Here is a 230,686-nt window from a genome sequence, read left to right on the forward strand (position 1 = left end):
ACGCCGGTAAGCCCATCGCTAAACCGATATAAAAGGTCGAAGTCTCCGGCACAAACAGGCGTAAGAGCGTGTCACCTTGTTGCCGTGAGGCGCCTGCCATCACCAACAATATCCAAGCACGAGCCTGATATAACAAAATAGCCCACAGCAAAAAGGGTAGAGGGGCCGCACTCCCATCTGCTTCGATATCAAAATCGTCCATCATCGGAGGCGATTAATATTCACGATCTTCGATCAAGCGTTTTCCAAGGCTGGTGACTTCATTAATCTCGTAGTCCAATTTTTCATAAAATCCCAACACCAAATCATTATCATCACGGATTTGAAGATTGAGCTTAGGACAGCCTCGAGCAATTAACTTTTTCTCTAATCGGTTCATCAATGCATTGGCAAAGCCGCGTCCTTGGTAATCAGGATGAACGGCAAGATAATAGGCTGAGCCGCGATGACCGTCATAGCCCCCCATCACACTCCCTACGATTTGTCCTGAAAGGACAACGACAAGAAAAAGATCAGCATCATGGCGTAATTTACGTTCGATATCGAGTTCAGGATCATTCCAAGGCCGTAACAGATCACAACGCTCCCAAAGCGTAATCACTTCATCGATATCTTGTTGTTCAAAAACACGAATTTCCATTTTTTGACCTCCCCTCGGCGAAAACCAACTATTATGCGTGTGTAGTAGGGTGTTAGAAAAGGCAATACTCGGTAAAAGCCTGAAATATTTCAATGTTAGCAATATCGCTAATGTTATTATATAACCTAATTATTAATAGTAATTCTCATTAACTCTTCACGGATCTGAATCTAATGAAAAAATTGGCCTCACTGAAACAATTAGTCAATCGCCGCCAATTACTCTTTTCCGGTCTCGCGTTGGCTGTGCTTTCGCCACGCGCCGTACTGGCCGAAGAGTCGCGGATCCCGGTATCTCGTCAACGCCATTCGGCAGCAAAAAAGAGTCAATCGGGGAAATTTATTGTCATGCTAGACCCCGGTCATGGCGGCATCGATTCTGGCGCGGTCGGTGAAGAAGGCTCGATGGAAAAGCATGTTGTTCTAGAGATTGCCAATACAGTACGCCAATTATTGAGTAATCACCCACATATCGAAGCGCGGTTAACGCGTGACAGTGATCATTTCATCCCCCTTTATCAACGGGTCGAAATTGCGTCGCAGCATGGGGCATCACTCTTTATGTCAATCCATGCTGACGGCTATACTGACCCCTCTGCTCGTGGCGCCTCGGTTTTCGCCCTCTCCAACCGCGGGGCTAGTAGTGCGATGGCACGTTATCTGTCTGATCGTGAAAATAATGCCGATGCGGTTGGCGGTCTTAAAGTGCAACAAAAAGACCAATACTTGCAGCAAATCTTATTCGACCTAGTTCAGACCGACACCATTAAAAACAGTCTAACGCTTGGCAAGCACGTTCTCGATACGATTCGTCCCGTGCACCATTTGCACAGTCAACATACCGAACAAGCTGCATTTGCCGTATTAAAGTCCCCTTCTATCCCCTCTGTGTTAGTAGAAACTTCGTTCATTACTAACCCAAGTGAAGAGAGGCTACTTGGCACCACAGCATTTCGTAAAAAAATTGCTGGCGCTATTTCTGATGGTATCGTCAACTTTTATAATGAACAGCAACGCCGTAATCGCCGAGTCAGTTGATTCATTTAATGTTCAATGAAGGTTGTAGAAACAGATCATGAGTACGCAAACAATCGAGCAAGTAAAACAATTCCTCCTGTCGTTACAGGATACTATTTGTCAACAATTAGCCGAACTTGATGGCCACGCTTCGTTTCTCGAAGATGACTGGGTTCGAGAAGCAGGTGGTGGCGGGCGGACTCGCGTTCTCACTCAAGGTAAACTGTTCGAGCAAGCGGGCGTAAACTTCTCCCATGTTTATGGCGACCAAATGCCTGCTTCAGCCACCGCCCATCGCCCGGAGTTAGCCGGACGAAGCTTTCAAGCGATGGGAGTCTCGTTAGTCATCCATCCTAATAATCCCTACGTCCCGACCAGCCACGCCAATGTCCGTTTTTTTATTGCTGAAAAACCCGATGCAGAGCCAGTCTGGTGGTTTGGCGGTGGCTTTGATTTAACACCCTTTTACGGTTTTGAAGAAGATGCCCAACATTGGCATCAAACCGCTGCTGACCTATGCCGCCCATTTGGTGATGACGTCTACCCACACTATAAAAAATGGTGTGACGAATATTTCTTCTTACGTCATCGTAATGAGCAACGCGGTATTGGTGGACTCTTTTTTGATGACCTGAATACCCCGAACTTCGAACACTGCTTCGCCTTTATGCAGGCCGTTGGCTTAGGGTTTTTAGACGCTTACCTTCCGATTGTTAAGCGACGCCATGCAACGCCTTACGGCGATCGCGAAAGACAATTCCAACTTTACCGGCGTGGGCGTTATGTTGAATTCAATCTATTATGGGATCGCGGCACACTCTTTGGGATCCAAAGTGGGGGTCGGACTGAATCTATCTTGATGTCGATGCCTCCGCTTGTTCGCTTTGAATATGATTATCAAACAGAGGCAGATTCTCCAGAGGCAAGACTGACCGAAGATTTTTTGATCGTGCGAGACTGGCTATAATGTAAGGGCTCGGTGTCGACTGCCGAGCCATCATCATTGCTTATAAAAAGAAACATAATAATTCGTCCTTTTTCTAATAAGCGTGTTGTAAACCCGCTATTATCAGTTCTGACTTCTATTCACTGTCTATGGACCGCTCTCCTTTGAAAAAACTAACATTATCCCTTGTTGCAACGCTCATTATCTCTGCAACCAGTCCCAGCTTTGCTACCCCGAGAGTTGCTCCGCAAGTTAGCGCCGATATCGTGCAACGCTATGCACAACAAATTTACCAACAGACCGCCGCGGCCAGTATGACGATGGTAGTGATTGATGGTAACCAACACTACTTCACCAGCGCGGGTGAGACCCGTCGAGGAAGCGGTGTTCGCCCAACGAAAGAGAGTGTTTTCCGTCTTGCATCCATCAGTAAGCTGTTCACCAGCGAAACTCTGGTTAAACTGGACCAACAAGGTGTCGTCAAGCTTTCCGATCCGTTGAGCAAATACACACCTAAAGGGATGACCGTCCCGGCTTTTCGCGGTTACACTATTAAGTTACAAAATCTTGCGACGCATACCGCAGGACTTCCCCGCGAGATGCCGGGTGGACGCGCAAACCGCCCCGTTTTTATCTGGCCGGAAAAATCCTCACGCTGGCAGTGGCTGCAGCATGCCAAGCTAAAATCAATTCCCGGTACCGTTGCCGCTTACTCGAATTTAGGCTTTGATTACCTCGCTGATGCGCTCTCTCAAGCCAGCGGAAAGCCCTATCCTCAGTTAGTGCAATCGTTAATTACCCGTCCGTTAGGAATGAAAGATACGACCTTCACACCTTCCCCCGATCAGTGTCGTCGATTAATCATTCCACGCGATCATGCTAGCCCTTGTAATAACACCCTCGCGGCGATTGGCAGTGGTGGACTGTACTCGACAGCTGACGATATGGAACGCTGGATGCAGCAGTTCCTATCCAGTTCAATTCGACCTCGCTCTCCCCTCGCCAGCACTTTACAGCGAGTAGTCTATCCGCGTAGTCAGTTAGTACGGATGAACGGTATGGATGTTGCGGGCCCTGCTAGCGGTTTAGGATTAGGGTGGGTCCATATGGATGCGATGGGAAGCCAACCAGCGCTGGTCGAAAAAACCGGTGGTGGCGGCGGTTTTATGACCTATATTGTGATGGATCCGCGTAGTAACGTCGGTGTCTTTATTGCTGTTGCCCGTGCACCAGGCAGCCATTTTACCCCAATGAGCCAAGGGGCTAACCAACTGGTGACGGCTTTAGTCAATAACCGTTAACCTTCAATGCATCAGGCCATCATTCAACGAGGTGGCCTGAATTATTCAGCTATGCAGTGAGACTTACTGAGTATTATCGATAACTTACCATTCAATTATTCATTGAAACCAATGAAGCCGAGCCAATCGAATTTTTGACTAAGAGTCTTCGCCGTGTAGCGCTAAAAAATACAGGTCAACCGCGATTTTCTCTTAAGTCCCCTTTCACTTTTAAGCTGATTAGAAGAGGATTGTATTGGCTTGAAAGAATTTATCTCACCCTGATAGTTCCCTCTGAAGACCGATCCCAATGCTGTTATAAAGCCTTCTCTAAAAAATTGATAAAGAGTTTTACCGATGCCGTTTGATATCGTCCGGGTAGCTGATGAAGTTGAAGGGTTCGTTCAGCTAAAGTGTTATTGAGTAAATTCCGCATGATGAATGGTGGATCGTTAGCCTCAGACCTTATCGTAAATTGACTACAAAAAGTGATAGCCAAAGGATTAAGCATCAGAAAATGATAGAGAGATGAAAAATTATTGCAGGTAAACATTGGTTCGATAAATACCCCATGTAATTGACAGGATAAATCAAAAAGCTGGCGAACTGTGGTGGTTTGATCAGGTAAGGCGATGGGATAACTACTTAGGTCTTGTAGGCTAAATGACTTTACTGCTAAGGGGTGTTTCGCAGACATCGCCACCATAATCGGCGCAGGCCAGCTCCCCAGTACCTGTACTCTACGTTCTGAATGCAAGCAAAACTGTAACGCCAAGTCACAGCCTCCACGGTTAAGGTTTTCTAAGATTTGACTCGAACTTCCCACTTTAAGATGAAAGCTAACCGAAGGGTATTGCTGGCGAAACTGTGAACACAATGCAGGCAGTAGGTTCCACGCTAAACCATCGGGGCAGGCGATATTGATGGTTGTACGCTGTAAAGCCGTACGTCCTTTCATCTCTGAGAGCGTGCTTTCCATAGCTTGCTGACTCTGGCGCACATGGCGCTCAAAAATACGTCCAGCCTCAGTCAATGTCATACCACGAGCATGCCGCTCAAATAGAGGGACTCCCGTCTTATCTTCTAATTGTTGTATCTGGCGGCTAATTGCAGAGGTTGCTACAAAGAGATGCTGACTCGCAGCACTGAGTGAACCCGCGTCAACCACTGCAAGGAAATATCGGACTTCAGTCGTTAGCATAAATTTGCCTCTAAAAAGTGCATGCTACTTATTCGTGCAGGTCAGCCTTGCTTTTATAGCAACGCTTGTTTGTTTTTTTGTTGATTGTATCAAAGCTCACCCCTCACTTAGATTACTCATACAACATAAAAAAATACAAATTGGACAGAGATATGACAGCAGAAAAAGTTATGGATGCCGCAACCACTTGGTTTGATAGTGGGGAATTTAAAAACGTCTTAGCTAGGCGAATCGCCATCCGTTCAGAGAGCCAACGTGATGATCGTGATAATGAAATTAGACTTTATCTAGAACAAGAAATTACCCCCGCTTTTGAAAAAATCGGTTTCATAATCACAACTCTGCCTAATAGGTCGGCTCCAGCACGGCCTATGCTATTAGCGACACGTATCGAAGATCCGTCTTTACCCACCCTACTTTGCTACGGGCACGGTGATGTTGTGTTTGGGGAAGAAGAAAGTTGGCGAGAAGGATTAATACCATGGCAATTGATTGAGGAGGATGATCGTTGGTATGGACGTGGCAGTGCTGATAATAAAGGCCAACATTCTATCAATATTGCGGCATTAGAACAGATTTACCAATTCCGCGGTGGTCGTCTCGGTTTCAATTGTAAGTTCCTTTTTGAAATGGGTGAAGAAGTCAGCTCTCCTGGACTGGCAACCATCTGCCAGCAGCATAGCGACGCATTAAGCGCAGATGTATTTATTGCTTCGGATGGCCCAAGAGTCGATGCTGTTAGCCCGACCTTATTTCTTGGCTCTCGAGGTGCAGTCAACGTTAAGCTATCCATTAATGCTCGAGATAGCGATTATCATTCCGGTAACTGGGGGGGATTACTGTCAAATCCCGCTACACGTCTTTGCAACGCGATAAGTACATTAGTCAACAGTCAGGGACAGATACTGGTTAATGGGTTAAAACCCCCTGCTATCACTGAAAATATGCGTAAAATTCTCAGAGACATTACGTTGAGACCTAGTGCAAATAGTCCAGAAATCGACGTTAATTGGGGCGAGTCGGGGCTCACGCCTGTTGAACGTCTCTATGGCTGGAATACTTTAGAAATATTGGCTATGAATGCAGGAAAGATTGATTGCGCTATGAATGCCATACCCGGTCAAGCCACAGCGATTTGCCAGTTACGTTTTGTCGTCGATACTGATTGGGAGAATATCGGTACTTACCTCACACAACACTTAGTAGAACAGGGATTCAATGATGTAATAGTCGATGTACTACGAGGCTCAGCGGCCACCAGGCTGGATCCTAATAATCCTTTAGTCGATTGGGCGCTAGAATCCATACAAAAAAGCAGTGGTAAAAAAGCAACTTTACTTCCTAACCTCGGTGGTTCTCTCCCTAATGACGTCTTCGCAAATATCTTAAAACTCCCAACGCTTTGGATACCTCACTCCTACCCGAGTTGCGGTCAGCATGGCGCTAATGAACATATGTTGAAGTCCATTGCCAAAGAGGGGCTAAAAATAATGACGCACTTATTTTGGGAGTTTGGTGAAAAAGGGTTGGAGATCGTTGCCAATCATCGTAGTTATCAACAAAAACAGGGGGATTCATAATGGATGCGACGAGCTACACAACCCCACCTTTGTATAAAACGCTCTTCGCGACTTGTGTCGGTAATGCCCTTGAATGGTTCGACATTGCCGTTTATGCTTTTTTTGCCCGTTATATCGCTAATGAGTTCTTCCCAACACAAGATACATCAGTCTCGATGTTACTCACTTTTGGAAGTTTTGGGATATCGTTTCTCATCCGACCACTGGGTGCCATTATTCTAGGAAGCTATGCGGATCGATATGGCAGAAAAAATGCCCTGCTTTTATCGATAACGCTTATGACCATTGGCTGCGCAATGATCGTTTTGATGCCCGGTTATGCAACAATAGGACTGGCTGCTCCACTTTTAATTTTACTCGCGAGGCTTATTCAAGGGTTCTCTGCTGGAGGAGAGTTTGGAAGTTCCACCGCTTTTTTAGTCGAACATTTTCCACAACGTAAGGCTTTTATTGCTAGTTGGCAATTTGCCACACAGGGCGCAAGTACATTACTTGCTTCAGCCTTCGGCTTAGGATTAACGCAATGGCTTTCAGAAGATGATCTCCAACAATGGGGGTGGCGGATACCTTTTATCTTTGGATTACTAATTGGGCCTGTTGGACTCTACATACGCCGTAATATTCAAGAGCCAGTTCATTTCACTTTAAAGAAAACAGCTCATTCTCCTCTGAAAATTTTAATTGCTAGTCAGCATAAGCCATTATTTCTTGCCATAGGATTGATGGTTATTTCTACCGGTATTAATTATATGTTGAATTATATTCCGGCATTTGCCACCGAAAATTTACATTTAGACAGTAAAAGTGCATTCGCCGCGACCTTGATGGGTGGCGTTATTTTAACGGTCGTAACACCATTGGTAGGACTGATGGCAGAGAAAATAGGAAGACGCCCCTTAATGTGGACCTCACTCACACTGCTCATATTGACCATCTATCCTGCTTTTAGGGTAGTGGTGAATTATCATACCACTACTTTATTAGTCTTATTAGTCAGTTGGTTGGCTTTACTAAAGTCGATCTATTTCGCTACGCTGCCCTCAATGATGGCTGATTTATTCCCTATCGATACGCGAGCTAGCGGAATGGCTATTAGTTATAACGTTGCAGTGACAGTATTTGGAGGTTTTGCCCCATTAATATGTAGCCTCTTGATTAACCTTACTGGGACTTCATTAGCGCCAGGCTACTATTTAATGGCGTTAGTGATATTCAGTAGCTATGCACTCTTTCGGGCGAAATCCTATCAAGTTTCTCAAATTAGATGATATAGCTTCTAAACATTGATTAATTTAGTGAATATGGCCGCCTTAAAGAAGGTGGCCTTTTTACTAATAAATAATATTTCGTTACCCATGACTATAAGTTCAGTCATTTGTTACTGATGAATAATTAAGCTATCAGTCTTTGGTGAATATCTCGCATTTTATTGAATCGGTAATTCCGATAAATAACTTTTTACAGGCTTAATTATTCAGACTTTACGAAAAAAAAATAAGTAAAAAAACGGCACCGTCTATGACGATACCGTTTTTATGCTGTACCCGCCTAGGGTTTATCCCCGAGTTAACTACTCTTCGTGATGCGCAGAAAGATGTTGCTGCTCACGTAACGACACTTCGTGTACTCGTTTACGCACTCCGAACCAGCCGATGATTAATAGAATAATAATCAGCGGTACTGAGGCAATAGTGTAAGTTCCATTCGGATAATCGAAAGCCATTAGCACTAACACGCTCGCTAGGAACAACAGCGTCAACCAAGACGTGAACGGCGCTCCAGGGAGTTTGAAGGAGATGTCTTCCGCTTTACCTTCGCGAATCGCTTTACGTAAACGTAACTGACACAGCACGATAAAGGCCCATGAACTGATAATACCTAATGAGGCAAAGTTCAGAACGATTTCGAACACTTGGCTTGGCACATAATAGTTCAGTACCACACCGAAGATGTAGATGACAATCGTGGCAAGAATCCCGGCATAAGGCACTTGCTGGCGACTCATTTTGGACATAAAGCGTGGCGCTGAACCACCCATCGACATAGAACGTAAGATACGTCCAGTCGAGTATAGGCCAGAGTTAAGGCTCGATAATGCCGCCGTTAATACCACGATGTTCATGATACTACCGATATAGGGTACGCCTAATTTACTAAAGAATGTCACAAAAGGACTTTGACCCGCTTGATAGGCATTCCATGGCAGTAGCAGAACAAGTAATACCACCGAACCGACATAGAACAGACCAATTCGCCAGATCACGCTATTGATCGCTTTGGGTACCATGATTTTAGGGTTTTTACACTCTCCTGCCGCCGTACCGACTAACTCGATTGAGGCGAAAGCGAATACGACCCCTTGCACTAAGACAAAGGCAGCCATTATCCCATGTGGGAAAAAGCCTCCGTTATCAGAGATCAAGTGGAATCCTGTCGTGTTACCGTCGAGGGGTTTACCGCTTCCTAAGAAGACTACACCCACCACTAAGAAAATCACGATGGCCAAGACTTTGATAAGCGAAAACCAGAATTCCATCTCCGCAAACCATTTAACCCCGACCATATTCATGGTGCCCACAATCGCTAACGCACCCAATGCAATCACCCACTGTGGGATATCGCCGAAGGCTCCCCAGTAGTGCATATAGAGCGCCACGGCAGTGATATCCACGATGCCGGTCATCGCCCAGTTCACAAAGTACATCCAGCCTGCCACGTAGGAGGCTTTCTCACCCATAAACTCACGGGCATAAGAGACGAAGCTACCGCTTGATGGGCGGTGCAAGACTAATTCTCCCAGTGCACGCAAGATGAAAAATGAGAAGATGCCACAGACTAAATAAACCAGTGCGAGGGCTGGACCTGCGAGTTGTAAACGTGCCCCTGCGCCGAGAAAAAGCCCGGTACCAATTGCTCCGCCAATTGCTATCATCTGTACTTGACGGTTCCCCATCTCCTTACGATATCCGGAGTCATGGGAGTTTAACCACTTACGTCTGGCGTGCTGTAAATCAGCCGCTGTTTTTTTTGTATTTTTCATAGTTTTCCTGTTTGTCCACTTCTACAGCAAATCCCCTCTACCGCATCAGCACAGGTGAAAATTGGCGAATTTATCCAGAGGGTGATGAATCCTACCTGCAAGTCGCTGAATTCGTAAAGCCCTGTAAAGAATTAATCTACGTTAACGTTTGCTCTTTTAGTTAAAAAACAATACAAGTCATTGTTAATAAAGGTTTTTTATTTATAAAAAGGTTTAACTCATTTCATGATACTGTTCACAGTTTCTCTGTCGACCGAAAAACGCTACGCGACAAGGGTTTCCCACCCATCAAAGGGTAGAAAATATGGGCTAAATGCGGCATTATCCTTGATTAACCGTGATCTTTTGACTTAATAATTAGGTAGTACTGTCTCATGACTCAAGTAACCGCGCCGGCCCTTACCCTCTATGGTATTAAAACCTGTGACACCGTAAGAAAGGCACGCAAGTACCTCTCTGAACATCATTGCGAAGCCACTTATCATGACTTCCGTCAGCAAGGCTTAGACGAAACATTACTGGACCAACTAATTAAAGGTCTGGGCATCAAAGCATTGCTAAACACACGCGGCACCACTTGGCGTACACTTTCTGAAGATCAAAAACAGAATGCCAGCGACCCAGCTGCGGCCCGTCAGATCATGTTAGAGTACCCTGCTGTCATTAAGCGACCAGTACTGGTGCGGGCGGATGGCGAGATGCTGGTAGGCTTCGATACCGCCGCGTGGTCAACCTTTATTCAGGGAGCGCGTTAAGATGTTTTGCCCTGTTATCGAACTTGCACAACAACTGATTCGCTGTCCCTCGTTAAGTCCTGACGATGCGGGTTGCCAAGCATTATTGATCGCACGCCTAGAAGCGATTGGTTTTCATATCGAACCGATGCATTTTGGCGATACCCAAAATTTCTGGGCCACTCGCGGCCAAGGTCAAACCCTTGCTTTTGCCGGCCATACCGACGTCGTACCGGTTGGCGATGAGCGACAATGGATTAATCCTCCCTTTGAACCCGCGATTCGCGATGGGCTCCTCTTCGGTCGCGGAGCCGCCGATATGAAGGGCTCCTTAGCCGCCATGGTCGTGGCCGCCGAGCGCTTCGTTGAACAGCATCCACACCATACAGGACGACTCGCCTTTTTGATCACTTCTGATGAAGAAGCGAGTGGTATCAACGGTACGGTCAAAGTAGTTGAACAGTTAATGGCTCGCCAAGAGCGCGTGGAATACTGCTTGGTCGGCGAACCCTCGAGCACTGAGCGTGTCGGTGATGTCGTGAAAAATGGTCGTCGTGGCTCAATCACCGCGAACTTAACCGTACATGGCGTACAAGGACATGTCGCCTACCCTCACCTCGCGGATAATCCTGTGCATCGTGCACTCCCTGCCCTACAGGAATTAGCAGCAACTGAGTGGGATCAAGGCAATGAATTTTTCCCGCCGACTAGTATGCAAATCGCCAATATCCAGGCCGGTACCGGCAGTAATAATGTGATCCCGGGCGACTTATACGTACAATTTAATTTCCGTTTCAGCACCGAATTAACCGACCAGCAAATTCGCCAAGCCGTCGCCGACCTGCTTGATCGGCACCAGCTTCGTTATACCTTAGAGTGGAATTTATCCGGTCAACCCTTCCTGACAGCAAAAGGTGCATTAGTCGATGCTGTCGTGGATGCCGTTCAGCACTATAATGAGATTAAGCCAGAGTTACTCACGAACGGCGGAACCTCAGATGGACGATTTATCGCCAGAATGGGGACGCAAGTCGTTGAGTTAGGTCCGGTTAATGCCACGATTCACAAAATCAATGAATGCGTGAGTGCTGCCGACCTACAAACCCTCAGCCGGATGTATCAACGGATTATGCAGTTACTACTGACCTAAGGAGACTCACATGGAATGGGTAAAAGAGTATTGGTGGGTATTAATCATCCTGTTTATGGTGGGATTATTGGTCAATGTGTACAAAGACTTGAAGCGCGTTGATGTCAAAAAATACTTAGATAATAAACCTAAATTGCCACCTCATCGTGATTTTAACGATAAGTGGGATGATGAAGAGGACGATTGGCCGAAGAAGAAATAGGCCATCCTTTAGGGACTGCAGAACAACCGCAGTCCCTTGTTCGTTAGATCATCGGGATCACATCGTCGTTATCGGGCGCCTGCCCTTGCGAAGCCTCATCAAAATAACGTTGCGGGATGGTCTCTTTTAAATGTTTTAAGGCGATAGCAATACCTTGCTCATCAATCGCATGGGGTAACTGCTCAATGATATTGAGTGTCACATCTCCCCCAGCTTCATTTAGCCACTGCTCAGCATTTACCGCATGAATCAATGGAATCTGTTCGTCATCCTCACCGTGAATCAGGTGGATAGTCGTATTCAAGGATGCCACTACCGGTGCGCTGTTATAGCGACCACTAAATATAATTGCCCGTCCTGCTAATAATTCTTCATTTTTCAGCGCTTCAAGGATCATGATGCTGCCTTGTGAAAAGCCAATCAATGCCGTCGCCTCTGGGCTCACCCCACACTGCTTTTGGCACTCACGAATAGTTTGTGTGAACAGCGGCATAATTTGATCGATTTTCTGTTGTGTACGTGTGGTGGAATCTTCAGGTTCCTCATCGATAAACCAGGCACTGCCACCATGTATTAATGGGATGGGCGCGCCTACCGACACCACAAATGCAGCCGGAAAGTCTTTGGCGAACCATTGACCAATTTCAGCCATCGAACGGGGATCGTCACCGCTGCGATGAAATAACACAAAAAGTTGTGGATGAGGCCCGCTGCCTTGCTGAACCATTACATAATCGATATGTGCCATAAATGACCTCTCACTGGCGATAAAACCTAAGTCGGTTGCCCCAAACTCTCAGGTAAAAGTGTTAGAAATGCTGCCGTTTCTTGGCGTAATTGTACCAACCACTGTTTACGACTCCAACCCTCAGGGATATACGGACTACGCATACAGTGCTGTAAAGCTTCTCCACAGTTTAGATGCGGGTAGTGCTGGATTGCTCGTTGTAAAGCAGGGAAACTCACACTTAGAGGGCGGTGTGCTTGCGCAAAGCCGATCAACTCTTGGTAGTCTTCTGGTAGAAATGCTGGATCGCCGGAAGGGAATGCTTCTAACGACAGTTCAGGCGAGTAACGGGTTTGCTGCGAAGGCCAGTCTCGCTGGAAATGTTCGACAGCCCGTTGGCATAACTGCTGACCTGCCGCGGTTAAGGGTAAAATCGCCATTGCCGCATAACATCCACTACTCGCCTCGCGTTGCGTCCCCATTCTCACTAACTGAAATCCACAGCGTTGCCAAAATTGCCATAACGCTGCGGTGTACCCAAAGCTAACAGAGAGAAAATCCTTACCTTGGCTATGTTCTCGTAAAGCGTTGACTAAACGTCGCCCGATACCTTCTCGACGTAAGGATTGACTGACGGCGAGTCGGCTAATACGTCGGCTTGATAATAACATCGCCTCTGGAAATCGACTGTGAGCCGCTAAGGACTGCGCAACGAGATTCCCTCTTGGCCGCCTTTCGCCCCGCCACACTGCCTGGGCAAGCTCAGAGGATTGCTCGCCCTCCTCGACCCATCCCAATGCGCCATAACAGTACTCACCCTCAACCATCTGCCAGTAACCACAATCTGGTGCATCCATCATACGACGTAGATCAGTCGGCGTAGTGCGATAATGCGCCACTTGTAACAGTTGGAAGGTGCTGATGGCTAAGGTTGGTTGCTGTGACCAATCTGAGGGGTGATAAGCCCGCAAAGACAGTACAGGTGATGGTTTACCGATCGGTGAGGGCAGGTCGCGTAATACCAATAATCGTTCGATAAAGCTTTCAAGGGGATCCTGAGCCGAGTAGCGCTGCGGGGTCTTCAAAGTAAAGTGCTTCGTCACCGTTCCCGACGCCCCAAACTTCAATAAGAACCCCTGTCCAGTACCTTCATACCCTTCCGTCGTGGTCAGTAATAAACATCGAGGAAATCGGGCGATCAACGCATGTAACTGAGGAGTCGGCAGCGATGCCGCTTCATCAATAATCAACCATTGCCAGGTTCCAGCATCCTCTGCTGCTAAGATGGCGTCAGGTGCTTGAAAATAGTAATGCTCGCCAGCATGACGCGCCATCACAGCTGTCGCCACTTTGGCAGGACCCGTAATCAGACATCGGGGCACTAAGGCGGCTAACATCCCCCCTAAGGTGGATTTTCCGCGGCCTCGTGGGGCCGTTACACTGTAGTTGCCTGGGGGCGAGCGCCGTAACTCCTCGATAATTGCTTGTTGCGCTTGCCCACCTGGCGGTGTCCAATCAGGTATAACTAAGGGTGCGTCTTGCGGTACTGACTCACCTTCACGCCATAGTAGATGGGAAGGATCGCTGAGTAATTGACGCCACAGATGGCGGTAGAACACGGGAGTTGCAATGGGCTGTTCGCACTCAGACCAACGTAGACTATCGGTATCAATAAAGGATTGTTGGGAAGTTGCTTCAGGTAATAACAGAATCAGCCAACTTCCCGCGACTAAGGTACCGGAGAGCGCGGCAAACGTTTCTAAATGGAGGCCCTGCGAGGCATCGTAAATGGCATGCAGCCACTCCTGACCGAGAAACTGTCGCGCACGCTGGGCTAGGTATTCGTCAACATGGCCTGTAGCCACTGTCGTAACCCGTAACCAGTCACCGGGGAATGTCGATTGCCACTGCTGGGTTGCTCTATCACGAAATGACGGTGAACCGCTAATAACACAAATGCGCCGCACTCCCTTGCGACGCATTTGTTCGGCGATAAACGCGGACGGCATACTCACTATCCAGCAAAGGTATTACATTGGCCCGGTTCGCCGCTATCGAATCCACGTTTAAACCAGCTATAACGTTGCTGCGAGGTTCCATGGGTAAAGCTATCCGGCACGACACGCCCTTGGCTCTGTTGTTGGAGCTTATCATCACCAATGGCTTGGGCCGCATTGAACGCTTCTTGCAGATCGCCGGTTTCTAGCACATCTTTCTGCTGCATATAATGGCCCCATACTCCGGCAAAGCAATCCGCTTGTAGTTCAAGTTTGACAGACAGACGATTAGCATCGGTTTGCGAGCCTTGTTGCATCTGTTGACGAACCTTACTTTCAATACCGAGTAGATTTTGAACGTGATGACCGACTTCGTGAGCGATCACATACCCTTGTGCAAAATCACCATCCGCTCCCAATTTATTCTTCATTTCATCATAAAAAGAGAGGTCGATATAAACGGTCTTATCCGCCGGGCAGTAGAAGGGGCCCATTACCGATTGTCCCGTGCCGCAGCCCGTTTGGGTGGCATTACGGTACATGACTAATTTCGGTGCTTGATACTGCTTACCCATCTTCTGGAAAATTTCGCCCCAAGTATCTTCTGTTGACGCGAGGATCACTTTAGTAAATTTGGCGGCTTGTGCATCATCGCTATTCGCGGGCGCTGGGGTGTGTGACTGGGTTACGCTGGAGCTTTGTCCACCGCCCCCGAGTAATGGCGTTAAGTCATAACCATAGTAGCCAGCGACCACCACCACGATTAACAGTACAATTCCCCCCTTACCTGCTGGGATACGAAAACCTGAGCCGCCGCCAGTTGGCGTTGGGCTATCTCCACGACGGTCTTCTACATTGTCACTTTCTCTACGTCCTTGCCAACGCATAGCACACCTCTCCATTTCTATTATCGTATAATGATAAATAGTAATCGCAGTGTACGGAGATAACCAGTAGAAAAACTAAAGTTGCTGCAGGGGGGGAGGAAGGAGAGCACTCGCCGAGTTGTAGCGAGTGCATAAATCATCAGTCTAAGGTTACGCCGAGACGTTGAGCAACCACTTCATAGGCTTCAACCACACCACCTAAGCTTTGGCGGAAACGGTCTTTATCCATTTTGTCTAAGGTTTCTTTATCCCATAGACGCGCGCCATCTGGTGAGAATTCGTCACCCAGCACGACCTCACCATTGAATAAACCAAACTCGAGTTTAAAATCGACCAGAATTAGACCCGCTTGATCAAATAAATCAGTCAGCACTTGGTTAGCTTTTAGGGTTAATTCACGCATACGTGCGAGATGTTCAGGACTTACCCAGCCAAAAGTGACGCAATAGGATTCATTGATCATTGGATCGTGATGGGCGTCATCCTTCAAAAATAGGTCAAAAAGCGGTGGATTCAAGACCATCCCTTCTTCGACGCCTAAGCGCTTAACGAGTGAGCCTGCTGCGCGGTTACGCACCACACATTCTACCGGCACCATATCGAGCTTTTTCACAAGGGCTTCAGTATCAGACAGTAATGCCTCCATCTGCGTAGGAATACCGGCTTGTGCTAATTTTTCCATAATGAAATGATTAAACTTATTGTTAACCATTCCTTTACGATCGAACTGCTCGATACGCGCTCCGTCTCCGGCTGATGTATCATTGCGGAATTCCAGAATTAGCAGGTCCGGATTATCGGTGCTATACACTGTTTTTGCCTTTCCGCGATACAGCTCAGCTTGCTTTTGCATCTTGTTAACTCCACTCATGGTCGACTCTAGAAATTACTCTGCATAGCCTCAGTATTTACTACTACGCAATCGTTTACCTTGCTGGGCGCTATTATGCCAAAATAAAATAAAAAAAGGCCGGAAATTTCCGGCCTGAGACACATTTATTTATTTAAGGCGGCTTGCAGGACAGCCACCAACGCATCATTTTGCGATTGCGTCAGGATATGTCCTTTAGGATCGATAAACTGAAGGCTACTACGATTGTCGAGATCGCCCACCTGTAGTTTATATTTCCCTTCTGCAAGTTCAGGGTCTTTAGCACCCAGTGCTGCCCATTGGCTGCTACTCAGCTCACTGTAACTAAGCTGTAAGCTACCGTCTGCACGGTTGCTATCAGAAATAGTCATCCCTGCTAGTGGAAGTGCTTTAGGCAGACGCTGCCATGTTACATCGAACGGTGCACGGACGATTAAGTTAGGTAGACCAGTGTCATCTGCCCCACTCTGCACATCAACACTCCCCGCGCGATTAGCGGCTGCAGCGTTTTGGCGATTAGTCTCTGCGGTATTGAGTTGTGCGGAGATATCGTTAAGCAACTGCGCTGTGTAACGCTGAATCTCGCTATTGCTGGTGACCGCTTGGCCTTTCTGTTCTAAGGCGATAGGTTTCACCATCAGGGTTTGCTCATAACCTTGTGCCACGACAGAGACTTGATAACGACCACGGTATTGATGATCTTCATCTTGGCGGTTCCAAGAAATCCAATCGGTGGTCAGTTGCTGACGCGCATCATCTTGTTGAGCAATCGCGAACTTGTTCGCTTGCAACGCGGCAACTGTTTGTCCCCATAAAGAGGTTCCCGTATTGGCAATTTGTAATAACCCGGTCGTGCCTTGGAACTGCGCGCGGCTACCGTTAAGCAAAGACAAAGCCTGTGACGGTGGGCGAATATCTAATTGCTTACCGACTGCCCCTTGCGAGCGTCCTTGCGGAACGGCATAGTTTGCGGATTCGAGCGGTAAAATCATTCCCTGAGGAACGTTCATTTGGCTCAGTGCTGGTGCATCAAGATACTCTTCATTACCATTCACTTCGCGCTTGTAGTGTTGATCATGCGAACAACCCGCTAACAACATTGCGACGGATAATCCAGCAACTTTTACTACCGCCGAATTTTTAACTGAGTAAGCCATTAAATCTCCCTAACTTATCGCAGTCCTGCGTCACGAATCGCCTGTAACAATATCGGCTCTGAAGTTGCCGACAAAGGTGTCATAGGCAGACGCAAGGTATCATTTGCGATCAATCCCAGCTGTTTAGCCACCCATTTCACTGGGATAGGATTTGGTTCATAAAATAGGTGCTGATGAAGCGCCATGAGTCGCTGGTTTAAGACACGTGCCTCAGTAAATTTTCCCGCGGCCGCTAGTGCACAGAGTTGTGCCATCTCGCGCGCTGCCACGTTCGAGGTTACTGAAATAACGCCCTGCCCCCCCAACTGCATAAAGTCTAACGCTGTTTCATCATCACCACTAAGTAAAATAAAATCATCTTTGGTCAACGCTTGGATCTGACTAACCCGAGATAAGTTCCCTGTTGCCTCTTTAATTCCGATAATATTTTTTATTTCGGCAAGACGTGCAACCGTTTCAGGCAACATATCACAGCCTGTTCGTCCGGGCACATTATAGAGTAATTGCGGTAAATCGGTACTCTGCGCAATCGCTTTAAAATGTTGGAAAATCCCCTCTTGCGTTGGGCGGTTATAATAAGGCACAACGGTCAAACAGCCAACTACGCCGCTTTTTTCGAGGCGTTGCGTCAGCGCAATACCCTCAGCAGTAGCATTCGTACCGGTTCCAGCAATAACCGGGATACGGCCGTCGGCTAATTCGACGGTACGTAGGACCACATCAATGTGCTCGTCGTGGGTTAAGGTTGCCGATTCACCTGTCGTGCCAACAGCAACGATTGCAGAGGTGCCACTGTCAATGTGGTAGTCGATTAATTTTTTAAGGCTACTCTCACAAACTTGCTCGTTTTCGTCCATCGGTGTGACGAGTGCAACAATACTTCCGGTAAACATAGCTATCCCCTCATTTCCCAAGATCTTCATGGTAAGGTGTCAATCACACTAAAAGCAAGACAGTGAATGCACTCAACTGCTTGTCAGCAGTTTTTTTTATGTTTACCTTAAGATAATTAGTAAAACATTGGGAAATATCACATTGTCATCCTCACCTGTGCATTTAGTGATCACCGCGCTCGGTAGCGACCGTGCGGGAATCGTCAATACTATCACCCGCCATGTCAGCCAATGTGGTTGCAATATTGAAGATAGCCGGCTGGCATTACTCGGCGGCGAGTTTACCTTTGTGATGTTACTTTCCGGATCCGCCAATGCGATCAACATGATCGAATCGACTCTACCGATAAAGGGCGCAGAGCTTGAACTCCTTATTATCATGAAACGCACACCGACCGGATCAACCCCTGTGCGCCATGAAGGCTTTTCGATCGCTGTCGAAGTCCCTGATTCTCCCCGTATTATCGAGCGCTTTACCGCACTGCTCACCTATCACCGTATGCATATTGCTGAACTGATGACTCGGGCCCAACCGGGAACGCCAGCCATATTATCGATACGCATCCACGCTTACGGGAGTTCGGCAAAAGATGTGGCAGATTTAGAGAAAAATTTTCAGCAGCTTTGCCTAGAGCTATCAGCTCAGGGAACGCTTCAAGCCGATGGTCGACAAGAGACTGAACGCCTATAGTCAAACCTTTATCGAGTGATGCAGATAATTAACTTGAAAGCAGATAAAATTAGGCTCTATCCTTACGATTGGTAAAACCATTTTCCGCCGTAATCTAGATATACCTAAACACGCGATGTTTATGTCAATATCAGGCAAATAATGATTGGAGATAACGTATGGCCCTTTTAACTGTAGGCGATACTGCGCCGCAATTTACTTTACTCGACCAAGATGGTGAAGAGGTGAGTTTAGCTGACTTTAGTGGTGAGCGTGTCCTCGTCTACTTTTATCCTAAGGCAATGACCCCAGGTTGTACTGTGCAAGCCTGTGGCCTGCGTGACAACATGTCTTCGTTGAAAAGTGCTGGCGTGCAAGTGTTAGGAATCAGTACCGATAAACCTGAAAAATTATCGCGTTTTGCCGAGAAAGAGTTGCTTAACTTCACGTTACTCTCTGACGAAGATCATAAAGTCTGCGAAGCCTTTGGTGTCTGGGGCGAGAAAAGCTTTATGGGTAAAACCTACGATGGTATCCACCGCGTCAGCTTCTTGATCGATGGCAAAGGTAAGGTCGAAAAGGTTTTCGATAATTTCAAAACCTCGAACCACCATGATATTGTTTTAGACTACGTACAAACGCATTAATAACGATTTTCCAGCAGGGAGGCGCAGTGCCTTTATTCACTAAAAAGCTCACCACAACTGTGGTCGCTGCGTTGCTCAGCTGGAATAGTCTTGCATTGGCAGACGTTACCGACACCTTACCCGATATGGGGACGACTGCCGGTGAAACGCTGTCAATTAACCAAGAACTGCAGATGGGCGATTTTTACGTCCGTCAACTTCGCGGTAGTGCGCCGCTAATTGATGACCCATTATTGACCCAATATATCAACGGGTTGGGGCAACGATTAGTGGCTCATGCATGGTCAGTGAAAACCCCTTTCCATTTTTTTCTTATTCAGAACGACGAGCTGAATGCGTTCGCCTTCTTTGGTGGGAATGTGGTATTACACTCCGCCCTCTTTCGTTATACCGACAACGAAAGTCAACTCGCCTCGGTAATGGCCCATGAAATATCGCATGTCACACAACGACATCTCGCGCGAGCAATGGCTGACCAAAAAAGTAATGCTCCACTCACTTGGGTCGGGGCATTAGGTTCTATTCTATTAGCGATGGCTAACCCACAAGTCGGTATGGCAGCCTTGACCGGCACCCTTGCGGGGTCGCAACAGGGCGTCATTAGTTTTACTCAAGAAAATGAACGAGAGGCCGATCGTATCGGATTACAGGTTCTACAGCGTTCGGGCTTCGACCCGCAAGCAATGCCAGATTTTTTACAAAAATTGGCCGACCAGACGCGTTACTCAACCGCACCCCCTGAAATTTTATTAACTCACCCCTTACCCGATAGCCGGCTGGCGGATGCGCGCAATCGCGCCAATCAAATGCCGCATCGCATACTTCAATCTTCTCAAGATTTTTATTTTGCTAAGGTCAGAATATTAGCGATGTACGCGTCAGAACAAGTCAGCAGCCAGTTGGACGATATTCTCAACCAATATGAAAAAGGGAATAGTCGCGAGAAATTAGCTTCGACTTACGGCCGCGCGGTAATGTTTATGCAGGCAAAGAGTTTCGACAATGCTCATCGCTTAGTGACCCAATTACTCAGTCAACAACCGACCAACCCTTGGTTTCTCGACTTAGCGACCGATGTTGATATTGGCCTTAAGCAACCGAACCAAGCGGTTAATTTATTGACGGCATCCTCAGCTCAGCAGGCAAACCCTGTCATCAGGGTTAATTTAGCTAATGCCTACCTTGAGGCCAAACGTCCTGCAGACGCGCTCAAGGTACTCAATCGCTATACCTGGGATTATCCGGATGACCCGATTGGCTGGGATTTGATGGTGAAAGCTACTGGTGATTTGGGGATGACCAACGAGCAACGTTTCGCTCAAGCTCAAGGATTGGCGCTCAGCGGTCAGATTGACCAAGCAATAAGAGCCTTAAGCGATGCCAGTGCTCAGGAGAAAACCGGTAGCCTCGCCCAACAACGCTACGATGCACGTATCGATCAACTGAGATTATTACAGCAGCGCTTCAGGCAATATCAGAAAGGGTGATAAGTTAGCTTGGGCGAATTAATAACGCTATGTTGAGTTATCCTTTTTAATTACCCGCTAACCCGTGCCCATCTTTTTCATTACCCTCCAGACCTTTCAAATAGAAAAACCGAGTATGGGGTTCGGTTAATATCTTGGCGTTATTTATCAAAAGTTTTTGGAAAGCAGAGAAAAATGAGAAATAAATAAGGAATAAATAAAGTTAAAAAGATTATCCAATGTGAATACCCCGCATCATTAATTCTTCTACTCGTTATGGAGATAAGGGGAAGTAAAAAACATAATAAGGGTAAGAGAGTAATCTCATTTAACGGAGAAGTGAGAGTGCTTAGATAGAAAGCAGACCAAGATGACTGAAGCAGTAAAAAGAGAATATAAACTCCTCTATCTTCAATCCCGTGATAAGTAAACGTCCGTTTGTAACATCGTAAAACTGCCAGTAATGGTTGCATAACAGTCTCAAGCATTCATTTTAATTGAGTCAATGCTTTCATCAGCGATGGAAGCTCGTTAATTGGGTCAATGAATTTTATCTGTTTCGTGTTGCTGTCGTATTTTGCGGCACAGATTGGATCGCCTATCCCCCCATTATCTTTTATAAACCTCGCTTCTGGACATTTATAAAGTAGTACATGTGGAATTGGATCAGTTCCATACGCGAAGAACTTTCCGGTCGATATTCTATTACTTTCGGTTATAAATCTTCGGGAAATTTTTTATAAATTATAAATAAGATTATAGATAAGGTAATAATCCATTAGACAGGATCATACTAAATACCCCTTCTATTTCTGAGGAGCCTTTACCGCTATTCTGTCGGCTAAATACTGATAAGCTATAATATGCTAGCGCTAGTGCTCAGGCTATTACCCCGTCCTAAAGCCCGAGCGCCTCTTTGACAAAAGGGATCGTTAATTTACGTTGCAAGCGGATGGAAGCGCGATCGAGCTGATCAAGGGTTTCAAACAGCGTACGCATTTCACGATCGAGACGTTTAATAAGAAACCGTCCCACATCTTCTGGCAGTTCAAAGCCACGGATCCCGGCACGCTTTTGTAGGGCGAGAACTTTTTCATCGTCATTGAGAGGTTGTAGCCAATAAATCTGCCCCCAGTCTAACCGGGAGGCTAAATCGGGCAATTGCAGATCGAGCTGCCGTGGCGGCGCATTACCGCTAATCAATAGCCGCGTTTTCCCAACCTCAAGAATACGATTGTAGAGGTTGAAGATCGCCATCTCCCACTCTTCATCCCCAGCAATACAGTGAATATTATCAATACACACCAAGGCGAGTTGCTCCATCCCTTCTAGTACTTCGGGTGAAAACCACGTCCGCTTATCTAAAGGAACGTAGCCAACAGCTTGCTCACGCGCCGATAACTCACTGCAGGCGGCATGCATCAAATGACTGCGCCCAGCCCCTTCTCGCGACCAAAAGTAGATGTAACCCCCTTGAGGCTGATTCAGTACCGTAGTAATGGATGCAAGTAAAGCGGAGTTTGACCCGGGCCAAAAACTGGAAAAGGTTTCATCATCAGGTAGATAGAGTGGTAAAGAGAGTTGCGCTGGCGTGTTCAGAATAACCTCAATAATGGGAGCCAGATAAAAATCCTAGCCAGTTTAGCATAAATTTTTGGATGTGTTGAATGGACAAAATAACTCTTAGGGTTGAGGCTCAATAGGGGAAGGCTATCATCCTTCCCCCACATAGTTTATTCCTCCACCTCTGCTTCCGGCAGCCAGCGCTCGATAAGATAGAAAATCAGGCTTAATACGATACCGACAATCGTTGCTAAGGCCATTCCTTTAAGTTCAGCAGCACCAATATGAATTGATGCACCGCTCACCCCGACAATAAGGATAATTGCGGTAAGAATAAGGTTTTTCGCTTTGCTGTAGTCGACTTTCGCATCAATCAAAACGCGAATACCGGAGGCACCGATGACGCCATAAAGCAGTAATGAAACGCCGCCCATAACGGGAACAGGGATGGCTTGAATAATCGCCGCCAGTTTACCGACACAAGATAAGGCTATTGCCATGATCGCAGCGCCACTGATTACCCAAGTGCTATAAACGCGGGTAATTGCCATCACGCCTATATTCTCACCGTAAGTGGTGTTCGGGGTCGAACCGAAGAAACCGGAAAATAGGGTTGAGAGGCCATTCGCTAGCATGGAACGGTGTAGTCCTGGATCACGGATCAGATCTCGTTTAACGATATTCGCCGTGACGACCAGATGACCAACGTGTTCGGCAATCACCACCAGCGCGGCAGGCAGTATAGTTAAGATCGCTCCCCACTCAAAACGTGGTTGATAAAAAGTGGGTAAGGCGAACCATGGGGCTTGTTGAACCGGCAGCCAATTGACCATTCCCAGACTGGCCGCGACGGCATAACCGGCCACCACGCCAATCAAGATAGGAATAATGGCCAAAAAGCCACGGAACAGTACGGCACCAAACACCGTAACCCCTAAGGTAATCATGGAGACGACTAAGGTATGGCTATCGCTCACTGCGCCCGTGTCGGTCACTAATCCGGCCATTTTCGCCGCGACACCTGCTAGCTCAAGGCCAATAACGGCGATAATCGCCCCCATGGCAGCAGGCGGAAATAAAATGTCTAACCAGCGCGTTCCTGCAAACTTAACGATAAGTCCTACGAGGCAGAATAACGCACCACAAGCGATAAAGCCCCCCAGTGCGACTTCATACCCTTGTGGAAGCAACAATAGTACCGGTGAGATAAAGGCAAAACTCGAGCCAAGATAGGCCGGTATTTTACCCTTACAGATAAAGAGATAAAGCAGCGTGCCAATTCCATTGAACAGTAAAATGGTTGCAGGATTAACATGAAATAGCACCGGAACGAGTACGGTCGAACCAAACATCGCGAACAGATGCTGTAGGCTCAGAGGAAGCGTTTGGTACAGCGGCAAACGCTCATCGACTTCAATAGTACGACGACGCATAGTAACTCCCTAAATTAGACATAAAAAAACCGACCATTGGGTCGGCATTAATAAAAGAAGTGCTTATTTGGTACCAAAAATTTTATCGCCGGCATCACCCAATCCTGGAATGATGTAGCCATGCGCATCAAGGCCTTGATCAATTGAGGCAGTGTACAGTTCCACATCAGGGTGGGCGGCTTCTAATGCAGCAATCCCCTCCGGTGCGGCGACGAGAACCAATACTTTAATCGCTTGGCAGCCGGATTGTTTGAGTAAATCGATCGTCGCAATCATCGACCCGCCAGTTGCCAGCATTGGGTCTACAACCAACGCCATTCGCTCATCCATGTTGGAGGCTAATTTTTGGAAATAAGGAACCGGCTCGAGCGTTTTTTCATCACGGTAAACCCCCACCACACTGATCCGAGCGCTAGGCACATGCTCCAATACCCCTTCCATCATCCCTAACCCAGCACGCAGGATCGGGACAACGGTAATTTTTTTACCTTTAATTTGCTCGATCTCGACGGGGCCGTTCCAACCGTCAACCGTGACCACTTCAGTCTCTAAGGTAGCTGTCGCCTCATAGGTCAATAAGCTGCCAACTTCAGAAGCCAGCTCGCGAAAACGCTTTGTGCTAATTTCATTTTCGCGCATTAAACCCAGTTTATGTCTTACCAGTGGATGTTTCACTTCAACGATTTTCATACTCTTTCCCCGATCTAAAAAAACACACTGCAAAAAATCAATGGATTATACCGCTTTTTGGCCTTGGGCGGTATGTTTACCCTGAAATTTCGCCTGTTTCGGTAAGAGGAGATTCTTATCAGGCCTGCTTCTGAACATTCCAACGAAACTGAGGCTCGCAAACGTTTGCGACGACTGTTAGAATACCCCCGCTCTCATTTTACTACCAACCGCAAATCGCGTGGGGATTCTGCAGTGACCGATAAAACCACTCTTAGTTATAAAGACGCCGGTGTTGATATTGATGCTGGAAATGCACTGGTTGATCGAATTAAAGGTGTTGTGAAAAAGACTCGTCGCCCTGAAGTGATGGGTGGATTAGGCGGATTTGGTGCGCTATGTTCACTGCCGACTAAATACCGCGAGCCAGTATTAGTCTCTGGGACAGATGGCGTGGGAACTAAACTGCGTTTAGCGATGGATTTAGGTCGCCACGATACTATCGGTATTGATCTGGTCGCGATGTGTGTCAACGATCTGGTGGTACAAGGCGCCGAACCGCTCTTTTTCTTAGATTACTATGCTACGGGTAAACTTGATGTTGAGACCGCGGCATCAGTCATCACCGGTATTGCTGAAGGCTGCCAACAATCAGGCTGCGCCCTGGTAGGTGGAGAAACGGCTGAAATGCCAGGTATGTATCATGGCGATGATTACGACGTGGCAGGATTTTGTGTCGGCGTCGTTGAAAAGTCAGAAATTATCGATGGTAGTAAAGTCGGTGCGGGCGATGCATTAATCGCGCTCGGATCAAGTGGTCCACACTCAAATGGTTACTCACTGGTCAGAAAAATTCTGGAAGTGAGCAACACTGATCCACTGACCGAACAATTGAATGGCCAATCTCTGGCCGATCACCTTTTAGCGCCAACCCGTATTTACGTCAAAAATACCCTCGCGCTAATTGAAAAGTTCGATATTCATGCCATCGCACACTTAACCGGTGGTGGCTTCTGGGAAAACATCCCTCGTGTACTGCCAGACAATACGCAAGCTGTTATCGATGAAAACAGCTGGCAATGGCCGCCAGTGTTTGAATGGTTACAAAAAGCAGGCAATGTCAGCCGTCATGAAATGTACCGTACCTTCAACTGTGGCGTAGGCATGATCATCGCTCTACCTGAAGCTGAGGCTGAGGCTGCCATCGCCCACCTACAAGAATTAGGTGAAAACGCTTGGAAGATTGGTCATATCACCGAAGGCGGCGAGACTGAGCAGGTCGTTATTGCATGAAACGAATTGTTGTCCTGATTTCCGGATCAGGCTCCAACTTACAAGCCATCATTGATGCCTGCCAACTGGGCAGGCTCAAGGCCGAGATCGTCGCGGTATTAAGTAACAAAGCAGAGGCTTACGGCCTTCAGCGCGCAGAACAAGCCGGTATTACTACCGCGAGCCTTGCTATCGGCGACTATGCGGATCGTGAGGCTTTCGATCAAGCTTTACAGCAACAGATCGAGAGTTACCAGCCAGATTTAGTGGTACTGGCGGGCTATATGCGTATCTTAAGCGCTCCCTTTGTGATGCATTATCGCGGTAGACTCCTGAATATCCACCCCTCTTTACTCCCAAAATATCCTGGCTTGCATACGCATCGCCGGGCAATAGAGAATGGTGATAGCCAGCATGGCGCCAGTGTTCATTTCGTGACCGAACAGCTCGACGGTGGACCGGTCATTCTGCAAGCCACCATCCCTGTGCTGCCTAAGGATACAGAGCAAGATCTCGCTACCCGTTTGCTAAGTAAAGAGCACTTGATCTATCCGCAGGTTATTCAGTGGTGGGTTGAGGGACGACTCGCCTTAAAAGAGGATCAGGCTTGGCTTGATGGACAACCGCTAGGGCCATCGGGTGCGGTGTTTGGAACCGATAAACGCGACTCTTAGCTAAGTATCCTTTATATGGCTAGAGATACCCCAAGGTAATATTATACTTTGGGGTATTTTTTTGAGTGGCTGATTGAAAAAGGACGATACCGACTCATCATCCTGTAAAGTGAAGTAGAGTAAATAGTAGTTTTTACTCTAACATTAAGTATGTAGGTATTGCTCACGAACATTTCCGATCTCTACTTATCCCTCACCCTACTGTGGAGTAGTTGTTCGGCAATACCCGAGACATCATAATCTTCAATGTTAGATAATACGACAAGAGTAAATCCTTCCTCTTGTGACCGAAGAAAATAACTTTCTCTCCCAAATGTGGAACCTGCGTGGCAGTAAACATCACCGAAATCTTCCTTCTCGAGCTCAAGACCAAAGCAATAAGAACAATGATCTTCAATAACAATCCCCGCATCGGTAAGACTAGGAAGCGGTGTTAGCATTTTGTTTAATAAACGCTGCCCGCCTAAAGACCCAGATAAAAAGTTACGCCCCCATTTCAGTAAATCAGTCACTGATGAATGTACGAGACCAGCACCCACTACTCCCCATGGGCTAAAGATGGAGTAGAATGTATTATTAAACTTTTGATATCCCGTTACTGCTTTTTGCTCCTTATTCAGGCCATCCGAGACAAAAGAGTGCCTCATCCCCAGAGGATCAAAAATCTCTTTTTTTATAAACTCAGAAAATGTTAATCCTGAAATATGTTCAACGACTTGAGCAAGAAACATATAGCCGGTATTACTGTATTGATACTTTGTACCTGGCGTAAAATAAACAGAGGTTTTCTCTAGAACACCCTTCAGGATATTTTCTTTACTAAAATCTGAGAAATAATCGATCCCTTTTTCTTCTGCTATCTCAAAGAGACAGGGTAGCCCAGAGGTATGATAAATTAAATGTTCAAGCGTTATATCAGCTTCAAACGCAGCGGCTTCAGGAACGTAGCGAGAGAGTAGATCGTTTAACTCCAGCAATCCCTGTTGTTCAAGTAGTAGAATACTAAAAGCTGTAAATTGTTTCGATACTGAGGCAATATCAAATACACTGTCTCGATTAATGCTAACTTCGCGTATTATGTCTTCCACACCAATACTGTACTCGAAAGCTAATCCATGGTCGTACTGCATAACGGCTATTACACCAGGTTTATTTATTGTTTTTTCTGTCATAGGGCTTAGCTTACGATTATTTATTATTCGACGTGGAGAGATATTTTATTTTGGATAAGAGGGTGAATGATTAATCATCACATCAGGCGATTCCCCTATTACACTCTATCCCACAATTAAATTGTGTAAAAATAATAGTGACTATAAGGATGATAATAGTGGTTTTATTTATACAACGAAATTTAAATTCATTTCGGTTAACTCCCCCTCATTAATGCTTTGAGTCAGCACCATCCCATCAAAGAAACCACTAACAACTGCTCCCAAAAGCAGAGCCCAGTCCTTGATGATAAAAATTACCTGCCTACGGCAGGTAATTGATTCAAGCAAACCAACTCGAAATTACTTACCTAAATCCACAAAACGGATATGGGTTGGTGTACCGATTTGTAACGTTGCGCCAGTAGGTGAGAGCTCACCGGTCTCAAGATCACGTGCAAACTCCACCACGTTATTTGAGTAAACGTTGGCAACAAAGAGGTAACGGCCTGTCGCATCGAAGGTAAAATCACGTGGCTCTACGCCGCCCGCTGAGTAGGTCTTCGACGCCGAAAGCTTACCTGTCGCCTTATCCACTGCATAACGAACAATCTGGTTTTTCTCACCACGGTTGCCGACGTACAAGAAACGACCATCTGGCGACAGTGAAAGACCTGCACCACTCATATCATCAGGCTTAGTCGAGTCGGTCAGTTTTTCAGATTGCTCAAGCGCTGTCTTCCCGTTGTTGAAGGAGTAAACCTTAACTTGGGCCGACATCTCTGTCGTGACATAGAGATATTTGCCATCTGCGGAGAATAAGCTATGACGTGGACCATCGCCTTCTGGGAAGTTAATAGTCTTATCCGCTAATAATTTGAATGGCTCTTTGGCTTTCGCATCATAGTGATATACATGGATCTTATCCGCCCCCAAATCGGCGGCTAATACATACTGTCCATCGATACTAAAGGTCACGGAGTGCGCGTGCCCTGAGGATTGACGCTCAGCGACTTTATTGCTGCCTTGATTATAGGGGAAGAATTGCTGTGTTTTGCCTAAACGGCCATCACTTTGCACTGGAATAGCACTCACCCCTGCCTGCCCATCTTTGGCTGAATAGTTCGCGACTAACAAGTAGCGTCCATCACGGCTCAGCGCGGAATGCGTTGGGTGCATCCCGCTACTATCAACGGTATTGAGTAAAGTTAGTTCGCCATTTTTTTCTAAATGATAGGCACTGACCTTACCGTCATCGACTTCATTGACCACATAGACGCGTTGATGTGGAGCATCGATCGTCAGCCATGAAGGGCTTTGGGCTGGCGTTAAAGCGATTGGCATCATGCTGCCATTAGCCGATAAACGCACAGTATAAATGCCTTGGCTTGGATAAAAGGCTTTTTGAACACGAGCGCCCTGCGCTTCACCCGTCCAAGAGCCCACTAAAAAGGTTTGTTCAGCCACGGCAGGTTGTTGGTTTAATAATCGCGCTTCATCGGCGCTTGCCGCATGGTTGAACATCAGTGCTGCAGTAATCCCTAGGTATTTTTTCATTAACATTTCCTAACAATTAAACAAGACTTAAGAGTGGCGTAACTTATCGCAAATGGCAAATAAAAATGGCTGATTAATCATCCGTAGACAAATGTGGGGATTGATCGCCATAATGGAGCCGAGAAATTGCAGTCTGCGTTCTGTTATGATCAACGGAGTCAGGATGGGTCAAGAAAAGCTATATCTAGATAAAGAAATCAGTTGGTTAGCCTTTAATGAGCGCGTGTTACAGGAAGCCGCTGATAAACGCAATCCGCTTATTGAACGTATGCGCTTTTTAGGGATCTACTCCAGCAATTTAGAAGAATTCTACAAAGTCAGATTTGCCGATCTGAAACGCCGAATTTTAATTGGTGAGGAACAAGGCAGCCATAACGTTCCTCGCCATCTGCTAAAAAAAATTCAACAGCGAGTGGTGGTTGCGGACCAAGAGTTTGACGTCCTCTATAATGACTTGCTACTTGAGATGGCAAGAAATCAAATATTTCTTATCAACGAACGTCAGCTTTCCGCCAACCAACAACACTGGTTGAAGATCTATTTCAACCAAGAGCTGCGTCAGCATGTCACACCGATCGTTCTTAACGCCGAAACAGATTTAACCCAATTTTTAAAGGATGATTACACCTACCTCGCGGTAGAAATTATCCTTGGTCAGGAACGGCAGTATGCGTTATTAGAAATCCCCTCGGACAAAGTGCCACGTTTCATTGATCTCCCTGCGGAGCCACCACGCCGTCGTAAGCCAATGATCTTACTCGACAACATCATGCGCTATTGCTTGGACGATATTTTTAAGGGCTTTTTCGATTACGACCAGCTGAATGCCTTCTCGATGAAAATGACCCGTGATGCAGAATATGATCTGGTAACGGAGATGGAATCGAGTCTGCTGGAGCTTATGTCATCCAGCTTAAAACAACGCCTCACTGCTGAGCCAGTACGCTTCGTTTATCAAAGGGATATGCCGTCAGAAATGGTCGCACTGCTCTGTGAGAAGCTGTCGATCACTAACTTCGACTCTATCTTGCCAGGCGGACGGTATCATAACTTTAAAGACTTCATTAAATTTCCTAACGTCGGCAAAGCAAATCTTGAAAATAAGGCCTTGCCCCCTATCCGCCATAAAGGATTTAACCCGTTTCGTAACGGCTTCGATGCGATACGAGACCGGGATATTTTACTGTATTACCCTTATCACACGTTCGAGCATGTACTGGAGTTCCTCCGCCAGGCCTCATTTGACCCCAGCGTCTTAGCCATAAAGATCAATATCTATCGGGTAGCGAAAGATTCACGCATTATGGATGCAATGATCCACGCGGCGCATAACGGTAAAAAAGTGACCGTCGTCGTCGAACTCCAAGCACGGTTTGATGAAGAAGCTAATATCTATTGGGCTAAGCGCCTAACCGAAGCGGGTGTTCACGTTATTTTCTCCGCACCAGGATTAAAAATTCATGCCAAGCTCTTCCTAATTACCCGTCGAGAAGGTGACAAAGTGATCCGTTATGCGCACATCGGTACCGGTAACTTTAACGAACGCACAGCTCGAACTTATACGGATTACTCTTTGCTCTCGAGCGATGCGCGAATTACCAATGAAGTACGACGCGTGTTTAACTTTATCGAAAATCCCTACCGGCCGGTTAATTTTGAGTATCTGATGGTCTCGCCACAAAATACTCGCCAGACCCTTTATCGACTGATTGATACTGAAATCGCTAATGCCCAACAAGGTTACCCCGCAGCAATCACTTTAAAAATTAATAACCTTGTCGATAACGGCCTGATTGATCGTCTTTACGCTGCCTCAGGCGCTGGTGTGAAAATTAATCTTCTGGTTAGAGGCATGTGCTCCTTAATCCCTAATATTGAAGGGATTAGCGAGAACATTCATATCTACAGCATTATTGACCGTTATTTGGAGCACGATCGTGTCTATGTGTTCGAAAATAATGGGGATCCTAAAGTCTTCCTTTCCTCTGCAGACTGGATGACGCGTAATATTGATAACCGTATTGAAGTTGCGGTAACTATCCTCGATCCCAAAGTCAAACAACAGATTTTAGATATCGTCGACATCCTATTTAGCGACACGGTTAAAGCAAGAATTATTGATAAAGAGTTAACAAACCGCTATCGTCCGCGCGGTAACCGCCGTAAAGTGCGGGCGCAGAATGCCATTTATAATTATATTAATACCATTGAAAACACCGACTAACTTATGCCTATAAGCCAACATAGCCCTGAAAAACCTCAAGAATTTGCAGCCATCGATCTAGGATCGAACAGCTTCCACATGGTCATCGCTCGTGTGGTGGATGGTGCCATCCAAGTTCTTGGCCGTTTAAAACAACGCGTTCACCTCGCTGATGCCATCACGCTTGATAATCAACTTACGGAAGAAGGTATTGAACGTGGTCTGAGTGTGCTTGCGCTCTTTGCAGAACGGTTACAGGGCTTTGACCCCGCGAATGTATCGATTGTCGGTACCCACACCTTACGGGTCGTCGACAACGCCGAAGAGTTCCTCAAGCGTGCGGAAGAGGTCATCCCTTATCCTATCGATGTGATCTCAGGGAATGAAGAAGCACGCCTGATCTTTATGGGCGTCGAACATACTCAGCCTGAAAAAGGTCGTAAATTGGTGATCGATATTGGTGGCGGGTCGACTGAGTTGGTGATCGGCGAAGATTTCGAGCCTCAGCTGATCGAGAGTCGCAGAATGGGCTGCGTCAGCTTCAGTAAACTCTATTTCCCTGGGGGTAAAATCAGCCACGATAATTTCCGCCGTGCCCGCTTAGCGGCCGCTCATAAACTTGAAACTCTTGCTTGTCAGTATCGACAAGCGGGTTGGCAAGTCGCGATGGGCGCGTCGGGGAGTATCAAGGCTGCATGTGAAGTGTTGGCCGCTTTAGGCGAAAAAGAGAAAGTGATCACCCGCGATAGTCTCGCATTACTGTGGGACAAAATTAGCGACTTTGAGTCGATGGATGAGCTCGAACTACCAGGACTTTCCGAGGATCGTAAATCGGTTTTTGTCCCAGGGTTGGCTATCCTTTGTGGTATTTTCGACGCGCTACAGATTAAAGAGCTGCTTTATTCCGACGGTGCACTACGCGAAGGGGTCCTTTATGAGATGGAAGGTCGTTTCCGCCATCAAGATATCCGCAAACGCACCGCACTCAGTTTAGCCGAACATTATGTGGTCGATCGCGATCAAGCTAAACAGGTATTAGAAACCACGCGTCTACTGCATCGTCAGTGGGAAAAACAGAACCCAAAACTGGCCAATAAAGCCCTCACCGCTTTAGTAGAATGGGCCGCTATGCTGCATGAGGTCGGGTTAACGATTAACCATAGTGCGATGCAACGCCACTCTGCTTATATTTTACAGCACTCAAATATGCCGGGCTTTAGCCAGCAACAGCAACTCTTGTTAGCCACTTTGGTCCGTTTCCATCGTAAGGGTATAAAAATCGACGATGTCCCGCGCTTTACTGCCTTTAAGCGTAAGCAGTTCTTACCACTAATTTTCCTATTGCGTTTAGCCATTTTGTTGAATAACCAGCGTCAAGCAACGACTCGCCCTGAAAAGCTGTTATTGCATACCGATGAAGGCCACTGGACACTCATCTTCCCGAAAGAGTATTTCAACCAAAATGCCCTAGTGCAGCTCGATTTAGAACGTGAACAACTTTATTGGTCGGACGTGACTGGCTGGCAGTTGAACTTGAGCGAAGAAAAATAACGCATAACGGTGAGGTCACTATGATAACAGCCCCCAATTCAGAGCACTCTCCGCTTCCTACAATGACGGCTCCCCACCCGGAAGTCGTTGCGTTAGTTCCCCGGCTAGTCGAGGGTGAGCTCTTGGACCTGGGCTGTGGGTACGGGCGGCATGCGTTATACCTACAGCAACAAGGATTCCCGGTCACCGCATGGGATAACGATCCACAAGCCGTACAACACTTAACGCAATTAGCGAGCCAAGCCGCCTTAAGCGACCTAACGGCGACAGTGACCGACCTCAATCACCATCGGTTCAATGGCCGTTACCATGCGATTGTAGCGGTAGATACCTTAATGTATTTGGACCCCGCGACCATTGGCCAGTTAATTGCCGATATGCAGGCCGCTACCCTGAAGGGGGGCTACAATCTGATCGTCTGCGCGATGCATGATGAGCACCTAACGAACCCTATCGCTTTTCCGTTTAGCTTTAGTTCGGGCGAGCTGAGCCATTATTATCGGCGTTGGCACATTGTTCATTATCACGAACAGCTGACGACTTGGCAGCCATCAGACCCGCAAGCTGCGCCGCTCACCCTACGCTTTGCAACCTTATTGGCGCAAAAAATTTCAATTAAAGAGCTATAATCTTTGCGGAGGTTTGTGAGCAAAACCCCTCCCTACGCTTATTATGGAAACTTATTGATGAATAACTCTCCCTTAAGTCGTCAGAAAAAGAAAAGCGGATCCCTGGTTCGAATTGTCTTCTGGTTAAGTCTAGTATTACTGGTAGCACGACTCATTTGGGTCCTGCCAGCGGCGTTTGACCACCATCGTGCCAAACAGGAGAGCACTGGAGCGGCTACTCAGGCTAAATCTACCCCCTAATTTATGACAGTAAGGACACCTTGGCCCTGCTGAGAATCACAAAGGATGTAATATGTCAGAAGTTTATAGCCAACTATTGGCCCAACGCCGCCAGAAAATTTTAGAGCTTGTGCTCAACAACCCTCTATTAGTTGATAGCCTGCTCGATCCTGAAAAAAAATTGAATGATTCCCAGGTTGAGCTCGTCGCGCAGCAGAAAAAACTGCTGGTCGACACCATTTTACTGCTCCACGCGGCAGATATCGCCGATATCTTGGAATCCATGCCAGAAGAAGCGCGTCAAGCTGTGTGGCAGATTATTCCTGTGGAGAACCGTGGGCGGATTTTAGTCGAGGCTTCCGAGACAGTATGGGAAAGCCTGATTGAGTGTATGAGCGATAAGCAGACACTCCAAGCTATCGCCCCCCTCGACCTTGATGATCAAGCATGGCTATCTCGTTTTTTATCTCGTGACCTCACCGGTAAATTATTGACGGGTCTGGAGCCAAAGCAGCGCGCGCGTATTTTACAGCTTATCGGTAAAGATCGCGGTGGCGTCGCGCAGGTGATGGACTTTAACATCATCACGGTACGGCCAAATGTTACGCTAGGTGTGGTACAGCGCTATTTGCGTCATCTGAAGAAAATTCATAACGGTACCGATAAAATCTTTATTATCGATCACCAAAATCAGCTTCTTGGCGAGCTGCTCTTGACCGATATTCTGTTGCACACGCCTGCTGCACAAGTGTTAGATGTTATGAATCCTCATCCTGTTACCTTCCAACTGGATGAACAAGCTGAAAATGCTGCCAGCGCTTTCGAACGGTACAACCTCATTTCCGCAGCAGTGACTGATGGTGAAGGTAAATTGATTGGCCGGATTGCGATCGAAGATATTATCGACTTAGTCAACCAAGAGAATGAGAGCAATATCCGGAAGATGGGTGGGATACGCGAAGAAGAGGATGTGTTTGCCCCCGTCACCAAATCGGTTAGAAACCGTTGGGCGTGGTTAGCGCTCAACCTTTGTACCGCTTTTATCGCCTCACGCGTTATCGGATTATTTGAAAATACCATTGCCCACCTTGTCGCGTTAGCTACCCTAATGCCTATCGTTGCGGGGATTGGCGGTAACACTGGTAACCAGACCATTACCATGATTGTTCGCGCCTTGGCCTTACATCAAATCGAACCAAGTAACTTCTCCTTTCTGTTTTTACGGGAGATTGGCGTTGCGCTGATTAACGGCATTCTCTGGGGCGGCGTGATGGGGGGGATTACTTACCTGATGTATCACAATCTGGCCCTCAGCGGTGTAATGATGCTGGCGATGGTACTTAACTTACTCCTTGCCGCCTTTATGGGAGTCATGATCCCACTGATTATGACCAAACTTAAACGTGATCCCGCCATCGGATCTAGCGTACTGATTACCGCCACCACGGATACCGGCGGCTTCTTTATTTTCCTAGGATTAGCCACGCTGTTCTTACTGCATTAATCCCCTGTGGCACGGTTTGCGCCGTGCCCCCGCTTTTAGATTTTTATTCACTGAAAAATGGAACCGGTTTGTGATTAGCCATCAGAACCATTACTCCGCTTAGCGGCAAAAATGTTTCAAAATTTAATTATTCAAATAAATGAATAATTAATCCAAATCAGGCCAACTAATCATTGCCCCCCCACCAAAAAGGCTCTATATTGGCCGCGCTTTTTTTAGCACACACTTTTAATTATTTAATTTAACCAATTGGGACTGAGCGCAGTCTTGGTTGTGGGAGAGATATGATGACGGATAAGGTCCGTATTGAAACTTTAGATGCCACCTCTTTCAAGGGGAACAACGATCAATTCTTGGCGCGTCAAGCAGAGTTTGAATCGAATGTCAGAAGTTATCCACGCAAGTTGCCTTTAGCCATTGCTAAAGCGAACGGCGTCTGGATCACCGACGTTGAGAACAAAGATTATCTTGACTGTCTGGCTGGAGCAGGAACTTTAGCATTAGGCCATAACCATCCTGATGTCCTGCAAAGCATCCAAAATGTTATAAGCAGCGGCTTACCGTTACACACTCTTGATCTAACGACTCCGTTAAAAGATCAATTCTCAGAATATCTCCTCTCTTTGCTCCCTCACCAGGGTAAAGATTATTGTCTGCAATTCACCGGGCCGACCGGTGCAGATGCTGTCGAAGCTGCCCTCAAACTGGCGAAAAAGACCACGGGCAGAAACAGCGTCATCAGTTTTTCTGGCGGCTACCATGGTATGACCCATGGTGCACTATCGGTTACCGGCAACCTCGGCCCGAAAGAAGCGACTAGCGGCATGATGACTGAAGTTCAGTTTATGCCTTACCCGCATCTTTATCGTTGCCCGCTGGGGATTGGCGGTCAAGCCGGTATCGATGCCTTAGGTTACTACTTCGAAAATCTGATTAACGATGTCGAAAGCGGTGTCCGTAAGCCAGCCGCGGTGATCTTAGAAGCCGTTCAAGGCGAAGGTGGCGTTAACCCAGCGCCAGTCGAGTGGCTACAACGCATTCGTAAGGTCACTCAAGAGCACGGTATTTTATTAATTATCGATGAAGTACAAGCAGGTTTTGCTCGTACTGGCCGTTTCTTTGCGTTCGAGCATGCGGGAATCGAACCCGATATCATCGTAATGTCCAAAGCGGTTGGCGGTGGTTTACCTCTCGCCGTACTGGGTATTAAGAAAGAGTTTGATGCCTGGTCGCCGGGTCACCATAGCGGGACGTTCCGCGGCAACCAACTCGCGATGGCCACTGGCCTGACTACCCTGAAAATCTTGAAAGAACAAGATATTGCGGGTCAAGTCGCCGTTAAAGGTGAGTGGCTGAAAGCGCAATTGACCCAACTACAAAAACGCTTCCCACAAATCGGTCATGTCCGTGGCTTAGGCTTAATGATTGGTATGGAAATTGTGAAACCACAAGAACCTACCGACCACTTAGGCTGCTACCCTGCTGACCCAGAGTTAGCGGTATTGCTGCAGAAGAAATGCTTCGAAGCGGGTCTGATTTTAGAACGTGGTGGACGCCATGGTTGCGTGTTACGTTTACTGCCATCACTACTGATCAGCCAAGTAGAACTGACCTTATTCCTCGAAAAATTCGAGCAAGCGCTGTTAAGCGCTGGCCTTCAACCTCAGGGATAAGACTACGATGTCGACGACCAACACCATTCTGACGGGTTCACCTGAAAGCCTACAGGCTTATCAAGAAGTGATGACCCAGAGCCAACAAGCGGTCGCCGCTTGGTTGCAACAGCCAGAAATGTATCAAGGCAAATCTGTCGCAGAATTACGCGAGCGGATCGCCTTACAGTTCACGGCGGAAGGATTAGGGAATAAAGAAGCCATTGATCGTGCTGTCGAATATTTTTTAAAAGACAGCCTCGCCGTCCATCATCCACAGTGTGTGGCGCACTTACATTGCCCAAGTTTGGTGATTAGCCAAGCAGCGGAAGTGTTTATTAATGCGACAAACCAAAGTATGGACTCGTGGGATCAAAGCCCGTCGGCCACCATTATGGAAGTAAAACTAGTCGAATGGCTACGCAGCCAAATCGGCTACCCGGCAGGTGATGCCGGGGTTTTCACCAGTGGTGGAACTCAGAGCAACATGATGGGACTGATGCTAGCGCGCGATGCATTTTTCGCCCGCCGTGGCCACTCAATCCAACAAGACGGTTTACCGAATAATCTGCGTAACTATAAAGTGTTCTGCTCTGAGCACGCACACTTCTCTGTGCAAAAAAATATGGCGCTAATGGGCCATGGTTACCAGTCAGTTGTGCAGATCAAAACTGATGAATATTCGCGTATTGATCTCAATGACCTCTTGGAAAAGCTCGCAACTGCGAAAAGCCAAGGTGAAGAAGTCATGGCTATCGTTGCGACTGCGGGAACCACCGATGCAGGCGCTATCGATAACCTAACCGCTATCACCACCTTAGCGGCGGAGCAAGACATCTGGGTACACGTCGATGCAGCATGGGGCGGCGCCTTACTGCTTTCGGAGAAATATCGTCACTGGTTAGCCGGCTTAGAACAGGCTGACTCTGTTACCTTAGATTTCCATAAGCAATATTTCCAAACCATCAGTTGTGGCGCGTTCTTACTGAAAGATCCGAAGCACTACGAGTTAATGCGCTATCAAGCAGCGTATCTCAATTCAGAGTTTGATGAAGCACAAGGCGTTCCTAACCTGGTGTCGAAATCATTGCAAACCACCCGCCGTTTCGATGCCTTGAAACTGTGGATGGGACTCGAAGCGTTAGGACAAAAACAGTATGCCGCGATCATCGATAACGGTGTAAGCCTAGCGCAAGACGTTGCCGCCTATGTTGAGAGCATGACCGAAGTAGAATTGGTGATGAAGCCTCAGCTGGCGAGTGTCCTGTTCCGTGTACGTCGTGAAGGCTTAGACGATCAGCAAATCGCGCTGTTCAATCAGAAGATTGGTGATGCACTGTTAGATTCAGGACGAGCGAATGTCGGTGTCACTGAACACCATGGTGTGACCTGTCTGAAACTGACCTTACTGAACCCTACCGTGACGTTAGACGATATTAAAACGCTATTAGCGTTAGTCTTGCAAACGGCAGAAACGCTGCAGTTGTAAAAAAAGTCCCTTGTGGGTAATGCCAGTCAGTTGCTTAGCTGACTGGCATTTTTTTGTGCACTTTGGATACGGAAAAGGCCACTATTATTGGAAAGACGCTTTTCCTGCTTATCGGTGGTTTCACTTACTCTCCCGCTGCCGCCCGGTAGTAGATAAAACCAGGATCGCCAAAACTAAGTCGCTTGAGTAAGGTGATGATTCCCCAAACCATGCTAATCAGGTTCTCCCCGGCGTGATATTGAATTAGACAAGACCTGACGCCGGGGATTTTACTCGTTAAGGAATGGGGGGCTTAAGGAAATCATAGCGGCGATACTAAGAGTTGGCTTGTTCTTCAAAAAGCCTAAACCCGTCCTCGATGGTTGGAATGATCTCTACCAGCTCAAAGTAAGACTCTGTAATGAGTACCGAATCACGTAATCGCTCAATGGTAAAAATAAAATGACTGCATATCCTTAGCTTGGAACATCGCTACATCCGTACAGCGAGTTGTAAAAGCTTCTGCATCAAACATTCTTGATGTAACGTCGGTATTGACGAGCACATCACTCAGTACTTTATCGGCAATCGCGTTGCGCTTATCTCTGCTCAGCCGCAACCAAGAAACAGTAGTCTTTAGTAGATCAAATACAGTAACCATTTTTTGGGCCTGTAGTTTTATTTTGAATACTGAAAGAACTATTAGGTTACTAAAAAGCCACCAACAATTCTGATACTAAATTGTTTCCTTTCCTAAGAAAATGTTCTGCTAACACACTTCGCTCGAAAGGGTATAAATTAAAATCTATTAAAATATTTACATTGATAACTGACTTAGTCTGATTAATTAGGAAAACTATGAAGATAACGATACGTCACGAAAAACCCTCTGATATTTCTACCATAGCTGAATTGACTACTATTGCATTTTTGAATGCTGAGCATACCAGCCATAAAGAGCAATATATCGTCTCTGCATTGCGTGACAATGATGCTCTCACTTTATCTTTAGTAGCTGAATTAAATGGTATGCTAGTTGGGCACGCCTCTATTTCTCCAGTTGTACTTGATAATAATGATTCTGGTTGGTACGGTTTAGCTCCCGTGTCAGTACTGCCTGACTACCAAAATCAGGGCGTGGGAACTAGTCTTATCCAGCAAATACTTAGTGAGTTAAGAAATCTATCTGCTAAAGGATGTGTGGTATTGGGTGATCCAAACTATTATTCTCGCTTTGGATTCGAAGCCCAGCATAAACTTACTTTAACAGATGTCCCTCAAGAGTACTTCCAAGCGATTGTTTTTCATGGTGAACTACCTCGTTCTATCGTTTATTTTAACGATGCATTTAACGTTGAAGCGTAATACGACAGTAAATGATGATTAAATTAATGGCTTTTTCTTCAATCGACGAGTTTTTAATTAGAACCATAGAAAACCTAATATCCTCGTACTGCGGATATAAAAATCCTTGGGCATCGACTAGCTTACTACTTTCATTATTAAAATTCTCTCAAACGGCCAAAAGTGTCACATCCCCACAAAAAAGGGACCTCCAAATAAGGATTGTTTCGTGACATTAGCCGGATTCAGGGTTAGACCACTTTAGCAGTGCCACCCGCTAGTCTTCGCTAGAAATCCGATATTTTAGTAGTGATAAAAGCTTTAGACACTTTCCTTGTAAAGCGGGCCAACTTTTATTATTCGTCGATGGAGGTAGTCGGTGTAGAAGGAATTCAGACGTTGTCTATTATCTATTAAGAAGGCATTAACTTTGATGCGGACGATGATGTTACCCGACCACCCTCCACCCTAATCGATATTGTCAGTAATAATAATCGCTCTATATCCATTACATTTCTGAGGTATGACTGTGCTTCATCATACCTCAGAAAGATGGCTAAACCGCCATAGGATGCTAGCTTTTAGAACTCAACACTTGCCGATAAGCTCACGTTACGCGTCTGTCCTTCTGCCACGCGCAAGTTACCGCCGCTTGAGGTGTAATAGTGTTTATTAAATAGGTTATTAAGATTCAATTGTAGTTGTGTTTTTTGTCCCAGCACGCGGTGGTTCCAGCGTAAGAAGCTATCAGCCACGATATAGTGCGGTAAGGTGAAGCTATTATCGGGATCACCCGCTCGGCTTCCCATATACTGTACACCTCCCCCAAGTGTCCACTCACCGGGTAGCGCGGGCACAGTGAGTTGATGGCTAAGATAAGTCGCAGCGGAATGTTTGGGTGCATTCTGTAAAGCATTACCCTTATTCGCCGGATTGATGCTGTCACGGGTAATGGTTGCTTGGTTGTAGCTATATTGCGTGCTTAATTGCCAATTTTTAGCGATTTCACCGTTTAATTCGACCTCCACACCACGAGAACGTGCACGATCCACTTCATAAGTATCGCCGTTCAGCGATAGCGCAATATTACGCTCATCGATAGTGTAAAGCGCCACGCTGGCTAACAACGCCGGAGAAATTTGCCATTTACTACCGACTTCGTAGGTAGTTCCCTGCTCTGGACTCCCCACTTTGCCATTGTCGTCCACAGTCGTTGATGGGGTAAAGGATTTACTCCAAGATCCGTATAAAGAGACCTCGGGAGTCAAATTATAAATTAGTCCCATTTGAGGTAAGAACTTGTCGCCACTATCGGTATAGTTGGTGACTTTAGGCACGCCACTACTTTGGTTTTGTGTAAACCGCTGCATACGTCCCCCCATTACCATCGTCCATTTCGGCGCTAGTGAAATGCTATCTTTCACGTAAACCGAGCGGCTATAGATACGGTTGAGTAAATGTTTACCGCTGGCTTTTTCAGTCGACGCATTGGTGACCGTCGATAGACCATACTGTGGATCATCAATCGTAAAGGCAGTATTACTTTTGCCCGTATACGCATGGGCTCGGTAAGTTTGATTCATCTCATAATCGGCACCCACTGTAATGGCATGCTGCATATGGTCAATTTCAGGCGTCCCACTCAGGTTCCACGCTAGGTAATGGGTCTGATGATTGAAGCCACGGTTAGCATCCGCTCGCCGAGTCACCACGCCGGTCGTGGTATTCACCGCCGTAACCCGTACCTCGTTATTGCTGTACTTACGCTGATTCCAGCCAGCAGTGATTCCGGTATTCCAAGTATCGTTAAGCTGATAGTCCCAATGGCTACTAAGAGATTGGTTAATCCCCCAGGCATAGTTTGAGTAATCATCTAAACGCGTTTTATACCCGACGTTGATCGGTTTACCGTTAATAAAGGCAGTCCCTCGATCATAGGGAATCTCATATTGATAGTGTTCATAGTTAAGCGAGAAACTGGCTTTCTCGCCGTACCACTGTAGGGAAGGAGCGATTAAATTATGGGAGTTATGCCCATAATCTCGCCAATACTGCTCATGTTGTTTTTCAGCTATCAAACGAAAGGCGACCCCCCCCCCCAGCGGGCCGGTCACATCGATGCCACCCGTGCCTCCCCCTGCACTTTTAGCCTGACCATAAATTTTGGTTTTCCAGTGATATTCTGGCTTTTTACTGACCACATTGATCACCCCACCCGGATTCTGTATGCCATACAGTAACGATGCTGAGCCCTTTAAGACTTCGACATGATCAGTCGTGGCATCAAGATTCATCCCCGCGCTACTGCGGATCCCATCGCGATAGATCGAACCATCGCTATTACTACCGAAACCACGGCGAACGATGCCATCTTCAGTACCCGCTAACGTATTACCTTGTGAAACACCACTGACAAAACGCATCGCATCAGCCAAGGTGTCTGTCGAATAATCGTTGAGCTGTTGCTGCGTGACGACACTGATTGATTGCGCTTCAGCTAACCGCGAAACAGGTTTCAAGCTACCTATGCTAGCTTCAGGTTGGCTATAACTGGTGCTCACGGTATCACTATTTTTTCCTGTGACCACAATTGGCGTCTCATCAGCCGCCAGAGTGAAAGGTGAAACGAGTGAGCCGCCAAATAAGCTAAGCGTAATAAGATTACGTCGGCGCGATGAAAAGAATGAAATCCTGGTGTTGTGCATAAGTCTTGTCTCTGACGAAAAAGCGGGTTCACTTTAACAATATTTATAATAATGAGAATCATTCAACCATGAAGTAATGTAGTAGTATAGTTATTTTAAAATTAATTCACTACATCACTCGTACCGTTCAACAAGGTCACTAAAAAACCGATTCCATCGATTTACCAAGATAAAATAGCGGTATTAGAACCCTCATCACAACGCATTGAATAGTTAATATTCAATTACACCTTGACTACTACAGCCATTATTATCAAAATCACTACAAGGAGAATGAGAGTCATTCTTAGTTAAAGAGAGTCGATGTATTCATGTCATTTCCGCTTGCCACCGAAAACCTCTGCGCGGGTTACGATAAACATCAGATCATTCATGATGTTACCCTCACAATTCCCGCGCAAAAAACTACCATTATCGTTGGGGCTAATGGCTCTGGAAAATCGACTCTGCTGCATACGCTCGCCGGTCTTAATTCGACTCAGGCTGGTAAAGTGTTATTGGAAGGCAGCGATCTTTCCCAGCTTAAGCGCCGGGATGTTGCTAAACGAATGAGCTTTTTAGCGCAATCCTCGCCTATTCCAGATGCGCTAACAGTCTCTACCTTAGTGGCTCGCGGACGTTACCCTTGGCAAGGTCTGCTCCATCAATGGTCACGCCAAGATGAGCAGGCGGTGGATGACGCCCTACAACTTACCGGGCTATCTGCCTTAAAGGATCATCCTGTCGCGGCACTTTCTGGCGGGCAACGTCAGCGCTGTTGGATCGCCATGACACTGGCACAACAGACGCCCCTCCTGTTATTGGATGAGCCAACGACCTATCTCGATTTACGCTATCAGGTCGATGTGCTGACCCTATTACAAACGCTCACTCAGCAACACCATAAAACCGTGGTCATGGTGCTGCACGACCTTAATTTCGCCCTACATTTCGCCGATAGGTTGCTGTTCGTGAAAACGGGCAAAGTCATTGCAGAACTCAATGATGTGAACGACTGTACTGCCGAATTGATTGAGGAGACCTTTGGTGTGCGCACCCACTTAGTGACTGATCCACGCACCCAGAAACCGATCGTCATTCCGCTATGGTCAGCCAATGAACGCTAGGACCTTACCTTTACCTTGGGTGGCCACTGGCTTACTCTTCTTGCTGGCCTTGCTGGCCTTTACTGAGTTAAGCCTAGGCGCACTGCATTTTTCCTTGCAGACCCTCCTGCACGCTTTTTTCGACTATCAACCCACGGTGTTCAGCGATCGCATCATTATCGATATCCGCCTGTTGCATTTAGTGGTCGCGGCAATGGTTGGAGCCTGCTTAGCCATGGCCGGGCACTTACTGCAAACAATTATTAGTAATCCATTAGGCGAGCCACATATTTTCGGTCTCAATGCTGGGGCCTCATTGGCGGTGGTGGCTTGTAGCGCACTCGGAAATGCACTATTACTCTCGCCCTTTATGCGTCCGTTAGTTGCGGCGGTCGGAGGTGGAGTGCTGTTCAGTGCAATATTACTTGCCGCCTACCTGAGCCGCCAAGGGTTAGCAATGGTGACCACGACACTCTGTGGCATTACGCTTTCAGCCTTTGCCGGATCAATGACCTCGCTACTGTTATTGTTTAATGAGCAAACATTGCAATCCACCCTTCTCTGGTTAAATGGGGATATTGCTGGACTCAGTTGGTCGGCAGTCTATGCCGTATTACCGCCTTTTCTGCTCGCGGTAGGCATTGCTTTCTTGGTCTCCCCAGCCCTGAGTGTGCTGAGTCTTGGCGAACAGCTTGCTGAAGGACTTGGCGTGCGGATAGTACGCTCGAGGATCTTAGGGCTATGTGCCATAGCGCTGTTCTGTGGCATTGCGGTCTCCTTGGCCGGCCCGATAGGCTTCATCGGCTTAATTGTCCCGAATATTGTCCGGCAACTCATTACCGTACGAGCTCGCGCTGCCTTATGGGTGAATGCCTTGATGGGCGCTGTACTCTTACTGGCCGCGGATCTCTGCGCCCAGCACCTGATTGAGAGCCAGTCATTAGCCACCGGTACCGTTACCGCACTACTTGGCGCGCCAGTTTTCGTGGTATTAGCCGTAAGGTATTTTCGATGAGACCTTCTTTGTTACGCTCAGCCGATAAAACGTTGCGCGTAGGCAGCAAAAGTATTCTGCTCTCCCCTGCCGCCTTGGTGGTCAGTGGTATGTTAGCGCTGATAATTATGCTGTTATGCCTATTCTCCTTGACCCAAGGCGAGTTAACGCTGCCCCTGAGTGAAGTCGCTTATCAACTGACCCACTTTACAGCTCCCCCCTCACTTAACCATACGCTCTTTTGGCAGATGCGACTGCCGCGCAGCGTAGTGGCCATTATTGCCGGTGGCGTACTGGGTGCGGCGGGGGCCGTGATGCAATCCACCACCCGTAACGGCCTTGCTGATCCCTCACTATTGGGCATCAAGGAGGCCGCCTGCGTAGTGGTCTGGATCGAATTATTATTTTTCCCCACCCTTTCGCCGCTGTGGCGGCCGATCTCCGCCATGCTCGCCGGCTTACTGGTAACCGCTATCGTCATGCTACTGTCCAGAGGCACTTCTAGCTCAAGATTTATCTTGATCGGTATAGGGATAAGTTGGGGGCTCAATGCACTGCTTGGCGTCATCTTGACTACTCTCGATCCTAAACAAGCACAACAGTTAATACTGTGGATGGCAGGCAGCTTGCAATATGCCACGCTCGATACCGCAAAGTTGATGTTGCTGATCTCACTGCCTATTTTTTTACTTTTACTCTTAAGTTGTCGCGCCAGTGCTGTCCTACAGCTCGGCGATGCGACAGCGACGTCACTCGGCGTTAATCCTCTCGTCATCACTAAGCTGCGGGTGATAGGCGCAGTGATATTGACTGCGCTGACCGTCTCTACGGTGGGGAGTATTGGTTTTATTGGCTTGATGGCCCCCCATCTCACCCGGCGCATCATTAATGGCGGACAAAGTTACTTGTTATGTGGGAGTGCCCTCGTGGGGGCCTTGTTATTGCTCTTGGCTGATTGCGTGGGGCGCCTTGCATTTGCCCCCATTCAACTGCCTGCAGGGGTTGTCGTCGCCTTACTTGGCGGCCCTTTTTTCTTTATTGTATTGTGGAAACGCGCCACACACCGCTAGTGACCAGGAGTTAGGATGCGATCAGTAATTGTAATGTTAGGGCTTTGTGTGAGCATCGTCTGTTCGGCGGCCTCGCCTGCTACCCGCCATTTTCTTGATGATACCCAACGTGATGTGGTGATCCCGCAACAGCCGTTGCGTATTATTTCGTTGCATGACTTAGATATTACTATTCCGCTCCTGGAGCTTGGCGTCACGCCCGTTGGTAGCCACGGTCGGGTAACCGCTCAAGGAAAGCCCTACCTTCGTTCAGCAAAAAGGCTTACTGGCCTCGATTTTGATAACACCTCCATCCAGTATTTGGGGACGGCGGATATCAATCTTGAGAAAATCGCGGCATTGCATCCCGATCTGATTATTACTGAACCAAGCCGCACAACGAGTTTGCAACAATTGCAAAAAATTGCCCCAACGGTCAGTATCGATAACCGCCAAGGTGGCCCGGTCAGACTTTATCAACGATTGGCGGACCTTACGCACACTCAAGCAAAGTATCAACAGTTGGTCAGCCGATATCAGGCGGAGATCACTGAGTTGCAACGTCTACGTGGTAAGCACAAGGTGACGGTATCCGTGCTACAAGCCAATAATGGCAAGGTCAATATTCTGCACACTTATCATGCCTTAGGACAGGTATTACGTGATGCCGGCTTCAGTTTTCCAGCACTCATCGACCAACTCCCTGAAGAAGGGCGTGCGAACCTTAATGCTGAACAGTTACCGGCATTGGACGCTGACATCGTGTTTGATACATGGCGAGGAGACGGGGACTTAACCGCCGACGATGAGCGTAAGGCCATGGACGCTGTCCTGCCAGGCTGGTGCCAGTTTATGCAGGCTTGCCAAAAGGGGCACTGGATAATGGTGTCGCGCGAAGATGCCATCGTGAATAGCTTCGCCTCCTTATCAAAAATGGTCGCCGTAGTTGAAACGAGTTTAGCCGGGATGACGGTTCCCTCGGCAACACATTAAGGGTAGAGACTATGTCTATGCGACACGACCTATTTTCTGAACGCCTACGCGCACGTATTGATGGCCTCTCTTCAGGGCTACAGCAAGTCTTACTCTATATCGATCAACACCGTGCGCTGGTCATTGAAAGCACTGCGTTAGAGATCGCTGCAGTCACCCAAACTTCAGATGCGACGGTGGTTCGTGCGATTCAAGCACTCGGTTTTAGTGGTTTAAGAGAGTTAAAATCGGTCCTTGAGCAGTGGTTCGACCCGCCTTTAAACTCCGCGGATAAGATGGACACGACCTTAAGCCACTTGGCGGAAGATGTGAATCAGTCAATAGACTATGTGGTGGAGGGCCATCTCGCTGCGGCTCAAGCGCTCCGTAGTGATGAGAATCGTCAAGCCATCGCCCAAGCGGTCTCTTTAATCGTGAATGCCCGACAATTAGCGATTTTCGGGATTAACGCTTCGGGAATATTGGCTGAGTATGCGGCCCGCTTATTCCATCGTAATGGTTTACCTGCGCTCCCGTTGAATCGTTCTGGCATCGGTTTGGCAGAACAGTTGCTCTCGCTCCAGCGAGGGGACGTACTGATTATGATGGCACAAAAATCAGCGCATCGAGAAGGGATGACAACCCTACGCGAAGCTCAACGCCTTGGGGTGCCTACGATATTGCTGACCAATGCTAAAGAGTCCAAATTTGTCCAGCAAGCCGATGTGGTCATTCACGTCCCACGCGGCACTGAGCAGGGCAAAATGCCATTACATGGCCCGGTCCTTGCCTGCTTAGAAATGTTAGTGGTTGCCACCGCCGCGTCGATGTCGCAAAGGGCGGTGAAGTCGATGAAAAGACTGCAAGAATTACACCGCGGACTCAAAAATACTTCATCAAAAAAATAAGGTAATTCTGAACAAATAAACCCGTCGGATTTTAGGGCTGCACTATACTTAAGCTTTCTCTAATAATAACAATGTTTCATCAGGGATAAGCGATGCCTAAACCATCCACGTCTAGCGACGAAAAATTCGTGTCTTCGGATACGATAAAACAACGACTCTTTTTTATTGTTCTAGTTGCCACTATGGGCGCCCTCGCCTTTGGTTATGACACTGGGATTATCTCCGGCGCATTACCTTTCATGACGCAACCGCTGGATAAAGGCGGGCTAAACCTGACGCCCTTTACTGAGGGCTTAGTGACTTCAGCCTTAATCTTTGGTGCCGCGATTGGGGCCTTCATCAGCGGTTTCGTTTCCGACCGTTTCGGCCGTCGAATTACTTTACGCACCTTAGCGCTGATTTTTGTCTTGGGCGCGTTGGGAACTACCCTTGCGCCAAATGTACACATCATGGTCGTCATGCGATTTTTACTGGGAATAGCGGTCGGCGGTGGATCGTCTACCGTACCGGTTTTTATTGCCGAAATCGCTGGTCCGCGTCATCGCGCTCCTTTGGTAAGCCGCAATGAGCTGATGATTGTCGCGGGACAATTAACCGCCTACATTGTCAGCGCTTTAATGAGCGTCCTGTTGCATGACAACCATCTCTGGCGTTACATGTTGGCGCTTGCCACCATCCCAGGGCTATTACTCTTTATCGGGACCTTCTTTGTTCCAGGCTCACCACATTGGTTAGTGGCCGAAGGAAGGCTGCGCGAAGCGGTTCGCATTATGCGTAAACTGCGTCGCTCACGTAAGGAAGTTCGTAAAGAGATCAATCAGATGCGTGAACAAGCGAAAGCTTCACGTGAAGGACCGACAACGAAAGAGCTGTTAAAAGAGCGTTGGGTGGTACGTTTGCTGTTATTGGGAATTGGTATGGGGGCTGTCGCACAATTTACCGGCGTCAACGCCTTCATGTACTACACCCCAATCATCCTAAAAACGACAGGCATGGGAACCAACGCCTCACTTACTGCAACCATCGGTAACGGTGTGGTCGCAGTCATCGCCGCGCTGATTGCCTTAAAAGCGGTATCCCATGTTAAGCGCCGTTCGATGCTTATTTTCGGCTTAGTCGCGGTGATTTTGATGCAAGTAGCCTTGGGTTCAGTGTTGATCTTCCTACCAAAAGACTTGACCCAGAGTTATCTCGCCCTAGCCTGTATCTTGCTGTTCTTATTCTTTATGCAGATGTGCGTGGCGCCAATCTATTGGCTACTGATGTCTGAGCTGTTCCCGATGAAATTACGCGGCGCCTTGACCGGTACTGCGGTAGCCTGCCAATGGATATGTAACGCTGCGGTTGCCTTCGCCTTCCCACCGATGTTATCGGCGATGGGTAATCAGACGTTCTATGTCTTTGCTGCGGTTAACCTCATTTCACTGATTTTTGTTTGCTGTTGCCTGCCTGAAACTAAAGATAAATCTCTGGAAGAGATCGAGACCATGATGCGTAAGCGTTACAGTAAGGAAGAAGCCGTCCCCACAACCATTGAAAAAGCTTAACCGAGTAAAACGCCCAGTTTTGGGCGTTTTATTGCCATATTTCTGACATCTCTATCTGTTGTACTCTCTCTGACCCTTAACTAGTGAGGTGTACCATGCAACGTCTCTGTGCTTACCTACTCTCTGCCAAGTATCCAAAATATATAAAACGTGTGGCCTTTCGTCTTGCGCTCTGGCACGCACACACTAGACATTAGGGAGAATTAACCTCCCTTATGATCTAACAATGCTTAAAGTCGCGCGGAACACTACCAGTAATCGATCGAAAAGCAGCCGTGAACGATGCGGGTGAAGAGAATCCGAGCTGATAAGCGACTTGTTTAATCGAGACCTCCTTTGCGAGGAGGTCTAACGCCAAATAGATTCTCGCCCTTTGCTTCCAGACTCTGAAACTTATCCCCGTGTCGGCTTTAAATAAACGAGTAAAACTTCTTTCTGACAGGGCGGCAATATCCGCTAAATCGCTCATCGGTAGATTCCAGCGTTGCTCAGTAATTAAAGGCCTAATGGCTAATAACAAAGGTGCCTTTTCAGGCATTGGCAGCTCCGCGGCGAGGGGTTGAGCCTCATGAAATAAATTAATTAATAGCTCAGCCATTTTACGCTGATTCTGTTTACTGTAGTGCTGCTCGAATAGGGACGAAATAAGGATGTTGAGTAGCGGGGTCGTACTAATAACATGCACATCCTCTCTATGCACGAAGGCATCGCACTGTTCGATAAATGACCGACTGAAGTAAACCGCTCTCAGATGAGTTTGCGAAAGGATCTGATAGCTATGCTGGTGCAATGGTGGGATCCACAATGCTCTTTGTGGAGGGATCACCCAACTCTTCCCTTCAGTCTTGACTAACATCACCCCGCGAGTCGCGTAGAGAAGCTGTCCTTCTTGATGGTAATGAGGGGGATCTTCTTCGCCTTGCTGGTAATCAATCGCAGTACAAGACCAACCCACTGCTTCGCTATGTCTTGGCGCTTTATCTATAGTCGCTGGCATTTGAAAAGTGCCCTCTCCCTTTAAGATGACCTCATTGAACGCTTAACGATAACACGCTTATCTGTGCGTTAAACCACCCCTATTACTTCATCCATTGATAAGAAGATTCATTATGAACGTACATTTTATTATTCATGAGGCGTTTGAAGCGCCTGGGGCTTATGAACTCTGGGCTGAGTCACGGCACCACACCATCGGCTATTCTCGTGTCTATCTTGGTGACAAATTACCTGATACTGCCCAAGATATCGATCTGTTAATCGTGATGGGCGGGCCACAAGACCCAAATGTGACTATCGATCAGTGCCCTCACTTCAATTCAATGGCCGAACAAAGGCTTATTCGTTCAACGATTGAACAACAAAAATCCGTAATAGGAATATGTTTAGGTGCCCAATTAGTGGGCGAAGCATTGGGCGCACCTTTTAGCGCCAGCCCGCATCCAGAAATAGGTAAATTTCCCATAAATTTAACGACTCGGGGGAAAGATCATCCCTTCTTTTCTCATTTTGGTGACAGTCTAGAGGTGGGCCATTGGCATAATGATATGCCTGGTTTAACCCCTGATTCAGAGGTCATCGCCGTCAGCGATGGCTGTCCTCGACAAATTGTCGCTTATTCTGATCTCGTTTATGGATTTCAATGTCATATGGAGTTTACGCCGAAGGTTATCGAACTGCTTATCAGAGATGCTGGAGCCGACCTGCACGCAACTCAGGACCGTGCATTTATCGATTCGATTAGCACTTTACGGGCGCATCACTACGAAGAGATGAATGAAACATTATTTATTTTTCTCGATAAGCTTGCGGATCACTATCAGCTGACCCGTAGCAGATAAGCGACTCACTATTTTTCTTCAGTTCCTGTTAGTCCTTTGTTTCACTTATCCTTTCAATAACTTCAAGGATGATGTTGGCACTGCGTCAGCCCTCTGACGACAGTGCTTTTTTTGACCCCACCTTGACAGAATAGCGATCTAGGTCACATATTTTAAAGGTACACCCTTTTTTATCTTAACCAGGAGCGCACGATGAAGATGACCTCTCCTTCGCAGTTTTCTCGACGCAACTTCTGCCAATTATTACTCGCCGCTTCGGCGATGCCGCTGAGCAGTTATGCGCAGTCGCAGTCAACCTCTCCCCATGTTGCTATTCAGCCCCTTTCGCTGACCAAAGTCGTGAATGGCGTGCCGAACGACAAATTACCTTTACTCATTTATCAGCAAGCTGTCCCCGCATCAGCCTCAAACGCTGACGACTATCTGAGTCAACTCTTCGCAAAAAATGGTTGGCCAGTACAATGGCGCTACCAGATCTTTCCTTTTACCCACTACCACTCCAATACTCATGAACTGCTAGGGGTAAGCCAAGGTAGCGCGAAGGTTCAGCTAGGAGGCGAAACGGGACCAACGGTAACGGTTAAACAGGGGGATGTAATCCTAATTCCTGCGGGAGTTGGTCATAAGCAACTGTCGGCCAGCGAAGATTTCCAAGTGCTGGGGGCCTACCCTCAAGGGTTAAGTCCAGATCTTTACCATGACGACCCGAGTAAACTGGCCGAAGCTCAGCGTCATATTGCGAATATCGCTATGCCCAGTACCGATCCCGTTACCGGCAAACAAGGCGGTATTAAGACGCTGTGGAAAGCCTAATTTTTTGATTTCATTTGGAACCGATACCATTACTATGAGGAAATTATGTCTGTTAAAAAACTCACCGCGCTCGCTTCCCTGCTGCTCGCCACGACGTTAGGCAGTCATACTGCTCTGGCGGCAAGCCCCTCTTCTGAATCTAGCGTGCATAACATCGGTATCGTTGGGGCAGGAAATATGGGAGAAACCCTAGGTAAACTTTGGGCAGATGCGGGTTACCATGTGATGTTAGCTTCGCGCCATCCTGACAGTTTACAATCTACGGCTAATGACATCGGCCATGGTACCAAAGTTGGAACCGCCGAGCAGGCTAGCCAATTTGGTGATGTGGTGGTGATGGCAGTTCCCTATGGTGCGCTGCCACAACTGGGTAAATCTCTGCATCAACAACTTGCGGGTAAAACGGTTATCGATGTCAGCAATCCTTACCCCGGTCGTGATGGTGCCACGGCAGCAAAAGCGTTAAGCCTAGGGAGTGGTAAAGCTTCGGCACAATATCTTTCAGGCGCACATGTGGTGAGGGCTTTTAATTCCTTGGCCGCGACCGCGATTGCCTCGAATGCCCATCACTCACCGCTCATTGCAGTACCTTATGCGGGTGATAACGCACAAGCCTTGGCTCAAGCCAAAACATTAATCCAGCAGGCCGGTTTTGCACCAGTGAAGACGGGTGATCTCACGACGGCGACCCGTTTCCAACCTGGATCATCGTTGTTTTTACAGGTATTAGATGAGAAAGCACTGCGCGCGCAACTCGCTGACGCTCGGTAATCAATGATGACTGATCACTCCACGTCGCCGCTACTCAGGCGCTTTCAGCGCCTGGTATCGATCAAGCCTGAAGAGCTGGCCCCAGTCTGCTGGGGCTGGTTATACATCTTCTCGCTACTCTGCGCCTACTATATCCTGCGTCCCATTCGCGATACGGTGAGTACACTCACTGGCGCCCACTCACTACCGTGGTTATTCACGGCAGTATTGATCACTATGCTGCTACTCCAATGGCCCTATAACAAACTTTCTCAACGCCTTCCTCGAGAACGCTTTATTAGCTATAGCTATCAAGCCTGCGCGGTGATCCTCTGTGGTTTTGCCTTGGGTTTTGCACGCCATGGCGGATTGCATGACCTATTTTTGGGCCGCGCATTTTTTATCTGGGTATCGGTCTTCAATTTGTTTGCAGTATCCGTTTTCTGGGCCTTAATTGTCGATATCTTCGATAGCGAGCGGGGAAAGCGTCTGTTCGGATTACTCGCGGCGGCGGCAACCTTGGGAGCGATTGGTGGCTCTGGGTTAACCAGCTTAGTCGCTGACCATCTCTCGACTCCGGTGTTACTGATCATTGCCGTTGTCCTTATCCAAGTGTCCGTTTTTAGCGCTAAACGCTTATCACGTTGTGGTCGTCAATTGTCACACAGCAAAACGGAAGATAAACCTCACGAAACCCCGGCTGGCGGTGGTCTCACCCCTTTATTGATCGGTATTCGTCAAACAATAGCCTCCCCCTATTTGCTAGGAATTTGTGGTTATATCCTTTTCTATTCGGTGACCTCAACACTGCTCTATTTTCAACAGGCGGCTATTGTGCAACACGCTTTTAGCCAAGCGGACCAACGTACCACTTTCTTCGCGAATGTTGATTTAGCAATCAATGTATTAACCCTAATTTGCCAATTGACGGCGAGCGGTAAAATCATTTCACGTTGGGGCGTTGCGGTGAGCTTAACGTTACTCCCGTTAGTCAGTATCCTTGGCTTTGGTTGGTTGGGTGTAGCCCCAAGTTTATCGGTCCTGGTCGGCTTTACCATAGTGCGAAGAGCCATTAACTTTGCGCTGGCCCGCCCTAGCCGTGAGATCTTATTTACCGTGGTCCCTACCTCAGAGAAGTATCATGCTAAGGTATTTATCGATACCCTAGTTTATCGTATGGGCGACCAAGTCGGGGCATGGAGCTATCAGGCGGTGAGTCTGTTGGGAGTCGCCGCCCTACCCTTAACACTACTTAGCATGATCTTAGCGGCAGGTTGGGCAGGATTAAGTGTAGCCTTAGGGCGCGCTCAGCGGCGTAAAGCACAGCACTTGCCGCCCTCATCAAAAGACTAATTAGCTCAGATGCGGATACACGCCAGGCCCAATCGGTAAACCGCAGACATACCATAGGCTGAGCAGTACGATCCAGCTGATAAAGAATACCAGTGGATAAGGCATGATAAGCCGGTAATACGTGCCCAGCTCGGCCTCTTTTATATACTTCTGTAAAAAACCTAAGAATAACGGCAAAAAAGGCGATAACGGGGAAAGTGGTAGGACACAAGAGTCACCAATACGAAAGATAATTTGAGCGAAGGCCGGGTGAAAGCCTAATACCACAAACATCGGCACAAATACCGGCGCAAGGATCGACCATATCGCTGACCCACTGGCGATAAACATGCACAACAATGCGGAGAGTAGCAATAACCCAATAAAGGCCGGAGCACCATGAATATCGGCGTTTTCCATCAAATTAGTCAGCCCCATTGCCATAAACTTTCCCATATTACTCCAGGTAAAGAGTGCGACAAATTGCGCAAGGGGAAAGACCATCACAATAAATCCTGCCATGTTTTTCATCGAGTCCGTCAGTAAAACAGGAATATCGCTCGCTTGACGGATTTGGCCGGTACGTTTGCCGTAGACAACGGAGGTCAACAGGAAGAAAATAATAATAATCGGCACAATGCCCTGCATTAACGGCGAAGGAACAAGGCTACCGGTTTGCGGATTGCGTAAAATACCTTGAGCAGGCGCGGCCAACGCCACCACGACACCGAGCACAATCAACGCGGTCACTGCGACAGCTTTCAACCCTTGGTTCTCTATGGAAGTTAACTTAGGTAATGTCTGTTCAGTATTCGCCTTCCAAGCCGGGAGTCGAGGTTCAATCCACTTATCCGTTAAAAGTGCACCGACAACCGTCAACACCACGACTGAGGCCGCCATAAAAAACCAGTTATCGATAACGGTTACTTGTAAGGCAGGGTTCACCGATTTAGCCGCTTCGGTACTGATCCCAGAGAGTAGAACATCAGTACTCACAATTAATAGATTTGCTGTGAAACCCGACGCAACGCCAGCAATGGCGGCCAATAATCCAGCGACCGGATGCCGACCCACCGCTAAGAAAATGAGTGCGCCAAGCGGAGGCATGACAACCAAGGCTGCATCCGAAGAGAGATGGCTAAAGAATGCGATAAATAGCACCATATAACTGGCATAACGGCGATGGATCAGCGATGACATCTTGATCATTAACGCTTGCAATAGCCCTACTTTTTCCGCCAATCCCGCCCCTAACACCAGCGCTAAAATTGAGCCGAGTGGCGCAAAACCACTAAAATTTTTAATTATGTTCGGCAAGAACCACTGAATACCCGCGGGGCTAAAAATATTATTAACGGTTATTTTCTCACCGTTCACCGGGCTAATAACACTCCAGTTAAAATGACTGATAACCGCGCTCGCCACCATCAGTATCACAATCAAATAGAGAAACAGGAGAAAGGGGTGCGGAAGTTTATTACCGGCTTTTTCGATCCAATAAAAGAGTTTATTGGGTTGTCTGATTGGCGTTATAACACTCATTAGCACTCCTGCGTGACGATAGATTAAAGCGAATAGCGGCAACCCTCTGCGACTCAGGTTGAAGGTAATTACAGCGGTTATTAGGCAATTTCTATGCCATTAGTTAGCTATCTTGACGGTTTACGGCTGAAAATCTGTTTGATTAAAGGCCAATGCCGCTAAGGTTTTTACCGCTTTACTCATGATCGATTCATCAAAGTCGAAACGAGCATTATGGTGGCCGGCGGCAAGTTGACAGCCAAAGATGACATAAGAGGCTTGTCCCCCGTTTTCTTTTACCCGTTCCATCATGTAAGTCGCGTCCTCTGAACCCGCTGCATGAGCTTGTCGATCAGTCACCGACGTGAAAAGACCCAGTTGCTGTGCTTGCTGATGAATAAATCCTACCCACTCAGGGCTCGGTGAACAGCTTCGTGCGCTGCCCATCAGTGCGACCTGATACTCCACTTGAAACATCGCTGCTGCCCCCGCAATCACTTGCTGACAGCGCTGATAGATGTCGTCGTTGACCCGATTACTTTCTCCACGGGTTTCAACTTTCAATAACGCAAAGTCAGGCACCACATTTCGGCCACTGCCCGCTTGCAATACCCCGACATTGACCCGGCCTACACCGCCACTATGCTGCGTTAAACTATGTAACCCCAGTGTCGCGTGGGCAGCGGCTAGCAGTGCATTGTTTCCTTGCTCTGGATTCCCCCCCGCGTGCGCACCGACCCCAGTAAAGGTCAGATCAAATTTGGTCGTAGAGAGAAAACTATCATTACCACAGACAATCTCCCCTTCAGGCACCCCTGTGCCTAAGTGGATGGCAGTAAAAAGATCGACATCATCAACGACTCCCGCGGCAACCATCGCTTTCGCGCCGCGCACCCCCTCTTCGGCCGGTTGGAAAATCAATTTTATTTTGCCGCTAAGTCGCTCTTTATGATGCATCAGCACCTTAGCAAGGGCTAAGCCTATCGTCGTATGGCCATCATGGGCGCAAGCGTGCATCATTCCTGGATTGATCGAGGCAAAGGCTTCCCGCTGCGGAAAATGCTCGTTGTCTTTGGCTTCTGTTTGATCTAGCGCATCCATATCCACCCGAAAAGCCATTACCGGACCAGGCTTGCCCGTCTCCAGCGTCGCGACCACGCCACAAAAACCGCCTGAAAAAGAGGAAACCCAAGGCTCTAACGCCCCTTGCTCCCGCGCGCGCGCTTCCTGTTCAGCAAGAAATTCAGTACTCGGCAACCCCATTCTCGACGCCGCGTCAATCACTGCTTCCCCCAGTGCTAGGTGATAACCGAGTTGATGCAGTTGCTCTGCGACCAACGAGGCGGTACGAAACTCCACCCAGCCGGCTTCAGCAAAACGGTGCAAGTCTCGTCGTTGACAACGCATCTCATCCTGTAAATCATCCACTACCTGAGTAAAAAAGGTCATAATCCGCTCTCCTGTTTAATACCTAAACCTCGAATCTAGCGAATGGATCACGACGACATAAGATGCTAATTTGTTATGTCTGATAACCAATAGCTATCACTTATTATGTCAACGAGCCTCAAACTTCATCACCTCCGTGCTTTAGTCAATGTCGTCAGTCAAGGCAGTATTCGCGCGGCCAGTCGGAGCGCCGGACTCTCACAACCCGCATTAACCAAGGCGATCCAAGAACTTGAACAGATCTTAGGAACACGTATTCTGGAAAGGCATCCACAGGGGATCTTGCTGAATCATGTTGGTGAGCATTTTTACCGCCATGCTCGATTAGTGTTAGAGGAAATTCGTATCGCTCAGGAGGAAGTGTCACAACATCTTGGAGAGATTACGGGTCATATTCGCGTCGGCGTCGGCGGTAGCATGGCTTGCACCTTAATGCCCAAGGTCATCGATCGGTTTCAACAGCGTTTCCCCCATGTAAATGTGCATATCGTCGAGGGACAACTCTCCTCAATGCTGCCCGCTTTACGTCAAGGGACCTTAGATTTTACCTTGAATACCGTGACCCAACTTCCCTTCGAGCGCGAATTGAGCTTCGAGCCGTTGGCGGTCGTTGACTATCGAGTGGTCGTCCGAAAGGGTCATCCATTACGATATGCTAAACAGCTCTCCGAACTCAGCGAGGCCAAATGGACAATGCCGCCACCGACCAGTAGCTACTATTCGCTCCTTGAGCAACTCTATACCGGTCATACACTCCCTCAAGTCAGGGTGACTTGTGAGAGCCTTATCGCTTGTGCGAGTTTGGTGACGCAAAGTAATTTCTTAAGTATTATTTCAGAACAAATCGTGAGCACGCCAATTTTGAGCGATCAACTGCTCCCTCTTGAGCTTGCCACCCCTGCCCCACAAGCAACATTTTACCTTGTTCAACGTAAAGACCATCAATTAGGACCGATCAGCGCCTATCTCGCCCAGCTATTTCGAGATTTTAGCCAAGCAGTACCATGATGCCTGCCTTGAACTCATCCCTTGAGCGAGGGGGAAAAATATCGTACATATAACTTTCTCTCATTGATAAGGAGTGGTGTCGTGATGGTGCCCCGATTAGAAACAGCTCGACTTATCCTCGCCCCATTAGTGGCAGACGATGCTCCCTTGATTCAACAGGCTTTCCCACGCTGGGAGATTGTGAAATACCTGACACGTAAAGTACCTTGGCCGTACCCAGCCAAGGGGGCGGAAATGTTTTGCGACATGACTCTGCAAGCGATGCAGCAGCAAAGGGAATGGGTATGGACGTTGCGTCCTCTCACTTCGCCTACCGAATTTATCGGTCTAATTCGGCTCTCCTTAGAAGTGGATAATAATCGCGGATTTTGGTTAGTGCCTGAATGGCAAGGCCAAGGTTATATGCGCGAAGCCTGCCACGCTGCCACTGACTTTTGGTTTAATCAGCTAAAGCAACCGGTTCTGCGTGCACCCAAAGCAAAAGAGAATCAGCGCTCTCTTAAGATCTCACAGGAGAGCGGTATGCGAATGATCCGAGAAGAGATGGGTGAATACCATATTGGCGATATTCCTTCGACGTTGTGGGAGATCACGCGCGAGGAGTGGAATGAGCGAAAAGTCTCCTCCTAGGCATCCGTAAACTGTCTCAAAGAATTTATAGCGGGCGACAGGGTAAAGTAGCCCGCAAAACGTAAAGGTCAACTATTCGATTTTGTACACCACCTCTACCCTTCTCATCCAACATTTCTCTAGTTAAGTGTATCTGCTTCCGAAGCTTCTGATCTGCCATTATTTTTCCTCATCGTTCGTATAGAGAGTGATTTAAATAATCTACATTCACTCAGATTATTGAGTCCTGTACGATAGTTAAACACTACTTAGATATTCTATTTTATAGCCTTTATGCTATAATTTAATGAGTTCAAAGGAATGAGGTCTGTCCATGTGGGAAGTAATAACAACAGACGTTTTTGATGAGTGGTTTCTCGCGCAGGAAGAGAGTTTAAGAGAAGATATATTGGCTGCTATCGGCGTTCTTGAGGAAATGGGGCCCCAATTAGGTAGACCTTATGTCGATACCTTAAAAGGTTCTGACATCCCTAATATGAAAGAGTTACGGGTACAACATGCAGGAGGCCCGATACGTGCCTTTTTTGCTTTCGACCCGATCCGTAGGGCTATCGTATTATGTGCCGGTGCGAAGACAGGTTTAAACGAAAAGCGGTTTTACCGTGACATGCTCCGCCTTGCAGAAAATGAATACCGTAAACATTTGACCAATTTGGAGAAGTAATATGTCCACTTACAAAGAACTCTTAGCAAAACAAAGCCCTGAAAGTCAGCAACGCATCAAAGAAAAAGTGGAGACCTTGCGTCAGGAAGTGGTGTTAAGCCAGCTGCGTGAAGAACTAAACATTTCACAGACTGAGCTTGCTCAAGCGATCGGCGTGTCTCAGCCGACCATTGCCAAAATAGAACGACCAGAGAACGATCCGCGCTTATCAACCTTAAAACGGTATGTCTCTGCATTAGGTGGGGAGCTGAGCATCGATATAACGCTTCCAACAGGAAAGCGAATAGGTTTTCATCTCTAATGATACGACCATTACAGGCCTGTTATACCTCTTCTATTTAATATCTTGATGATTTCGAATAGCGTTACAGGCCTGTAACGGTGCCTACCGTGTAGGATTATAAGTTAATGTTATTAACTAGAGCGTACTGCTAACGATAGTTTTGTATCGTGCTCATCTGAAAACATTTACTAAAATCTAACTCAATGCTTTCCAGCAAGAACTTTCAACTTTTCACCAACTGGTAGGAATAAATTCGTACTTAAGTACACAGATACGTCCAACTTTCTCAGCTGTTCTAATTGAAGGTAAATTTTCTGGAAGAATAGTTCCAGCTATCAAGCAGTCTTTCCCAAACAGTTGGTAAAGCTGGTTTTGTAATAAATGTTGTGCGCGAGAAGCCAAAGAAGATCCGCGAAAGGATGGAAGAATAACTTCTTCCAAAATAAAAAATCCCTCGAAAAAAACTAATTCCCTTTTCTCACAGACAATTAGCCCAACCTGATTACCCATATGATTAATAATATACGTATTATCTTTAATAATATGGTCCATTAGGTCTTCGTTATCTATCGGATATAGACTACTTATTAGTAGCGGGATTACAGAGTAAGAATAATTATAACACTCTAGTACAGCTTGTTTGCACCAATCAAAATCCGCACTGGTAGCAAGACGTAGGGTAAGAGAATCATCACTATTTTCAAGTTTATGTGTCAGTTTTGATTCAGCAATGAATGAGATCGCTAAGGTACTGAACGAGTTAGCACTCAGTTAATCTGATTTGAAAGGCTGACCGCACGCGCGGCAGCCTATCCCCTCATTTCAACTGATCTGATAATTTTTTCGAATCATAATAATCGCCCTGATAAGTAATTTTACCTTGTAAGACCTTGATAAAACTTACCCCATCAAAACTGATTTTTTTATGCGTTGCCGGAGTTCCGGCCCAAGCGCCATCATTAGTGCCCGTAAAACGCCATTGAAACGCGATAGTGTCACCGTTATAGACCGGCTTACTGGTCATCTCCCAACGTAAATCAGGGACTGCATCGACGAAGGTTTTAACCACCTGCTGTGTCGCCTGTTGCTGACCAATAACGGGTTCACCGACCGAAGCATCGTAATAACTGACGTTATCTGCGAAAAAAGTCCCGGCCTTACGACTGTCATGTTGGTTCCATGCCTGCATATACTGCGTGACGACCGTCAGGGGTGTCGTCTCAGCATAGCTTAGCCCGCTCGTCAGACAGAGTGTGAGAAGAGTGTAAGTTCCGAATTTACGCATTATCACCTCGCTTAGTCTTGTTCAAGATCGATCATCACATGTTTCACTCGGGTATATTCTTCCAACGCATAGGCTGAAAGATCTTTACCGTAACCTGACTTCTTAAAGCCGCCGTGAGGCATTTCTGCGCACAATGGAATATGGTTGTTGACCCATACCGTACCAAAATCGAGATCACGCGTGAGTCGATGGGCCTTTGCTACCGAGCCGGTCCATACACTGGCGGCGAGCCCATAGTCGACATCATTGGCTTTGCTAAGCGCATCGGCCTCATCCTCGAAGGATTGAATAGTCATTACTGGGCCAAATACTTCCTGTTGAATCGCTTCATCATCCTGCCTTAAGCCTGAGATAATGGTCGCGGGGAAGTAGAAACCTGTCCCTTGCGCTGCACTACCACCAATTTCTACTTTGGCATGGGCGGGTAACCGTTGCATAAAGCCCTCAACTTGCGCCAATTGATTCGCACTGTTTAGCGCCCCAAATAACGCATCGGTATCATCAGGCTTGCCGAAACGGATTTGCTCCGTTTTCGCGACAAGCTGCTGTAAAAAAGTCGGATAAATTGAGGCTTCGACTAAAATTCGGGTGGCGGCGGTACAGTCTTGACCTGCATTGAAGAAACCTGCGGTAGTGATACCCTCAATCGCCTTCTCAATATTCGCGTCAGCAAAAACAATGGCAGGTGCCTTACCGCCTAATTCTAGGTGGGCTTTAGTCAGGTTGGCCGCCGCCGAGGTCGCGACCTGTACTCCTGCACGAACCGATCCAGTAATAGAGACGAGCGAAGCGTTAGGGTTCGATACCACCAGCGACCCGGTCTCCGCTTGTCCTAAAATCACATTGAAAGCCCCTTTTGGGAAAAATTCTGCCGCCAGTTCGGCCAGTAATAATGTGCTCATTGGCGTCGTATCGCTGGGCTTAAGTACTACCGTGTTTCCGGCGGCTAAGGCAGGTGCAATTTTCCAAATGGCCATCATAAAAGGATAGTTCCACGGCGTGACTTGCCCGACTATTCCCAACGGCTCGCGACGAATACTCGACGTAAAGCCTTCCATATATTCATAGCTGGCACGTCCCTCTAGATGACGCGCTGCGCCAGCAAAGAAACGCAAAGCATCGCAGGAGGCAGCGACTTCTTCTTTCTCAATAAAGTGCTTTAACTGCCCGGTTTCGCGACATTGCAATTCGACGAAGCGTTGCATATTCGCCTCAACCGCCTCTGCCAGTTGGAGTAACGCTTTTTGTCTTTCGGAAGGGGTGGAACAGCGCCATTGCTTAAAGGCACGGGTTGCCGCCTGATAGGCTAGCGTGACTTCAGCAGCCTCACCTTTCGGGCTTTGGGCATAACAGCTACCATCCACCGGGCTAATCAAGTCAAAGTAGGCCGTTGACGCCGTATCAACGTATTGACCATCAATAAAATGTTTCAGTCGTTGCATCGTTTTTATCCTTGATAAGTTCACTTTATAGCTAAGAAAAAATTCACTCGCCGCGGTTTCTCACCCTAAGGTATGGCGCAGCACTTTGAAAAAGACCCTTGCTGTGTTAAGACTGTTTTCCTCGAGGACTACTGGTAAAGCATTACAATGATGACGCATGCGATAATATTCGCGCCAATCGGACAGGCAAGCCGAGCGGAGCAGATTGTGACCCGCCTCGCCAATGCCATTATGACTGGGCTGTTGCAGGCTCATGAACAGCTGCCTAACGAAGCTGAGTTGGCCAAGATGCTGGGGGTCTCGCATATAACGGTCCGTGAAGCATTGAATACACTGCGCGCTAAGGAGCTGATATACACCAGCCGAGGACGACACGGTGGTAGCTTTGTCTGCGACAATATTGAAAATCGTGCCCATAACTATCACCCTCTCCACTTATTAAGCAGTGATTACTTGCTCGATCTTGGCGAAATGCACTGTGCCGTATTGGCACACAGTGCGCGACTTGCCGCCAAGCGGATGAGTCAAACGGAACATCTCACGTTTTCATCCTTTATTGACGAGTTTCAACAGGCTAGCTCCGCTGAATCACGCGCCCAAGCAGACATGCGCTGCTTACTCTTTTTATCTGCCAGTTCACAATCAGCACGCCTAGCAAATTGTGAGTTAACGCTACAAACTGAGTGGGCATCATTCATTGCTCTTCTCTATGGTGATGACACGCTACATCAGCAATGCGTACAGCGTTATCAAGAATTACTGGAAGCCTTATCGCATCAAGACACTGAAGCTGCTGCAAAAGCAATCAGCGATCTTATTCTATTTTTAGCTGAACAACTTGTTGACTGTAAACTCAACACTACTGCCTCATCGTCAGGGAGAACGTTATAAGTGAACGCATCAGACTCTATCCACACTGTCATCGCGCAACTCGAACATCTATTTTCACAATGTTCTCACTCAAGCCAGCAGTTAGCGCAACAACTGACTCAGCGACTCACTCCTTTGGTCAATGCGGCGGACCCTAGCGAACTGACGACGGCATTCCCCAAAAAAGCGATTGAGTCCCTGATTAATCGAGCGCTTGCCGATAACCCCTTCTGTTCCGGTGCAGGCTTTGCCTATTATGCTGATGCCCCCCTGAATCCGCAGGCGAAATGGTCGCTCTATTGGATGTATAAAGACAGCAATCATGAAAGCACACTTGAGCTGACTCCCTTAACTCAGCAACACCTCGATTTTCGAACCTTCGAATGGTTTCTGAAAACGAAATCCCTTAAAGGCCCCTACTTCCATGGCCCTTATGTCGACTATATCTGCAACACGTCCTATACCATGACTTCTGCCGCGCCCATCTTTATTCAAGAGTGCTTCTACGGGATCGCTGCCGTAGATGTATTGGTTAGCCGTATAGAAGACGAGATATTAACGATTCTTCCGCAACCTCGTCCTAAAATGGTATTGACCAATACGTTTGGCCGAGTCATTTTTTCCACGCTGACCGGTTATCGCGTCGGTGATATTCTGCGAAGTGAAGCGCTGGCGGTTATTCACCAGCACCCACTGTTTTGCCTCTATCTACCGGCCTAATCCCTCTTGGTTACGCATCGCTCTTAGCGCTTCGGCATGCTCAATCGCATCGTTTTCCGGTGCGGTTGATTTACCATAGGGTCGTTGAAGGAGCATGTAAATTCCGCCAATGAGTAATACCACTGCCAAGCCGATCAACACGGTCCATTTATCGATAAAGTTCGGGCTATCCGCGGGTTGGGCGAGTAAATAGATGCCCACAATGCCGTACGCAAGAGCGAGGATATTCGTTAACAAACCAAATGCCCCGATATGCCACTCACCCGCTGGTTTCCAACCTTTCATGCGCTGGCGTAATGCCGCCAATACCACCATTTGGAAAGATAAGTAGATACCAATTACCGCAAACGCGGTGATCCGAGCAAGATTATCGGGTTGGAAATAGACCCAGACACAAACGATAGCTGGTAATAGACAGCTGATAATCATCGCGTTATCAGGCACGTTATGAGCGGAAATCTTCGCCATCCACCGACTACCGGGCAACATCTGGTCACGCGAGAACGAGAAAATAAGGCGGCTGAGCGCAGCTTGTAGTGACAAAATACAAGAAAGCATAGCGATAATTGCAATAACGATAAACACTTTGGCGCCAACGGGCCCCAAGGCTTCGTTAAGAATCGCGGGGATGGGATCGCTCACTTTACCGCTAACAATATTACGTAAATTTGGTGAAGAAAGCAGATACCCTAATACCGAAATAATTGCCGAGATTGCGCCAAAGACAATACTTAAAATCATCGCTACCGGTATTTTACGACTGGCATCTTGTACTTCTTCCGCAACGTTGCCACAGGCTTCAAATCCGAAGAACATGAACAGGCCCATTAGCGAAGCGGCCATAAAGGCCCCCACGTAACTGCCGCTACTTGATAAAATGCCCATCGAATCGAAAATTACAGAGAAGGGTTGTGAACGATGGAAAATCAATAAGTAGATCCCTAACGCAATCACGCTCACGATTTCACACCAAAACCCTATTCTTGCGACACGCGCGAGATTCTTAGTTCCCGAGAGGTTGACCGCCATCATTACCGCCAATAAGACGACCGACGTGATGAGTAAATGAAGTGGCGTCGCACTAAACGAGACTAAACTTGCCACAAATGTCGAGGTGTATTCAGCAATTGAGGTAATGGTAACGACCAATGCCCATAAATAGACCCAAGCCGCAATCCACGCATATTTTTTCCCCCAAAGCCGCCGTGCCCAGGGATATAAACCGCCTGTGATGGGATATTGGGAAGCAATTTCTCCAAAGACTAACGCCACAAGCAGTTGTCCCACTGCTGCAATGACTATCCACCAAATAGCTGGTGGCCCGGCGAGGGTAATCGCTAACGCAAACAGAGAATAGACAGCAGTGAGCGGTGAAAGATAAGTAAAACCTAACGAGAAATTGGAGATAAGCCCAATAGAACGTTGGAACTGTTCTTTACCAGCTTCCGGGGTATCTTGTACGGGTGAGTGTGATGATTTTTCCATTGTAGAGTCTCTCGCTGGCACAATACATTCAAAAAAGTGAATCTATTTATAAAACATAAAGGATTATATTTATAACGTTTCAGTTCTCAGTTTTCGAAAATATAATAAAAGAACTTCAAAAACAGATAGTTAGTGGATATATGTTTTTCTTATTATAATCGTTATGGAAAAAACGCCGGAATTATGACCGAAAGAGTAGATAAACAGTTTTACCATTCTGTTGAATTAACGCTAGTTTTGAAGGTGATAATCGAGTAACACTTTCGCACTGGGCCCAGTCCGATATGCTTACTCAAAAAGCTAGAAAATAGTTAAGCGTTACCTTTTCTAAGACCTAAAGCAGAAGTAATTAACGTAGAAATTGCATACAAGAGGCACTATTGAGTGCTTTTTAAGATTAGAATTCATAAATTTCCATAGTGTTATTTTCACTCACTCCGCTCCTGACCACCCCGTCTACACAAAATTATCCGTTCCGCTTGAAATCAACATAATGTTGATCAATAATCGTCACATCAACAAAATGTGTAATAAAATAAGTTATGAACCCTAGCGAAGATAGAAATTATACCGAAAACATGATCCTTATTTTGTCAGCGACCGTGCGTGCCCTCGGTAGTGTTCTGGCAAATAATTCTGAAATAGTCCTGCATGATTTACGTCATCCCGCTTCTTCAATTGCCGAGATTGCAAACCCACAAGTCACGGGCCGTAAGAAAGGGGATTCGGTATTATCGGGGATGCGAACCGACCCTGCTTTTATCAATGTGATGGAAGTTAAAAACGAGCCGGTATCTTTGCTGCTTGACTATGAGACGTTCAGTCACGAGGGAAAACCACTGAGAAGTAGTACAGTGCTGTACCGTGACCAGGCAGGCAGACCTTTCGCAGCGCTCTGTATTAACGTTGATAATTCGGGAATCGAGCAGGCGATTACGCTGCTTCAGTCTTTTTCAGGGATAAAAGCACAGATCTCCGCGCCTCCTCCACCCGATCCTGCCACTGAACATCACCATGACAGTATCGAAAACTTAATGCATGAAATTATTGGCAGTACGACCGCGGCAAGTCCAGGTAATAGTCGTAGCGACATGAAACGCGCCAACTTAATGGCAGTGAAAAGTATGCAGGAAAAAGGGATATTTCTAATTAAAGGGGGGGTCGAAAAAGCTGCCGCAGCACTCGGCGTGACACGCTACACCATTTATAACTACCTCGATGAACTTAACAATGGAGATGAGCCCCCCGCTCATACTAAAAGCTAATGAAAAAATACCCAAGTTCTCTGCCTTTTCCCTTTTCTCAGGCCGTAGAAGCCAATGGCTTTCTTTTTCTTTCTGGACAGGTCTCGATGAATGATAGGGGTGAGCCGGTTCAAGGAACAATAGCGGAACAAACGCAGCTTATTTTTGAAAACATTGCCAAGACTTTACAATCTTGTGGCTCCTCCTTCGACAATATTATCCGTATCACCGTCTGGCTTTCCGATATGGCGCATTTCTCTACTTTTAATAGTGCCTATTGTCGCTACTTCCCTAATGGCTTCCCAGCCCGTACCACTGTCGTAAGCCGCTTAGCGTTCGATCTGGACGTTGAAATGGAAGTTCAGGCGTTAGCTTGATGCCGATTAATCTTTTTGGAGTCAATCATGCCGTTACATATTAATACACCCTTACTGGAGTCACTGCCTTTAAGCCGTCTGAATCACACTCGAGTCTGGATGAAGATGGAAGCCATGCAGCCATCAGGATCCTTTAAGATTCGTGGTGTCGGGCACGCTTGCGAGCAGCATTATGCTCGGGGGGCAAAACGTTCTATCTCTTCTTCTGGAGGCAATGCTGGGCTAGCGGTCGCGTACGCAGGACGTCAACTTGGTGTTCCAGTCATAGTTGTGGTCCCTGAAACGACCTCTGAGCGGGCACGACATCTATTACGCTTAGAGGGTGCCGAAGTAAGAGTGCAGGGAAAAACCTGGGCTGAAGCAAACCAAATGGCCTTATCTCTGCTCGAACAGAATGATGCCTTTATCCACCCTTTTGATGACCCATTACTGTGGGAAGGTCACGCTTCGCTAATCGATGAAGTGCTCGCCGAAGGCGTACGTCCTGACGCCGTCATCCTCTCTGTAGGAGGTGGAGGCTTACTGGCAGGTATCGATGAGGGGCTTCGCCGCAACCAGCTTGATATTCCTATCTATGCTATCGAGACAGAAGGCATGGCATCTTTTAATGCTGCCTTAGCTTCGGGACAGCCCACAACACTGCCTGAACTGACTGGCGTGGCAACATCCTTAGGTGCCCGCCAAGTTTGCCAGCGGGCGTACGACCTGACAAAGCATAGAGAGATTATCGCTCTCACGGTAAATGATAACCAGGCAGTCCAGGCATGCTTATCTTTTTTAGATGATCACCGTACACTGGTTGAACCCGCCTGCGGAGCCGCTCTCGCCGCCCTCTATGAGTCAAAAATAGCGCTTAATACCATGAGCAATATTCTGGTCATTGTCTGCGGGGGGTCGACGACAACCTCTACCGCTTTACAAGGATTCAGAGGGTAGCGCTAGGGTTAACCCTCAGTGGTAGTTGGGACGGTAGCCGATTCACCGTCCCTGATGACAAGTGGTAATAGATTATCTGCACAACTATTATCGTATGGCACCGTTCTGGGGAGTGAGCTGGGGCCTAGATTTATATCAAAAAGGATCACCACGCGCCGTGACCGCTTACCTAAAAAGCGTGGCAAGTAAGAGAATAGGATGCGATAGATAAGATAATTTCTCTCCCAGTTTAGGCAGCGCTTCAACTATGATTCCTTTATCGCAACTGACTATCTTTACTTCCTCGGCGATTAATACCCTTAGCGCCAGACTGTTGCTTATCTTTCATTTCTTGGCAATTGACACAATAAATCACTCCGGGTAAGGCTTGACGGCGAGCGAGTGGAATAGGTGCATCACACTCAACACAGAACTCTGCACTTTCACCGTGATAAAGCTGGCTCCTCGCCTGTGCAATGGCATCCTCGACCGTATCGTCAATCTGTTTTTGTACTGCGCCATCTTCAGCCCATCCGCCTGCCATAATGCCTCCTAAAGCGTTGTTATCAAAAATAAGTATAGATGAAGGAGGATAGCTTTGCTGGCAGCGACTATTTTCGAAATAACCTACTGCTTAGGGAGTAATTTTGCGGTCATATGCACGCCATTATTAAAATAGGATTCAGTAATTTTGTAAGAAGCCCCCGCTTGCTTTGCCTTCGCGGCAACTAAGGCTTCAGCCTCATCGATTGTTGACGCACAGGCAGTGACATTTTGCGCAGCAGCCCCGAAGGAGATAAGACCAAAGGTAAAAGTAACAACAATTTTTTTGACGATATTCATAATTTAAATTCCTTAATTTACGCTAGCTCGAATGAGGACCTGCCTCGATGCTGGCTATATTAACCAGCATAATAAGGATTGAATATCGAAAATAATTGCCATTCTCATTCAAAAAATCAGATTAAATTAACGTCATTACTTGCTCTCAATAAGTCAAGCTTAACCCGAACGCAACTTCACCTAGAGAGTAAAATCCCTTATTCTGCGTTGGCTAATTAGGTAACGACTGAGAGTGTCATGGCGAGTATTGTTGATCATTTTATTGCCCCACCCTGTGAAGAATCGATAGAGATCCTGTATCAAGATGATGCGCTAATCGTTATTAACAAGCCAAGTGGATTATTGAGTCTTTCGGGGAAGAATCCTCAGAATTGGGACTCGGTACACTATCGCCTCGTTCAACAGTACCCGGGATGTCTGCTGGTGCATCGCCTCGATTTTGGTACCTCTGGTCTGATGCTAGTTGGCTTAAATAAAATGATCACGGCAGCACTTAGCCAGCAATTCAGTGAACGGTCTGTCGATAAGACGTATCACGCACTACTTTGCGGTCATCTTCCCGAAAATAGCGGCGTGATCGACGCCCCGATCGCTAAAGACCCTCAGCACTTCCCACTAATGAGAATCGACGCAACAACTGGTAAACCGGCCCAATCGCATTTCGAGGTGGAACAACGCACTGAGTTTACGTTAATAAGCGGCCATTCACTGCCGGTAACGCAAGTAAAATTATCGCCACTGACTGGACGAACACATCAGCTACGGCTTCACTGTCAGCATTTAGGATTTCCCATTTTAGGCTGTGACCTTTACGGAGGTCGTGATGATTCAGAGGAAGGGTCACATCCGCGTCTCATGCTACACGCCAGTGTCCTGCGTTTTCAGCATCCTCTTTCTGGGTTATCCATGACAATTGAGAGCCCACTGCCCTTTACACCCTTCTGATAACAACAGAGATTATAATGAATCATTATTTCCAAGAAGTGATTGATGCCCACCACCTTATCAGTGATGTGCTAGGTGGACACGATGTTAGCGGCGATAAACGTTTACAGTTACTCGCTCGATTCAATCCTGCATTTACCATGGTAGCGCCCACCGGGGCGATATTTGACCATCAACGACTCGTCGACTTTTTCGAACAACAACAAGGGTCACGTCCTGGACTGACTATCTCACTTTTCGACTTTGTCCTGGTCGCTGAAGACGAAAAAAATACGATCGTTACCTATAAAGAACGGCAAGACTTCCCAGATAAGCCCAGTAGCTTACGCTATTCCACCTTGGTCTTCACCCATGAACAGGGCAAATTAGCGTGGCGACATTTACACGAAACATTCCTGCCTTTATAAGGTTCGGGTCGGATGGAATAAGAATGGATAATCGATGGTAGGCTATTACCACGATTATCTATTGAGAGGAGTGTGTAGAGGGTGGCACACATTAATTAAAAGAACTGTCCATTTAGGGTTCAGCCATTCCCTTATACCAACAGTCACTTTTCAAAGTGACACGATGTATTTTGAATAACCCCATAGATTTATTATAATCTTGAAATTTTGAAAAATTAAAATAAAAGCGTAACTAGAAATAGGCGCGCCCATTAAATTTAACAACCTGTTAATGAAAATCCTATGATTTTATTTTTAAAATATATAGATAAATGAAAATATCCCATATATATTAATATATTAAGCTGTTACCTTGTCTGTTTTTCTTATTAAATAAGGTAAGTTTTATGGATAGTAAGTTAGTGATAAACTCCATTTTAGAGGGAATAGCCTCTTTACCCAATGATATTTACTTAGGAATTGAAAGAACGTTACAAGACTTAGCGCTTTTATCTGGTGGCCAGAAACTCCAACAACGTAATATCGATGATGACAAGAGAATGTTTAGAGCCCTTGAAAAAATCCATGATAATAGGAATTATCTCTTTACCATGGCACAACTGATCATTAAAAACTCATTATCTTATCTACCCGATACTTTATTGAAAGAGATCGCAGGAAGATTCTTTGTCACTTCCGTCTCCCTGCTATCAAGGCAAGTAATACTATTAGTGCTCTCAGAAAAGATTGCACACTCCTTACTAAAAGGTATCGTCACCGGTGCACTGACAAGATTGACCGTAAGACTGGGAGTTGGTTCATTGACGGGGGGGGTATTAATTCAGGGATTACTTTCCCGTGCAGCGGAATCTTCGAGACATTTAAAAGTTAAACACCCTAAGTTATGGATGGAGTTATATAATCTAGAGCTCGATATGCTGTATTTTTTATTTGATAAACCTATCTCCCGTTATCGTTATTTTAGTAATAAGTTTTCAGGAAATTATTTATCGGAGTGTAAACGATGACATCAAGATTAATTAGACTATTTCGAAAATTTATCTCCTCAATTCTAATGACCACTATTATTACCTTCGTGTCATTGTTGTCAATTATTTCATTAGTTCTTTTCAAGGGTTTTGATCGAATTATAATGCTTCTGTTAGTATTTTTCTGTGGCCTCTTTTTTTATTGGCTATCTTGGTTAATTACATCGAAGAAAGATAGGGAGTGAAAATATTATATAACTAATCACCACCCTATAATACAAAGTACCTGATTAAAATCTCTTCGCAGAATTATGCACCATACACTCTATTAGCTCTCAGCCTTGTACGGTAAACTCAATGTATTGAGATCTGTTTCTGTTACTTATAACGTTAATCTTTTACGAGCTATACAGAGTAAAATTAGGCTTATCAACGTTATTATCGAAGTTAAAGTGTAAAGTATACTCAGGCTCCAATGCGCTAAAACTCCTGTACCTATTATAGCCCCTAAGCCCACAGCCCCATTGAATATGGCAGCATAAATCGCTGAGGCAGGTAGAGCATCTTCCTTTGCTACTCGTAAAATCCAGGTCTGAAAGCCTACAAATAATATCGCTACACCAAGGCCCCAGCCTGCCAAAAGGAGTAATATGCTGGCTTTGTTATGGAACATTGGAAAGCTAATCATTAGTAAGCAAAAACCTACCAACAACAATCCAACGCCAAGCACTTTCCTCAAGTGGTTATCGATGAATACCCCACAAATAATATTACCTATCACTCCTGCAATACCAAATATGAGTAGATAAATAGTAATCCATGTCTCTGGCAGGGCAAATACTGATGAGAGAAGCGTCTCGATAAAAGTGTAGGCAGCAAAGTGCGCGACAATACTGCAACCGGCAATCAGGTAGACAATTCTTAGTCTCGGATTTTTAACTACCGATAAGAGTTGTCTTCTTTCTATCGGAGCTGTACCCGATACTGCGGGTAGGCTTATCGCCAGCATTATCGCGGTAATAATAGATAGACTCGCTAAAAGCGAAAATGACCAACGCCAGTCAGCATGCGCACTGATCCAATTTATCAGCGGAACCCCTAAAACACTCGCGATAGATACTCCGCCAAAGACAATCGCAGTCGCTTTGCCTACATGACTATCTGAGACCAACTTAGCACCTAAGGACCCAATGACGGCCCAGAATGCCCCATGAGCGAGGGCACCAATCAGTCTGGCTATTAACAACAAATTAAAGTGATGACTCATTGCTGCTACGCCATTCGATAGGCCCAATACTAACATTATTCCGACTAACAATGGTCTGCGCGGTAAATGACTAATCATCGTCACGGAAACTAACGCGGCAGCAGCTCCCACCCAAGCATACAAGGTCACCAAGACTCCCGCCGTACTCGTCTTCTGATGCAATGCTTGGGCTATGGCAGACAACATCCCTATTGGCGCGAGTTCAGAAGTGACCACCGTAAATGAAGCGATACCTAGCATAAAAACAGCTACCCACTCACGCCAAGTGGTAGAATTTGCCGGGCTCATAGAACAATCCCCTGCAAATCTTCAGTTGAATAGTGTTCCCTGAACGCCTGAAATCCTGGTAAGGCCTGGGCTACCCGCTCTATCGTCAGCATGACGTGTGCGGTCTCTGAATTATTGACTAGGTACGTTATCTGCCTCGTCCTCAAATCGGAAACGATCTGACGCCCCTTTCCTAATACATAATTTTGCATAGTGGTTATCTCTTGGTTAATCGTGAGATAAACAGTATATTTTCCGTAAAAAGGGATATCTATGCACAAAAAACCAAATCAACTTTCCGAAAATGGAAAGGTAAAAAATCGGTCGTCTATTAATTGGGAAGATACTCGAGTGTTTCTTGCCATTGCCAGAGAAGGCACCTTAAGTGGCGCGGCAAAACAATTGACTGTGGGCATTGCCACGATATCTCGTCGTTTGGAGCGCTTAGAATCATCACTGCAAATTCGTCTATTCACTCGCGACCAACAGGGCTATACCCTCACCGACGAGGGTCGGGACCTTATTTCTCCAGCTGAAGCGTTAGAGCAAGCCGGCATGGCATTTGCTGAGGCAGCATATCGTAATCACGATCACGTGAAGGGTCACGTGCGCTTAGCGACCGCCCAAGGGTTGGCGGATTATCTGATTACCCCAGCTTTACCGAAACTTATCGCCGATCACCCTATGTTGACGCTGGAGATCGTCACCAGTGTATCCACCACTAACCTACATCGGCGTGATGCGGATATTGCCTTAAGAATGGTAAGACCAGAGCGCGGTAATGTGAGTATTCGTCAACTTGGGTTACTAGGGTTCGGGCTTTACACTTCGCACGCCTATTTAACGGCCCGACAAAATCCCGGTACTTCTCTCCCCTCCTTCGAACATGACGATTTCATCGGTTGGTCAGAGATGCAGCAACACTTACCCGCCGCGCAATGGTTAACAAAAAGAGTAAAAGGTAGGCCTCATCGCCTGACGACGACCAGTTTATCGGCACAAATCAGTGCTGCGGAAGCTGGAATTGGGTTGGCAGTACTTCCTCATTTTATTGCTAAAAAAAGAAATTTGCTCTGTGTGCAGCAAGATGTCGGTTGTGACCAGCCTATCTGGCTGGCAATTCATTCAGATTTGGCGAAGTCACGTCGGGTCAGAGCGGTGGTGGATTTTCTAGAGGGTCTGATAGCTGAAAATAAAGAACTTTTGTCGTGAAAAAGCCACTCAATGTTTGAGAGGCTTTTTTTATAAATGCGGTTTACAACATCAGCTATTAATAAAGTTTAAGAGATCTTTATTGACTTGTTCCGCATGAGTAGTAGGGATACCGTGTGGAGCCCCCTGATAAGTAAGAAGTTTTCCATTTTTGACTAAAGCTGCAGACAACTTACCTGAAATATCGTAAGGGACAATTTGATCATCATCACCATGTATAACTAGTACAGGAATTGAAATTCTTTTAAGGTCTTCAGTGAAATCAGTCTGAGAGAACGCCACTATGCCATCATATTGAGCTTTAGCCCCCCCCATCATACCTTGACGCCACCAATTATAGATGACTGCCTCAGAAGGTGTAACACCTTCTTTATTAAACCCATAAAACGGGCCAGCTGGGACATCGTAGTAAAACTGACTACGATTTGCTAATAATTGCTCTTGCATACCATCAAAAACAGATTTATCAAGGCCTTGAGGGTTTCTGTCAGTCTTGACCATTAGCGGTGGGACCGCGCTAATTAAAACAGCCTTTGAGACCTTATCCTCACTATGCCTAGCAATATAACGTACGACTTCACCACCGCCGGTTGAGTGGCCAACGTGCACAGCACCTTGAACCCCAAGATGTTTGACTACTACAGCAACATCATCGGCGTAATGGTCCATATCGTGGCCATCGTAAACCTGACTTGAGCGGCCATGTCCACGTCTATCATGGGCGATAACACGGAAACCTTTATTCACGAAGAAGAGCATTTGTGAATCCCAATCATCGCTACTGAGTGGCCACCCATGATGGAAATAAATGACTTTTCCGTCTTTTGGTCCCCAATCTTTATAGAAAATCTCTACACCATCATGGGTCGTTATATAGCTCATATAACCTCACTATACTTGAAGAATTATCGTGAATGCAGTAGTAAATACAGTATAGAACATTCAACTTAAGCTATAGCCTGACAGTCTAGTAGTGAGCGCTAACTCGATGTATTCGCATCACTCAACTATTTTAGGAACGCTCTCAGTTCTATTACGATATTCAAATATTATTATCCCCATGGACCAGTTAGCACTCTGGAAGTCGAAACGCTTTAGACTCGTTCAATAGTTTTGCGCTTCCCCCCAAACGCCCCCATTTTCTGATATCGTCAACTGCGGCAGACCTTTCCAATTATTTATTGCATTAAAAACCGCATTTGTTACTACTAATCGTTGCTAGAAAACACCGGGCAGAAAACAAAAAAAGCCCGCAATGACGCGGGCTTAGAGGTGTTTATTGCTTTTACATAGCTATTGCTAGACGTTAAATCATTCCCACTCAATTATCAATGAAAGAAAAATAAGATTAAATAACAGTTAGTTATAACGTCTATCTTGCTCGATACCACAATCTATACCATGCGGAGATTTTTTTATTTTTTCTGCTCATCGACGTTTATTCAGCTCAGGATCATGCTGAGAAGATTCTCGCATAACATGAGTTTAATCTTTAATTAAACATAAAAATCAGCTAGTTATATAAATTACGCACAACATCCATTTGAACTTCTTAGTAGATTCTAGCCACCCGTGCTGGCACATTTTACCGACCATGACATCTCTTGTATTTCATGCCACTGCCGCATGGACAAGGGACATTACGGCCAATCTTTTTGCTCTTGCGACCAAGGGAGGCTTGTTTTTCCTGTTCGAGATTGACCATACGTACAGGATTGGTCATTCTCGCCGCGTCTTCATAAATGTGGACGTTTTCTGCCGTTTGCTCTGTCGGTATGTAAACTTTGAAAGACCGCGCCTGGACATAAGTACCATCGGCACTAACTTCAGCCACAACGCCAATGATGTTAGTAGCCTTGATGCTCAACGCACCTGCGCTGGCCTTATTGTTCACCTTAGTCCAGTCAATTGGATGGCCATACCGTTGAAGCCATACGAAGAACGGCACACCGTCCCCACCCAGAACAAAGTAACGAACGGGATGCTGAATCAGTGTTTTGCGAAGATCGGTCAGCATCTTGGCCAGATTATTCCGCCCTTCCTCTCCTAGGTCACGGATATGACTCTCTGCTGAAAGCCAACCGCTAGCTCGGGTGCTATCGAGTGCTCCAAGCAGCTTCAGAACCTCTTCCGGGAAGTTCTGACTTGGGAACGGCTTATTTTCCCACTCTTCACCTTCAAAGGCCCTGTCAACGATGTCACTCATGCCATCCCAGACAAGCATGTTCGCTTTCTCTTCCTTCAGCTGCTCGACAATATCCTGATCGAAACGATTCTTCTTAAGATAAGCACCCAAGTGATCGAACTCGTCGAAGATATGAGCTCCACGTATCCCAGCCACAGCTTGCCGCACTTCCATGTAGTGCATGAACTCGCCGGGCGTGGGTAGGAGTCGCTTGAGCACAAACAAATCGTCGATGGACAGTGAAATAAAAGCATACTTTCCAAGCAGAGGCTCAACCTGCGGTAGCTCCTTACAATACGTGGAAAAAGGCGCGAATGACTCGACGGTTAAACCGATAGGAACCATCACCCTGTAGTCAGAGCGACGCACACGGCAGCACTCTTCGTATTTGCCATCCACGAGGTGATAGAGGGACACTTCATCCGCCGAATTCATATAATTAAAGAAGCGCGCACATTGTTTATATGCCTTGAGTACTAAGTCCTGTACTGATTGAGCATGGCGGCCAAAATCAAGCGCCGGTGATGCAATGGTGGCAGCTGCACCAGCCTTGGCCTCAACTAGTAACAGCACATCATCGACCAGGATTAGAGTATCGTTTTCGGACCACTGCTTGCTATCAGGATCCTTGTAGTAAACCTCCTGGAGAACTGTGGCTCCCGGAAGCTGGGCATAGAGAATGTCGGCAAAGGCTGCTTCGCTCATTATTTTCTGCCGATCTTTAAAGACCTTATTGTAATCCGGCTTTCGCTGAAGGAGGTTAAATAGGAGCGCACGATACCCCGCATCGCGAGCAAAACAGGGATCTACTGCGTAGTAGTCCGGCCCAAGCTGAATTAGAGGTTTCTTACGTGCTGGCAGTGTCCGAAAGGGTGTCCCCTTAAAATCACCCGCGGCGAAGAAGTCAGTATCTTCTCCTCGCTGGTATGACAAGTCTGCTAGCAATGTCAGTGGCAACTTCGTGTGACGGCTTACATTGGCAATACCACCGCGAAGCATATCCTCCATCGCCCCTCGTGCCGCTTTGGACTGCTCCTCATGTTCAGCAACCCATGACTCCATACCGTCTTCCATAGACTTACCTTGCTCTATCGAAAAGGCCTTTGCCGCCTCAAACTGCTTCTTCATCTCCATAATTGCGTTGGCGTGCCCGGTACGAGTGGCGTCGGCCATAGCCTGAAAGCCTTCTGCAATATCGGTTGCACCAACACCGTACACCTCCTCCAAAACATCATTATGAGGTGCCAGAACATATCGATAAAACTCGCCTTCCAAAACTTGGTAACGATTCCCACGGATCATGACCCAAGTGGATTTCGCACGGAATTCAATGTCGGCCGTGTTAGGACCGAAGATGCCATCTCTGGTATCAGCGGAGGTGAACATAGCAAAGAACATGGCCTGGTCTCTTAGTTTTCGGCCAAGTTCAAACAGCTCAGCGCAACGTGCTTCGTCGAATTCCATATCCGCAGGTGCGGCATCAGATGCTAGAACAGCGTGAACATACTCCAGTAAAAACTGGATTTCATTAAACAAGTCATCGGGACCATCCTCTTGAACTTGCTTTTCGCTCCCAATTTGGTTTCCCATTGTTTTCATCATGTGCTGAGCATAGATGTATCCAAGCAGGTCATGCGGAGGCATTTTTACAATCAACTCACGCATTCGGGCAGCAATGGACTCCATATCCTTCAATAAAGAAGTTGCTTCCCTCTTTAGATCTTCTTCCATATTCATTTTTTATCACCCTGTTTTGAACTACTGATCTTTCGAGTACCAGAATGCCTACTCGTAAATAATATCAGCTCAGTCCTACATCTTGGCTTTACGCTGTTCACGATAATCAACTTTCTTATATATTGTCCTTAATCTGGTTACATTGAGGTTTCGAGCACTAACTTTAGGGGATAATTTTTGTTGGAATTATCCGTGGCGATTCTTCCCTAATAACAGGCTGTAAGCCTCGTTGAGCAAGAGTGCTTATGCATTCATAGCCTAGCACCACGCAATCTCAAGTCTTGCATGTCATAAGAGCTTAAAAATTTATCCCAATATCGAGTCAAAGTAAGTTGCACTAACTTTTGTTACTAAAAAGCCAACTTACGGCTCCCCCGATATCATATGGTTCCAGCTTCTTGACCTCTTTTTTTACAAGTCCTTGACCTACTATGCCCAATAGCAGATTATGAATCTAGTTGTGTATTTATGTTTATATGGAGATGCTCTGCAATATGTTTGAAGTGGAATTGAAGGCTCCTTAGCATAACAAGGATTTAGTATGTATTTCCAAAATATATTGCAGCTGCTAAAAAACACTGCTACTAACAATAGGATTACCAATGGCATTTGAAAATGTTAATATTGTCGGTTCGAGATGGATACATGAAAATAACTTTAAAATCTTAGATGTAGAAGAGTCTCACGCCTTAATAATGGCTGCTGGCTACTTAAAACATAATTCGCTTGAAGGTATTTATTTTAGAGGGCAAGGATTTATGTATCCGAACTTACGCCCCTCCTTGTATCGAAGTATTGATTCCGACTCTGCAAAATATAATCGTGAAACCAGGATGAATGCCAAGATAAATGAATATCGCGAAGCATGTAATATATTTTCTAGATTTGGTAATTATGCAGCCGAACCGCTGTTACAACATTATGGATTGCAAACGACTTGGCTTGATATCGTTGATAACATTTGGGTTGCATTATGGTTTGCATGCTATGAGGCAAAGTGTACTCGAGATGGTCATTTCATACATTTTCAAAAGAGAATAATTAATGATAATAATAAATATGCATATATTTATCTTATAGGTGCAGATTTAGATTATCGCACGAAGGCTAAACCTGGATATTGGCATGGTCCAAATACTGAGTTAGTTGATTTAAGAATAGCTGCCCCATCATATTTCTTAAGACCGCATGCCCAGCATGGTTTATTGTTTCGTTGTAAAGGTTCTGAGGGTAAAGGGCGTCCATTAGATTATTCTCAACAAATAAGAGGCATTGTAAGAATCCCGCTAGAAAAGGCATTTAACTGGTTAGGAAATGGGCACACTGTAGGCATTCACTCCTTGTTCCCTCCAGCATTTTATGATAATGGTTACAAAATACTCCTACAATCTGGAGTTACATTTGACCCTCGCGATAAAGTAATTGGCGTTGTTCATTCAGTGGGTGCTTAATTATTGACAAAGTAAAAAAATGGACGCTCAACAATTCAGCTTGGTATTTTTAAATTATTTATATGTTACGACATCGTACTTAGCGCTACTGTTTTCGATGTCATTAACAAAAGAGGTCGTATGAAAAAGTGCTATATGTGTGATTCTGAAGGAACTACAAATGAGCATGTTCCTTCAAAATGTATATTCCCTGAAAAAAAAGACATTCCTGATGGAGAGGATTATAAAAAAACCTTATAACTGTGCCTTCTTGTGAGCAGCATAATACGCAAAAATCAATAGATGATATGTATTTATTGTTTTTCTTAGCTGTAAATATTATTTCAAATGCACTTACTCAGAAGCAATTCAGCACAAAAATCATGAGAGCGATAAATCGGTCCCCCCATGTATTTATAGAATTCACCAAAAAAAGCACGCCTGTTATCTTAAAAGCACAGGATGGTGAAATTATTCATACCACCGCCATAGAAATGGATCGTGAGCGATTTGAATCTGCAATTAAACATATTTCCCACGCTCTGTATTACCATAAATTTAGAGAAACATTCATTCGTGACATTCAATTTATTACTAGTGGCTTGGTATATTTATCAAATGAAGATAGTGTTGATGTTAACAATAAAATTCAAAACCTTGGTCAAATGGTCGATAATTTTTTAACTAACGTGCCCTCTGAAGGTGATAACCCTGAAATATTTAATTACAAATCACCAAAAGAAGATGAGTTCAAACAAGTAATTATTCAGATTAATTTTTATTGTAACTTTAACGTCATTTCTATAATGAGGTACTCCTAATCTATATTGACAATGCATCACAGCAACTGACAAAATATATCGACATGTATCTTGTCAGTCCTCTTCACCATTACAAAGACTGTTTTTACACCTCATAACTTTAAGCCAATCAAATCACAAAGAGCGTGAAAATATATTCAAAATTCTTCGTGAATTGGCAGGCTAAATAATTCACAATAATAAATTTCATTTAATTCATGATATAAAAGACATTAATCAAGAATAAGAAAAAAGCTCGTGCGAAACTTTTAGCCATACCTGAAGTCCCCAAAAAAACGAGAACACGCAAACCAAGATGTATTGCACTGCCTATCACAACCAAGCTAATTTTAATGAAAAATCACATCACCAAAAGCATCAACAATAAAATAAAATTTAAATGAAAATAGTCAAAAATAAAATAGCAATTAATAAAAATTAAAAATTAAAAATTCACATCCTACCAACCTAATTTAAACAGCATTTTTTGTACTTGATTCCACTTCCACAGTGACACGGTTCATTTCGCGCAAGCTTCATCCGCCTACCTTCTCGTAAAAATTGAGGAAGAGCATCAATTATTCTAGATGCCGGCTTCATGTCATCAGTAAGTCGTTCCATTTCTTTAGACACCACCCATGGGTAATCCAACGTCACGCCGAACTGGACTTGCCCATTCGGACTTACAGAAACGCCAAACCATTGAGCTGCATGTTGCTGATACTTGCGTTTTGCACAGTGAGCTTCTAACACAGCAACCGCTTCATGAGATGCCCTTGGATTACAGTGAAAGCTGACTCCACAAGGTGGAGTGCTTGAGGCCAGAGTAACATCATGCCTCTTACCATCGAACTGAGCTTTCCTCATGATAGTTTCAAGTATGCGGTGAACATTTCTACAAGCATCTTCATTCATTGAAAGCAAGTGGAACCCGAGTTCAAGTATTGCCGGGTCTGCTCTATTCTCTATTTCTTTAATCAAATCCTCATAACGTGTTTCTCGCATTTTCGTGAGTATGCCTGCTGGGGTATAATCACCTTGAAGATTATCTCTGCGCACTAACATCGCCGCATCTAAATCTTGTGCTATAGAATCTTCAAGCATCACTAGGTCGTAATTTTCATCTAGCCAGAGATTCTGCTTAAGATGATAGCCAAGCACGGTTAGCTCGTGCCCACTCATCAACTTATCAGATATAGCCACTCTTAATTTCACATAGCTAAGAAAACGCAATGGCGTTGCCAGCATTTCCGTCAACGTATCCAAGAGGAAAACGTCCATTACGAATGGAGGGCGGATGACATTGGTGGTCTGGAATTTCAGTGACTGACTTGCCTGAAAGGCAAGTGCGGGATAGTGCTCCGACACAAGGCTGAACAAAAAGATATCTTTGATGCTAGTCGGAAGAGCTAAATCTTTCTTGTTGTCATCCACCAACCGGCATCCTCCAGCAAGCAGTTCATTCGCACACACCCAACCCTGATCATACGAATCCTGAATGGCGGCAGCGAAGTCGGCCTTTAGCTGATTATCGTTGCCTTTGCGTGCTGCGATAGTTAGCTTTTTAGCTTTAGCCTGCAAAACGATGAGTCGATCTCCGTATATGACAAGAACATCAACCTCAGCAACAATATCTTTACCATGATATAGGTTTACATTCGCATGAACATGTTCACTGCCGAAGACTTTAGATAGGCGGCGTGCAGCAATTTGTTCAGTAAAAGCTCCGCGATGCTCAGCAGCTATCGGGCGATATGCCTTGTCTTCCCACATCCAAAAGAATGGAGATTCGTATAATGCCTCGTAAATAGAGTAATGTGAAAATAGAAGCACAGTTCCATGCCCGGTAGGTATGAGCGGTCGGGCAGAGACCTCATTAAAATCCCCAACCTCCTCAAACCTATCGTTATGCCCTGAAAAGAGAAATGCAGAAAAGAAGGCTTGAACTATATTTGCCTCAATACCACTGTGGAATACCACTTCGTCTAGCGAGAACTCGAATACTGGCAACCAAGTCGTTAGAGAACCTTCATCTGCTAGAATATCCGCGAGAAGTTTCGTTCCCTTATCATCCATCAAAGTGCACATTGTCTTCGCTATGGTGCGCGCCTGACCAGAAGTGAAGCCTTTGTTTTTAAGCAGCCATTCATCATCCGCTCCAAACTTTTCTGGCACTAGGTCTCTATACTGGAAAGCATAAGCTGATTCTGTACCGTAAAAGATTGGTTCTCGCATCCCTGGTCCATGCCAAGGGTTTGGAGGCTCCTCTCCCTGCTTCATCGCTTCAAACATAGAAGCGAAGATTGGATAGGACATTGCGTTGTGAAGCTCCCGCATAAGCGTATCAGTACGCTGGACATAGCCATCAATTATAGCTTTCGGATGCTTGGTTAGGTCCAAAGGTCCTTTTACCATGAGACCAAGCAATGTCGTAAGCTCCGTCCGTATAAGGCGCTCACCACTGAACAATCGATCCATGTCAGATGGCTTTAGCGTTCCCTTGATATGAATGACGTTATCGCGATTACAAATTTGCGCAATCGCATGAACATATCCCGGTGAACAAGCTAATGCTGACAAATCCTCAAAAATATGGGCTTCGTCTCTCGGTTTTTCCATATTCCCCCCAAAATTATTTACATCATGGAAGAACGTTTTCTTCTCCCATCATACTCGTTGTTCAAGTTTGCAGCAGTTATCTGTCGAACAAAAATGGTAAGCTATGCTGAATCCCCGCTAAGCCTAACTTCATCTAACAGTTCATTAACATAATTTGGGTTGGCACGGAAAAATACCGCCATAGCTTCGTCATGTGATCTGTCTTTAATCTAACGAATCATCTTGGTCGAACGGTATCGACACATATTTTTATGGGTAGAAGCAATATCATCCTTATTTACGTATCAAGCATGTCCCACTCATCCCCTAGACCCATCGCAGGGCAGAGAGCTTCCCATTGATCCCCCCATTCAAGGTCGCTCCAAGGCCCAGTATCTTCATATTTATCCCTGACACGTTGAGCTGCAATTTTTGCTTGGTCGAGTATATCTTCGTGAATCACATCATTGCCGTAGCGTTTTTTGCCAGCGGGGACTACCTCTATATCACCATTATCTAGGTGATATACCATGTTCATATGGCGGTTGTACCAAACTTTATCGAAGAACTCGTCCATCGAAGACATGACTTCCTGAAGCCCACGAGTTTCGTCCTCCCATACAAAGCTATTCTCATAGTGAAATTCTTCAAGATCGAGAAGTTCCTCGATGGCAGAGCTTATGGCGTTAAAGAATAAAGTGCTGTTGCCGTCAAAAATATCTGCGAAATCGTCGTGTGAAAACACTCAGCATGGTATCGGGCTTAATCCATGGCATTACCAATGAATCATACCAATCAAAATACCACGGTCAAACCATGCTTGGCGTTGCCTGACATTGCCAAAAATAACTATACCAAAAACAAAAAAAGCCCGCGTTTACGCGGACTTAGATATGATTTACTGCCTGTTACTGCGAGACGTCTCCTGTTGGAAAATCATTCCCACTCAATCGTCGCAGGCGGTTTACCACTGATATCATAAACGACACGGGAAATACCGTTTACTTCGTTGATAATACGGTTAGAAACACGGCCTAAGAAATCGTATGGCAGATGTGCCCAATGTGCGGTCATAAAATCGATAGTTTCTACTGCGCGCAGAGAGACTACCCAGTCATATTTACGACCATCACCCATTACACCGACTGAACGTACAGGTAAGAAGACGGTGAAGGCTTGGCTAACTTTGTCGTAGAGTTTAGCTTTGTGCAGCTCTTCGATAAAGATAGCATCGGCGCGACGTAGCAGATCGCAATACTCTTTCTTCACTTCACCCAGTACACGTACACCAAGGCCTGGGCCTGGGAATGGGTGACGATAAAGCATTTCGAACGGCAGGCCTAATTCCAAACCAATTTTACGAACTTCATCTTTGAACAGCTCTTTCAGCGGCTCAACCAGTCCCATCTTCATCTCTTTCGGTAAGCCACCCACGTTGTGGTGTGATTTAATCACGTGTGCTTTACCAGTTGCTGAGGCAGCAGATTCGATAACGTCTGGGTAGATAGTCCCTTGCGCTAACCACTTCACATCTTCGAGCTTTAAGGCTTCTTCATCGAAGACTTCAACGAAAACGCGACCAATGGTTTTACGCTTAGCTTCAGGCTCATCGATGCCTGCTAGGGCGTCGAGGAAACGTTTTTCCGCTTCGACGTGGATGATGTTCAAACCGAAACGATCACCAAACATCTCCATCACTTGTTCCGCTTCGTTTAAACGTAGCAGTCCGTTGTCGACGAAAACGCAAGTTAAGCGCTCGCCAATGGCGCGATGCAGTAACAGTGCCGTCACCGAGGAGTCAACGCCACCAGACAGGCCAAGGATCACTTTATCGTTGCCCACTTGTTGACGCAGGCGCTCGACGGCATCGTCGATGATTTTAGCAGGCGTCCACAGGGCCTCACATTGGCAGATATCACGCACGAAGCGCTCAAGTAGCTGCTGGCCTTGACGGGTATGAGTTACTTCTGGGTGGAACTGTACACCGTAGAAACGCTTCTCCTCGTTCGCCATGATCGCAAACGGACAGGTTTCAGTACTGGCTACTGTGGTAAAGTCCGATGGGATGGCGGTGACTTTATCGCCGTGGCTCATCCAGACATCCAGAATCGGTGCCCCCTGCTCGGTAAGGCTGTCTTTGATATCGCGGACTAATGCGCTGTCTGCAACCACTTCGACTTGTGCATAGCCGAACTCACGCTCGTTGGAACCTTGAACTTGGCCCCCTAACTGCATAGCCATGGTTTGCATACCATAGCAGACACCTAATACCGGAACGCCGGCAGTAAACACATATTCTGGTGCGCGTGGGCTGTTATTTTCCGTCGTACTCTCCGGACCACCCGATAAAATAATACCGTTCGGATTAAATTCGCGGATTTGTGCTTCGGTCACATCCCAAGCCCACAATTCACAGTACACGCCCAGCTCGCGCACACGACGTGCGACCAGCTGCGTATACTGGGAACCAAAGTCGAGGATCAGAATACGGTGTTTATGAATATTTTCTGTCGTCATTAAAATTTTCCAGGCGATAGCGTTATGAAATGACGCGCCCGGCAATCGCCGGGCGCAAAATCAATCGGGATTATGACCCCATACGATAATTTGGTGCTTCTTTGGTAATAGTAACATCGTGGACGTGACTTTCCGAGATTCCTGCACCACTGATACGGACAAATTCTGCTTTGGTCCGTAAATCATCAATGGTTGCACAGCCGGTTAAGCCCATGCATGAACGTAGGCCACCCATCTGCTGATGGATAATCTCTTTAAGATGACCTTTATAGGCAACGCGACCTTCAATCCCTTCTGGCACTAATTTATCTGCAGCGTTATCGGTTTGGAAGTAACGGTCAGAAGAACCTTTAGACATCGCACCTAACGAGCCCATACCACGGTAGGATTTATAAGAACGCCCTTGATAAAGTTCGATTTCGCCTGGGGACTCATCAGTACCCGCTAACATGGAACCTACCATCACGGCTGCAGCGCCCGCGGCGATCGCTTTAGCGATATCACCGGAGAAACGGATCCCGCCATCTGCAACAACAGGGATACCCGTGCCTTCAAGTGCTGCGACAGCATCAGATACCGCAGTAATTTGTGGAACACCAACGCCGGTGACGATACGCGTAGTACAGATTGAGCCTGGGCCAATCCCGACTTTAACGGCACTCACGCCAGCGTCAGCAAGGGCTTTAGCACCTGCTGCGGTCGCGACGTTGCCGCCAATAATTTCTAAATCAGGGTATTTCGCACGAGTTTCACGAATACGTTGTAAAACACCTTCTGAGTGACCATGTGAAGAGTCAATCAGTAAGACGTCAACGCCCGCAGCGACTAATGCATCGACACGTTCTTCGTTACCTGCACCGGCACCAACTGCCGCGCCAACGCGTAAACGACCTTGAGAGTCTTTACAAGCATTAGGCTTACGCTCTGCTTTTTGGAAATCCTTAACGGTAATCATGCCGCGAAGGTGGAAGGCATCGTCTACCACTAAGGCTTTTTCGACACGGTTTTCGTGCATTTTTTGCAGGACGATTTCGCGCGCATCGCCTTCTTTCACCGTGACCAAACGCTCTTTCGGGGTCATGAAGGTGCTAACCGCTTGATTAAGATCGGTGACAAAACGCACATCACGGCCAGTAATAATACCTACTAACTCATTCTGTGCGTTAACTACCGGATAACCCGCGAAACCATTAATTTCGGTTAACTCTTTCACTTCGCGTAGCGTGGTGGTAGGTAATACAGTTTGGGGATCCGTGACGATACCGCTTTCGTATTTTTTCACCTTACGCACTTCTTCCGCTTGGCGTTCGATGGTCATGTTTTTATGAATAAAACCTAAACCGCCTTCTTGAGCCAGCGCAATTGCTAAACGGGCTTCGGTCACGGTATCCATTGCTGCGGACAGCATTGGGATATTCAGGCGAATGTTTTTCGTCAATTGAGTAGTCAGCGAAGCCGTGTTAGGCAGCACTGTAGAGTGGGCAGGAACCAGTAAAACATCGTCGAACGTGAGGGCTTCTTTTGCAATTCGTAGCATGGCAATATCTCAACCTAAGGTTAGTGAGAACGGATAAAATATTGCCGATGCATTATACAGGCGCATTGCCCTTCGCTCCAGCTTTATTTATCGAAAAAACTTGATAGTCGCCTAGAGAAGGTTAGTATTACGCCTTAACCCTCTGATTTAAAATTTGATCTTGATCACATGTTACCGACAGAAAACAGCACAATTTATTCCGTCGCTCAGCTAAACGGTAGCGTGCGACAGCTTCTGGAAAAGCAACTCGGCCGCATCTGGCTAAGTGCCGAAGTCTCGAACTTTAGCCGCCCCTCATCAGGGCACTGGTACTTCACCTTAAAAGATGATGCCGCTCAAGTCCGCTGCGCGATGTTTCGCGGTAGTAACCAACGCGTCACGTTCCAACCTCAAAATGGTATGCAAATTTTGGTCCGAGCCTCGGTGACGCTGTATGATCCGCGAGGGGACTATCAGTTAATTGTTGAGTCGATGCATCCGGCTGGTGAAGGATTGTTACAGCAGCAATTCCAAGCCTTGAAGCGTAAACTGGATAACGAAGGACTATTCGCGCAATCCCGCAAACGTCCGCTGCCAGTTCCGGCTACGCGGGTTGGTGTGATCACTTCCCCCTCTGGTGCGGCGTTACATGATATTTTACATGTCCTACGTCGACGAGATCCGGCGCTTCCCGTCGTGATATATCCCACAGCGGTACAAGGCAAAGAGGCCACTGCCGCCCTCGTTAACGCCATCCTCCTCGCCAATCAACGCAAAGAGTGTGATGTATTGATTGTAGGCCGAGGGGGAGGCTCCTTAGAAGACTTATGGTGTTTTAATGAAGAAAGCGTGGCACGTGCCATTGCTCAGAGCGAAATCCCAGTTGTGAGCGCCGTAGGTCACGAAACGGATGTCACTATCGCTGATTTTGTCGCCGACTTACGCGCCCCGACCCCTTCTGCCGCCGCGGAGATGGTGAGTCGTAACCAAGTCGAACTTGTGCGGCAATTACAAGGTCAACAACAACGGTTAGAAATGGCGTTCGACTATTATCATACCGGTCAGCAGCAACGCTTAACGGCGCTTACCCATCGCCTGACGCAGCAGCATCCACAGTTACGGCTCGTACGCCAACAGTCTCAGCTACAGCAGCAACAGCGTCGTATGCAAGATGCCTTACACCGCCAACTACAGCGCGCGCAACAAGGTTATGATGGATTAACTCGTCGTTTAAACCGCCACTTACCCTCAGCAAAAATTGCTCAGCATCAACAATCTCTTGCTCAACAACGTTACCGTTTACAGATTGCCCTACGGCAACAGGTTGAACAACGTAAGCAACGCTTTGGAAATCTTGCGGTACAGTTGGAAGCCGTGAGCCCACTCGGAACGCTAGCGCGCGGTTATAGTGTTACCACCGGTGCACAAGGTGAGGTCGTACGTAAAACGAAAGATCTGCGGGTGGGTGATAAACTTCGTACCCGCTTAGAAGATGGCTGGGCAGAAAGTGAAGTCCTCAATCTTAAGAAAACCCGTCGTTCCAGCGCGAAAAAAACCTCTTCTACCTAATAAAAAGGGCCACTCTTGGTGGCCCTTTTTATCAACGCTTATTCTTCTTCATATGCGCCATTAAACGCTTACGTTTACGCTGTTGCGTTGGCGTAAGTAGGTTACGTTTGCCAGCGAAGGGGTTCTCACCCTCTTTAAATTGAATACGGATTGGCGTTCCCATCACATTCAACGTCCGACGATAATAGTTCATCAAATAACGTTTATAAGAATCCGGTAAATCCTTCACTTGGTTACCGTGGATCACTACGATAGGTGGGTTATATCCCCCCGCATGCGCGAACTTCAGTTTAACGCGGCGACCACGTACCAGAGGCGGTTGATGATCGTCCTGCGCCATATGCATGATACGCGTCAGCATCGCCGTATTAACGCGCTTAGTAGAACTATCGTAAGCTTCAGTAATGGATTCAAATAAGTTACCGACACCACTACCGTGTAACGCAGAGATAAAGTGGACGCGGGCGAAATCGATAAAGCCTAAACGGTAATCCAGCGCTTCTTTGATTTCATCTCTGACTTCTTGAGACAGGCCATCCCACTTATTCACGACGATTACTAATGAACGCCCACTGTTAAGAATAAAACCTAATAGTGACAAGTCTTGGTCAGAGATCCCTTCCCGCGCATCGATTACTAACAGTACGACGTTAGCATCTTCAATCGCTTGCAGCGTTTTGATGACTGAGAATTTCTCGACCGCATCATGCACTTTACCGCGCTTACGCACACCGGCAGTATCGATCAAGACATAGTCACGCTCGTCACGTTCCATCGGAATATAGACGCTATCACGTGTGGTGCCAGGCATGTCATACACAACAACCCGGTCTTCACCTAAAATACGGTTGGTGAGGGTCGATTTACCCACGTTAGGACGACCAACAATGGCTAATTTGATCGGCAACGTCGTTGGGTCAAACTCTTCTTCTTCTTCGAGTTGTTCCAGCTCTTCCGCTTCCAGATCGGCCCAATACGCGGCGTTTTCTTCTTCTTCAGTCAGCGGTGCTTGTTCTTCTTTCTTATCCATCCACGGGAACAACGCTGTTTCTAATAGCGATGTCACGCCACGACCATGCGATGCTGCGATAGCATGGATTTCGCCCATGCCCAGTGACCAGAAATCACTGATTGCCGCATCGGCATCCAAACCATCGGTTTTGTTGGCGACTAAAAAGGTCGCTTTTTCACGTGAACGTAAATGCTGAGCGATTTGCTCATCCGCAGGCATCACGCCGGCACGGGCATCCACCATAAATAGGACGACATCTGCCTCTTCAATCGCTAATAACGATTGTGCCGCCATCCGCGTTTCAACACCTTCTTCGGTGCCATCAATACCACCGGTATCGATACAAATGAACTCGCGACCTTCAACTTCAGCTCGCCCGTACTTGCGATCGCGCGTCAGACCGGGAAAGTCCGCAACCAGCGCATCACGTGTGCGAGTTAACCGATTGAATAATGTTGACTTTCCAACATTCGGGCGCCCAACCAGCGCGACCACAGGTACCATAATAAAGCCTCATGACAAAATAAATCTGCTAACCCAACTTTTATTCGCAAGCACGCTTAATCCAATAAAAGTGGCTTACCATAAAAAATAAACGGCTCCTGTAGAACAGGAGCCGTGCAATATAACACACCTAAGCGAAATTGCTGAGGATGTTTAACGCGAGATAGAGTAAACCTCGCCGCCTTTCGCCTGAATCAGCAATTTGCTGCCCGCGACAACCGGATCAGTTTGGAAGCCTGAGCTGTCGACTTTTTGCTGGGAAACAAAGCGTCCGTCAGCGGTATTAATCCAGTGTAGATAGCCTTCACTATCCCCTACCACTAAGTAACCGTCGAATAGGACAGGTGAGGTTAAGTTACGATGCAGTAATTCACTTTGACGCCAGATCGCGACACCGCCATCCGTATTCAGCGCAATCACACGGTCGTCTTGGTCGACTAAGTAAATATTAGTCCCTTCAACGATGATGTTTTTCACGCCGCCCACATCACGCTTCCAGATCACTTGACCAGAACGTAAGTCCATTGCTGTTAAGCTGCCATTGTACGCTAAGGCATAGACCACGTTATTAACAATGATTGGTGTCGTATCTACGTCATTAAGACGATCGATTTCCGTCGCGCCACTTGGCTGCGAAATACGCTGCTGCCAGATGATTTGACCTTGATTCAGGATAACCGCACTCACACGTCCGTTATCACCGCCAACAATCGCTCCGCCGTAAGCTACAGCGGGTGCTGATTCGCCGCGCAATGATAGCGAAGGAATATCAAGGTTGACTGACCACTTGATAGCACCAGATTGTTGGTCCAGCGCCTGTAAGATACCGTTACTTTGGTGAATAAGGACTAAGCCGTCGCTGACCACTGGCCGCGACATCGCTTCTCCAGTAACTTGAGTCTTCCACAACGTTTTCCCATCCGCAGCGTTCAACGCATAGACTGCGCCACGCTCGCTACCGATGTATAAGGTTGAGCCATCAACGGTGATACCGCCAGACAGTAGGGCTGACAGGTTACTGGAGAAGAAGCCTTGTTTTTCAGACAGGTCGATCGACCATTTCTCTTTACCACTCGTCGCATCTAAGGCTTTAACCGTACCATGTCGGTCAGCAGCATAGACGGTACCCTCTTGCCAAGCAGGGTGCAGGTTAGAGTAGTAGTTTCCAACACCATCACCAACCGAAGTGCTCCAAGTTGTAGACGGAGTAAATTGATTCTGTACTTTTGGTAGAGGGGCCATTTTCACGACGTCCTCTTCACCACTGAACAGCGAACAACCACTTAATAGAGTGGCCGAAATGATTGCCGGCAGCAGGTATTTACGTAATTCCATGCGCTCTCTCACTGGCTTAGCTAAAATTATTCAATTTAGTTTGCATCATCTGCTTCACTGCAGGTGATACCTCTGATTTTATCCCTTGACGCCACGCAGCGGCTGCGCCCTGCTTATCGCCTTTATTTAACAGGATGTCGCCACGAATATCCGCGGCAAGGCCGGTCCAGTTATCCCCTTTTACCGCATCTAAAGTCTTTAAGGCTGCATCAGGATTTTTTAGCTCAGATTGCACCCGAGCAAGACGTAGACGAATCACCGCTTGTAAGCTTTGGTCTGAGGAGTCTTGTAGACCTTGCTCTAAGATTTTCTCTGCATTCTGCAGGTCATTCTTATCTACATAGGTCTTGGCCAACGTCAGTGATGCCAAAGCACCATAACTGGTTTTATCATGATCGACAAAGCTGGCGAGTGCCTGAATTGACGCAGAATCATCCGCCTTCAACGTTGATGTCAGTTGTTGATAACGGTCCGATGACGCTAAAGCATTATTTTGTTGATGGTTAACCCAAAAACGCCATCCCACCAATGCGGCAATCCCAATCACTGCTCCGACCGCAAGAGCCTTTCCATTGTTTGCAAAAAACTGTTTAACTGCTTCAGTTTGATCACGTTGATTGTCGTTGTTATAAACTTCCACCCGTCCTACTCCTGTATAACTCTCTACCTGCCACGCGCTTACTCGGCGAGAAGCGCCGCCTGTAATTCGGCCAGTACATCCTGAGAACTGACTAACTTCTGTTCGCCACGAGCTAAGTCTTTAATCACCACTTGCCCGTTGTTGACTTCATCTTCACCCAGTACTAATGCGACTTTCGCACCATTTTTATCTGCACGAGCAAATTGCTTCTTGAAGTTTCCGCCACCAAAATTAGTCATAATTTTCAAGCTAGGCGCTTGATCACGGAGCGTTTCGGCAAGTTGCATTGCTGCAGATTGCACACCTTGACCCGATGATATGACGTAGACATCGACTTTGTTAACTGGTTCAAAGTCTGGGACGACAGATTGTACAAGCAGTACCAAACGCTCCAGACCCATCGCAAAACCGACGGCAGGTGTCGCACGTCCGCCTAACTGCTCGACGAGTCCGTCGTAACGCCCGCCTGCACAGACAGTACCTTGTGCACCAAGGCTACTCGTCACCCATTCGAAAACAGTGCGATTGTAATAATCTAATCCACGTACAAGGCGTTGGTTAATACGATAATTAATGCCTGCGTCGTCTAAGAATTGGCAGACGCCCGCGAAATGCTCGCGAGATTCTTCATCAAGATAATCGTGTAATTTAGGGGCATCATTCAGTAGCGCTTGAACGTCTGGGTTTTTACTATCGAGCACGCGTAATGGATTGGTATACATGCGACGTAGGCAGTCTTCATCCAATACGTCTTTATGCTGTTCTAAAAAGGCCACCAGTGCTTCGCGATAGGCAGCGCGAGCTTCTAATGAACCGATCGAGTTAAGCTCAAGCTCTACATGTTCAGCGATACCTAACACTTTCCACCAGCGAGCGGTCATCATGATCAGCTCTGCATCAATATCTGGACCTGTTAAGCCAAAAACTTCCGCACCCAGCTGGAAGAATTGACGATAACGACCTTTTTGCGGACGTTCATAACGGAACATCGGTCCCATATACCAAAGACGTTGCTCTTGGTTATAGAGCAGACCATGCTCGATTCCCGCACGAACACACCCCGCAGTTCCTTCAGGACGTAACGTTAAGCTTTCACCGTTACGATCATCAAAGGTATACATCTCTTTTTCAACCACATCGGTCACTTCACCAATGGCGCGTTTGAACAATGGCGTCTGTTCTACAATGGGCAGACGAATTTCACTGAAGCCGTAGCCTGCCAGAACTTGTTTCAGACTCTGTTCGATGCGCTGCCAGACTGCAGTATCGACTGGCAGGTAGTCGTTCATTCCACGTATCGCTTGAATATTTTTCGCCACGTTACAATCTCTTTATTTCAAATGCTAAAAACAGGGCACGGCAGCCCAGTTAACTAATTAATTATCGAGGTTCTGGATCGAAATCCGCGCATTTTCGTCAAGCATTGAGGCCTTTGCACGAATACGCGCTTCAAGTTGGTCAATCATATCATTGTTATCTAAGCGATCACGTTGACGGACACCATCTTCATAGAAGCCACTTTTTTTATTACCACCCGTAACGCCGAGGGTCGAGACGGTCGCTTCACCAGGACCATTCACCACGCAGCCGATAATCGAGACATCCATTGGCGTAATGATATCTTCCAAACGCTGTTCTAGGGCATTAACCGTCCCTATCACATCAAACTCTTGACGTGAGCAGGTTGGGCAAGCAATAAAGTTAATCCCACGTGAACGAATACGTAGTGATTTTAGGATATCGAAGCCTACTTTAATCTCTTCGATCGGGTCAGCCGCCAGAGAGACGCGTAATGTATCGCCAATACCTTCGGAAAGAAGCAGTCCTAAGCCGATTGCCGATTTCACCGCCCCAGCACGCGCCCCACCCGCTTCGGTAATACCTAAATGTAAAGGTTGTTTGATCTGCTGTGCGAGCAAACGGTAAGATTCGACCGCTAAGAAGACATCAGACGCTTTGACACTGACTTTAAATTGATCGAAGTTGAGACGATCCAAGTGTTCGACATGACGCAGTGCAGATTCAACCAATGCCTGTGGCGTAGGTTCACCGTATTTTTCCTGCAGATCTTTTTCCAGTGATCCAGCATTAACCCCGATACGGATCGGGATATTGTGATCGCGTGCGCAGTCCACCACTTGACGAATACGTTCGTTATTCCCGATATTTCCTGGATTAATCCGTAAGCAATCTACACCATACTCAGCCACTTTTAAGGCAATACGATAATCAAAATGAATATCTGCCACCAATGGCACATTCACTTGTTGCTTAATAAGTTTGAAAGCTTCGGCCGCGTCCATAGTGGGAACAGAAACCCGTATAATGTCCGCGCCTACGCGTTCTAACGCTCTGATCTGGTTGACCGTTGCCTCAACATCGGTGGTACGAGTATTGGTCATTGATTGTACAGCGATGGGAGCCCCATCGCCGATTGGCACCTTACCAACGTAAATACGGGTCGATTTACGACGGTTAATGGGAGCCTCGTTATGCATAGCTTTTCTCCACTAGCCTCAATGTTAACGCTTACGCGCCCACATTCAGACGTGCTACCTGATTACGATGAACAAAACGGCTTAAATCAACGGGTTGACCACGGAACTGGACCGAGACCGAAGCAGGAGCGCCGATTTTAAGATGATAAGGAAGCTTACCGGTGAGATTTAACGTGCCACCGTTATGTTGTAAGCCACTGAAAAGTTTTTTACCGTTTGCATCACTAATTTCTAACCAGCAGTCACCGGTAAATTGTAAGGTCAAGGCATCCGGACTCGCTGGGTTCTGCTGCGCGTCCGCCGACGTAGTGGTTGCAGGTTGAGCAGGAAGCGATGTAGACACTGCTGGCGCGGGTGTCGTCGCTGCTGGCGTTTGTACTGCAGTTGTCGAGTTTGCCGCTGGCGCCATTGCGCTATTATCGCTAGAAGGTGCGGTCGTAGCGGTAGGGGCTGATTCGGGTTGTGCGGTAGGTTCTGGCTGCGCGTCAGTGGCTGCAGGTTGAGATTCGCTCTGAGTCGCTTGCTGAGATGATGGATCAGTAGATAATGGAATAGACTGACTAGTACCGGTTCCTTCATTATCTTGCGTCGACACACTGTTAGTGAGTTCGCTTTGCGCGGCTTTATGATTTTGCCACCACCACGCAACGGTCAGTCCCACCACGACGAAAATAATTAACCACGTGAAAGTCGTCAGTAGACCATCGCGTTTCTTCCTACTACGACGGCTGTTAAGCGAATAATTCTGCATAGGCGTAATTTTCGCTGGGCGAATAGTCGCATGTTGCGTTGCTTCAGGCAGTACATCGGCTTCAGGGACCTGTACCAAGCGAGCATAAGAGCGGATATATCCACGTAAGAAAGTCGCAGCAAGTTCAGCCGGCGCTTTATCATCTTCAATATCACGCACGGTAGAGAGCTTTAGGCAAAGTCTATCAGCAACATTTTGTTGCGTCAGACCTTTCGCTTCACGGGCTTGACGTAAACGCTCACCCGCAGAGGCTTTAATAATGTCTTGGTTGGCTTCAGTATTCATTCGCAATTTAACGTCAGTACTGTATCGAGGGTGAAAAATTCGTGCTAACGGTAAGGTGTCTGTGACGCTGGCGACCCACTACGGCGTTACACGGCGATAATTTTATGCTTCACATCAATCTGTTGAAATGGCTCTTGGTAAGAATAGTGCGTTTATAAGATAGTGCTGCAAATTACGCTGACCTATTCAAATACGGCTGATTCGCCCCCTTCAACAGTTATTCTTCTCGCGACAATATTCAGGTGCTAAACGTCATGACTCCGGTAAACAAACATCCGAAGAATTTTTTCTCGGCTCACCCTTTTGATTACCCATTGTTTTTTCATCACGTTTACTTACACGTCGCGCTTTATCATACTGCCCTAAAGTACAGAGAAAAGCACCGTAATTATCACGTAGCCTGGTATTTTCTGGAGCCATCTGAAAAGCTCGTTGATAATACAAATGCGCGGTGGCGGTATCGCCTTGCTGTGCCGCTATCTGTGCTAGCCCCCACCATCCTTGTGCATTTTTGGGTTGCAGAGCGACCACTTTTCGATAATTCCGTGTAGCATGGGCGAACTGCTTCGCCTGAAGATATTGCTCCCCAAGATAGAGCCGCGTCGCCACGCTTTGCTCATTTACCGGGTACTGCTGACAGCCAGCAAGCGCACCAATGCTGAGCACTATAACTTTCCATTTCATCGTAGTCTCACCCTTTTCATCCTTGATAAGGGCGAGCATGCCAGAATCAGTACCGAAACCGTTCTGGTAACCACCTAAGGCTAGACGGCTTTCACAGAAATTTGTTCGCCTGCCATCTTCTTACGTAAAGTACGTTTAGTTCGATCGATAACATCACCCGCCAACTGACCACAGGCCGCGTCGATGTCATCCCCACGCGTCTTACGGACGATGGTGGTAAAGCCATAATCCATCAATACCTTAGAGAAACGGTCGATGCGGCTATTAGAACTTCTTCCATAAGGAGCACCTGGGAAGGGATTCCATGGAATCAAGTTAATTTTACTTGGTGTATCTTTGAGTAATGCCGCTAATTCGTGTGCGTCATCGGTACTGTCGTTGACGTGATCAAGCATGACATATTCGATAGTCACTCGACCTTGGTTTGCATTTGACTTACCGATATACCGTTTTACGGCCGCTAAAAAGGCTTCAATATTGTATTTCTTATTGATTGGCACAATTTCATCGCGCACTTTATCGTTTGAGGCATGCAGAGAAATAGCAAGCGCGACATCAATCATATCACCCAATTTATCCAGCGCAGGAACGACACCTGATGTTGATAGGGTAACGCGACGTTTGGATAACCCGAATCCGAAATCATCAAGCATGATCTCCATCGCCGGCACAACGTTAGTGAGGTTAAGTAATGGTTCTCCCATTCCCATCATCACGACGTTAGTGATAGGACGCTGTCCGGTCACCTTTGCGGCACCGATAATTTTCGCTGCGCGCCATACTTGCCCAATAATCTCTGAAACTTTTAAATTACGGTTAAATCCCTGTTGTGCGGTCGAGCAGAATTTACACTCCAACGCGCAGCCGACTTGTGAGGATACACACAAGGTCGCACGGTCTTTCTCTGGAATATAAACAGTCTCGACTAATTGGTCACCGACTCGAATCGCCCACTTGATCGTACCGTCTGAAGATCGCATTTCTTCCGCGACTTCTGGTGCGCGGATCTCCGCCATGTCACTGAGCTTTTGACGAAATTTTTTATTGATATCCGTCATTTGCTCAAAATCGTCACAGCAGTAGTGGTAAATCCACTTCATAATCTGGTCTGCGCGGAAAGGCTTTTCGCCTAAGGAGGCGACAAACTTACGCATTTCTGTGCGATTCAGGTCGAGTAAGTTAACCTTGGTGGATTTAACAGGCGTAATAGCTGGTGCGAAAATTTCTGGGGTGGTGATAGAGTCTGACATAGTAATCTCTGGCCTCGTTGTTACACGTTATGGCACGTAAAAGGAATTAAAATTTAAAAAAACACACCCCCTCACAAGGTAAGGGGGTGCGTAGTGTACATCCATCTGCTTATAGATGCGAATGTACTGTGTTCGACACGTTAAAAAATTAACGAGTACGTGCACACACTTCTTCAGCAGAGAAGAAGTAAGCAATTTCACGTGCTGCAGACTCAGCAGAGTCAGAACCGTGAGTTGCGTTTTCGGTGAAGCTGTCAGCGTAATCTGCACGCAGAGTACCGGCTAAGGCATTGTCTGGGTTAGTTGCGCCCATCAGGTCACGGTGACGTTGGATAGCGTTTTCGCCTTCTAATACAGAAACAACAACTGGACCAGAAGTCATGAACTCAACCAGACCATCAAAGAATGGACGGCCTTTGTGCTCAGCGTAGAAGCCTTCTGCTTGCTCTTTAGTCAGTTGCAGCATTTTAGCGCCCACGATTTTGAAGCCAGCGCTTTCAAAACGGTTGTAGATTGCACCAATTACATTTTTAGCAACGGCGTTTGGCTTAATGATAGAAAAAGTACGTTCGATTGTCATAGTGACCTCAGTCTGAGCTTGCAAAATACCCTAGCGCCATCCTGTCATCGTGGACGGGCGGCGATAGTGAGAAACGGCGCCGATTATAGGTGGCAAACGCGTCGTTGCCTAGGCTAATCCATTATTTTTTATCTTTTTGTACTGATTTTCTTCTTCTATCGCGGCTTATCATAGTATTGAGCGGTTAACCTTATCCAGACTAAAAAGCTCCGTGACAAATTACCTAAGCTTTGCCACTCTGTTCACCTTGACGTTTTTAGGAGTGGAGAGACATGAGTCAAACTGTTTTCGTTACGCCACACTGGCTGGCTGAGCACCTCAACGATACCGGAATACAGGTTGTCGATGCGCGTTTATTACCCCCAGGACAAGAACGACTCCGTGATGTTAAGCAAGAATACCTTGCTGGGCATCTCCCTGAGGCCGTCTTCTTTAATATTGAGCATCTCTCTGATAGCCAAAGCCCCTACCCTCATATGTTACCTCGTGCGGATCATTTTGCGGTGGCGATGAGAGAGCTTGGCGTCGATCATGAAAAACACCTTATCGTTTATGATGAGGGGAATCTGTTTTCTGCGCCGCGAGCCTGGTGGATGCTTCGTCACTTCGGTGTTGAAAAAGTGTCGATATTAGCGGGCGGTTTAAAGGCTTGGCAACAAGCAAACTTACCGCTCGCCACCGGCGAAGTTACCTTACCGCCAACGCAATTCGAGGTTCAGGTAGCTGATAATGCCGTCGTCCCCCTGACTAAAATGTTACTCCTAAGTCACGAAGGTGGCATGCAGATTATCGATGCACGCTCTGCCCCACGTTTTAATGCCGAGGCCGACGAACCTCGACCGGGATTGCGTCGTGGCCATATTCCCAATAGCCTCAACCTACCTTGGGACCACTTAGTGAGTGAAGGACGCCTAAAAGATAATGACACGTTACAGGCACTGTTCGAGAAAGCGGGCGTCGATACCACTCAGCCTGCCGTCGTGACCTGCGGTTCGGGGGTTACCGCGGTGGTACTCTTACTCGCCTTGTACCAGCTAGGGCAACAGCAGGTCAAACTTTATGATGGTTCGTGGGGCGAGTGGGGAAGTCGAGACGATTTACCGGTAAGGCCTTAGGCGGCCAACCGCGGGAATGACAAGTCGTTAAGATGGAAACCAAGTGAGCGTAACCGGGCCAGTTAGGGGTCTATGGCTTCAAAATCTCCGGTCTCGGTTCGCGTTAGGCATGGTGGTAATGCCCATCGTGCCTTATCCTCTTTGAAACAGCTTCCAACAGTGTCTAGCGAATGATTGGGCGACTGCCTGCATTGTTTTCTCAATCCCCTTTTTTCATTATTCGCTAGTCAGGCTTTGTACTGTTGACCGAAATGCTTGAGGCATAGACGCCCTAAATATCTCGGTCAACTTAATAATGACTCGCCCCTTTTGATGGATCCCATCGTTACTCCCGCCCATTTCTCGACCTATCTTATGCAGGAGTTGTGTATTTTGTATAGAAGATTAAAAACACTTGCTCCTTAGTAAGGACAGCCTAGGTTATCCCCTATCAAGGAAGAGGGACCTTGCATGATTAAATCTTTTAAGCACAAAGGATTGAAAAGGTTTTCCAGACGGGCCAGACAGCAGGTATTCAAGCAGATCAAGTCTCAAAGCTCAGGCTGAGGCTTGCCTTCATCCATGCCGCTGTCGAAATATTGGATATTAATATTCAGGGTTATGATCTTCACGCACTCAAGGAAACCAGAAAAGGCATTTAGTCCACAGCGGTGACAGGTAACTGGCGTATAAGCCTCGAATTCAAAGATGGCGATGCCTACATCATTATCGATGAGGACTACCACTAATGAGCGAAATGTTTAATCCCCCTCATGTTGGGGAGGTTGTTGCAGAGATTATTGAGGGCATAAATATAGGCACTCGTGAATTTTAGAGCGATGAACATCTCTCCATCCTCTGCACACCGGTTACTTAACGGCCAAACAGTAGTAACGCCTGATATGGCGATTAAGACATCTGCCGTATTAGGGAATACCCCTAAGTTTTGGCTTAATTTACAAACTAACTACAGCCTTTATCATGCAGAATAGACGGTTGATACGTCTCACTTACGCCGACTGGTAGCAGATACCCCTTGTGCTGCCATGGCACAATCCAAACCCTAGAAAGAACCGTCACCGAAGAGCGTGTAAGTCGTCACTCTGTATATCAAAGTTTGATGAAGTATTAGGGTTTTTGGCTGGTAACCATTGATGATCATATTGATAGTCAATAAATAGCGGTGGCAGCCTAGTATCAAGCGGTGAGCGTATTTGCTATTAAGAGAAACCCCTTAGGGTTGGTACTCCAACTTTCGGGGGCCGCTCACTTCTACAAGATCCGCTGACTCCCCTTGAAATCTCGCAGGAAGCTGCCCCAACGTCTTTCATAAAATGGGGTGATGTGCGCAGTGAAAAAGTGACTCACCCCAGTAGGCTGGTCAGTAATTTCACAAAGATCAATTAAAGCATCATCAGCTAATGTGTCCACCGCGACTTGACCCGCTTGCTGGATAATCGCGTCAATCTCACCGTCGGTTTCAATTCCTAACAGCAAATTAGCAGGTGCCCCCTCTCCTTCCCGTATCTCAGCGAGGAAGGCACGACGTACAGGCTTAAGTCCCGCAAAGAGTGTGGTAAGAGAACTGACCAGCTGGGCAGGTGGTTCATCGACCGCCGAGATCAGTAATGCTTCGCCGCCTTCGATGATACGCTGTTCAGAAAGCGCATCGCCGCGATTGTCGAGTAATGCCGCAATCTCGCTAGCTGAAAACTCTTTTCCTGTGCTGCGTTTAGGATTGAGGAAGAGATTTTCTCCCCGCGTCAGCTCAAAAAGCGTTTTTACAGGAAGCTTGACCCAAGGCTCTCCCGGCTCGCATACCTCATTGAGAACCTGTTCTGAGGTAAAAAAAGGGATAACACTTTCGCCATCCGCTTTTTCCCAATGCGTCAGGTCGACGCCCGAGTCAGCTGTCAATTGTGGAGCAACACTGCGCCCTAAAACCCAGACATCAGCGTTAAGTAATGCCTGAAAGAAGGCAGGGCGATAGGCGGGCTCAGTGGCAGCCTGCTCCAACAGTTTTTCCAATTCAACAGACATATTAGGCTCTCGAGATAGGCAGGCTCTTCGCCTGCCTCGCAGATTATTTTAGTAACAGGTTGGCTAAGGTACGCACACCAATACCGGTAGCACCCGCTGACCACTGCTCGACGCCAGCCTTACGATAGGTGGCTGAACAGTCAATATGTAACCAGCCTTTCTTGTACTCAGTCACGAACCAAGATAAGAAGGCCGCAGCGCTGCTGGCACCTGCTGTGTGTGCTGGGCTAGCGATATTATTCAGGTCAGCGAAGTGAGAAGGTAGATGCTGACGATGGAATTCCGCTAACGGTAATCGCCAGAAGCTCTCTCCTTCAATGTCTGCGCTATGCAGCAGTGATTGCGCCGCGATATCATCAAAGCTGAACAGCGCATGGTAATCGTTACCAAGTGCCATCTTCGCCGCACCGGTCAAGGTCGCCGCATCGATGAGCAGTTCAGGCTGTTGTGCGCTGGCATCAATTAAACCATCTGCTAAGACTAAACGGCCTTCGGCATCGGTGTTCATCACTTCAACCGATTTACCATTACGATAATGGATAATATCGCCCAGACGCATCGCATTGCCGCTGACCATATTATCTGCGCAGCACAGAATCAGTTTTACACGCTTAGTTAATCCGCGAGCAATCGCTAAGGCTAAAGCACCAGTTAGGGTTGCTGCACCGCCCATATCTGACTTCATTGAGTCCATCGGTGCGCTAGGCTTCAGGCTATAGCCCCCCGTATCGAAGGTAATCCCTTTACCGACTAAGCAGGCAAAAACCGGTGTGGTATCGTCGCCGCTCGGGTTGTAGTCGAGGGTTAACAATGCTGGGGCACGCGTGGAAGCACGACCGACAGTATGCAGACCAAGATAGCCTTGCTCGCGAAGCTCATCACCTTTTAGGATGCGATAGGTGACGGCATTAGGGGCGACGTTATTCAGTAAATCGACCGCAGCGCGAGCTAACTCTTGAGGACCTAAATCTTCTGCAGGTTTATTGATGGTATCGCGTACCCAATCGATGATAGTCAAACGATGATCAAGTTCACTACGATCCGCCTCAGACAGCGTTGGCCAAGTGACGTGGCGCTGTCCTTTCGGCGAGCGGAAACCTTGCCAGAATGCCCAACAAGCTTCTAGATCCCATCCCTCACCACTCAATACGACTTGGCGGATACCTTGCTGATCAAGCTTACGTGCGGCACGCTGTATCGCACCATTCTTCTCCACTTCAGCAAGATGAATTGTCATCCCTTCAGCATGAGGGCTCATCAAGGCTTTGCTTCCCCAGCACTCTGCTGCGGGTTGCTGACTTAACTGTAAATGCATGGCTGTGGTCATCACTGACTCCTAAACTTATTCGTATTCGTCTATCCAGACTAACAAAATCGCTTCCAAGATTTTTTCGTTTGATGCGTCAGGGTTGTCATCAAACCCGTCTAATTCACAAATCCAGGCATGCAGATCAGTAAATCTTACGGTTTTAGGATCGGTATCTGGGTAGAGATCATATAAGGCTTCACCGATCTCTCGACTATCTGTCCATTTTATCGACATGCTTATTTCTCCATAGCAATCGGGCCAGAGTGTCGTCTGGCCCGATAAGGGATAAATCAGTGTTCCCGTGCGTGGTTCACGGTATAGCGAGGGAACTCGACAGTGAGGTCTTCGTCAGTCACGATCGCTTGGCAGCTCAGCCGGCTCTCTGGCTCCAACCCCCAAGCTTTATCGAGCATATCGTCTTCCAGCTCGGAGCTTTCCGCTAACGAGTCAAACCCTTCGCGTACTACACAGTGGCAGGTGGTACATGCACATGATTTTTCACAAGCATGCTCGACATCGATTCCATTGCGTAACGCGACGTTAAGAATCGTTTCTCCAGGCGTCGCATCATAAACACCGCCATCCGGTAATAAATCGGCGTGGGGTAAAATCACTACTTTTGGCATAATTAAACCTCATCCACAGAATGTCCGGTCAACGCTTGACGAATAGACTTGTCCATTCGTTGCGCGGCGAAATTCTGGGTAACTTGATCGAGTTGTTTTATTGCGTCAGCAATAGCTTGCGCATCAGACCCGGCGAGAGCCTCGCGTAGAGCTGCCTGCGCTAACGAAATTGCTTGCTGTTCTTCTTCACTGAGCAGTGCTGCATCTTCTGCTAGCGCACCGTCTAAACTTTCTAATACGCGTAAGCCATCGACTTTCTGCTCCGCCACTTTACGCGCCGAGATATCGTCCCGAGCGTGGGTCATCGAGTCGGTGAGCATTGTCGCGATCTCGTTTTCCGTTAGACCATAAGAGGGCTTCACTTGGATTGAGGCTTCGACGCCGGTGGATTTTTCCATCGCACTGACACTCAGCAAGCCATCGGCATCGACTTGGAAAGTAACGCGAATATGCGCGCCCCCTGCAGGCATTGCAGGGATTCCTCGTAAGGCAAAGCGAGCCAATGAACGGCAATCTTCGACCAGTTCACGTTCACCTTGTAGCACGTGAATGCTCATGGCGGTTTGACCATCTTTGAAAGTGGTAAACTCTTGCGCCCGTGCCACGGGAATAGTGGTATTACGAGGAATTACTTTCTCCGCTAAACCACCCATCGTCTCAAGCCCCAGAGAAAGTGGAATGACATCCAATAGCAGCATTTCGCTATCCGGCTTGTTCCCGGCAAGAATATCCGCCTGGATCGCAGCACCTAAGGCTACCACTTTATCAGGGTCGATGGAGGTGAGCGGCTCGCGCGAAAAGAACTCGCCTACTCGCTCGCGGACAGCAGGAACGCGAGTTGATCCACCGACCATGACCACTTGTACGATCTCATCTTCTTCAATGCCGGCATCTTTAACCGTACGACGGCACGCCAGCAAGGTGCGCTTAATTAATGGCGCAATCAACTGTTCGAACTGCTCGCGGGTTAATACTCCCACCCAGTCACCGATCGTAATCGTTGTCTGCGCTGCATCACTTAACGTTATTTTTGCTTGAGTTGCCGCATCTAAGACTTCGCGCAGTAAATGGCGATCAGACAGATCGGTAATTCCGGCTTGTTGTTGGATCCATTGCGCGACCAGCTGATCGAAATCATCGCCGCCCAACGCAGAGTCGCCACCCGTTGCCAACACTTCAAAAACACCACGGCTTAAACGCAGAATAGAGATATCAAAGGTGCCACCGCCTAAATCATAAACAGCGATAACGCCTTCTTGACCAGAATCCAAACCATATGCCACGGCCGCCGCAGTCGGCTCATTCAATAGCCGTAAAACCTTGAGTCCAGCCAAGCGAGCTGCATCTTTGGTTCCCTGACGTTGTGCGTCGTCAAAGTAAGCCGGAACGGTGATCACTACGCCCTCTAGTTCGCCCCCTAAGGTCTCTTCCGCTCGCTTAGCGAGAGTCGATAGGATCTCTGAGGAAACTGAAATAGGGTTGACCTGCCCCCCCGGCGTGGACATAAGAGGTAAACCGTTCTCGCTAGCGTGGAAATGATAAGGGAGCTGCGGATAACGCTGTTGCACATCGGCCAATGAGCGGCCGAGCAGACGCTTAACTGAACTGAAGGTATGAGCCGGATCGGTCACCGCTTGTTCACGAGCCTGCCATCCAACGATAGTCTCATCCGTGGTATAACGCACCACTGACGGCAGCAGATCGCGCCCTTGCGCGTCGGCCAAGGTCGTTGTTTCGCCACTCCGTACGGTAGCAACCAGTGAGTGAGTGGTCCCCAAGTCGATACCCGCCGCAAGGCGACGTTGGTGTGGAACGGAACTCAGGCCAGGTTCGCTGATTTGAAGTAACGCCATCGTGTATCCTTAAAAATCGAGCCATTTCTCTTCCAGTGCCTCGGCGTGCTCGGCGAGTCTGGTAAAGAAACGAAGTTTACGGACTGTATCGGCGGCTTGCTGCCACTGTTGATCGGCAAGTTGCTGCGCGACAACACTCATTAACGATTTATGCTGTTGTTTGATATCGCTTAAATAACCCGCTAATGCATCGCTATCCTGTTGCTGCTCAATGGTTTCCAAGTTTTCTCTGAGCGTCAGTTGCGCCATCAGAAACTCAGTATCGTGCATGGTATGTTGTTCGTTATTAATGTCATAACCATGCAGCGTGAGAATATATTCAGCACGAGGAAGCGGTTTACGTAGAGCTTGATACCCTTGATTGATATTTGCCGCAGTAGTCAGCGCCTGTAAGCGTTCGGCTTCAGGCTGAGTAGCAAAGTTATCGGGGTGATAACGGCGTTGCAAAGCTTGGTATCGCTCGGCAAGTGATGAAGTGTCGAGCGTGAAGCTTTCAGGCAGGTCAAACAGCGTAAAAAAGTTCATAAGCTATCAGTTCGCGTAAGACAAACTCATCGCCCCAGCGAGCTGGGGCGATGAGTTAAATCAGTGTATGACATCAAAGTTATACGTTAAAGCTTTCGCCGCAACCGCATTCATCTTTGACATTAGGATTATTGAATTTAAAGCCTTCGTTAAGCCCTTCTTTAACGAAATCTAATTCCGTCCCATCGAGGTAAACTAAGCTTTTGCCATCAACAATCACTTTAACGCCTTTGTCTTCGAAAACAAGATCATCAGGCTGTAATTCATCGACAAACTCTAGAACGTAAGCCATGCCTGAGCACCCTGAGGTGCGCACCGCGAGCCGAAGCCCAACGCCCTGTCCGCGGTTAGTTAAGAAGGCACTCACACGAGCTGCCGCTGAATCACTCAGGGAAATTGACATGTTAACTCCCTAACTTACTTAGCGGTTTTCTTGCTCTTGTAGTCATCGATAGCCGCTTTGATTGCATCTTCTGCAAGAATCGAGCAGTGGATCTTCACTGGCGGAAGTTCTAATTCTTCAGCGATTTGCATGTTGGAGATGCTCTGCGCTTCGTCTAGCGATTTCCCTTTTACCCACTCGGTGATGAGCGAGCTTGAAGCAATCGCAGAACCACAGCCGTAGGTTTTGAAACGCGCATCTTCGATGATGCCGGTATCACTGACTTTGATTTGTAGCTTCATGACGTCGCCACAAGCCGGTGCACCGACCATGCCGCTACCCACGCTTGGATCGGCATTATCAAATGAGCCCACGTTACGTGGATTTTCGTAGTGATCTATTACTTTTTCGCTGTAAGCCATGATATTTCTCCAAAATCTAAAAAATTAGTGGTGCGCCCATTCGATGCTATTTAAATCTACGCCGGCTTTGAACATCTCCCACAATGGAGATAAGTCACGGAGGCGACCGATAGATTTGTGGCATAAATCAATAGCATAATCGACTTCTTCTTCAGTGGTAAAGCGCCCTAAAGAGAAACGAATCGAGCTGTGAGCCAGTTCATCGTTCATTCCTAATGCACGCAGGACATAGGAAGGTTCCAAGCTTGCAGACGTACAGGCTGAACCGGACGATACGGCTAAATCTTTCAGCGCCATGATTAATGACTCACCTTCAACGTAGTTGAAGCTGACATTAAGAATGTTTGGTGCACCATTTTCTAGATCACCATTCAGATAGACTTCTTCCATATCTTTCAGGCCATCCCACAGGCGAGCGCGCAGTTTGCTAAGACGAGCCATTTCCGTGCTCATTTCTTCTTTCGCAATGCGGTAAGCTTCACCCATGCCGACGATTTGGTGAACAGGCAGTGTTCCTGAACGCATACCACGTTCGTGACCGCCACCATGGATTTGGGCTTCTAAACGGATACGCGGTTTGCGGCGTACGTATAAGCCACCGATACCTTTAGGCCCATAAATTTTATGCGCAGAGAAAGACATCAAATCAACTTTAAGCGTCGATAGGTCAATCGGTAATTTACCGACACTTTGCGTCGCATCGACGTGGAAGATGATACCTTTAGCACGGCAAATTTCACCTAAGCCAGCGATATCTTGTACCACACCGATTTCGTTATTCACGTGCATGACTGAAGCCAGAACGGTGTCGTCACGCAGTGCAGCAGTAAACTGCTCTAAAGTAATAAGACCATTAGCTTGTGGAGAAAGATAGGTGATCTCAAATCCTTCGCGCTCTAATTGACGGCAAGTATCTAAGACAGCTTTGTGCTCGGTTTTAACTGTTACAACGTGCTTACCTTTTTTCTGATAAAACGTTGCGGCACCTTTGATTGCCAAGTTGTCAGACTCGGTTGCACCAGAGGTGAAAACAATCTCACGCGGATCCGCACCAATCAATTCAGCAACTTGGTTACGAGCGATATCAACCGCCTCTTCCGCCTGCCAACCGAAACGGTGTGAACGCGATGCAGGGTTACCAAAATTGCCATCTTGGGTCATACATTGCATCATTTTTTCAGCAACGCGAGCATCAACAGGTGTCGTCGCTGAGTAGTCGAGATAAATCGGTAATTTCATTGCTCTTAAGCTCCGTACATCACTTCATTGCATGTTATATTTTATTGAAATTGATCATCGATAAAGCGTTAATGATTACGAGCCTACTGCACGTAATTTGACATCGATCTTCTCAGCGATACGGCCGGATTGCTGAAATCGACGATTATCGACAGTTGCTTGACGACCCGCAACATCCAAGATTTCTTGGTTGTTTACTAACTCCGCCAGCGAAATATTATTTAAAAAGTCACTGATTCTATCGCTCAAGTCGCGCCATAGTGCGTGCGTTAAACAACGCTCACCGCCTTGGCACCCTTCTTTACCTTGGCATTTGGTCGCGTCAACCGACTCATCAACAGCCATAATCACGGTACCGACCGAGATATTAGCGGCTTGCTGACCAAGAAGATAGCCACCACCGGGTCCACGTACGCTGGACACCAACTCATGCTTTCTCAGACGCGAGAACAACTGCTCTAAGTACGAGAGCGAAATTCCTTGGCGCTCTGAAATATCCGCCAGGGGTACTGGCCCTTCATGAGAGTGTAACGCAACGTCTAACATAGCGGTGACTGCGTAACGCCCTTTGGATGTCAGTCTCATTGTGATACGACCTCGGTTTTCACAGTTGTCAGAATGTTAAATAATTGATGCTGACAGTCTGACATTCCTGAGTGATTTGGTCAACTATTTACCTGACTAAATTACTCAGGTATTTAACCGAATGTGCGTATCACGGCACCCTAACCTTTAGGCTTTTCACCCTTCTGAAAGGAAGAGAGCATTCCACGCAGGATGTTCAATTCATCCCGTTCAGGGCGTGCACGGGTAAAGAGACGGCGAAGTTTACTCATCACTTGACTAGGGTTACCCTGACGAATAAAGCTACTTTCCAGCATCATGCCTTCCATATGCTGGTAGAAACGCTCTAAATCATCCACCAGTGGGTAAGGCGACTCTCCCGTTTGCGGCGCTACCGGAGACTGTTCACTCGCCAGCCATGCCATGCGGACTTCGTAAGCGATAATCTGTACAGCCATAGCGAGGTTCAATGAGCTGTAATCAGGGTTCGCGGGGATGGCAACGTGATAGTGACATTTTTGTAGCTCGTCGTTAGTTAAGCCCACGCGCTCGCGCCCAAAAACCAACGCGACCGGCGCTTGCTGTCCTTCTTCAACGCTTTTCATCCCGCACTCACGGGCATCCAGCATCGGCCAAGGCAGTGAACGAGAGCGTGCGCTGGTCCCCACCACTAAACTACACCCTGAGATCGCTTCGTCGAGTGTGTCGACAATGGTAGCGTTGCCGATCAGATCGCTAGCACCGGCAGCAAGCGAGATCGCTTGCGAGTCAGGTTTAAGCAATGGGTTAACCAGATAAAGGTTAGAAAGACCCATGGTTTTCATGGCACGGGCGACTGAGCCCATATTCCCGGTGTGAGAAGTTTCAACCAAGACAATTCGTATATTCTGTAACATAAGCAGGATTCATGTCGCCAAAAGAAATAATGACAGGATACTAACATAAACTAAGACTTTTATTTAACCTTCTGCTATACTGCCCGCGATTTTTCGTTCTTTAACATCCAGTGGGAATAACCGATGCATCCGATGCTGAACATCGCCGTGCGCGCAGCGCGCAAGGCCGGCAATCTTATCGCCAAAAATTATGAAACGCCTGACGCAGTAGAAACGAATCAAAAAGGCACCAACGATTTTGTCACCAACGTTGACCGTGACGCCGAGCGTTTAATTATCGAAGTTATCCGTAAATCTTATCCGCAACACAGCATTGTGACGGAAGAGAGCGGTGATTTAGGTGGTGAAGATAAGGACATACAATGGGTTATCGATCCTCTGGATGGCACCAGCAACTTCATCAAACGTTTCCCACACTTCTCAGTGTCTATCGCCGTACGTATCAAAGGCCGTACTGAAGTCGCAGTCGTCTATGATCCAATGCGTAACGAACTTTTCACTGCGGTACGTGGCCAAGGCGCTCAGCTTAATGGTTACCGTCTGCGCGGCAGCACCGCACGCGATTTAGACGGCACCATCATCGCTACAGGATTCCCCTTCAAGGCGAAACAACACTCAGCCAGTTACCTCAACGTGGTCACCGCATTATTCACTAAATGCGCAGATTTCCGTCGTACCGGCTCAGCAGCATTGGACTTAGCCTATGTGGCAGCGGGTCGTACCGACGGTTATTTCGAGATTGGGTTAAAACCTTGGGATTTCGCTGCAGGTGAATTATTAGTACGTGAAGCCGGAAGTTTGGTGACAGATTTCACTGGCGGCCATGGTTACCTGCAATCAGGTAACATTGTGGCGGGTAACTCACGTGTGGTTCGTGAGATGTTAGCGGTTATGCGCGATCAACTTAGCGATGCATTAAAACGCTAAGCCTAATTGCTAAAAGAAAAGCCGCGATAGGTCACTATCGCGGCTTTTTTATTGCATCTCGATTTTACGCGTAAACGGGGAAGCGAGCACAGAGTGCTAGCACTTGACCTTTCACACGTTCGATGGTTGCCGTGTCATTAACGTTATCTAATACGTCGGCAATCCATCCCGCTAACTCGCGAACTTCCGCTTCTTTGAAACCACGACGCGTTACCGCTGGAGTACCGATACGGATCCCCGAGGTGACAAATGGGCTTTTCGGATCGTTAGGCACGCTGTTTTTATTAACGGTAATGTTCGCGCTACCCAGCGCAGCATCTGCTTCTTTACCAGTAAGATTCTTCTCTACGAGATCCAACAAGAATAAGTGGTTTTCCGTTCCGCCAGAGACGATGTTATACCCGCGCTCAAGCAGAACCTCGACCATCGCTTTCGCGTTTTTAGCGACTTGCTGTTGGTACGTTTTGAACTCTGGTTCCATTGCTTCTTTAAAAGCGACCGCTTTACCGGCGATAACATGCATCAATGGACCGCCCTGACCACCTGGGAACACGGCAGAGTTTAATTTCTTATACAGATCCTCATCACCGCCTTGCGCTAAGATCAGGCCGCCGCGTGGACCGGCTAAGGTTTTGTGGGTCGTTGTGGTGACCACATGAGCATGCGGTAATGGGTTAGGATAGACGTCGGCAGCAACTAAGCCTGCAACGTGTGCCATATCGACAAATAACCATGCGCCAATGCTATCCGCGATTTCACGCATTTTTGCCCAATCGCAGACACCTGAGTAAGCAGAGAATCCACCAATAATCATCTTAGGCTTATGTTGCTGAGCCAGTGCAGCAAGCTCGTCATAATCAATCTTACCGCTTTCATCGATGCCGTAAGGGATTACGTTGTAGAGTTTACCGGACAAGTTAACCGGAGAACCGTGAGTGAGGTGGCCACCGTGCGCCAAGTTCATTCCGAGGATAGTATCGCCCGGTGTTAACAGCGCGGTGAAGACACCAAAGTTAGCTTGGGAGCCTGAGTGAGGCTGGACATTCGCGTAGTCTGCACCAAACAAGGCTTTAGCACGATCAATCGCCAGTTGTTCTACGATATCAACATACTCGCAACCACCGTAGTAGCGTTTGCCTGGATACCCTTCGGCATATTTATTGGTCAGTTGGGAGCCTTGCGCTTCCATTACACGTGGACTGGTGTAGTTTTCTGAAGCAATCAGTTCAATATGCTCTTCCTGACGCACTTTCTCTTGCTCCATTGCCTGCCATAGTGCCGCATCGTAATCGGCTATGTTCATTTCTCGCTTTAACATTCCCATCTCCACTCAGCTTGCTTTTAACATCAAAATTCCCCCACAACGGGTAATGGCGGTTAGTGTAAACTCTTTTCAAGCTAGGTGGTAGAGAGAAGCAGGTCTTTTTACGCAAACGTTTGGCTTTTCGCGCTAGACGGTGATATTGCCATCAATTGACGCTTTTTAAGGGGCAGGAATCAAAATAAAGTGCTTCTGTACGAGATTGGCAGATGCAAGGGAAAGGGGTAAAGCTAAGCAGCACGAAGAAAAATAGCCTTTGGCCAACGTGCTGCTAAGGAAGTAGTAAAAATTAAATAGCGTCTTCGTCTTCTTCACCAGTACGGATCCGAACCACACGAGCCACATCGACCACAAAGATTTTTCCATCACCGATTTTACCGGTTTGGGCGGTTTTCATTATGGTTTCTAAGCAAGTATCGACCATATCATCGGCAATCACGATTTCGATTTTTACTTTTGGTAAAAAGTCGACCATGTATTCCGCGCCACGGTACAGTTCTGTATGGCCTTTCTGGCGTCCGAAACCTTTAACTTCTGTGACGGTCATCCCGGTAATCCCGACTTCAGCAAGAGATTCGCGGACATCATCCAATTTGAACGGTTTAATGATCGCTTCTATTTTCTTCATGACAAACCTTATTATCCGTTGCGTCACTGCATAAGGGACTCACAGGGTGAATACACTATGCGGCTAAGAGAAGAGTATTATTGCTGAATTGCTCAGGGAAGTCACTGGACAAGAAAATAAGGTGCCCCACTATTGTGATGTCCAGATAAGATAACGCGTTATCAATTCTAGGACAGAAGGCACCTTATAGGCATCATATATATTTATGAATCACAATGTCATCATAACAGTCAATGAATACAGCAAATGATAACAACAAAGCCTTGCAGGGCGAATAGCCCTACAACGCTTTAGGAGTTTTCCAGAATATTAGCCCAATTGTTTACGCGCATTTCTAAACAGGCGCATCCAAGGACCATCCTCGCCCCAATTTTCCGGGTGCCACGAGTTACTGACAGTGCGGAATACACGCTCTGGATGCGGCATCATAATGGTGACACGCCCAGAAGTATTAGTGACCGCCGTAATACCATTCGGCGAGCCATTCGGGTTAGCGGGATACTGTTCTGTCACTTGGCCGTGGTTGTTCACAAAGCGTAAGGCCGCAAGCTTGCTATTTTCAAGTTGCTGTAAATGATCGCTATTACGAACTTCCACAAAGCCCTCACCGTGGGAAACTGCGATAGGCATCCGTGAACCCACCATACCTTCGAGTACGAGCGATGGGCTTTCGACCACTTCGACCAAACTGAAACGGGCTTCAAAACGTTCAGATTGGTTACGAACAAAACGTGGCCATAGTTCGCTGCCCGGAATAATCTCACGTAAATTAGAGACCATCTGGCACCCATTACAGACGCCCAGCGCTAGGGTTTGGTCACGATTGAAGAAGTCTGCAAAGGTATCACGTACACGTGGGTTGAATAGAATAGACTTGGCCCAGCCCTCGCCCGCTCCGAGTACATCCCCGTAGGAGAAACCACCACACGCGGCAAGCATATGGAATCCGTCGAGGTTTGTGCGTCCTGCCAGCAAGTCGCTCATATGGACGTCACGCGTATCGAATCCTGCACGGTGGAATGCGGCAGCCATCTCTACATGTGAGTTAACACCTTGCTCACGTAATACGGCAAGTACGGGTCGAGCACCCGTCGCGATCATCGGTGCGGCAACGTCGTCACTTGGGTCGAAGCTTAGCGACACATTAAGTCCTGGGTCGCGCTCATCTAATTTCGCTTGATGCTCTTCATCTGCACAGGCTGGGTTATCACGCAGGCGCTGCATTTGCCACGTGGTTTCTGCCCACCACTCACGCAGTTGTGAACGCTGTTCTGAGTAAACCGTTTCGCCCTCAGCAATCACTTTAAAGTGATTTCCAGGTGTTGCTGAACCGATCACGAACAGTTCGTTATCCAGTCCATGCTCTGAGAAAATGGCTTGAACGGTATGCAGATCATCCTGTGCAATTTGTAGTACTGCTCCAAGTTCCTCGGTGAATAAGGTGGCAACGGGATGAGCACCTAACGCACTAATGTCTGCATCGATAGCACAATGGCCGGCAAAAGCCATCTCTGCCAGTGTCACCAATAATCCACCATCGGAACGGTCGTGATAGGCCAGTAGTTTTCTCTCACTGACTAATTGCTGAATAGCATTGAAGAAACCACGTAGCTTCTCGGTATCACGTACATCCGCAGGATGTTGTCCAAGCTGACGATAAACTTGCGCCAACGCGGTCGCGCCAAGGGCTTGCTGTCCTTGACCAAGATCGACCAGAAGCAATAAGTTATCCTGATCGCTCTTAAGTTCCGGTGTAACGGTCAAGCGTACATCGTCGACACGGGCAAAGGCTGTAATCGCTAATGACATGGGTGAAATCACTTCACGGTCTTCACCCTGCTCTTGCCAGCGCGTTTTCATCGACATAGAGTCTTTACCCACTGGGATAGTTAAGCCCAGTGCTGGGCAAAGCTCTTCGCCCACGGCTTTTACCGCATCGTATAAGCCAGCATCTTCGCCAGGGTGGCCCGCTGCAGCCATCCAGTTTGCAGAGAGTTTAATCTGTTTTAAATCGCCAATCGCGGTAGCCGCTAAGTTGGTTAGGGCTTCGCCCACGGCTAAACGAGCCGAGGCCGCGTAGTCCAATAAGGCTACTGGCGCGCGTTCACCCATGGCAAAAGCTTCACCTGTATAGCTATCTAAGCTAGTGGTAGTCACCGCACAGTTAGCAACGGGGATCTGCCAAGGGCCTACCATTTGATCGCGAGCAACCATCCCGGTTACCGTCCGGTCACCGATGGTGATCAAAAAGGTTTTTTCCGCAACCGCCGGTAGATGAAGGACGCGTTTTACGGCTTCAGCCAGATCAATATCTTGGGCAGTAAAGCTATCTCCCTTCGCCTGCTGGCGACGCACATCGCGGGTCATTTTCGGGGTTTTACCCAGTAAAACGTCGAGTGGCATATCGATGGGTTGGTTAGCGAAGTGTGGATCCTCAAGCGTTAGATGCTGCTGCTCTGTCGCTTCACCGATAACGGCGTAGGGTGCGCGTTCACGCTGACAAATAGCGTCAAACTCTGCTAATTTGTCGGTATCGATCGCTAACACATAACGCTCTTGAGATTCATTACACCAAATCTCTAACGGCGTCATACCTGGCTCATCATTTAGGATCTTGCGCAGATCAAAGCGTCCGCCGCGCCCACCATCTGAGACCAGTTCTGGCATCGCATTGGACAGGCCCCCTGCGCCAACGTCATGAATAAACAGAATCGGGTTCTGTTCACCGCGTTGCCAGCAACGGTCGATGACTTCTTGGCAACGACGCTCCATTTCGGGGTTATCACGTTGTACTGAAGCAAAATCCAGATCGGCATCCGATTGTCCGGAATCCATCGATGAAGCCGCCCCACCCCCTAGACCAATGTTCATAGAGGGCCCACCGAGTACAATGAGTTTTGCCCCAACAGTGATTTCACCCTTTTGCACATGATCGTCACGGATATTGCCAATACCGCCCGCCAGCATAATTGGTTTATGGTAGCCACGAATTTCATCGCCATTATGGCTACTGACTTTCTCTTCATAGGTCCGGAAATAGCCATTCAGTGCTGGGCGGCCAAATTCATTATTAAATGCGGCGCCGCCTAGAGGGCCATCTAGCATGATATCTAGCGCGGTAACAATACGCTCGGGTTTACCAAAATCCTCTTCCCATGGTTGTTCAAAACCAGGGATACGTAAGTTTGATACCGAGAAACCGGTTAAACCAGCTTTAGGTTTCGCCCCACGACCGGTTGCTCCCTCATCGCGGATTTCCCCGCCTGAACCGGTTGCGGCACCTGGCCATGGGGAGATAGCGGTTGGGTGATTGTGTGTCTCAACCTTCATTAAGATATGAATAGGTTGTTGATGGAAATCGTACTGGCCTGTTTCGGATTCTGCGTAGAAACGCCCTGCAACAGAACCTTCCATGACTGCGGCATTATCTTTATAAGCAGACAGTACATGGTCTGGTGTCGTTTCGAAGGTGTTTTTAATCATTTTAAACAGCGACTTTGGTTGCGCGACGCCATCAATGATCCAATCTGCGTTGAAAATTTTATGACGGCAATGCTCTGAGTTAGCTTGAGCGAACATGTACAACTCGACGTCATTTGGGTTTCTGCCCAGCTGGGTGAAAGCATTGAGCAGGTAATCAATTTCATCTTCTGCTAGCGCGAGTCCAAGACGAATATTTGCCTCAGAGAGTGCTTGACGCCCCCCTTGTTGAATATCAATGGAGGTAAGAGGGTGCGGCGTATGCTGCGTAAAGAGTTGTGCGGCGTCAGCAAAATCGGTGAAGACCGTTTCCATCATTCGGTCGTGTAGTAACGCTGCGACCTGCTCAAACTGAGCCTTATCCAGTTTAGGTGCATCTATATAGAAAGCTAATCCACGCTCTAAGCGCTTCACCATCGGTAGCTCACAATTATGTGCGATATCAGTGGCTTTTGATGACCATGGAGAGATGGTGCCAGGACGCGGGGTCACTAATAGAAGTTGCCCTTGCGGCGTATGCTCGGCCAATGATGGACCATAGCGTAATAACTTTTCTAGTCGCGTTGTTTGCTCATCAGTTAACGGTTGCGTCACCTCCGCGAAATGCACATATTCGGCATAGAGTGAACGGATAGGTAACTGAAGTTCTTGAAAGGTGGTGACTAGTTTGTTAATTCGAAAGGCAGACAGGGCAGGCGAACCACGCAAAATTTCCATCATTAATCATCTCTCGTCGTCGGTATGTCTGGCTGACATACTCTGGCGCTACAGTGGGAAAACGGCGCTAGTATAATGAATCTCGCTGCAATACGAAACCGTTTGCGTGGAATTTATCACAATAGACCTTGTCTGATTTGATGAACATTTATTGCTTTAAAAGTTGCTCTCTGCCGTTAAATTGCTCAGAATGCACCCCGTCTTGCGCTTAGAAATCATCAGATTCACTCCCTAACATTAGGGGAATCGCGAGCAGAACCGAGAGATAACTATTTGAAATGTATAAAATTTAATTATTTCTTTATCGGTCTTGTCACCTTATTATTAGCATCAGCTTTATGGCCAGCAATACCCTGGCACACTGGGAAACAAGATTCTCTTGCGCAGATCCAATCGCGCGGAGTGTTGCGTATCAGCACCCTGAATTCGGCGCTGACCTACCAACAGGTTAAAGATCAACCGCAGGGAATGGACTACGAACTCGCTAAGCGCTTTGCGGATTACTTAGGCGTTAAGTTAGAGGTCACCGTCCGTCCCAATATTAAAAGTTTGTTTAACGACTTATCTGAGCAACATTCAGACCTTCTCGCCGCCGGCTTGAACTGGGACGAACATCGCGCACAGAAATATGTCGCTGGACCCGCTTATTACAGCACCTCGCAACAACTGGTTTATCGTATCGATAAGCCGCGACCGAAAAGCTTGAATGACTTACAGGGAACCTTAAGTATTCTCGATGGGTCAACGTTCGCGAGTACGCTTGAGGCAGAGAAGGCCAATCGCTATCCCGCTTTACACTGGGTAACCGAAAGTCATCTTGGACCTCAGCAAATTTTACGAGAGGTAGTAGAAGGTAAAATTGATTACACCATCGCTGACTCAGCGACGGTAGAAATGATGCAACGGATTTACCCCAAACTTGCTGTCGCCTTTACCGTGACGCAAGAGCAGCCGGTAAACTGGTATATCGCAGGCAACCAAAGTGACAGTTTGCATGCCGCAATGTTGGATTTTTTCAGTCAACTGAACGAGCAAGGAACATTAGCGCGTTTAGAGGAAAAATATTTAGGGCATTCAGGACATTTCGACTACGTCGATACCCGGAGTTTCTTGCAAGCCGTAGATACACGATTACCGACGCTAAAGCCGGTGTTCGAAAAATATGCCCAAAACTTTGATTGGCAGTTGTTGGCCGCGATGGCTTGGCAAGAGTCACATTGGGATCCTCAAGCTACCTCACCGACTGGTGTGAGAGGGATCATGATGTTAACTAAGACCACAGCGAGTAGCTTAGATGTCAGCAATCGTCTCGATACCGAAGAGAGTATTCGAGGGGGAAGCGAATATCTTCAGCAGCTTATCCAACGATTACCGTCGGACATCCCGAAAGATGAACGCGTATGGTTTGCGCTAGCCGCTTACAATATCGGTTTAGCTCACTTAATGGATGCACGGCAATTGACGGTCGACCAAGGGGGCGACCCGAATAGTTGGAGCGATGTAAAGGTACGTTTGCCATTACTAGGTAAAAAACGCTACTACTCGCAAACCACTTACGGTTACGCACGTGGGCAAGAAGCCTACGATTATGTTGAAAAAGTACGTAAATACAATTTGAGTTTAGTCGGCTATCTGCAAGAGATGGAGCAACTGCCTCTTGTACCGCCTCATACACCAAGTGGCATTTCTACTACCCCAGTGGAACCACAATTAGTGATGAACTAACTCTGTTGAGCCCGCGCCGCTAGGCGTGCGGCTTTTTTTTCGGCCCGACGTTGCCTAAAAAAATCACTCAATAAAGCACCACACTCTTCTGCTAATACCCCTCCACAAATCATCGGCTGATGATTCATCCCGGGATGACGTAAGATATCGACCAGCGACCCCGCTGCACCGGTTTTTGCATCACTCGCCCCAAAGACAATCCGCCCAATACGACCATGGATCATGGCCCCTGCACACATTACACAAGGTTCTAAAGTGACATAGAGTGTCGTATCGAGTAAGCGATAATTGCCTAAGGCCTGTCCGCCTTGACGAATTGCCATAATCTCCGCATGCGCGGTCGGGTCATGATCGGTAATCGGTAGATTCCACCCCTCGCCTATCACCTGCTGTTGATAAACTAGTACTGCGCCGACCGGGACTTCACCCAAGGTATGCGCGCGCTGAGCAAGTTGTATCGCATGGCGCATCCATTTTTCATCATTATTAGGGGAAAGAGTATTGTCCACCGTCACGATCCTTAAAGCAGTAAGTAGCGGGGCATTATACGCATTGCTTCCCCTTTTAGGGCGAGATTATTGAGAGAGGATTAGCCGCTTCACAACGTTAGCGCTTAAATATTGAATTTTATGTAGAAAACGAGAGATGCTAATGGATAACAGGCTATGCATCCCTTTTCATACCCTCCCCGAAGCGGGGCAATATATCGTCCACTCTAGTATTAACACCACATCCACCCTAAGTGTGCTAACAGGGATTGCGTTTTTACATTTTGAGTCTTTCTGAGAGTGAAATGGCTGGTTTGAGGGGAGAACCCCCTCCCCTCACGTATTAATTTTAATAATGTTCTACTTATTGATAACCTCTTCAAGTGCGGGTTGTAGTGTGCTATAGCGAAACTGGTAACCTGCATCCATAAGTCGTTGAGGCACAGCCTGCTGCCCACCTAGCACTAATACTGCAGATTCGCCCATTAGACAACGGACGGCAACGGCAGGCACACGCATAAAGCATGGACGATGTAATACCTTAGCCAGCTGTTCGCTAAATTGTTGATTACGAACTGGCGTCGGAGCAACCATATTAAACGGCCCTTTCAATGCAGGCTGGTTCAGTAGAAAAAGTGTCGCATTCAGCATATCGTCGATATGTATCCACGGCATATATTGCTGGCCATTGCCAAAAGGTCCCCCGACCCCCATACGAAACGGTAGCACCATTTTTGCGAGTGCACCGCCTTCACTCGACAGGACGACCCCCGTTCGTAATAGACATACTCGCGTATTTGCGCTTTGTGCCTCAAGCGCTAACGCTTCCCATCGCGAGCAGAGCTGCCAAGTAAACTCTTGATGTGGGGAGCGCTCTTCGGTCACGACTGCCTGCCCTTGATCGCCGTAATAACCGACCGCAGAGCCTGAGATCAATACTGATGGCGGCTTGGCGCTGGCTTTAATCAATTCAGCAACCTGTGCGGTAAGTTGCCATCGGCTATCACAGAGTTTTTGTTTTTGTGCCGCCGTCCACCGCTTATCGGCAATTGGCTCGCCAGCCAAATTAATTACTGCCTCGAAGCCGTCTAATGACGACAACCCATCGAGGGAGTTCAACAATTCAACTTGGGGACCCAAAATCTTCGTCGCCCGCTGAGGAGATCGGGTCAACGCAGTGATGTGATGTGATTGATTCAACAGTGCCTGAGTGAGGCGCTGTCCTATCAACCCCGTTGCACCGGTAATAAGAATTTTCATCGCTTACCTCTTAATCATTATCCACCATGACGAGTGAAACTCTGCTATTCAGCATAGTCTATATTAGAGGGGGCACGGGGATGGGAGCGAACGGGTTCGACCATATAGCGGATAAGGTTGCGGCAATAACCTGACAAAGCCCAATAGCCCTAACGAGTTATTATATTTTTTTGAGCAAATGAACCGCGACCTGATAACCAATGAGAGTGACAAGGGAGCAAACAGTGAGTAACGCAATTCCGATAAATTCTTCGGGATTACGTACCCCGTAAAATCGTGCAGCATTGCTCCAAAATACGATCTGTTCTGGTGTGGCCGGATCAGCAGGGCGTAGCAGCAGAAAAGTTAGTAGAAAAATGACGGAGCTAATAAGAATTTTTAGCGCTGTGGGGGCACGTCTCACTATCATCGACTATTACCTCAATTGTACCGTATGACAAAAGACCATTGCTGAGCATGACTCGTTGTGTGGAAAGTAATGATTGACGTATAGCCAAAAAATCAGTTCTTTTTTGTAACGTGATACAGCCAAGTGATATTCCCAAAGGACCGGGTGGGTGCAAGCGAAATTGACCTCTCTTAACCCCATTGATCCAAGTATAATCGTCAATTTTACCATCATCGCGATAAAGTGCGAACCACTCATACTTGATAACAGGAGTAGAGGTCGGCCAAGAATACCAATCTTGTAAATCAGTACGGATTATTCCTTTCCAACCGCCAGTAGGTCTATCGACGATGTGGTAACGACCTCCTGGTATTGGTCCATTATCTGGAATAGCAACACATCCTGCTTGATTACGAAATGGGTTATTTCCAGAATAAGCTTGAAATGTACCAACACCATAGAAAGTAAGTGGACTAAAAGCCCTGCCATTAATCTCGAATTTCCCTCTAAGTGCCATACTATTGAACTCCTTTTCTCAATATGTAACAACGAATTTAATATCTACCAACTTTTTATTTTATTAACCCCATTGAATGAGACACTAATTAAGTCACTCGTATTTTTTAATAAAATACAAGAAAATCATTAAGTTAAAGAGTAATCACATCAAGATAATAGATTTAAAATAGTAATTTTAATTGAAAGAAGTAGGAATAAGCGTTTTACATAATAAATAAAAAAACTATTAATATTCTCCATCCTATTTCATAGCTAATCGCCTAATTTTAATTCAAAATCACTCACTCTTTAGTTTACGCTTGATTACTAAAATGCCCTATTGATGTCCTATGTTAAAATAATAGCTATAAAAATAGCTTATCCTACCTTTCAGTAGAGATAAGAGACGCCCCATCTCAACGGATGGGCGGCGCATCGACAAAGACTATTTGATTTAACGATAAGGGGGAAAACGTGGCACTACTGATCACTGAACGCTGTATCAATTGTGATATGTGCGAACCAGAATGTCCCAATCAGGCCATCACGCTCGGCACTACGATTTATGAAATTGATCCGGTTCGTTGTACTGAATGCATCGGCCACTACGACAGCCCTACCTGCCAGAGTGTCTGTCCTATCACTCATACCATTATTCAAGATAGTCTATGGCAGGAAACATCCGATCAATTATGGGAAAAATTCGTTCAGCTTTACCCCAATGTGAGGGGTTAACTCTCAAAGATTACCGTTGCACAGGCGTAGCGACGCTCATCGGCGAGCGTCACATGATGGTGCTGGATGCCTAATTGCTCAGCAAGAATCTCTGCTTGCCCAAGTAATCGTAAGCAGGGTTTACCGAGCGGATTATTAAACACTTCGAATTGATTAAAGGCTAATCCATTACGAATGCCCGTACCAAAAGCTTTCGCTGCGGCTTCTTTCACCGCAAAACGCTTCGCTAAAAATCGCACGGGCTGGTGATGTTGCTGATATTGCTGCCATTCGCTGGCTGTCAAAACCCTTTTTGCTAACCGGTCACCTGAACGTTCTATCACCTGTTCAATGCGTGCGATTTCGACAATATCGGTGCCCAGCCCTACGATAGCCATTAGCGTCGAGCATCCTGTAAACACTGTTTCATCTCACGCACGGCATCCGCCAACCCACTAAAAAGTGCGCGGCCAATGATCGCGTGTCCAATATTGAGTTCATAAATGTCCGGTAACGCCGCAATAGCTTGAACGTTGTGGTATGTCAGGCCATGGCCAGCATTCACTTTCAAACCTTTCGACGCGGCATAGCTCACCGCAGCCCGAATACGTTCCAACTCTTTTTCAACGTCATCTGGATCTTGTGCTTCGGCATAGGCACCAGTGTGGATCTCAATAAAAGGCGCTTTAGCTGCCACTGCTGCATCAATTTGCTGAAAGTCGGGATCGATAAAAAGTGATACTAAGATATTCGCCTGCTGTAAACGCGCGACCGCTTCATTCATTTTCGCTTGTTGGCCTGCAACATCTAAGCCGCCTTCTGTGGTGACTTCTTCGCGTTTCTCTGGAACGAGGCAGCAAAAATGCGGGCGCGTCTGACAAGCGATACTAATCATCTCTTCAGTTACCGCCATTTCTAAATTCATTCGGGTCTGTATGGTCTGGCGCAGCAAGGTGATATCGCGATCAGTGATATGACGGCGGTCTTCACGTAAGTGCACAGTAATACCATCCGCGCCTGCTTGTTCTGCAACAAAAGCCGCCTGAATGGGGTCAGGATATTGGGTCCCCCGCGCATTACGTACTGTAGCGATATGGTCAATATTTACACCTAAATACACTTCCGCCATGCTAAACCTCTTAAATTATCGCGAAAAAAAGGAAAACTATTACTCACTCTTCCGATTTGTTAACAGGAAGCTGGAATTGCCGGAAGAGTGCTTGGCTTTTCAAAGAGCGGCCACCTAAATAGGGCTTCAGTGCCATACGCGTAAAGCGTTTTGCCGCCCGCAGGGTATCAATTTCTGGGAATTCACGCCGATAAAATGCACGTAGTTGGCGGCCAGTAAAGGTATAGGCAGTCGGCATGACACTTGCGATAAAGCCGCGCTCTTGCCGAAAGTTATAGGTCATCTCATCACTGACCTCTTCACCGCTCCCGGCGCAATGTAAGAAATCAACGCCGTAACCCAAATGCGCCAATAACGCGAATTCGAAACGTCGTAAGACTGGCTCAGGCGAACTATCGAGCGCCGCCAATGATTGTAAGCAATGGAGATAATCAAAAAAGAGTGCTGAATAGCCAATCTCTTGGCCGAGTACCCTCATCAACAGCTCATTGACATAAAGTCCGCAGTAAAGGTAAGTCCCGCTGAGCGGCAACCCCATCGAGACGGGTTCAGCGCTGCGTAAGGTTTTCACATCACCTTTACCCCCCCAGCGCATTAGCAAAGGCGTGAAAGGTTGTAGAGCACCTTTTAGATTTGAACGGCGTGAACGAGCCCCCTTCGCCAAAACCGTGACGCGTCCATCGCTTTCACTGAAAATATCGAGCAGCAAGCTCGTTTCGCTGTAAGGGCGAGCATGCAAGACAAAAACGCGCTGCCAGCCCTCCATCAATTAGAGATCGTCGGTATAGCCTAAGCTGCGCAGTGCACGTTCGTCATCTGCCCAACCAGACTTCACTTTTACCCAAAGTTCTAAGTGAACACGGGATTCAAACATCTCTTCCATATCACGTCGAGCTTCAATACCGATAGTTTTAATCTTAGATCCTTTGTTACCTATCACCATTTTCTTCTGACCTTCGCGTTCGACCAGAATCAAACCATTGATATCGTAACCGCCACGCTCATTGGCGACAAAACGCTCAATTTCAACGGTAACTGAATAGGGCAGTTCAGCCCCTAAGAAACGCATTAATTTTTCACGAATGATCTCTGATGCCATAAAACGTTGTGAACGATCGGTCACATAATCTTCTGGGAAATGATGGTCCGCTTCCGGCAGAGTATTGTGAACGATACGCGCGATGGTATCGACGTTCTGTCCCGTTTCTGCACACAAAGGTACCACATCAGCAAAATTCATTTTTTGGCTGATCTGTTGGATATGGGGTAATAAAATGGTTTTATCTTGGATATTATCGATTTTATTGATGGCTAAAACGACCGGTGCCTTGACCGATTTGAGCTTATTAAGCACCATTTCGTCATCTTCTGTCCAACGCGTGCCTTCCACCACAAAGACAATCAACTCAACATCACCAATTGAACTGCTCGCGGCACGGTTCATCAAACGGTTGATCGCGCGTTTTTCCTCCATGTGCAAGCCTGGGGTATCCACGTAAATAGCCTGATAAGCGCCCTGAGTATCAATACCCATGATGCGATGGCGTGTCGTTTGTGGTTTACGTGACGTAATAGAGATTTTTTGCCCCAGTAACTGGTTCAATAACGTTGATTTGCCGACATTCGGTCGGCCGACAATTGCGATAAAACCGCAATGTGTTACTTGTTCGCTCATTCAATTCCTAACTTAGTCAGTGCTTGCTCTGCAGCAGCCTGTTCTGCTTTGCGACGGCTAGAACCAATACCAACCACCGCTTCATTCATACCACTCACTTGGCAGTGAATGGTAAATTCTTGATCGTGAGCCTCTCCCCGTACCTGCACCACTAAATAGGCTGGTAACGGTAAATGACGCCCTTGAAGATACTCTTGTAAACGCGTTTTCGGATCTTTTTGCTTATCGCCTGGGCTAATCGCTTCAAGCCGAGACTGATACCAATTAAGAATCAACTTCTCTGTCTTTTGGATATCACTATCCAGAAAAATTCCGCCGATAAGTGCTTCTACCGTATCCGCTAAGATCGATTCTCGGCGGAATCCACCACTCTTAAGTTCGCCAGGGCCTAAGCGTAAGCACTCACCCAGTTCAAATTCACGTGCCATCTCAGCAAGAGTATTTCCTCTGACTAATGTTGCACGCATCCGGCTCATATCCCCTTCATCAACACGCGGGAATTGACAATAAAGTGCGTTTGCAATGACATAACTCAAGATCGAATCCCCAAGAAATTCTAATCTTTCATTATGTTTGCTACTCGCGCTACGATGCGTCAATGCTTGCTGCAGAAGTTCCGGATGAGTAAAAGTGTAGCCTAATTTGCGCTGCAGCTTATTTATAAGAATGGGGTTCATGCTATTCCAGTTATTCTTTGCGTCTGTTGATTGCACAGGAAACCGGGCTGTATCAACTCACGGTTTCCTGTACAGTAGTAAAGTACAAATGGGGTTGAGTTCATCCTTGAACTCGCGCCCTATCAATGGATACCACCAATCCGGCTTAATCTTACGCCAGTCGGCCATTGACCTTCTTGTTTATCGAAGCTCATCCAGATAGCAACCGCTTTACCCACTAGATTCTTTTCTGGAACAAAACCCCAATAACGGCTGTCTGCGCTGTTATCACGGTTATCACCCATCATGAAGTATTCTCCAGCAGGAACCACCCATGTAGATTGTGGCTGACCATCTTGCTGGTAGTAAGCATCCACTTGGCTCTGAGCTTGATTAACCAATAGAATGTTATGGGTGACATTACCAAGGGTTTCTTGACGCTCACCCAGTTGTAATCCTCCAGGTAACATACCTGCTTTAGAGATTTGATAAAAGCCATTCCCCACTTCATTTCCATCAAAACCGCTAAAGGTTTGTAGGAAATCACTCTTTTCCATAGAAGAGTAAGTGATCGCAACCGGATTTCCGCAGTGGCCTTCACCACAGCCTGGTGTAACGGTGACCGTTTTGCTGTCCGGATCAAAAACAATTTTATCTCCCGGTAATCCAATCACGCGTTTAATATAATCCACAGAGGGGTCTTTCGGATATTTAAACACGACGACATCACCACGTTTAGGATGCCCTGTTGGAATGAGCGTCGTTTGGGTGATCGGATCTTTCAGTCCATAGGCAAACTTCTCCACGAGGATAAAATCGCCAATCAATAAGGTTGGCATCATGGATCCGGATGGAATCTGGAAAGGTTCGTAGATAAACGACCGTACAATAAAGACGACAGCCAGTACCGGGAATACCGATACGGAGGTCTCTACCCAGCTTGGCTGACGCGCGACACTGTCCAGCGCGGCTTTATCTAAAGGTGTGTTCGCTTGATCTTGCGCCTGCTGACGCTTAGCACGGCGCGCCGGTGCCCATTTGAATTTATCAAGACACCACACAATCCCGGTGACTAAGGTCGCAACTGCTAAAATCAGCGCAAACATATTTGCCATGACCAATCCTTAATTAATTAATCTTTACCAACATGGAGAATTGCTAAGAACGCCTCTTGCGGTAGCTCTACGTTACCGACTTGTTTCATGCGTTTCTTACCATCTTTCTGTTTCTGTAATAATTTCTTCTTACGGCTCACGTCACCACCATAACACTTCGCCAATACGTTTTTACGTAATTGTTTCACTGTCGAGCGTGCGATGATGTGGTTACCGATCGCCGCTTGGATGGCAATATCAAATTGTTGACGCGGGATCAGTTCACGCATTTTTTCGACTAACTCGCGACCACGAGATTGCGAATTATCACGGTGGGTAATAAGCGCTAGCGCATCAACACGCTCTGAGTTAATCATCACATCGACACGAACCATGTCTGAGGTTTGGAAACGCTTGAAGTTATAATCAAGCGATGCATAGCCACGCGAGGTTGATTTGATCCGATCGAAGAAGTCCAATACGACTTCAGCCATTGGAATATCATAAGTCAACGCAACTTGGTTACCGTGATAGACCATATTGGTTTGTACGCCACGCTTCTCAACACAGAGCGTGATCACGTTACCGAGATACTCTTGTGGGAGTAGCATGTGACATTCTGCAATCGGCTCGCGTAGCTCTTCGATGTTGTTAAGCGGTGGTAATTTAGACGGGCTATCCACATAGAGCGTTTCACCACTGGTCGTTATCACTTCATAAACAACCGTCGGCGCGGTGGTAATCAGATCCAAGTCGTACTCACGTTCTAAACGCTCTTGGATGATCTCCATATGCAGCAAACCTAGGAAACCACAACGAAAACCGAAGCCTAACGCTGTAGAGCTCTCTGGCTCGTAGAACAACGAAGCATCGTTCAAGCTCAGTTTACCTAATGCATCGCGGAAGTTTTCGTAATCGTCAGAACTTACTGGAAATAATCCAGCGTAAACTTGCGGTTTAACCTTTTTAAAACCAGGTAATGGTTTTTCAGCGGAGTGTTTTGCCGCAGTTAGGGTATCCCCTACTGGTGCACCAAGGATATCTTTGATAGCACAAACTAACCAGCCAACTTCCCCACTGCGTAATTCGTCACGGTCAACGCGTTTTGGAGTGAAAATCCCCAGACGGTCAGCATTATAGACTTGACCGGTACTCATCACTTTAATTTTGTCGCCTTTACGCAATACGCCATTTTTAACCCGAACTAAGGAGACAACGCCCAGATAATTATCGAACCAAGAGTCAATAATCAGCGCTTGCAACGGCGCATCAATATCGCCTTCCGGTGGGGGAATATCGCGGACTAAGCGTTCGAGTACTTCAGGAACACCCAAACCTGTCTTAGCCGAACATCTTACTGCATCCGTTGCATCGATCCCGACGATATCTTCTATTTCTTGAGAAACGCGATCAGGGTCCGCGGCAGGAAGGTCAATTTTGTTTAAGACCGGTACCACTTCCAGATCCATTTCAATCGCGGTGTAGCAGTTAGCCAACGTTTGCGCTTCAACCCCCTGCCCGGCATCCACGACAAGCAACGCACCTTCACACGCAGCAAGCGAACGCGAGACCTCATAGGAGAAGTCTACGTGTCCCGGTGTATCAATGAAGTTAAGTTGATAAATTTCACCATTTTGAGCGTGATAATCGAGGGTCACACTTTGCGCTTTAATCGTGATTCCACGTTCACGTTCAAGATCCATGGAGTCTAATACTTGGGCTGCCATTTCACGATCACTCAAACCGCCACAGGTTTGGATTAAACGATCTGATAAGGTGGATTTACCATGGTCAATATGAGCAATGATGGAGAAATTTCTTATATTCTTCATATCCGGGGATTTTTTCATAGTTTCCTGCAAAATTTATTCAGGTGGACACATAAATGGACCCATGATGCATGTACCCACTTTTTTACTGCGGAGCATATTACACGACAGCGGCAAAGACGTCAGCATATCAACAGCCTTGGACGGTTTTTTTTTAAGACAATTTTCAGGAAGAAAAGCTGACGGGAGGATGACAAGCGAACCCTATAATCTTTTTATAGGGCTGCTTTACTGCCTTGACGCTGTTTATGACGACCAATGCGAGGGATGTACCGCGTCAACGCGTAGTTGATCGGGGCCTAGGGCAACCGTTAAAATCACGGGTTGAAACGAATGCTTTTCACCCAGCGTCTTCGATAACAGCTTAGCGATAAAGAATCCGCCGATTCCCCCTAGTAAAGCCCCGCCGGCGCTGGCCATATCGGAAGTAAACCAATACTGAAGTAATCCAGCACCAATGAATAACCCTACTAATGGTATGATGTAGACCATTAACGCTGAACTTAACAGACTGCTTTCTTTGATGCCGAGTTCGATACGCTGACCGGGCTGCAAGGGTTTTTCACTATTCACTTGCATGACATGCGCATTTTTAGGGCCAAGTTTGTTGAGCATTCCGCTACCGCATCCTTTGCGCGCTGAACAACTGTTACAAGTGGTTTTCGCCTCGGTATGCAGCGTTGCAACCCCTTGATCCCATGACACGACTGTCGCCCATTCTCTCATCATTGTTAAGTACCCGTATTGACCGTATCTGCAATGCGCTTCGCCGTTTCACGAGGGAGCTCACCGACAACGCTAATTTCCTTATTATTACGTATTTCTACATAAAGCGTACGACGTCCAGTGCTGTAAGATTGTGGCGGCGTTGAGCCACTCGCTGCGGAAACATTGACAGTAAAGGTAAAAAGGCCGTCGCTATAGAGGCGCGATTCGATTTTTTTCGCGAGGGCTGGCACTTGTCTCTGGCTTTGTGACAAGACCTGCACTCCCGAGGGGAGCCAGCCCGGCGTCCAATTCAATTTTGCCTGCGAGTTTTTTGGTAATGACGTCATTTCAGGTGGCAGCTTAGCATCCGCTAATGGTGCCATAACTTGCTGTAACTGATCATCGACGGCGAAATCAACAACTTGAAACTGCTCAATCGTTTCGCCTTCGCGCGATAACAGATCCGCACGTAAAGGCAATGAACTCTCACTGTCTAACCAGACTGCGTAACTGAAACGAGAACCGTCCTTCGAGACGATACGTATGACATCACATAACCGGTCAGCCACTCGCGAACGCCCTACACTAATAAAATCATAGTAATTTTTTAAGCGATCGAAATTAGCGAATAAAATCGACGGCAGTCCATCAATGATACGATCCCCCGGTAGTGTAAAGGGATCCACGCCTGAACTGGCATCAAAATAACTGATCGCCCTATTCCGCTGTATCACTTCTCGACGGGGACCGTCCATCTGCAACAACTGTGCAAAGACTTGCTGATTAACGAGCGCATGGCGATAACGCAGTGACTCAATACCTTGTTCACTAATATTGATATAAGAGAGCTGGTAGTTGAGCGTATTGGTCGCTTTATCCATCTGCTTTAGCATCACAAAGGGTTGGTTAGGCTTTGTTTCTGTTGAAGCGGTGCTGTTATCTGCGAAACTTGAAAAGGGATAAAGTAGACTGCCGCACAACGCGGCAGTGAGAATAAATTTTGCTTTCATTATTGATGAACAGTGCCCGAGTACTGTTGTTTATCAAGAACAGAAGAAGTCGGCGGTAAACTATCACCATCATTTAAACGGCGTTGTAGCTCGTAATCTTGCAGCATTGCATTAATGCGCGCACGCTGCTCTTGAACTTGTCCGGCTGAGGACGAACCTTCGAACATATCACCAGGAACACCTAAGCTGACTGGCGAGGCTTTACCCATCATTGGCAAGGTATTGAAAGCAGGAGTATCTTGACCATCGGCCGTTACCGCATCACCAGGATGATTATAGTGTTGCACGCCAACAATAACCGCCATGGACACACAAGCTGCAACACCAACTTGTGCCAATTGCGACCCCCAACCACCTGTCTTGGAGAAAAAGCCCATTTTACGCCAGCGTGACGGTGCTGGCTGTTCTTCAACAATAAGCGGCGCAACCGTTGAACTTGAAGGGGATTCTTGCGCTATCGCTTCGGCCACCTTGGCAGAAATATCGAAATGCACGACCTGACCTAGATCACCACGAAGGGTGTCACGAACCAGATGGTATCGCTCCCAGCTCGCTTGCAACTCAGCGTCTTTAGAAAGTTCAGTGAGTAAAGACTGATCTAAGGCTTCGCCATCCATTAAAGCGGAAAGTTGCTCATTCTGCATACCTTAATACCCTTTAGGTAGTCACTCTGCGAGACGATTAACGCTGCAGCAGTGGTTGAACTTTATTATCAATCGCTTCTCGTGCACGGAAGATACGTGAACGAACAGTGCCGACTGGGCACTCCATGATCTCAGCGATTTCCTCATAACTCAAGCCATCTAGTTCACGAAGCGTGATCGCCATCCGCAAATCTTCAGGAAGAGTTTCAATTGTCCTAAAAACTATCTGCTTCAACTCATCTGACAACATTAAGTTCTCAGGGTTCGAAATTTCTTTTAACGCGCTTGCGGCTTCAAAGTTTTCGGCATCACTCGCATCGACGTCACTTGACGGTGGACGGCGACCTTGCGCAACTAAATAGTTTTTTGCTGTATTGACTGCAATACGGTAAAGCCAAGTATAGAAGGCGCTTTCACCACGGAAAGAGGCTATTGCGCGATAAGCCTTGATAAAGGACTCTTGTACAACATCTGGCACGTCCCCCGGCGGAACATATCGTGTCACTAAACTGGCTACTTTATGTTGATAACGTAGCACCAGTAAATTAAACGATTTTTGATCGCCTTTTTGAACCCGTTCCACCAGAACTTGATCCGTTAACTGCTCGCTCATCTGAGGCTCTGTCCTCATAAAATATTCAATGTAAAACCACCTAGTGCCATAACGTTACTGCCATTGGCGAGCCCAAGGTTGGAACTGAATAATGTTCAAAAGTTCACTAAAATTTAAGCAAATTGCTAACTAGATAATTAATTGATGCATTAATCCTAATTGCAATCGCATCATCTGCAGGCCAATTTACCTGATAAACCTCTAAATTTCATGTTTTTATCAGTATAGATGATGGACTAAAACGCTAAGTAAAATTCTTTTGTTAAGCGTTGAAACTCAGCGCTATATTGCCCCTGAACATCACGGATGACTAACCGTCCGCTCGTGCTGTGAGTCGGGTAGCGGCACCACGTCATCATTCGTCTTTTTACTGCCATGTCATTTCGTTCACAGACATCACATTGTTGACTCAGCAACCATCCCGTCATACGTGCTAAGTCAGCAAACTGCTCCGATTCTTGTAGGGGTAATATTACCGAAAAAATACCGTCCTCAGTAAGAAGGGTGGCAACCTTGTTGAGCAATGATTGATGATCTAGCCCGCAACTATCTCGGGCTTTCTCGCGCTGTGTGTCGCGATAGGACTTACCTTGTGCAAAGTAAGGAGGATTACAAATGATCAATCCATAGGGTTCTACCGACGAGCTATCCCAGGTTAAGAAGTCCTGCTGCCAGAAATGACAATTAGCTTTCCATGGCGTGTTATTAACATTCTCTTGCGCTTGCTGTACTGCCTGCGGATCAATATCAATCGCATCAATGGTGAAGGGTGTATCACTGGCGGCGAGACGCTGTGCCAACATTAAGCCAAGTAAACCGCTGCCCGTACCAATATCCAATACGCGGCGCTTAACTGGTAGAGGCGCCCAAGCCCCTAAGAGCACACCATCCGTACTGACTTTCATGCCACAGCGATCGTGACCCACAAAAAATTGTTTGAAGGTAAATCCCCCCGCCTTCGGTGACGGTGGTATGCTGGCTATCATAGTGGTCTCCAAACGTTTCTAATCGCCCAACTGGCACCGTTTTTGCGTGAATGTTATCAGTATTTCTGCCCATTTTCTTGCAGGCTGCAGAATTAATCGGCAGGAAAAGGTGAACAATTGTGGTGAAATGTCTATAATCGGCGCCCCAACCAGAGGTAGAACATGACTGTAACCACTTTTTCCGAATTAGAACTTGATGAAAGCCTGCTAGAAGCCCTACAGGATAAAAATTACCAGCGCCCCACGGCTATCCAAGCAGCTGCGATCCCTCCTGCCTTAGAAGGCCGCGATATCCTCGGTTCCGCCCCAACTGGCACTGGAAAAACTGCGGCTTACTTATTGCCTGCCTTACAACACTTACTCGATTTCCCGCGTAAAAAATCAGGGCCTCCGCGTATCCTGATCCTTACCCCTACGCGTGAACTCGCCATGCAGGTTGCTGATCAAGCCAGAGAATTAGCGAAGCATACGCACTTGGATATCTCTACCATTACGGGTGGCGTGGCGTATATGAACCACGCAGAAGTATTCAGCACCAACCAAGATGTCGTCGTCGCAACCACTGGCCGTCTTCTTCAATATATTAAAGAAGAAAATTTTGACTGCCGTGCGGTCGAGACACTGATCCTTGATGAAGCCGACCGTATGCTGGATATGGGATTTGCTAACGATATTGAAACCATTGCTGCTGAAACACGCTGGCGTAAACAGACAATGTTATTCTCTGCAACGCTTGAAGGCGATGATATCGAAGATTTCGCACAACGTATTCTTAATGAACCCGTGACATTGGATGCCGATCCAAGCCGCCGTGAACGTAAAAAAATTCTGCAATGGTACTATCGCGCCGATGATCTCGATCATAAGCGTAAGTTATTAATTCACTTACTTAAGCAGGAAGATGTCACTCGCTCCGTTGTCTTTATCAGAAAAAGAGATCGAGTGCATGAAGTCGCAGCCTGGTTGCGTGAAGCCGGTATCCGCTGTACCTATCTTGAAGGTGAGATGGTACAGATTAAACGTAATGAGGCCATCAAGCGGCTTGCGGAAGGAACAGTAAACGTTCTGGTGGCGACCGATATTGCCGCCCGTGGGATCGATATTGATGACGTGAGCCATGTCTTTAACTTCGATATGCCTCGTACCGCTGATGTCTATCTGCACCGAATTGGTCGGACCGGACGCGCTGGACGTAAAGGCACGGCATTATCCCTCGTTGAAGCGCATGATAACGCGTTATTGCTCAAGATTAGCCGTTACATTAACGAGCCACTTAAGGCACGAACTATCGATGAACTTCGCCCGACAACCCGTGCGCCATCGGATAAAGGTCCGAAAAAAGCCTCGAAGAAAGAGATGGAACGTCGTAAACAAAAACGCGATGCGTTAAAAGACGATAGTAAGCCGCGCGTTAAAAACCGTCACCGTGATGCGAAAAACGTCGGTAAGCGTCGTAAACCTTCCGAGAAAGTCGCCGTTCAGGACGTGAAAGAGACGTCAGGACGCAGCGAGTAGAAAGCAGAGGCGCATCGCGCCTCTTTTTTTATATTCGATTACAGGAATCAGTGATGAAAACCAATCTGACTTGGCACGATGTGCTAGGCGACGAAAAACAAAAATCTTATTTCACCGATACACTGCAACAAGTTCAGCAAGAACGGAGCGAGGGAACGGTGATTTATCCTCCCGCGGCTGAAGTTTTTAGCGCCTTTAAACTCACTGATTTTGCTGATATCCGAGTGGTAATTTTGGGCCAAGATCCTTATCACGGTCCAAACCAAGCGCATGGATTAGCGTTTTCAGTCCAGCCAGGTATTGCCCCACCGCCCTCTTTAGTCAATATTTATAAGGAATTAGTGACGGATATCCCCGGCTTTACCCGTCCGACTCATGGATACCTTGCGCCGTGGGCTGCACAAGGCGTCTTACTCCTCAACACGGTACTTACGGTCAGGGCGGGGCAAGCACACTCCCATGCAGGACTCGGCTGGGAAACGTTTACCTCACATGTGATCAGCATGATTAATCAGCATCATGACGGTGTGGTATTTCTGTTATGGGGCGCCCATGCTCAGAAAAAAGGGCAAATTATCGATACGACTCGACACCACGTATTGAAAGCCCCGCACCCTTCGCCACTTTCTGCACACCGTGGATTCCTCGGTTGCCAGCATTTCTCTCAAACCAATACACTCCTCGCTTCACAAGGCTTGCCTGAGATCGATTGGCGAATCACGTAGTCTTATCAAACCGTGTAAGGCCTAAACAAAACTGGTGACCTTCAGTTGCCAGTTTTGTTTTTATCTCTGCTCCCTAATGCTTAGTGCTTAGCGGTGTTATCGATATAATTGACAATATCCCCGACCGTTAAAAAAGGAGTCAGAGTGGAGTCAGGAATTTTTACACCAAGTTTCTCTAGGCGTATTAATAAATCGATAAACTCTATAGAATCCATCGCAAGGTCCTGGAGTAAACTATCTTGAAGATGAACATTGGCAGGCTGTAATCCTGTAATAAGGCACAGTAATTCGATAACTAATAATATTGTAGGATAACCTTGACCAGGTATTACTTTCTCCTTGAGTTGATTCCTTTCCATAGTTCTCCCTAATTTTTACACCATAACCCCTGTCATGCATTAATCCTTCTCACCGACCACACATCAGCGAGAAGGAGTCGTCTTCACAGATATTTTTGCCAAGGCCCAGAGGAGAGAGGATGCTGAAGTTGATCAGTGCCGACAACAGTGATTTTACTTGGCTTAATCGTCCCCTTATTCAGGTGAACTTCATCAAGGTAGATCGCTCCATTGGTGTCTTCGGCAAGAGATTCTAAGGTAGTGTGTTGTTTTGCTAAGGGTTCGCCCAAAAACTCATTAAGACCTTTTTCATTTTTGTATAGATTATCCCTTAAGGAAACGCCTTCCACCCCCTCTCCCTCAATCCGATATAAATAAGCGTCCTTACTGAGGGTTTGATAGCGCCTTGCGCCTTCAAGCGTCTCTGAAAAAATAACGCCCGCTGTCTCATCCGGTAACATTTTGGGTATCGCGGTAAAATCTTCAGAAGCCCTAAATCCATTTTTCAATACGACTCCCGGTGGCGTAGCGTCTACTCTATAGAAATAGCCGCTCTTACCTTGGAACCCCAATAAGCCATTGTCCATCACATTATTATTTAGGTAAGGAGAAAGGTAATCCTCTGTAGAAATTTTTTTGAAACTGGCCGCCCACTCGGGAAAATTTCCGGTCTCCTTGACCGATAACGCAAAGGTTCCCTCTGTATAAAGATCACTTCCTTCAGGAAATTCATAGTTCGACAGAATACTTTTGGCATCATCTTCACTAATATTTAATGTATCTGAGATTATTTTATGAGGCGTGAGTACTCTTCCGCTTAGCCCTGTTTCCTTTATTCTCGCAAGCCGCGTACGATAGGACTCTAAGTTGATTTTACCCTTTCTGTACTCGATATTCAGATTGCCTTTTTCCTTTTTTATATATAGATGACCATTATTAGCTTTCACTTCAACATATGAATTATTAATTTTCAGATACTTTTTCCCGTTTTCATGTAGCATTAACCCTATATCGTTCTGTCCGGTGATTTTTTTTGGATCGAAATTTTTCTCAATCATCTCGGGAGTTATTCTTTTTCTGACTGATTTAGTAACCGGAGGGGGGACTCTAGTAATGACGTCCCTTCTTCGCGATGCAAAATTAATACTTTTGATATTATTTCTAGAAAGAACTTTACGATTTTTACTCATTAAAGCTGCTTGTTTCTTTAGTCCCATCCTACGAGTAGGAATAACAGATAATTGATTATTTTTGTGGTTAAATTTTAATTTGAAGTTTTGAAATCTGCTCTCAGATTGTCGACCATAAATCGTACCTGACCCAGTTGCTTGCTCACTGCTGGTATATCCCTCGCGCTGCTCTATCGCTTCTTCCGGCCTTATAAAATCTGTGATGGTTTGTAACAGCAGCACAAAATCGACCATTTTCAAAAATCGTCCGATCTTTAAATTTTGAGAACTTTCAACGTCTACAGGTTGATTAAAATAGTGCATGAGTAAAGTAAGTTTATCCTTGTCAGTATAAGAGGATAGAGCCTTTTTTTCTAACCCTTTAATACCAGTAATATTCTCTGCACTATTTGAACTACAATATTCTGAGAAAAATAACCTTGCTGCACCGAAAAGATAAGACTGCCCCCTATTTTTCAAGTTATATTCTAAATCTCGGTAAAGGATATTATATAACTTTAAAGCACCATCACCTTTATACCAGTCCTCATGTAGCTTGCTAGTATCATTAATCCCTTTCTCAGCTAAAACTGAGGCAAGGATAAATTTATGTGCTTGAAATCTTAACCCCGATGTTGCGGAATATTCATTATCGTTTTCGAACCAAAACACACTCCTTATTAAGCTGTCGGCAATTCCCTCCTCCACTGTAGGATACGCTCTGCCTCTTTTATCGGGATCAAATTTTATTTCAGGCGTTTTTTCCATGAACTTTTTGAATTTAAGAGCACTTTCCTTATCCTTAAGTTCCACCCCGTCCTTAACATAATTTCCTAGCTGTAACCTCAATTGTTTACAGAAATCATCTTGATCACTTTTCACTTCAAATTCTGAAATGATTTGTTCTGATTTTTCTATAACATATATTAAACGATCAACATTTATTACTTTATGGCTCTTGAAGGGATACGCATCTTCTGATTCATAAACAATCCGATTGAGTTTATTTACTACCTCATCTAGAGCGAGTAAATCCTCTTTATTTTTAACTGTCTGGACTAAATCACTGGCTTTCCTCGCTAACTCGCCCGTTAAAAAACGTCCACGATCAATAACCATCTTAACGTCAGAGGCATCTATAGTTTGAGCCCAATCCATACTTATCGCTCCTTCTGCCGCAGGGAATTTAAGAGGATCATGACGTTTAATCAAATCGTCTATTGAATGCCACGTATCTTCAACCATTGTTAATCCTGATTTAGCGTAATCACTCATCTGACCAAGCAGAGTGCATTCTCCTTGCGGCAGCGTTAAATCATGTTGGCCGCTAAGAGCAGACGTAGGACAATCATCGGTCAATGAACTATCACTCAATCTAACCTGACTTAAGAGAATTAATAATGGCACTGCTAGACTTTGTGGTGAAACTGTTGCCTGAGCAGAGGTGCAGGCGAGTTCATGATGAGAATTAGCCACTCTATGCACAGCCCTCCCAAACCGCTGGATCCTCTCCATTTCCGTGGAACTTCCAGACTGTATTCGTTGATCTTTTGTCGTGACACTTCCCATACCGTTATTGAGAAGCCTATTCTGGTTGCTACCAACCGAAGCTCTATACTGAGTGGGGGAGACTGGCATATTGCATTCCTTTTAGATTTAAAGGATTGTTAATCTCATATTCAGCCTTAAATTTATATCAATAAACGATAATAATTGAATTTTATTTTTCACCCTATTAATTGAGATGATGTTAATTATCATTTATAAATTCTTATAACTTATAAAAAATTAGATTAGTTATATACTATGGAGACGGAAAATCCTTTTTGCATAGCCACAATTTTCCCATTTAGCTTAATGCTATTGAGAGCCGGTTTATAATCGAAACCATTTCCAGTTGGCATTTTTATATTATTATTTTTCTGGAGTACAATCGCCTCATTATTTTCGCTAATTGGATTTATTAATTTCATCTGACCTCCGCCTGAGCAAACAATTATTGGGATAGTCGTAGTTAACTCATTTGGATTGATGATAACCTCATGCCCCGTACCAGTTAGTATGTAAGTACCGAAATTTTTTAGTATTGTATCGCCTAATTTAGCATCTCCGTCTGCCAAAATACTTAATACCTTTCGTTCTTTTAATCCATCTATAATGGCAATATTTTCATCTAACCCGCCATCAACAACGTCCTCTAGTCCTGATACAAAAACGATATCATCCCCCTCGCCAGCATTAATTCTAGCATTCATACTTTTGGAGTAGATCGTGTCATCGCCCCCTAAAAATTGACCATAACCCTGAATACTGTCTTTTCCTTGATTATCGTGACCTATATATGATTTATCTTTAACTGTAGCACTTGATGTATAAATTATGTGGGAAAGCGCCTGACCGCTCTCTGTTTCACGCGTTTTAAAACCAATAAATCCTTTATTCTTATCTTCTAAATCGGTATTGTAAGTTTTATTATTCAAACTACCGACTTCGTTTGGCTTTACATATTGACTACCGGTTAACATTTCATAAAATAATTTTTCCTCACCATCGTTAACTTGTGTTTCATCTGGAGTGTTAGGGTTTTTTAACAAGAAATTATTATAACCTTCTACACTTTCTCCATCTTGGTTAGTTTTTGATATCCACGCATAATTATAAAGTTTATTTCTATTCTCATTAAGTATTGTATTTTTGAAAAAAGACTCTCTTTGCTCACCTCTAGATTTGGCATCAGATATAGCATCTAGAATTAACCCGCCCTCTATAAAGAATAATGCGACTCCAAATCCGGTGAATCCTGATAACACTACTCCTGATACGGCACCTAAAGCAGCTAATGTCGCTGATAAAATTTTTGCTATATCCTTTTCTTCTACACCCTCTAAAAAATTCAATGCACTGAAAACTATTCCAACCGAAGCACCTGCGGTTTTTAGTAATCCTTTGACCCCTGCACCAAAGCTGCCTGAAACAATTTTGAAGGGATCCATATGCTCAACCATACCGCTTGTGAAAGAAAATACATCCGCCGATGTCATTTTTACGTAATCGAGAATTGCATTTTCTTTAGTTTCCCGGTCCACTTTCGGATCAGATAAGACTTTACCTAAATAAACAAAACTCACCGCGTTCAGAGCAGTGGTGAGAACAGCATCGTTATGTAATGCTGATCGTTTCTCTATTGATTTGTATGCAGATCCAAAAATGAATTTATTTTGATTGATAATTGCTAGGTGTTCATCACTTCCATAGAAAGCCATGCTTTCGTTATCAAAAGGATTTATATTCCTATCGATTATGATTCCCGACTTTTGCATTGTAGTCAGGAAACTTGACCAGTCGATAAGTAAAGGATGTGACTCAACACTTTCTGTTTTCAAAGCCCTAACACTCAATTCACGATAGTATTTACTTTGGTCGTTGCAGTCTATGCCCACAAAAAAGTTATTAACACTTTGATCACTCATCCCTGTATAAACATTCTCACCATTTATATGGACATCAATAAATGTTATTAGGCCACGATTAGCGGTAATCCTTACACTATGGTTTTTAGTAAACTCATCGATAAATTTGCTTTTCCTCTCTTCTTTCTTACCATCTGATAAAATGATGTCCCTTCCATCTATTGATAAACTAAATATTTCTTCACTATGATTTTTCTCCAACGAAAAAAGGGTACATTTTCCTGCTCCTGTATCAGCCCTAAAATCAAAAGTAATATCGCTCAAGCCCCTTTTTATTTTCTTCTTTACACCGATTTGGTGTACCGCTAACGTTTTTTTCTGCGGTGGCAGGGAGAAGGTAAGATAACCATTTGTTTTGTACAACCCTGAACCTAACCTCACTAAACCTAATCTAAGGGCATCTTTCGGTTTAAGTTTTTTCGATTCACCTAAATAATCACTAAAGAGTTTATAAGTTCGAAAAACGTCTTTGGGTTTTCCCTTCAAGATTAGTTCTTGGATATCAATATCCGTTGCAGTATGTGAGGGAGAAGTGGCCGCCTCATCAATAGGTTGTTTTGATGTACCGGCACCATTCAACCACGCTTTTCCTATTCCGACTAAACCGACGCCGCCTATTGAGACACCCACCGCAGAGGCTGAATCGCTTTTTAAGGCCTGCAGATAAGAGGTTACAACGGGTACTGAGGCTGCTAGTGCCAACGGTAATAGTGTCTGTCCAACAGAATGAGATGAGCTAATCTGATAGTCGGGAGTGCCAATGTGTAAGGTAGAGTCATCCCCCTTATTTTCAAGCGGCCCAAGATTAGACGTCGCTGAACAATCAGTATGCAAGTACGTATCGTTAATTATCTTTTCGTTGACCTTATGGTAGGTCTCTGTTTTCGAGCTTGTGCAGTAGAGCAGATCGGAAATACCGCTTTCCTGACGTAGTTTATCCACCGCTAAATAATGTGCTTTATAAGGGATAGAGATTAAATCACTGACGGAAGGCCTAGCAATGGGTCGGTTTTGGACAGTAGCCCGAATAAATTCACTGCCAGTGGCCGTAGAATTCGACGTAAATGTCATCATTTTGGGCCTTGAGGTAGGACACCTCAATGCACTATCACAGACATCATTCATCATCGCTATCTGAGTATCAACACTAAAAGCGGGAGTTAAAAGTGGTTGGCTGACCTCTTTTTGGCTGTCTCCAACGTAGTGAAGTCTCTGAGCCATATGATTCAGGGCTGACCAGTAATGGCTAGCGCGGATAAAAATATTCGCCACAAAAGCGGGTACTTTTAAGATACCACGTTGTGGGCCACCTTCATCTTTCATCCACCGCCCTGCAACAATGGCTGTCACCGCTAAGGCGATGAATAGGTGGCTCGAAGAGCCACTCTCTGTATTATCGAAATAGCCTTGTAAGAACGTCTCATCTGTCCAATTAACAACCGTATCACGAAGATAAGTCGCTACTTGGGAAATAATATTATAACCATCAGGGAGGTACCACGATGCTAGCCCCAAAGCATGCAGTGTTGCCGTGTCAATATCTCGGCCTTCGGTAATCGCATTATAAAGGCTATTCGCTGCTATAATGAGGTCAGCTGAGCTTCCGGGACATAGTTTAGACATACATAGAGAGAGCATTTTACTTTCCTCATGCTCTCCTAAGGTACGGATAAACTGTTGAATTCCTCTACGACAATCATCGGTAAAGGGAATAGTAGACTCTGCGATATCTTGCGCTGAAGATTTAGGATCCGCTTGATAATACTCATATGCATCAAACCATGTGTCTTGCATCTCAACATAGTCGAGCGCATCAAACCACTTTTCGTCTGACTCAGATTGGCTATTATTTTGAAATGATGTGATTGACGTGTTGGAAAGAGATGGGTTCAAAAGTAACATATATACCACCGGTTATTAAATTATTGGATAACCACGTAAATCTAATTATTTTTTTTAAAATTACTTTTAATTAAAAAATAGTTCTGAAAATAGAAAATAGCATCCTATAAGAAAATTCCATATAACGCCTTTAACTTCCGAGGTGGAATATAAATCCTAACAACAATCACACTTGATAATTAAAAGGAACTATCACTTCCTGTTAGCTCCAAATAAAAACAACTCCTCTACCCCCCAAAATTTAAAACACTTCATACGCCATCGCCCGCTAAAATCTTGACACCAATATTCTAGTGAGATGAAAATTTTAGATGATTCTGGGATATAGAGTAAATGTTATCACCCTATTTTTAGAGTCATTACACTAAGCTTCTAAAAACCTGTTTAGCACAGTCAGCTAACGAGTTTATCGCTCCACTGAGTACCTTATTAAGATTGTCAAAGGTGCTATTTGCCTGACTGTAGCGCTGAGCAAAAGATTGCATATTACTTTGCAATGCATTACTTGCCGCATTGAACGTCGCTAGCCATGCCTGATAGCTGGCAGTACTCACTTTTTGAGAATCAGATTCTTGAGCGTTAGGATATTTCGGCATATTACTAAATTGTTCGAGGTTGAAAGTGATTTCTCCACTTTTCTCATCAACGTTGAAGGCTGGGGATAGCGTTGTCACCCAATTTTTTTTATCGTTTTCCGTTAACTGCTCCCAACTTTTTACCTTTCCTAAGTTGTTTTCTAATTCGAGTCTTACTTGTTCAAATTCGCGATAACCGTTAACCATATTTTGTCGATAAAACTTAATATAGTTTCCATCTTCACCAGGATGAACACAATCTGAAGCTGCCTTCTGTACTATATTGTTAAATGCTTCATACATCTCAGTATACTTCAGCATTAAACCGGCAAAAACATCGATATAATCCTTTTTAATCCCTTTAATTGCCTCAGCCATATACGCCCATAACGCAGCATAACTCGTGTGCAACGTAATTTTTTGATCGCCTTCAAGCTGATTCGCCGGTGATAATCGCGTGAGTGACTCAAATTGATTGACCTTAAATACATTTCTCGTTCGCTGAGCGGCTATTTCCCGTTTGATCTCACCTAACGCAATATCACAGGCTATTATCTGCCGAGACTGACTTTCTGTATAATGGATAATATCGTTAGGCGTGCAGCGTTGATCCGTCACCGTCTGCAACTGTTGAAGCGCCCGATTCAGTCCACAGTGGCGCCCCTCGGTTAGCGCCTGTTCCGCCCCTGGCTGAGAAAGCAAGGTTTGCAGTGCTTCTCCCTCAACGCTTATGGGGGAAGTACTCAGCAAAGAAAGTATTGTTTTTACCTGCTGGTTAATCACGTCTATTGTGGTGTCTGTTACAGCAGCAACCTCTGTAGCAGACTGGCAACGCCGCCGCGCACATTGTGCATGGCTAATTTCCGGCGGTGCAGTAGTGATAATAGTCATAACGTGTATCCTTTTATTCGTACTGAAAAGCGTGACCTTCTCGGTGACTAGGGAATGTTAGGTACGATCAGCCATAGCAGAGAATGCACTACTATTCGCCATCATTGTCCCTGATAACGTATTACTCAGCGCTGATTTTGCTTCAGCATTTTTCTTGGCAACTTGTCCATGAGTACTGGCTAGCTCATTATTAATATCTCGGTCAGTTCTTGCCAGCTCTGCCTCTTTTTGTTGGGTCGCTGCTGAAACGCTAAAGGCCCCCTCTACCAGTCCCTTACCAGCATGAATTGCTTGGTTAGCATAGTCTGACGTAAGCCGAACTTTCGCTGTCTTTAGTTGAACAGAACTATGCTCATCATGTTTAAGCCCACTAGCATGCATACTCTGCGCAGGAGTCCGACTCACTGATGGCTCGACTGCACTACCTCGACGTTGTTGAAGAGTATTTCCCTGCCCGTTAGCAAGGGTTTCTACCTGCTGTTTAGCCCCGAGTTCGAGGCTTCTTGCCGCCCGTAAATTCTGTGTGATGGATTTCGCTTCACTCCCTAATGCTTTGATAGAACGTAGCGTCGTGATGCCTTGACCGACACTACTTAGCGTGCCTGAGGTAATAGCTCCTGTTAAATTTCGTCGAGCAGACTCAACTGTATTTTCTCCGGACCTTAGGGCCGCAGTCACACTACGAATTGAGGCTTGGGCTGCCTGTATTGTTGCCGTGCGATCAGCATCGATCAGTACTTTGGTCAAAATATTACTTACCGCAACCAGATTCATTGGTCCCGAAACATTGATGAACGCTGGCGTGGAGGACGTTACTACCGAAATACCCGAGCCTTCCTCTGGGGCTAACGGTAGGTGAACTGGGTCCACTGACATCCTCTCTCCGGTAGGCGGAAGCCTCTTCACCGTAGAACTGACGTTGTCAGATCTTTGCTGGATAAATGGTGGCGATAACAGCATGCTAACTAGGGCAGCTAAGCGCTCAAACTTAGTTTCACCTTCATCTGATACACCGGTTAATAATGAAAGTCGTTCTATTTGTGGAGCGGTGAGAATAGGTCGATGGTCATCATTCACCCACCGCTTGTTAGCTTGCATTAGAGGGCTGATTCCCACATCCAAAGCCAACTGAGTGATCCCCTGTGAGGTTATCTGTTCTGTCGACATAGCCGTTTGATGGCGACTATTCACTTCATTAATAGCAGTAGCCGATACACGGGATGTATCATTCCCAACAGAGGGTTGGATAAGCATTGTCATAAAATCTCCTTCTTAGGTATCACTACCTCAAACATTAAATGGCAACATTGCGTAGGTGTTCAGTTAACGACTTCCCTGCCCGTAATTGATTTTCAGCAACAATTGCGATGTTTTTTATTACTTGCTGGGTTGTCTCAATGCGATAACTGAACGTATTAAGAACGCGCTCCATCATCTCATTGAGTAAATTTTGTATCTGAAGCGTATTAAGCAGCTGAGCACGTATTTTCGCAGCCTCAACGCCCTTATCGGCGACGAGTATCTCCCCTGTGACTTGCAAGGTTGAATTCAACATTCGAGCACCGGTTAAGGCTGTTTCTGAGTAATTAACCACTTTCGCTAGGTTAAGTTCATCGACTCCCCAACCTCGTCCTATTCCCTGACTGATTCGCTTCATGACCTGCCCTAGAGAACTGTTAACCAAACGCTGGATCGTGGTGTTCGCGACTGAATTCGTCACCTTATCGGTCACTGCTTCTGCAAGGTCTTGCGTGACAGTCTTGGCAACGTTTTTAGCTACACTCTTGCTGGCCTCTTCTGCTACCTCAACTCCTAGCTTTTTCATAAGGGCCCCGAAAATTTTACTCATTACACTCCCCGCAACCATTACGCCAGCAATGAGTATGGCTCCCGCAGCCACCGCCCCAAAAATTTGTCCGGCCATGACTGCGCTATTATGATCGAGCCCCATCCCCTGCAGAATATCGGTGAAGAATTGCCCTACCGTTTCCATAAGGGGTTTTATCACAGCCTCCATTACCGGCTGTATCATATCCGCCATAAAAGAGTTCCCCGTTACTGCATAACTAATTTCGTCACCAACTGCCAGAGCTAAGCCCACTCCCGCTAACGCCAGAGAGGTTCCCCCTGTGAAAGCTGCTGCAGTAAAGCTGATTGCCGTTATCACCCAGCCGACTATTTTTCCCACGCAGCCCATTGTTTTCTGCATTTCTTCCGCTTTGCGTACCTGTTCATCAAACTCTTTAACCTTGTTTGCTGCATCTTTGGCTGACGCTTCGGCCAGTTTTTGTTTTAATTCGGCAGAGGCTTTCAATTCATCGCTTGCACTTGTCTCCACGAGTTTTGCGATGAGCGCCATCAGAAAGGTGAGCGTCGTCGACTGCTCATTGGCTTGTTTCCGATAGGTTTCAATGGCATTAATTTGTTGAACAGACAGGGAATCGAGTAATCCCTGAGCCTGTGTATGGAGAGACTGCAAAGTAGCCTTCAATCCCTGTTCTCGCTGAATCGCTGGTGTCAGTGAGGTTGACGTAAAATCCGCCAAGCGATGGTGAGCCTTTTCTAGGCGAGCCTGTGCAGTGGCTACGTCTTGCTTAGCCGCTTCTCGCTGTTGTTGTCGTTCAACAAGGCTTTGTCCAAGTTGAACGACCTCTGTGAGTAAAATATTATACTTTTGCTCAGCCGTGGCTAAAACCGATTGCGCTTGAGCCACCCGTTGCGATAACGCATCAGCCTCAGTTTGCATCGCGCTACGCACCTCAACCGCACTCGCCCACTTCATGCTCTGAGTTTCACATTGCGTCACAAGAGATGAATAGGTCTTGCTACTCCCCTGCATCGCGGCTTGGTAACTGTGGAGTTGAGACGTTAAGTTAGTAAGAGAAGTTTCCGTTGAAAGCTGAGAAATTTTACCCATCAACTCAATTAGGGTTGCCGACGCAGAGCGCTTCGTCGTCTCATTACCGCTTAACTGCCCCTCCCCCCTACCTTGTGGCGGCGCCAAATAAGGGATTTCTTGTAGATCACCTCTTGCAGTGTGAGCGCTATCTCCCATCGATTGCTGAACTTCTGTTAGTAAGGTCAAAAGCTGTTCTGGTTTTACCGACTGAATAGCTTCCTTCACACTCTGTAGCTGAGGATATTTTAGATAATGGCCATTACCGAGGCGACGAGATAAGTCAAATGCTCTTCTTAATTTTTTGTTATCGACTTCAATGGCTAACGAATTTGAAAATCCCTCACTACCATTAATTCGTGGATTCATTATTCCCCCACCTTCACCTATTCAGGATCCTGAATATCGTTGTTAGCTAATTTAGATAACGCTGAAAGATACGCCGTCGCTTTATGACGTAACCTTTGGTCGCTACACCGTTCGTTGACTATCTCGAAACATCTCTTGGCTTGAATGACTTGGCGGAGCATAAGGTTACACTGGCCTGCATAGAGCATCGGACGGTAATCTTCTTTCGACAGAGAGTAAGCTAACGCATAAAAATCGATAGCTTTGCTGTAACTTTTTTTTAATTGTAATACTGCTGCAAGCCCCATCGGATATTCCGAATTATAAAAATCATAAATACAGAGAAAACGGAATAATGACTCGGCATCATCGAGATTGCCCCGTTGGTAGGCCTCATAAGCTAATGTATAAATATCTTGCATCGTGTCATTCGACACACCCTGTACATCCTTCAGCGTCGCACCATTTTGAATCACTTCTATAAGGCTATTAGAGTACCTTTCAATTTCTTCATCGCTCTCATTTAGTTCCTCGCAATGGAGAAAATTAGCAGGAATTTTATTTTCCACTTCTTTAATTTACCTTTTAATTTTTATATAAACGAAAATAAACTCAACGGACGACTGCGTTACTTTACAAAGGCTCTGGTTAGGTTAATATCAAAAAAACGCACTTCTTGTAGTGAAAATAACAAGTCCAGAATTGATATTAATTAATTCTCACCAATTCCGGCGGCCTCGACTTGACGAAGCCAAATAAGAATATCCATCACGTCGAATAACACTTCATCGTTCATTAAGATAAAACTGTGTTGTCGATAATTAGCGTAGAGCTTACGGGCCAGCGGGATATTTCTAACTACGGGTACTCCCGTTTTTTCCGCATAAGCAATAACAGCTTGGGCTTTGCGATGGGTACAACGTATCGCAATAAAAGGAAGTGAAGCGACCTCGGGGTTAAAATAAATCGCGATAGCAATATGAGTAGGGTTAGCCATAACTACTTCAGCATTTCTCACGGCAGCCATTTCCTCACCAGAGAGAAGTTCTTGATGAGCTTGTCGCCTAGTACTTTTAATCAGTGGATGCCCTTCACTCTCCTTATACTCCTGTTTTACTTCATGCTTATCCATCTTAAGCTCCTTAAAATAGAGCAAATATTCAACGATGAAATCAGCGACTAAAATAAAAACCGAATAGCCAATATAGGTTAGTATCGCGTTAACCAATAGTGCCCGCCAACAAGTTACTAAACCGCTAAGATCCGTTTGGTAGAGACTTAATGCTTGGCGTAAATCATGGGAAATTAGGCTATAGCAGGTCAGTATCAGAATGAATAAATAACAGATGGATTTCACGCACTCTTTCACCGTTCGCAGACTGAAGAGTTTTTTTACTCCTTGTATGGGATTGAGCGCGTTGAAATGGAGTTTTATTGCCTTTATCGCAATGGTGAAACGGGTCTGACACAACGTCATCCCATAGCCGACAACGGCACAGAGTCCAATAAAGGGTAATGAGAGTAAAAAGAATAGACGGGTCAGTTCAAGTAAAAAATCATTCATCCCCATGGTATCTTGAGCGAGTACCGTTGTATAAAAGCTAATAAAATCTCTAAAACTCATTAGCTTTGCAATATAAGCGGTCCCTATCAAGAGAATGATTGTTGTAGTCAGATCTTTGCTCTTAAAGGTCTGCCCCTTTTTCGCCGAATCTTTACGCCGCTTAAGGGTCGGTTTTTCTGATTTTTCTGCCACGGTTCCCCCTACAAGATAAAACCCTGAAAACTATCGAGGGAAAAAAGGGGCAGGTTTTTCTCTGTCATCGCTTGGAAGCCATAAAGAGCAAATATGACAAAGGCGATAATACTTTTCAACGTTAACGAGAGCGAAAAAGGGTTCAATTGCGGGCAGTAACGAGCGAATAAGCCGAGGAGCATTTCAGCCACCATCATCACCACCATTACTGGAGCGGCTAACATGAGGCCATTTTGCATGACTATCTGTACACACTGTCCCGCATATTCCCAGCGGATCCCCTCTACAGAACTACCTCGTGGCAACAGCTTATAGCTTAAACACAACATATCAATCAGCCGTAGCATGCCACCACTGGCAAAAAAGAACGCCCCAAACGTAAAGCTTAGAAAACCCGATAAAACAGAACTTTGTGTACCATTGACGGGATCAATACTGTCGCTAAGGGTAGCCCCACGTTGGTTATCGAGGATTTCTCCTATAGTGATGGCAATCCAGAAGGGAATACAGAGGGTCAATGCTAAGAGTAGACCGATAACAGATTCTTTCACGATCAGCAGAAACACGCCTTGTCCCTCGCTTATAACCGTCTCGAAGCAGGGCCATAACCCAATAATTGTTAGGGAAATCACTGTATTTTTTATAATTAGATTCGATAAGACTCGTTCACCTAATACAGGCAAGAAATAAAAAACGATAGCCAAACGCGCATAGACCGTTAAAAACGTTAATACATTATGCTGGAAATTAAGATAGTGCATAAGAGCATACATAGTTTATCCGTTTTAGTGGAAAGCCATAAAAAACGCTTGGGTAGAAAAGTTGATCATCTCAGTGGAAAACCACTCAAGTAATAGAAATAGGCTGGCAAAAACCGCGATCATTTTTAAGCCAAAAGGTAAAGTTTGTTCTTGGATTTGCATCACAGTCTGAAATAAGCCCACAAGAATGCCGACAACCGTGGCGAAACCGATAGGAATCGCCGTTAGTTTGAGAACAATGAGCAGTGCGGAATGGCTCATAAAAAGGATCTCGTTCATGAAGTTATCAGTTCTGCATATTGCGAGATCAATCCTTTAGTGAGTAAGCTCCAACCATCCATTGACACAAAGAGGATTAATTTAACTGGGATGGAAATCGTGACTGGGCTCATCATCATCATACCTAAGGCCAATAAGATGCTGGAGATCACCATATCAATCACGACAAACGGTACATAAAGATAAAAGGCTATCTTAAAAGCGCTTTGGATCTCACTTAGTGCATAGGCAGGCATCAGGGTAATTAGCGGCAAATTAACCAGTTCGGGATCATCGTGTTCGGCTTCTGACGAGTCAAATTGCTGCTGCTGAACACGATTAAAATAGTGAATGAGCGCTTTATCCGAGTAACGTACCAAATATTCTCGATAACCCTCCATTCCCTCATCCATTAATTTCGTTATTGATGTGCTGTGATTGAAGTCGAGTTGGTGGACGTCTATATAGTTGGCGACACGTTGGCATACCGGCATCATGACGAAGGCGCTCAAAATAAGCGCGATACCATTCAAGGTTAAATTCGATGGAACCTGCTGAATACCTAGAGCGTTTCGTACCATAATTAAGACGATAGAAAATTTAATAAAACAGGTTCCCCCAGCGATGATGAAGGGAAGTAAAGAGAAAAATGACAGTATCGCCATTAACGAAAGATCATTATTGATCATCGAAATGTTCCCTCTCATTCATCAAACTCTGACGAATATGATTAACCTCTACGGCAAGTGGCCCATTTTCCAAGGCAACCAATTCCCCGCAGGCGAATAATTTTCTATTAATGAATACCTTAATCTTCTGCTCTACGCCGGGAGCTAGGGTTAATCTCGCCCCCACCTGAATCTCTTCAAGTTCAGCGAGAGTCACCGTTTGGCTATCAAGTACAAATTCAATCTCTACCGGTAGGCTGCCCCAATCATCTAAAGACTCGTCATCTTGACGATAAGCTTCTTGCTGTCCATTACACTGATGTTCCACGATAACCTCCTTGTTCGAAAAATTACGAAATCGGTTTAGGCGCCGTTCTCCCACGACTAGAAAGGCATCCGAGCGTTTAATTAATAGTAAGTCCCCAAGGGTGATATCCATCAACTCGGTAAGACGTAGTTGACTGGAACCGAGAACAAAGCGCAGCTGAAAAGGAATTTTTCTCTTCATCTTCCACCAATCATGTCGCTTCTGTTCAGAAACAGGCCAATCGAGACAATGCAAAGTACAGGGACGCGCTACCAATAACAGCGATTTTTCAGGCAACGGTGTGGGACAAGGACGAATATCTACAACCTCCCAGTATTGCTCTTCAATCCAAAAGTGCAGTTGACGTTTCTTAAGCCAAGGAAGTAAGTGACACAAAGGGACTTCCTGCCAAGGTAGTTCAGGAAGTTGCTCTATCATTTCATTTAGCCAGAGGTCGACATCTAGCAAGGCCTGAGCACGAACATTTTGCGCAGATCGAAGTACTAGGCAGACAAATCGTGTCTGAGAGCCGAGCGCTACAATCTCACTGCCCTTATGCTGCTTGAGTAAAGCTAACAAAAGCGGAGGCTGGTTTTCTATTTTCCGAAGATAGCTGCATAAACTCATTCCTGATCCTCATCCTGCTGAGGCAGATATCTAGACTGCCGGGAATTATCCTTGTCCTGCTCTGGATCTAATAACCGTGAGGAAAACCCATTTAACTGGTTGAGATGCTTCGAGAGGATCTCAGCGGAGTGACTGTCAGAAGGTAATAAGGTGATTTTTTTTCCCTGCCCATTCTGCAAAGGCATCGTAATGTTTACGGAGTGCTCACCAGGCCAACGTTGAAAAACATAGTTAACCTCTAACCTATTTTGTTCGGTTTTTAGCTTCAGCGATGTTTGGAGGGGATGAAGACGATTCAGTTGCTGAGCTGTTAGGGAGAATGTATCAGAGTCCTCTCGGAGGTTAGGTAAAGATATTATCGGAAGCATAGGCGGTAGTACGCTGGTCGGAAACGAGATCTGCGTAGCTTGCTCTGTAGAGGGACCAGAGGCCATTTGAGAAGGTTCATCTTCCCTGCCATGCGGTACACTTGAATGAGCCTTTATTGCAACTCCCTTGGGAGTACGCCCTGCAATACCCAGCGTTAACGATGATACTGTAGAATCTTTAGCGATAAGCGGCGGTGTGAATAAATTGGATTTTTTACCGCGACACTCATCCTCCTCTTTAGGTTGAATAATCAGTGAATGATTTTCTTGAGAAGCAGAGTCGTCCGCAGCGGATAGGGTTCCGTTGAGTATATTCATCGCGTGGAGATCATTTCTCGAGGATAATATCGCTGATACAGCAATAATTTCAGGAAAAGGGTCAGGCTCCAATTTTTTTATTTTTTTATTTATCCATTGCTGAAAACTGTTAATTCCTAACGCTTCTTCAAAATTTATTTCGGTATAACTTTTTACTTTATTTATATTCATCACCATAGATAACGCTCTCCATTATGTCATTATCCGCCAAGTTATCTTTTCGCCGAAGATATTCTCGACGATGAGACCGTAAATAATTATCAACCCGATAAATTTTCTTACCCACCCTTAAAAACGATAAACGTTGCTTTTTTATAAACTGCTCAAGGTTATATCTTTCCTCTATTAACTCATTCATTTTAATTAATAAAGATTGCTGATGAGTCAGTATTACCCCTTGTTCTCTTAGCTTTTCATACATATCTTTTTGAGATAATCGTCCAGAAGGAATTATCGACTTAAGCTTTGCTGCGAGCTGATCCAATTGTTGTTGGTATCGCGCTTGCGTGCCGACCATAATGGCTAATTGGTATTCGAGATCTGCAAGATCATTTTTCAAAACGTTTTGTTGACGTTCAAGGAGACAAATAATCTCCTTACTTCTCCGCCAGACATTCATAGAGTTTCTCTAAACAGGTTCTTTTATTCGACCGCTCCATAAGCTCTTGTTTAAGGAAAAGCTGCATAGCCGATTTTCTATCAAGTGCCGCATCATTTTCTGAGTTCTCCCCCCGGCGATATTCCCCAAGATCCAAATAGAGCTGCATGCTTTGCTGCGTTGACCAATCTTTGCGAAATTGCCCCGCAAGCTGTTGATGAGCGATATCGGTAACCTCAGAAAAGACACGGCTAATACTCTGCATAATATCGATCGCAGGATAGTGCCCCTGTGCCGCCAATTTTCGACTTAGGTAAATGTGGCCATCGAGTATAGAACGGACTTCATCACCGATAACATCTAACTCCTCCTCATCTTCAATCAGCACCGTATAAAAGGCGGTAATTGATCCGGTGATAAAACAGCCAGGGCGTTCAAGCAATTTAGGTAAGGCGTCAAAAACAGAAGCAGGGTAGCCTCGCCGGGCAGGCATTTCGCCCATACTTAACGCGACATCTCGAAGTGCTCGCGCATAACGGGTTATCGAATCGATGAATAACAGAACGCTTTTCCCTTGATTACTAAAATACTCAGCCACTGTCGTCGCTATCTGGGCGGCATTACAACGCTCAACGCTGGAGCTGTCAGAGGTCGCATAGATAAGAATAATTCGATTTCGACGAGGGGAAGCGCGCAGTTCTTTTACAAACTCAGTGACTTCTCTGCCACGTTCACCAACAAGGCCAATCACATAGATGTTTGCCTCCGACTGTTCAACAATCATACGCATCAGTGACGTTTTTCCGCAGCCCGCTGCCGCGAAAATCCCTATACGCTGCCCAACTCCACAGGTTAACAATCCATCTATCGCCCTGACTCCTGTTATTAAGGGCTCGTTGATCGGTTTGCGATGGGTAAAATCACGTGGAGGTTGCACGGTATCCACTGACGTTGAGCCGCTTTGCGTCTGAAGAGGTGCCTCATCTAAACGTCCCCGTAGGGTTCCCGTCGCATCCATAATTGCTCCCGCGAGGGTATCGTCAACGTTAATACGAAAGGGTTTACCCGTAGGGATGATGATGTTCTCACGCGAGAATCCCCGGTTATCAGTGAATAGACTTAAAAAGGTCTGTGTGCGAGTAAAACCTATAACTTGGGCATACCCCAATATTTCCGTCTCTACCAGCGATTTTTGAATCTCGCAAATCTCACCAATTTGTGTTTTAGGTAAATGAGCTTCCACCACACTGCCCTGTATACGCAAAGGGTGGGCGAGAGAAACTAAACATTTTTCGACCACGTTCCCTCCATTAAATCAGTACGGCCCGATAGTCCTGTAACACGATAAGATATTTATCAAGGAGCGATAAAAACGTATCAGGAGAATGCAAATATTGCTCCTTTACTTGAGCTCGTAATTCGAGCCTATTGTGCACAGAATATAAGCATGGCTGGCCCGCAATGAAATACTCTTCCTCATAGGTCATCATCAAAGGAAGCAGATCAGCGCTACAGTAATGAAGAGAGTGCGGAAGGCTCTCCATCACAGTGGCCCAAATCCATACTCCATCATTCTCCTGCGTAAGATGAATAGCCGGAATATCCGCTTTCATCGTGAGCGATATAGTGCTGTGATGACGAAGAGGAGTATCCAACATAGTGCTCAGGCCAGCACTATCCAAAATAGAAGTGATTAAACTCACTATGTCGTATTTCATTAATCAAGATATCCTAACTGTCCAAAGAGCCAATAATCTCAATATCTATCTCGGAGGCAACATCGCCATAGGAAAGGACTTCCATGTCCGGATAGCTTCCTTCAATAAGTTTTTTCACAAAGCGCCGAATATCGACTGACACCAGTAAAACAATGTCACGCGCATTAATACCGTTATCCCCAAGAGAGCGTTGTAAGCGATTAAGAATAAGCTCGGTATCGGGGGGAGTAAGGTTAATAAATGTTCCCCCGGACGTTTGGCGTATTCCCGCACGTACCACCGACTCCATCTCATGAGACAGCACCAATACTCTGATCCGCCCCTCTATCGCAAAACGATTTGATATATAGCGAGATAGAATCCCGCGCACATGTTCAACCAACATGATGGGATCTTTTTCTTTCGGTGCCCACTGCACCAATGCTTCGAGAATTAAGCGCATATTACGAATTGAAATACGTTCTTGAAGGAGTCGCTGAAAAACCTCGGTAATACGTTGTACGGTATTATTTCGGTAACATTCCTTTAATAATTCCGGATATTTCTTCTCAAGTTCATCCAATAACGTTTTTGTTTCTTGAATACCAAAAAACTCTGCAATGTGATGGACCAATAATGTAGAAACACAGGCATAAAATTCGTCTATCGCACTCCTCGAATAAAAACCGAGTTCTAAAGCAAGAGTGCTCCGCGCTTCTGGGATCCAGTAAGTCATTCCCTGTAGCGTTTCGACGCTCTGGACGCTTTCATCAATGAGTTGTAACTCTTCCCCACGCAATAAAATTTTGTTCATTCCTGGTAGGACGGTGTAAGAAGATATTTGAATTTCGTTGATTGCCACCATCAATTTTCCCGGCTCAACGTTTGTGTCATAGTTCATAACAACGTCTGGAAGACGCACTCCGTATTCGATAAAAAAATTACGTTTCAACCTCGAGGCTAACTGGTGTTCTTGGAAATACTTTTCATCCCCCTGCCATGCAGTGATGATAAGGGGGAGAGTCTCCGGTATATATTCGCCATCGATAATTAAGGAGGCACTCGCTGCTCTAAGATGTGAGTCAGTCTGTTCACTATATAGGGCTGATTCCTTTCCCAACTGCTGTTGGCGCTTTATCCTTACAAAAATCCCTAGAAGCAAAATAGCTAAGATAATAAAGACAGGTAACGGAAAACCGGGTAGTAATCCCATTGCGATTACCAATATCGCAGTGATCACTACTATTAATGGATTAGAAAATAGGTCCTCTACTATCCGCGCGCCAAGGTTATTACTTTGGTGATTATTTACGCGTGTCACAATCAGTCCACCACTGATGGAAATCAATAGAGCCGGGATTTGTGCGACCAGGGCATCGCTAATGGTTAAAAGTGTAAATAGCGACATGGCCTGTGATAAATCCATACCGTGCTGCAGGATACCTACAGAAATCCCCCCTAATAAGTTCACAAAGATAATGATGATCCCCGCAATGGCATCACCTTTAATAAACTTCATCGCACCATCAAGCGCACCATATAATTGGCTCTCTGCTTCCAGATCACTGCGCCGTCGTTTCACTTCATTTTCATCAATAACGCCCGCCCTGAGATCGGCATCGATGCTCATCTGTTTGCCTGGCATAGCATCTAAAGAAAAACGCGCTGCAACTTCGGCAATTCTCTCCGATCCTTTAGTGATGACAATAAACTGTACAATCGTCACGATAAAAAAAATGACGAACCCTACCACCAAATTGTCGGCGATCACGAACTCCCCAAAACTGGCCACGATTTTTCCGGCATCCGCATCAGTCAGTACTAAACGGCTGGTACTGATCGATATTGCCAAGCGAAAAAGTGTGCTGATCAATAAAATCGACGGGAACGTCGAAAAATCTAGAATTCTTGAGATATAAAATGAACCTAAAAATATTAAAAGTGCTATCGTCATATTTAATGCAATTAAAAAATCCACGAGATAGGTTGGCAACGGAATAATAAGCATTACCACAACCATTACCATTATTATCAGCACAATAATTTCTGGTTTATTTCTGATACTCATTACAGTATCTTTCAGCATAATAATGACTCTATCATCAGCGATGGATCGTCCTTACTCTTATCCGAGGACACTAAATTTTTACGTTATAGAATTGATGCTTATCTTTTTTATATAGTGAAAATAATAGAGAAGAAATTTCTCCAAGAACTGTTTCCTGGTCATTCGAATCCGTAAAAAGAAAAGTCGGTGTGATCATATAGATGTTATAAATTGATTGAATAACAGTAATCTGCTGGGTAATTAGTAATGATGCCATGCTATGTTGAACATAATGCTGTAATGATTTTGGAAAATTTCCCACATCATTCAATCCGGTTAAATATAATTTAATAATATTTTCTTCCTCTTGTCCCTTACTGCCGTGATTAAGCGACTGATAAAAAGGAAAGGTACTAAATTCGTCAAGTAAACTTTGGTCAAGCGTATGCAATAGCCGCGCATCACAGAGTTTTGCACTGAGAGGACCGAATTCTATATAATGTATGCCCGGTTCATAGGCTTTAATATCAGTGACCAATGCTGACAGCGTAAAAGCCAAAAGACGTTTACGTTGATGACAGCCGTAATTCTCTATCCAATGTTGATAAATAAATCCTGCTGGCACCGCTAGCTCTAAAAAAAGCAAATAACCGTCGCGCAATGCGTTCGCAGAGAGGGGCCTCTCCTCATCTCCCTCCGTAAAACGTTTAGCGAGCCGAGCAACATTAATCCCCGACTGAATTTTTTTACAGTCACCAAACTTTTCCACGTCAGCTAACGCTTTTTCTAACTTTTTCTTCTGTAATATTGATAAGTGATAATTACTGACTATTGCTCTGAGTGCTAGTAGCAAATCACTCTCATTGGGAAATAGTGAACGAGCAAAAGCGAGAAAGTCAGTGGAATGACTGAGTTTTGCCACCTGCCGAACAAGTAGATCTAGCTTCTCGTTAACCTGTTCCTCAAGTATCCATGATGTTACGTCGTACTCACTACTATCATTCTTTCGTCCTGCTTTACTGAACCGTCCAAAGGTACTGAGAATGTCAGCCATTTCTTCTGCCGCATTATTTATTGCTTCTTGCAGATTAACCACCGGAAGTTTCTCAGGATCGTGATCAACAGAAGGAGGAATAAGTCTGTCACCCTTGGGTAAAATGAGAGACGTTAATTCATTTTCATGAGTTGAACGAATAGCCAAAATTATCTCCCACTCATTGTGCGTTCATCATGGCGCGCAGCATGGCAACCGTAGACTGTAGCCTAAGAGAGTGCTCTGAAGAGCGTCCGAGTACTGGATTCGTATCTATAGTGCCTTGCCAAGTTTCACCTTGTAATAAAAGCCGGGGTTGGATAAGAAATAAACGTACCTTTTTTTCGTGGCTGGTATATCGATAGTTAAATAGCCGACCAAGATAAGGAATATCGCGTAACAGTGGAATACCAATGTCATGGTGTTCGTCGTGATTACGACTGTAGCCCCCCACCAGCAAACTATAATTAATTGGCACGCGCGCCGCTGTACTAATCTGTGTATTGCTGACGACAGGCAAACTATCAACTGTCGCTGAGGTACCGTTAGCGATGAGTGGTAAACCACCATCCTGAATATTTAAAATCATCTCAATTTCATTTTGCTGTTCTGCTAAGCGAGGCAACACGCTAATCATCGTACCGTAGGTAATTTTTTCTAACGACGAGTTTCGTTCTCCTACTAACTTGGCATAAAAGCTACTGTTATTATCGAAGAGTGCCGGGACATTTTCTTGGGTTAAAATCTCTGGGCGTGAAATAACTTGAGCATTCCCCTTGCGGGCTAAGGCTGATATATCTGCCAAAAAATGTAAACTACCTTCCGGAGTGAGAGAACTGGTATTAATGGTAATGCCGCTCTTCCCTAACTGTGCTGCCCCCTGCCAACGAATCCCTAATTCATTAATATCGTCCTTCGAGATATCGATAATCCATAACGAGAGCTGAATTTGCTGTTTGGGAATATCGATAGCGCTGACCAAATCTTCAACAAAACTTACCTGCCGGGCCGATCCCTTAACGAGTAGACTGTTAGTGTCGGGGTAGCCGACAATAGTAATCGTTTGCTCAGTAAGGGGAGAAACATCATTCGAATGTTTGATGGCTGTGGCTACGCTGGGGTCAGATAACGCAATACTATTCCGTCGCGTTGTCGCTATTCCCTCTCCATAGTGACTCCCCTCATTAACGCTTACCGTTGCCCCCGTGGCGAAAGCGCTTGAACTTCCCTGAATATGACTCGCATTCAATAGCTGATTGAGGACAGTCGCCACACCCGGCAGCGTGGTAGGAACATCACGTTGAGTATAAGTGCGGTCATTAACAAAGGTATTTTTCAGTTTTATCACGCGGATAGATGTTTCACCGCTCCCAGGACGCGCATAACGACTATCCATATATTTTGCGGCGGTTGTGATGAGCTCGACATAAACCGGAGGGCCTGACACATAGAACGAGCCTGAATCGCCATCGGAGCGCAATGGGAAACGGGTATCGTAAAGTCCAGAAGACTGCAGATAAGCTACTAAGCGTTCGAAAGGAGCAACCGCTAAACGAATGACTCGGCTATGTATCTCGCTCGCATCATAGACATAGATTGAACTCCCGTCATCGTACCAAATGAGCCCCGTTGTCGTTGCTAGTTGCGTGAGTAACGCCTGAGGTTTATTCAGATTAAAGTTACCGGAAATCCGTTTTTTCGCCGCCTCAGGACTAACGACGAGAGGTCTATGAAGAACCCCTCCCACAACATACAACAGCTGTTGGATACTATTATTATTCGCAACATAGATATTCTCTGCAGGAAGTGAGGACATCTTATTTGTCGCACTCTCCTTCAGAGGCCCTGTTGTAGGTAACAACGCCGCGCGCGTCATTGTGGAGAAAAGTGCACAGGTAACAATCAGAGAGAGTCGCTGGTAACCACATTGATTATTTTTGAGTAAAGTCATTAAAAGTGCTTCCCAATTTTTCTAAATTCTCTTGGGGTAATCCCAAAATGAGATTTAATTTCGCTAGAGAAATGGGATGACGAAGCATAACCATTGTTACCCGCAATTGTTGAGATTGAATCGTCTTGCTCAATGAGGTGTAAAACGCTACGAGCTGCCCGCCAAAGGCGCAATTGTTTTTTGGGGCTTCGAGTAAATGCACGGTAGCAGAGTTTGCGAAAATAGGACTCCGATACTCCATAACGCTTACTCGCACAGTTTATTTTATGTAGCGTGTTTTCATCTTCATTATTCATCATCTGAGATAATAAAAAATAAGAGACCCAATAATCTTCTCTGTTCCTGATAAAATGAAATACTCTTTCAAATTGTGAATCTCGAGGATTCAATATTGCAGACATCATTGCCCCCCTGAAGGTTTTATTTTCGTCAGTAATGATGGTGAGGCTTCTTTTTCTAAACACCAGACTCTTTTTTTCTTCCGCTGGGTCCTGCCACGTCTCCCCGTGGCGATGTTTAGCGTGAAAATCAAGGAAAGAGAGCAATGTAGTAACGGTAGATATCGATAACATTTCGACTAACCACTCTCCTCTCAATCGAATACTCACTCGCTCCTCAGTGATGAGCAGTAATGATTGTTGAAGATCTTTCTTCTTCTCGACGTAATCATCCCGACACCACGCATGAGAAAAAGACCACCTAGCCGCTGTATTCGTCGGCCTGGCAAACAAAACCCCCTGACTTATAGTAATGGTTTCGTCACTTATTACAGTTAGTCCTACCATTCATTTATCTCTACATTCATGGGTGTGAGCTTAAATAGTCTAAAACTATTCAAATGATAACTTTCAGAGTGGGAAAATAATAAAATTTATTTTTTATCTATTTAATTATATTACTGCTAATTTTTAGGAAAATAACACACCATAATTAAATATCAATCAAATACCTGTTCCCCTTCCTATTTTTAATGATTTTTATAATAGAGATCAAAAAATAAGACAATTAGAAAATAATTCATTGTAATTAGTATTAGTCACAATTAAATTACGACATCTAACCGTGAGCGTTACAATAAAGTGAAGAATATAGAGTAAAAGGTAATGAATATTCCATGATTTAACTAGTATCGGTAAAGTGGTGAGATAAAGCTTATGCTTTAGGTATGAATTATAAACAAGGGATATTTATGGTCATTTTGGTAAATAAATACTTTAGGATAGATAAAAACATATATTCATGGTTTTCATACAATGAAAGGTAATGAATCGGTTCCGCCGATGCACTTACATTCAGTTGATGATGCACCGCAAAAATTCTATACGCTTAAAATATTATTTGGTCCGTTATTTGGTTGTGAGCTACATCTTCCCGCAGATGACTATTTTTTAATTATTAGCGCAAGGATGGCCAATGATAATTCCTTCCATTCGATAGAATCGGCGCAGAATCACGCTGCTAGCTTTACCAAAAATACACTGTATATCCCTTGTGATCTTCCCTCGCCTAATCTATTGCTTCACCTATCATCCCCGATCAACGGCAGTAGTACTGAAAAGAGTTATCTTATTGATGTACAAGATGAATTGAATAGCTTCGAGGCCACATTGAAAGAAAATGAGATATTTATTCATGGCCCTATTCGTTTAGCGATTAAATCGAGTGAAGAGCATTGGTTGGATAATATCACCCATTTTATGCTTACACGCTCATCGGAAACGGAAGAACCTCAACAGAGTAAACGCTATTTTTCGCCCGTCAAAAAAAAGGCAGTATTGATTCTTTGTCTAATCGTAGTATTACTTTTGCTCCTCATCGCCATAGGGCGCTATTCAGCAATAAATAATGAAAGTACCCATCTTTCCGAACTAAAGCACGCTTTAGTAAGAGCCCCTACACCACTCAATATTTTACCGGGACGCACTGAGCCTCTAGTTTATATCCTCGCAAAACATTACCAGACAATGCAATGGCTAGAAGAAGCACTAATAAAATTGAACCTTAATTCCAGCATAGTCCCCATTTGGCTGCCTCAGCAAAGCAAAGACGTGACATCGCAGTTAATTAATGCCGGTTATCCTGTATTACAGGTGGATTATGCGCGTCCAGAGGCTCCGGTTATTTCTCTATGGCAAACCTTAACGCCACAACAAGCCGAAAAATTTTCAGCGTTGGCCTTAACCTTCATTCCCTTTGCGCGGGAAATTACTACGGCAGTCAAAACAAAAAATCAGCTACTTCAGGACGCCCAGCAAGGACTCGAACGACTACAGATTGCCTACCGCCAGATTACAACCTCCTCAGGTTACGCTTTCGTCATCCGCGATACGCTTGATGATACGACCTTCGTTGCACTAAGGGATTTCATTACGGAGTTTTATCACCACTGGGGAGACCGTATTATCACGTTCTCCATCAACCTCAACGAAAACGGGTTGGTGGATAAATCATACGTTGACGCCACTAACGGCTACCTTTTTTTAACCCCTCGTCATTGGTACTTCCCACTCAATAAGGAGATTTAAATGCCTACTATTACTACTTTCAATAATGGCTACTTTCTCGATGGCGTTTCTGGAGCCTTCGAAAATAATGCGACTAAACTGATGGTGGATTTACAGTCAGCACAGGAAAAAATGGCGGCAAGTCCAGATGATCCTTCAGCGCTTGCCGCTTATCAAGCCAAACTTCAAGAGTATACGCTCTTCCGTAATGCTCAAACCTCTACCGTCAAAGCCTATAAAGATATTAGCGCGGCTATTATTCAGAACTTTAGATAATCCCTAAGGGTGCGGTTTGACCGTACCTTTTTACCATCGGAGAAACTATGCCTTACCCAATTACCAGACTATCACCTCTTATACACCCTTTACATGATGACGACGCGCAAGGGAGTAGCTCACAAAGGGTTAATGATAAAAATTTTTATAATCAAGTTGTTAGTAGTTTTACTGAAATAAGTGAAACGCACGGTGACTTGCAACAGCTTATTACGCAGCTGAGTCAGTCGCCACACTTTACTAGCGATCCACAAAAACTATTATTACTGCAAAATTATATTGGCGAATATTCTAATTATATCTCCTTGGTAAGTTCGCTGGTTCGTAAAGGCGTTAGCACCATTGAAACATTAGAAAAATCTTAATGATGGTGAAGAAACTTTGCCGCTACTTTCCTATCGTTATCATGATCTTATTACTCAGCGGCTGTGATAACGAAACTATTTTATTTAACCTTACACAAGGTCAAGCTAATCAGGTATTAGCGATCTTGCAACAACATAATATTGCGGCAAGTAAGACCGGAACGCTTAAAGCAGGCTATACCGTTAATGTTAGTCGTACTGAGAGTACTGCGGCACTATCCATTGTTAACCAATACCAATTACCCTGGTCTGCTGAAGTCCAAATCGCGCAAGCCTTCCCAGAGAGTGCGCTAGTATCGTCACCGCATGCGGAGCAAGCACGGGTATTATCATTGCAAGAGCAGCGTATTGAGCAGTCTCTACGGCTGATCAGCCAAGTCGTTAATGCGCGAGTTCATGTGAGTTATCCCTCGTTCAGTCAGGATTTCAATAAAAAAACGACGCCAGGGCATGTGGGAGTTATGTTGATGATTAAGGGAGAAGTCAATGAAGGTTTATTTATCACTCAAATTAAGACGTTAATAAAAAATAGCTTTAACGATATTCGTTATGAAAATATTTCGGTCGTACTCTTCCCTGCACCTGTCATTCAGCATCGTTCGTCGAGCTCCTATCAAACCGAGTTCCCCATACTCTGGGTAATGGTTGGTGCTACGTTGATCGTGATGATCATCGCTGCAGCCAGCTATGGAATCTATCGCGTCCGGTATCGCCGGTTATCGAGCGATACACAGCATGCCCCTATAACGAGTCCCGGGGTCGATAAGCAATGAAGATGGCGGATTACGATTTGATTAGCCTGCTTTACGATCCGGCAAGTTATACTCACGCTAGCCATTTACCGGAAATGTTTCGCCACGCTGAGAATAGAGATAAAAGAGTCGCTAATTTCTGGTTACTCAAACAGGGTAAACTTGAGAATTTGCCTGAGGGCTGGTTCCCCAACGATCCACTATTATCTTTTCTACTCGCTCATTGGTATCGGTATTACGATGCCGCATACTTATTGGGCAGTTTTCTATGCCGTGAGCAGCTGCTGAGACAATGTGAGACGTTAGTGGCGAACCCACGGCTATTAGCTTTTATCTCATTACCGCTATGCTATCAAGTCACACCTTATTACGCGCAGCTTAATAAAGATCCTAGAGCATGGGGGGCCAGCTTTATTCTCGCACACTTCACCGATTTACCGACTGCACTCCAACAGCGCATACGATTAATTTTGCCTGCAAAGATCTCCTTACCGCGCTTGCAGGTCCCGAGAAATCTCGATAATACTAATTTATTAAGGATAGCTTTTAGTTATGCGCACCATCAAGAGCGATCAATTACCTGATGATGTTAAGCATCTCAATATCGTTAAAGCCAAAGAGCGAACGCGCTACCTTAAGTTGGCGAAAGCGTTAGAGCGTACCATGGTGCGCTGTTGCGAGATCCGCACCGCAGCAGAGAGTGAAACGAGACAAATGCGCGATGAGTATGAACGACAAGGATTCGAAACTGGATTTCAGCTATTTTTTTCGCAGATAGTGAGCTTGCTTTCTGATTACCACCATCATCATCAGCATCAGCAACAACAGTTTCGTGAACAGGTGAATCACTCAATCAGAGAAACGTTGCAGGATGCGACCATTGTCCAACTGATTATTGATCAATTGCAGAAAAAATGTGGTGTACAACCGCCGTTAAACGTTGTGATACCTGCTACGGTAAAACTGCCGAATGAATCCCCCTTTACCACCTACCTTTACACTGATGATAACCACATTAGCGTGCAAAACAGTGAGGGGATCTTACGTTTTCCGAGCGAAGCCTTATGCCGTCAATGGTTAATACAGGCAGAGTCGGCGATAGCGCCCCTTGATGCAGAGGTAAACCGCCTTGCTCCCGAAGCCATCCATACAATTATCGAGCAACTGAAGAGGTTGAGCCAAACTCTCAGCGCCACGGCTTAATCTGTCCCCCAGGAAGGGGAATCTTAGCGGCCCCCTTACGATGGGGTGCAATCTATTTCTCTGGACTACGGTATAGGCGGGCTAATAACTGGACTTCAGAAATAAAAAATATCTACAGTCAAGTCTTTGATTCGGCCATGCAGCGGGATAAAAGGTCTTTCAGGGCAATAGGTTAAGCCGGATTCAGGCTATTGCATGCTCTTACCGCTTTTGAGCTAGGTGCTGCATAGGCGCTTCGCGGTTGAAAACCCAAGAGTGACGGAGCGGGTCACGCGGGTGCTGTGGCTGGTTCGGATGAAAAGCGATGTAAGCAGTTCTTACTCTAGCTTCTTGATTGTCCGTGATAGTGGCGACTGCTCCATGTGCAGTTTTTCTACTGCGCGGGCAAAGTGGAGTTTTCCGTATACGGTCCAGAAGCAGCGGTAATGGTAAAGTTCCCTATGCACAAAACCTTTGTGCTTATCTGGTATGGCATGTGGCGCTCCTAACCACCATGCGGCTAGCGAGATCCCTAATGGGACTTTCCTTCGATCTTTGCCGGAATTAAGATATAGATCAAATCAGTTTTCTTGTACATGGTGATAAGAATGAAAGATATCAGAAGCATGGATCTTAACCTGCTCAAGGCACTGGACGCCTTGCTAGACGAGCGCAACGTGACGCGTGCAGCGGCGCGACTGGGGCTGACTCAGCCCGCCATGAGTGGGATGCTGACGCGGTTGCGCGAGAGCTTTGGCGACCCGCTGTTCGCGCGAGCGCAGCGGGGCATCGTGCCGACACAACGCGCGCTGGACCTGAGTATGCCGATCAAGCAGGTGCTAGGTGAGATTGACGCGCTGCTCCAGCCGCCACTGTTCGACCCGAACACTGCGTGTCTGACTTTCACCATCGCCGCGACGGACTACGCACTGCGCGCCATCGCCGTGCCGTTCCTGTCGGCGCTCAAGCCACAGGCACCGCATATCCGGGTGTCACTGGTACCCCTCGAAAACGGGCAAGTGCAAACCCAGCTCGAACGCGGCCAGATCGATGTGGCCCTGCTGACGCCAGAGATCACCCCGCCGGATCTACATGCCCGCGAATTATTTAAGGAACACTACGTCTGCGTGCTGCGCAAGGGCCATCCAGCCGCGACGGGGCGCAAGCTGACCGTCAAGCAGTTCTGCGCGCTCGATCATGCGCTGGTGTCTTACGAGGGTGGCGGATTCCAGGGTGTCACTGACGAGGCGCTGGAACGGCTCGGCAAGCGACGAGACGTCACCCTGTCGGTCAAGTGCTTCCTGATCCTGCCGGACATCCTGCGCGCCAGCGACATGGTGGCCGTCCTGCCGAGCCGCTTGGTCGCCGGCATGGAGGGTCTGGCCGTCTCCGAACCGCCCGTCGACATCCAGGGATTCACCAAGACCGCAGCCTGGCACGAACGTACCCATTACGACCCGGCGCAGCGCTGGCTGCGCGAGCTGTTGTTCGCCTCCTGCGCTGACCGCAAGTAACCAGCCACGGCAGCTACTCATACTTCCAGTACGGCGGCGCGCCGAACCCAGCGGCGAAGAAGTCGATGACGGTTCGCACGTCCAGCGGCACGGTCGCAATCATCCTGGGTCAGCTCACCATGTCCATCCTGATCGACAACTTCGGCTGGCTGGGCAACAGCGCCGTGCCTGGCGATTGCGTTGTGGCTCATCTACACAGGAAATAAGGAAAGTGCGGCAACAAGCCGTGAGGACGCCCAGGGAAAAGCGCCAGCCCATGTGGTCCGAGCGCCTGAAATAACGCCTGGTAATGGCTGCAATAGAAACGACGAATTGGACTGATTTCTTGAATCTCCCCATAATATCGCGCGATAAGCACACTTGCGCGTTGCGTCAATCTAATGCAGTGCTGGGAGAAGTTTTGTCGATGGTCATCGTTTTTGGAAATGCAGTCCGTCGCCAGCATTCTGGTATGGCCGAAGCGGTTGGGTCATACAGCGGGCCCGAGAAGTAAATGGGGTCTTCGTCAATGGTTCTGATCATCGCAGTTACAGCATTGACGGCACCGCCTGTGCTGACGCGATGCGCTTTTCGAGGGATAATCTCCCCATTTCCAACCGCCCCGGCGAATATGCCAATGCGCAGAAATACTTCGGGTTGAACGACAGCCATGAAGGGCTGAAAGCCAGCCATGAAGGGCTGAAAGCCAGCTTGTGGCTAGTACCAACCACCGACCCTCAGACACCAGGAGCACCGATCGCGATTACCAGCCATTCGAGCGCGAAAACGTTTCTTGCGAAAGTCATATCCATCGCAAGGAAGAGGCTGTCAAGCGTCGCCGCTAGCATTGACGGAAAGGACATTCCTACAACTAGCAAGTTGGTAGCTCAAGAGGAATACACCCAACTCAAGGATGCGATTGCAAGAGCCGATGCCGCTCTGGCTTCGACAACAAGTTCCCCGGTGCTGCTCGACTATCAAATCTACCTCCTTTATCTGGCGCTCAATGGCAGTAAGAACGACATAGGCGCCCGCTTCGGCGGATTCAACTACTTGGGCTTTGAGAACGAGGTCAGGGCCGGAACCATGACGCCGTAGTATCGGATTTGGGGCGTCTTGCGAACGGCAATGCGCTGCTACAGCGCGACTGCTAGGCGAAAGCCCGGATATTTGAGCACAGCGATTCGCTCAAGATATATTTATTTGTGATGACTAAAATAAAAATACTGGATTGGACTTATTTTATCTAAGCCGACATCATTTCAGTTATCCCATCGAATCCGAGGAAGCACTTCTATGACGAGGAACCACCCTATGAAAATGAACGCCATCCTGTGGCCTGAAGGCTATGTGCCGGGCTTCACCGAGAACTTCGCCTCTAACGAGGTTATCGTCGCTGGCTTGAGCGCAGCCGACCTATGGCCGTTGCTGGCTGATGCCACTAAATGGCCAACTTACTATACCAACTCGGCCAACGTCCGCTTCTACGACGGCAAAGGTCCTGTACTGGCCGACGGCGACCGTTTCTATTTCGAGACTTTCGGCTTCCCAGTCGAAGCTCAGTGCAACGAGTTCGTGGCTCCCACCGCGGACCAGCCAGGCCGCGTGGCCTGGCACGGCTGGGCTGGCGAGGAAGGTAGTGCCGACCGCCTGGACGTTCATCACGCCTGGCTAGTCGAAGACTTGGACGGCGACCGCGTGCGCATCCTCACGCAGGAAACCCAGAAGGGTCAACCGGCAGAGGAACTGCACAACACCAGGCCCAACCCGATGATCAACGGCCATCAGGACTGGCTTGATGGTCTGGTCACCGCCGCACGTAAGGCCAAGCAGGGTTAAGCATCATGATGTCGATGAAATTGTTACGCGTGCTGGCTTTCGGCCTTGCCGCTCTGCTGGTCGCCGGTTCGGCCTCGGCTGGCAGCGCGCTATCACAGCAGCCGATGCAGCAAAGCGCGATTATATGGCCGACCGGCTACCTACCGGGCACGACCGATAACTTTGTCACCAACGAGGTTATCGTCTCTGGGTTGAGTGCCGCCGATGTCTGGCCGCTGCTGGCCGATGCCACCAGATGGCCGACTTACTACGCGAACTCGGCGGATGTGCGCTTCTACGGCGGCAAGGGGCCGGTACTGGCCAACGGCGACCGCTTTTTCTTCAAGACTTTCGGTTTCCCGGTCGAGGCACAGGTCACCGAATACGTCCCGCCAACCGCGGGTAAACCTGGCCGCGTGGCCTGGCACGGCTGGGCTGGCGAGGAAGGTAGTGCCGACCGCCTGGACGTGATCCACGCCTGGCTGGTCGAGAATCTGCCGGGTGGCCGCGTACGTATCCTCACCCAGGAAAGCCAGAAAGGCGAACCGGCGAAGAAGCTGGCCGCCAGCAAGCCGAACGTCATGATCAATGGTCATCAGGACTGGCTGGCCGGTCTGGTCGAAGCAGCGCGCAAAGCCAAGCAGCATTGATGACTGGCACCCGCGCCATACAACGCATCTGAAAGGAGAAAAAATTCATGATTGGTACTGGCATCAAGATTCTTCTGATCCTGACTTCCCAAGCCACGATGGGCGATGACCCACGCCCGACCGGCGTGTGGTTCGAGGAACTGTCCACGCCGTATTACGCCTTCGTCGATGCCGGTGCCGAGGTGGACATCGCCTCGATCGCTGGCGGCAAGATCCCGGTCGATCCGCACTCCATCGAGGCCGAAGGCAAGAACCCGCCGAGCGTTGAACGCTTCCTTAAAGACAAGGCGGCGATGGCCAAACTCGAAGGTTCCCAGAAGATCGACAACGTATCCACCGAAGGTTACTCGGCGGTATTCCTGCCCGGCGGCCACGGCACGATGTGGGACCTGCCCAAGAGCGCCAGGCTGGCAAACCTGCTGTCTACTTCTTGGGCCAACGGCAAAGTGGTTGCCGCAGTCTGCCACGGCCCGGCTGGGCTCGTGAACGTCAAAGACACCAACGGCCAGCCGCTGGTTGCCGGTCGCCGCGTCAGCGCCTTCACCAACAGCGAGGAAGAAAAAGCGGGCCTGACCCAGACCGTGCCCTTCCTGCTTGAAACTCGCATCCGCGAGCTGGGCGCCAAATACGAGCGCGGCGACGACTTCCAATCCTTTGCCGTGCGTGACGGCAACCTCGTCACCGGCCAGAATCCCATGTCGTCCGGGGAAGTTGCGCGCCTAGTGCTGCAAGCCGTTGCTGAGGATTCCAAACAATGAGCCTGGCTGGTGATGTGGAGTCGCCCTCAAGCTATCGGGCCTGGCAATGGCACGATGGCAGCGAACCCCGCATGCTGGCGCTGGATCAGCTTGACATGCCGCCGCTGGCGGCTGGCGACGTGCTGGTGCGCAACGCCATAATCGGCCTGAACCCGGTAGACTGGAAGGTGCTAGGTAAGCTGCCGTGGGAGCCGGGCCATGTGCCCGGCGTTGATGGTGCGGGCACCGTGGTTGCCCTGGGCGCTGGCGTAGCTGGCGACTGGGTGGGACAGCGCGTGGCCTACCACCAGGATTTACAACGGCACGGCAGCTTTGCCGAATACACGCCGCTGGCCGCGCGGGCGCTGCTGCGCCTACCCGATGCCGTCGATTTTGAGACAGCGGCCAGCTTCCCCTGCCCGGCGCTAACTGCCTGGCTGGCACTGGAGAAGGTGCCGGTACGGGCGGGACAGGCGCTGTTGGTCAGCGGCGCCGGCGGTGCGGTCGGACATTATCTGGTGCAACTGGCGGTCGCGCGCGGTTTCTCCGTAACCACGATGAGCCATCCCCGCCATTGGGAACGCCTACTGGCGTTGGGTGCAGACGACTGCCTGTCCGGCCCGCAGGCGCCAGGTGCCACCTGGCCAGAAGACGGCAAGCGCTTCTTTGGTGTCGTCGATACCGTAAACGGTACCCATGCCCGCGGGCTAGCGACTGCGCTGCGGGCCAATGGCCATCTGGTGGCCATTCAAGACCGCGTGCCGGATTGGCCGCTGCCGCCTTTCGGTAAAGCAATATCCCTGCATGAAGTGGCGCTGGGTGCTTTACATCAGCATGGCGACGACGCTGACTGGGCACAACTGACAGCCGCTGGCGAACGCCTGCTGCAAGAATTTGCCAATGGGCGCCTGCGCCCGGAAGCCACGGTGGTGCGCGATTTCGCCGCGCTGCCCGATTTGCTGGAGGCGCTGCGCCAGCGCCAGTTTTCCGGCAAACCCTTGATCCGTATTTGACAGAAAAGAGAAATCCCATGTCCGAATTATTCACCCCGTTCCAACTCAAGGACGTCACCCTGCGCAACCGCATCGCGGTGCCGCCGATGTGCCAGTACAGCGCCGTTGACGGCTTCACTAACGACTGGCACCAGATCCACTATCCGGCGATCGCCCGCGGCGGTGCCGGGTTGGTGATCGTCGAGGCTACCGGCGTCTCGCCCGAAGGCCGTATCACCCCCGGCTGCCTGGGCCTGTGGGACGACGCACAAGCTGAGGGCTTGGCCCAGATCGCCACCAGCATCGAGGCCGCCGGCGCGGTGCCGGGTATCCAGATCGCCCATGCCGGCCGCAAGGCCAGCGCCAACAACCCCTGGGAAGGAGACGACCACATCCCCGAGGGCGACCCGCGCGCCTGGCAACCCATCGCGCCATCGGCCATCGCCTTCGGCGAGGGCCTGCCGCGCGTGCCCCGTGAAATGACCCTGGACGATATCGCCCTCGTCAAGGCGGATTTCGTTGCCGCCGCACGCCGCGCCCGCGATGCCGGCTTCAAGTGGCTGGAACTGCACTTCGCCCACGGCTACCTGGCGCAGAGCTTTTTCTCCGCATACAGCAACCAGCGCACCGACCAGTACGGCGGCAGCTTCGACAACCGTGCGCGCTTCGCGCTGGAGACGCTGGCGGCGGTACGCGAGGTATGGCCGCAGAACCTGCCGCTGACCGCACGCTTCGGTGTGATCGAGTACGACGGCCGTGACGAGGAAACTCTGGCCGAGTCGATCGAACTGGTCAGGCGCATGCGCGAAGGCGGGCTGGATCTGCTCAACGTCAGTGTTAACTTCGTCATCCCCGGTGTGCAGATTCCGTGGGGTACCCCAGCCTTCCTAGCACCGATCGCCGAGCGCGTCAGCCGCGAAGCTGGCCTGCCGGTGGCGTCGAGCTGGGGCATCGACGATCCGCAAGTGGCCGAGCGCGTGGTCGCCGACAGGCAGATGGATCTGGTGATGATCGGCCGCGCGATGCTGGCCAATCCGCACTATCCGTATGCGATGGCGCAGGCGCTGAAGGTGGAACACCCGGACTGGATACTTCCCGCGCCTTACGCGCACTGGCTAGAGCGCTACCGCGGCGCGGCTAGAGCCTCGGCGTAAGAGTATGCACATGGGCCGCGCGATGAGAATTGTCTGGACAATCGCACGGCCTAGGTGTCCCCCTCCCCCCCGCTATGGCGCCTTCCACCGTATCGACATGATCGACGCGGTAACCGGAAAGGCGAAGGTACCACTGTATACCGGGCCGCTGCTCAGTCCGCACGGGCTGGCGTTCGCACAGAGCCGGCTGTGGTTCACGGGCTAAGGAGCCAAGGCGCTGGGTCGCTATGACCCGCAAACCGGCCGTTTCGACTGGCTGATGGGCACCAGCCAAGACACCTCGCACCTGCTGCACGTCAGCGCGGACGGCTCCCGCATCCAAGCCAGTAACTCCGGGTCGGGCACGGCCAGCCTGTTCAAGCGACGCATGGTGCCCTCCCACTGGCGTGCGGTCGGCCGGTGCCGAACCGCGACTGGATTGGGCACATACCGTGGTGCTGACCGGCCCCAGTACAGAAGGCTTCGACGTGTCGCCCGATGGCCGCGAACTGTAGACAGTTGGCCCGGACGGCACGCTCGACATCCTCGATGTCGCGGCGGGCAAGGTGGCAATGACGTTCGCCAGCGGCCTGCACGGAGCGCACCGGCTGGTTTTCACGCCCGATGGTCGCCGGGTGATGGGGGTCAGCGTCAAGACCGGCGCGCTGACGGTGTTCGATATGACAACGTACAGGGTGGTCAAGCGGCTTCAGACAGGGCGTGGCACCGGTATCCACACGGATGCCACCGGTAACCTGGCCTTTGTGTCCTGCACGCCCGATGGTATCGTCGCCGTTATCGACTTGGCTACGCTAAAGGAAACCGTGCGCATCCAAATCGGGCGGTCTGATAGCATTACGCTGACGAAGTGATCGGCCATTACGTTCATCTTGATGCACGTAATGGCCTGATGGGTCTGTACAAGACGTGGGCGAATCCGACCCAGGCTTTACACAAATAAAAGGTGAGGTAATCCAGTGAATCTGCTCTATCTACTCATGGCTCTAGGCGGTGGTGCCGGCCTATCCATTCAGGCGGCGGTCAACAGCCGCCTGAGCGCGGGCATCGGCGGGCAACCGCTGGTGGCCTCGTTCTTCTCCTTCACCATCGGCGCACTTTGCCTAGGCGCGGTGGCGCTGGTACAGGCCGACTGGCACAGCGTCGCCGACAATGTCGGCCAGCAACCATGGTGGCGCTGGCTGGGCGGCGCGATCGGCGCGGTCTTCGTATTCACCACGGTGTATCTCGCGCCTAAGATCGGTATCACTAATGCCATGTTCCTGTTCATCATCGGGCAACTCACCGCCGGCATGTTCATCGACGGCTTCGGCCTGCTACAGATGGCGCAGCGACCGGTGTACTGGTGGAAGTTCGCTGGGCTGGGCGTGATGCTAGTCGGACTGGTGTTCTTTATGTTCGGCGACAAGCTGTTCCTGCACGAATAGGTGAAGCAACCCTCAATGATGGCCCCCCATAGCCTGCAGGTCGACGTCGCCTGACCACCGCGTTGGCGGTGATCGGGCTGATGCCCGATGGCATAGCTAATGCACAGGCGGCCATGCTGAAAGCCGGTTCTCTCGGAATGACTCCCGTGGGACAGCACCTACCGGCCGCGTGCCCGTAATGTGGAAGGAAACGCTGAACCGCCCCGCCGCGCGCGCTTGACTCATCGCCTTTTGGCTTGGGCGTACGCCGTGCGCGTCATCGCCTTTTTCTATCAAGAACAACATTAGGAACTGCATCATGACGAAAATTGCCGTATTGGGCCTGGGCGCGATGGAATCGCGCATGGCCGCCAATCTCATCAAGGGCGGTCACGCCGTGACGGTCTGAAACCGCAGCCTGGCGCCGACGTGGCGCGCGTGCTCGACGCGGTGGCCACCGCGCCGGTGTGGAGCATCGTCGCCGGACGTATCGCCGGCTCAATGCAGGCGGGCAACTTCGCCCCGCAGTTCCCCATCGGGCTGATCGTGAAGGACTTCGGTTACACCGTGCAGGTCCCCGGTTGCGATGCCGCCGCCCCGACTATCGCCGCTGCGCGCTCCGTGTTCCGCGCTGGCATCGAACGGGGCTTCGGCGAGGAGAACATGACCGCCTTGGTCAAGTTATTCGCCGTGTAATCCCGCTGAGATAGCAGCTCTCATGAAGACCAAACCAACTCTGGAATTCGGTAACGTTATCAAGATCCTAACGGCGGGGCAGGCTGATATCCACGGCTGGGCGGTGGCGATCGCGATCGTGAACAACGGCGGCTACCTGATCGGTCTGCACCGGCTCAACGGTGGCCAGGTGATCGGTGCGGTCGGCGTGTCAGGCGTGCAATCGCACGAGGATGCGCAGGTGGCCCGCGCCGGTATCGCAGTCCTTGGCTTGTAACCTTCTAATACGAAGGACTGGTGCCCGTTCAATTCTGGTCAGGCGACCTGTTTGGGCATGACGGAACGACGGTTACGAACCGCTATGGCAAGCAGCGTGAGCACTGTACAGATCGCATCGGTGTATATTTAACTCGACTAAGCCATTGATAAAACTACTGTATAGGGTTATGGCGTAGTCCAGCAAAGTGCGGTGCTGGAGTCATCCTGAAATAAAAAAAGGTTCATCTAATAATGAACCTTTCAACTCATAAGATAGCGAGAGCGTTAATATTACGTAGCGCTTCGCATCGTTATATTATGCCTTGGAAACAGCAACCATGGCTGGACGCAATAAACGACCATTCAACGTATAGCCCCGTTGCATCACCATCAGTACATGGTTAGGCGCTACGTCTGCGGATTCAATCATCGACATCGCTTGGTGAACGTCTGGATTGAAAGGGACGTGAATATCACCTACCACTTCAACACCAAACTTACGTACCGCATCTAGCAGTGATTTCAGCGTCAGCTCAATCCCTTCAATCATAGAAGCCAATTCAGGATTCTCTTTGTTAGAGACTTCTAAGGCACGCTCAAGGCTATCAATTACTGGCAGTAATTCGTTAGCAAATTTTTCCAGTGCGAACTTATGCGCCTTCTCGATATCGATTTCAGTACGGCGACGGATGTTTTCGATTTCAGCTTGCGCACGAACTTGGGCTTCACGCACGCCGCCTTGCGACTCGGCCAGCGCTTTTTCTAATTCAGCGATACGCTCATCACGAGGATCGATGCTTTCTGATGCATCCTGTTGATTTTGCTGCTCAGCTTGCTCGGCATTCAATACTTCAGGATCTTGTGGATTCGGGGTATTCTGTTCTTTACTACTCATGAAAATCTCCGCATTTCATAGTCATCTCGGCAATAAGGCTATTATGGGGATGAAATTTTGGGATTCAAGAGACTCTGACAGATTGTCGAGAGTTTTGCGCACAGAGGATGCTCACCCTAATGAATAAGTTGTTTAATTGTATCGGTATTGTTGGCCACCCGCGAAATCTGAGCGCATTGTCTACCCATGAACAATTATGTTGTTGGTTGAGCGAACAAGGTTACGACGTCATCGTCGAGGAGCAAATTGCTCGCGAGATGCAATTGATCAACGTACGTACCGCGACCCTCCCTGAAATTGGTCAACAGGCAGATCTTGCAGTGGTGATTGGGGGAGATGGTAATATGCTTGGCGCCGCACGCGTCTTGGCACGTTACGATATAAAAGTCATCGGCATTAACCGAGGTAATTTAGGGTTTTTAACCGATCTCAATCCAGATAATGCCATTGAAGAACTGAGCAAAGTGCTGGCAGGTGACTACACGACTGACTCCCGCGCTTTACTGGAAGCTTCAGTGCGCGGCGACCAGCTTCAGCCACGAGTCGCTACGGCCTTAAATGAGATCGTACTGCACCCCGGTAAGGTTGCACACATGATCGAGTTTGAAGTCTATATTGATAACCAATTTGCCTTTTCCCAACGTTCTGACGGGCTAATTATCTCTACAACCACTGGCTCGACCGCCTATTCACTTTCTGCCGGTGGCCCCATCTTGATGCCATCTTTAGAAGCGATTGCTATCGTCCCGATGTTTCCCCATACCCTCTCCGCTCGACCACTGGTCATTGATAGCCGCAGTACCATCAGTTTACGCTTCGCCAGCTTACGCAGCGAGCTTGAAGTGAGTTGTGACAGCCAGCTTGCGCTGCCCATCCAATTGGGGGAAGAAGTCATTATACGGCGCAGCCCAGACGAGTTATTCCTACTACATCCAAAAGACTATAACTATTTCACCACGCTTACCGGGAAATTGGGATGGTCGGAAAAATTATTCTGAAAAACGCTCGGCGGGTCTTTACTCAGTAAAAAAGAAGCTTATACTGTATAAAAAAACAGTTATGTTTTTCTATACAGGTGATTATATGCTGGCACAACTTACTATCAGTAATTTTGCTATTGTTCGTGAACTCGATATCGATTTCCAACAAGGCATGACCGCCATCACTGGTGAAACCGGTGCGGGTAAATCTATCGCTATCGATGCCTTAGGGTTATGTCTAGGTAATCGGGCAGATGCCGATACTGTGCGTCCTGGCGCTCAACGTGCCGATATTTGTGCCAGATTCCAGCTAAAAAAATCGCCTTCGGCCCAACAGTGGCTAGTCGAGAATCACCTGGACGATCAAGGCGAATGTTTGCTACGTCGTGTGATCAGTGCCGATGGCCGTTCAAGAGGCTTTATCAATGGCACCGCCGTCCCGCTCTCACAACTCCGGGAGCTAGGACAACTGCTTATTCAAATTCATGGGCAACACGCCCATCAGTTACTTCTGAAAACCGATCACCAACGGGCACTGCTTGACGCTTATAGTCATCATCCTGAGCTTCTAACGTCAATGCGTGATGCCTATAGTCAGTGGCACAAAAGCTGTCGCGAGTTAGCCGCCCTCACGCAACAAAAAAATGATCGGGCCGCACGTCGTGAACTCCTTGATTATCAGTTACAAGAGCTTAATAAATTTGCGCCAATCGAAGATGAATATCAGCAAATTGACGAAGAGTACAAACAGCTTGCCAGCAGCGGTCAGCGCATCACGCTAAGCCAACAGATTGTCCATTTAGTTTCTGAGAGCGAAGAGGCTTCCTTACAGTCTCTGGTTTACCAATCTCAACAGCTTTTACAAGAGCTCGTTTCACTGGATGACCGCTTAGCGCCGGTGAATAGCATGATGGACAATGCGGCGATATTATTAAGTGAAATGAGTGATGAATTACGCCACTATCATGAAGCCATCGATCTCGACCCTAATCGTCTACAAAGTTTAGAACAGCGGCTTTCACGCTACGTCTCTCTCGCGCGTAAGCACCATGTCACGCCCGAGACTCTGCACAGTACGCACCAACAATTAGTGGAAGAATACTCGCAGTTAGAGAATGTTGAGTCGGATATTGAACAGCTTACAGCTGAAGTTGCGCATTATCACCAACGCGCACTTGAGATTGCCGGTCAACTCTCTATGCAACGGCAACACTTCGCCACTGAATTAGCGGGACTGATTACAGAATCCATACAGCAACTAGCCATGCCACATGGCCAATTTAATATTGTGATTGCGCATACCCCGGATAAACTGACCGCTGAGGGAGCGGACAGTATCGAATTTCTCGTATCGGCGAACCCCGGACAGTCGCTACAACCTTTGGGTAAAGTCGTTTCAGGTGGTGAGCTTTCTCGTATTGCCTTAGCAGTTCAGGTCATTACCGCGAAGAAAATGGAAACCCCGGCTATGATTTTTGATGAAGTCGATGTGGGGATCAGTGGTCCTACTGCGGCGATTGTCGGCAAAATGCTGCGTAAACTCGGCGAATCGACCCAAGTACTCTGTGTAACTCACTTACCCCAGGTCGCAGGCTGTGGTCATGGACACTTCTACATCAGTAAACTGACTGATGGTGCAATGACCGAAACCCGCATGGTTAACCTCGATAAAGCAGCGCGGTTGAAAGAATTAGCACGTCTATTGGGGGGCAGCGAAGTCACCCGCAACACCTTAGCCAACGCTAAAGAACTTTTAGCGGCCTAATCGGGCACTTTTTCTCAGTATAACAGTCATATCTTGCGCCAGAGGTTTTCATCTGGCGTAAGGTCTATTATTATCGACATCTAGCTTCCCTGCGATCAGGGTGAACTTATTGTGATGGCAAGTTATGCCTGACGGCAACTGGTCAAGAAAAAGGAAACGATTCATGCGCAGTAAAATACTGACTGCTGCGACCGCGGCGCTATTGTTAACGACCGCAGGTTGCTCGACGTTGGAACGTGTAGTTTATCGCCCGGATATCAACCAAGGGAATTACTTGGTCGCGACCGATGTCAGTAAAATTCATACTGGTATGACACAACAGCAGGTTGCTTACACCTTAGGTACGCCAATGATGAGCGATCCTTTTGGAAGCAATGTGTGGTACTACGTTTTCCGCCAAGAACCGGGGCATGAGAAAGTCACGCAGCAAACCTTAACCTTGACCTTTAACAGCAGCGGTATTCTGACCAATATCGATAATAAGCCAGCGCTGAGTAAGACCAACTAACACTAATTCGCTACTCGATCACTGTTCGAGTAGCGACATTTTCTACTTTTTATTTGCTGCCGAGCGCTCTGCACGCTGCCGACGCATCTCTTTTGGATCGGCCAACAATGGACGATAGATTTCCACCCTATCCCCCTCTTCCACCTGATCCGTCAATTTAACCGGTCGGCTATAAATGCCCACTTTATTTTCCGTTAATTGAATATCTTTGCGAAGCTCTAACAGCCCTGATGCAATAATTGCCTCTTCGACCGTACTCCCTTCCACTACTGTCACCGGGCGCAGATACTGTTTTTCGGGAAGAGCGTAAACCACTTCGACGCGAATATCAGCCACGATAAACCTCTTGAGCCCGCTCACTGAAGGCCTTAACCATATTATTGGCTAATTCTTTAAAGATCCGCCCAAACGCCATTTCCACCAGCATATTGGAAAACTCAAAATCTAGGCTTAGCTCGACTTTACAAGCTTCATCGCCCAGCGGAGTAAAGGTCCATCCTCCGGTAAGCTTACGAAACGGGCCGTCTACCAGCTGCATAGCAATACGCTGGTTTTCGGTCAGGGTATTGCGCGTGGTAAAGGTTTTACTGATGCCCGCCTTTGAGACATCTACCGATGCGGTCATCTGCTGCTCGGATTGCTCTAAAATTTTGCTACCGGTGCAGCCAGGGAGAAATTGTGGATAGCTATCAACATCGTTGACAAGTTGATACATTTTAGCCGCGCTGAAAGGGACCAACGCTGAACGAGTGATCTGGGCCATAAGAGTTCCTGGTCTGAAAAAAACACCTTGATCATAGCAGTTTCAGCAAATAAACAGAAATGTCTAATCGGAATCAGCGTGCTAGAATAGCACCAATACTTAACTTTCTTACAATAGGAAGTCAGCGACGCCTTCAAAAAGTGGTGTAGAATAGGGATACTATGACAAAGAAAAAATCAAACAAACCTGGTTCCGCGACCATTGCAATGAACAAACGTGCCCGCCACGAATATTTCATTGAAGAAGAGTTTGAAGCGGGGCTTTCACTACAGGGATGGGAAGTCAAATCCCTACGTGCAGGCAAAGCAAACATTAGCGAAAGCTATATCTTATTACGCGATGGCGAAGCCTATCTGTTCGGTTCTACCTTTCAGCCGTTAACGGTCGCGTCTTCCCACGTGGTCTGCGATCCCACACGTAACCGTAAGCTACTACTGAAGCAACGTGAACTTGATTCACTGTATGGCCGTGTGAACCGCGAAGGCTACACTATTGTTGCCCTTTCTCTTTATTGGAAGAACGCATGGTGTAAACTTAAAATCGGCGTAGCAAAAGGTAAAAAAGAACACGATAAGCGTGATGATATTAAAAACCGCGAGTGGCAGTTAGATAAAGCGCGTATTATGAAGAACGCAAATCGTTAAATTACTGGTGCAGCAGCGTAATTTTCTGCTACACTACGTAATAGTACTTGGGGCTGATTCTGGATTCGACAGGATTCGCGAAGCCCTAGGAGCATGCCGAGGGGCGGTTGGCCTCGTAAAAAGCCGCAAAAAAATAGTCGCAAACGACGAAAACTACGCACTAGCAGCTTAATAACCTGCATAGAGCCCTCTCTCCCTAGCCTCCGCTCTTAGGACGGGGATCAAGAGAGGTCAAACCCAAAAGAGATCGTGTGGATGCCCTGCCTGGGGTTGAAGCATTAAACTTAATCAGGCTAGTTCGTTAGTGGCGTGTCCATCCGCAGCTAACTGGCGAATGTAAAGACTGGACTAAGCATGTAGTGCCGACGGTGTAGTAATTCTGGACGCGGGTTCAACTCCCGCCAGCTCCACCAAATTCTTCGAAGATGATTCCAGAGTCATTGTTAGAAGTCCTAAAAGCCTGCAAGGCGTAAGTCTTGTGGGCTTTTTTGTGTTCGTAGCATTTCAAAAGCTAGGCCTGAGTTAAGGGTTATTGCTGTAAACTACAATAAAATACTGAGCGTTTTACTGTTTTTACAGGCTAACCTTACCGCTAAAAAATTAACAGATACGTACCTAACTCAAGCCCCCTATCAGGTCTACTATACTGCCTCAGCACAACTGTATAGATACTGGCAGGCGGCTTTACAGGCGGTGCATTAGCCGCATGGGAAATGGGCAACTGGTGGAAGTATTGATGAAAGTAGTCACTAGCCTAACGCTATCGCAAATTAGCGAAGCAACGGATACCTGTCAGGCTTGCTCTGAAGTGCTGATCAATGGCAAGTCAACCGGAGCAACCATCGAAGGAAAAATACTCGAAGCAGCCATACAGGTTGATGAGCATCGCTACCTATTATTCGTGACAGATGGTGTAATTTTTGAAGAGTTACTGACAGTCCTACTTTTCGATACCTATCAAGGTGTGTTAGATAAAATCGTCATTGGCGACGCTTACACTACAGGGCTCATCGAAAATTTAGAGGTTTTTCCCCATTCAGTAAGCTTCCATTTTATCGGTGACAATATTTGGACAATAAAAGTGTTGGCCTCTCCTACAATTAAATTTCCCTTCACTGCCCCAAAGGGAATCACTCGACCGCTGGGATTAAGAAAATATTTGGACATTACTCGTTCGACGTTCAAAGACGCTATCACCAGCCCCTCCTCCCCTAAGCCATAAAAAGCCCGCAAGAACTCAATATCCTGCGAGCTTGATAAAGAACATCAATCCAAACAACTCACCGTTTCCCTCGCTAATTATCGCCTCTATCTATCCCCCGACTAAATTTAGGCACTGGCACGCGTCACAGCATCGCCTGCCTCTATCGCTTCCTGTTCCGGGATAAAGGGTTCACCAAGAGTCAGCATTAAACGGTTTGCCCAAGCAAAAAAGGCCGCTGATTGAAGTAAATCGGTGATGGCTAACGTCGATAATGAGTATTGCTGTAAGGCCCGCAAATGCTGTTGGGTGAGACGAGGCGGCGTCAGCGATAATGCGGCGACGGCCTCGATCTGCGCTTGCCAGCGCTCTGACTGTCCGGCGGATAGTTCATCCCCCGGTTGTACCTGCAACAGTAGCGCGATCTCTTCGGTTTGCTTAGAGAGCTGGCTCGCTTTTCTCGCATGGACTGAGGCACAGTAAATGCAACCATTGACCTTACTGACTACGGTCGCCGCCAGCTCGCGCTCTGCCCTGCTTAGACCACCTGGGGTATAGAAAATACCTTTATCGATCAAGGTTCGTTGTTCTAATACTGGCTGGTCATGTCCCAGTAACCGAAAATAGTCGGAGTGTTGGTGACCAAAACGTATCAGTACTTGTTGTTGCGCTTCAGTGAAGGCATCAAAGGGTTTAGGAGGAAGCCATGGCTCCCATCCTAGCTCTTTACGGGTAAACGCTTGGGGAGCGCGGCGATTTCCGGCGGTACGCGCCTGCAGGTGCCAGCGTCCCGCCGTGACGGCAGGCAACGTTTTTACCTGATGCGCTTCCGTCTCCGTTACGGCGTTAAGCACCGTAAAACCGGCGATTAACCGACTTTGAAAACTTACAAATGCAATAACCTGCGCTAAGGTAATTAGGGCATCCGTTTGCCAGCCCGCTTGCTGAAGTGCTTGCAGATGCTGTGGGGTTACCGAGACCGGTTCAAAGGTTAAGTGGCGAGCGAATAACAGCGCGGCCTGTAAGGAAGGTGTGAGTTCAGCGCCAGCAGCCAGAGTCTGGTAATGCTGGGCGAGAGTATTAACCTGATGCCACTCGGCAACCTGCGCGGCGACGGTGGCCCTTTCCGCCAACGAAAAATGAACAGTACCCGAGGTGAATAACACCTCATAGCAGCTTTGAGTATGGTCGGTGGCAGCTTGGCGAGTGTGCCGACTGTCAGCAAGCGCAGAACCCTCAACAATCGACGCCAGTGCCTGAATTAAATCATTATTGTTACTCATAAAGACCTCTCAAGTTCGCGAATTGTCGCAGTGTTACGCAGTTTGGGGTTGATATAGCGGGAGAGGAGTTCCAAAGAGCGAAGCACATCCTGATGCGACGGCTCCACCGAATGGACTTGGAAAGAGATATCGGTGACCCGCTGCAATACGCTGTCTTGTTGTAATGAATTCAACACGTCCTGTGGATCGCCGATATGCGCATCAAATTGACCGATAAAATCATCGAGGGTTTCGCCGCGTAACTGATGTCCGGCTTGTCGATAACCCTCTGCCTGTGCCGTCAGGCCGGGGAGTGCCACTTTGCGAGCATAATGCCGATCGTCTGCGACAAAGGCAGTCCGAGAAGCAAGAATGCGTGGTACTACGCCGGGCGCTAATGCGTCGAGGTAGGCATCAATAATCGGGTTCTGTAAAGCGTCTAAGGGTAAATGAGCCTGGCCCACGGGTCGCGGCTGCGTTCGGGATAACATCAAGCCATGTCCGGCTTTACCTGCCAGCTGTGCACCACGTTCAGAAAAGGTCGCAATCCAGATTTTCTTCGCTAAGGTCGCGGTTGCCGGATACAAGTAATTATCGGTGTCTGCCAGACTTTTTCCCTGCCATGCATCCTGCAAGGTGGCGAGATGCTGGGCAAAGACTTCCCCCCGTTGTTCAAAGGTTAACCCAAAGGTAGTAAAAGAGCTTGGCGTTCCCCCCGACCCCAAGCCGAGCTCAAGGCGACCACCGAGGAGCAAGTCAGCCACGGCGGCATCTTCCGCTATCCGCACCGCATTTTCCATTGGCAGTGTAATGATCCCGGTGCCCAGCCGGATACGTTGGGTGTGCGCCCCGACATGCGTTAAGAAAACTAATGGTGAGGGTAATCCCCCTTCACTCTCGTGAAAATGATGCTGAGCGACCCAAGCACTGTCAAAGCCCAGCTTTTCGGCGTGCTGGATCTGCTGAGTTGCCAAGCGGTAACGCTCGGCGGCAGGCACTTTGTCTAATAATCGAGTAAAAAAACCAATGTGCTTTGACATGATTGCTAAGCCTCTTGAAGGTGTTTAAAAGGGGGAATCGCCGCGATCAGTTGCTTAGTATAGGCACTTTGCGGACTCGCAAATAACTGCGCAGTCTCCCCTTCTTCGACTTGTTTTCCACCGCGCAGGACCGTCACCTGGTGGGCGATACGGCGCACGACTTGCAGGTCATGAGTGATGAACAGATAGGTCAGGGATAATCGCTGCTGTAAGGAGTGTAATAAATCCAAAATTTGCGCCTGTACGGTAACATCGAGAGCTGAAGTTGCCTCATCCAGTACCAATATTTCCGGCTCGAGGATTAAGGCGCGGGCAATCGCGACACGCTGACGCTGCCCCCCGGAAAGATGCTCAGCACGGCGAGATAATAGCGCAGGATCTAAGGCAACCTGACGGGTGACCGCCAGCACTTTATCTCTGCGTTGTTCACGGGTGAGCGGTTCAAAGTTGAGAAGCGGCTCCTCGATTACCGCAAAGAGCGTTTGACGCGGATCCAGTGATGAGAACGGGTTCTGATAGACAAATTGAATTTTTTTTCTCAGCCTCCGCCACTGTTCACGCGAATAGTTATCGACTAATTGCCCACTGATCTCGAGAGTGCCAGCATCCGCTTGTTCAAATCCTAATAAGATCCTGGCTAACGTGGTTTTACCAGAACCCGATTCCCCGACGAGTGCATGAGTGCTGCCCCGCTGAATCGTTAACGAGATATTGTCTAACGCCTGCAATTTTTGGTGTCGATCAAGCGGGAACTGTTTACCTATACCCTGTAAACGGAGGGCCGGGGCCTGATGACTTGTCGTACGCGAAAGAGGTGCCGCGGTGCGATAATTATCCGCGACATTATTGATTAACTCCGCTGTATAAGGGGTCTGGGGTTGATTAATCAAGGTCGTTGTTTGCCCCTGTTCTACCAGTTTGCCCTGTTGGAATACCGCTAGCCGGTCGGCATGGGCGGCGGCTAAGGCAAGGTCATGAGTCACAAATAACACAGCCGTTCCATACTCATGCCGTAGTTCATCGATTAACGTCATAATATGCTGCTGTACAGTCACATCCAGAGCACTGGTCGGTTCATCGGCAATGATTAGTGCGGGCTGTAGTGCTATTGCAAGGGCGATCAGGACACGTTGCTTCATGCCTCCCGATAATTGATGAGGATACTGCGAGTAACGTTGGTCGGGGTGACTCAAGCCGACACGGGCTAAGAGGGCAATCGCCCGCTGTTGTAACGACTGACGTGACACTCGTCGATCATTAAGTTTCAGTACTTCCTCGATCTGCGTACCAATCGTTTTCAACGGATTTAATGAATTTCCCGGATCTTGTGGGATCAGACTGATATGCAACCCACGGAGTGCATCGAGTCGACGAGAGGACCACTGACTGATCTCTTCTCCTTGGAAGAAAATTTTGCCGCCAGTAAGGCGACCATTTTCTGGTAATAGGCCTAAGACAGACTGAGCAGTAGTGGTTTTTCCTGAACCCGATTCTCCAACGACCGCCAGCATTTCGCCCGCGTTAAGCGTGAAGCTCGCTTGATGTACTCTCTCTTGCCAGCGCTCATCGGTGTAATAACTGATACTCAAGTTTTCGACGTTCAGGACAGGTATGCGTTGCGTCATCATCGTTTTTCTCCTGAAAAGGCACGGCTGATACGGTGTGTCGCGAGGACGATAACCATCACCAGTAGTCCTGGAAAGACTGTTAGCCACCAAGCGGTGGCTAAATAGTTACGTCCCTCAGCAATCAACAATCCCCACTCAGGGATCGGCGGTGGACTACCGAAACCAAGGAAACTGAGCGTAGAAAGCGCCAAGATTGCTTGACCAAACTGGAGCGCAGCAAAGGCGAGTAATGTCGGTAGTGCATTCGGAAAGACATGCCTAATAAAGACCTTAAAGAATCGTCCCCCACTGCCAAATGCCGCTTCAATATACGCTTGCTGCCGGATAGTGAGGACTTCTGCTCTGGCTAGACGGGCAAAGTTCGCAATCGAGGCACAGCCCACGGCGATGGCGGCGTGAGTATTGCCTACCCCGAGTAAAATAATGATGCTTAATGACAATAATAGCGCTGGGATGGATAACAACACATCGATCACTCGCATCGTGAGACTTTCCGTTTTCCCTCCAATAAATGCCGTCAACATTCCGAGAAAGGAGCCGAAGATCATGCCCACCGCTACCGCAGCACTGGCTGCCGATAAGGACCAACGCGCACCAAAGACTACCCGTGTGTAAAGGTCTCTTCCCAGTTGATCGGTACCGAGCCAGTAGAGGTGGTTTGGAGCCAGTAACTGTGCTCCGTCCACACTGTTATAAGGGTCATAATGTGTGTACAACGCTGGAAATAGTGCGGCCATGAGCGCGATAAGCATAATTGCCCAAGCTCCCCACAACCCGTAACGAAAAGGGGCACGTCGCCTCGGTAGAGGTCGGGGACGAGTCGATAAGCGGAGCGTATCAGTCAGGCTCATCTCGGCTCTCCTCTGTAAATGTTTAGGCGTGGATCGAGCAAGGGTGTCAACAGATCCACCAATAAATTAATCAATACGTAAGCGACGGCAGAGATCATCACAACACCTTGCAATACGTTAACATCTTGTGAGTCAACCGCCTGCTGCGTTACCTGCCCTAGCCCATTTAGACCAAATACGGTCTCGGTCACTAGTGCCCCCGCGATCAACTCTCCCAGCAATAACCCCGCCACCGTGAGCAGCGGTAAGCTGGCATTACGTAATACATGGCGAAAGAGTACACGTTGCTGGCTCAAGCCTCGCGCGCGAGCAGCGGTAACAAAGGGCTGCATACGGACATGTTCAATGCTACGCATAAAGATCTGCGCCAGAGGGGCCGCAATAGGAATTGCGAGAGTGATCACGGGTAATACCATTCCCCCTATCGGTGAGCGATTGATCACCGACACCCAGTGTAACTGAAAAGAGAAGAGTTGAATTAATACGATCCCTAACCAGAATACGGGGAGCGAAACCAGCAAAGAAGGAAGTGACAGAAGTAGATGTCGTAATGCTTTGAGCGCAGGAAGCCATGCAAGAATCGCAAGACCAGTCCCCAACACAATCGCGAGGAAAAAGCTGGGGAGGATCAACTTAAGTGTCTGCGGGAAGTTAGTCGCTAACACCTCAGTCACCGGTACACCAAGCTGGATCGAATAGCCTAAATTCCCCTGCAAAAGGGTACTAAGCGCCGAGAAGTACTGTTGCCAGAGCGGGCTTCCTTCCCCATACACTTTACGTATTTGAGCAAGCTGATCGCCGCTAAGTCCCAGCGAAGGATCAAGGAATTTAATTAAAATCGCATCGCCAGGTAGTAGCTGTAACAGGATAAATGACAAGGTCCAAGCGGCCCATAATACGATCATCCCTTGACCGAGGCGTTTAGCGATATAGCGGATCATTCGCCCTCCCCCCTTAGTGCTTAGCAAGCCAAGTATCGTAAAACGATGGGCGACCGACCGCTTCAAACCCGACCCCATTTAACCAAGGTGCACCAGCATACACCTGCGGCTCTTCAAAGATAGGGATGACATAGGCTTGTTCGAGCAGATAACGCTGAGCCTCTCCGGTCAATGATAATCGTTTAGCGTTATCCGTTTCGGTCGATATTTGGGATAACAGTGTATTCAATTTATCATCACGGAACGCTTTCACCTTATCGCTCAGCCCGCCTTTTTGCAGCAACGCATCACGGTTGGTTGGGTAAAACATGCTCTTCACCACATCTGGATCAGCTCTCCCCACTTCAGATACCATCAGCGGAGCTTTAATCGGATCGAGTCGATTAATTGCTGCCGTCCCCGAGTCGGCTGGACGTATCGTTAATGTAACGCCAAGCGCTTTCCACTGATGGGCAATCAATTGTAGGACTTCTTTATTTTGTGGTTGCGGGGGTGAAATATAAACGCTCAGTGCAAGAGGAATGCCTTGCTTCTCTCTGAGGCCATTACTTCCAAGTCGCCACCCCGCCTCGTCCAATAATTGGGCAGCTTGCTTTGGGTTGTACTGCAATAAATCCTGAAGAGGGATATAACCGGCCGCACTCGCGGCGAGTACGGAGGTTGCTGCCGGGTAGTGGCTAGAAAAAAGCGTTTCAACAATCTGTTTACGGTTAGTCGCCAATGATAACGCTTTACGCACTCGACTATCGCTAACGAGCGGGTTATCCGGACGAAAACTTAAGCTATCATTAACGCCTCGCGTCGGTTCTGCATAGACAGTGAAATGCTGAGCCGCGACGCGTTTCTCATCATAAGCCTGAACTTGACGGATGAAATCCGCTTGGCCGGCAAGTAACGCGCCAATACGTACTCCGTCCTCAGGAGTGACGATCACCTTAATTCCCTGTAAATAAGCGGGCCCTTGATGGGCCGCTCCCTGAGGTCCCCAGTGATAATCTTTTCGCGCGACCAGATCGACTTCATGGCCTAAGGTCTCTGCCGACACGACGAACGGACCGGAACCGATAATATTCCGCTCATCGCCCAGTTGTTCTAAGCTTTTAGATAATGTCGAGAGTGAAACCAAGCCTGAGCCTATCGCTGACGTCCCTTGTAAAAACCCTGGCGAAGGCTTTTTGAAATAGAATTTTACTGTGAGGGGATCGATAACCTCGCTGTGATCGTAATTGTTGATCACTTCAGAGACAGTGAGGTGTTTAGCGTTATTGCCTAAGCCATACGTATCAAAGTTTTTCGCTACGGCGGTGGCATCTAGCGGTGAACCATCGGAGAAGGTTACTCCAGGGCGAAGCGTGAAGGTCCATTCTGTTTTCTGTGCATTACTTTGCCAGCTTTTCGCAATCCATGGCTCTATTGCTAACGTTTTCGGGTTTTGCCATGTCAGCTTGTCGGTGATTTGATTCAATATGCCGCCATTGGGGTAAAACCCGCCAGCGGGGGGATAAAGTGTCGTGTGCGCCTGCTGCTCAAGATAAATTAAGGTTCCCCCGTTCACGGGCTGTTGAGCAGACCAGGCAGACGACGCGAGCAATACACTCGCCGCCCACAAAGAATGTGTTAAAAGACTACGTTTCACCCCTTTCATATACCGCCTCATTATTATTATTCGCTATCAGTTGATAGCTATAATAGAGGGACGATTTTCAGAGTTTAAATAACAAAAGACGCATAGCTTTTTTAAAATAAGTTTAAAGACTAGTGCGTTATGATTGAAAAAGCCTCCCTATGGAATTCGCGTTAAACAAAGCGTTTCGTCTTACTTATCTTGGAGACTAGTGAACACTATCTAGGCTTAAGCATGCTCTTTAAATGATCATAGGCAATATCGACAAAAGCGCGCAGTTTAGGCGGCATATACCGCTGTCTTGGATAGACAATATGAATAGGATCTCTTCTCGCATACCAACCAGGCAGCAGGGAGACTAAATTACCCGCGCGATGATCAAAATGACACTGATAATTGGGGAGCAATGCAATACCTTTCCCGGCTAGCGCCATCGAGGTAATGAGGCTGATATCGTCGCTGATAATGGCGTTATCAATCGGAATCGTCAGACTGGAATCCTGATTCTGTAGTGTCCAAGCTTCTTTACCCATTGGCGAGAAAGGTAAACAACAGTGGTGGCGAATATCTTGAGGAATTTTAACTTTTTTGTGATTGTTAATATAATTTTGGCTGGCAAAGACTTCCCACTGAGCCACACCAGCATGCTTCGCGATCAGTGTCGAATCCTCTAAGAGCCCCGTACGAATCGCGACATCTATCCCTTCAGCAACCAAATCAACATAGCGTTTGATCAAAATAAATTCCAGTTTGACCGCTGGCCAACGTTGATTCATCTCATCAATGATGGCGGTTAATAGTGGATTACCGATATCAAAGGGAGCAGAGACTCTCAGCACACCAGAAGGTTCTCCTTTTACATTCATGATGGAGGATTCTGCTTCAAAAAAATGTGCTAACCCTTCAGACGCATGCTCAAAATAGTCTTTTCCCGCCTCTGTCAGGTGCAATTGCCGAGTCGTTCTCTGAAGTAATGTCACGCCAAGCCGCTTTTCCAACATTGCAACACGGTGGCTCACCGTCGATACCGGTATTTCCAGTGATCGGGCCGCAGCACTAAAGCTTCCGGCCTGTACAACTTTGACGAAAACAGCGATCTGATTAAAGTCCATTATCCAATCCAATGGAAAGTGATTTCGATTTTTACATACTACTCTAAAAAATTTTCAAGCGTTAAATTAGCTTCATAATTTTTGCGGAGAAATGAGATGAAAAAGGTCGCGTTCATTAAGCGTAGTAACGGTAAGCACTGGGTAGGCGATGGCTTCCCAGTCAGGAATATTTTTTCCTATAGCGATATTGCTGCAGAAATGTCGCCGTTTTTATTAATGGACTATGCCGGTCCAGTCAATTTCCCACCGACCAATAAAAAATTAGGCGTGGGTCAGCATCCCCACCGTGGCTTTGAAACCGTCACTATTGTCTATCACGGCGGCGTTGCTCACCAAGACTCTTCTGGCGGCGGTGGCAGTATTGGACCTGGCGATGTGCAATGGATGACTGCGGCATCAGGAGTACTGCATGAAGAGTTTCATAGTCCTGAATTTGCGGCGACGGGTGGCGATTTTGAAATGGTCCAACTCTGGGTCAACCTTCCCGCTAAGGACAAAATGAGTACCCCAGGTTACCAGGGCATTTTAACTAATGATATTCCAGAAATAGCACTCCCCAATGCGGCCGGCTCCCTACGATTAATTGCCGGCGAATACGATAACTTGCAGGGTCCTGCTAGGACTTTTACCCCAATGAATGTTTGGGATGTACGAGCCAAGGCTAAAGGAGAGATTGAATTTAACCTTCCTGCTGGCCATACCTGTGCACTATTCGTACTGGAAGGGAAATTAACGGTTAGCCAAGCGCATACTGTGACTTCAGCAGAATTAGTGGTCATGGAGCGAGCCGAAAGCCGATTAGTCATCACAGCAGAACAAGCGACCACCTTTTTGGTGTTAAGTGGCGAGCCTATTAATGAACCCATTGTCGGCCGAGGGCCATTCGTGATGAACAGTCGTCAAGAAATAACACAGGCGATAGAGGATTTTCAAAGCGGACGCTTTGGGAAAATAGAACATACTATCAATTAAGATGAGGTAATTATGAGTTCAACAAATGGAATGATTGACCCGAATGACGCTGTTATTTTATTAATTGACCATCAAAGCGGATTATTTAATACCGTCAGAGATGTTCCGGTAAACGATTTGCGTCATTATGTCACGGCAATATCGAAAGTGGCATCGTTACTGAATATCCCTGTTATCACAACGGCTTCGGTACCAGACGGCCCTAATGGCCCTCTTATCCCAGAAGTTCATAAATATGCTCCCCACGCGGTCTATGTTCCGCGTACCGGACAAATTAATACATGGGATAACCCTTTATTTGTCGATGAAGTGAAAAAGACGGGAAGAAAAACACTGATTATTGCGGGGACCTTGACCAGTGTCTGCATGGCTTTTCCAGCGGTCAGTGCCGTACAGGAAGGGTACAATGTCTATTGTGTCGTCGATGCCTCAGGCAATTGGTCTAAGATGGCGACTGATATTACTATTGCACGCGTTGCCCAAGCAGGCGCAGTTCCTACCGATACCTTTGCGATTGTTGCCGAACTGATGCGCACTTGGAATCGCGCAGAGGGATCACAATTTGCTGAAATACTTTCCGAACACGTTTGTCCTGAATATAAATGCTTGATGGAAAGCTTTGGTAAAGCACAAGCGGTTGCCCACGACGGACCTGAAACCAATCTAGAACATTATAGATAGCCATAATCAAAACCTAGCGACTCAAGAATAGCGCCTATCGGCGCTATTCTTAACTCGTTGGGATACCTCAAAAAGAGAGAACACCTCAGCGCTTAAGTACCGCTACTGAGCGATGATAAATCGCTCGTTATCATCAATATAGGTTTTCTCGCCAGCTGGCTGCAGAATAGCACCGAAGTTCATCTGAGCGCGTAGTGTCCATGAATTAGGTACACTCCACTGTTTTCTCACCTCTTCGTCGACAAGAGGATTGTAATGCTGCAAATTAGCACCAATCCCTTTTTCGGCTAATGCCAACCATACTGCATATTGGGCAATACCAGTGCTGTGCTCTGACCAGACGGGAAAATTATCGGCATAACTAGGGAATTGTTGCTGTAGAGTTTGCACAACATCTTGGTCTTCAAAAAATAATACCGACCCAGCTGCTTGAGAAAAACTGTCTAACTTAGCGGAAGTCGCCTGAAATCGTGCTTCTGGCACAATTTTTTTTAACTGTGTCCGAGTAAGCTCCCAAAACTTGATGTGTTCATTTCCCAATAAAATGAGGATCCGCGAACTCTGTGAGTTAAAGGCAGAAGGGGCCTGTTTAACAGCCTGTTTGATAAGATGAATGACCTCATCTTCAGACAACGGAATCTCTTTTCCTAGTGCATAAATAGAACGACGTGTTTCAGCTAACGATAAAAATTGGTCAGACATAATATCTCCTAAAATTAAGGCCATTTCATCTCACACTGATGATGTTCTTACTCCCCTAGTTGTAGTTGGCTAACCCTCATACTGTCAACGCTTCTGAGCCGAATTATCGGCACCTATACTGAAGGTTAAGATTAGGCACTTAAACAGAACATGAAGCTAAGTGGAAGAGCGCCGCCATCACCCCTAGACTAAGAACAGATAAAACGTGTTAAGTCTAAAATTTAAGCCGAACCTAAGCTTGAGCACGCGCAATATCTTTTATCAACCAAAGTAGCAAAATTTTACGAGCAAGATCTTAAAGTCGTAGTTTAAAGACGACACAATCCCAGATTCTCACTAAAGTAACTTAATGTAATACCCTGAGAAGGTGAATTTCCATTTTTACCTACCGCCTACTCACCACTATGCTTAAAGCATTCATATCGCGCAAACAAGGAATATTATGCTGCAGGAACAACAAAGTACCCAATCGCGATTCGCAACACGTTTAGCATTTTTTGTCGCGGGCTTCGTCACTGCCACTTGGGCAGCACTGGTTCCCTATGCCAGAGCAAATACTGGGGTAAATGATGCGACATTGGGTTCATTATTATTATGTTTGGGGATAGGGGCATTAATTACGATGCCAATTACGGGAGCACTAACAAGCCGTTTTGGTTGCCGTAAAGTTATTATTGCTGCTGTAGTCGTCATTATTTTAGTCCTACCTTTCTTAGCAATCATCACCCAGCCTTTGTTACTCGGGTTAGCCCTGTTGGTATTTGGAGTAGGCGTGGGGATCACTGACTGTGCAATGAACATCCAAGCAATACTGGTTGAAAAAGCGTCACCAAAGCCCCTAATGTCGGGTTTTCACGGCCTGTATAGCATTGGAGGCATTGCCGGGGCAGGATTGATGACCCTACTGTTAGCCTGTGGAATACATGTCACCCTCGCAACCTTGCTTATTGTGCTTTGTGTCGTGATCTTAGTGGCCTTCAGTTTTCCTGGATTGTTGACCTATGCCAATCCTAAAGAGGGTCCCGCTTTCGCGATGCCCAAGGGTATTGTCTTGTTACTCGGCATTATCTGTTTTTCAGTATTTTTAACCGAAGGAACGGTATTGGACTGGAGCGCCGTTTATCTTACACAAATCAGAGCGATGCCAGAAACCTTAGGGGGCTTAGGCTACACTAGCTTTGCTGTGGCAATGACTCTTGCTCGATTGACCGGTGATAAGGTGGTGAAACATTTTGGGCGACTGAAAGTCGTTGTGGCAGGAGCGATAATTGCAGCCTTAGGCTTAGCTATAGTCACCTTTATTCCTGTCTGGCATCTCTCTCTTATCGGTTATGCATTGATTGGCGCCGGATGCGCAAATATCGTTCCGGTGATGTTCTCGGTCGTCGGACAGCAAACCGTTATGCCTCAAGCTGTAGCCGTACCAGCCATGACCACACTAGGCTATCTTGGTGTATTAAGTGGCCCAGCCGTTATTGGATATATTGCGCACTTTAGCTCGTTACCTGTTTCATTCTTTTTAATTATGCTGCTGATGCTTTTTGTCGGGGCCCTTTCCTTTAAGCTTAACCTGAATCGAATCGGTTCATCCGAAGGCTGATACCTTAAAGAATAGTGGCAGGTATACCTTTACCAGGATACCTGCCAACATCACGTAGATAACGTTCTAAACTCTTTCCTAAGAAATGGGTAGTTTCATCAATATTTATCCTATCCCCGGAGCGTACCCGTTACTAACAAGAATCTTCCTTCATCCTGCTCCTTCTGACCTCACGAATGTAGCTTAAGAACATAACCATGATGGTGATAATTTACTCACACCAACGCTTTATTAATGGCTCGCGAATAAGCTATAGCAAATCGGGATTATGAAATATTAGATAAATTAACTATTCTTACTCTATTGATTCCTAACTCCACACACCATCGCCAATGGATAGTCCCCAAAATAAAGGTATGCGTGATTGGCTCGTTTTTATCCGAACAGTGGAAGCCGGGAGCCTATCTGTCGCCGCAAAAGAGATGAATATGACTGCTGGTGCAGTCAGTAAAATTATTTCTCGGCTTGAGGAATATACATGTACTAACCTACTAATACGTGATACCCACGGTATCGAGCTCACGATTGCTGGGAGATTGGCCTACAACAAGGCGCTTGAAATTACTGGGCTATTTGGTGATTTACTTGAAGAATTACGCAATCCTCAAAAGCAGATACGGGGGGTCTTGAAGTTAAGTGTCCCAGTCATTCTTGCTGAGTTTCTCGCGAATAACTGGGCGCAAGAGTTTATGGAGAAATGGCCCGGTACTCAAATTCAATTAGATGCGAGAGAGAGCTCAGAACTTAGCCAAGATGTGCCAGATCTCGACAATCTTATTTTACGCAGCGGCAGACCTGAAAATGAGAACATTGTTTATCGAGAGTTACCAGGATTGAAAGTGGTGCTGATTGCTACTCAAGAATATATCGATAATAACGGCTGCCCACTTCATCCTACTGACCTTGCACAGCACAACGTCTTTAATTTACGTCACAATGGGTTCGGCACCACATTAAAATTTAGTAGCGGGGATGAAAGCTATGAGATTGATAATATCAATAATAGCGCCCTCTCTTCGAATAATCATTTATCCCTGATAAATTTATGTATTGAAGGAAAAGGCATTACTTTGGGTACTCCGGGCTGGTTAAAATCTAATTATGCAAAGCAAGCGAAACTCATAACATTAATGCCTGAGTGGACATTAGAACAGGTACCCGTCTACTTAGTATGGCGACCTAGGAAAATTTACTCACCACTCTTCATTGCTTTTCGGGATTATATCGAGAAGAAATGGATAGAGAGATAACATCGAGAGTTGAATATAGCTTGATGATAAACAAGCCTGATATCCCTATCAGGCTCCAGCTTAATTATTAAGGAAGGTAACGCGCAATAGTCACGGCTAATTCGTAATCATCACCCGCTGCAATAGTTTGTTTGGTATTGGTAACGATTTTCGCCATAGAAGTAGGCGGCATTCTATTCCAGTTACGTCCACCTAAGTTGGGTTTGTAATCAATACGCCCATCATTACTTACTTTAACTTTAACTTGTTTTGTAGAATCCGAGAGTGATTTCATCACCCATCCTTGGTCAGGGGCTTTGGTTGAGTTTGCAGTATCATTCGGATCGTTACCGATTAACCACGCTACCCCAGGATTCACTACACTCACCGTAGCGATAGTCGTATTATCTTCCGTGGTCCCTGCTGGCAGACCGTTAACAGGAGTAATCGTCCCATCAAAGGTGGTCGTAGCACCGAATGCTACTGGAGTACTAATAATCTTAGACTGTTCTGCGCTCTCTGCAAAAACAGCGGTGCTTGAAAGGACGCTCGATGCAATCAACGAAGCAATAAATAATTTTTTCATGATAAATCCTATTTTTATAATTAAACCACTACTGATATATCAATTGGCGAGTAATACACTTGCCAAAAGATTGATTTGCCAAATACCCGCAGGGATAACTTGATTTCCTACTACAACCAGCGAGTATTCCGCATAATTTTTATCTGTGAGATAAATGTTTCCTCCAGACTGATTTGGAGTCCATCCTTCTCCCATAACCCTAAGTTTTACTATATTATTAGGATTGGTTGGCGAGTGAAAAATCAACACTCCACCAAGGTTATTAACTTCCCCCATTGGCTTAATAATAAAACCATCATGTTTGCCCTGATAAGCTAATCGCCCCTGAGCAATAATAGTTCCATCATTAATCTCTCCGCAGGAAAGGTTCATTGATGGCTGTATAGAAGTAATTAACTCTTCAGCCGATACTTTATTAATTATTAAAGACAGAAAAAAAACAGCTATTAATTTAAGCATTAATCTCACCAACCATTTATATTACTTACAAACCACCGATTGGTTATAAATACCGGATATAGGTTTAGTCTCTGACAATGTATAATTTATAATACAATTTTTTATGGGTGTGACTGCCTTAAGTACTCCCTCTTTTGCTAATCCAGAAAGATAAGCTTCACCATTATCATCAACAACGCCCGCTATCCCCGGCTGGTCTTGGACAAAGATTTCTGTACCTAGCGGTAATTTCTGCCTAGAAGAATTTACAATTGAAAAAAGAGCTTTTGCACCAATCTTCGTTTTAAAAGGCATCTCAATAACTGCCCCTTGCGTTGGAACGGCCCGACTTTCGCTCTGTAAAATTTCTGCGTTCTTAGATAAAGAATTAGTATCCAATTTAACGAGATTATTCTGGTAATTCGATAAGTAAGGTAAAATCGTATAGCCTCGGAAATCTGTTTTAATCCCAGGCCATCCACCAACCTTGACGCCTCTTGCTCCTGGTGTTTCAGCTAACACAACAGAATCTGTAAAAGGCTGACCAAAGGTTACTCCATGATGATGTACTATCACCCCACCACTTAATGAAGCACTTATATTTCTATATTGAGAACTATAATTGTAACTACCACCAATCTTACCGTAACTACCAGCCCATTCAGCTGAAGCTAAATGATTTGCTAAACTTGAACTATTTTTATTTATATCGTATTCAGATCTCACTGACCACGACAATTGGCGATCGAATGATTGACCATTTAATCCTAAATCATATTTTTGTTGTCTCCTACTCGGTGAATTAAACCCAGTCGAAGCTTGAATCGAGTTACCTAACCATCGATCAAGTTGGAAATAAAAACGCACACTAATAATATCGTCTTTATTACTTCTATTATGGTCCAAAGCATTCATACTTCTTTGCCAATCAGCAGTCATAGAAAAATATCTGAAATTTTGAGACCAACTCAAACGATAGCTTTCAGTTTTTTTTCGTTTTCGCCATAAGTCTTTTTGTAATGATGCTGTTAACGTACCCAGCCCTCCAACTCCCTGTGAAAATTGTATAACGCTGCTGCTACGATGTTGATAATATGAATCCTTTAAAAGGTTATCTGAATTATTACCATAGCTATCAAAAACATCTGTAATATCGTTATATCTATTACTATAACCAGAATAGGTTGCAGAAATCTGAGAGTTCGTTGCTGCAATGGTATTGCTATAACGTAATCGCGATTTATTTCCAGAGCGTTGTTCTTGATGATTAAAACGTGATTTCGCTTGTGTTCCATCAACAGAAACGCTACCCAATTTTCCAAACGATATGCCTAATCCTAATGTGCCCGCCTTATAACTATCGGCAATTTCACCTCCGCCAAAGGCTGTTAAGTTCCAAGGTAGACCGACCATCACCGTACCTTGAGTAATATCCTGCTTAGAGTGAAAACCTGCAGGATGATAGCGTCCAGACATGACGCTATATTTAACAAAACCTTGATGTAATGAGATTGCGGGTTTCTGATAGGGCACAATGAAAACTTGCGGTCTTCCATCCGTTTCCCATACCGTTACTTCTAAGTCTCCACCATCCTGAGCCTGAGTGATATTGTTAATTTCAAATGGTCCAGGGGGCACATTAACATTATAAATACTGTAACCATTTTGTTTTATTTCAACTCTTGCCGATGTCCTCGCAATGCCTCGTACCATAGGCGAAAATTCTCGCTGGCTGTAGGGCACCATGTTATCGTCAGTGCCAAGCATTACCCCGGTAAAAGGAATGCTATCAAATACGTCACTTGGAGAATTACGTTGGCCAACCACTAAGCGGCTTTTAACGTTGTATAGTCCTCGTTCAGCATAAGTTGCGTTACTTTTCCATGTATGCTCGCCGCTGTCCGTATGCTGCCAGGTAGAATTATTTCTCACACGCCATGCACCCAGGTTAAAACCAGGGGAGAATTGTCCCCATGAGCTTCGTGTTTTAGACGCTCCCCCCTGCTTGTATTCATTTTCGTTGGTTCCAACACTATAATTCATCACCAAAGCATTAATACCATCATCCCAGAGTTCAACGGGAGAAATATCGTTGTACTCTGTAATCAGCAATTCCTGTGGGACCGAGAAATTGACTTTTGAATTATTTAAATCCAAGTTCATTTTAATTAATTTATTCGATAACAAATCAACAATGTCATTTTTACTCTCACTGTCGATTTTTTTTGTGTCAACCCCCCATTTTATGATATCTCTCTTATTAAGATAGGGGGTTAAAGAACCATTCTTCCCGTTTTTAAAAGTGATCTTCTTGTTTTCTATAAAGATACCATTTATATAAATATCGACATCATACTTACCTGGCTTACTCTTACCCGATATCAAATACCCTTTATCTTTTTCGGTTAAATTTTTACTAATAATATCAGTATTGAATTTAAACTCCTCAGCTTTACTAGATAAAGTGGATAACATCAATAATGAAAAAGTAATTCTATAAAAATTAGGATGCATCACTTAAAAACCAAGTTATTTTAATTTCGTTGTAAAAACCGCACTTTCGCCACCGTAATCTGCAATCACTGTCCACTTTACCGTACTGCCTTTTTCTGCACTTTCGTTTATAGACATGGAGCCTTGAGGTGATAGATAATTATCCAACAGTATTTTTTTTCCATTCACAGTAAGAGAACCTATACTCATAACGAATGGAGTAGGATTGTGAATGATTATTTTCCCTCCAATCGATTGCCACAACAATTTATCGCCTTCAGTTTGAGGGCTTCCTGATAAAGAGCTCGGTCTATAAATCAGTTTTTCACAGGTACTGACTAATACATTCAAATTTATACCAACATTTTTCTTACTCTTTTCAGTAGAGCTTTTTTCAGGTGGTAATGTATTAATACAAAGATAGGATAGTGATTCCTTTTTATCTTCATCAATATTTTTATTTTTAATAATACGAAGTGATACCTGCTGCCCTGGATCAAGTCTAGATATAGGTGGTGTTACGATAAAGTTCACGCCATCACCTTCATTAACAGGCATTATTTTTGCCTGTAAAAGCACAGGGTAGGCCTGCTTATTCACTGCACTTAATGATTGTGAACTATCGTTTTCATTGTAGATAACTCGCGTTTTATCTAAAAATAAAGAAAACTCTCTTTTATTTACCTTTAAAGGTTCAGCTGACAATGCATGTAACGTGACCAGTAATAAACTTACCACAGACAATCTAATCTTCATTTTATTTACCTAATTACAGATGTAGTAAATATATTCTATATAATTTTTTCTACACAACTCTTTCCCGTTGCGTGCAAATATACAGAACGCTATTTTTTTATAAAAGCTGATTTTGGGAAAATTTGATTTTCCAGATTGGAAAAATTACTCATAGATCAGTTAAAAATTGATACTTCCTGCGCTTCCGTCGTTTAATTATTAGTAGGGTAAGCACCTCTCTCTCCACTTATTCTCTATATATTTCAAAAACTCCGTAAGCTCTTTTTTAAAGTAAGGTCTATCCTTCCATGCCAAATAGTAGTTAAGATCTTTCATCTCCCACTCACTCAATATAATTTTGATCTTTCCCATTTCAACCAACTCCCGGATATGAATAATGGGAATACCAACCAAAACACACCCCTTCTCTAATACCATTTTTAATGATTCTTCTATCGAGGATAGATGTAGCCCCTCATTAGGCAACTTATAAGTTTCTCCTGCATTGTTTAATTCAATATCGTGCTCATCCTCATTGGCGATAAAATATATTGTCGAGTTGTTTTTTAAGTCCTCAGGGGTCGATATCTCTGCGACGACATTCTCTTCAGTGCTGCAGCAGATAACTCTCTTGACTGGATGAAGCTGTCTATGGATAGCCAAAGGGTAGCCCAATTTACGATTAGTAATGAATAGCTCATCAATATCTAAGCTTTCCAGATTCCCTTTTCTATCGATAACCGATATATCTACATCTTGTTTATTACTACAATATTCATAACACCAATCCACCAAAATTGACTCAATGACACGTCGAGTTGTTGATATCTTCAAGGTAAATTTAGCTGACTTTAAATCATTAATAAATCGCTGAAACTGCTCAGTAATGTGTAATGACTTTTCGTAAGCTATTTCCCCCATCGGTGAGAGTTTTATACTGCGTGTAGTGCGTTCAAATAGCGTCATTTGTAAATAACTTTCCAAACGCGTTAGCCTTTTACTTATGGATGAAACACTCATACCCATGTGCGATGCGGTCTTAGAAAGGCTTTTGGTTTCTGCTATTGAAATAAAGATCCAAAAGTCCTTTAGGTAAAACTTCATTTTTTATATTCCTGACATTTATCTAAAACTGATTTTCAATATATTCAAATATAAAAAAACGATCAACACAGTATCAGTAAAAACAGATTTTCCAATTTGGAATCCATTATTAAGTTATTAAAAATAAATGACTTACTAATTTTTCGAGGTTATCTGAAAATTCATTTACTAATGATTATCATTTAGAAAATTTATATTATTTAATATTAATATATTAAATATCCTCATAATTTGAGTGGGCGATTGAGGCTAAGTAAAAAAAGGGAATATTCGATACCACTTTTGAATAAGTTCAAAATATTAACCAAATCATTTACATGGATCACAAAATCTAGATATAGATAGGATTTTTTCAAATTTTGTTACAAGCCGCTGCTATCCTTACTACACAACACAATAAGGAGATAATCGTGAAAAAATTAGTTCTAGCATCGTTGTTAGCGAGTTTGGCCCTGCCGGTATTTGCTCAGCAAGCTGGGTTCACTGGACCAGGTAGTGAAGGTCAACAACAGGGTGGCTTCAATGGACCACATAAAACCTTCACCGTAGCACAGACCAAGACACTACAAGATGATGAAAAAGTGATGTTAGAAGGTCAAATCACTAAGAAGATCAGCCATGAGCATTATGAATTCAAAGACAGTACCGGTACGGTCGTTGTCGAGATTGATGATCACAAATGGATGGGACAGTCGGTTTCACCGAAGGATAGAGTAAGATTGGAAGGTGAGGTTGATAAAGATGGCAGTAAAATCGATATTGATGTGAAAAAAATCACCTTGATTAAGTAACAAATGAAGACGCCCCACCAACGAATTGGTGAGGCGTCAAAATAAGGAATAGAGTCCTTCCTTCCCTATTTCTGCTTATTGAAACGATACACTAAGGCTAGGGAAGTCATTAACATCAATATCGGCGGTACCACCACCGCAATAAGTGGCGTAATGGCAAATATTAGCCCAAGATTGATGCATATCTGATAAATGATATAAGTGACCAATCCGACAATGACCCCCAAGGATAGACGATTCCCCATTCCCGTATCCCGCGCATTAACAAAGGTGAAGGGGATAATTAGTAGTACCATCGCCAGCACCAAAATAGGTCGCCCTAACTTTTGCCATAATGCGGAGCGATATTCCATAGAGGGCTGCGCAGTGTCTTTAAGATAATGAATATAACTTTTAAGCTGAGGAATTGAGTAACTTTCCGTCGAGAGCTGTAGTTGCTTCAAATTGCTGCTGTTAAAGATTGAATGCCATGTCATATCAGCTTGTTGCTGAGTAGACTGCCCTTCACCCTGCCATTGTGTATGTTTAACATTGTGCAAGGTCCAAACATTATCTTCTCCGTAAGTCGCCGACTCTGCGAAGATATAATTATTCAAGGTTAAATCACTGTTGTAATCAAAAATCTCGATTTTCTGCGGCTGTCCATTTCTATCCAGATGATCAATACGAACAAACTCTTGCCCTTGCTGCCCCCAAATCGTCTTGGTATTAGGATCGCTGTCTTGACTCTCTGCCAAAGCCGTTTCTTTACGGAGCTGAGCTTGCTGTTGAAGTGGCGATGCCACCCACTCGTCAACGACTGCTAATGATACGGTGAACATCACTCCAGAAATTAAGACAACAATTGCGATTCTAAAAATAGAGAAACCCGCACAACGTATAGCGGTAAGCTCCATATTTTTAGACATATTTCCTAAACCTACAATCCCTCCTAGTAATGCAATAAATGGGCTTAGATTGACGAGGCAGCGGGGAATAAGTAGAACCACCACGAGTAGCGCTTGCCCCCAGCTGTAGGTGGCAGAAACATCTTCTAGCTCCGAGATAAAATCAAAAAGCGTGAATAAAGGGACAAGCAATAGCGCCGCGGCGAAGTAGCCGATAAATAAATGGCGGATTAAATAACGTGAGAAGATATTCATTTAAACCACTTCTTCAGTAGTGAAGAGTCTCTGACCCAAAAATAAAGATTACCAAGCAGCATAACCCATGATACTAACCATACTCCGATTGCTGGCGGTAACATGCCATTACTGACTAAAGTTCGGCAGATATTACCGGCAAAAAAGATAACGATAAACACTAAAGCTAAAGGAAGTAATACCGAAAAACGGCCTTGGCGTGGACGTACTCGACTCAGTGGAACGGCTAATAATGTCATCAATACCGCATTAAGCCCGCGCGTTTGTCGCCACTGGCGTTCCGCGATATCTGATAAATCACGTGAATGATCCAAAGTCTTCATTGACTTCGCTTTACTACGCACTTCCTCATCATCGGCTGCGGGTTTCAAGTTTATCGCTAAATTACGATAAGTTTGTTGGCTGTCATTATTTGAGCCATGTTCAAAGGTATAGGCTGAACCTGATTGTAAGTGTGCAATGGGGTTCTGCGGTCGAGTGTTATCAATACTCCCCACTTGCGAACGGAAGACTTTTGTCACGCCTTTATCGGTGGTGTAGATAAAAGTATTTTGTATATGGTTATCAGTCGGCGTGATAGTTTGAGCATGAACCATAGTGCCATCATCTTCAATGTTGAACTTATTAGCTTGTAAGTGGCTCACATCGAAGCTGGATTGTGATTGCTGTGTGAGTTGGTCAATATGCGCATAAGCCCAAGGTCTGCCATACATGGAAAGCAACGCACAAACGATGCCTACCGGAATAGCGAGTAATAAGATCCCCCGATACAGGCGCAGAGGTGAGATACCTGCGGCCAGTGCTGCGGTGATCTCTGAATCGCTGTAAAGTTGCCCCAGTGAAATTGCCGTTGCGACGTACAGGCCAATTGGCAATAACATCTCCAATGCAATCAATGCCTTGTAGAACACGATGACAAATACTGCTTTAAGTGCAAGGGTCCCATTCGCCGCATCGGTGAGGTAACGTTGAGCGGAATAGATAGTGAATATAAAGATTAAGAAACCGACAATCATCAAGACGACGTTGCGTGTTTCTTTCATGACATAACGCTCAAACAGATACATAATTTAACATTAACCCCGCAATACACTTTTAATACGAGTAATTTCTATTCGTTCTTTCGTAGCCACATCAGTCGGTGAAAGTCGACTAATCATTGAATGTTAACACATAGCGAATCAATGAGCCGTTCGAGTTACCAATTATACTGTTACCAGATTAAAAAAATGATCGATAAACGGCGCTTACTCTTTGGTCGTGAAGGCTTAGTGTCACCAATGAGTAAGCGCTTCTGCCGCCCTGCACATCAACAGTGAAGCTTAACAATACAGCGTGAATGCTTTATCATGCTGCATTCGAAATAGGGATCCCTCCGCCATCACCGTGGCGAATAATCCATCTTGTTAGCGTTACCTGAAGAAGTCATTCCTAATCGCTATTCAATACTGTCTTAGAGTTGGTCTTAATGAAAAATTGGTTTTCAGACGGTGCTTTCCGCACTATCCTTCGAAACAGCGTCTATTTACTGTCTGGTAACGTAGTCAGTGCTTTACTAGGACTCTTAGCACTATCTTGCGCAGGTAAAGGAATGACCCCCCAGTTATTTGGGACCTTAGTTGTCATCCAGTCCTATACCAAAGCTATCAGTGATTTTGTGAAGTTCCAAACGTGGCAGTTCGTCGTCCAATATGGTGCTCCCGCGCACACGAGTGGTAATTACCAACGTCTGCGTGATGTAGTGTCGTTCTCTTTTGGTCTTGATATAGCCAGTAGTATCGTTGCTATTGCCGGCGGTATGTTGCTCCTGCCATTCCTCTCACATTCTTTAGGTTTGGATGCAACCTCCTTTAAACTGGCGCTACTCTACTGTACGTTAATTCCGACCATGGCGTCCTCGACGCCGACCGGGATTTTAAGAACCCTAGATAGATTTGACCTTATCGCCATCCAACAGGCCGTCAAACCCCTATTAATCGCTATCGGGAGTTTGATTTCCTATTTTGGTCATCTGGGCTTTGCGGGATTTGTCGTCTCGTGGTATTTGGCTAACCTTTTTGGCGGCTCTTTATTCTGGTGGTTCGCCCGACAAGAGCTAAAAAGAATAAACCTACATAACGCACTACGACCTTCACTCTTCAAAGCGAGTAAACGTATTCCGGGATGTTGGAACTTCGTTTGGACAACTAACTTCGCCCACTCTATTTGGGCAGCCCAAAACTCATGTAGCACACTACTGGTCGGCATTTTTATCGGTCCCAGCGCAGCCGGTCTCTTCAAAATTGCGATGACTTTCTTCGATGCAACAGGAACCCCCGCAAAATTATTGGAGAAAAGTTTCTACCCCGAAATTATGCGTTTAGATCCGCGCACCGCTAAACCATGGCGACTAGGGATCCGTTCATCTCTCTTTGCAGGAGGTTTGGGCTTAATTATCGCGTTGATAGTCTACGCTGCCGGTGGTTCAGTCATTGCTTTCGTCTTTGGCCAAAAATATTTGGAAGCCTATGGCCTAATACAAATTATGCTAGGTGCGATTGTTATTTCAATGATGGGCTTTCCTCAAGAGTCATTACTCTTAATGGCGGGTAAACAACGCGTTTATTTGGGCGTACAAATTATTGCCGCCGGGTCGTATATCCTCTTATTGATGTTATTATCCCATCTTTATGGTGTAGAGGGTGCTGCTGTCGCCTATTTAATTGGGCAATCATCAGAGGTTATTCTTACCCTCTTCCCGACACTCTTAGCTTATCGTCGGCGAAGTTCGCTGATTTATCATAAACCGCTTGAGACAACATAAATGAATAGTATGAGTTGGAAAAAATACCCTCAAGAGGTCGTCGATCGCTTATTTTTAGCGATTGACGAAGACGACGTAATTAATAACGAAACGACAGATTTACCCGCGATAGAACTCGGCACTTCGCAGCAAAATATTAGGGATTATTATGCATTATGTTTACAGCTGTGGGAGGAAGGCTTTACCCGCCAAGAGTTGCTTGGACTGATCAATCAACTTTTAGCCGGTCAAGATCTGACTAAAGCACAGCGTAAACAATATAAATATATTCGTGCTCGGTACAAACATTTGCGGTTTGCCCAGCGACTATATAGTCGTCACCACGATGCAGACAAGATCTTTAAAGCCACAACAGTTTATTTAGGTCACCTACAAGACGGCTTTAAAAATGGCGACAAAAAAAGCATTCAGCATTACGGAAAAATTCTGAGACTATTGTTGAGTCGTCCAGTCTGGAATTGGGTTAAACGCTCATTAAACCATCTGCAAGTTGATAACGAAGCCGGTTATAACCATTATGTCTCCGAGCAAATGAGTCAACTGGCTAAGATGATAAATAAACCGATGGTGACAGGCACTGAATTCCACGATATTAGGAAAATTGTTAGCCAGCAAGTCTCTTTTTTCGATACCCAACGTTCCATCGAAAATAACACGCCTCGTATCTACGCTATCTCACGTTTTTTGGCCAATATTAATGGTCTGATGGGTGATAAACACGATGAAATGGTGGCCGATAAATTATCAGGCACTCGTGAATATGAAACATTAGCGCCTTTAGATAGTCATATCCGCGATTGCCTGGAACAACTTGTGGGGAAAATTGTCAGAGCTTAATAATACTTAATATTCATTAGGCTCACTGATTGAGGATAGAAAGATGACACGTCAATTTGTCGCAGTATTACTATCACTGCTCCCTACCCTCGCGATGGCCAATAATTTTATTATTGGCCAACCAGTAAAACCTTTATCGGTGGCCGATAAGGGTCAACTTGTCCTTAATAGTAACACCATTACCTATCAACCCTGGAGTAGCCAACAGTTGTTAGGGAAGGTTCGGATCATTCAATACATTGCGGGTCGAAGTTCAGCCAAGAAACAAAATGGCGATATGATTAAAGCTGTTAAGGCAGCACAGTTGCCTACAGCTTATTTTCAGCCTGTAACAATAGTTAATGCAGATGACGAATTATTTGGTACCGGATTATTTGTAGAGGGAAAAATTGAGAAGAACCAACGTAAATATCCTTGGGCTCAATTTGTCATCGACAGCGACGGTAAGGGTAAAGCGCTTTGGCAATTACCTGCGGCGTCATCAACTATCATTGTCACAGATAAGCAAGGTAAGGTCCGTTGGCAAAAGGATGGCCCGATGACGGATGCTGAAGTGAATCATGTGATTCAACTACTGCGTCAATTAGTCGCCCAACAGACGGGAAGCGCCTAAAAAGTGATTGCCGTAATTCCTAACTTAAAGAATTACGGCAATTTTTTACGCTTTTAGCTCTGCAAAAGCACGAATAATGGCATCGATTTGCTCATCACTGTGCGCAGCGTTAACGCTACAACGTAATAATGTCATACCGAATGGTGCCGCAGGAGGGAGAACCAAATTGACATAGACTCCCTTCTCAACCAAAGCACGCCACATCTCTAGTCCCGCTTCTTTAGATTCGATCATCACAGGAACAACGGGGCTCACTCGCTCACCAAGTTTATAACCAAGATCAGCAAGGCCTTTATAGAGGCGATGCGCGTTACGCCATAATTTCTCACGTAATGCCGTTGAATGACCAACCTGCCGTAATGAGGCTCTTACTGAAGCAATACTTGCTGGAGACGGAGATGCTGTGAAAATATAAGGTCGGCTGCAATAGCGTAAAACATCGAGCTGTTTACCGCCTACAGCAAATCCACCAATCGCAGCGAGACTCTTCGAGAAGGTTCCCAAAATAATATCGATATCGGCTTCGACACCCAGTTCTTCAACCAGCCCTCGGCCTTTTTCGCCCATCACGCCAAAGGAGTGTGCTTCATCAACTAAGATGTAACCACCGTAACGACGCTTTATATCGACAATCTCTTTTAGCGGTGCGACATCACCCAGCATGCTATAAATACCTTCAACGATGATGATCGCTTCTTTCGCTTTCTCACCCAAACGTTGCATACGGCGTTCAAGGTCTTTAGCATCGTTATGGCGAAAACGAATAATTTGCGCGCCACCTAATGCACACGCATCGTAGATGCTGGCATGCGAATCTTCATCGATGATCACCACAGCATCCGGCGTAGCTAAGGCACTGATTACGCCCAAATTTGCGGTGTAGCCCGTAGAGAAAACAATCGCGGTTGGTAAATCGAAAAATGCTGCGATTTCTTGCTCTAAAGCTAAGTGTGATCCAAAGGTACCGTTCGCCATACGAGACCCCGTTGTTCCGGTCCCTTGTAAACGTAAGGCCTCCTGGCTCTCTTGAATGGCTTGCGCATCAAAAGTTAGACCGAGATAGTTATTTGACCCTGCGAGGATAATTCTTTTATCGCCGATACGTCCTTCAGTCGCTGAATAGATTTCATCGATACAGGTTCCGAAAGGATTGATACCCTCTACTTGGAATTTTTGACGCTCTTCAACAAAGCGAGTGAACTTGTCATATAAACCCATTATTGCTCTCCAATCAGGGGTTCAATGGCTGCGACGAGTTGTTCTGGTGTTTTCACATTCATTAGGATGTTGATTGGGATTGAGATATCAAGTTCATCTTCCAACATCATCAGTAAACGCATTACGTTGACTGACTCTAAACCAAGATCATTAACTAAATCACTATCAGGTTTAACAGTTTTACCTTCGGCTACAAGTTGTCCAAGACAATCTATAACATAATCGAGTAGCTGCTGTTTATTTTCCATTGCCATCTTTTTACCTAAAAATGTTAATCAAAATAGTCCGTCGCGTAATGCGCGTTCTAACCTTATGTTCGGGGTCCAGCCAATATCACGAGTTATCATCTCGTTGGTTGCTGACCAGTTTTTATGCGTTAACTCACCAATCTTGCTATGCGTTAACATCGGTTCTTGACCGGATAAACAACTAAATTGAGTCGAGAGCGTGGCGATTATTTTCAGTAACGGTAGCGGGACTTTTATCAGTTTGACCGGTTTGTTTCGAATAGATTGGCCAATCGCTTGTAAATCTTGCCAATGGTAGCTTGACGGCATCCCGTCACACAGTTCGTAAGGGACGGAGTTCTCAACTTTCGCTTCAATCCATTTTAGTACCGCTTCTGCGAAGTCATAAACATGCAGAAAAGATAACTGTGTCGCTGAAGAGCCGGTTTGCGGTAGTAAACCGCGTAACAGCCAAGAGAATACTGGGTGGAGTTCTTTATCTCTAGGACCATACACGGCAGTAGGGCGAAAGATACCTAACGATACGCGAGAAGCTTGCGCCACCAATTGCTGTTCCGCAGTGGCTTTAGAGTGGGCATACCACGAAAGTTCTGGATGACGAGCAGCCAGTGAAGAGATAAAGAGGTATCGCTTACAGCTAACGCTATCTTCTGCGGCCCGAAGTAAACGTAAACTTCCTTCAACATTTGCCTGCGTAAAGGTTGAGATATTTTTACCTCGCACTTGGCCTGCACAGTGGATAACGACATCAGCCCCGGTAACTAATTCGGCCAGTGAAGCCTCATCTTCTAATGACCCTCGTACCCATGTCAGACCGGCTGTGGTCGAATAATGAGAAGGCGAGCGCGTCAGCGCTCGCACTTGTAGCCCAGCAGATAACAGTTTCTCGACAAAGTGCGAACCGATAAAACCCGTTGCACCTGTCAAGGCAACAGTTTGGATCATTGCTTATTTCCAGCAAGTTGTAACTGAGGCTCGAAATGTTTATTTAAATACAGTTTTTTGGCTTCTGCCCGCGCAGGCTTACCGGACGAAGTCCGAGGAATACTGTGTGGTGGAACCAAAACCACATCAACTGAGACACCAAATTCATTACGAATACGCGATGAGAGTGAATGAACGATCTGTCCACGGCGTTCAGTAGAGGTCACGCGGCACTGAATCTGCAGAATAATTCTTTCGGCATCATCGTGTTCTTGATTGGTCATAAAGGCGATTGCATCGCCGGTACGCACTTCTGGTTCAGCTTCGGCCATATACTCAATATCTTGTGGCCAGATATTACGCCCACGGATGATGATAAGATCTTTTTTACGCCCAGTGATATAGAGATTACCGTCGAGTAAATAGCCAAGATCTCCGGTATCTAGCCAACCTTTATCTTGAATCTGCTGGTGCGACTCTTTATCGCGAAAGTAACCGCGCATTAAGCTTGGGCCGGCAATACAGATATGGCCGATACTTCTTTCCGGAAGTGGCTCATCTTTTTCGTTACGGATAACAATTTCGTGCCCAGGCATCGCTTTTCCGCAGTTTACGAAAACCGCACGGGCAGCATTATCATCCGTTGGCGGCACAGCTTTACTTTCGTATTCTAGGATATAGCGATCAACCACGTTATAACGAGGTCCTGTTGCGTTATCGAAGAAACTGACCGCCAAAGTATTTTCTGCTAACCCATAACAAGGCATGAAGGTGTCTTCACCGAAGCCAACTTGACTAAAATGCTCGGTAAAACGGTCCAATAATCCAGACGGAATAGGCTCTGCCCCGACCCCGGCGATTCGCCAGCTTGAGAGGTCTAATTCTGCCAGTTCTTTCTCGTTGCTGCGACGCAGACAGATTTCATAGCCGAAAGGAGGAGCAACGGACACCGTACCTTTATTCTTAGTAATAAGTTTCAGCCATTGAATCGGGCGCATCGCAAAATCTTGCGTACGCAGATAATCCACCGAAATCTGTGTGGCGACAGGCGTCAACACAAAACCGACTAAGCCCATATCATGGTAGAACGGTAACCAAGAGACGCAACGATCATCTTTTTTTAGCTTGATGCCATCATGGCTAATAGCACGGAGATTAGCCATTGCGGAGGCTTGGGTCACAACAACACCTCGTGGAAAGCGGGTGCTGCCAGAGGTATATTGTAAGTAAGCAATGTCTTCTGCGGCGACCTGAGGTAATTCGCTGGTCGCATCGTAGGTGAGTTCAGCAAAGGCTTCGTGGCTAAGAATCGTCGGCGAATTGTAGTCACAGACGACTTCTTGCACCATTGGCAGCCACTCTTTACTACTCAACACTACAGAGGCTTGGCACCCATTAAGTAAACCCGTCAGTTTTTTGACGTAAGAAGCACTTTGGCCTATCCCCATTGGGATAGCGAGCGGTACGGCAATTAGCCCCGCATATTGACATGCAAAAAATGTTTCGACGAACTCAACACTGGTTTCTGCAATGAGTGCAACGCGATCCCCTTTAGTTAATCCTAAAGCAAGCAACTTCTTAGCACCCTTTACCGCATTAGTTTTGAGCATGCTGTAGGGTACTGCAGCCATCAGATTGTTACGGCGATCGTAAAAGTTCATGCCGGTTTCACCTAATGCTGCATAATCCAATGCCTCAGCTAGCGTTGCAAAATCTGCATAGCGAATTGGAAGTTGGTGATGGGATTGAGTTGCAAACGTTGTAGACGCTTCCATATAGTGGTACACCTGTTGATACTAATAGATATTGAGGAAGTTTAAGCTCCATATAAGAGAGCTCCCGACCAAAGTAGTAATTCAAGCATCTTCCAACCTACGATGTAACATCGCTGACTGCCCCCAATCCACTCACATCACTCATAAAGCGACGAGTTAGACGCATTGTCTCTAATAGAATTTAGCTTTCATGGTGCAGACGTAGGGTGTGTACTAACCGTTTGCTCAATGCTTACATGAAATTTTAGACAACAACGCTTAGGGTTTTAAGGGACTTACTCTGAAAACGCTCGGCAATTGTAAAGATCTTAAAATATCATGTCATAGGTAATATGTGCGTTCCACTACTTTTAATACTAAATTGCGCACTCACCGCTAATCTGTAACGTTTTCATTTAAAATCATAAGGTTCGTTACAAATAAGTAGTATGTCAGAATGTTTTCAGGCTAACCTTCAAAAATAAATTGACAATTACCACAGTGACTGTTTCGATATACTAACACACTGCCGAGTCTATAGCCTCCTCTTTCTTTATTGCTGCATGTTGCTGCGTCTCTTACCAGGGGCGTTTAAAGCGATCTGCTGCCAATTTAACAATTACTTGAAGTAATGGTATTTATGATCTCAATAGAAAAAGTTTCGTCCAAACAAGATCTGAAAGCCTTCATCAATTTTCCCTCTACGCTATTTGCGGGTGACGAGAATTGGATCGACCCATTATTTGTCGAGCGTGAAGAACATCTCTCTAAAAAGAATCCAGCCTCTGAACACGTTGTTTGGCAAGCTTGGTTAGCTAAACGCGGTTCTGAAGTCGTCGGGCGCATTACTGCACAAATCGATTCCTTACACCGAGAATTATATGGTCCCAACACGGGTCATTTCGGCATGATCGACGCGATTGATGATGAGGAGGTCTTCGCCGCGCTATTCAACGCCGCAGAAGAATGGCTTATTTCTCAAGGTGCTCATCAAATCACAGGCCCCTTTAGTCTTAATATCAACCAAGAAAGTGGTTTATTAGTCGACGGCTTTGATACGCCGCCCTCTGCGTTGATGACCCATGGTAAGCCTTGGTACGGCAAACACATTGAGAAGCTGGGATACAGCAAAGCTATTGATCTCATCGCCTATTGGATGAAGCGAACGGATCTTCACTTTGAACCGGGCCTTACCAAATTAATGGATAATGTTCGTAAAAGAGTGACCATCCGTCCGCTCAATCGTAAAATTTTCGACCAAGAGATGCAGATTCTTAGAAACCTGTTTAATTTAGGTTGGCAAGATAACTGGGGTTTTGTTCCTTTTACTGAACATGAGTTTGCTACCATGGGGCAACAGCTTAAATACCTGGTACCGGACGATATGATCTATATCGCGGAAATTGATGGTGAGCCTGCAGCCTTTATCGTCGGCCTACCGAATATCAATGAAGCGATTGATGGTCTCCAGGGCAAACTACTCCCTTTTGGATGGGCTAAAGTGTTATGGCGTCTAAAAGTTCGTGGCGTACGCACCGCACGAGTGCCATTGATGGGAGTTAAAAAGGAGTACCAATTCAGCCGAATCGGACCAATCATTGCTCTACTCTTAATCGAAGCCTTACGCGAACCTTTCCGTCGTCGTAATATTGATGCACTGGAAATGTCTTGGATTCTCGAAACCAATACCGGTATGCGTACTATTCTGGAACGTATTGGTGCTGAACCCTACAAAAACTATCGATTATTTGAGAAGAAGATTTAGTCAGAGTGGTGACTTGTCAACCTGGTAGCAACGAGATCGTCTCGCTTGCTACCCTTCAAACCTATTTAAGATAACTCATCATGTCGATTGAAAAAAAGACTGGTTTAAAACGCTTAATTTTCAGCATTAATAACTCTTGGTCGGGAGTGACTGACGCATTCAAAACCGAGGATGCTTTCCGTCATATTTTTATCTTTAGTACCCTACTGCTGTTAATATCCTTCACATTAGATATTTCTAAGACACAACACGTCGTACTAATTTTATGCAGCTTTCTGTTGATTATCATTGAATTACTGAATACTGCTATTGAAACAGTCGTTGATCGAATTTCATTTGAAATTCATCCGCTCTCAAAACGTGCAAAGGATATGGCGGGAGCCGCACAATTAGTCGCAATTGTAGCGACGCTATTAACTTGGTTGATCATTCTTTTCTAAATGCATGAGCCATTAGATAAAATTAGGGCGCTAGAGAAGTAATGCCTAACGCCCTGTTCAGCTATTTTATCGCTTTGACCGCAGCCACTACGCTGGCAAGCACCTCATCGTAGGGCTTTCTTGAATCCAAATCTAAGATATTCGCACCGTTGTAGGTAAGTTGTCGCATTACCTCAATCTTATCGCTTAGTTCTTGGTAACTATGATCAGGTTTACGTGCAAAAGCAGTCTCAACATCAATGTCCAAACGAATAATTAATTCTGGCTGATAGTTTGCTAATTTTTCGTAGATGACGACTTCACGCTTCGCCATCTCCTTGAGTAACCAACCCTTCACCCGTTCAACACCTAAACCTGGCCCGTCGTAATGAAATCCTGAAATCTCCGCTTGTGGGTAGCGATCAGCAATCACCAATACACCGCTTTCTGCCAAGGCTTTCGCTTTATGAAAATTAGAAGAACGCCAGCAAGAGAGCGCGTACATGATGAAAGCAGCCCATAAAGGGGGAGCTTCACTACGCATACTTTGGGTTTTTTCAGATTTTTTTGCTAAACGACGTTCAAGCCAGACGCCAATAATTGGCAGCTTTTTAATTTTATCACCATCTTCGCCTGAAATTAGCCCTAAGTAACGACGCTCAGTAGGTCTAATTTTCTGCATTGCTTTAATCAAGTCCGCAGTAATAGTCGATTTTCCCGAGCCGTCACAACCGACAATCGCGACCATACGTGGTACAACGATTGGCGTTGCTGAAGAGCAGGATGACGTCTGTGCGTCGGAATGAGTTGTCATAGTAGAGCTATTTACCGTTATCAGAGTGAGTTAGGAAGCGTAAAGGTCTGTTGAATGGCCTCTAGAGAAGCCTTGAAGACTTCTTCTTCAGGATCTCTACCACTTAATTCGAGAATGTGCGCACCATTAAAATGTAACGTTGGGATAACGCTGATCTTTTCGCGCAATGAAGCGATATCATGATCAGGTTTACGCGCATGGGCTGTCTGTTCGTCAATAGATAAGCGAATTAATAGTGCGGGTGGAAAGGATGCCATCCACTCATAAAGACGTTGCTCGCGCTTTCTTAGCATTTGAATCCAACGACTCCCCCCTTGCGCTTTACTGAGATGAGGGCCATCAACACGGAAACCTGCCACCTCAGCCTGCGGATAGCGATCGGTGACCAATAATACGCCTTCTTTAGCTCTGCGGAGCATCCGTTTAAACTTATAAGCACGCCAACAGGATAATAAAAAAATCACCGTTCCTTCAGCATTCCCCGGGGCGGTATTCGGTTTGTCATGAACTTTATCAGACTTACTTACCAGATATTCAGCAATCTTTTCCCCCACTACCGGTAGCTCGGTAATTTTCTGCTTGATAAAGCCTGAAGATTGTCCGAGATAAACTTCTTCTACTTGGGTTCTCAGCGCGAGAGTCTTGACCAATCGGTTAGCAAGGGTTGATTTACCTGATCCATCGCAGCCGGTGATAGCAACGACACGAATGGGGGTAGATTGTAAGGATGAAGTCGAATTATTCACAATCGCAGTTACACATTTTAGTATTCAATTTCGCCCTATAGTAGAGGATTTACGGCGCATTGTCTTCTCCTGCACTTTTTTACGACCAGCTAGCCACCTTTCTAAACACCTAACAAACCTTCCTCTGAGCCGTCATGGATACCTTAATTTAAGAGACTTCCCGCTATAATTTCTACGTAATACCATTAACGATATTAAACAGATTGCCGTAGTTAAAGGGAGGTTTGTTACAATTTTACTCTTTCCTTTCGTTTTCAATACCTAAAATGCAGCCTAAAATGCTCCCAATTAGAGTAATGTAGGTAAATTATCTGCGGTTCTTGTTAATGATCGCTGGGTTACCACACTTTCAGTGACAGACTGATTAAGTAATTTTGCTATTTTACCCTTAATGGATCACTATTCATCTTTTTTGAAGTGTTAAGCACGAGGTTTTTATGTACACCAAATCCACTCCGGTTATCGCGGTTATAGGTAGCGATGGGTCCGGTAAATCGACAGTCTGTGAGCACCTCGTGGGTACGCTTTCTGATTACGGCACAACATCTTATGTTCATCTTGGCAAACAGGCTGGTAATGTGGGAAGAGCGGCAGCTAATCTCCCTTTGATTGGGCGCTCCGTAGGAAATAAGATTGAAAAAACTCGAGTGAAGGTGAATAAAACTCATCACACAACACTTTCGGGATTAGTCGTTGGCATCTTCTTGATAAGACGGGTACGTCGTTTTCGAAATATGCTAAAATTACGTCAGCAAGGCCATATTATACTTGCGGATCGTTACCCTCATTTACAAGTCCCCGGTGCATATGACAGTCTTACACTGCCAACCACCCGATCGAAAAACCCACTAATCAATTGGATTGCTAAACGCGAATTCAATGCATTCACCTGGATGACACAACATCGACCTGATTTAGTTATTAAACTGAATGTATCGTTAGACGTCGCCTGCGCTCGTAAACCGGATCATCGCCGCGAGGCGCTGAAGAAAAAAATTGATATTACTCCTAAATTAGATTTCGGCGGTAAAAAGATCATTAATATCGATGCCGACCAACCCTTGGAACTTGTTCTTTCTCAAGTTGATCAATCGGTGAATGAATTTATGACGGAGCTAGGTTTTAAAAAAGTCATTAAAGGTGAAATCGCTTAAGTCAATTCCCATCATAATTAAAGGTGTCAATTAACTGATACCTTTAATTAAGGGATGACTTTTTTATGGCAGAATATGTGGCCAATCAGCGGCCTTTTACCCAACGTATCATTGTTTCCTTAGGTAAAAAAATTCTACGGTGGAGTGGCGAATTTGAATCTCGCCACTCATTAATTCCCTCGACACCCAAAATAGATAACCACCATTTCCCTTGGGTCGATAAACTCGAAGCGGCTTACCCTGATATTCGTGGAGAGCTGATTGAATTATTAAAGCACCCAGAAAAGATTCCCGCCTTCCATCAAATATCGCCGGATCAAAAAAGAATATCGACAGGCAATAATTGGAAAACTTTCGGCCTCTATGTATTTGGCGAGCGGATTGAGGGTAATTGCCTGTTATGTCCGCATACGGCGAAAGCACTAGAGGCTATTCCTAACATGCGTACAGCAATGTTTTCAATTTTACAGCCGCACTACCATATCGTCCCCCACCGTGGTCCTAGCCGAGCCATGGTACGAGTACACCTCGGACTTATTGTTCCTAAAAACCAACCAGAAAAGTTATGGATTCGAGTCGATAACCAAAGGTTATATTGGGAAGAGGGAAAGGTTATTATTTTTGATGATTTTTATGAGCACGAAGTGAGAAATGATACCGACGAACTTCGCGCGGTACTCTTCATTGATGTTGATCGCCCTATGGATAGAGTAGGCACTCTCGTCAATAAAGTTTTTTTTAACTTAATTAAAATTAGCCCTTACGTAAAACAACCGCTACGAAACTTGGCTAAGTGGAATCGTTAAAAAAAACTAATTAATTTTATAAATCTATATCTACCACTTTCACCCTAGCACTAGAATTAAGCCTCGTTAATTAGGTGAGATTTTACTTCACCTAATTACTTTGTGATTAATGAATTGTATACATAAGCACATCCCAAATTAAGTGGATAATTTTCTTCATCAAATCTATTACACTTTTGGATAATGTTAAAACTATCTAATGGAGTATTGATGATGCCGCCTTTACATCCCCTACAGCGAATACTCATTCCTATTGCTACTGCTACAGCCTTAGGGGATATGCCGAAATTAACTCAAGCTATTGAGCGAGCGCTTAATCAACAGCTCCCTATTTCAACAGCTAAAGAAGTCATGGTACATCTTTATGCTTATGTCGGCTTTCCTCGTAGCTTGAATGCCCTAAACACTTTACTTACCGTCGTTAAGGAGAGAAAAGAACAGGGTATCATCGATGTTGAAGGCGACTCGAGCTCAACACCAACCATTAATACGGATAGTTTACTCATTGGTACAGCCAACCAGACTACGTTGGTGGGACAGCCGGTTAAAGGAGAATTATTTGAATTCTGTCCAGCCATTGACCACTGCCTCAAAGCCCACTTATTTGGCGATCTTTTCCAACGACCACAATTATCTTGGTCTGACCGCGAATTAAGTACACTTTGTGCTTTAGCTGTTATCCCTGGAGTCACTAGCCAACTGAGAAGCCACTTTCAAATTAGTTTGCATTTGGGACTTACCGCCCCCCAATTACAGGAATTTATCATTATCCTACGAGAACACCACGGTGTGGACTGCGCTAATTCTGCAGAAAGAATTTTTCTCGAAATACTCTAATTCTGGACTTTATAGGAGATTAAGATGAGTACTCATTTTACAGGTAATAGCCTTTTCCCTAAAGGCGAAAAAAACGATGCTTTTGCCCAATATTTTATCGGAACCAGCTATCTCAGTATGCTATCCACCGAAGGCGTCAATATCGGCAATGTCGTGTTCGAACCGGGATGTCGTAATAATTGGCACATTCACCACGGGGGGGGACAGATTTTATTAGTCACTGATGGCTATGGTTGGTATCAAGCTTGGAATGAGCCGGCGCAGGCCCTAAAGCCCGGTGACGTGGTTAATATCCCTGCTGGCGTTAAACATTGGCATGGCGCGGCGAAAGATAGTTGGTTTGCCCACGTCGCCCTCGCCGTTCCTGCTGAAAATGCAAGTAACGAATGGCTAGAGCCAGTGACTGATGAACATTATGCAACCTTGGACTAAATTTTGGCCAAGGTAGCAACTACCTTGGTTATTTTTATTTCATGAGTTTTACCCGTCAATGTCATCCTCTACCCTCATAGAAAAGTAAATAAAATCAGTAATGCATGCTATTTAATGTCTGTCTTACCGGTTTGTTTTTGAAAATCGATTTTCTTCTTAGCCTCTTGAGCATTCAGGCAATTTTTACTTTGCTGATCATTTTGTTGAGCACATTGCATCAGGATTTTATTTCGTAAAGCGGTGTCTTTCATAAAATCGGCTGGCGTATAGGTTTTATTACAACCACTTAACGTCAATATGCCTACTACTAATGCGCCTATATTGGTCCATCTACTCATTGTCATCTCCTCATCAGCCATTGAACTGACCTTAGCATAATCTAGAGATTTAGCTAATTACTTATCTTGATAGTTATCATGATAAGTAATAATATCGATTTTCACTTATGAGAATGAAGATATGAACGATAAAAAATTCCTCGCTGAAAACTTTGCTCACCGGCCACTGGGTATGCGACTAGCAATGTTAGCCAGGCTGTGGCGCAGCGTTATTGATCAAGCATTAATTGATACGGGGTTAACCCAGAGCCGTTGGACGGTATTGATGCAATTACAAGTGGTAGAGCGGCCACTGACTGTTAGTGAGCTCGCTTTTGCTATGGGGATTGAGCTACCGCCATTGACTAGAACCTTGAATCAACTTGTTGAAAGCGGTCTTATCGTTCGTGTGGAAGATAAAGACGATCGTCGTATTCGTCTTGTCACGCTCAGCGCACAGGGTAAACATCAAGTCGCTCAAGTGAATCGAGTCGTCGAGGAGTGCCAACATAAGGTCAGCGAGGGTTTACCTGCAGAGCAATTAGACCAATTCAGTCAAACCTTGAATTTATTAACTGAAAACATGAGCAAGCTTGTCTAGCTTAAATTACTGCCTTTTTGGAAAGTGAGTTAACCATTATGAGTCCAGAGCAACAATTTTCTCGTTGGGTGAAATTTACGCTGGTCGTCTTTGCTGCCATGTTTGGCTATTTTTTGGTGGCCGATATTTGGTTTCCACAAACACCAGAATCTACCGTAATGCGTGTTGTCACACCGGTATCGTCTAGAGCACCGGGCTATGTCACACACATTTACGTCACCAATAATAGCCATGTTAAAAAAGGGGAACTTTTATATGAGATTGATCCTCGGCCTTACCAAAATCAAGTCGAGTCTGCACGCATTGCATACCAGCAAGCGACCCTTGATAACCAACAAATTGATGCACAGATTAGTGCAACTCGGGCCAAAATTCGGGCTGCGCAGCTTGATGCACAAAACGCGGGACGGGATTATCAACGCTACCATGCCTTGGATCACAACCAGTTAATCTCTCGTCAAGCACTCGATACCGCTTATACCACTTGGCAAACTGGTTTACAGACGGTTGAGAATTTGAACGCAACATTAAATCAATTGATTATTTCGCGCGGTAGCCGAGATGGCAATAACGTCACCCTTCAGAAATATCAAAATATGCTCGAAGAAGCCAACCTTAATCTCAACTATACCAAGGTACGTGCGGACAGTGATGGCGTTGTCAGTAATCTACAGTTGAAAGAGGGATGGTATGCTAACGCTGGAGTCGCCTCAATGGCCTTAGTGAATACAACACCTGATATCATCGCCGATTTTCGTGAAAAAAGTCTCACCAAGACCCATATCGGTACTGCCGCAGAGATCGTCTTCGATGCATTACCAGGTCAAGTATTCAAAGCAACTGTCGCGAGCCGTGATGCTGGCGTTATGGCAGGACAACAAGATATCAATGGGTATCTAGCTGCCCCTCAGGAATCTAACCGCTGGGTTCGTGATGCACAACGCATGCGCATTCATTTAGTGGTAGATTCGAACCAACCCATCGACCTTCCGGCTGGTGCGAGAGCAACGGTTCAGCTTTATAATAGTGGAAATGGACTATCCTCGTTCTTCGGCCGCCTTCAAATTCGCTTAATAAGCCTATTACACTATGTTTATTAGTCGACTTTTAGAACGTAAATACCCAGCGAAATTTAAACCATTATCCGGTAACGATTTACGGCATATGCTAAGGATCACTTTTGCCGGGAGTATGGGATTATTCTTTCATAGCTGGATAGACACACAATATGGTGTATTTTACGTGGTCTACCCCATCATGCTGACGGGACTTGTCCCGATGTTCAATTTACATATTGCCCGTCAGATGGTAGCGAACGCGATAATTAACTGCGTAGAGATGCTGCTACTGTTCACCTTTTTGGTTAACTACCCCTTACCGATGACATTAGCCGTTTTTATACTCTATACCTTACGTTTTTATTTGATGAGTCGTGGCCCCTTATTTCTATTCGGGTCAATGGGCGTCATTTGTCTGAGTGTGATGCCTGACTTTTTAAGTTACGCAACCACTGATATGAATGATTTGATGTTCTCCAATATAGTGGGAAGCCTACTGGCCGTCGTACTCTCTGCAATTGCCTGCTTTATTTTTCCCGATACAGAACCCCGTCAGCGCCCTGCGCCAATTACCAAAAGTAGTTCAAGAATTATGCATGAAACCTTGCTGGCATCGGTCATCGCAACGCTGCTATTTGTGCTCTTTCAAGTGTATACCCTCAGTGATTCGCTAGCGGCTTTAATGGCTGGGATCTTTGCTCTGTTCCCGATGCATTACCGGGGGGCCGTCCTTTCAGCCACTTGGCGAATTATAGGTGTGATAATTGGATGCCTTTTCGCACTGGTTATTCAGCTCATCATGTATGACTTCAGTCGTCATTTATTATTACTTTTACCGCTAGTGAGTTTGGCTTTGATTTTAGCTGCTCGAGTACATGTCTTCGAGAAGGTAGGTTCCGGCGTCGGCTTTTCCATACTAACTACCCTTGGCCTTATTTTTGGACAGTATATGCATCCCAATAATGACATCATTTTCAGTGATCTTTATCGACTGACCTCAGTCACAGTGTCGCTACTGGCAACATTGGTTGTTACTTACGTGATGCATAAAATCCTGAATTGTTTCTCTGCCACGCGCTTCATTCCCGAATAATGAACGCTGTACTGAGGGAGATTTAATTCATCGCGTAGCATCGCGACGTCGCGATGTTTTGGTCACTACCGCTACCTGCGCCAGCTACAGTACACATAATGTAATGCTTACCTTTTTTTAAGGTAACCGTAGGGCCATTGGTGTCACGCTGGGCAGTTATAATTGTGGCACCTTGGTTAAGAAGTTTATCCAAAGGGACTGAAACAGGTTTTAAGGTTGTCGGTAACTCCAATGTATTTCCTGGTACTTTTGCACCGGCTTCGGGTGGCCACTGTGCATAGGTGAAGGGGCTCATTGAAAGGGTTACGCCATACAATATCATTGCAATAGTCTTCATCATCAGCATCCAAAAACATAATTTAATTAATCGAGTGTAGCCTAATTGCTAAGCATATCTGAATGGACACTCAAAATTATTGAGATAAATCTGGCAGAGTTCGTAATTCTTTTCTAGGCTTAAATTATCAACTTAATTAATCATCATTCCACAAGAAGAGGCCAGAAAGCATGAATATGATTTCGAAAGGATTATTGGTCGTTGTTGCCATGACCGTACTAGCGGGTTGCCAAGGACCTAGGCCAGATGATAATGGCGCACTCCAAAATGGTCGCCCTGTTGCGCCTAGCGGTCAATCAGTACCAGGTGGCCCAGTTGGTTCAGGTCCTGTGGGTCAACCACAATCGTAATAAGAAGGAGCCTTACGGCTCCTTTCTTTTTAGCAACAGCGCATCCCTCCCTTCCCTTTTCCTGCGTATCTCGCTTGTTGACGTTCACGGAAAAAATCTTCGTAATTCATCACAGGACTTTCAGGATGCTTGATCTGCATATGCTGCACATAGTGCTCGTAATCGGGAATTCCTACCAACATATTACCGGCCTGAGCTAAGCATTTTTTAATATGTCGTAATTGGCGGAAAATCATCTTTTAATTACCTATATTAATGATGAGAACCTGATGACATCGTTTTCTTCGCGACATCTGGATCGAGCTTTATATATGGCGTTTCAAGATCGGTACGCTGAGGATGACGCGTTGCTTGCCACCAGACTTTGATACCATAAGCAACAATACCATAGACAACAATGAGGAAAAGAATACTCAACCCAGCATTTGTGTAGTTATTCACCACAATATGTTGCCAATTAGCAAGCTGATCGGATGCGACGGTCCCCGTCCCTTCGGCAATTTTTTGGCGATAAAGCCGTGCCATGTAGAAAAATCCTTCAGCTTGCGGATTATTACTAAACAGCTTTAAAACTAACGCCCATGTCGTACAGATCATTAACCACACTGCAGGCACAATGGGTACCCAAATATAACGGTCACGCTTCATTTTCGCGAGTATTACTGCCACCAGCACTAAAGCCACTGCGGCGAGCATCTGATTGGAAATACCGAAAAGTGGCCATAAGCTTTTTACGCCACCGAGAGGATCTACAACACCCTGATACAGTAAATATCCCCATAATCCTACACATCCCGCTGTGCCTAAAATACCAGCGACTAAGGAATTAGTATTTTTTAAGCCTGGAATAAAGTTGCCAAGTAAATCCTGCAGCATAAAGCGGCCAGCTCTTGTTCCCGCATCAAGTGCCGTCAAGATAAATAACGCTTCAAAAAGGATGCCGAAATGGTACCAAAAACCCATGTCGATAATAGGAATAATGTTATGGAACACCATTGCGATACCAACGGCTAAAGTCGGTGCACCACCTGCTCGGTTTAATACAGAGGGCTCACCAATTGCTGCGGCCGTATGCTGAATCGTCTCTGGCGAAATCACAAAGCCCCAGCTGCTAACTTTAGCAGCGGCTTGTGCCGTCGCGACTTGTAGTTGCTGCATGATAAGCGCCGCATTATCTCCCCCAAGCTCATGAAGATTTGGCATAGTAATACCCAATCCCGCTGGCGGAGTGTTCATCGCAAAATACAAGCCCGGTTCGATAATCGCTGCAGAGACTAATGCCATCAACGCAACAAAAGATTCCATCAACATCGCGCCATAACCAATAAAACGTGCATCGGTCTCGTTAGCAAGCAGCTTAGGTGTTGTACCACTTGAGATTAACGCATGAAAACCCGATACCGCACCACAAGCAATGGTGATAAATAAGAAAGGAAACAATGCACCTTTCCACACGGGGCCATTACCACTGATAAATTGCGTTACAGCGGGCATTTTTAGCTGAGGATGCAGAATAATTATCCCTATCGCCAATCCTACAATAACGCCAATCTTCAAGAATGTTGCTAAATAGTCACGCGGTGCAAGAATCAACCAAACAGGAAGCAGAGCTGAAACAAATGCGTAGCCAATTAACGCCCAAGTGATAGTTGTATCCTTAAAGGTTAATGCGGGTCCCCAATAAGGATCATGAGCAATCACGCCGCCGGACCAAATGGCCAGTAGCAGTAGCAGGCCGCCAATAATTGAGACTTCGCCTACACGTCCTGGACGAATAAATCGCATGTAGATGCCCATAAATAGTGCGATAGGCAAGGTTGAGCAGACGGTGAAAACGCCCCATGGGCTCTCGGCCAGTGCTTTCACAACTATCAGTGCGAGCACCGCTAAGATGATGATCATGATCAGGAAACAGCCAAAAAGCGCTAAGAATCCGGGGACTGCCCCCATCTCTTGCTTAACCATTTCTCCCAACGAATTACCATTACGACGACTTGAGATGAATAGGACCATAAAGTCCTGCACCGCGCCTGCGACCACGACTCCGGCTAGTAACCAGAGTGTGCCAGGTAAGTAGCCCATCTGCGCAGCTAATACCGGACCCACTAGCGGCCCCGCGCCAGCGATTGCTGCAAAATGATGGCCAAAAAGTACATAGCGATTGGTCGGAACGTAGTTCAAACCATCTCCATTGATAAAAGCTGGCGTGGCACGCGTCGCATCAAGCCCTAACACATTTCGTGAAATATAAAGACTGTAGTAGCGGTAGGCGACTAGATAGACGGAGACGGCAGCAATAACTAGCCATAGTGCACTAATACTTTCTCCACGGCGAAGTGCGACAACCCCAAGACACCCCGCACCGACTAAAGCCACCATCAACCAGAGCAGGTGCTTTTTTATAAAGTTTTTGTCCATAGTTTTCCTGTATTAATAATAATTTCCAAAAGCCAATGGCAAACCACAGCATCTTGGTCACAAATGCTGGGCGAAAGGTAGAATGGTATTACAGATATGGGAGTATGGTCACACGAATATTGGGGGTAAAAGTTAAACGACGGTTTTTTTCAACCCAAGTGCTGATAAAAAGGTCATTTAAACCAGATTTACATGCTAATCCAGTGTAAACACGAGGAGTATGCCGGAAATAGAAAAGCGTTTTCTACAGGAAAATAATGCGCCAAGGAAGGCGTATTTGCTCTAACAATAAAAATGGAAAAGCCCTAGTTAGCAAGCTAACTAGGGCCTAAATTTTGGCGGAACGGACGGGGCTCGAACCCGCGACCCCCTGCGTGACAGGCAGGTATTCTAACCAACTGAACTACCGCTCCGCGCTTGTCCCCCGTCGGGAACGATGCGTATACTAATCAGGTTGCTGATTTTCGTCAATAATTTTTATAGTACCCAGGGTTTGTTTGCTTCTTTTTCGATCAACACCTTATCGCCACAAGCATTGACCCGATTTTTTCAATATACGATCCAAGTAAGCCTCGTGTTCAGTTTGTTCGCGCTCTGTCGCACTGATGACACGAAGTTTTCCCGCCGTTTCGGCCGTTCGGTGCTGGGCAAGTAATCCAGAATCTGTCGATTGTTCGGTCTCACCACTAAACGTAAGGGTCGTTTGTCCCCCCGTCATCGAAAGGTATACATCAGCGAGAATTTCCGCATCAAGTAATGCGCCGTGTAGTGTCCGCTTAGTATTATCAATATCGAATCGGCCACATAATGCGTCTAAGCTGTTTCGTTTTCCTGGAAACTGCTTACGAGCCATCACTAGGCTATCAGTAATTGTGCAAAACTCGCTGGTATGGCCAATGCCCTGCTTAAGTTTATCGAATTCGTAATCCATAAAACCAATATCGAAGGGGGCGTTATGGATGATCAGTTCAGCTCCTTTGATATAATCAAGAAACTCCTGAGCGATATCGGCAAAGGCAGGCTTATCACTCAAGAATTCGTCAGAGATACCGTGGACACCAAATGCTTCAGGGTCCACCAGCCGGTCCGGTTTGATATAGACGTGGAAATTGTTCCCCGTTAAACGGCGATTAATGACCTCTACTGCACCAATTTCGATGATTCGATGGCCTTCATAATGAACACCGACCATATTCATACCCGTTGTTTCAGTATCCAGGACTATCTGGCGGTTTTTTACTGTGCTCATAGTTCTCATTCCGATAAACTTGCTGTTTTACCCAAGGAAGTCTACCAGATATGCGTAAACAGGTAGAAGTTTTCACCGATGGCTCCTGCTTAGGTAATCCAGGACCTGGTGGCTATGCAGCCATTCTCCGTTATGGTCAGCATACTAAGGAGTTTAGTGCAGGCTATCAGCTCACGACGAATAATCGAATGGAATTACTTGCGGCAATTGTCGCGTTAGAGGCCCTGTCTCAGCCATGTGATGTAACGCTCACCACTGATAGCCAGTATGTTCGTCAAGGTATTACTCAATGGATCCATAACTGGAAAAAACGCGGATGGAAAACGGCAGATAAGAAACCCGTTAAGAATGTCGATTTATGGCAGCGCCTCGATTTAGCCTTAAAAGATCATAGTATTCGTTGGATGTGGGTAAAAGGTCATGCTGGACACCCTGAAAATGAGCGTTGTGATGAATTAGCACGTCAGGCAGCAAGCCACCCGACGCATTCTGACGACGGCTATTTATCCGCTTTATAATGATCACCCAATGTACAGATTTGGCGACTCACATTGACCGCGGGCCTTAAACGGGCCCCCTGAGCTGAAGCCCGTTTTTTGGCTAAGGTAAGAGGATAAGTCCGTTTACGAGCAAGGATTAAGTGATTGCATCCTAAACTTGGGAAGTGACGCGTCATCATCCCAGCCTGCCACCGCCAAGGCAGTATTTGTGTTGTGCGGTAACTGACTATCTCGTAGTTTAACAAGCTCAGCCAATCAATGAGCCGGCTTTTGGTATAGAAACGGGCTTTCAGCGATAATTCCGGCCACCCGCGTAGTAGCCCCAACAAACTAAATGGATTGAATTCGGATAATATTATCCAACCGTCGTCCACTAACACACGGTCCGCTTCTCGTAATACTTGGTGAGGATCTTTACTCCACGCTAAAGCATGAGTGATTAGGCAAGCATCAACCGACTTACTCAATATGGGAAGCTTTTCTTTATCACCCACTAAATCGACTTGCAGGGCATCACCACCAATCCTGACTTGATGGCTTATCGCACAGCGACTAGTATCGATGGAGTGACTTAACGACCCTATCTTAATGAAATGCGAGCCATAAAGTTTACTTAACCAAGGTTGTATCTCATCACTGATAAGCGTTTGGAACTGGCAGCCCCAGCGTAATTCATGCCATTGTGAAGGACCGCTAAGAGAACGACTGATTTTTGCACTCTTCATTAAGTAATCACTGGTTAGATGACAAAGGAATCCTTATGAGCTTAACATTAACAGCCCTGCCCGCATTAGAAGATAATTATATTTGGGCCTTAATCGATGATCATAAACGCGCGATCATCGTCGATCCCGGTGAGGCCCAACCTGTGCTTAACGCGATCGCCCAACAACAGTGGAAACTTGAAGCGATCCTGTTAACACATCACCATGCTGATCATACTGGTGGCGTTAAAGCCTTAACCGAACATTACCCAACACTTCCAGTTTATGGGCCAGAAGAGACCTTAAGTAAAGGGGCTACCCATCAAGTTGAAGAGGGAGATAAGCTCGAACTTCTCAACCATACTTTCACCATTCTTGCGACTCCTGGCCATACGCTGGGTCATATCGTCTATTATGCTAAACCCTATCTCTTCTGCGGAGATACTCTCTTTTCAGGCGGTTGTGGGCGTCTATTCGAAGGGTCTGCAGATCAAATGTTTGAATCATTGAGCCGTATCAATCAACTTCCTAAGGAAACGCTGGTATGTTGTGCCCACGAATACACCCTCTCTAATTTAGACTTTGCTCATCGCCTATTGCCCAATGACTCAATGATCAGCGACTACCGTGATAAAGTGAAAAAATTAAGAGACAACGATCAAATTACCTTACCCACTACGCTGGAAACTGAGCGATTAATTAATCTCTTCCTAATGACCGATAAGCCTGAGGTTGTTGCGCTTTTTACAAAGAATGTCGCGTTAACCACCCCTGCGCAACGCTTTGCCGAATTACGCCGCCTAAAAGACCGAGGGTAAGTTTAGGGTTGTGTTAGGCAGCTTGCTCACGTATCATTGCCTGTCTTTTAATCAATCAATGAACTTATATGAAGACTAAAGCGATATTTCTCGCCTCAGTCTTGTTGTTCAGTTGCTATGTATCAGGGAGTGATGCAGGCGAGCCTGAACAACATGCACAGAGTCTGTCTTCAGCGAGTCAGGGAAGTGATGGGAATCTCGGAGAACGCATGTTGTCTCCCCATTGGCAGGATGATGGGAATACAACCGCAGAAAATAGCGATCTCTGGGCAACCATTAGCGACAAGTTGAAGATGAAGGTTCCGAATAATTCTCGGATCCGCGAACAAAAACTGAAGTATTTAAAGGATAAGAGTTATCTCCACGAGGTAACTGCTCAAGCAGAACCGTATATGTACTGGATTGTCGACCAGATACAAAAACGTAAGATGCCGATGGAGCTGGTACTTTTACCTATAGTGGAGAGCGCTTTTGACCCCCATGCAACATCCAATGCTAACGCTGCTGGAATTTGGCAAATCGTAGCAAGCACGGGGCGAAATTATGGGTTGAAACAGACGCAGTGGTATGACGGAAGACGTGATATTGTCGCGTCAACTACCGTAGCGCTAAACATGCTACAACGTCTGAATAAGATGTTTCACGGTGATTGGTTACTCACTGTTGCAGCCTATAATAGTGGTGAAGGTCGGGTTCTGAATGCGATGAAGGCCAACCGAGCACGTGGTAAGCCAACTGATTTCTGGAACTTATCACTGCCAAAAGAAACAACTGTTTATATTCCGAAGATGTTGGCGCTGAGCCAACTTATTAAGAATCCTAAACAGTATGGGATTAAGTTACCGAAAGCCAATACCGGCCGAGCCTTAGCTAAGGTAAACGTTGGTAAGCAAATTAACTTAACTCAAGTCGCTTCAATGACAGGAATTCCTGTGGGACGACTAAAAAGTTTCAATGCAGGCTACAAGCGCGGAACAACCGCTCCTAGTGGTCCACAATATGTAATGGTACCCAAATCGCATGTCGTTAGACTGAAAAATTCTTTAGCGACGGACGATATACAAGCTGTACAGCCGATGGCAGTTGCAGCAACGAGTTCAATTTCACGTTATAAAGTTCGATCGGGTGATACCCTATCAACTATAGCAGCAAAACACGGATTGAGCGTTAAAGCCTTAAAGTCGATGAACAATTTACGTACTGCGCAAGTACGGATTGGTCAAACCTTAGAGCTAGGCGGTCAAGATAAAAACAGCAGGCAACAACTGGCTGATAATGGAAATAGCATCACCTACAAGATTCGTAAGGGTGATTCTCTTTCCAGCATCGCAGAGCGTCACGGCGTTAACATCAAAGATGTTCTTCGTTGGAATGGTAGTTTGACGCGAGATGAACAATCGCTGCAACCAGGTAAGAAACTGACGTTATTCGTTAATAACTCGTAATGTTGAATGAAAAAAGCTGTTCGTTTCGAACAGTTTTTTTTTTATTCCACGAAAATCCAGCCACCCTGTTTATCTTTCACTTGCTGGATAATAAGGTGATGAGCTCTCTCAGGACTAAAGTCCTCGCCATCATCTTCAGTTTCATTTGCTTCAATTGGTAAGCATTTTTGTAGAGCATCATCGACTTCTTCATCACCACAACTTTCATTCTTAATAGCTGAGCCACTCATTATCATTTCGTTGGAGAGCGTTAATTCTTCAAAAAATAGTTCTACTCGCTGGTACAGTTGCTCTGTAGAAAGATGGGAGGATTGTAAGATAATCTGTAATCCCCACCGTTCTCGAAAGACTCGTGGGCGACAAGCAACAGCATATCCCACAGCGTCCTTTTCCCGGAGTTGGTGATAAAAAACACTCTCATAGTAACCCGCTAATCGTTGGTAAATCATTAATGCACGACGTGAGGTACGCGGATAGGGAATAAAAGCCACCAGCGTCTTTGAATCGCTCTCTGCTGCCCGAACAACCCTATTATTTTGTACGAATAGTCTATCTTGTTGAAAGCTTCGCCAGCATAGCGGTAGATGACTGAGGATGGATTGTAGGGCCTCAGCATCGCATTGCGTAGAACCTGAATAGGAGACCATCCACTGATCAAAAGTTTCCGCTAAAATACTCGGCATATTCTGTAGAAGTTGTCGAAGCGATAAAGCGCCATAGCCATCAATTGAACTGTTTGGAAGCTCATTTGGCCAATGATTGATTACGTTAACGAGACAATTTTTAAGATCAGCAAAATGGTCAAAACGAATAAAGAGCACATCATTACCATTAGCCTGTTGCCAAAAAATTTTACCCCCAGCATGTTTCACAAGGCTAAACACTGGCGATAATGCTTGAGTTAAAGCTGCTCGCACTCTATCAGTAATCGCGGATCCTGGTGCAGGCCGTAACAACAAGCTATTCCCACCATCCGCTGCACGAAGGTAATGGAGCGGTACATGTTGGCCGCTATCCTTCGCTGCCAGCAACGCTTCTCTTCTTTCAGAATTGGGATAGAACGTAAACGGATAGTGGTCGCAAGTGGGTGTAATACGTTTTAATGACGTGACGTGAAATTGACAATAAAGTCCCTGGCATTCAACTTTAGATAACCGAGTATCCGGTCGGTTACGTAATGCCGCGATATTTTTTATGGATGAAAGGTCTTGGAGAAGACTGTTTGATGCAAATTCGCTTTGAGTCGCTCCAGTAAAAATAAAACCAAGAGCATGTTCACGAAGAAAATCCATTGCCGGTAATCGTAAGGCTTCAGCTTCCGCCAACTGCTGATAGTGCTTGACCTGTTCAACAGAGAGCGCTGAGGCAGCTACCAGCCATCGCTGCCATAAACTTAAGCTTTGTTGCACGGCTTGTTCGGAAAAATCAGCCCCTTCAAACCATAGTGTAAAAAATATCTGCTGGTTATCGTGATAATGACGTTCCACCCGCACAGAAAGATGAGTTCCTAACTGACGACTGATCACGTGGCAAAGCGAACCGGGCGCGGTATCACTCATGAGTTCAACAAATAGCGGCCAATCACTTAACCTATGTATCGCGATGACTTGTGTAATACCTAAACCTGGCTGGGTCGCCAAGCAAATCTCTCCTTGCCAGTTCTGCCAGCTGATAGTCTCACTTTCTGCAACACAGCTTACTGCCGATGAATCGGCAACGATCGATATGTCGGATAAATCAAAACATTGCGCGACTTCAGCCTGTTGCTGCTCGCAGCTGAGAGGGGAAGCGATCCAAACCTGACTGTGTTCGAGGGAATAACCGCCAGAGTGAAATTGCGCTAACGCAGCACCGAGTGAGGTGATATCGCTACCGAATGACTTCAGATTGCCAATATGAAACTGCGTAAAGGCTGGGGGATATTCAACAAGGCTATGGATCGCCGCACTTGCTAATGCTTGAGGGGAGTGGGAATAGAGTCGATATTCTTCGTCGATAACCGCGGTTTCACGTAAGAGGTCCACCGCCTCAAACCGCGGGACGGTCAGCATATCACTAAGACGCTGCAACCCTTGCTGCAGATCCGTTGGCTCGACCTCAAAATAGTATGCGGTATAATTTTGTTGAGTCGTTGCATTAAGTCGCCCACCTTGCTGGTGAACCCAAGGCATAAGGCGCTGTTGCCCGCAGAACTCTTGTCCGCCCGCAAATACCATATGCTCGGTGAGATGAGCTAAACCGGGCCACTCCTTTGGCTCCTGATGGCTACCGACTGGGAAAATCCATACCACCGCAGCACGCTGCAAATGAGGGATTTGCTCTATATTGACCTCAAGTCCTGACGACAATTGGTAGCGACGAGCTTCAACAATTCCCACCATGCCTAGACCGATGTTTTGAAAATTAACTCGGAATTACGCTGATGCCTAAACTGTAGCTGTTCGATGGTCATCTGGCAGTGATTAGCCTCTTCCCTCGCTTCGAGAATTTTTCCATGATGAGCAGACTTACTGCATACTGGATCAGCATTATCGGCATTACCCGTTAACATGAAGGCTTGGCAACGACATCCACCAAAGTCTTTTTCTTTTTCATCGCAAGAGCGGCAAGGTTCTGGCATCCAGTCATAACCGCGGTAACGATTGAAGCCAAATGAGTTGTACCAAATATCGTCAAGACGATGCTCTAATACTGATGGGAATTCAATGGGGAGCTGGCGTGCACTGTGGCATGGTAACGCTTTACCATCCGGCGTGACATTCATAAAGATAGCCCCCCAGCCACCCATACAGCCTTTAGGTCGCTCTTCATAATAATCTGGGGTGACAAAGATCAAGTTAGTCAAATTACCTGACGCTGCCATTTTCTCTCGATAAGAAGCAACCACCTTTTCAGCATCGGCAATCTGTTTTCTGGTCGGTAGCAATCCTTCACGATTAAGTTGCGCCCAGCCATAGAATTGACAAGTCGCCAGTTCTACATCGTCTGCTTCAAGCTCAATACAAAGCTCAATGATCCGATCAATCTGATCAATATTGTGTCGATGTAAAACAAAGTTTAATACCATAGGATAGCCATGCGCTTTAACCGCTTTAGCCATCTCTAGTTTTTGAGTGAAGGCTTTTTTTGAGCCGGCCAATGCAGCATTCAACGTCTCATCGCTGGCTTGGAAACTGATTTGGATATGATCCAGTCCGGCTTCAGCAAACAGATCCAACTTTTTTGCGGTTAAGCCTATCCCTGAGGTAATCAGATTCGTATAGAAACCGAGTTCGCGCGCAGCAGCGATAAGCTCCGGCAGATCCTTGCGAGTCAACGGCTCGCCCCCAGAAAAGCCAAGCTGTACACTTCCCATCGCTCGGGCTTGCTTGAAAACCTCTATCCATTGCGCGGTGGTCAGCTCTTCACTTGCCCTTGCAAAATCTAGTGGATTTGAACAATAAGGGCACTGTAACGGGCAGCGATAGGTGAGCTCAGCCAATAACCATAGCGGCGCTTTAATATCTGGATTACTTTGCATCGTTCAGCAAAATCCACTTTTGACGGTAAGCCGCCTGAAGAAAATCGATAACATCCTCATCCACGCCTCCTGCATCAGGAAAGCGGGTATTCAGTTTTTCGATGATCAAATCGACACTTGCGACACCATCAACGAGCTCTAAAATCATGGCTGCCGACTCATTAAGTTTCGCCATGCCTTCTGGATAGAGGATCACATGCTGTTGTTGAGTCTCTTCCCATTGCATACGGTAGCCACGTCGAAAACAGGGTACTGCAGATAACGTCATCATTTTTACACCAAACGCGTCGTGTGCCAAACTGGTTGGTCGGTCACTGTGTGATAAGGGGCACGGTCTAAGCTGTAAGCCATGGTCATGGCATCAAGCATAGTCCAAAGAATATCGAGCTTAAATTGTAAGATTTCCAGCATACGCGTCTGTTTTTCCGCCGTATCGAAAATCTCTAAGGCTAAGGATAGCCCATGCTCAACATCTCGCCGAGCTTGGCCAAGGCGGCTTCGGAAATAAAAATAGCCGTCCTCTTTAATCCAAGGATAGTGCTGAGGCCAGCTATCTAAACGAGATTGGTGTATTTGCGGTGCAAAAAGTTCTGTTAATGAACTACAGGCTGCTTCCTGCCAATTCGCTCGGCGCGCGAAATTAACATACGCATCGACCGCAAAACGTACTCCAGGTAGCACATGTTGTTCAGAGAGTAACTCTTCTCGAGTTAATCCAACGGCTTCCCCTAACTGCAGCCAAGCTTCAATGCCCCCTTCACTCTCCCCTTCGCCATCGTGGTCAAGAATACGCTGTACCCATTGACGTCTTACGCTGGGATCGGGACAGTTGGCCATGATCGCTGCATCTTTCAAAGGAATATTAGTTTGGTAATAAAAACGGTTCGCTACCCATCCCTGAATTTGTTGTTTTGTTGCTTGCCCATTATGCATAGCAATATGGTAAGGATGATGGATATGGTAATAAGCCCCTTTATCGCGCAGGGCCTGTTCAAAAGCTTCTGGTGTTAGCGTTTCGCGGACGTACATTTTATTCTCCCAACGTGATTTCCATACCGTCCCAACTGACTTCTATGCCTGCCTTATCAAGGCTAGCTCTCTCGGGGGAGGATTCGTTTAGTATTGGGTTAGTATTATTAATGTGAATCAATATTTTGCGCTGAGCTTTAAGGGTCGCCAGCATTGCCATCATACCTTTCTCTTCAGAAAGCGCTAAATGGCCCATGGCTTTACCAGTATTCACGCCTACACCGGTTGCAACTAACTCGTTATCCTGCCAGACAGTCCCATCGATGAGTAAGCAATCAGCCTTTTGTAACCAAGGCAAAATGACATCGTCGGGTTCACCTAAACCAGGGGCATAAAGCACACTCTTACCCGTTGACTCATCTTCAATAAAGAGCGCAACGTTGTGCCCTGGTAACGGCTTATCACGCCATGGTGAATATGGCGGAGCATTACTCATAATGGGAATTGCGGTAAAACGCAGTTGTGTGCAAACTCGTGTTTTAAAAGCTTCCATCGGCACAATCGGCTGATGAAGTAAGCCGCCATTCCAATGCGTTAGCATCGGAAAAATGGGAAACCCTGTCGAGAGGTCCTCATGGACCTCAGCAGTACACC

At 46.4% G+C, this 230,686-nt stretch carries 226 protein-coding genes, 1 tRNA gene, 1 other RNA gene and 2 pseudogenes (2 of these 230 running past the window's edge); 100 read left to right on the forward strand and 130 right to left on the reverse strand.

Annotation, left to right across the window (positions count from 1 at the left end; translation table 11 throughout):
• Positions 1-205: the beginning of a DUF2919 family protein gene (locus QJR74_RS09885; protein WP_304371702.1), read on the reverse strand. It extends 230 nt beyond the left edge of the window; 205 of the gene's 435 nt are visible here — the first part of the coding sequence; it begins with the start codon at positions 203-205; its stop codon lies off the left edge, out of view.
• A 9-nt stretch (positions 206-214) separates the two neighbouring features.
• The gene (locus tag QJR74_RS09890) at positions 215-640 is read right to left on the reverse strand and encodes a GNAT family acetyltransferase (RefSeq protein ID WP_048912396.1); all 426 of its coding nucleotides are present in this window, start codon (positions 638-640) and stop codon (positions 215-217) included.
• Positions 641-813: 173 nt separating this feature from the next.
• Between QJR74_RS09890 and amiA the strand changes: the two genes are divergently transcribed.
• From amiA to ampH, 3 genes are all read left to right on the forward strand, one after another.
• Positions 814-1,677, forward strand: a complete 864-nt coding sequence (amiA, locus tag QJR74_RS09895; RefSeq protein WP_304371703.1) for an N-acetylmuramoyl-L-alanine amidase AmiA — start codon at positions 814-816, stop codon at positions 1,675-1,677.
• A 37-nt stretch (positions 1,678-1,714) separates the two neighbouring features.
• Complete coding sequence (gene hemF, locus QJR74_RS09900) at positions 1,715-2,623, forward strand: oxygen-dependent coproporphyrinogen oxidase (RefSeq protein WP_304371704.1); 909 nt, start codon at positions 1,715-1,717, stop codon at positions 2,621-2,623.
• 143 nt (positions 2,624-2,766) lie between these two features.
• The gene (gene ampH / locus QJR74_RS09905) at positions 2,767-3,903 is read left to right on the forward strand and encodes a D-alanyl-D-alanine-carboxypeptidase/endopeptidase AmpH (RefSeq protein WP_304371705.1); all 1,137 of its coding nucleotides are present in this window, start codon (positions 2,767-2,769) and stop codon (positions 3,901-3,903) included.
• Positions 3,904-4,198: 295 nt separating this feature from the next.
• On the opposite strand, the gene QJR74_RS09910 is transcribed toward ampH, so the two are convergent.
• The gene (locus QJR74_RS09910) at positions 4,199-5,083 is read right to left on the reverse strand and encodes a LysR family transcriptional regulator (protein ID WP_304371706.1); all 885 of its coding nucleotides are present in this window, start codon (positions 5,081-5,083) and stop codon (positions 4,199-4,201) included.
• Positions 5,084-5,235: 152 nt separating this feature from the next.
• On the opposite strand from QJR74_RS09910, the gene QJR74_RS09915 reads away from it, so the two are divergent.
• Both QJR74_RS09915 and QJR74_RS09920 read left to right on the forward strand, forming a co-directional pair.
• Positions 5,236-6,663 (forward strand): M20 family metallopeptidase, encoded by a 1,428-nt coding sequence (locus QJR74_RS09915; protein ID WP_304371707.1) that lies wholly within the window; start codon positions 5,236-5,238, stop codon positions 6,661-6,663.
• Positions 6,663-7,931: an MFS transporter gene (locus QJR74_RS09920; protein ID WP_304371708.1), complete on the forward strand. Its 1,269-nt coding sequence runs from the start codon at positions 6,663-6,665 to the stop codon at positions 7,929-7,931. The genes QJR74_RS09915 and QJR74_RS09920 overlap by 1 nt, the downstream gene beginning before the upstream one ends.
• Positions 7,932-8,233: 302 nt before the next feature.
• Here the strand turns inward: QJR74_RS09920 and ansP are convergent, their stop codons facing one another.
• Positions 8,234-9,703, reverse strand: coding sequence for an L-asparagine permease (ansP, locus tag QJR74_RS09925; RefSeq protein WP_304371709.1), 1,470 nt, complete (start codon positions 9,701-9,703; stop codon positions 8,234-8,236).
• Positions 9,704-10,077: 374 nt separating this feature from the next.
• Here ansP and QJR74_RS09930 point away from each other — a divergent pair, with 374 nt between their 5' ends.
• The 3 genes from QJR74_RS09930 to QJR74_RS09940 are packed head-to-tail and all read left to right on the forward strand — an operon-like array spanning position 10,078 to position 11,789.
• A complete protein-coding gene (locus QJR74_RS09930; RefSeq protein ID WP_304371710.1) occupies positions 10,078-10,458 on the forward strand; it encodes an ArsC family reductase in 381 nt (126 codons plus the stop codon).
• 1 nt (position 10,459) lies between these two features.
• On the forward strand, positions 10,460-11,587 hold the full coding sequence (dapE, locus tag QJR74_RS09935) for a succinyl-diaminopimelate desuccinylase (protein WP_304371711.1): 1,128 nt from the start codon (positions 10,460-10,462) through the stop codon (positions 11,585-11,587).
• Positions 11,588-11,597: 10 nt separating this feature from the next.
• Positions 11,598-11,789, forward strand: a complete 192-nt coding sequence (locus QJR74_RS09940; protein WP_048912403.1) for a YpfN family protein — start codon at positions 11,598-11,600, stop codon at positions 11,787-11,789.
• A 43-nt stretch (positions 11,790-11,832) separates the two neighbouring features.
• Here the strand turns inward: QJR74_RS09940 and ypfH are convergent, their stop codons facing one another.
• The 6 genes from ypfH to dapA form a co-directional block, all read right to left on the reverse strand.
• Positions 11,833-12,537 carry an esterase gene (gene ypfH / locus QJR74_RS09945; protein ID WP_304371712.1) on the reverse strand — a complete coding sequence of 235 codons (705 nt, stop codon included), beginning with the start codon at positions 12,535-12,537 and terminating at the stop codon, positions 11,833-11,835.
• Positions 12,538-12,563: 26 nt separating this feature from the next.
• On the reverse strand, positions 12,564-14,525 hold the full coding sequence (locus QJR74_RS09950) for a tRNA(Met) cytidine acetyltransferase TmcA (RefSeq protein ID WP_304371713.1): 1,962 nt from the start codon (positions 14,523-14,525) through the stop codon (positions 12,564-12,566).
• A gap of 5 nt (positions 14,526-14,530) precedes the next feature.
• Positions 14,531-15,400 carry a KPN_02809 family neutral zinc metallopeptidase gene (gene ypfJ / locus QJR74_RS09955; RefSeq protein WP_304371714.1) on the reverse strand — a complete coding sequence of 290 codons (870 nt, stop codon included), beginning with the start codon at positions 15,398-15,400 and terminating at the stop codon, positions 14,531-14,533.
• A gap of 139 nt (positions 15,401-15,539) precedes the next feature.
• Positions 15,540-16,253: a phosphoribosylaminoimidazolesuccinocarboxamide synthase gene (gene purC / locus QJR74_RS09960; RefSeq protein WP_214219869.1), complete on the reverse strand. Its 714-nt coding sequence runs from the start codon at positions 16,251-16,253 to the stop codon at positions 15,540-15,542.
• 143 nt (positions 16,254-16,396) lie between these two features.
• Entirely contained in the window at positions 16,397-17,428 is a 1,032-nt protein-coding gene (gene bamC, locus QJR74_RS09965; protein ID WP_304371715.1) for an outer membrane protein assembly factor BamC, read from the reverse strand.
• Positions 17,429-17,442: 14 nt separating this feature from the next.
• Positions 17,443-18,321 carry a 4-hydroxy-tetrahydrodipicolinate synthase gene (gene dapA / locus QJR74_RS09970; RefSeq protein WP_304371716.1) on the reverse strand — a complete coding sequence of 293 codons (879 nt, stop codon included), beginning with the start codon at positions 18,319-18,321 and terminating at the stop codon, positions 17,443-17,445.
• Positions 18,322-18,463: 142 nt separating this feature from the next.
• Between dapA and QJR74_RS09975 the strand changes: the two genes are divergently transcribed.
• The 3 genes from QJR74_RS09975 to QJR74_RS09985 all read left to right on the forward strand — a co-directional run bounded on the left by QJR74_RS09975 (position 18,464) and on the right by QJR74_RS09985 (position 21,125).
• Positions 18,464-19,012, forward strand: a complete 549-nt coding sequence (locus tag QJR74_RS09975; protein WP_304371717.1) for an ACT domain-containing protein — start codon at positions 18,464-18,466, stop codon at positions 19,010-19,012.
• Between the two features lie 158 nt (positions 19,013-19,170).
• Positions 19,171-19,638 carry a thioredoxin-dependent thiol peroxidase gene (gene bcp, locus QJR74_RS09980; protein ID WP_304371718.1) on the forward strand — a complete coding sequence of 156 codons (468 nt, stop codon included), beginning with the start codon at positions 19,171-19,173 and terminating at the stop codon, positions 19,636-19,638.
• A 26-nt stretch (positions 19,639-19,664) separates the two neighbouring features.
• On the forward strand, positions 19,665-21,125 hold the full coding sequence (locus QJR74_RS09985) for a beta-barrel assembly-enhancing protease (protein ID WP_441007607.1): 1,461 nt from the start codon (positions 19,665-19,667) through the stop codon (positions 21,123-21,125).
• Positions 21,126-21,265: 140 nt separating this feature from the next.
• Here QJR74_RS09985 and QJR74_RS15215 read toward each other — a convergent pair whose 3' ends face one another.
• The 4 genes from QJR74_RS15215 to upp all read right to left on the reverse strand — a co-directional run bounded on the left by QJR74_RS15215 (position 21,266) and on the right by upp (position 24,790).
• A complete protein-coding gene (locus tag QJR74_RS15215) occupies positions 21,266-21,592 on the reverse strand; it encodes a DUF805 domain-containing protein (protein ID WP_369685580.1) in 327 nt (108 codons plus the stop codon).
• Between the two features lie 409 nt (positions 21,593-22,001).
• Positions 22,002-22,718 (reverse strand): DnaA inactivator Hda, encoded by a 717-nt coding sequence (gene hda, locus QJR74_RS09990; protein WP_304374017.1) that lies wholly within the window; start codon positions 22,716-22,718, stop codon positions 22,002-22,004.
• A gap of 119 nt (positions 22,719-22,837) precedes the next feature.
• A complete protein-coding gene (uraA, locus tag QJR74_RS09995; RefSeq protein ID WP_304371719.1) occupies positions 22,838-24,100 on the reverse strand; it encodes a uracil permease in 1,263 nt (420 codons plus the stop codon).
• A gap of 63 nt (positions 24,101-24,163) precedes the next feature.
• Entirely contained in the window at positions 24,164-24,790 is a 627-nt protein-coding gene (gene upp, locus QJR74_RS10000) for a uracil phosphoribosyltransferase (protein ID WP_048912415.1), read from the reverse strand.
• A 234-nt stretch (positions 24,791-25,024) separates the two neighbouring features.
• Here upp and purM point away from each other — a divergent pair, with 234 nt between their 5' ends.
• Entirely contained in the window at positions 25,025-26,062 is a 1,038-nt protein-coding gene (gene purM / locus QJR74_RS10005; RefSeq protein ID WP_304371720.1) for a phosphoribosylformylglycinamidine cyclo-ligase, read from the forward strand.
• Positions 26,059-26,715, forward strand: a complete 657-nt coding sequence (purN, locus tag QJR74_RS10010; RefSeq protein WP_304371721.1) for a phosphoribosylglycinamide formyltransferase — start codon at positions 26,059-26,061, stop codon at positions 26,713-26,715. Before purM ends, purN begins: the two co-directional genes overlap by 4 nt.
• Before the next feature lie 182 nt (positions 26,716-26,897).
• Here purN and QJR74_RS10015 read toward each other — a convergent pair whose 3' ends face one another.
• Positions 26,898-27,887 (reverse strand): serine hydrolase domain-containing protein, encoded by a 990-nt coding sequence (locus QJR74_RS10015; RefSeq protein ID WP_304371722.1) that lies wholly within the window; start codon positions 27,885-27,887, stop codon positions 26,898-26,900.
• Positions 27,888-28,229: 342 nt separating this feature from the next.
• Positions 28,230-29,423 (reverse strand): lactonase family protein, encoded by a 1,194-nt coding sequence (locus QJR74_RS10020; RefSeq protein ID WP_304371723.1) that lies wholly within the window; start codon positions 29,421-29,423, stop codon positions 28,230-28,232.
• Positions 29,424-29,586: 163 nt separating this feature from the next.
• Here QJR74_RS10020 and ppk1 point away from each other — a divergent pair, with 163 nt between their 5' ends.
• The 7 genes from ppk1 (at position 29,587) to QJR74_RS10055 (ending at position 38,670) form a co-directional block, all read left to right on the forward strand.
• Positions 29,587-31,647 carry a polyphosphate kinase 1 gene (ppk1, locus tag QJR74_RS10025; protein ID WP_304371724.1) on the forward strand — a complete coding sequence of 687 codons (2,061 nt, stop codon included), beginning with the start codon at positions 29,587-29,589 and terminating at the stop codon, positions 31,645-31,647.
• A 3-nt stretch (positions 31,648-31,650) separates the two neighbouring features.
• Positions 31,651-33,177, forward strand: coding sequence for an exopolyphosphatase (gene ppx / locus QJR74_RS10030; RefSeq protein ID WP_304371725.1), 1,527 nt, complete (start codon positions 31,651-31,653; stop codon positions 33,175-33,177).
• 20 nt (positions 33,178-33,197) lie between these two features.
• The gene (locus tag QJR74_RS10035) at positions 33,198-33,806 is read left to right on the forward strand and encodes a methyltransferase domain-containing protein (RefSeq protein ID WP_304371727.1); all 609 of its coding nucleotides are present in this window, start codon (positions 33,198-33,200) and stop codon (positions 33,804-33,806) included.
• A gap of 15 nt (positions 33,807-33,821) precedes the next feature.
• Positions 33,822-34,046 carry a YfgG family protein gene (locus tag QJR74_RS10040; protein WP_304371728.1) on the forward strand — a complete coding sequence of 75 codons (225 nt, stop codon included), beginning with the start codon at positions 33,822-33,824 and terminating at the stop codon, positions 34,044-34,046.
• Positions 34,047-34,098: 52 nt separating this feature from the next.
• The gene (locus QJR74_RS10045) at positions 34,099-35,529 is read left to right on the forward strand and encodes a magnesium transporter (RefSeq protein WP_304371729.1); all 1,431 of its coding nucleotides are present in this window, start codon (positions 34,099-34,101) and stop codon (positions 35,527-35,529) included.
• 284 nt (positions 35,530-35,813) lie between these two features.
• Positions 35,814-37,202 carry a diaminobutyrate--2-oxoglutarate transaminase gene (locus QJR74_RS10050; protein ID WP_304371730.1) on the forward strand — a complete coding sequence of 463 codons (1,389 nt, stop codon included), beginning with the start codon at positions 35,814-35,816 and terminating at the stop codon, positions 37,200-37,202.
• 7 nt (positions 37,203-37,209) lie between these two features.
• Entirely contained in the window at positions 37,210-38,670 is a 1,461-nt protein-coding gene (locus QJR74_RS10055) for a pyridoxal phosphate-dependent decarboxylase family protein (protein WP_304371731.1), read from the forward strand.
• Positions 38,671-39,094: 424 nt separating this feature from the next.
• Here QJR74_RS10055 and QJR74_RS10060 read toward each other — a convergent pair whose 3' ends face one another.
• The gene (locus QJR74_RS10060) at positions 39,095-39,310 is read right to left on the reverse strand and encodes a darcynin family protein (protein WP_304371732.1); all 216 of its coding nucleotides are present in this window, start codon (positions 39,308-39,310) and stop codon (positions 39,095-39,097) included.
• A gap of 197 nt (positions 39,311-39,507) precedes the next feature.
• Between QJR74_RS10060 and QJR74_RS10065 the strand changes: the two genes are divergently transcribed.
• Positions 39,508-40,014: a GNAT family N-acetyltransferase gene (locus QJR74_RS10065; RefSeq protein ID WP_304371733.1), complete on the forward strand. Its 507-nt coding sequence runs from the start codon at positions 39,508-39,510 to the stop codon at positions 40,012-40,014.
• Positions 40,015-40,574: 560 nt separating this feature from the next.
• Here QJR74_RS10065 and QJR74_RS10070 read toward each other — a convergent pair.
• Entirely contained in the window at positions 40,575-42,698 is a 2,124-nt protein-coding gene (locus QJR74_RS10070; protein WP_304371734.1) for a TonB-dependent siderophore receptor, read from the reverse strand.
• 311 nt (positions 42,699-43,009) lie between these two features.
• Here QJR74_RS10070 and QJR74_RS10075 point away from each other — a divergent pair, with 311 nt between their 5' ends.
• The 6 genes from QJR74_RS10075 (at position 43,010) to QJR74_RS10100 (ending at position 49,253) form a co-directional block, all read left to right on the forward strand.
• Positions 43,010-43,804 carry an ABC transporter ATP-binding protein gene (locus tag QJR74_RS10075; protein ID WP_304371735.1) on the forward strand — a complete coding sequence of 265 codons (795 nt, stop codon included), beginning with the start codon at positions 43,010-43,012 and terminating at the stop codon, positions 43,802-43,804.
• Entirely contained in the window at positions 43,794-44,798 is a 1,005-nt protein-coding gene (locus QJR74_RS10080; protein ID WP_304371736.1) for a FecCD family ABC transporter permease, read from the forward strand. Before QJR74_RS10075 ends, QJR74_RS10080 begins: the two co-directional genes overlap by 11 nt.
• Positions 44,795-45,847, forward strand: a complete 1,053-nt coding sequence (locus QJR74_RS10085) for a FecCD family ABC transporter permease (protein WP_304371737.1) — start codon at positions 44,795-44,797, stop codon at positions 45,845-45,847. The genes QJR74_RS10080 and QJR74_RS10085 overlap by 4 nt, the downstream gene beginning before the upstream one ends.
• 15 nt (positions 45,848-45,862) lie before the next feature.
• Positions 45,863-46,819: an ABC transporter substrate-binding protein gene (locus tag QJR74_RS10090; RefSeq protein WP_304371738.1), complete on the forward strand. Its 957-nt coding sequence runs from the start codon at positions 45,863-45,865 to the stop codon at positions 46,817-46,819.
• An 11-nt stretch (positions 46,820-46,830) separates the two neighbouring features.
• On the forward strand, positions 46,831-47,706 hold the full coding sequence (locus QJR74_RS10095; protein ID WP_304371739.1) for a MurR/RpiR family transcriptional regulator: 876 nt from the start codon (positions 46,831-46,833) through the stop codon (positions 47,704-47,706).
• Between the two features lie 92 nt (positions 47,707-47,798).
• The gene (locus QJR74_RS10100; protein ID WP_304371741.1) at positions 47,799-49,253 is read left to right on the forward strand and encodes a sugar porter family MFS transporter; all 1,455 of its coding nucleotides are present in this window, start codon (positions 47,799-47,801) and stop codon (positions 49,251-49,253) included.
• 220 nt (positions 49,254-49,473) lie between these two features.
• On the opposite strand, the gene QJR74_RS10105 is transcribed toward QJR74_RS10100, so the two are convergent.
• Positions 49,474-50,250: an AraC family transcriptional regulator gene (locus QJR74_RS10105; protein ID WP_304371742.1), complete on the reverse strand. Its 777-nt coding sequence runs from the start codon at positions 50,248-50,250 to the stop codon at positions 49,474-49,476.
• Between the two features lie 112 nt (positions 50,251-50,362).
• On the opposite strand from QJR74_RS10105, the gene QJR74_RS10110 reads away from it, so the two are divergent.
• The 4 genes from QJR74_RS10110 to QJR74_RS10125 all read left to right on the forward strand — a co-directional run bounded on the left by QJR74_RS10110 (position 50,363) and on the right by QJR74_RS10125 (position 54,007).
• Positions 50,363-51,091 carry a glutamine amidotransferase-related protein gene (locus QJR74_RS10110; protein ID WP_304371743.1) on the forward strand — a complete coding sequence of 243 codons (729 nt, stop codon included), beginning with the start codon at positions 50,363-50,365 and terminating at the stop codon, positions 51,089-51,091.
• A 192-nt stretch (positions 51,092-51,283) separates the two neighbouring features.
• A complete protein-coding gene (locus QJR74_RS10115; RefSeq protein ID WP_304371744.1) occupies positions 51,284-51,904 on the forward strand; it encodes a cupin domain-containing protein in 621 nt (206 codons plus the stop codon).
• A gap of 45 nt (positions 51,905-51,949) precedes the next feature.
• Positions 51,950-52,675 (forward strand): NADPH-dependent F420 reductase, encoded by a 726-nt coding sequence (locus QJR74_RS10120; RefSeq protein WP_304371746.1) that lies wholly within the window; start codon positions 51,950-51,952, stop codon positions 52,673-52,675.
• A 3-nt stretch (positions 52,676-52,678) separates the two neighbouring features.
• Positions 52,679-54,007, forward strand: a complete 1,329-nt coding sequence (locus QJR74_RS10125) for an NTP/NDP exchange transporter (RefSeq protein ID WP_304371747.1) — start codon at positions 52,679-52,681, stop codon at positions 54,005-54,007.
• On the opposite strand, the gene QJR74_RS10130 is transcribed toward QJR74_RS10125, so the two are convergent.
• Together QJR74_RS10130 and QJR74_RS10135 are read right to left on the reverse strand one after the other, a co-directional pair.
• Positions 54,008-55,528: an AbgT family transporter gene (locus QJR74_RS10130; protein WP_304371748.1), complete on the reverse strand. Its 1,521-nt coding sequence runs from the start codon at positions 55,526-55,528 to the stop codon at positions 54,008-54,010. It lies immediately after the preceding gene.
• 120 nt (positions 55,529-55,648) lie between these two features.
• Positions 55,649-56,956 carry an amidohydrolase gene (locus QJR74_RS10135; RefSeq protein WP_304371749.1) on the reverse strand — a complete coding sequence of 436 codons (1,308 nt, stop codon included), beginning with the start codon at positions 56,954-56,956 and terminating at the stop codon, positions 55,649-55,651.
• 105 nt (positions 56,957-57,061) lie between these two features.
• Between QJR74_RS10135 and QJR74_RS10140 the strand changes: the two genes are divergently transcribed.
• The 4 genes from QJR74_RS10140 (at position 57,062) to QJR74_RS10155 (ending at position 59,559) form a co-directional block, all read left to right on the forward strand.
• Positions 57,062-57,964 (forward strand): LysR family transcriptional regulator, encoded by a 903-nt coding sequence (locus tag QJR74_RS10140; RefSeq protein ID WP_304371750.1) that lies wholly within the window; start codon positions 57,062-57,064, stop codon positions 57,962-57,964.
• Between the two features lie 84 nt (positions 57,965-58,048).
• On the forward strand, positions 58,049-58,594 hold the full coding sequence (locus QJR74_RS10145) for a GNAT family N-acetyltransferase (RefSeq protein ID WP_441007608.1): 546 nt from the start codon (positions 58,049-58,051) through the stop codon (positions 58,592-58,594).
• Positions 58,595-58,907: 313 nt separating this feature from the next.
• Complete coding sequence (locus QJR74_RS10150; protein ID WP_304371753.1) at positions 58,908-59,258, forward strand: type II toxin-antitoxin system RelE/ParE family toxin; 351 nt, start codon at positions 58,908-58,910, stop codon at positions 59,256-59,258.
• A 1-nt stretch (position 59,259) separates the two neighbouring features.
• Positions 59,260-59,559: a helix-turn-helix domain-containing protein gene (locus QJR74_RS10155; RefSeq protein ID WP_304371754.1), complete on the forward strand. Its 300-nt coding sequence runs from the start codon at positions 59,260-59,262 to the stop codon at positions 59,557-59,559.
• A 213-nt stretch (positions 59,560-59,772) separates the two neighbouring features.
• On the opposite strand, the gene QJR74_RS10160 is transcribed toward QJR74_RS10155, so the two are convergent.
• The 3 genes from QJR74_RS10160 to QJR74_RS10170 form a co-directional block, all read right to left on the reverse strand.
• Positions 59,773-60,093 (reverse strand): GNAT family N-acetyltransferase, encoded by a 321-nt coding sequence (locus QJR74_RS10160; protein ID WP_304371756.1) that lies wholly within the window; start codon positions 60,091-60,093, stop codon positions 59,773-59,775.
• A 265-nt stretch (positions 60,094-60,358) separates the two neighbouring features.
• Complete coding sequence (locus QJR74_RS10165; RefSeq protein WP_304371757.1) at positions 60,359-60,826, reverse strand: ester cyclase; 468 nt, start codon at positions 60,824-60,826, stop codon at positions 60,359-60,361.
• 11 nt (positions 60,827-60,837) lie between these two features.
• Positions 60,838-62,268 carry a gamma-aminobutyraldehyde dehydrogenase gene (locus tag QJR74_RS10170; protein WP_304371758.1) on the reverse strand — a complete coding sequence of 477 codons (1,431 nt, stop codon included), beginning with the start codon at positions 62,266-62,268 and terminating at the stop codon, positions 60,838-60,840.
• 147 nt (positions 62,269-62,415) lie between these two features.
• Between QJR74_RS10170 and QJR74_RS10175 the strand changes: the two genes are divergently transcribed.
• Both QJR74_RS10175 and QJR74_RS10180 read left to right on the forward strand, forming a co-directional pair.
• Positions 62,416-63,159, forward strand: a complete 744-nt coding sequence (locus QJR74_RS10175; RefSeq protein ID WP_304371759.1) for a FadR/GntR family transcriptional regulator — start codon at positions 62,416-62,418, stop codon at positions 63,157-63,159.
• The gene (locus tag QJR74_RS10180) at positions 63,160-63,858 is read left to right on the forward strand and encodes a cache domain-containing protein (RefSeq protein WP_304371760.1); all 699 of its coding nucleotides are present in this window, start codon (positions 63,160-63,162) and stop codon (positions 63,856-63,858) included.
• Here QJR74_RS10180 and QJR74_RS10185 read toward each other — a convergent pair.
• Complete coding sequence (locus QJR74_RS10185) at positions 63,847-65,343, reverse strand: APC family permease (RefSeq protein WP_304371761.1); 1,497 nt, start codon at positions 65,341-65,343, stop codon at positions 63,847-63,849. The genes QJR74_RS10180 and QJR74_RS10185 overlap by 12 nt on opposite strands.
• Before the next feature lie 542 nt (positions 65,344-65,885).
• Between QJR74_RS10185 and QJR74_RS10190 the strand changes: the two genes are divergently transcribed.
• The 3 genes from QJR74_RS10190 to QJR74_RS10200 are packed head-to-tail and all read left to right on the forward strand — an operon-like array spanning position 65,886 to position 67,900.
• Complete coding sequence (locus tag QJR74_RS10190; RefSeq protein ID WP_304371762.1) at positions 65,886-66,608, forward strand: helix-turn-helix transcriptional regulator; 723 nt, start codon at positions 65,886-65,888, stop codon at positions 66,606-66,608.
• Positions 66,608-66,964, forward strand: coding sequence for a RidA family protein (locus QJR74_RS10195; protein ID WP_304371763.1), 357 nt, complete (start codon positions 66,608-66,610; stop codon positions 66,962-66,964). Before QJR74_RS10190 ends, QJR74_RS10195 begins: the two co-directional genes overlap by 1 nt.
• A 27-nt stretch (positions 66,965-66,991) precedes the next feature.
• Positions 66,992-67,900 carry a serine/threonine dehydratase family protein gene (locus QJR74_RS10200; protein WP_304371764.1) on the forward strand — a complete coding sequence of 303 codons (909 nt, stop codon included), beginning with the start codon at positions 66,992-66,994 and terminating at the stop codon, positions 67,898-67,900.
• Positions 67,901-68,156: 256 nt separating this feature from the next.
• Here the strand turns inward: QJR74_RS10200 and QJR74_RS10205 are convergent, their stop codons facing one another.
• Together QJR74_RS10205 and QJR74_RS10210 are read right to left on the reverse strand one after the other, a co-directional pair.
• Positions 68,157-68,423, reverse strand: coding sequence for a DksA/TraR family C4-type zinc finger protein (locus tag QJR74_RS10205; protein WP_304371765.1), 267 nt, complete (start codon positions 68,421-68,423; stop codon positions 68,157-68,159).
• 83 nt (positions 68,424-68,506) lie between these two features.
• Positions 68,507-68,722: a DUF1471 domain-containing protein gene (locus QJR74_RS10210; RefSeq protein ID WP_304371766.1), complete on the reverse strand. Its 216-nt coding sequence runs from the start codon at positions 68,720-68,722 to the stop codon at positions 68,507-68,509.
• Between the two features lie 237 nt (positions 68,723-68,959).
• Between QJR74_RS10210 and QJR74_RS10215 the strand changes: the two genes are divergently transcribed.
• From QJR74_RS10215 to QJR74_RS10225, 3 genes are all read left to right on the forward strand, one after another.
• The gene (locus QJR74_RS10215; protein ID WP_304371767.1) at positions 68,960-69,667 is read left to right on the forward strand and encodes an RluA family pseudouridine synthase; all 708 of its coding nucleotides are present in this window, start codon (positions 68,960-68,962) and stop codon (positions 69,665-69,667) included.
• A gap of 17 nt (positions 69,668-69,684) precedes the next feature.
• On the forward strand, positions 69,685-70,074 hold the full coding sequence (locus tag QJR74_RS10220; protein WP_304371769.1) for a DUF4440 domain-containing protein: 390 nt from the start codon (positions 69,685-69,687) through the stop codon (positions 70,072-70,074).
• 386 nt (positions 70,075-70,460) lie between these two features.
• A complete protein-coding gene (locus tag QJR74_RS10225) occupies positions 70,461-71,081 on the forward strand; it encodes a hypothetical protein (RefSeq protein ID WP_304371770.1) in 621 nt (206 codons plus the stop codon).
• 343 nt (positions 71,082-71,424) lie between these two features.
• Here QJR74_RS10225 and QJR74_RS10230 read toward each other — a convergent pair whose 3' ends face one another.
• Positions 71,425-72,597: an MFS transporter gene (locus QJR74_RS10230; protein ID WP_304371771.1), complete on the reverse strand. Its 1,173-nt coding sequence runs from the start codon at positions 72,595-72,597 to the stop codon at positions 71,425-71,427.
• A 252-nt stretch (positions 72,598-72,849) separates the two neighbouring features.
• Here QJR74_RS10230 and QJR74_RS10235 point away from each other — a divergent pair, with 252 nt between their 5' ends.
• Entirely contained in the window at positions 72,850-73,788 is a 939-nt protein-coding gene (locus tag QJR74_RS10235) for a LysR family transcriptional regulator (protein WP_304371772.1), read from the forward strand.
• Positions 73,789-73,839: 51 nt separating this feature from the next.
• Here the strand turns inward: QJR74_RS10235 and QJR74_RS10240 are convergent, their stop codons facing one another.
• Together QJR74_RS10240 and QJR74_RS10245 are read right to left on the reverse strand one after the other, a co-directional pair.
• The gene (locus tag QJR74_RS10240; RefSeq protein ID WP_304371773.1) at positions 73,840-74,670 is read right to left on the reverse strand and encodes an alpha/beta fold hydrolase; all 831 of its coding nucleotides are present in this window, start codon (positions 74,668-74,670) and stop codon (positions 73,840-73,842) included.
• A gap of 703 nt (positions 74,671-75,373) precedes the next feature.
• On the reverse strand, positions 75,374-77,710 hold the full coding sequence (locus QJR74_RS10245) for a YecA family protein (protein ID WP_304371774.1): 2,337 nt from the start codon (positions 77,708-77,710) through the stop codon (positions 75,374-75,376).
• A gap of 602 nt (positions 77,711-78,312) precedes the next feature.
• Between QJR74_RS10245 and QJR74_RS10250 the strand changes: the two genes are divergently transcribed.
• Together QJR74_RS10250 and QJR74_RS10255 are read left to right on the forward strand one after the other, a co-directional pair.
• Positions 78,313-79,161 carry an FRG domain-containing protein gene (locus tag QJR74_RS10250; protein ID WP_304371775.1) on the forward strand — a complete coding sequence of 283 codons (849 nt, stop codon included), beginning with the start codon at positions 78,313-78,315 and terminating at the stop codon, positions 79,159-79,161.
• 242 nt (positions 79,162-79,403) lie between these two features.
• The gene (locus QJR74_RS10255) at positions 79,404-79,961 is read left to right on the forward strand and encodes a hypothetical protein (RefSeq protein WP_304371776.1); all 558 of its coding nucleotides are present in this window, start codon (positions 79,404-79,406) and stop codon (positions 79,959-79,961) included.
• 447 nt (positions 79,962-80,408) lie between these two features.
• Here the strand turns inward: QJR74_RS10255 and QJR74_RS10260 are convergent, their stop codons facing one another.
• From QJR74_RS10260 to guaB, 4 genes are all read right to left on the reverse strand, one after another.
• Positions 80,409-82,559, reverse strand: coding sequence for an SEC-C metal-binding domain-containing protein (locus QJR74_RS10260; RefSeq protein ID WP_304371777.1), 2,151 nt, complete (start codon positions 82,557-82,559; stop codon positions 80,409-80,411).
• A gap of 277 nt (positions 82,560-82,836) precedes the next feature.
• The gene (locus QJR74_RS10270; protein WP_304371778.1) at positions 82,837-83,283 is read right to left on the reverse strand and encodes a hypothetical protein; all 447 of its coding nucleotides are present in this window, start codon (positions 83,281-83,283) and stop codon (positions 82,837-82,839) included.
• 191 nt (positions 83,284-83,474) lie between these two features.
• The gene (guaA, locus tag QJR74_RS10275) at positions 83,475-85,055 is read right to left on the reverse strand and encodes a glutamine-hydrolyzing GMP synthase (RefSeq protein WP_304371779.1); all 1,581 of its coding nucleotides are present in this window, start codon (positions 85,053-85,055) and stop codon (positions 83,475-83,477) included.
• Positions 85,056-85,125: 70 nt separating this feature from the next.
• Positions 85,126-86,592 carry an IMP dehydrogenase gene (guaB, locus tag QJR74_RS10280; RefSeq protein WP_241626832.1) on the reverse strand — a complete coding sequence of 489 codons (1,467 nt, stop codon included), beginning with the start codon at positions 86,590-86,592 and terminating at the stop codon, positions 85,126-85,128.
• Positions 86,593-86,760: 168 nt separating this feature from the next.
• Between guaB and xseA the strand changes: the two genes are divergently transcribed.
• Positions 86,761-88,140: an exodeoxyribonuclease VII large subunit gene (xseA, locus tag QJR74_RS10285; RefSeq protein ID WP_304371780.1), complete on the forward strand. Its 1,380-nt coding sequence runs from the start codon at positions 86,761-86,763 to the stop codon at positions 88,138-88,140.
• A 31-nt stretch (positions 88,141-88,171) separates the two neighbouring features.
• Here the strand turns inward: xseA and der are convergent, their stop codons facing one another.
• The 9 genes from der to ndk all read right to left on the reverse strand — a co-directional run bounded on the left by der (position 88,172) and on the right by ndk (position 97,679).
• A complete protein-coding gene (der, locus tag QJR74_RS10290) occupies positions 88,172-89,656 on the reverse strand; it encodes a ribosome biogenesis GTPase Der (protein WP_099824658.1) in 1,485 nt (494 codons plus the stop codon).
• A gap of 153 nt (positions 89,657-89,809) precedes the next feature.
• The gene (bamB, locus tag QJR74_RS10295; protein WP_304371781.1) at positions 89,810-90,991 is read right to left on the reverse strand and encodes an outer membrane protein assembly factor BamB; all 1,182 of its coding nucleotides are present in this window, start codon (positions 90,989-90,991) and stop codon (positions 89,810-89,812) included.
• A gap of 16 nt (positions 90,992-91,007) precedes the next feature.
• Complete coding sequence (locus tag QJR74_RS10300) at positions 91,008-91,631, reverse strand: YfgM family protein (protein ID WP_304371782.1); 624 nt, start codon at positions 91,629-91,631, stop codon at positions 91,008-91,010.
• 38 nt (positions 91,632-91,669) lie between these two features.
• Positions 91,670-92,950 carry a histidine--tRNA ligase gene (hisS, locus tag QJR74_RS10305; RefSeq protein ID WP_304371783.1) on the reverse strand — a complete coding sequence of 427 codons (1,281 nt, stop codon included), beginning with the start codon at positions 92,948-92,950 and terminating at the stop codon, positions 91,670-91,672.
• A 57-nt stretch (positions 92,951-93,007) separates the two neighbouring features.
• Positions 93,008-94,129, reverse strand: coding sequence for a flavodoxin-dependent (E)-4-hydroxy-3-methylbut-2-enyl-diphosphate synthase (gene ispG, locus QJR74_RS10310; protein WP_304371784.1), 1,122 nt, complete (start codon positions 94,127-94,129; stop codon positions 93,008-93,010).
• 31 nt (positions 94,130-94,160) lie between these two features.
• The gene (rodZ, locus tag QJR74_RS10315; protein WP_304371785.1) at positions 94,161-95,165 is read right to left on the reverse strand and encodes a cytoskeleton protein RodZ; all 1,005 of its coding nucleotides are present in this window, start codon (positions 95,163-95,165) and stop codon (positions 94,161-94,163) included.
• Between the two features lie 252 nt (positions 95,166-95,417).
• Positions 95,418-95,849 (reverse strand): tetratricopeptide repeat protein, encoded by a 432-nt coding sequence (locus QJR74_RS10320; RefSeq protein WP_304371786.1) that lies wholly within the window; start codon positions 95,847-95,849, stop codon positions 95,418-95,420.
• An 80-nt stretch (positions 95,850-95,929) separates the two neighbouring features.
• A complete protein-coding gene (locus tag QJR74_RS10325) occupies positions 95,930-97,099 on the reverse strand; it encodes a bifunctional tRNA (adenosine(37)-C2)-methyltransferase TrmG/ribosomal RNA large subunit methyltransferase RlmN (RefSeq protein WP_304371788.1) in 1,170 nt (389 codons plus the stop codon).
• Between the two features lie 148 nt (positions 97,100-97,247).
• Positions 97,248-97,679, reverse strand: a complete 432-nt coding sequence (ndk, locus tag QJR74_RS10330; RefSeq protein WP_048912436.1) for a nucleoside-diphosphate kinase — start codon at positions 97,677-97,679, stop codon at positions 97,248-97,250.
• A gap of 272 nt (positions 97,680-97,951) precedes the next feature.
• Here ndk and sseA point away from each other — a divergent pair, with 272 nt between their 5' ends.
• Both sseA and QJR74_RS15240 read left to right on the forward strand, forming a co-directional pair.
• Positions 97,952-98,794 carry a 3-mercaptopyruvate sulfurtransferase gene (gene sseA / locus QJR74_RS10335; protein ID WP_304371789.1) on the forward strand — a complete coding sequence of 281 codons (843 nt, stop codon included), beginning with the start codon at positions 97,952-97,954 and terminating at the stop codon, positions 98,792-98,794.
• An 818-nt stretch (positions 98,795-99,612) separates the two neighbouring features.
• Positions 99,613-99,765: a HigA family addiction module antitoxin gene (locus QJR74_RS15240; protein ID WP_441007609.1), complete on the forward strand. Its 153-nt coding sequence runs from the start codon at positions 99,613-99,615 to the stop codon at positions 99,763-99,765.
• A gap of 280 nt (positions 99,766-100,045) precedes the next feature.
• On the opposite strand, the gene sseB is transcribed toward QJR74_RS15240, so the two are convergent.
• From sseB to trmJ, 11 genes are all read right to left on the reverse strand, one after another.
• On the reverse strand, positions 100,046-100,813 hold the full coding sequence (gene sseB / locus QJR74_RS10350; protein ID WP_304371790.1) for an enhanced serine sensitivity protein SseB: 768 nt from the start codon (positions 100,811-100,813) through the stop codon (positions 100,046-100,048).
• A 43-nt stretch (positions 100,814-100,856) separates the two neighbouring features.
• Complete coding sequence (gene pepB / locus QJR74_RS10355; protein WP_304371791.1) at positions 100,857-102,140, reverse strand: aminopeptidase PepB; 1,284 nt, start codon at positions 102,138-102,140, stop codon at positions 100,857-100,859.
• A gap of 15 nt (positions 102,141-102,155) precedes the next feature.
• Positions 102,156-102,356 (reverse strand): Fe-S cluster assembly protein IscX, encoded by a 201-nt coding sequence (iscX, locus tag QJR74_RS10360; RefSeq protein WP_099824681.1) that lies wholly within the window; start codon positions 102,354-102,356, stop codon positions 102,156-102,158.
• Positions 102,357-102,412: 56 nt separating this feature from the next.
• Positions 102,413-102,748 carry an ISC system 2Fe-2S type ferredoxin gene (gene fdx, locus QJR74_RS10365; protein ID WP_304371793.1) on the reverse strand — a complete coding sequence of 112 codons (336 nt, stop codon included), beginning with the start codon at positions 102,746-102,748 and terminating at the stop codon, positions 102,413-102,415.
• Between the two features lie 2 nt (positions 102,749-102,750).
• Positions 102,751-104,601 carry a Fe-S protein assembly chaperone HscA gene (hscA, locus tag QJR74_RS10370; protein WP_304371794.1) on the reverse strand — a complete coding sequence of 617 codons (1,851 nt, stop codon included), beginning with the start codon at positions 104,599-104,601 and terminating at the stop codon, positions 102,751-102,753.
• A 9-nt stretch (positions 104,602-104,610) separates the two neighbouring features.
• A complete protein-coding gene (gene hscB, locus QJR74_RS10375; RefSeq protein WP_304371795.1) occupies positions 104,611-105,126 on the reverse strand; it encodes a co-chaperone HscB in 516 nt (171 codons plus the stop codon).
• Positions 105,127-105,205: 79 nt separating this feature from the next.
• Positions 105,206-105,529, reverse strand: coding sequence for an iron-sulfur cluster assembly protein IscA (iscA, locus tag QJR74_RS10380; RefSeq protein ID WP_062812050.1), 324 nt, complete (start codon positions 105,527-105,529; stop codon positions 105,206-105,208).
• 14 nt (positions 105,530-105,543) lie between these two features.
• Positions 105,544-105,930 (reverse strand): Fe-S cluster assembly scaffold IscU, encoded by a 387-nt coding sequence (gene iscU / locus QJR74_RS10385; RefSeq protein WP_048912456.1) that lies wholly within the window; start codon positions 105,928-105,930, stop codon positions 105,544-105,546.
• A gap of 24 nt (positions 105,931-105,954) precedes the next feature.
• Positions 105,955-107,169 (reverse strand): IscS subfamily cysteine desulfurase, encoded by a 1,215-nt coding sequence (locus tag QJR74_RS10390; protein ID WP_304371797.1) that lies wholly within the window; start codon positions 107,167-107,169, stop codon positions 105,955-105,957.
• Positions 107,170-107,244: 75 nt separating this feature from the next.
• A complete protein-coding gene (gene iscR, locus QJR74_RS10395; protein WP_099824685.1) occupies positions 107,245-107,754 on the reverse strand; it encodes a Fe-S cluster assembly transcriptional regulator IscR in 510 nt (169 codons plus the stop codon).
• A gap of 140 nt (positions 107,755-107,894) precedes the next feature.
• Entirely contained in the window at positions 107,895-108,629 is a 735-nt protein-coding gene (gene trmJ / locus QJR74_RS10400) for a tRNA (cytosine(32)/uridine(32)-2'-O)-methyltransferase TrmJ (protein WP_304371798.1), read from the reverse strand.
• Positions 108,630-108,752: 123 nt separating this feature from the next.
• Here trmJ and suhB point away from each other — a divergent pair, with 123 nt between their 5' ends.
• Complete coding sequence (gene suhB, locus QJR74_RS10405) at positions 108,753-109,556, forward strand: inositol-1-monophosphatase (RefSeq protein ID WP_048912460.1); 804 nt, start codon at positions 108,753-108,755, stop codon at positions 109,554-109,556.
• A 64-nt stretch (positions 109,557-109,620) separates the two neighbouring features.
• On the opposite strand, the gene glyA is transcribed toward suhB, so the two are convergent.
• The 3 genes from glyA to purL all read right to left on the reverse strand — a co-directional run bounded on the left by glyA (position 109,621) and on the right by purL (position 115,705).
• Complete coding sequence (glyA, locus tag QJR74_RS10410; protein ID WP_304371799.1) at positions 109,621-110,874, reverse strand: serine hydroxymethyltransferase; 1,254 nt, start codon at positions 110,872-110,874, stop codon at positions 109,621-109,623.
• A gap of 292 nt (positions 110,875-111,166) precedes the next feature.
• Positions 111,167-111,505, reverse strand: coding sequence for a nitrogen regulatory protein P-II (gene glnB / locus QJR74_RS10415; protein WP_048912462.1), 339 nt, complete (start codon positions 111,503-111,505; stop codon positions 111,167-111,169).
• A 309-nt stretch (positions 111,506-111,814) separates the two neighbouring features.
• Positions 111,815-115,705: a phosphoribosylformylglycinamidine synthase gene (gene purL, locus QJR74_RS10420; protein ID WP_304371800.1), complete on the reverse strand. Its 3,891-nt coding sequence runs from the start codon at positions 115,703-115,705 to the stop codon at positions 111,815-111,817.
• Between the two features lie 270 nt (positions 115,706-115,975).
• On the opposite strand from purL, the gene mltF reads away from it, so the two are divergent.
• Positions 115,976-117,427, forward strand: coding sequence for a membrane-bound lytic murein transglycosylase MltF (mltF, locus tag QJR74_RS10425; RefSeq protein ID WP_304371802.1), 1,452 nt, complete (start codon positions 115,976-115,978; stop codon positions 117,425-117,427).
• Here mltF and tadA read toward each other — a convergent pair.
• The 3 genes from tadA to QJR74_RS10440 all read right to left on the reverse strand — a co-directional run bounded on the left by tadA (position 117,424) and on the right by QJR74_RS10440 (position 120,080).
• Positions 117,424-117,897 carry a tRNA adenosine(34) deaminase TadA gene (tadA, locus tag QJR74_RS10430; RefSeq protein ID WP_304374018.1) on the reverse strand — a complete coding sequence of 158 codons (474 nt, stop codon included), beginning with the start codon at positions 117,895-117,897 and terminating at the stop codon, positions 117,424-117,426. The two genes, mltF and tadA, sit on opposite strands and share 4 nt — an antisense overlap.
• Before the next feature lie 378 nt (positions 117,898-118,275).
• On the reverse strand, positions 118,276-119,175 hold the full coding sequence (locus tag QJR74_RS10435) for a TIGR01777 family oxidoreductase (protein ID WP_304371803.1): 900 nt from the start codon (positions 119,173-119,175) through the stop codon (positions 118,276-118,278).
• Between the two features lie 365 nt (positions 119,176-119,540).
• On the reverse strand, positions 119,541-120,080 hold the full coding sequence (locus QJR74_RS10440) for a DUF2778 domain-containing protein (RefSeq protein WP_304371804.1): 540 nt from the start codon (positions 120,078-120,080) through the stop codon (positions 119,541-119,543).
• 455 nt (positions 120,081-120,535) lie between these two features.
• Between QJR74_RS10440 and QJR74_RS10445 the strand changes: the two genes are divergently transcribed.
• Positions 120,536-120,796, forward strand: coding sequence for a YfhL family 4Fe-4S dicluster ferredoxin (locus tag QJR74_RS10445; RefSeq protein WP_304371805.1), 261 nt, complete (start codon positions 120,536-120,538; stop codon positions 120,794-120,796).
• Here the strand turns inward: QJR74_RS10445 and acpS are convergent.
• From acpS to QJR74_RS10505, 12 genes and pseudogenes are all read right to left on the reverse strand, one after another.
• Entirely contained in the window at positions 120,793-121,173 is a 381-nt protein-coding gene (gene acpS / locus QJR74_RS10450; protein WP_304371806.1) for a holo-ACP synthase, read from the reverse strand. The genes QJR74_RS10445 and acpS overlap by 4 nt on opposite strands.
• The gene (pdxJ, locus tag QJR74_RS10455) at positions 121,173-121,904 is read right to left on the reverse strand and encodes a pyridoxine 5'-phosphate synthase (protein WP_304371807.1); all 732 of its coding nucleotides are present in this window, start codon (positions 121,902-121,904) and stop codon (positions 121,173-121,175) included. Before pdxJ ends, acpS begins: the two co-directional genes overlap by 1 nt.
• Before the next feature lie 43 nt (positions 121,905-121,947).
• Positions 121,948-122,670, reverse strand: a complete 723-nt coding sequence (gene recO / locus QJR74_RS10460; protein WP_304371808.1) for a DNA repair protein RecO — start codon at positions 122,668-122,670, stop codon at positions 121,948-121,950.
• A gap of 3 nt (positions 122,671-122,673) precedes the next feature.
• Complete coding sequence (gene era / locus QJR74_RS10465; RefSeq protein ID WP_304371809.1) at positions 122,674-123,579, reverse strand: GTPase Era; 906 nt, start codon at positions 123,577-123,579, stop codon at positions 122,674-122,676.
• Positions 123,576-124,256, reverse strand: a complete 681-nt coding sequence (gene rnc, locus QJR74_RS10470; RefSeq protein WP_092676356.1) for a ribonuclease III — start codon at positions 124,254-124,256, stop codon at positions 123,576-123,578. Before rnc ends, era begins: the two co-directional genes overlap by 4 nt.
• Before the next feature lie 122 nt (positions 124,257-124,378).
• On the reverse strand, positions 124,379-125,350 hold the full coding sequence (lepB, locus tag QJR74_RS10475) for a signal peptidase I (RefSeq protein ID WP_304371810.1): 972 nt from the start codon (positions 125,348-125,350) through the stop codon (positions 124,379-124,381).
• A 17-nt stretch (positions 125,351-125,367) separates the two neighbouring features.
• Positions 125,368-127,161: a translation elongation factor 4 gene (lepA, locus tag QJR74_RS10480; protein ID WP_304374019.1), complete on the reverse strand. Its 1,794-nt coding sequence runs from the start codon at positions 127,159-127,161 to the stop codon at positions 125,368-125,370.
• Between the two features lie 243 nt (positions 127,162-127,404).
• Positions 127,405-127,887: a SoxR-reducing system protein RseC gene (gene rseC / locus QJR74_RS10485; RefSeq protein WP_304371811.1), complete on the reverse strand. Its 483-nt coding sequence runs from the start codon at positions 127,885-127,887 to the stop codon at positions 127,405-127,407.
• A gap of 2 nt (positions 127,888-127,889) precedes the next feature.
• Positions 127,890-128,876, reverse strand: a complete 987-nt coding sequence (rseB, locus tag QJR74_RS10490; RefSeq protein WP_304371812.1) for a sigma-E factor regulatory protein RseB — start codon at positions 128,874-128,876, stop codon at positions 127,890-127,892.
• 71 nt (positions 128,877-128,947) lie between these two features.
• A pseudogene (gene rseA, locus QJR74_RS10495) lies at positions 128,948-129,520 on the reverse strand (anti-sigma-E factor RseA); the annotation flags it as partial.
• Positions 129,521-129,557: 37 nt separating this feature from the next.
• Positions 129,558-130,133: an RNA polymerase sigma factor RpoE gene (rpoE, locus tag QJR74_RS10500; protein WP_048912476.1), complete on the reverse strand. Its 576-nt coding sequence runs from the start codon at positions 130,131-130,133 to the stop codon at positions 129,558-129,560.
• A gap of 236 nt (positions 130,134-130,369) precedes the next feature.
• Entirely contained in the window at positions 130,370-131,119 is a 750-nt protein-coding gene (locus tag QJR74_RS10505) for a tRNA1(Val) (adenine(37)-N6)-methyltransferase (RefSeq protein WP_304371814.1), read from the reverse strand.
• 162 nt (positions 131,120-131,281) lie between these two features.
• On the opposite strand from QJR74_RS10505, the gene srmB reads away from it, so the two are divergent.
• Complete coding sequence (gene srmB / locus QJR74_RS10510; protein ID WP_304371815.1) at positions 131,282-132,634, forward strand: ATP-dependent RNA helicase SrmB; 1,353 nt, start codon at positions 131,282-131,284, stop codon at positions 132,632-132,634.
• Positions 132,635-132,687: 53 nt separating this feature from the next.
• Entirely contained in the window at positions 132,688-133,359 is a 672-nt protein-coding gene (gene ung / locus QJR74_RS10515) for a uracil-DNA glycosylase (RefSeq protein ID WP_304371816.1), read from the forward strand.
• Between the two features lie 80 nt (positions 133,360-133,439).
• On the opposite strand, the gene QJR74_RS10520 is transcribed toward ung, so the two are convergent.
• From QJR74_RS10520 to QJR74_RS10615, 20 genes are all read right to left on the reverse strand, one after another.
• Positions 133,440-133,718, reverse strand: coding sequence for an acyl carrier protein (locus tag QJR74_RS10520; RefSeq protein WP_304371818.1), 279 nt, complete (start codon positions 133,716-133,718; stop codon positions 133,440-133,442).
• 83 nt (positions 133,719-133,801) lie between these two features.
• Positions 133,802-136,504, reverse strand: a complete 2,703-nt coding sequence (locus QJR74_RS10525; RefSeq protein ID WP_304371819.1) for a hypothetical protein — start codon at positions 136,502-136,504, stop codon at positions 133,802-133,804.
• A 155-nt stretch (positions 136,505-136,659) separates the two neighbouring features.
• Positions 136,660-140,238, reverse strand: a complete 3,579-nt coding sequence (locus tag QJR74_RS10530) for a hypothetical protein (protein ID WP_304371820.1) — start codon at positions 140,236-140,238, stop codon at positions 136,660-136,662.
• A gap of 359 nt (positions 140,239-140,597) precedes the next feature.
• Complete coding sequence (locus tag QJR74_RS10535; protein ID WP_304371821.1) at positions 140,598-141,704, reverse strand: IpaD/SipD/SspD family type III secretion system needle tip protein; 1,107 nt, start codon at positions 141,702-141,704, stop codon at positions 140,598-140,600.
• 57 nt (positions 141,705-141,761) lie between these two features.
• A complete protein-coding gene (locus QJR74_RS10540; protein WP_304371822.1) occupies positions 141,762-142,964 on the reverse strand; it encodes a hypothetical protein in 1,203 nt (400 codons plus the stop codon).
• Positions 142,965-142,998: 34 nt separating this feature from the next.
• Positions 142,999-144,969, reverse strand: a complete 1,971-nt coding sequence (gene sctE / locus QJR74_RS10545) for a type III secretion system translocon subunit SctE (protein ID WP_304371823.1) — start codon at positions 144,967-144,969, stop codon at positions 142,999-143,001.
• A 17-nt stretch (positions 144,970-144,986) separates the two neighbouring features.
• On the reverse strand, positions 144,987-145,517 hold the full coding sequence (gene sicA / locus QJR74_RS10550) for a type III secretion system translocator chaperone SicA (RefSeq protein WP_304371824.1): 531 nt from the start codon (positions 145,515-145,517) through the stop codon (positions 144,987-144,989).
• Between the two features lie 143 nt (positions 145,518-145,660).
• Positions 145,661-146,704 (reverse strand): EscU/YscU/HrcU family type III secretion system export apparatus switch protein, encoded by a 1,044-nt coding sequence (locus QJR74_RS10555; RefSeq protein ID WP_304371825.1) that lies wholly within the window; start codon positions 146,702-146,704, stop codon positions 145,661-145,663.
• 8 nt (positions 146,705-146,712) lie between these two features.
• On the reverse strand, positions 146,713-147,477 hold the full coding sequence (gene sctT / locus QJR74_RS10560; protein WP_304371827.1) for a type III secretion system export apparatus subunit SctT: 765 nt from the start codon (positions 147,475-147,477) through the stop codon (positions 146,713-146,715).
• A 12-nt stretch (positions 147,478-147,489) separates the two neighbouring features.
• Positions 147,490-147,744, reverse strand: a complete 255-nt coding sequence (gene sctS, locus QJR74_RS10565) for a type III secretion system export apparatus subunit SctS (protein WP_304371828.1) — start codon at positions 147,742-147,744, stop codon at positions 147,490-147,492.
• Positions 147,741-148,412 carry an EscR/YscR/HrcR family type III secretion system export apparatus protein gene (locus QJR74_RS10570; protein WP_304371829.1) on the reverse strand — a complete coding sequence of 224 codons (672 nt, stop codon included), beginning with the start codon at positions 148,410-148,412 and terminating at the stop codon, positions 147,741-147,743. The genes sctS and QJR74_RS10570 overlap by 4 nt, the downstream gene beginning before the upstream one ends.
• Positions 148,402-149,325 carry a FliM/FliN family flagellar motor switch protein gene (locus QJR74_RS10575; RefSeq protein WP_304371830.1) on the reverse strand — a complete coding sequence of 308 codons (924 nt, stop codon included), beginning with the start codon at positions 149,323-149,325 and terminating at the stop codon, positions 148,402-148,404. The genes QJR74_RS10570 and QJR74_RS10575 overlap by 11 nt, the downstream gene beginning before the upstream one ends.
• The gene (locus tag QJR74_RS10580) at positions 149,322-150,188 is read right to left on the reverse strand and encodes a SpaN/EivJ family type III secretion system needle length determinant (RefSeq protein ID WP_304371831.1); all 867 of its coding nucleotides are present in this window, start codon (positions 150,186-150,188) and stop codon (positions 149,322-149,324) included. Before QJR74_RS10580 ends, QJR74_RS10575 begins: the two co-directional genes overlap by 4 nt.
• Positions 150,169-150,630 (reverse strand): type III secretion system protein, encoded by a 462-nt coding sequence (locus QJR74_RS10585; protein WP_304371832.1) that lies wholly within the window; start codon positions 150,628-150,630, stop codon positions 150,169-150,171. The genes QJR74_RS10580 and QJR74_RS10585 overlap by 20 nt, the downstream gene beginning before the upstream one ends.
• On the reverse strand, positions 150,608-151,909 hold the full coding sequence (sctN, locus tag QJR74_RS10590) for a type III secretion system ATPase SctN (RefSeq protein WP_304371833.1): 1,302 nt from the start codon (positions 151,907-151,909) through the stop codon (positions 150,608-150,610). The genes QJR74_RS10585 and sctN overlap by 23 nt, the downstream gene beginning before the upstream one ends.
• 10 nt (positions 151,910-151,919) lie before the next feature.
• Positions 151,920-152,327: a hypothetical protein gene (locus QJR74_RS10595; RefSeq protein WP_304371834.1), complete on the reverse strand. Its 408-nt coding sequence runs from the start codon at positions 152,325-152,327 to the stop codon at positions 151,920-151,922.
• Positions 152,328-152,340: 13 nt separating this feature from the next.
• Positions 152,341-154,392 (reverse strand): EscV/YscV/HrcV family type III secretion system export apparatus protein, encoded by a 2,052-nt coding sequence (locus QJR74_RS10600; protein WP_304371835.1) that lies wholly within the window; start codon positions 154,390-154,392, stop codon positions 152,341-152,343.
• A gap of 52 nt (positions 154,393-154,444) precedes the next feature.
• Positions 154,445-155,554 carry an HrpJ domain-containing protein gene (locus QJR74_RS10605; RefSeq protein WP_304371836.1) on the reverse strand — a complete coding sequence of 370 codons (1,110 nt, stop codon included), beginning with the start codon at positions 155,552-155,554 and terminating at the stop codon, positions 154,445-154,447.
• A gap of 13 nt (positions 155,555-155,567) precedes the next feature.
• Complete coding sequence (sctC, locus tag QJR74_RS10610) at positions 155,568-157,337, reverse strand: type III secretion system outer membrane ring subunit SctC (RefSeq protein ID WP_441007610.1); 1,770 nt, start codon at positions 157,335-157,337, stop codon at positions 155,568-155,570.
• Positions 157,337-158,122 (reverse strand): helix-turn-helix domain-containing protein, encoded by a 786-nt coding sequence (locus QJR74_RS10615; RefSeq protein ID WP_304371837.1) that lies wholly within the window; start codon positions 158,120-158,122, stop codon positions 157,337-157,339. The genes sctC and QJR74_RS10615 overlap by 1 nt, the downstream gene beginning before the upstream one ends.
• A gap of 468 nt (positions 158,123-158,590) precedes the next feature.
• On the opposite strand from QJR74_RS10615, the gene QJR74_RS10620 reads away from it, so the two are divergent.
• The 6 genes from QJR74_RS10620 to QJR74_RS10645 are packed head-to-tail and all read left to right on the forward strand — an operon-like array spanning position 158,591 to position 162,437.
• Positions 158,591-159,862 carry a PrgH/EprH family type III secretion apparatus protein gene (locus QJR74_RS10620; protein WP_304371838.1) on the forward strand — a complete coding sequence of 424 codons (1,272 nt, stop codon included), beginning with the start codon at positions 158,591-158,593 and terminating at the stop codon, positions 159,860-159,862.
• Entirely contained in the window at positions 159,863-160,117 is a 255-nt protein-coding gene (gene sctF, locus QJR74_RS10625) for a type III secretion system needle filament subunit SctF (RefSeq protein ID WP_304371839.1), read from the forward strand. It abuts the gene before it with no gap.
• Between the two features lie 47 nt (positions 160,118-160,164).
• Entirely contained in the window at positions 160,165-160,482 is a 318-nt protein-coding gene (gene sctI / locus QJR74_RS10630) for a type III secretion system inner rod subunit SctI (RefSeq protein WP_304371840.1), read from the forward strand.
• A 2-nt stretch (positions 160,483-160,484) separates the two neighbouring features.
• A complete protein-coding gene (sctJ, locus tag QJR74_RS10635; RefSeq protein ID WP_304374021.1) occupies positions 160,485-161,255 on the forward strand; it encodes a type III secretion system inner membrane ring lipoprotein SctJ in 771 nt (256 codons plus the stop codon).
• 2 nt (positions 161,256-161,257) lie between these two features.
• The gene (locus tag QJR74_RS10640; protein WP_304371841.1) at positions 161,258-161,818 is read left to right on the forward strand and encodes a type III secretion protein; all 561 of its coding nucleotides are present in this window, start codon (positions 161,258-161,260) and stop codon (positions 161,816-161,818) included.
• The gene (locus QJR74_RS10645) at positions 161,787-162,437 is read left to right on the forward strand and encodes a type III secretion protein (RefSeq protein WP_304371842.1); all 651 of its coding nucleotides are present in this window, start codon (positions 161,787-161,789) and stop codon (positions 162,435-162,437) included. The genes QJR74_RS10640 and QJR74_RS10645 overlap by 32 nt, the downstream gene beginning before the upstream one ends.
• Positions 162,438-162,754: 317 nt before the next feature.
• On the opposite strand, the gene QJR74_RS10650 is transcribed toward QJR74_RS10645, so the two are convergent.
• On the reverse strand, positions 162,755-162,883 hold the full coding sequence (locus QJR74_RS10650; RefSeq protein ID WP_441007611.1) for a helix-turn-helix domain-containing protein: 129 nt from the start codon (positions 162,881-162,883) through the stop codon (positions 162,755-162,757).
• A gap of 141 nt (positions 162,884-163,024) precedes the next feature.
• On the opposite strand from QJR74_RS10650, the gene QJR74_RS10655 reads away from it, so the two are divergent.
• The 8 genes and pseudogenes from QJR74_RS10655 to QJR74_RS10690 all read left to right on the forward strand — a co-directional run bounded on the left by QJR74_RS10655 (position 163,025) and on the right by QJR74_RS10690 (position 169,260).
• Positions 163,025-163,930, forward strand: a complete 906-nt coding sequence (locus QJR74_RS10655) for a LysR family transcriptional regulator (protein WP_304371843.1) — start codon at positions 163,025-163,027, stop codon at positions 163,928-163,930.
• 83 nt (positions 163,931-164,013) lie between these two features.
• Positions 164,014-164,100: pseudogene (locus QJR74_RS15245) on the forward strand (DMT family transporter); the annotation flags it as partial.
• A 391-nt stretch (positions 164,101-164,491) separates the two neighbouring features.
• A complete protein-coding gene (locus QJR74_RS10665) occupies positions 164,492-165,007 on the forward strand; it encodes a hypothetical protein (protein ID WP_304371844.1) in 516 nt (171 codons plus the stop codon).
• Positions 165,008-165,229: 222 nt separating this feature from the next.
• Complete coding sequence (locus tag QJR74_RS10670) at positions 165,230-165,748, forward strand: SRPBCC domain-containing protein (protein ID WP_304374022.1); 519 nt, start codon at positions 165,230-165,232, stop codon at positions 165,746-165,748.
• 104 nt (positions 165,749-165,852) lie between these two features.
• Complete coding sequence (locus QJR74_RS10675) at positions 165,853-166,377, forward strand: SRPBCC domain-containing protein (RefSeq protein WP_304374023.1); 525 nt, start codon at positions 165,853-165,855, stop codon at positions 166,375-166,377.
• A 47-nt stretch (positions 166,378-166,424) separates the two neighbouring features.
• Complete coding sequence (locus tag QJR74_RS10680; RefSeq protein WP_304371845.1) at positions 166,425-167,135, forward strand: type 1 glutamine amidotransferase domain-containing protein; 711 nt, start codon at positions 166,425-166,427, stop codon at positions 167,133-167,135.
• Complete coding sequence (locus QJR74_RS10685) at positions 167,132-168,127, forward strand: zinc-binding dehydrogenase (RefSeq protein WP_304371846.1); 996 nt, start codon at positions 167,132-167,134, stop codon at positions 168,125-168,127. Before QJR74_RS10680 ends, QJR74_RS10685 begins: the two co-directional genes overlap by 4 nt.
• A gap of 17 nt (positions 168,128-168,144) precedes the next feature.
• Positions 168,145-169,260 (forward strand): NADH:flavin oxidoreductase/NADH oxidase, encoded by a 1,116-nt coding sequence (locus tag QJR74_RS10690; protein ID WP_304371847.1) that lies wholly within the window; start codon positions 168,145-168,147, stop codon positions 169,258-169,260.
• Here the strand turns inward: QJR74_RS10690 and QJR74_RS10695 are convergent.
• Positions 169,244-169,642 (reverse strand): hypothetical protein, encoded by a 399-nt coding sequence (locus tag QJR74_RS10695; RefSeq protein WP_304371848.1) that lies wholly within the window; start codon positions 169,640-169,642, stop codon positions 169,244-169,246. The genes QJR74_RS10690 and QJR74_RS10695 overlap by 17 nt on opposite strands.
• A gap of 169 nt (positions 169,643-169,811) precedes the next feature.
• Between QJR74_RS10695 and QJR74_RS10700 the strand changes: the two genes are divergently transcribed.
• The 5 genes from QJR74_RS10700 (at position 169,812) to QJR74_RS10720 (ending at position 171,615) form a co-directional block, all read left to right on the forward strand.
• Complete coding sequence (locus tag QJR74_RS10700) at positions 169,812-170,111, forward strand: YncE family protein (RefSeq protein ID WP_304371849.1); 300 nt, start codon at positions 169,812-169,814, stop codon at positions 170,109-170,111.
• Between the two features lie 105 nt (positions 170,112-170,216).
• Entirely contained in the window at positions 170,217-170,684 is a 468-nt protein-coding gene (locus tag QJR74_RS10705; protein ID WP_304371850.1) for a DMT family transporter, read from the forward strand.
• A gap of 298 nt (positions 170,685-170,982) precedes the next feature.
• Positions 170,983-171,072: an NAD(P)-binding domain-containing protein gene (locus QJR74_RS10710; protein ID WP_304371851.1), complete on the forward strand. Its 90-nt coding sequence runs from the start codon at positions 170,983-170,985 to the stop codon at positions 171,070-171,072.
• Between the two features lie 20 nt (positions 171,073-171,092).
• Positions 171,093-171,359, forward strand: a complete 267-nt coding sequence (locus QJR74_RS10715) for an NAD-binding protein (RefSeq protein ID WP_304371852.1) — start codon at positions 171,093-171,095, stop codon at positions 171,357-171,359.
• A gap of 22 nt (positions 171,360-171,381) precedes the next feature.
• A complete protein-coding gene (locus QJR74_RS10720) occupies positions 171,382-171,615 on the forward strand; it encodes a heme-binding protein (protein WP_304371853.1) in 234 nt (77 codons plus the stop codon).
• Between the two features lie 297 nt (positions 171,616-171,912).
• Here QJR74_RS10720 and grpE read toward each other — a convergent pair whose 3' ends face one another.
• On the reverse strand, positions 171,913-172,491 hold the full coding sequence (grpE, locus tag QJR74_RS10725; protein ID WP_304371854.1) for a nucleotide exchange factor GrpE: 579 nt from the start codon (positions 172,489-172,491) through the stop codon (positions 171,913-171,915).
• Positions 172,492-172,610: 119 nt separating this feature from the next.
• Here grpE and nadK point away from each other — a divergent pair, with 119 nt between their 5' ends.
• The 3 genes from nadK (at position 172,611) to bamE (ending at position 175,744) form a co-directional block, all read left to right on the forward strand.
• The gene (gene nadK / locus QJR74_RS10730) at positions 172,611-173,489 is read left to right on the forward strand and encodes an NAD(+) kinase (RefSeq protein WP_304371855.1); all 879 of its coding nucleotides are present in this window, start codon (positions 172,611-172,613) and stop codon (positions 173,487-173,489) included.
• Positions 173,490-173,574: 85 nt separating this feature from the next.
• A complete protein-coding gene (recN, locus tag QJR74_RS10735; protein WP_304371856.1) occupies positions 173,575-175,236 on the forward strand; it encodes a DNA repair protein RecN in 1,662 nt (553 codons plus the stop codon).
• A 163-nt stretch (positions 175,237-175,399) separates the two neighbouring features.
• Entirely contained in the window at positions 175,400-175,744 is a 345-nt protein-coding gene (gene bamE / locus QJR74_RS10740) for an outer membrane protein assembly factor BamE (protein WP_304371857.1), read from the forward strand.
• A gap of 42 nt (positions 175,745-175,786) precedes the next feature.
• Here bamE and QJR74_RS10745 read toward each other — a convergent pair whose 3' ends face one another.
• Together QJR74_RS10745 and QJR74_RS10750 are read right to left on the reverse strand one after the other, a co-directional pair.
• Positions 175,787-176,083: an RnfH family protein gene (locus tag QJR74_RS10745; protein ID WP_304374024.1), complete on the reverse strand. Its 297-nt coding sequence runs from the start codon at positions 176,081-176,083 to the stop codon at positions 175,787-175,789.
• Positions 176,073-176,507: a type II toxin-antitoxin system RatA family toxin gene (locus QJR74_RS10750; protein ID WP_304371858.1), complete on the reverse strand. Its 435-nt coding sequence runs from the start codon at positions 176,505-176,507 to the stop codon at positions 176,073-176,075. The genes QJR74_RS10745 and QJR74_RS10750 overlap by 11 nt, the downstream gene beginning before the upstream one ends.
• 161 nt (positions 176,508-176,668) lie before the next feature.
• Here QJR74_RS10750 and smpB point away from each other — a divergent pair, with 161 nt between their 5' ends.
• The 3 genes from smpB (at position 176,669) to QJR74_RS10765 (ending at position 178,373) form a co-directional block, all read left to right on the forward strand.
• Positions 176,669-177,151, forward strand: coding sequence for an SsrA-binding protein SmpB (gene smpB, locus QJR74_RS10755; RefSeq protein ID WP_048912487.1), 483 nt, complete (start codon positions 176,669-176,671; stop codon positions 177,149-177,151).
• 49 nt (positions 177,152-177,200) lie between these two features.
• Positions 177,201-177,564: a transfer-messenger RNA gene (gene ssrA, locus QJR74_RS10760) on the forward strand.
• 323 nt (positions 177,565-177,887) lie between these two features.
• Positions 177,888-178,373 carry a hypothetical protein gene (locus QJR74_RS10765; protein WP_304371859.1) on the forward strand — a complete coding sequence of 162 codons (486 nt, stop codon included), beginning with the start codon at positions 177,888-177,890 and terminating at the stop codon, positions 178,371-178,373.
• Between the two features lie 107 nt (positions 178,374-178,480).
• On the opposite strand, the gene QJR74_RS10770 is transcribed toward QJR74_RS10765, so the two are convergent.
• From QJR74_RS10770 to QJR74_RS10800, 7 genes are all read right to left on the reverse strand, one after another.
• Complete coding sequence (locus tag QJR74_RS10770; protein WP_304371860.1) at positions 178,481-179,635, reverse strand: alkylhydroperoxidase domain protein; 1,155 nt, start codon at positions 179,633-179,635, stop codon at positions 178,481-178,483.
• Positions 179,632-180,654: a putative FMN-dependent luciferase-like monooxygenase gene (locus QJR74_RS10775; protein WP_304371861.1), complete on the reverse strand. Its 1,023-nt coding sequence runs from the start codon at positions 180,652-180,654 to the stop codon at positions 179,632-179,634. The genes QJR74_RS10770 and QJR74_RS10775 overlap by 4 nt, the downstream gene beginning before the upstream one ends.
• 5 nt (positions 180,655-180,659) lie before the next feature.
• Positions 180,660-182,267 carry a dipeptide ABC transporter ATP-binding protein gene (locus tag QJR74_RS10780; RefSeq protein WP_304374025.1) on the reverse strand — a complete coding sequence of 536 codons (1,608 nt, stop codon included), beginning with the start codon at positions 182,265-182,267 and terminating at the stop codon, positions 180,660-180,662.
• 11 nt (positions 182,268-182,278) lie between these two features.
• A complete protein-coding gene (locus tag QJR74_RS10785) occupies positions 182,279-183,133 on the reverse strand; it encodes an ABC transporter permease (RefSeq protein WP_304371862.1) in 855 nt (284 codons plus the stop codon).
• A complete protein-coding gene (locus tag QJR74_RS10790) occupies positions 183,130-184,074 on the reverse strand; it encodes an ABC transporter permease (RefSeq protein WP_304371863.1) in 945 nt (314 codons plus the stop codon). The genes QJR74_RS10785 and QJR74_RS10790 overlap by 4 nt, the downstream gene beginning before the upstream one ends.
• Positions 184,075-184,087: 13 nt before the next feature.
• Positions 184,088-185,719 carry a TIGR04028 family ABC transporter substrate-binding protein gene (locus tag QJR74_RS10795; protein ID WP_304371864.1) on the reverse strand — a complete coding sequence of 544 codons (1,632 nt, stop codon included), beginning with the start codon at positions 185,717-185,719 and terminating at the stop codon, positions 184,088-184,090.
• Between the two features lie 197 nt (positions 185,720-185,916).
• Entirely contained in the window at positions 185,917-186,810 is an 894-nt protein-coding gene (locus QJR74_RS10800) for a LysR family transcriptional regulator (protein ID WP_304371865.1), read from the reverse strand.
• A gap of 96 nt (positions 186,811-186,906) precedes the next feature.
• Here QJR74_RS10800 and QJR74_RS10805 point away from each other — a divergent pair, with 96 nt between their 5' ends.
• On the forward strand, positions 186,907-187,782 hold the full coding sequence (locus tag QJR74_RS10805; protein ID WP_304371866.1) for a pirin family protein: 876 nt from the start codon (positions 186,907-186,909) through the stop codon (positions 187,780-187,782).
• Between the two features lie 12 nt (positions 187,783-187,794).
• Positions 187,795-188,463, forward strand: a complete 669-nt coding sequence (locus QJR74_RS10810) for an isochorismatase family protein (protein WP_241618653.1) — start codon at positions 187,795-187,797, stop codon at positions 188,461-188,463.
• A 102-nt stretch (positions 188,464-188,565) separates the two neighbouring features.
• Here QJR74_RS10810 and QJR74_RS10815 read toward each other — a convergent pair whose 3' ends face one another.
• The gene (locus QJR74_RS10815) at positions 188,566-189,165 is read right to left on the reverse strand and encodes a nitroreductase family protein (protein WP_304371867.1); all 600 of its coding nucleotides are present in this window, start codon (positions 189,163-189,165) and stop codon (positions 188,566-188,568) included.
• 442 nt (positions 189,166-189,607) lie between these two features.
• Between QJR74_RS10815 and QJR74_RS10820 the strand changes: the two genes are divergently transcribed.
• Complete coding sequence (locus tag QJR74_RS10820; protein WP_304371868.1) at positions 189,608-190,765, forward strand: MFS transporter; 1,158 nt, start codon at positions 189,608-189,610, stop codon at positions 190,763-190,765.
• A gap of 356 nt (positions 190,766-191,121) precedes the next feature.
• Positions 191,122-192,015 (forward strand): LysR family transcriptional regulator, encoded by an 894-nt coding sequence (locus tag QJR74_RS10825; RefSeq protein ID WP_304371870.1) that lies wholly within the window; start codon positions 191,122-191,124, stop codon positions 192,013-192,015.
• Positions 192,016-192,082: 67 nt separating this feature from the next.
• Here QJR74_RS10825 and QJR74_RS10830 read toward each other — a convergent pair whose 3' ends face one another.
• The 5 genes from QJR74_RS10830 to QJR74_RS10850 all read right to left on the reverse strand — a co-directional run bounded on the left by QJR74_RS10830 (position 192,083) and on the right by QJR74_RS10850 (position 197,350).
• Positions 192,083-192,580: a hypothetical protein gene (locus QJR74_RS10830; protein WP_304371871.1), complete on the reverse strand. Its 498-nt coding sequence runs from the start codon at positions 192,578-192,580 to the stop codon at positions 192,083-192,085.
• A gap of 39 nt (positions 192,581-192,619) precedes the next feature.
• Positions 192,620-193,039, reverse strand: coding sequence for an AfaD family invasin (gene afaD, locus QJR74_RS10835; protein ID WP_304371872.1), 420 nt, complete (start codon positions 193,037-193,039; stop codon positions 192,620-192,622).
• A 21-nt stretch (positions 193,040-193,060) separates the two neighbouring features.
• A complete protein-coding gene (locus QJR74_RS10840) occupies positions 193,061-195,532 on the reverse strand; it encodes a fimbria/pilus outer membrane usher protein (RefSeq protein ID WP_304374026.1) in 2,472 nt (823 codons plus the stop codon).
• A 15-nt stretch (positions 195,533-195,547) separates the two neighbouring features.
• Complete coding sequence (locus QJR74_RS10845; RefSeq protein ID WP_304371873.1) at positions 195,548-196,267, reverse strand: fimbria/pilus periplasmic chaperone; 720 nt, start codon at positions 196,265-196,267, stop codon at positions 195,548-195,550.
• 198 nt (positions 196,268-196,465) lie between these two features.
• Positions 196,466-197,350, reverse strand: a complete 885-nt coding sequence (locus QJR74_RS10850; RefSeq protein WP_304371874.1) for a LysR family transcriptional regulator — start codon at positions 197,348-197,350, stop codon at positions 196,466-196,468.
• A 410-nt stretch (positions 197,351-197,760) separates the two neighbouring features.
• On the opposite strand from QJR74_RS10850, the gene QJR74_RS10855 reads away from it, so the two are divergent.
• The gene (locus tag QJR74_RS10855; RefSeq protein ID WP_304371875.1) at positions 197,761-198,141 is read left to right on the forward strand and encodes a YgiW/YdeI family stress tolerance OB fold protein; all 381 of its coding nucleotides are present in this window, start codon (positions 197,761-197,763) and stop codon (positions 198,139-198,141) included.
• Between the two features lie 65 nt (positions 198,142-198,206).
• On the opposite strand, the gene lptG is transcribed toward QJR74_RS10855, so the two are convergent.
• Positions 198,207-199,283, reverse strand: a complete 1,077-nt coding sequence (gene lptG, locus QJR74_RS10860; protein ID WP_304371876.1) for an LPS export ABC transporter permease LptG — start codon at positions 199,281-199,283, stop codon at positions 198,207-198,209.
• Positions 199,280-200,350 carry an LPS export ABC transporter permease LptF gene (lptF, locus tag QJR74_RS10865; RefSeq protein ID WP_304371877.1) on the reverse strand — a complete coding sequence of 357 codons (1,071 nt, stop codon included), beginning with the start codon at positions 200,348-200,350 and terminating at the stop codon, positions 199,280-199,282. Before lptF ends, lptG begins: the two co-directional genes overlap by 4 nt.
• Before the next feature lie 401 nt (positions 200,351-200,751).
• Between lptF and QJR74_RS10870 the strand changes: the two genes are divergently transcribed.
• The 3 genes from QJR74_RS10870 to QJR74_RS10880 are packed head-to-tail and all read left to right on the forward strand — an operon-like array spanning position 200,752 to position 203,536.
• Complete coding sequence (locus tag QJR74_RS10870) at positions 200,752-202,086, forward strand: lipopolysaccharide biosynthesis protein (RefSeq protein WP_304371878.1); 1,335 nt, start codon at positions 200,752-200,754, stop codon at positions 202,084-202,086.
• 9 nt (positions 202,087-202,095) lie between these two features.
• Entirely contained in the window at positions 202,096-202,923 is an 828-nt protein-coding gene (locus QJR74_RS10875; RefSeq protein ID WP_304374027.1) for a hypothetical protein, read from the forward strand.
• Positions 202,924-202,966: 43 nt separating this feature from the next.
• On the forward strand, positions 202,967-203,536 hold the full coding sequence (locus QJR74_RS10880) for a YtfJ family protein (RefSeq protein ID WP_304371880.1): 570 nt from the start codon (positions 202,967-202,969) through the stop codon (positions 203,534-203,536).
• 45 nt (positions 203,537-203,581) lie between these two features.
• Here the strand turns inward: QJR74_RS10880 and spt are convergent, their stop codons facing one another.
• From spt to QJR74_RS10900, 4 genes are read right to left on the reverse strand one after another with little or no spacing between them, the layout of a single operon-like run.
• Positions 203,582-204,754, reverse strand: a complete 1,173-nt coding sequence (gene spt, locus QJR74_RS10885) for a serine palmitoyltransferase (RefSeq protein WP_304371881.1) — start codon at positions 204,752-204,754, stop codon at positions 203,582-203,584.
• The gene (locus tag QJR74_RS10890; RefSeq protein WP_092678101.1) at positions 204,754-205,002 is read right to left on the reverse strand and encodes an acyl carrier protein; all 249 of its coding nucleotides are present in this window, start codon (positions 205,000-205,002) and stop codon (positions 204,754-204,756) included. The genes spt and QJR74_RS10890 overlap by 1 nt, the downstream gene beginning before the upstream one ends.
• 27 nt (positions 205,003-205,029) lie before the next feature.
• Positions 205,030-205,947 (reverse strand): NAD-dependent epimerase/dehydratase family protein, encoded by a 918-nt coding sequence (locus tag QJR74_RS10895; RefSeq protein ID WP_304371882.1) that lies wholly within the window; start codon positions 205,945-205,947, stop codon positions 205,030-205,032.
• A complete protein-coding gene (locus QJR74_RS10900; RefSeq protein ID WP_304371883.1) occupies positions 205,944-207,701 on the reverse strand; it encodes a fatty acyl-AMP ligase in 1,758 nt (585 codons plus the stop codon). The genes QJR74_RS10895 and QJR74_RS10900 overlap by 4 nt, the downstream gene beginning before the upstream one ends.
• 619 nt (positions 207,702-208,320) lie before the next feature.
• On the opposite strand from QJR74_RS10900, the gene QJR74_RS10905 reads away from it, so the two are divergent.
• On the forward strand, positions 208,321-209,445 hold the full coding sequence (locus QJR74_RS10905) for an N-acetyltransferase (RefSeq protein WP_304371884.1): 1,125 nt from the start codon (positions 208,321-208,323) through the stop codon (positions 209,443-209,445).
• 80 nt (positions 209,446-209,525) lie between these two features.
• On the forward strand, positions 209,526-209,885 hold the full coding sequence (locus QJR74_RS10910) for a diacylglycerol kinase (protein ID WP_304371885.1): 360 nt from the start codon (positions 209,526-209,528) through the stop codon (positions 209,883-209,885).
• Between the two features lie 61 nt (positions 209,886-209,946).
• Here QJR74_RS10910 and QJR74_RS10915 read toward each other — a convergent pair whose 3' ends face one another.
• Together QJR74_RS10915 and QJR74_RS10920 are read right to left on the reverse strand one after the other, a co-directional pair.
• Complete coding sequence (locus QJR74_RS10915) at positions 209,947-210,678, reverse strand: hypothetical protein (RefSeq protein ID WP_441007612.1); 732 nt, start codon at positions 210,676-210,678, stop codon at positions 209,947-209,949.
• Between the two features lie 20 nt (positions 210,679-210,698).
• A complete protein-coding gene (locus QJR74_RS10920; protein WP_304374029.1) occupies positions 210,699-211,427 on the reverse strand; it encodes a hypothetical protein in 729 nt (242 codons plus the stop codon).
• Positions 211,428-211,861: 434 nt separating this feature from the next.
• Between QJR74_RS10920 and QJR74_RS10925 the strand changes: the two genes are divergently transcribed.
• The 4 genes from QJR74_RS10925 to QJR74_RS10940 all read left to right on the forward strand — a co-directional run bounded on the left by QJR74_RS10925 (position 211,862) and on the right by QJR74_RS10940 (position 214,653).
• The gene (locus QJR74_RS10925) at positions 211,862-212,578 is read left to right on the forward strand and encodes a thymidylate kinase (RefSeq protein ID WP_304371886.1); all 717 of its coding nucleotides are present in this window, start codon (positions 211,862-211,864) and stop codon (positions 212,576-212,578) included.
• A gap of 65 nt (positions 212,579-212,643) precedes the next feature.
• Positions 212,644-213,384 carry an aspartyl/asparaginyl beta-hydroxylase domain-containing protein gene (locus QJR74_RS10930; RefSeq protein WP_304371887.1) on the forward strand — a complete coding sequence of 247 codons (741 nt, stop codon included), beginning with the start codon at positions 212,644-212,646 and terminating at the stop codon, positions 213,382-213,384.
• A gap of 210 nt (positions 213,385-213,594) precedes the next feature.
• On the forward strand, positions 213,595-214,221 hold the full coding sequence (locus QJR74_RS10935; protein WP_304371889.1) for a carboxymuconolactone decarboxylase family protein: 627 nt from the start codon (positions 213,595-213,597) through the stop codon (positions 214,219-214,221).
• A 24-nt stretch (positions 214,222-214,245) separates the two neighbouring features.
• Positions 214,246-214,653, forward strand: coding sequence for a cupin domain-containing protein (locus QJR74_RS10940; protein WP_304371890.1), 408 nt, complete (start codon positions 214,246-214,248; stop codon positions 214,651-214,653).
• 107 nt (positions 214,654-214,760) lie between these two features.
• On the opposite strand, the gene QJR74_RS10945 is transcribed toward QJR74_RS10940, so the two are convergent.
• Entirely contained in the window at positions 214,761-214,991 is a 231-nt protein-coding gene (locus tag QJR74_RS10945; RefSeq protein ID WP_304371891.1) for an EexN family lipoprotein, read from the reverse strand.
• 121 nt (positions 214,992-215,112) lie between these two features.
• On the opposite strand from QJR74_RS10945, the gene QJR74_RS10950 reads away from it, so the two are divergent.
• The 3 genes from QJR74_RS10950 to QJR74_RS10960 are packed head-to-tail and all read left to right on the forward strand — an operon-like array spanning position 215,113 to position 217,722.
• Positions 215,113-215,571: a MarR family winged helix-turn-helix transcriptional regulator gene (locus QJR74_RS10950; RefSeq protein ID WP_304371892.1), complete on the forward strand. Its 459-nt coding sequence runs from the start codon at positions 215,113-215,115 to the stop codon at positions 215,569-215,571.
• 35 nt (positions 215,572-215,606) lie between these two features.
• Entirely contained in the window at positions 215,607-216,671 is a 1,065-nt protein-coding gene (locus tag QJR74_RS10955) for an HlyD family secretion protein (RefSeq protein ID WP_304374030.1), read from the forward strand.
• Positions 216,661-217,722, forward strand: a complete 1,062-nt coding sequence (locus QJR74_RS10960; protein ID WP_304371893.1) for a DUF2955 domain-containing protein — start codon at positions 216,661-216,663, stop codon at positions 217,720-217,722. The genes QJR74_RS10955 and QJR74_RS10960 overlap by 11 nt, the downstream gene beginning before the upstream one ends.
• A 22-nt stretch (positions 217,723-217,744) precedes the next feature.
• Here the strand turns inward: QJR74_RS10960 and QJR74_RS10965 are convergent, their stop codons facing one another.
• Complete coding sequence (locus QJR74_RS10965; protein ID WP_304371895.1) at positions 217,745-218,062, reverse strand: hypothetical protein; 318 nt, start codon at positions 218,060-218,062, stop codon at positions 217,745-217,747.
• Positions 218,063-218,229: 167 nt separating this feature from the next.
• On the opposite strand from QJR74_RS10965, the gene QJR74_RS10970 reads away from it, so the two are divergent.
• On the forward strand, positions 218,230-218,409 hold the full coding sequence (locus QJR74_RS10970) for a hypothetical protein (RefSeq protein ID WP_304371896.1): 180 nt from the start codon (positions 218,230-218,232) through the stop codon (positions 218,407-218,409).
• Between the two features lie 29 nt (positions 218,410-218,438).
• On the opposite strand, the gene QJR74_RS10975 is transcribed toward QJR74_RS10970, so the two are convergent.
• The 4 genes from QJR74_RS10975 to dnaQ form a co-directional block, all read right to left on the reverse strand.
• Positions 218,439-218,645: a YbdD/YjiX family protein gene (locus tag QJR74_RS10975; protein ID WP_304371898.1), complete on the reverse strand. Its 207-nt coding sequence runs from the start codon at positions 218,643-218,645 to the stop codon at positions 218,439-218,441.
• A gap of 16 nt (positions 218,646-218,661) precedes the next feature.
• Positions 218,662-220,827 (reverse strand): carbon starvation CstA family protein, encoded by a 2,166-nt coding sequence (locus QJR74_RS10980; RefSeq protein WP_304371899.1) that lies wholly within the window; start codon positions 220,825-220,827, stop codon positions 218,662-218,664.
• Between the two features lie 336 nt (positions 220,828-221,163).
• Positions 221,164-221,240 (reverse strand) — tRNA-Asp (locus tag QJR74_RS10985).
• Between the two features lie 107 nt (positions 221,241-221,347).
• Positions 221,348-222,076 (reverse strand): DNA polymerase III subunit epsilon, encoded by a 729-nt coding sequence (gene dnaQ, locus QJR74_RS10990; protein WP_304371900.1) that lies wholly within the window; start codon positions 222,074-222,076, stop codon positions 221,348-221,350.
• Between the two features lie 50 nt (positions 222,077-222,126).
• On the opposite strand from dnaQ, the gene rnhA reads away from it, so the two are divergent.
• Positions 222,127-222,594 (forward strand): ribonuclease HI, encoded by a 468-nt coding sequence (gene rnhA / locus QJR74_RS10995; RefSeq protein ID WP_304371902.1) that lies wholly within the window; start codon positions 222,127-222,129, stop codon positions 222,592-222,594.
• Here the strand turns inward: rnhA and QJR74_RS11000 are convergent.
• Positions 222,576-223,301, reverse strand: a complete 726-nt coding sequence (locus QJR74_RS11000; RefSeq protein ID WP_304371903.1) for a class I SAM-dependent methyltransferase — start codon at positions 223,299-223,301, stop codon at positions 222,576-222,578. The two genes, rnhA and QJR74_RS11000, sit on opposite strands and share 19 nt — an antisense overlap.
• A 35-nt stretch (positions 223,302-223,336) precedes the next feature.
• Here QJR74_RS11000 and gloB point away from each other — a divergent pair, with 35 nt between their 5' ends.
• Together gloB and mltD are read left to right on the forward strand one after the other, a co-directional pair.
• Positions 223,337-224,098 carry a hydroxyacylglutathione hydrolase gene (gene gloB, locus QJR74_RS11005; protein WP_304371905.1) on the forward strand — a complete coding sequence of 254 codons (762 nt, stop codon included), beginning with the start codon at positions 223,337-223,339 and terminating at the stop codon, positions 224,096-224,098.
• Positions 224,099-224,166: 68 nt separating this feature from the next.
• The gene (gene mltD / locus QJR74_RS11010) at positions 224,167-225,543 is read left to right on the forward strand and encodes a murein transglycosylase D (RefSeq protein WP_304371906.1); all 1,377 of its coding nucleotides are present in this window, start codon (positions 224,167-224,169) and stop codon (positions 225,541-225,543) included.
• Positions 225,544-225,584: 41 nt separating this feature from the next.
• Here mltD and QJR74_RS11015 read toward each other — a convergent pair whose 3' ends face one another.
• The 5 genes in view from QJR74_RS11015 to pqqB are tightly spaced (at most 5 nt apart) and all read right to left on the reverse strand, a layout consistent with a single transcriptional unit that may run on beyond the window.
• On the reverse strand, positions 225,585-227,924 hold the full coding sequence (locus tag QJR74_RS11015) for an insulinase family protein (protein ID WP_304371907.1): 2,340 nt from the start codon (positions 227,922-227,924) through the stop codon (positions 225,585-225,587).
• Between the two features lie 2 nt (positions 227,925-227,926).
• Positions 227,927-229,063, reverse strand: a complete 1,137-nt coding sequence (gene pqqE, locus QJR74_RS11020; protein WP_304371908.1) for a pyrroloquinoline quinone biosynthesis protein PqqE — start codon at positions 229,061-229,063, stop codon at positions 227,927-227,929.
• A complete protein-coding gene (gene pqqD / locus QJR74_RS11025; RefSeq protein WP_092678107.1) occupies positions 229,053-229,331 on the reverse strand; it encodes a pyrroloquinoline quinone biosynthesis peptide chaperone PqqD in 279 nt (92 codons plus the stop codon). The genes pqqE and pqqD overlap by 11 nt, the downstream gene beginning before the upstream one ends.
• 5 nt (positions 229,332-229,336) lie before the next feature.
• Positions 229,337-230,092 (reverse strand): pyrroloquinoline-quinone synthase PqqC, encoded by a 756-nt coding sequence (pqqC, locus tag QJR74_RS11030; protein ID WP_304371910.1) that lies wholly within the window; start codon positions 230,090-230,092, stop codon positions 229,337-229,339.
• A gap of 1 nt (position 230,093) precedes the next feature.
• A protein-coding gene (gene pqqB / locus QJR74_RS11035; RefSeq protein WP_304371911.1) for a pyrroloquinoline quinone biosynthesis protein PqqB crosses the window boundary here: on the reverse strand, positions 230,094-230,686 show its 3' portion. It continues 325 nt past the right edge of the window; 593 of the gene's 918 nt are visible here — the last part of the coding sequence; its start codon lies beyond the right edge, outside the window; its stop codon occupies positions 230,094-230,096.

It is taken from the genome of Tatumella ptyseos, assembly GCF_030552895.1.
Classification (GTDB): Bacteria; Pseudomonadota; Gammaproteobacteria; order Enterobacterales; family Enterobacteriaceae; genus Rosenbergiella; species Rosenbergiella ptyseos_A.

Bases quoted from the DNA above. Each gene is read 5' to 3' on its own strand.
- QJR74_RS10640 (WP_304371841.1), top strand. From the start codon at position 161,258: ATGGCGGATTACGATTTGATTAGCCTGCTTTACGATCCGGCAAGTTAT.
- QJR74_RS10440 (WP_304371804.1), bottom strand. From the start codon at position 120,080: ATGGCACTTAGAGGGAAATTCGAGATTAATGGCAGGGCTTTTAGTCCA.
- guaA (WP_304371779.1), bottom strand. From the start codon at position 85,055: ATGACGACAGAAAATATTCATAAACACCGTATTCTGATCCTCGACTTT.
- recO (WP_304371808.1), bottom strand. From the start codon at position 122,670: ATGGAGGGCTGGCAGCGCGTTTTTGTCTTGCATGCTCGCCCTTACAGC.
- hscA (WP_304371794.1), bottom strand. From the start codon at position 104,601: ATGGCGTTACTTCAAATCAGCGAACCTGGCCTGAGTTCCGTTCCACAC.
- sctT (WP_304371827.1), bottom strand. From the start codon at position 147,477: ATGTATGCTCTTATGCACTATCTTAATTTCCAGCATAATGTATTAACG.
- QJR74_RS10750 (WP_304371858.1), bottom strand. From the start codon at position 176,507: ATGGCCCAGATCACTCGTTCAGCGTTGGTCCCTTTCAGCGCGGCTAAA.
- rseB (WP_304371812.1), bottom strand. From the start codon at position 128,876: ATGAAAGCAAAATTTATTCTCACTGCCGCGTTGTGCGGCAGTCTACTT.
- QJR74_RS10820 (WP_304371868.1), top strand. From the start codon at position 189,608: ATGCTGCAGGAACAACAAAGTACCCAATCGCGATTCGCAACACGTTTA.
- sseB (WP_304371790.1), bottom strand. From the start codon at position 100,813: ATGTCTGTTGAATTGGAAAAACTGTTGGAGCAGGCTGCCACTGAGCCC.
- amiA (WP_304371703.1), top strand. From the start codon at position 814: ATGAAAAAATTGGCCTCACTGAAACAATTAGTCAATCGCCGCCAATTA.
- QJR74_RS10505 (WP_304371814.1), bottom strand. From the start codon at position 131,119: ATGATAGCCAGCATACCACCGTCACCGAAGGCGGGGGGATTTACCTTC.
- QJR74_RS09910 (WP_304371706.1), bottom strand. From the start codon at position 5,083: ATGCTAACGACTGAAGTCCGATATTTCCTTGCAGTGGTTGACGCGGGT.
- QJR74_RS10135 (WP_304371749.1), bottom strand. From the start codon at position 56,956: ATGACCTTTTTTACTCAGGTAGTGGATGATTTACAGGATGAGATGCGT.
- nadK (WP_304371855.1), top strand. From the start codon at position 172,611: ATGAATAAGTTGTTTAATTGTATCGGTATTGTTGGCCACCCGCGAAAT.
- QJR74_RS10935 (WP_304371889.1), top strand. From the start codon at position 213,595: ATGATGCCGCCTTTACATCCCCTACAGCGAATACTCATTCCTATTGCT.
- srmB (WP_304371815.1), top strand. From the start codon at position 131,282: ATGACTGTAACCACTTTTTCCGAATTAGAACTTGATGAAAGCCTGCTA.
- sseA (WP_304371789.1), top strand. From the start codon at position 97,952: ATGAGTCAAACTGTTTTCGTTACGCCACACTGGCTGGCTGAGCACCTC.
- QJR74_RS10785 (WP_304371862.1), bottom strand. From the start codon at position 183,133: ATGAGCCTGACTGATACGCTCCGCTTATCGACTCGTCCCCGACCTCTA.
- QJR74_RS10075 (WP_304371735.1), top strand. From the start codon at position 43,010: ATGTCATTTCCGCTTGCCACCGAAAACCTCTGCGCGGGTTACGATAAA.
- QJR74_RS10165 (WP_304371757.1), bottom strand. From the start codon at position 60,826: ATGCGTAAATTCGGAACTTACACTCTTCTCACACTCTGTCTGACGAGC.
- rseC (WP_304371811.1), bottom strand. From the start codon at position 127,887: ATGATGAGAGAATGGGCGACAGTCGTGTCATGGGATCAAGGGGTTGCA.
- QJR74_RS10085 (WP_304371737.1), top strand. From the start codon at position 44,795: ATGAGACCTTCTTTGTTACGCTCAGCCGATAAAACGTTGCGCGTAGGC.
- QJR74_RS10700 (WP_304371849.1), top strand. From the start codon at position 169,812: ATGACGTTCGCCAGCGGCCTGCACGGAGCGCACCGGCTGGTTTTCACG.
- recN (WP_304371856.1), top strand. From the start codon at position 173,575: ATGCTGGCACAACTTACTATCAGTAATTTTGCTATTGTTCGTGAACTC.
- QJR74_RS10850 (WP_304371874.1), bottom strand. From the start codon at position 197,350: ATGAAGTTTTACCTAAAGGACTTTTGGATCTTTATTTCAATAGCAGAA.
- QJR74_RS10390 (WP_304371797.1), bottom strand. From the start codon at position 107,169: ATGAAATTACCGATTTATCTCGACTACTCAGCGACGACACCTGTTGAT.
- QJR74_RS10980 (WP_304371899.1), bottom strand. From the start codon at position 220,827: ATGGACAAAAACTTTATAAAAAAGCACCTGCTCTGGTTGATGGTGGCT.
- sctI (WP_304371840.1), top strand. From the start codon at position 160,165: ATGCCTTACCCAATTACCAGACTATCACCTCTTATACACCCTTTACAT.
- QJR74_RS10710 (WP_304371851.1), top strand. From the start codon at position 170,983: ATGACGAAAATTGCCGTATTGGGCCTGGGCGCGATGGAATCGCGCATG.
- QJR74_RS10240 (WP_304371773.1), bottom strand. From the start codon at position 74,670: ATGAGCTATATAACGACCCATGATGGTGTAGAGATTTTCTATAAAGAT.
- QJR74_RS10235 (WP_304371772.1), top strand. From the start codon at position 72,850: ATGCACAAAAAACCAAATCAACTTTCCGAAAATGGAAAGGTAAAAAAT.
- QJR74_RS10045 (WP_304371729.1), top strand. From the start codon at position 34,099: ATGTCAGAAGTTTATAGCCAACTATTGGCCCAACGCCGCCAGAAAATT.
- hemF (WP_304371704.1), top strand. From the start codon at position 1,715: ATGAGTACGCAAACAATCGAGCAAGTAAAACAATTCCTCCTGTCGTTA.
- ispG (WP_304371784.1), bottom strand. From the start codon at position 94,129: ATGCATAACGAGGCTCCCATTAACCGTCGTAAATCGACCCGTATTTAC.
- ung (WP_304371816.1), top strand. From the start codon at position 132,688: ATGAAAACCAATCTGACTTGGCACGATGTGCTAGGCGACGAAAAACAA.
- QJR74_RS10595 (WP_304371834.1), bottom strand. From the start codon at position 152,327: ATGAAATACGACATAGTGAGTTTAATCACTTCTATTTTGGATAGTGCT.
- QJR74_RS10190 (WP_304371762.1), top strand. From the start codon at position 65,886: ATGAACCCTAGCGAAGATAGAAATTATACCGAAAACATGATCCTTATT.
- der (WP_099824658.1), bottom strand. From the start codon at position 89,656: ATGGTACCTGTGGTCGCGCTGGTTGGGCGCCCGAATGTTGGAAAGTCA.
- acpS (WP_304371806.1), bottom strand. From the start codon at position 121,173: ATGGCTATCGTAGGGCTGGGCACCGATATTGTCGAAATCGCACGCATT.
- iscX (WP_099824681.1), bottom strand. From the start codon at position 102,356: ATGTCGATAAAATGGACAGATAGTCGAGAGATCGGTGAAGCCTTATAT.
- QJR74_RS10585 (WP_304371832.1), bottom strand. From the start codon at position 150,630: ATGAATGTCTGGCGGAGAAGTAAGGAGATTATTTGTCTCCTTGAACGT.
- bcp (WP_304371718.1), top strand. From the start codon at position 19,171: ATGGCCCTTTTAACTGTAGGCGATACTGCGCCGCAATTTACTTTACTC.
- QJR74_RS10825 (WP_304371870.1), top strand. From the start codon at position 191,122: ATGCGTGATTGGCTCGTTTTTATCCGAACAGTGGAAGCCGGGAGCCTA.
- upp (WP_048912415.1), bottom strand. From the start codon at position 24,790: ATGAAAATCGTTGAAGTGAAACATCCACTGGTAAGACATAAACTGGGT.
- purN (WP_304371721.1), top strand. From the start codon at position 26,059: ATGAAACGAATTGTTGTCCTGATTTCCGGATCAGGCTCCAACTTACAA.
- QJR74_RS10060 (WP_304371732.1), bottom strand. From the start codon at position 39,310: ATGGTTACTGTATTTGATCTACTAAAGACTACTGTTTCTTGGTTGCGG.
- QJR74_RS10035 (WP_304371727.1), top strand. From the start codon at position 33,198: ATGATAACAGCCCCCAATTCAGAGCACTCTCCGCTTCCTACAATGACG.
- QJR74_RS10160 (WP_304371756.1), bottom strand. From the start codon at position 60,093: ATGGACCATATTATTAAAGATAATACGTATATTATTAATCATATGGGT.
- QJR74_RS10325 (WP_304371788.1), bottom strand. From the start codon at position 97,099: ATGTCAGACTCTATCACCACCCCAGAAATTTTCGCACCAGCTATTACG.
- QJR74_RS09940 (WP_048912403.1), top strand. From the start codon at position 11,598: ATGGAATGGGTAAAAGAGTATTGGTGGGTATTAATCATCCTGTTTATG.
- QJR74_RS11000 (WP_304371903.1), bottom strand. From the start codon at position 223,301: ATGAAGAGTGCAAAAATCAGTCGTTCTCTTAGCGGTCCTTCACAATGG.
- ansP (WP_304371709.1), bottom strand. From the start codon at position 9,703: ATGAAAAATACAAAAAAAACAGCGGCTGATTTACAGCACGCCAGACGT.
- QJR74_RS10810 (WP_241618653.1), top strand. From the start codon at position 187,795: ATGAGTTCAACAAATGGAATGATTGACCCGAATGACGCTGTTATTTTA.
- QJR74_RS10645 (WP_304371842.1), top strand. From the start codon at position 161,787: ATGCGCACCATCAAGAGCGATCAATTACCTGATGATGTTAAGCATCTC.
- QJR74_RS10140 (WP_304371750.1), top strand. From the start codon at position 57,062: ATGTCAACGAGCCTCAAACTTCATCACCTCCGTGCTTTAGTCAATGTC.
- QJR74_RS10975 (WP_304371898.1), bottom strand. From the start codon at position 218,645: ATGATTTTCCGCCAATTACGACATATTAAAAAATGCTTAGCTCAGGCC.
- QJR74_RS10230 (WP_304371771.1), bottom strand. From the start codon at position 72,597: ATGAGCCCGGCAAATTCTACCACTTGGCGTGAGTGGGTAGCTGTTTTT.
- iscU (WP_048912456.1), bottom strand. From the start codon at position 105,930: ATGGCTTACAGCGAAAAAGTAATAGATCACTACGAAAATCCACGTAAC.
- QJR74_RS09890 (WP_048912396.1), bottom strand. From the start codon at position 640: ATGGAAATTCGTGTTTTTGAACAACAAGATATCGATGAAGTGATTACG.
- QJR74_RS10520 (WP_304371818.1), bottom strand. From the start codon at position 133,718: ATGGAAAGGAATCAACTCAAGGAGAAAGTAATACCTGGTCAAGGTTAT.
- gloB (WP_304371905.1), top strand. From the start codon at position 223,337: ATGAGCTTAACATTAACAGCCCTGCCCGCATTAGAAGATAATTATATT.
- QJR74_RS10770 (WP_304371860.1), bottom strand. From the start codon at position 179,635: ATGAGTAACAATAATGATTTAATTCAGGCACTGGCGTCGATTGTTGAG.
- ypfJ (WP_304371714.1), bottom strand. From the start codon at position 15,400: ATGCGTTGGCAAGGACGTAGAGAAAGTGACAATGTAGAAGACCGTCGT.
- mltD (WP_304371906.1), top strand. From the start codon at position 224,167: ATGAAGACTAAAGCGATATTTCTCGCCTCAGTCTTGTTGTTCAGTTGC.
- afaD (WP_304371872.1), bottom strand. From the start codon at position 193,039: ATGCTTAAATTAATAGCTGTTTTTTTTCTGTCTTTAATAATTAATAAA.
- QJR74_RS10655 (WP_304371843.1), top strand. From the start codon at position 163,025: ATGAAAGATATCAGAAGCATGGATCTTAACCTGCTCAAGGCACTGGAC.
- ppk1 (WP_304371724.1), top strand. From the start codon at position 29,587: ATGGGTCAAGAAAAGCTATATCTAGATAAAGAAATCAGTTGGTTAGCC.
- QJR74_RS10615 (WP_304371837.1), bottom strand. From the start codon at position 158,122: ATGGTAGGACTAACTGTAATAAGTGACGAAACCATTACTATAAGTCAG.
- QJR74_RS10670 (WP_304374022.1), top strand. From the start codon at position 165,230: ATGAACGCCATCCTGTGGCCTGAAGGCTATGTGCCGGGCTTCACCGAG.
- QJR74_RS10775 (WP_304371861.1), bottom strand. From the start codon at position 180,654: ATGTCAAAGCACATTGGTTTTTTTACTCGATTATTAGACAAAGTGCCT.
- QJR74_RS10970 (WP_304371896.1), top strand. From the start codon at position 218,230: ATGAATATGATTTCGAAAGGATTATTGGTCGTTGTTGCCATGACCGTA.
- spt (WP_304371881.1), bottom strand. From the start codon at position 204,754: ATGGGTTTATATGACAAGTTCACTCGCTTTGTTGAAGAGCGTCAAAAA.
- lptF (WP_304371877.1), bottom strand. From the start codon at position 200,350: ATGTATCTGTTTGAGCGTTATGTCATGAAAGAAACACGCAACGTCGTC.
- QJR74_RS10790 (WP_304371863.1), bottom strand. From the start codon at position 184,074: ATGATCCGCTATATCGCTAAACGCCTCGGTCAAGGGATGATCGTATTA.
- QJR74_RS10015 (WP_304371722.1), bottom strand. From the start codon at position 27,887: ATGACAGAAAAAACAATAAATAAACCTGGTGTAATAGCCGTTATGCAG.
- QJR74_RS10805 (WP_304371866.1), top strand. From the start codon at position 186,907: ATGAAAAAGGTCGCGTTCATTAAGCGTAGTAACGGTAAGCACTGGGTA.
- QJR74_RS09915 (WP_304371707.1), top strand. From the start codon at position 5,236: ATGACAGCAGAAAAAGTTATGGATGCCGCAACCACTTGGTTTGATAGT.
- QJR74_RS10225 (WP_304371770.1), top strand. From the start codon at position 70,461: ATGGATAGTAAGTTAGTGATAAACTCCATTTTAGAGGGAATAGCCTCT.
- glnB (WP_048912462.1), bottom strand. From the start codon at position 111,505: ATGAAGAAAATAGAAGCGATCATTAAACCGTTCAAATTGGATGATGTC.
- QJR74_RS10070 (WP_304371734.1), bottom strand. From the start codon at position 42,698: ATGCACAACACCAGGATTTCATTCTTTTCATCGCGCCGACGTAATCTT.
- QJR74_RS10535 (WP_304371821.1), bottom strand. From the start codon at position 141,704: ATGACTATTATCACTACTGCACCGCCGGAAATTAGCCATGCACAATGT.
- QJR74_RS10100 (WP_304371741.1), top strand. From the start codon at position 47,799: ATGCCTAAACCATCCACGTCTAGCGACGAAAAATTCGTGTCTTCGGAT.
- QJR74_RS10435 (WP_304371803.1), bottom strand. From the start codon at position 119,175: ATGAAAATTCTTATTACCGGTGCAACGGGGTTGATAGGACAGCGCCTC.
- QJR74_RS15240 (WP_441007609.1), top strand. From the start codon at position 99,613: ATGAACATCTCTCCATCCTCTGCACACCGGTTACTTAACGGCCAAACA.
- lptG (WP_304371876.1), bottom strand. From the start codon at position 199,283: ATGAATATCTTCTCACGTTATTTAATCCGCCATTTATTTATCGGCTAC.
- QJR74_RS10145 (WP_441007608.1), top strand. From the start codon at position 58,049: ATGGTGCCCCGATTAGAAACAGCTCGACTTATCCTCGCCCCATTAGTG.
- QJR74_RS10870 (WP_304371878.1), top strand. From the start codon at position 200,752: ATGAAAAATTGGTTTTCAGACGGTGCTTTCCGCACTATCCTTCGAAAC.
- QJR74_RS10220 (WP_304371769.1), top strand. From the start codon at position 69,685: ATGAATCATTATTTCCAAGAAGTGATTGATGCCCACCACCTTATCAGT.
- rodZ (WP_304371785.1), bottom strand. From the start codon at position 95,165: ATGAATACTGAAGCCAACCAAGACATTATTAAAGCCTCTGCGGGTGAG.
- QJR74_RS10090 (WP_304371738.1), top strand. From the start codon at position 45,863: ATGCGATCAGTAATTGTAATGTTAGGGCTTTGTGTGAGCATCGTCTGT.
- sctS (WP_304371828.1), bottom strand. From the start codon at position 147,744: ATGAACGAGATCCTTTTTATGAGCCATTCCGCACTGCTCATTGTTCTC.
- sctJ (WP_304374021.1), top strand. From the start codon at position 160,485: ATGGTGAAGAAACTTTGCCGCTACTTTCCTATCGTTATCATGATCTTA.
- QJR74_RS10910 (WP_304371885.1), top strand. From the start codon at position 209,526: ATGTCGATTGAAAAAAAGACTGGTTTAAAACGCTTAATTTTCAGCATT.
- era (WP_304371809.1), bottom strand. From the start codon at position 123,579: ATGAGCGAACAAGTAACACATTGCGGTTTTATCGCAATTGTCGGCCGA.
- tadA (WP_304374018.1), bottom strand. From the start codon at position 117,897: ATGCGCCATGCGATACAACTTGCTCAGCGCGCGCATACCTTGGGTGAA.
- QJR74_RS10720 (WP_304371853.1), top strand. From the start codon at position 171,382: ATGAAGACCAAACCAACTCTGGAATTCGGTAACGTTATCAAGATCCTA.
- QJR74_RS10260 (WP_304371777.1), bottom strand. From the start codon at position 82,559: ATGGAAAAACCGAGAGACGAAGCCCATATTTTTGAGGATTTGTCAGCA.
- QJR74_RS09930 (WP_304371710.1), top strand. From the start codon at position 10,078: ATGACTCAAGTAACCGCGCCGGCCCTTACCCTCTATGGTATTAAAACC.
- QJR74_RS10815 (WP_304371867.1), bottom strand. From the start codon at position 189,165: ATGTCTGACCAATTTTTATCGTTAGCTGAAACACGTCGTTCTATTTAT.
- QJR74_RS10570 (WP_304371829.1), bottom strand. From the start codon at position 148,412: ATGATCAATAATGATCTTTCGTTAATGGCGATACTGTCATTTTTCTCT.
- QJR74_RS10185 (WP_304371761.1), bottom strand. From the start codon at position 65,343: ATGGAAAAATCATCACACTCACCCGTACAAGATACCCCGGAAGCTGGT.
- QJR74_RS10600 (WP_304371835.1), bottom strand. From the start codon at position 154,392: ATGCTGAAAGATACTGTAATGAGTATCAGAAATAAACCAGAAATTATT.
- QJR74_RS10525 (WP_304371819.1), bottom strand. From the start codon at position 136,504: ATGCCAGTCTCCCCCACTCAGTATAGAGCTTCGGTTGGTAGCAACCAG.
- QJR74_RS10110 (WP_304371743.1), top strand. From the start codon at position 50,363: ATGAACGTACATTTTATTATTCATGAGGCGTTTGAAGCGCCTGGGGCT.
- QJR74_RS10960 (WP_304371893.1), top strand. From the start codon at position 216,661: ATGTTTATTAGTCGACTTTTAGAACGTAAATACCCAGCGAAATTTAAA.
- iscR (WP_099824685.1), bottom strand. From the start codon at position 107,754: ATGAGACTGACATCCAAAGGGCGTTACGCAGTCACCGCTATGTTAGAC.
- fdx (WP_304371793.1), bottom strand. From the start codon at position 102,748: ATGCCAAAAGTAGTGATTTTACCCCACGCCGATTTATTACCGGATGGC.
- dapA (WP_304371716.1), bottom strand. From the start codon at position 18,321: ATGTTTACCGGAAGTATTGTTGCACTCGTCACACCGATGGACGAAAAC.
- purL (WP_304371800.1), bottom strand. From the start codon at position 115,705: ATGATGGAAATTTTGCGTGGTTCGCCTGCCCTGTCTGCCTTTCGAATT.
- bamB (WP_304371781.1), bottom strand. From the start codon at position 90,991: ATGGAATTACGTAAATACCTGCTGCCGGCAATCATTTCGGCCACTCTA.
- uraA (WP_304371719.1), bottom strand. From the start codon at position 24,100: ATGCGTCGTCGTACTATTGAAGTCGATGAGCGTTTGCCGCTGTACCAA.
- QJR74_RS10875 (WP_304374027.1), top strand. From the start codon at position 202,096: ATGAGTTGGAAAAAATACCCTCAAGAGGTCGTCGATCGCTTATTTTTA.
- QJR74_RS10575 (WP_304371830.1), bottom strand. From the start codon at position 149,325: ATGAGTTTATGCAGCTATCTTCGGAAAATAGAAAACCAGCCTCCGCTT.
- QJR74_RS10200 (WP_304371764.1), top strand. From the start codon at position 66,992: ATGCCGTTACATATTAATACACCCTTACTGGAGTCACTGCCTTTAAGC.
- QJR74_RS10540 (WP_304371822.1), bottom strand. From the start codon at position 142,964: ATGACAATGCTTATCCAACCCTCTGTTGGGAATGATACATCCCGTGTA.
- lepB (WP_304371810.1), bottom strand. From the start codon at position 125,350: ATGGCAAATATGTTTGCGCTGATTTTAGCAGTTGCGACCTTAGTCACC.
- glyA (WP_304371799.1), bottom strand. From the start codon at position 110,874: ATGTTAAAGCGAGAAATGAACATAGCCGATTACGATGCGGCACTATGG.
- QJR74_RS09920 (WP_304371708.1), top strand. From the start codon at position 6,663: ATGGATGCGACGAGCTACACAACCCCACCTTTGTATAAAACGCTCTTC.
- QJR74_RS10115 (WP_304371744.1), top strand. From the start codon at position 51,284: ATGAAGATGACCTCTCCTTCGCAGTTTTCTCGACGCAACTTCTGCCAA.
- rnhA (WP_304371902.1), top strand. From the start codon at position 222,127: ATGCGTAAACAGGTAGAAGTTTTCACCGATGGCTCCTGCTTAGGTAAT.
- lepA (WP_304374019.1), bottom strand. From the start codon at position 127,161: ATGAAGAATATAAGAAATTTCTCCATCATTGCTCATATTGACCATGGT.
- QJR74_RS10155 (WP_304371754.1), top strand. From the start codon at position 59,260: ATGTCCACTTACAAAGAACTCTTAGCAAAACAAAGCCCTGAAAGTCAG.
- QJR74_RS10925 (WP_304371886.1), top strand. From the start codon at position 211,862: ATGTACACCAAATCCACTCCGGTTATCGCGGTTATAGGTAGCGATGGG.
- QJR74_RS10250 (WP_304371775.1), top strand. From the start codon at position 78,313: ATGGCATTTGAAAATGTTAATATTGTCGGTTCGAGATGGATACATGAA.
- QJR74_RS10215 (WP_304371767.1), top strand. From the start codon at position 68,960: ATGGCGAGTATTGTTGATCATTTTATTGCCCCACCCTGTGAAGAATCG.
- QJR74_RS10945 (WP_304371891.1), bottom strand. From the start codon at position 214,991: ATGAGTAGATGGACCAATATAGGCGCATTAGTAGTAGGCATATTGACG.
- QJR74_RS10845 (WP_304371873.1), bottom strand. From the start codon at position 196,267: ATGAAGATTAGATTGTCTGTGGTAAGTTTATTACTGGTCACGTTACAT.
- QJR74_RS10205 (WP_304371765.1), bottom strand. From the start codon at position 68,423: ATGGCAGGCGGATGGGCTGAAGATGGCGCAGTACAAAAACAGATTGAC.
- bamE (WP_304371857.1), top strand. From the start codon at position 175,400: ATGCGCAGTAAAATACTGACTGCTGCGACCGCGGCGCTATTGTTAACG.
- QJR74_RS10965 (WP_304371895.1), bottom strand. From the start codon at position 218,062: ATGATGAAGACTATTGCAATGATATTGTATGGCGTAACCCTTTCAATG.
- QJR74_RS10685 (WP_304371846.1), top strand. From the start codon at position 167,132: ATGAGCCTGGCTGGTGATGTGGAGTCGCCCTCAAGCTATCGGGCCTGG.
- QJR74_RS10210 (WP_304371766.1), bottom strand. From the start codon at position 68,722: ATGAATATCGTCAAAAAAATTGTTGTTACTTTTACCTTTGGTCTTATC.
- QJR74_RS10800 (WP_304371865.1), bottom strand. From the start codon at position 186,810: ATGGACTTTAATCAGATCGCTGTTTTCGTCAAAGTTGTACAGGCCGGA.
- QJR74_RS10880 (WP_304371880.1), top strand. From the start codon at position 202,967: ATGACACGTCAATTTGTCGCAGTATTACTATCACTGCTCCCTACCCTC.
- QJR74_RS10915 (WP_441007612.1), bottom strand. From the start codon at position 210,678: ATGACAACTCATTCCGACGCACAGACGTCATCCTGCTCTTCAGCAACG.
- QJR74_RS10675 (WP_304374023.1), top strand. From the start codon at position 165,853: ATGCAGCAAAGCGCGATTATATGGCCGACCGGCTACCTACCGGGCACG.
- QJR74_RS10905 (WP_304371884.1), top strand. From the start codon at position 208,321: ATGATCTCAATAGAAAAAGTTTCGTCCAAACAAGATCTGAAAGCCTTC.
- pepB (WP_304371791.1), bottom strand. From the start codon at position 102,140: ATGACCACAGCCATGCATTTACAGTTAAGTCAGCAACCCGCAGCAGAG.
- sctE (WP_304371823.1), bottom strand. From the start codon at position 144,969: ATGAATCCACGAATTAATGGTAGTGAGGGATTTTCAAATTCGTTAGCC.
- sctF (WP_304371839.1), top strand. From the start codon at position 159,863: ATGCCTACTATTACTACTTTCAATAATGGCTACTTTCTCGATGGCGTT.
- QJR74_RS10195 (WP_304371763.1), top strand. From the start codon at position 66,608: ATGAAAAAATACCCAAGTTCTCTGCCTTTTCCCTTTTCTCAGGCCGTA.
- QJR74_RS10050 (WP_304371730.1), top strand. From the start codon at position 35,814: ATGATGACGGATAAGGTCCGTATTGAAACTTTAGATGCCACCTCTTTC.
- QJR74_RS10150 (WP_304371753.1), top strand. From the start codon at position 58,908: ATGTGGGAAGTAATAACAACAGACGTTTTTGATGAGTGGTTTCTCGCG.
- rnc (WP_092676356.1), bottom strand. From the start codon at position 124,256: ATGAACCCCATTCTTATAAATAAGCTGCAGCGCAAATTAGGCTACACT.
- QJR74_RS10680 (WP_304371845.1), top strand. From the start codon at position 166,425: ATGATTGGTACTGGCATCAAGATTCTTCTGATCCTGACTTCCCAAGCC.
- rpoE (WP_048912476.1), bottom strand. From the start codon at position 130,133: ATGAGCGAGCAGTTAACGGATCAAGTTCTGGTGGAACGGGTTCAAAAA.
- QJR74_RS10065 (WP_304371733.1), top strand. From the start codon at position 39,508: ATGAAGATAACGATACGTCACGAAAAACCCTCTGATATTTCTACCATA.
- QJR74_RS10795 (WP_304371864.1), bottom strand. From the start codon at position 185,719: ATGAAAGGGGTGAAACGTAGTCTTTTAACACATTCTTTGTGGGCGGCG.
- dapE (WP_304371711.1), top strand. From the start codon at position 10,460: ATGTTTTGCCCTGTTATCGAACTTGCACAACAACTGATTCGCTGTCCC.
- sctC (WP_441007610.1), bottom strand. From the start codon at position 157,337: ATGACTTTACTCAAAAATAATCAATGTGGTTACCAGCGACTCTCTCTG.
- pqqD (WP_092678107.1), bottom strand. From the start codon at position 229,331: ATGACGTTATCTGCAGTACCCTGTTTTCGACGTGGCTACCGTATGCAA.
- xseA (WP_304371780.1), top strand. From the start codon at position 86,761: ATGTTACCGACAGAAAACAGCACAATTTATTCCGTCGCTCAGCTAAAC.
- QJR74_RS10950 (WP_304371892.1), top strand. From the start codon at position 215,113: ATGAACGATAAAAAATTCCTCGCTGAAAACTTTGCTCACCGGCCACTG.
- QJR74_RS10900 (WP_304371883.1), bottom strand. From the start codon at position 207,701: ATGGAAGCGTCTACAACGTTTGCAACTCAATCCCATCACCAACTTCCA.
- purC (WP_214219869.1), bottom strand. From the start codon at position 16,253: ATGCAAAAGCAAGCTGAGCTGTATCGCGGAAAGGCAAAAACAGTGTAT.
- QJR74_RS10175 (WP_304371759.1), top strand. From the start codon at position 62,416: ATGATGACGCATGCGATAATATTCGCGCCAATCGGACAGGCAAGCCGA.
- QJR74_RS11015 (WP_304371907.1), bottom strand. From the start codon at position 227,924: ATGGTGGGAATTGTTGAAGCTCGTCGCTACCAATTGTCGTCAGGACTT.
- QJR74_RS10890 (WP_092678101.1), bottom strand. From the start codon at position 205,002: ATGGAAAATAAACAGCAGCTACTCGATTATGTTATAGATTGTCTTGGA.
- QJR74_RS10580 (WP_304371831.1), bottom strand. From the start codon at position 150,188: ATGGTGATGAATATAAATAAAGTAAAAAGTTATACCGAAATAAATTTT.
- ypfH (WP_304371712.1), bottom strand. From the start codon at position 12,537: ATGGCACATATCGATTATGTAATGGTTCAGCAAGGCAGCGGGCCTCAT.
- QJR74_RS09950 (WP_304371713.1), bottom strand. From the start codon at position 14,525: ATGCCGTCCGCGTTTATCGCCGAACAAATGCGTCGCAAGGGAGTGCGG.
- smpB (WP_048912487.1), top strand. From the start codon at position 176,669: ATGACAAAGAAAAAATCAAACAAACCTGGTTCCGCGACCATTGCAATG.
- guaB (WP_241626832.1), bottom strand. From the start codon at position 86,592: ATGCTACGAATTGCAAAAGAAGCCCTCACGTTCGACGATGTTTTACTG.
- trmJ (WP_304371798.1), bottom strand. From the start codon at position 108,629: ATGTTACAGAATATACGAATTGTCTTGGTTGAAACTTCTCACACCGGG.
- QJR74_RS10080 (WP_304371736.1), top strand. From the start codon at position 43,794: ATGAACGCTAGGACCTTACCTTTACCTTGGGTGGCCACTGGCTTACTC.
- QJR74_RS10105 (WP_304371742.1), bottom strand. From the start codon at position 50,250: ATGCCAGCGACTATAGATAAAGCGCCAAGACATAGCGAAGCAGTGGGT.
- QJR74_RS10055 (WP_304371731.1), top strand. From the start codon at position 37,210: ATGTCGACGACCAACACCATTCTGACGGGTTCACCTGAAAGCCTACAG.
- QJR74_RS10840 (WP_304374026.1), bottom strand. From the start codon at position 195,532: ATGCATCCTAATTTTTATAGAATTACTTTTTCATTATTGATGTTATCC.
- pqqE (WP_304371908.1), bottom strand. From the start codon at position 229,063: ATGCAAAGTAATCCAGATATTAAAGCGCCGCTATGGTTATTGGCTGAG.
- QJR74_RS10530 (WP_304371820.1), bottom strand. From the start codon at position 140,238: ATGTTACTTTTGAACCCATCTCTTTCCAACACGTCAATCACATCATTT.
- suhB (WP_048912460.1), top strand. From the start codon at position 108,753: ATGCATCCGATGCTGAACATCGCCGTGCGCGCAGCGCGCAAGGCCGGC.
- dnaQ (WP_304371900.1), bottom strand. From the start codon at position 222,076: ATGAGCACAGTAAAAAACCGCCAGATAGTCCTGGATACTGAAACAACG.
- QJR74_RS10125 (WP_304371747.1), top strand. From the start codon at position 52,679: ATGATGACTGATCACTCCACGTCGCCGCTACTCAGGCGCTTTCAGCGC.
- QJR74_RS10765 (WP_304371859.1), top strand. From the start codon at position 177,888: ATGAAAGTAGTCACTAGCCTAACGCTATCGCAAATTAGCGAAGCAACG.
- QJR74_RS10095 (WP_304371739.1), top strand. From the start codon at position 46,831: ATGTCTATGCGACACGACCTATTTTCTGAACGCCTACGCGCACGTATT.
- QJR74_RS10170 (WP_304371758.1), bottom strand. From the start codon at position 62,268: ATGCAACGACTGAAACATTTTATTGATGGTCAATACGTTGATACGGCG.
- QJR74_RS10665 (WP_304371844.1), top strand. From the start codon at position 164,492: ATGCGCTTTTCGAGGGATAATCTCCCCATTTCCAACCGCCCCGGCGAA.
- QJR74_RS10830 (WP_304371871.1), bottom strand. From the start codon at position 192,580: ATGAAAAAATTATTTATTGCTTCGTTGATTGCATCGAGCGTCCTTTCA.
- QJR74_RS10320 (WP_304371786.1), bottom strand. From the start codon at position 95,849: ATGAAATGGAAAGTTATAGTGCTCAGCATTGGTGCGCTTGCTGGCTGT.
- pqqC (WP_304371910.1), bottom strand. From the start codon at position 230,092: ATGTACGTCCGCGAAACGCTAACACCAGAAGCTTTTGAACAGGCCCTG.
- grpE (WP_304371854.1), bottom strand. From the start codon at position 172,491: ATGAGTAGTAAAGAACAGAATACCCCGAATCCACAAGATCCTGAAGTA.
- QJR74_RS10245 (WP_304371774.1), bottom strand. From the start codon at position 77,710: ATGAATATGGAAGAAGATCTAAAGAGGGAAGCAACTTCTTTATTGAAG.
- QJR74_RS10895 (WP_304371882.1), bottom strand. From the start codon at position 205,947: ATGATCCAAACTGTTGCCTTGACAGGTGCAACGGGTTTTATCGGTTCG.
- QJR74_RS10120 (WP_304371746.1), top strand. From the start codon at position 51,950: ATGTCTGTTAAAAAACTCACCGCGCTCGCTTCCCTGCTGCTCGCCACG.
- QJR74_RS15215 (WP_369685580.1), bottom strand. From the start codon at position 21,592: ATGCTTGAGACTGTTATGCAACCATTACTGGCAGTTTTACGATGTTAC.
- pdxJ (WP_304371807.1), bottom strand. From the start codon at position 121,904: ATGGCGGAAGTGTATTTAGGTGTAAATATTGACCATATCGCTACAGTA.
- QJR74_RS10930 (WP_304371887.1), top strand. From the start codon at position 212,644: ATGGCAGAATATGTGGCCAATCAGCGGCCTTTTACCCAACGTATCATT.
- QJR74_RS10690 (WP_304371847.1), top strand. From the start codon at position 168,145: ATGTCCGAATTATTCACCCCGTTCCAACTCAAGGACGTCACCCTGCGC.
- bamC (WP_304371715.1), bottom strand. From the start codon at position 17,428: ATGGCTTACTCAGTTAAAAATTCGGCGGTAGTAAAAGTTGCTGGATTA.
- QJR74_RS10020 (WP_304371723.1), bottom strand. From the start codon at position 29,423: ATGAAAAAATACCTAGGGATTACTGCAGCACTGATGTTCAACCATGCG.
- QJR74_RS10940 (WP_304371890.1), top strand. From the start codon at position 214,246: ATGAGTACTCATTTTACAGGTAATAGCCTTTTCCCTAAAGGCGAAAAA.
- ppx (WP_304371725.1), top strand. From the start codon at position 31,651: ATGCCTATAAGCCAACATAGCCCTGAAAAACCTCAAGAATTTGCAGCC.
- iscA (WP_062812050.1), bottom strand. From the start codon at position 105,529: ATGTCAATTTCCCTGAGTGATTCAGCGGCAGCTCGTGTGAGTGCCTTC.
- hscB (WP_304371795.1), bottom strand. From the start codon at position 105,126: ATGAACTTTTTTACGCTGTTTGACCTGCCTGAAAGCTTCACGCTCGAC.
- QJR74_RS10130 (WP_304371748.1), bottom strand. From the start codon at position 55,528: ATGAGTGTTATAACGCCAATCAGACAACCCAATAAACTCTTTTATTGG.
- ndk (WP_048912436.1), bottom strand. From the start codon at position 97,679: ATGACAATCGAACGTACTTTTTCTATCATTAAGCCAAACGCCGTTGCT.
- QJR74_RS10620 (WP_304371838.1), top strand. From the start codon at position 158,591: ATGAAAGGTAATGAATCGGTTCCGCCGATGCACTTACATTCAGTTGAT.